We start from the raw sequence: 219,109 nt of genomic DNA, 5'->3' as shown, positions 1-219,109 counted from the left end.
GCTGACCGGGATGATCATGGGCAGCTGAGGCCGCCCGTCCCGACGCCGCGCTGCGGCATCACGCTTGCATGATCGCCGCGTTTGTGGTGCCACTTCGTCCCGGACGGCATGGGGAACAGTGATGCGTATCGGCCTTTATCCCGGCACATTCGACCCGATCACGCTGGGTCATGTCGACATCATCCAGCGTGCGCTGGTGCTGGTGGACAGGCTGGTGATCGGCGTCGCGATCAACCGCGACAAGGGGCCGCTGTTCCCGCTGGAGGAACGGGTGGCCATGGTTCAGGCCGAGTGCAGCGCGATCACGGCCAGGTTCGGCGGCGAGATCGTCGTCCACCCGTTCGAGAACCTGCTGATCGACTGCGCCCGCGACGTGGGGGCGCAGCTGATCGTGCGCGGCCTGCGCGCGGTGGCGGATTTCGAATACGAGTTCCAGATGGTCGGTATGAACCGCGCGCTGGACGCCAGCGTCGAGACGGTGTTCCTGATGGCCGACGCGCGCCGCCAGGCGATCGCGTCGAAGCTGGTCAAGGAAATCGCCCGCCTCGGCGGCGACGTCAGCAAGTTCGTGACGCCCGCCGTGAACGAATCCCTGCGCGCCCGGTTCAACCCGCAGCGCGCGTGACCACTCGCGGGCCTTTGCAATTTGTCCGTGACTGGCCCTCGTCAACTGCCCGGGTGACTGAAAGGACGCGAGATGACAGCTGACACGATCCGCGGCCTGCGCGAACCGACGCCGTTCCCCGACCCGACCCGGCCGCCGATGCCGGACCCGTCGCCCGACCCGTCGCCCGATCCCTCCCCGGGGCCGCGGCCGGAACCCGCCGCGCGACCGGCGGTCTAGCGCAAAATCAGAAAGGGCGCCGCAGCGGCGCCCTTTTCGTCAGCCGGAAGGTTCGGCTCAGACGTTCTCGTCGGCCTCGTCGTCCAGGTAGACGGGGGCGGCGAGCTTCGGGGTCTGGCCGGCGCCCAGCGGGTCTTCCTGGCGCTGGACCGAGCCTTCGAAATGCGCCCCGGATTCGATCGCGATTGTCTTGTGGACGATGTCGCCCTCGACCCGGGCGGTGGCCGACAGGCGGACCTTGAGGCCCCGGACGCGCCCGACCACGCGGCCGTTCACAATGATTTCCTCGGCCACGATCTCGCCGCGGATGGTGGCGCTTTCGCCGACGGTCAGCTGGTGGGCGCGGATGTCGCCTTCGACCGTGCCCTCGATCTGGACGTCGCCCTGGGTGTGGATGTCGCCCTTGACCGTCAGGTCGGACGACAGCACCGAAGGTCCGGTACGGCGGGTCGGGGCTGCAGGCAGGTCGTATCCGGTGTCCATCGTGCGGCTGCTTTCCGTTTCGTAGGTGTTCGTCGGTTGGCTACGGGGGCCGGGCTCGGTCACGCGGGTCTTAGAAAACATTCTCTGCAGCCTTGATGAAGCTCATGGGGTTCACGGCCTTTCCGTCCACACGCACCTCGTAGTGCAGATGCGGCCCGGTCGAGCGGCCGGTGTTGCCCATATCACCGATGAGGCTGTTGCGCGACACCTTTTGCCCGACCTTGACCCGAATCTTGGACAGGTGGCCGTAGCGGGTCTCGGTCCCCAGCTCGTGCTTGATCTTGATGAGATTGCCGTAGCCGCTCTGCCAGCCGGCGTAGATCACGACGCCGTCGCCGGTGGCGTAGATCGGGGTGCTGACGGGGCCGGCCATGTCGATGCCCTCGTGCTTGCGGCCCCAGCGCGGGCCGAAGCCCGAGGTATAGCGGAACGCGCTCTTGACCGGCATCGCCAGCGGCAGCTTGCTGACCGCGATGCGGTAGCGGTTCACCTTGTCCAGCGACACGACGATTTCCTGCGCCCGCGCTTCGGATTCGGAAATCTCGGCGTTGCCGCGGGTCGAATAGCCCATCGGCGTCAGCGGGCCGCCATGGCCGGAATAGCCCTCGCGCACGGTTTCCAGCAGCTTCTCGCCGTCGACGCCGACGTTCTGGAACATCTCGTCGAGCGGCTTCACCGACATCTCCACCGCGTCTTCCAGCTGCGCGAAGATCTCGTCGTTGCGGGCGACGAGCTGGTCGCGCTCGGTCGTGGCCGCGTCCGCCACGCGCTGCGCCTCGGCGGCCTTGACCTCCGCCTCGGTCTGGCGGACGGCGGCGGACTTCAGTTCGCCCGACAGGATGTCGAGCGCCGCGGTGACTTCCTGCGCACGGTCGGCGGCAGGCGCGGCCGCATCGGCCACGGCGGTCCCCTGCGCCTGGCCCTGCGCGAGCGCATCGTGAAGCGACGCCTGCACCACGCCCAGCCCCGCTTCCAGCTCGCGCCGGCGTTCTTCCGAGGCGAGGAGCTGAGTCTGCATCTGCGACACCTGGCCAAGCGCGGTGGCAAAGCGCTCCTGCGCGGCCTGCGCGTCAGCCGCGCGGGCGTCGCGTTCGGCGGCAAGAGCGTTCAGCCGGTCCTCGAACGCGGCGCGCGTTCCCGCCTGCCCGGTGGCGCCCACGCTGACGGCGTCGGTGACCAGGATCGAGCTGGCCAGGATCGCCCAGCTCAGCACGATCGCGGTGCCGCCCAGGGCGGTGGCCTGCGTCATCGGCGACAGGCGGACGAAGCGCGTGGTCTGATCGGACTTCAGGAACAGCCGCTGTTCGGGGAGAAAGCGACCGAGCGCGGCGTTCATGCGGTTCGACAGACTGTGCAGCACGTGTCCTACCTTTCAGAAGGGACGAAGCGGCCCGGGGGGCCGGTTCGGGATGCCCCGGAATGACGGAACCTGTGCCCGCAAGGCAACAAAGATTCAAATAACGGAAAAATTCTGCGCGGAATGTCGCTTCAACTGGCGGTTTACCGCCGACCGCATGGAACCAGATGCGGTGGTGCTGCGGCGCCCTGGCACCAAACAGCTTGACGCGCCGGTCCGCCCGCAGCGTCCGGCGCGCCGATCTGGAGATCAGACGTGAATCGCGCCGTCGCCGCAGGCCAGCGCCGCCTCGCGCACCGCCTCGCTGACGGTCGGGTGGGCGTGGCAGGTCAGCGCGACGTCCTGCGCGGCCGCCCCGAACTCCATCGCGACGCAGATCTCGTGGATCATCTCGCCGGCGCCCGGGCCGATGATGTGCGCGCCGAGGATCCGGTCGGTGTCGGCATCGGCGATCAGCTTCACGAAGCCTTCGGCCTGCAGCATCGCCTTGGCGCGGGCGTTTCCCATCAGGGGGAACTTGCCGGCCTTGACCTTGCGGCCAGACGCCTTCGCGGCCTCTTCGGTCATGCCGACGCTGGCGACTTCCGGCGTCGTGTAGATGACGCCGGGGATCACGTCGTAGTTCACGTGCCCGTGCTTTCCGGCGATGACCTCGGCCACGGCCATCCCCTCGTCCTCGGCCTTGTGTGCCAGCATCGGGCCCGGCACCGCGTCGCCGATGGCGTAGACGCCGGGGACGGACGTCGCGAAATGGCTGTCGATCCCGATCTGCCCGCGCTCGGTCAGCTTCACGCCGAGCGCGTCGAGCCCGAGGCCGTCGTGGTAGGGGCGCCGGCCCGTCGCGACCAGCACGACGTCGGCCTCCAGCTTCTGGTCGCCGCCCTTCTTCGCCGTGTAGCTGACGGTCGCGCGGCCGTCCGCGACCTCGACGCCCGAGACCGCGGCGCCGAGGATGAACTTGAAGCCCTGCTTGGTCAGGATCTTCTGGAACTGCTTCTGCACCTCGCCGTCCATGCCGGGGGTGATCGCATCCAGGTATTCCACGACCGTGACCCTGGTCCCGAGGCGGTTGTATACCGACCCGATTTCCAGTCCGATCACGCCCGCGCCGATCACGACCATGGTTTCGGGGATCTTCTTCAGCGCGATGGCGCCGGTCGAATCGACCACCACGCCGGCGTCATTGTCCACTGTCACGCCCTTCAGCGCGGTCGGGACCGAGCCCGAGGCGATGACGATGTTCTTCGTCTCGTGCGTCGTGTCGCCGACCCTGACCTTGCCCGGCGCGGTGATTTCCGCCCAGCCCTTGAGCCAGTCGATCTTGTTCTTCTTGAACAGGAACTCGATGCCCTTGGTGTTCGTCGCCACCGTCTCGGACTTGTAGGCGAGCATCCGGTCCCAGTCGATGTCGGCATGCGCGTTCATCAGGCCGAGCGTCGCGAAGTTCTCGTGCATCTCGTGGGCCATGTGGGACGCGTGCAGAAGCGCCTTGGACGGGATGCAGCCGACGTTGAGGCAGGTGCCGCCCAGCGTCTCGCGCCCCTCGACGCAGGCGACCTTCAGGCCGAGCTGCGCCGCGCGGATCGCGCAGACATAACCGCCGGGGCCGGCGCCGATGACGATCAGATCATACATGGGGGCGTCCTTTGTTCTGGGCGGGCAGGCGGGGGCTGCGCGCCCCCGGACCCCGCGGGATATTTGCAGACAGAAGATATCAGAAGAGCGAGGTCAGGATCATGGTCATGGTGGCCGCGAAGCCCAGGCCGAAGATCACCGAGCGCCACGGCGTCCAGCCGAAGGCGTAGGCGGGGATGTAGAGCACGCGCGCCGCGAGATAGATCCAGGCGCAGGTCGCGGTCAGGCGGCTGTTCGATCCGGTCGACTGCACCAGCACCACGGCGATGATGAAGAACGCCAGCGCCTCGAAGTGGTTGTCGACCGCGCGACGGAGGCGGGCGGTGAGGGGCGAGAAGTCGGGCTGCGCGTCGCGCGGGCCGGCGTTCCATTTCGACAGCCCGTCGCGGTTCATCGACCACGCCGCGATGGCGATCTGGACCGCCTGCAGGATCGCGGCGAGGCCGAGGACGGTGAGTTCGGGCGTGAGGGCCGGCTTCATGCGGTCTCGAGCATGTGGAACTCGGATCCGGTCACGCTGCCCTGCGACGCGAAGAGCTGCTGCGCGCCGTCGAGATAGGCCCGTGCCCGCGCCGGATCGGCGACCTGGTAGAGCACCCATGCGGTGCCCGCGCCCTCGCGCCAGACCTGCAGCACGGAAAGCGAGGCGTGGCCCCGATCCTCGGCATCGGCGTCGAAGGCGGCGCGGAACTTCGCATGGTCGGTGAAATCATAGCGGGCGAGAAGCTGGGTGGTCATCGCGTGCCTCCTCGGGTCATGGAAGGTGTTATCCGGGAAAGTCGTGAAAGAAAAGTTGGCGGTGATGAACAGCTGGTTCTTTTTCGGGGCTTCTCTACGGACGGCAACATCGCAGACACGAAGATTTCCGAACTTGGAAATACCCGGATGGCAGGCTCGGGGGACAGCGGGATCGCGTCCGGTCCCACGCCAAACGATGCCGCGGTCTGGCGCGACCGGGACGCCCCGCGCCACCTGCCGGCTTGCCCGTGAACTATCCGCGCTTGCCCGCGCGGACATCAGCCGGGCGGGCGTCGGCCGGGGCTGGCCCCGGCGAACGCCCGCCCGCCATGTTCACAGATCCATCAGCAGCCGCCGCGGGTCTTCCAGAGCTTCCTTGACGCGCACCAGGAACGTCACCGCGCCCTTGCCGTCCACGATCCGGTGGTCGTAGCTCAGCGCCAGGTACATCATCGGGCGGATCACGATCTCGCCCTTCACCACCACCGGCCGGTCCTGGATCTTGTGCATCCCCAGGATGCCCGACTGCGGCGGGTTCAGGATGGGCGAGGACATCAGCGAGCCGTAGACCCCGCCATTCGAGATGGTGAAGGTCCCGCCCTGCATGTCGGCCATGGTCAGCTTGCCGTCGCGCGCCCGCGCGCCGAGCTCGCCGATTTCCTTCTCGATCTGCGCGAACGACTTCTGGTCGGCGTCGCGCACGATCGGGACCACCAGGCCGGTGGGCGTGCCCACCGCGACGCCCATGTGGACGAAGTTCTTGTAGACGACGTCCTGGCCGTCGATCTCGGCGTTGACCTCGGGCACTTCCTTCAGCGCGTGGCTGCAGGCCTTCACGAAGAACGACATGAAGCCGAGCTTCACCTTGTGCTTCTTCTCGAAGGAGTCCTTGTAGGCGTTCCGAAGTTCCATGATCGCCGACATGTCCACCTCGTTGTAGGTGGTCAGCATCGCGGCGGTGTTCTGGGCGTCCTTCAGGCGGCGGGCGATGGTGGCGCGCAGGCGCGTCATCCTGACCCGTTCCTCGCGGCGCGCGTCCTCGGCGTTCGAGGGCGCGCGGGGCGCCTGCGCCGGGGCGGGTGCGGAAGCCTGCTTCGCGGCGGGTTGCGCGTTCGAGGCCTGCGCGTTCGAGGGTTGCGCGTTCGAGGGCTGCGGGGCGCGGGCGACGTCTTCCTTCATCACCCGGCCGTCCTTGCCCGATCCCTGCACCTGGTCGCGCGACACGCCCTTTTCGGCCATCGCCTTCTTCGCGGACGGCGCATCCTCGACATCGGTGCGCCCGCCCGTGCGGGGCAGCATCTGTTCGGGCCCGGCGCCGGGCGATCCGACGGCGCCGGCGGACACCCCGTCCTCGGCCCCCGAGGCGGAGCCGACCGGGTTGCCGCCCTGGGCGCCCTGTTCGTACGAGGCGCCCGCGCCGGAAGCCGCGACCGCGCCGGCCGCATCGCCCGCACCTGCCGAAGACGTGCCAGCCGAAGCCCCGCCTTCGGTGATGACGGCAAGGCGGGCCTTCGCGTCGACGGTCGCGCCTTCCTCGGCCAGGATCTCGGCCAGGACGCCGGATGCGGGGGCGGGCACCTCGACCGAGACCTTGTCGGTTTCCAGCTCGCACAGCATCTCGTCCTGCGTGACGCTGTCGCCGGCCTTCTTGAACCAGGTGGCGACGGTCGCCTCGGTCACGCTTTCGCCGAGCGAGGGGACCATGACGTCGACCGACCGGCCCGAGCCCGAGCCGGCCTGCGCGGGCTGGGGTTCCTCGGCCGGGGCAGGGGTGGACGCGGCGGCAGCGGTCGCGCCGGCCGAGGCGGCGCCCGCCTCTCCGATCTGCGCCAGGAGCCCGTTCGGGCCGACGGTCGTGCCTTCGGCCGCGACGATCTCGGCCAGCACGCCGGCTGCGGGCGAGGGGACCTCGACCGTGACCTTGTCGGTTTCCAGCTCGCACAGCATCTCGTCCACCGCGACGCTGTCGCCGGGCTTCTTGAACCACGTGGCGACGGTGGCTTCGGTGACGCTTTCACCCAGAGCGGGGACGCGGACTTCGGTGGTCATGCTTGCTTCTCCAGTCCCAGCGCGGCGTTCACCAGCGCTTCTTGTTCAGCCTTGTGGCGCGATGCGAGGCCCGTCGCGGGCGACGCGGCGGCCTGGCGGCCCGCATAGCTCGCGCGCCTGGCGCGCGCGCCGATCCGGTCCAGCACCCATTCCAGGTTCGGCTCGACGAACGACCAGCCGCCCTGGTTCTTGGGCTCTTCCTGGCACCAGACCACGTCGGCGTTCTTGAACCGCTCGAGCTCCTTCGACATCGACTGGCTGGGGAACGGGTAGAATTGTTCCAGCCGCAGCAGGTAGACGTCGCTCAGCCCCGCTTCGTTCCGTGCGGCGAGCAGGTCGTAGTAGACCTTGCCCGAGCAGATCACGACGCGGCGGATCCTGTCGTCGGCGACAAGCTGGAAGTCGGTCTTGCCGCGCTCGGCGTCGTCCGCCAGCACCCGGTGGAAGGTCGAGCCGGTGGTGAACTCGTCGGCCGAGCTGACCGCCATGGGGTGGCGCAGCAGCGACTTCGGCGTCATCAGCACCAGGGGCTTCCTGAACTTCCGGTGCAGCTGGCGGCGCAGGATGTGGAAGTAGTTGGCGGGCGTCGTCAGGTTGGCGACAATCCAGTTCTCCTCGGCGCACATCTGCAGCCAGCGTTCCAGCCGGGCGCTGGAGTGTTCCGGCCCCTGGCCTTCGTAGCCGTGCGGCATGAGCATCACGAGGCCCGACATCCGCAGCCACTTCTTCTCGCCCGACGAGATGAACTGGTCGAACATGATCTGCGCGCCGTTGGCGAAGTCGCCGAACTGCGCCTCCCACAGGGTCAGCGTCTTCGGCTCGGCCAGCGAGTAGCCGTACTCGAACCCGAGCACCGCGTATTCCGACAGCATCGAGTCGATGACCTCGTAGCGGGCCTGACCCTCGCGGATGTTGTTCAGCGGGTAGTAGCGTTCCTCGGTCGTCTGGTCGACGAAGGCCGAGTGGCGCTGGCTGAACGTGCCGCGGGTGCTGTCCTGCCCCGACAGGCGGACGGGGTTGCCTTCGGTCAGGAGCGACCCGAACGCGAGCGCCTCGCCCGTCGCCCAGTCAAAGCCCTGTCCGCTCTCGAACATGGCGCGCTTGGCGTCCAGAAGGCGCGTCACCGTCTTGTGCATGTCGAACCCGTCCGGCACGCGGGTCAGCGCGGCGCCGATCTCGGCCATCGTCTGGGGCGCGATGCCGGTGTCGCCGGGCACGTATTCGGTGCTTTCCGGCCCGAGGCCCGACCACTTCCCGTCCAGCCAGTCGGCCTTGTTCGGCTTGAAGTTCTTGCCCGCCTCGAACTCCTGGTTCAGGTGCGCCTGGAACGAGGCCTTCATGTCCTCGATCTCGCCCTCGGGGATCAGCCCGTCCTTCACCAGCCGGTCGGTGTAGATCTGCAGCGTGGTCTTGTGGCCCTTGATCTGCTTGTACATCGCCGGGTTCGTGAACATCGGCTCGTCGCCTTCGTTGTGACCGAAGCGGCGGTAGCAGATGATGTCGAGCACCACGTCCTTGTGGAACTTCTGCCGGAACTCGGTTGCCACCTTGGCGGCGTGGACGACCGCCTCCGGGTCGTCGCCGTTCACGTGGAAGATCGGCGCCTCGACCATCAGGGCGATGTCGGTGGGGTAGGGCGAGGTGCGGCTGAAGCTCGGCGCCGTCGTGAAGCCGATCTGGTTGTTCACGACGATGTGGATGCAGCCGCCGGTGCGGTGGCCGCGGATCCCCGAAAGCTGAAGGCACTCTGCCACGACGCCCTGGCCCGCGAAGGCCGCGTCGCCGTGCAGCAGGACCGGGATCACGGACGAGCGGTCGGCGGTGTCGTTCAGCTGGTCCTGCTTGGCGCGGGCCTTGCCGAGGACGACCGGGTCCACCGCTTCCAGGTGGCTCGGGTTCGCGGTCAGCGACAGGTGGACGGTGTTGTCGTCGAACTCGCGGTCGGACGAGGCGCCGAGGTGGTACTTGACGTCGCCCGACCCGTCCACGTCCTCGGGCTTGTAGCTGCCGCCCTGGAATTCGTGGAAGATGGCGCGGAACGGCTTGCCCATCACGTTGGCCAGCACCGACAGGCGGCCGCGGTGCGGCATCCCGATCGTGACTTCCTTCGCACCCAGCGCGCCGCCGCGCTTGATGATCTGTTCCATCGCCGGGATCAGCGCCTCGCCGCCGTCGAGGCCGAAGCGCTTGGTGCCCATGTACTTGACGTGCAGGAACTTCTCGAAGCCCTCGGCCTCGACCAGCTTGTTCAGGATCGCCTTGCGGCCTTCCTGGGTGAAGGCAATCTCCTTGCCGTAGCCCTCGATCCGCTCCTTCAGCCAAGACGCCTGCTCGGGGTCCGAGATGTGCATGTACTGCAGCGCGAAGGTGCCGCAGTAGGTGCGCTTCATCAGCTCGACGATCTGGCGGATCGAGGCGACCTGCAGCCCCAGCACGTTGTCGATGAAGATCGGCCGGTCCAGGTCCGAGGCGCTGAAGCCGTAGGTCGCGGGGTCCAGCTCGCCCAGGGGGGGCACTTCGCGCATCCCCAGCGGGTCGAGGTCGGCGAACAGGTGGCCGCGGATCCGGTAGGCGCGGATCAGCATGAGCGCGCGGATGCTGTCGAGGACGGCGCGGCGCAGCTGCTCCTCGGTCGCGGTGACGCCCTTTTCCTCGGCCTTTTCGGTGATCTTCCGGATGGCTTCCTTGGCGACGGCATCGGACGCCATCGGCCATTCGCCGGTCAGCGCGGCGGTGTTTTCGTCCGACGGCATCGGCGGCCAGTCGGCCCGCGCCCAGCTCGCCCCCGACGCCTCGCGCGCGACGGCCGCCTGCTCGTCGCCCAGGCCCCGGAAGAACTCGTCCCAGGCGGCATCGACCGCCGCCGAATCGTTCGCCCACTGGCCGTAGAGCTGCTCGACATAGGCCGCGTTCGCGCCTTGCAGGAAGGAGCTGTCGCGGAAGGCGTCGTTGGGGGATTGGTCGTTCATTGCACGAGGGCCCTGACCCGATGTGAATTGTGAAACGGTGCCGGACGGTGGCCCGGCACCCTGTCGTTCGTCCGCCCCCTAAGTATGGGGGGCGGGTCGTCGTTCAACGGCCTTACCGGCCCATCGCCTTCAGCACGGCCTCGCCCAGGCCCGCGGGGCTGTCGGCGACCACGATCCCGGCTTCCTTCATCGCCGCGATCTTGCTGTCCGCGTCGCCCTTGCCGCCCGACACGATCGCGCCGGCATGGCCCATGCGGCGGCCGGGGGGCGCGGTGCGGCCCGCGATGAAGCCCGCGGTCGGCTTCCAGCGGCCGGCCTTCTTTTCATCCGCGAGGAACTGCGCCGCCATCTCCTCGGCCGCGCCGCCGATCTCGCCGATCATGATGATCGACTCGGTCTCCGGGTCGGCGAGGAACATCTCGAGCACGTCGATATGCTCCATCCCCTTGATCGGGTCGCCGCCGATGCCGACGGCCGACGACTGGCCGAGGCCCACGTCCGAGGTCTGCTTCACGGCCTCGTAGGTCAGCGTGCCGGAACGCGAGACCACGCCCACGCGGCCGCGCTTGAAGATCGAGCCGGGCATGATGCCGATCTTGCATTCGTCGGGGGTCATGATGCCGGGGCAGTTCGGCCCGATCAGGCGCGAGGACGAGCCTTCCAGCGCGCGCTTGACCTTCATCATGTCCAGCACGGGGATGCCCTCGGTGATGCAGACGATCAGCGGCACCTGCGCGTCGATCGCTTCCAGGATCGAGTCCGCCGCGAAGGGCGGGGGGACGTAGATCACCGACGCGTTCGCGCCGGTCTTCTCCACGGCCTCGTGGACCGAGTTGAAGACGGGCAGGTCCAGATGCGTCGTGCCGCCCTTTCCGGGGGTCACGCCGCCGACCATCTGCGTGCCATAGGCGATCGCCTGCTCGGTGTGGAAGGTCCCCTGGCTGCCGGTGATGCCCTGGGTGATGACCTTGGTGTTCTTGTCGACGAGAATGGCCATTTCAGCCTCTCCCCTTTCTATCGAAAAAATCGTTCATGTATCGTCCTGGCCGCGAGAGGAATCCATGAGCAAACGAAAACAAATCGACATGCTCGACACGACGCTGATCTGTCTCGAAGCCAAACCCAACCAAGTGAAAGGCTCCGCTTGGCTGCCACGCACGATTCTCTGGATCATGAAGATGATTGATCCAAAGATCATTCGCGTGAATGATCCCGTTCAACGCCCATATAACTGGCAGTTGAGTATATGGATACCGATGGCCTTCGGTTTTGAACCTTGGATTGGTCGTGGCAAGTTCCTCTCGCGTCTTAGCGTCAGGAATTTCGATATGTAGAATGCGCCTCGCAGAGGGGGCGAATTCAGTTAGTTTGCGAATTACGATAGAGATCGCCGTAGACAGAGTGCCATCAAACGCCGGGTATAACGTCGAACCATAGGACATCAATTCAAGTGCCAATTCATGGCTGCGCTTGAGATCCGACCGGTACAGATACTCTGACGGCGAGTCACCCATCAGCCCTTGACCGCCTTCACGATCTTCTCGGCCCCGTCCCGCAGATCATCCGCCGCGATCACGTTCAGGCCGCTTTCGGCGATGATCTTCTTGCCCAGCTCCACGTTCGTGCCTTCCAGCCGCACGACCAGCGGAACCTTCAGCCCGACTTCCTTCACCGCGGCGATGATGCCTTCCGCGATGATGTCGCAGCGCATGATGCCGCCGAAGATGTTGACCAGGATGCCCTTCACGTTCGGATCGCTCGTGATGATCTTGAACGCCTCGGTCACCTTTTCCTTCGTCGCGCCGCCGCCGACGTCGAGGAAGTTGGCCGGTTCCGCGCCATACAGCTTGATGATGTCCATCGTGGCCATCGCGAGGCCCGCGCCGTTCACCATGCAGCCGATCTCGCCGTCCAGCGCGATGTAGTTCAGGTCGTATTTCGACGCCTCGAGTTCCTTGGGGTCTTCCTCGGTCTCGTCGCGCAGGGCCATCACGTCCTTCTGGCGGTACAGCGCGTTGTTGTCGAAGCTGACCTTCGCGTCCAGGACCTTAAGCTGGCCCTGTTCGGTCACGATCAGCGGGTTGATCTCGAGCATCTCCATGTCGCGCTCGACGAAGGCCTTGAAGAGCAGCTTCACCAGCGCCACGCATTGCTTGACCTGGTCGCCTTCCAGCCCCAGCGCGAAGGCCACGCGGCGGCCGTGGAAGTCCGACAGGCCCGAGGCGGGGTCGACCGAGAAGCTGACGATCTTCTCGGGCGTCGAGGCCGCGACTTCCTCGATGTCCATGCCGCCCTCGGTGGACGCCACGAAGCTGATGCGCGAGGACGAGCGGTCCACCAGCAGCGCGAGATACAGTTCGCGCGCGATGTCCGAGCCGTCTTCCAGGTAGATGCGGTTCACCTGCTTGCCGGCCGGGCCGGTCTGGTGCGTCACCAGCGTCGCGCCCAGCATCTGGCGGACGTTTTCCACGACCTCGTCCACCGACTTGGCCAGCCGGACGCCGCCCTTCTCGCCGGCTTGCGCTTCCTTGAACCGGCCCTTGCCGCGGCCGCCCGCGTGGATCTGCGACTTGACGACCCAAAGCGGACCCGGCAGCTCGCGCGCCTTCGCTTCGGCTTCGTCGGCGTTCAGGACCGCGCGGCCTTCGGACACCGGCGCGCCGTATTGCTTCAGCAGCGCCTTGGCCTGGTATTCGTGGATGTTCATGGGAACCTCGCAAGGAAACTGGCGTTCCTGTGCCAGAACGCGCGTGCAAAGCAAAGCCGCGCGTTCGGCTTTTGGGGCAGGGCTGCGCTTTTTCCCGGTTCCGTGATCACAGGCCCGGCGCGTGTGATCACGGTGTTAATGTGCCTTTGCATGCCGTGCTTCGGGCAAACGATCCTTCCGTTTGTCCGCACCAAAGGAAAGGGCCGCCCCGGAAGGGGCGGCCCTGAGCCTTGGGGACCTCGCCGCCGGTCAGGCCAGGGTGCTGTCGATGCCCTTGCAGGCCTCGACCAGGCCCTTCACCGCGTCAATGGACTTCTGCATCATCGCCTGCTCGTCGCCGTTCAGTTCGATCTCGATCACCTTCTCGATGCCGCCCGCGCCGATCACGGTCGGGACGCCCACATACATCCCGTCAAGGCCATAGGCTCCCTGGACATAGGCGGCGCAGGGCAACACGCGCTTCTGGTCCTTGAGATAGGCTTCCGCCATCTCGATGGCCGAGGTCGCCGGGGCGTAGAAGGCCGAGCCGGTCTTGAGCAGGCCCACGATCTCGGCGCCGCCGTCGCGGGTGCGCTGGACGATGGCGTCCAGCCTGTCCTGCGTGGTCCAGCCCATCTTGACCAGGTCGGGCAGGGGGATGCCGCCGACGGTCGAATAGCGGACCAGCGGCACCATCGTGTCGCCGTGGCCGCCCAGAACGAACGCGGTCACGTCGCGCATCGAGACGCCGAACTCGAGCGACAGGAAGTGGCGGAAGCGCGCGCTGTCCAGCACGCCGGCCATCCCCACGACCTTCTCGTGCGGCAGGCCGGAAAACTCGCGCAGCGCCCAGACCATCGCGTCCAGCGGGTTGGTGATGCAGATGACGAACGCATCGGGGGCGTGCGCCTTGATGCCCTCGCCCACGGATTTCATAACCTTGAGGTTGATGCCCAGCAGGTCGTCGCGGCTCATGCCCGGCTTGCGCGGAACGCCCGCGGTGACGATGCAGACGTCGGCGCCGGCGATGTCGGCGTAGTCGCTGGTGCCCTTGAAGCTGCCGTCGAAGCCTTCCGACGGGCCGGACTGGGCGATGTCGAGCGCCTTGCCCTGGGGGGTGCCTTCGGCGATGTCGAACAGGACGACGTCGCCCAGTTCCTTGATGGCGGCGAGGTGCGCCAGCGTGCCGCCGATCTGACCGGCGCCGATCAGGGCAATCTTGGGACGAGCCATTGAATCCTCCGTCAGGTTTGGCTTGCGAGGCGGGTTAGTCCTTTGACCCGGCGTTCGCAAGGCGGATGCGGATGGATGCAGGCGGATGGCGGCACGCCCCCGCGCCGGATGTAAAACGGCCCGCCGGGTGGGGCGGGCCGCGCGATCGTCAACAGTTACACCTTGGGGAGAGGGGCGCGCATCACTGCGCGTCTTTGTCCTCGTCCTCATCCTCGTCCTCGTCCTCGTCGGCTTCCTCCTCGTCGGACTCGCCCACCGCATCCTCGTTGATGCGGTCCTCGGCCAGGTCCGACAGGGTCTCGTCGGCCGCGACTTCCTGTTCCAGGATCTCGTTCAGCATCTCGGCCACGTCGTCCAGGCCCAGCAGCTCGGCGTAGGTGCGCAGGCTGCCGTAGCGGGTGATCTCGTAGTGTTCGACCGCCTGCGACGCGAAGATGATCGCGGCATCGCCCGCAGCCGTCCCGCCGAAGTCCTTCAGCAGCGAGTCGGCTTCCTTCAGGATCCCGTCGATCGCGTCGCACTTCTCGCCCGAGGGCTTCTTGTCCATCGCCTCGAACACGCGTTCCAGCGTCTCGATCTGGCCCTCGGTCTCGTCGCGGTGGCTGGAGATCGCGTCGCGAAGCTCCTCGTCCGAGGCGCCTTCGATCATCTTGGGCAGCGCCTTGTAGATCGCCTTTTCGGCGTAATAAATGTCCTTCAGACCGTGTTCGAGCAGGTCCGCGAGACCTTTTTCCTGCTGTGCCATGTGTAGGTTCCTATCGGTCGGTTGCGACGGACGCCGCTGCGGGCGTTGGTCGGGATGTTGCGCGGTCATCAACGGCCCGCCGCAGAATTCGTTGCAGGCTTAAACAAATATTTCACCACCCTGCGCGGCCGGCCAAAGCTCGGTGGTTGCGGACCTGCCGCCACCTTGCCGTGGGGGCGGATTTCGGCAAGCATCCCGGCGGACCCCGAAGGGACGAAGGATGAGCCTGTCACGACCGTTCCGATCGGTGCTGTATCTTCCCGCGGCCAACGCGCGCGCGCTGGAAAAGGCGCGCGGCCTGCCCGCCGACGCGATCATCTTCGACCTCGAGGATGCGGTCGCCCCGGCCGAAAAGGGGGCGGCGCGCGACGCTCTGCTGGCCGCGCTGGCGCAGGATTACGGCGCCCGCGCGCGGATCGTGCGGATCAACGGGCTGGACACGCCGTGGGGCCGCGACGACGCGGCTGCCTTTGCCAGCGGCGCGGACGCCGTGCTGATCCCCAAGGTGAACGCGCCCGCCAATCTGGACGCGGTGGCGGCGCTGGTGCCGGAAACGCCGCTGTGGGCGATGATGGAGACGGCGGCGGGGATGCTGAACGCCGCCGCCATCGCCGCGCATCCGCGGTTGCAGGGGATGGTGATGGGCACCAACGACCTCGCCCGGGAACTGGGCAGCCGCTTCCGCGCCGACCGGCTGCCGATGCAGGCGGGGCTGGGGCTGTGCCTGCTGGCCGCGCGGGCGCATGGGCGCGTGATCGTGGACGGCGTCTACAATGCCTTCCGGGATGACGAGGGGCTGCGCGCCGAATGCGGGCAGGGCCGCGACATGGGGTTCGATGGCAAGACCCTGATCCACCCGGCGCAGATCGGCATCGCCAACGCCGTCTTCGCACCCTCGGCCGACGAAATCGACCTGTCCCGGCGCCAGATCGAGGCGTTCGACGACGCCGTGGCGCAGGGCAGGGGCGTCGCGGTCGTGGACGGCCGCATCGTCGAGAACCTTCACGTCCGGACCGCGCGCGCCACGCTCGACCGCGCGGCCGCCATCGCCGCCATGGACGCCGTGGCGCGGGACTGACGCCGCCCACGCCGAGAACACGACCGAAGCCAGACAGCCACGGAAAGGAACCGCCATGCTTCTGCTGATCCTCGGGATAGCCCTGTGGTGGGCGTCCCACCTGTTCAGGCGCGTGGCGCCGCGCACCCGCGCCGGCATGGGGCAGGCCGGCAAGGGGGCGGTGACGGCGGGTCTCGTCCTGTCGATCGTGCTGATGGTGATCGGCTACAGGGCCGCCGATCCCGGCACGATCTGGTGGGGGCCGACGCCGATGCTCAAGGGCATCAACAACCTGCTGGTGCTGGTCGCGTTCTACCTGTTCGCGTCGTCGGGGTCGAAGAACCGGATCGGCACCCGCTTCCGGCACCCGCAGCTGACCGGCTTCTCGCTGTGGGCGTTCGCGCATCTGCTGGTGAACGGCGACCTGCCGTCCCTCGTGCTGTTCGGCGGCCTGCTGCTGTGGGCGCTGGTCGAGATCGCGGTGATCAACCGCACCGCGCCCTGGACCCCGCCGGCGCACCCGGTCCCGATCCGCAAGGAATGGACCTCGGCGCTGGCCACGGTCGTCGTCTTTGTCGTCGTGGGCCTGGTCCACGGCTGGATCGGCCCCGATCCCTTCGGCATGTGAAAGGAACCTCGCATGGCCACGATCTACCGACTGCTGACCGAGGACGATACCTCGGCCTTCTGCCACAAGGTCAGCCTCGCCCTGTCGCAGGGCTGGGTCCTGCACGGTGCGCCGACGATGGCGTTCGACGCGGGCCGCGGCGTGATGCGCTGCGCGCAGGCGGTGACGAAGGAGATCGCGGCCGACTACACCCCCGACATGAAGCTGGGACAGCAGTGACCATGGGGGCCGGGAGCCCCGCCGATTCTGCATCTGCTGCCTGGCGGCCTGTGCTGTAGGGTGATGATGCCTCAGCGGCGAAGTGTTCTGCGCGAGGAGCCGATCAGGAAGGCTCGTGATCACGACCGCGAACAGCCTAGTCGGAACCGTGATCACGCAAGCGGCAAAGGTGATCACGCAGGCACCGTTTCTGCCGCTTTTGCCGCAACCACTGGCGCAGGCGCGTGACAGTCGCCATAAGGCAGCGGTAAGAGCCGATCCGTCCGCACCGCGCGGCCCAATCCCAGCCAGCCCGTTCCGCTGCCCGCCGCAGCGCCGTCCGGGCGCCAACGACAGGAGCGCCCCATGGGTGACATCCCCCGCGGCAACCGACCGCTGTCCCCGCATCTCGGGGTCTACCGGCTTCCCATCTCGGCCGTGACATCGATCATGAACCGCATCACCGGGCACGCGATGCTCGCGGGCGTCATCCTGATCGTCTGGTGGCTGGTGGCCGCGGTCACGTCCGACCACGCCTTCGCCTGGGCCGACTTCGTGCTGCGGTCGTGGTTCGGCTTCCTGGTGCTGGTGCTGTCGCTCTGGGCGCTGTGGTTCCACTTTCTCGCCGGGATCCGCCACTTCTTCTACGACGCCGGCCACATGCTGGAAATCGACGAGGGGCAGAAGTCGAGCTGGGCGATCATCTGGGGATCGGTGATCCTGACGCTGATCAGCCTTCTGCTGTTCTTCCTGGCCTGAGATCGGAGGATACCCATGCGCTACATCACCCCTCTCAAGGCCGCGCGCGGCACCGGGGCCGCGGGCCCGTCCACCGGGACGCTGCACCACTGGGTCCTGACCGTGACCTCGGTCGCGCTTGCGATCCTGACGCCCGCGTTCCTGCTGGTCATGGGCAACGCCATCGGCCTGCCGCGCGCGGGCGTGCTGGCCTATTTCAGCCAGCCCTATCCCGCCATCGTCACCGCGCTGTTCCTGATCGTGGGCATGTACCACTTCGTGAAGGGCACCCGGAACATGATCGACGACTACCTGAGCCACACCGAGCGCAAGGTCGCGATCATCTTTTCCGAAATCTTCGGCTGGGCCGTCATCGCCGCCGCCGGCTACGCGCTGGCGCGGATGGCGCTGACCGCCGTCATCGTCTGAGGGGCCGTTCATGTCCGCTAACGCCGCATATCCGTACGAAACGCATGACTACGACGTGGTCGTGGTCGGGGCCGGGGGCGCCGGCCTTCGCGCCACCCTTGGCATGGCCGAGCAGGGGCTGAAGACCGCCTGCGTCACCAAGCTGTTCCCCACCCGCAGCCACACCGTCGCGGCGCAGGGCGGCATCGCCGCGTCGCTGGGCAACATGGGCCCCGACAGCTGGCAATGGCACCTGTACGATACCGTGAAGGGGTCGGACTGGCTGGGCGACACCGACGCGATGGAATACCTCGCGCGCGAGGCGCCGAAGGCCGTCTACGAGCTGGAACACTACGGCGTCCCGTTCTCGCGCACCGAGGAAGGCCGGATCTACCAGCGCCCGTTCGGCGGCCACACGACGCAGTTCGGGGAGGGCCCGCCCGTGCAGCGCACCTGCGCCGCGGCCGACCGCACCGGCCACGCGATCCTGCACACGCTCTACGGACAGAGCCTCAAGGAAAAGGCCGAGTTCTTCATCGAGTACTTCGCGGTGGACCTGATCGTCACCGACGGCGCCTGCACCGGCGTCGTCTGCTGGAAGCTCGACGACGGCACGATCCACGTCTTCAACGCCAAGATGGTGGTGCTGGCGACGGGCGGCTACGGCCGCGCCTATTTCAGCGCGACCAGCGCCCACAGCTGCACCGGCGACGGCGGCGGCATGGTGGCGCGCGCGGGCCTGCCGCTGCAGGACATGGAGTTCGTGCAGTTCCACCCGACGGGCATCTACGGCTCGGGCTGCCTCATCACCGAAGGGGCGCGGGGCGAGGGCGGCTACCTCACGAACTCCGAGGGCGAGCGGTTCATGGAACGCTATGCGCCCACCTACAAGGACCTCGCCTCGCGCGACGTGGTGTCCCGCTGCATGACGCTGGAGATCCGCGAGGGCCGCGGCGTGGGGAACGACAAGGACCACATCTTCCTGCACCTGTCGCACCTGCCGCCCGAGACGCTGCACGAGCGCCTGCCCGGCATCAGCGAAAGCGCGCGCATCTTCGCGGGCGTGGACCTGACGCGAGAGCCGATCCCGGTCCTGCCGACCGTCCACTACAACATGGGCGGCGTGCCCACGAACTACTGGGGCGAGGTGCTGGCGCCGACGCCCGACGATCCCGACCGCATCTTCCCCGGCCTCATGGCGGTGGGCGAGGCGGGCTGCGCATCGGTCCACGGCGCGAACCGTCTGGGATCGAACAGCCTTATCGACCTCGTGGTGTTCGGCCGCGCTGCCGCAATCCGCGCGGGCGAGGTGATCGACCGCGCCGCATCCATCCCCGGCACCAACCGGGCCGAGGTGGACCGCGCGCTGTCGCGCTTCGACGCGCTGCGCCACGCGAATGGCGGCACGCCGGCGGCGAAGCTGCGTAACGACATGCAGCGCACGATGCAGGCAGACGCCGCGGTGTTCCGCACCGACAAGACGCTGGCCGAAGGCGTCCAGAAGATGGGCCGCATCGCCGCGCAGATGGCTGACCTGAAGGTCACCGACCGCACGATGATCTGGAACAGCGACCTGATGGAGACGCTGGAACTGACGAACCTGATGCCCAACGCGCTGGCGACCATCGTCGCGGCCGAGGCCCGCAAGGAATCGCGCGGCGCCCACGCGCACGAGGACTACCCTGAGCGGGACGACGCCAACTGGCGCAAGCATTCGCTTGCGTGGGTCGAAGGAAATGAAGTCAAACTGGCCTACCGCCCCGTCCATCTCGAGCCGCTGACCACGCTCGAGGAAGGCGGGATCGATCCGAAGAAGATAGCTCCCAAAGCGAGGGTTTACTGATGCGCCGTTCCTTCCTTGCCGTCACCGCGGCCGCGCTTGCCCTGTCGGGCTGCGTCGCCGCCGTTCCCGTCGCGACCGTTCCGGTCCCGGCCGCCCCCGTCGTGGTCGCGCCGCCCGCGCCCAGCGTCCCCAGCGCCTCGCGCGCCGCGGCGACGCGTGTCGTGAACGTCGAGATGGCCAAGCGCCTGCCGGGCCGCAACGTCGCGCCCTACACCGCCTGCGTGCTGGACAACGCCACCGACGCCGAGATCGCGGACCTGTCCACGTTGACGGGGCAGGCGAGCGCCGCGGACGCGGTCGCCAGCATCGTCCGCCGCTCGGGCACGACCGCCTGCATCGGCCGGGTGGCCGTCGCCTGACATGGGCGCGCGCGCCATCCTCGCCCCGGCCGCCCTGTCCCTGACGGGTGCGATGCTTCTGGGGCTGGCGGCGTGCGCGCCGGCCGTCCCGGTGCCGGTCGAGCAGGCGGAACGCGACTGCCTGTACGACGCGCTGTCGGCGCGGTCGCCGCGCACCCGGGTCGCCATCGGCATCGGCTCGGGCGGTCACGCCGGGGTGGGGGTGGCGACCGAGTTCTCGCCCGATTACCTGTCGGGCCGCACGCCCTCGCAGGCGTTCGATGCCTGCGTCCGGCGCCGGTCCGGGCAGGCCCCGACCACGCCGCTGGCCCATCAGCGCGGCTGGATCGGCTGACGTTTTCCACGGCCGGCGGGAAAGCCGCCGGCCTCGACCCACGCGATGTGGGCCCGCGCGCGCGTCCGGGCCATTCAGACCGAAGGACAAGATCATGGTCCAGTTCAACCTGCCCAAGAACAGCCGCATCACGGTCGGCAAGACCTGGCCCAAGCCCGAGGGCGCGACCCGGCTGAAGCGGTTCAACATCTACCGCTACGACCCGGAAAGCGGCCTCAACCCGCGGCTCGACACCTACTGGATCGACCTCGACCGCTGCGGGCCGATGGTCCTGGACGCGCTGAACAAGATCAAGAACGAGATCGACCCGACGCTCGCCTTCCGCCGGTCGTGCCGCGAGGGGATCTGCGGGTCCTGCGCCATGGTCATCGGCGGCGGCAACCACCTCGCCTGCATCTACGGCATCGACGAGGTAAAGGGCGACATCAACATCTACCCGCTGCCGCACATGCCGGTGATCAAGGACCTGGTGCCGGACCTGACGCACTTCTACGCCCAGCACGCCAGCGTGAACCCGTACCTGATGACGGACACGCCGACGCCCACCAAGGAATGGCGGCAGTCGATCGAGGACCGCAAGAAGCTGGACGGTCTTTACGAATGCATCCTCTGCGCCTCGTGCTCGACCGCCTGCCCGTCCTACTGGTGGAACGGCGACCGGTATCTCGGCCCGGCGGCGCTGCTGCACGCCTATCGCTGGATCATCGATTCCCGCGACGAGGCGACGGGCGAGCGGCTGGACGCGCTGGAGGATCCGTTCAAGCTGTATCGCTGCCACACGATCATGAACTGCACCAACACCTGCCCGAAGGGGTTGAACCCCGCCAAGGCGATCGGCGCGATCAAGCACATGATGGTCGACCGCGCGGTCTGAGGATTGCGGCGACCGCTGCCAAGGGGGCCGTCCTTCGGGACGGCCTTTTTTTGCATTCGGACCGGACGTACGTGGCGTCACGAGGCTGGAAAGCCCGGCCCTTCGCCACGATGTAGGGCGCGGGGAGCGGACACAGCACGAGAAGAGCCAGATGACCCACGCCCCGATCACCACCATCCCCCGGAAAAAGCCCGTCCCGGATCAGGCACGCGACCGCGCCCTCGAGGCGCTCGCGCAGATGTACGGCTATTTCGAGCCGGAGGCGGCCGTCCCCGCCGAAACCTCCGCCGACTACGACCGCCAGGCCGCCTGACCTCGGCCGCCGCCTCCCTCAGTCCCCATCGGGCTGCAGCTGCGCCTGCAGGAACCGTTCGAAATCGTCGAGGTCGATCGGGTCCACCTGCCCGAAGCTCCGCATCCAGACGGATGCCGCGCGCATGCCGTCCGGGTCGAGCTTGCACCAGTTGATGCGGCCGCGCCGCTCCTGCACGATCAGGCCGGCCGCCGCCAGCGTGGCGAGGTGCTTCGAGATCGCGGCGAGGCTGATCCCGAACGGCTCGGCCACGTCGGTCACCGCCATGTCGTCCTCCAGCAGCATCGCGAGGATCGCGCGCCGGGTCGGATCGGCCAGCGCCGCGAAGACGGCGTCGAGCGCGGCCGCCTGAGCGGGGGAGGGAAGGGGATCGGGCAGGACTTCGGCCTTCATGTTCAACGCGGCGGTTGAATGATGACGCCGGAGAGCGGCGTCCGCAAGCGGTGCCGGAGTCGGTTGTTCGGCACGCATCGAACGAAATCAATGGTTTGCACTTGGTGGCGGCAGCGGTTGACTCGCCGGGCCTGCGCCCCTATCAGCACCGCAATCGAAACGGGGATGCCGCGCGTGGCCGACAATCGCCAGCACGACGCAGACCGGGCCAGCGACACGGAACGCCTGCGGGCGCTCGAGGATCGGCTGGCCCGCGCGCGTGGCGAGCCGCGGACCGCCGCCCCGGAAGGCGACAAGTACCGCCAAGCCAACCAGGCATGGCGCATGGTGATCGAACTGGTGGCCGGACTGGGCATCGGCTTCGGCATCGGGTTTGGACTGGACCACCTGTTCGGCACGTCGCCGATCCTGCTGGTCGTGTTCATCCTGCTGGGCTTCGTCGCCGGCGTGAAGACGATGCTGCGGACGGCCGCCGAGATGGCCGGCCCCGCAGACGGAACGCCGGGCAGCCCGGCACGGAACAGGCCGGACGATCCGGCAGGCAACAAGCCGGACGATCCGGCGAGAAACAGGCCGGACCATCCGGCGGGGACGAAGGGGACGCAGCGTGGCGACTGAAGCGCATGGCGAAGCAACGGGCCTGGTTTTCCACCCGATGGACCAGTTCATCGTCCGGCCGCTGTTCCGCGACATCGTTCCGGGCACCTGCAACCCGGCCACCGGGCTGACCGACGGCTGCGTGCGCTGGTACGAGCCGACGAACGTCACGCTGTGGCTGATGCTTTCCGTCCTCGCCATCATCGCGCTGTTCATGCTAGGCACCCGCGGCCGGGCGCTGATCCCGTCGCGGGTCCAGTCGATGGCCGAGCTGAGCTACGGGATGGTCCACAAGATCGTCGAGGACGTGGTAGGGCGCGAGGGGCTGAAGTACTTCCCCTATGTCTTCACGCTGTTCTGCTTCGTGATGTTCGCGAACCTGCTGGGCCTGATCCCGATGTCGTTCTCGACCACCTCGCACATCGCGATCACCGCCGTCCTGGCGCTGCTGGTCTTCTTCGGCGTCACGATCCTCGGCTTCGTCAAGAACGGGTCCCACTTCCTCGACCTGTTCTGGGTCCGGTCGGCGCCGCTGGCGATGCGCCCGGTGCTGGCGGTGATCGAGGTGATCTCGTACTTCGTGCGCCCGGTCAGCCACTCGATCCGACTTGCCGGCAACGTCATGGCCGGGCACGCCGTGCTCAAGGTCTTCGCAGCCTTCGCCGCCATCGTGTGGGTCGCGCCGCTGTCGATCGTGGGGATCATCGCGGTCTACGGGCTCGAGGTGCTGGTCGCTGTCATCCAGGCCTACGTGTTCACCATGCTGACCTGCGTCTATCTCAAGGACGCGCTGCATCCCGCCCACTGACGGCCCGCGCGGCCACCGCCGCGCCGACGGTCAGTCCATCCATTCCCTTTCCATACCCTCAAGGAGCTTTACGCATGGAAAACGAAGTCGTCGCCGCCGTGGCATCCGCAGACTGGGGCAAGTACATCGGCGCGGGCCTCGCCTGCATCGGCATGGCCGGTGCCGCGATGGCGGTCGGCAACGTTGCCGGCAACTACCTGTCGGGCGCGCTGCGCAACCCGTCGGCTGCCGCTTCGCAGACCGCCACGCTGTTCATCGGCATGGCCTTTGCCGAAGCCCTCGGCATCTTCTCGTTCCTCGTCGCCCTGCTGCTGCTGTTCGCAGCCTGATCCCGACGCCAACTCCTTGCTTTTGGGTGGGGGCGTCGAAAGACCCCTCACCCGATTGTCAACCGCAGGCCAGGGACAGGACATGATCAGCCTATTGCAGCAGACCGCCCCAGCCGCGGTCGGAACGACCCCCCCGGGTCCGGTCAACACGTTCACCGTGCCCCTGACCGAAGCCCCCGCCAGTGCGCCCCCGTCGGCGCCCGTGACCATCACCTATGACACCGCCCCGGCGGCGGACGTGGCGGCTGCGCCCGGCACGGCAACGGTCGCGCAGGTCGAGCCTGCCGTGATCGAACCCGCCGCGATCGAGCCGATTCCCGCGCCCGTCGCCGACGCGGCCGCGGTGCCGGTCGTCCCCGCCGATCCTCAGGCGCACGCGACCGACGCCATCGTCGTTCCCGGCGCGACCGACGCGGGCACGGCCCCGCCGGTGGCCGAAGCCGGCATGGGCCACGCGCCCGCCCTGTCCGACACGCCCGTCGTCGGCCACGTGACCGACGGCGTCCAGAGCGCCGTCGTCCATGCCGCGCCCGGCACTGACGCCCACCAGGCCGTTGCCGCGGGCGGGCACGACGCCGCCGCCGCGGTCGGCATGCCGCAGCTCGACTTCTCGACCTTCGGCAACCAGATCTTCTGGCTGCTCGTCGCGCTGGCGATCATCTACTTCGCGCTGTCGCGGGTCGCGCTGCCGCGCATCAACCGCATCCTCGCCGACCGGCAGGGGTTGATGACCAACGACCTGATGGCCGCCGAGGACTTCAAGCAGAAGGCCAAGGACGCCGAGGCCGCCTATGACAAGGCGCTGGCCGACGCGCGGGGCGAGGCGAACAAGATCGTCGCCGCGAACCGGGCCGAGATGCAGGCCGAACTGGACGCCGCCATCGCCAAGGCCGACGCCGAGATCTCGGCGCGCAGCGTGGAATCGGAACGCCGGATCGGCGAGATCCGCGCCTCGGCCGAACAGGATGCCCGCACCGTCGCGCAGGACGTCGCCGCGGAACTGGTCCGCACCTTCGGCGGCCAGCCCGACGCGGGCGCGCTGAATGCCGCCGTTGACCAACGCATGAAGGGAGCCGTGCAATGACCGGTCGTTCCATCGCTCGCCTGGCGGCAGCGGCCGTCCTTCTCGCGACGCCCGCGGCCGCCGCGACGGGGCCGTTCTTCTCGCTTCGCAACACCGACTTCGTGGTGTTGCTGGGCTTCCTGGGGTTCGCCGCGATCCTGATGTATTTCGGCGTCCCCGGCCGCGTCGGCAAGCTGCTCGACCAGCGTGCCGAAGGCATCCGCGCCGACCTGGCCGAAGCGCGCCGCCTGCGCGACGAGGCGCAGGAGATCTATGCGAACTACGAGCGTCGCCAGCGCGAGGTCATGGGCCAGGCCGACGAGATCGTCGCCAACGCCCGTCGCGAGGCGACCGCCCACGCGCGCAAGGCGCAGGCCGATCTGGAAGATTCGATCCAGCGCCGCCTGAAGGCTGCCGAGGACCAGATCGCGTCGGCGGAATCGGATGCCGTGCGCGCCGTGCGCGACCGCGCGGTGCAGGTGGCGATCGCCGCCGCGTCCGAGGTGCTCGCCTCGCAGTCGGGCGCCGCCGATCGCAGCGCCGGGATCGACCGCGCCATCGACAACCTGTCCCACCAGCTGAACTGACGCCGTTCGCCCCACGGGCGACACCGCGGCAGCGCTAGAACGAAAGAACCCCGAGCCGACGGCCCGGGGTTCCGGCATTTGGCGGGGCAGGGGCCGGCGCGCCGGCCCCGTCCATCCGTCAGGCGTTCGGACGGATGATGATCTCCACCCGGCGGTTCTGCGCCCGGCCTGCGGCGGTATCGTTCGACGCCACCGGCTGGGTCTCGCCCTGGCCGCCCGCCGCGATCCGCTGAGCCGGGACACCGCCGGCGATCAGGATGTTCGCGACCGCCTGCGCGCGGCGCTGCGACAGTTGCAGGTTGTAGGCGGCCTCGCCGGTGCTGTCGGTGTGGCCGATGACCTGCACGGTCGAGTTCGGGTACTGGCGCAGGTTGCGGGCGACGGCCTGCAGGTCGACCTGGGCCGGGCCCGACACGGCGGCGCTGTCGGTGGCGAACAGCACGCCTTCGGGCAGGACGACGTTCAGGGTCGAGCCGGTGTTGACCACGGTGACGCCCGGCGTGGCGAGTTGGCTCTGCAGCGCGCGCTGCTGGGCGTCGAGCGTCGCGCCGACCGCCGCGCCGGCCAGGCCGCCGACGATGGCGCCGCGCGCCGCGTCGCGGCCCTGGTTGTTGCTGTCGTCGTCGCGGACGGCGCCCAGCACCGCGCCCGCAGCGGCACCGGCGATCGCGCCCTGCTGGGTGCGGCTCAGCCCGCCCGTGGTGCCGGTCGTTCCCATCGTGTCGGTGCATGCACTCAGCGCGATCATGCCGGCGCTCGCCGCCAGCAGCGTGATGCGAGACATCATGACTTCCATTCCTTTCAAATCAGCCGCGGCGAGGCCGCTTCAATCATGCTGCTCAACTGAAAGGCGCCGCTTTGGTTGCGTCACGAAAGCCGGATCGGCGGAAAACCCCTGCCTCGCGGTTGCGTCAGTTTTGTTTGGCGCGCGCTTGCGATGGCGTGCCCTAAAAGGCATCACCGGTCGCATGGCCAGCACGACCCCACCCGCAAGCCCGCCCGTGCCCGGCGAAAGCCCGCAGGCGCCCCGCCGCCCCCGCGCCGCCCGGCCGGTCCCCCGGCTCGCCCCGCCGCTGCCCTATCCCCTGCAGGTCCGCGCCTTCGAGCGGCTGCGCGCGGCCAACCCCGAGCCGCAGACCGAGCTTCTCTATCGCGACGCCTTCACGCTGCTAATCGCCGTGGCGCTTTCGGCGCAGGCGACCGATGCCGGCGTGAACCGGGCGACGCCGGCGCTGTTCGACGCCGCGCCTGACCCGGCCGCGATGGTGCGGCTGGGGGTCGAGGGCGTCACGGAACACATCAGGACGATCGGCCTTTTCCGGCAGAAGGCTCGCAACGTCGTGGCGCTGTCCCAGCGCCTGATCGACGACTTCGGGGGCGAGGTGCCGTCCTCGCGCGCGGCGCTGATGTCGCTGCCGGGGGTGGGGCGCAAGACCGCGAACGTGGTCCTCAACTGCATCTGGGGGATCCCGGCGCAGGCCGTCGACACCCACATCTTCCGCGTCGGCAACCGCACCTGCCTGGCCCCCGGCCGCGACGAGGCGGAGGTCGAGCGCGCGATCGAGGACAACGTCCCCGCGCCCTTCCAGGGCAACGCGCATCACTGGCTGATCCTGCACGGCCGCTACATCTGCCAGGCGCGCCGCCCCCGCTGCCCGATCTGCCCGATCAACGACATCTGCCCCTACGAGCCAAAGACCGTCGACCCTTGACTTTGACCCTGACCCGCTTGCCGCGGCCTTCCGCAGGCGGCATTGGGTGGGCAGCAACGCAAGGGGACATCATGGCACATCAGGTCATCGGCATCGGCAACGCGGTCATGGACGTGATCGCCCCGGCGGACGACGAGAGCCTTGCCGCGCTCGGCGTCCAGAAGGGCATCATGCAGCTGATCGACCACGACCGGGCCGAGGCGCTGATGGCCGCCCGCAACGCAGGCCGCCACACGGGCCAGCACGCGGGCCAGCACACGGGCCGGGATACGTCCCGGCTGGTGCCGGGCGGGTCGGTCGCGAACACGCTGGCGGGGATCGGCCGGCTGGGGCTGACCACGGCCTTCATCGGCCGGGTGGCGGACGACGACCTCGGCCGCGCCTACGCCGAGGCGACGGCCGCCGACGGCACCGACTTCGTGAACCCGCCGGTTGGCGGGGCGGACCTGCCGACCTCGCGGTCGATCATCCACGTGACGGCGGATGGCGAGCGGTCGATGAACACCTATCTCGGGATCTCGGCCGAACTGGGCGAGGCGGACGTGGACCCGGCGCTTTTCGCGGACGGGACGTGGCTGTTCCTGGAAGGCTACCTCTACGACAAGCCCAAGGGAAAAGCCGCCTTCCTCAAGGCGGCCTCCGCCTGCCACGCGGCGGGCGGGCAGGCGGGGATCGCGCTCAGCGACCCGTTCTGCGTCGACCGGCACCGCGCCGACTTCCGCCGGCTGGTAGCGGGGCCGATGGACTACGTCACTGGCAACATCCACGAATGGCAGGCGCTCTACCAGGTCGAGGATCTGGAAACCGCCTTGGAGATGGCCGCCGCCGATTGCGGCACAGTGATATGCACCCGCTCGGGCGAGGACGCGATCCTGATCCGGCAGGGCGAGCGCGTGATCGCGCCGGTCCACCGGATCACGCCAGTCGATGCCACGGGCGCAGGGGACCAGTTCGCCGCCGGGCTGATCTACGGCCTCGCCACGGGGCGGCCGCTCGCCGTCGCGGGCCGGATGGGCTGCATCGCCGCGTCAGAGGTCATCAGCCATCTGGGCGCCCGCCCGGAACGCGACGTGATGGCGCTGTTCCGCGGCGAAGGGCTGGTCTGACCCGAAACCGACGGCGCGCGCCCCGGCCCCCGAGGCGGGCTTCTTCTTTGCTGAAATATCCCCGCCGGAGGCAGGCCGGGCCTCAGCCCGGCCTTCCTTTCTGCCCGGCCTTCCTCGTCAGGCCGCCTGCTTGGCCTGCGGTCCGAACCGGCCGTAGAAGCTTTCGCCCCTTTCGGCCATCTCGCGCAGCAGCGCGGGGGCTGCGAAGCGGTCGCCGTATTTCCCGGCAAGGCGCTCCGTCACCTCGACCGCGCGCGCGGCGCCGAGGATGTCGAGCCAGCCGAACGGGCCGCCCGACCACGGCGCGAAGCCCCAGCCCAGGATCGCGCCGACATCGCCTTCGCGGATGTCGGTCAGCACGCCCTGTTCCAGCGCCCGCACGGCTTCCAGCGCCTGCACGAACATCAGCCGCTGCTGCACCTCGGTCAGGTCGGGCTGGCCCTCTGCCCGCGGGAACTGCGCATCCAGCCCTTCCCACAGGTCCTGCCGCTTGCCGGCCTCGTCATAGGCGTAGAAGCCCGACTTCGACTTCCTGCCCATCCGGCCCTGGTCTGCCATCCAGAACAGCACGTCGTCCACCTCGGTGTCGACGTACTCGCCGCCCAGCGCCGCCTTCGTCGCCTTGGCGATCTTGACGCCGAGGTCGATCGACGTCTCGTCGATCAGCTGCAGCGGCCCGAGCGGCATCCCCATCATCTTGGCCGCGTTCTCGATCAGGGTGGGGTTCACGCCCTCGCCGACCATCCGCACGCCCTCGTTGATGTAGGGGATGATGCAGCGGTTGGCGTAGAAGAAGCGGGCGTCGTTGACGACGATCGGGGTCTTGCGGATCTGGCGCACGAAGTCGAGCGCCTTGGCCACCGCGACGTCGCCTGTCTGCGCGCCGCGGATGATTTCGACCAGCAGCATCTTGTCCACCGGGCTGAAGAAGTGGATGCCGATGAACTGGCCCGGGCGCGAGGACGCCTTCGCCAGCTCGCCGATGGGCAGGGTCGAGGTGTTGGTCGCGAAGATCGCGTCCGCCGGGATCACGGCCTCGGCCTTCTTCGTGACCTCCGCCTTGACGCCCACGTCCTCGAACACGGCTTCGACGATCAGGTCGCACCCTTCCAGCGCGGCGTAGTCGGTCGTCGCATTGATGCGGCCGAGAACCTGGGCCCTCTTCTCCTCCGTCACCTTCTTGCGCGAGATGCCCTTGTCGAGCAGCCCTTCCGAATACGCCTTGCCGCGGTCGGCGGCGTCCTGAACGGCGTCGATCAGCACGACGTCGATGCCTGCGTTCGCGCTGACATAGGCGATCCCCGCGCCCATCATGCCCGCGCCGAGGATCCCGACCTTGCGCACCGTCTGGTCGGGCACGTCGGGACGGTTCGCGCCCTTCTCGAGCGCGCCCTTGTTGATGAACAGGCTGCGGATCATGTTGCCCGAGGACGGGTTCATCAGGACGTTGGTGAACCAGCGCGCCTCGATCTTCAGCGCGGTGTCGAACGGCACCAGCGAGCCTTCGTAGACCGCGCTCAGAAGCGCGCGGGCGGCCGGATAGACGCCCAGCGTCTTGCCGTGGACCATGGCGGCGGCGCCGAGGAAGGTCGTGAAACCCGCCGGGTGGTAGGGGGTGCCGCCGGGCATCTTGTAGCCCTTCGCATCCCACGGCTTCACGAGGTCGGCGTCGGACGCGCCCAGCACCCACGCCTTCGCGGCGGCGACCGGATCGTCCACCACCTCGTCGATCAGCCCTGCCGACTTGGCGGCCGCGGGATCGCTCAGCTTGCCTTCCAGGAGGATCGGGGCCGCGGCGAGGACGCCGAGCTTGCGGACCAGGCGCGTCGTGCCGCCCGCGCCGGGGAAGATGCCGACGTTGATCTCGGGCAGGCCGATCTTGGCCCTTGGGTTCGGGGCGGCGAAGATGCGGTGCGTGGCCAGCGGCAGTTCAAGCCCGATCCCCAGCGCGGTGCCGGGCAGGGCGGCGGCGACGGGCTTGCCGCCCTTCAGCGTTTTGGGGTCCATCCCCGCGCGCTCGATCTTGCGCAGAAGCGCGTGCAGGCCCATGACGCCGTCGAAGACGCCCTGCGCGCCGCCGGCGTCCTTCATGCCGGCGATGGCGTTCAGGTCCATTCCGCCGGCGAAATCGTCCTTGCCGCTTGTGATGACGATGCCCTTCACGGTTTCGTCCGCCAGCGCGTCGTCGATCAGGCGGTCGAGTTCGCCCGCGCCGTCGAAGGACAGCACGTTCATCGACTTGCCGGGCACGTCCCAGGTGATGACGGCGACGCCGTCGTCGCCCTTCTGCATGGTGAAGTCGGTCATTCGGTCTCTCCCTTCGGCGCGAGGTTCCGGGGTCCGGCCCGGTCGCGTCCGTCATGATGGGTCAGGCGGGGCGTGCCGCCTGTCGGGTGCATCTGCAGGTCCGCTTTCGCGCGGACCCCGGCCGTGCAGGGGTCGGGATCGCCCGACCCCGCTCGCGGCGGCGCCGCCTGGATGGCGAGCTTCGGCATCACACCCTTTCGATGATGGTGCCCGCGCCCATGCCGGACGCGACGCAGAGCGTGGCGTAGCCCACTTCCTTGTCCTGCCGCTCCATTTCGTCCAGGAGCGTGCCGATCAGGATCGCGCCGGTCGCCCCCAGCGGGTGGCCCATCGCCATCGCGCCGCCGTTCACGTTGACGATGGCCGGGTCCACGTCGAACGCCTGCATGAAGCGCAGCACGACCGAGGCGAAGGCCTCGTTCACCTCGAACAGGTCGATGTCGCCGATGGCCATGCCGCTTTCGCGCAGGATCCGTTCGGTCACCGGCACCGGGCCGGTCAGCATGATCGTCGGATCGGTGCCGATCTTGGCCGTCGCGCGGATGCGGGCGCGGGGCTTCAGGCCCATCCGCTCGCCCCATTCGCGGGTGCCCAGCAGCACCGCCGCGGCCCCGTCCACGATCCCGGACGAATTGCCCGCGTGGTGGATGTGGTTGATGCGGGGCAGGTGCGGGTATTTCAGCATGGCAACCTTGTCGAAGCCCGGCATCACCTCGCCCATCTCCTTGAAGCTCGGCTTCAGCGCGGCGAGGCTCTCCATCGTCGTGTCGGGCCGCATGAATTCGTCGCGGTCGAGGATGACAAGGCCGTTCTGGTCCAGCGCCGGGACGATCGAGCGGGCGAACCGCCCTTCGTCCCACGCGCGCTTGGCGCGGCGCTGCGATTCCACGGCGAGCGCGTCGGCCTGTTCGCGGGTGAAGCCGTACTCGGTCGCGATGATGTCGGCTGAGATGCCCTGCGGCACGAAATAGGTCTTCATCGCCACCGATGGGTCGACCGCGATGGCGAAGCCGTCGCTGCCCATCGCGACGCGCCCCATCATCTCGACCCCGCCGGCAAGGTAGGCCTGCCCCGCACCGCCCTTCAGCTGGTTGGCGGCCATGTTCACGGCCTCGAGCCCGCTGGCGCAGAAGCGGTTGATCGAGACGCCTGGGATCCCCTGGTCCAGATCGGACGCGAGCACGGCGGACCGCGCCAGGCAGCCGCCCTGTTCCATCACCTGCGTGACGTTGCCCCAGATCAGGTCCTCGACCACGTGGCCGTCAAGGCCGTTGCGGGCCTTCATGGCATTCAGCAGCCGCGCCGACAGCGCCATCGAGGTGACTTCGTGCAGGCTGCCGTCGGGGCGGCCCTTGCCGCGCGGGGTGCGGGCTGCGTCAAAGATGTAGGCTTCGGTCATGCGTCCTCTCCTTCACGCCCGGTCGGCAGGGCTGCCGGGCATCAGATCATAGGGGTGTTTCCAGCCGGGCAGGGCCGCGATGCGGTCGAGCCAGGCATCGATATGCGGCCAGTCGGCGCGGTCGAACCCGAAGGGTTCGGGATAGTACAGATAGCCGCAGCAGGCGAAGTCGGCGATCGTGGGGGCGTCGTCGGCCACCCAGTCGCGGGCGGCGAGGCGATCGTCCAGCACCCTGTAGGCGGCTTTCAGCCGCGCCTGCTGGAAGCCGATCACCTCGGCGGGACGCTTTTCGGGCGGCACGAAGTTACCGAGGAAGCGGGTCGATCCCGCCACGCCCGACAGCTTGTGATTGTCCCAGAACAGCCAGCGCAGCACCTCGTCCGGGTCGCTGCCGCCGAACTGCCCGGTGCGCCCGGCGACGTGAAGCTGGATCACCGCCGACTGGCTCAGCACCCGGCTTCCGTCGCGCAGGACCGGCACCTCGCCCATCGGGCTGATCGCGCGGAACTCCGGCGTGCGCGTCCCGCCGTTGAAGAAATCGACGAAAACGGGTTCCCAGCCGAAGCCTGAAAGCTGCATCGTCAGCGCCGCCTTGTAGGCGTTGCCGGATTCGCCGAAGCACCAGAGTTGCGCGGTCATCGTGTCCTCCCATGTCGCAACCCGGGGCTGCGCGCCCCGGACCCGTGGGATATTTCCACAAAGAAGAACGGGGGCGGTAACGCTTCCTCAACCATTCCGCGCAAGGATGGGCGCGCGGGACAGGCTGGGAAGCCGATGGCCGCCAAAGGAGAAAGCCCCGGTTCCGCCACTGATGCCCACGGGCCGCGCGGAACCGGGGCCGCGCCGCTTCTTCTTTGCCCAAGTATCCCCGCCGGAGGCGCCGGAACGCTGTCGCAGGCGTGGCGCCGGGGCCCTGCGGCGGGGACGTGTCCCACCGGTCAGAACCGGTCCGCGGCCAGCGCCATCACCGGCTCGGACCCCGACCGGATCCGCGCGAGGTGCGTGGTCGTCATCGGCAGGTGCCGCGCCATGTAGTACCGGCCCGTGACCAGCTTGTCGCGCAGGAACGCCGCGTCGCCTTCGCCCGCGGACAGCGCGGTCTGCGCCGCGACCGCCATCCGCGACCACATCAGCCCCAGCGCGGTGTGCCCGAACAGGTGCATGAAGTCGTAGCTGCCGGCCAGCGCGTCGTCGGGGTTGGTCATGCCCCGTTCCATGAAGTACGTGGCCGCCGCCTGCAGGTCCTTCGACGCCGCCTTCAGCGGATCGAGGAACTGCGCCTTCAGCGTCTCGTCGCTTTCGTTGTCCTTGATGAACGACCGCACCATCTCGAAGAACGCCATGACGTGCCTGCCGCCGTCCTGGGCGAGCTTGCGGCCGACGAGATCCAGCGCCTGCACCCCGTTCGCGCCTTCGTAGATCATGGTGATGCGGGCGTCGCGGACGAACTGCGACATGCCCCATTCCTCGATGTAGCCGTGGCCGCCATAGACCTGCTGCGCCTGCACCGCGCCGTCGAAGCCCTTGTCGGTCAGGAAGCCCTTGATGACCGGCGTGAGCAACGAGACCAGCCCGTCCGCGTCCTTGTCGCCGTCACGCGCGCGGTCGATCATGTGCGCGGCCCACAGCGCGAGCGCCCGCGCCCCTTCGAGGAACGAGCGCTGGTCCATCAGCATCCGCCGCACGTCGGGGTGGACGATGATCGGGTCGGCGGGGCCGGCCTTGTTCCGGGCGCCGGTGACGGCGCGCCCCTGCAGGCGGTCGCGGGCGTAGTCGACCGCGTTCTGGTAGGCGGCTTCCGCCGCCGCGTAGCCCTGCAGGCCCACGCCCAGCCGCGCCTCGTTCATCATCGTGAACATCGCGCGCATGCCCTTGTGCAGGTCGCCCAGCAGCCAGCCCCTGGCTCCGTCGTAGTTCATCACGCAGGTCGAATTGCCGTGGATCCCCATCTTCTCTTCCAGCTTGCCGACCGAGACCGGCTGGCGGTCGCCGAGCGAGCCGTCCTCGTTCACGAGGAACTTCGGCACGATGAACAGGCTGATGCCCTTGGTCCCCTCGCCGCCGCCCGGGGCCTTGGCCAGCACCAGGTGGATGACGTTGTCCGCCATGTCGTGATCGCCGGCCGAGATGAAGATCTTCTGGCCGGTGATCAGGTAGCTGCCGTCGTCCTGCGGCTCGGCGCGGGTGCGCAGCATGCCGAGATCGGTGCCGCAATGCGGCTCGGTCAGGTTCATGGTGCCGGTCCATTCGCACGACACCATCTTCGGCAGGTAGGTCCGCTTCTGTTCGTCGGTGCCGTGGGCATGGATCGCCGAATAGGCGCCGTGGGTCAGGCCCTGGTACATGTTGAAGGCGAGGTTGGCCGACACGAACATCTCGCCCGTGGCAAGCCCGATGACGTGGGGCATGCCCTGGCCGCCGTAATCCGGGTCGCAGTCGAGCCCGGTCCAGCCGCCCTCGCGGACCTGGTCGAACGCGGCCTTGAAGCCTTCGGGCGTGCGGACCACGCCATTTTCCAGGCTGCAGCCTTGGGCGTCGCCGACCTTGTTCAACGGCTCCAGCACATCGGAGGCGAGCTGGCCGGCGGCGTCCAGGATGGCGGCGGTGAAGTCGCGGTCCAGCTCGTCATGGCCGGGAAGGCCGGACTGCGACAGCTTCAGCACGTCGTGCAGCAGGAACTGCATGTCCTGAACGGGGGCAGTGTAGCGGGTCAAGGCGTTCTCCTCCTCCATGGGCGGGGCCGGGTCGCCGGCGGATCGTCTGCCGGCGTCTCGCAACGCCCCCGCACGTTCCGATCCTGCACGCGACTATAGGTGTCCGTTCCGCCGCGCCCATCGCGGACGTCGCGTCACCCACGGGCACGGGCTGCCGTGCCGTCGCGTCAGGGTCGCGGGCGCGGCCCGCCGTCGGGTCCGGTCAGACGGGGGCAGAGCCCGGCGCCTGCGCGTCGATGTCGGTCAGGATCCGGGCCGCTTCCTCGCGCAGGTTGCGAAGGTCGGCCATCGCGGCCTCAAGCTCGTCGCGCTGCCTGGCCAGCAGGCCGAGCTGCCGGTCGGCCTGCTCGATCCAGACCGTGTACTGCTCGCGCGTGCCCTTCTGCTGGTAGATCAGCAGCCACTGTCGGATGTCTTCAAGCGAGAATCCGAAGCGCCGCCCGCGCATGATGAGCTTCATCCGCGCGATCTCGCGCGGGCCGTAGAAGCGGGACCGCCCCTCGCGCCTTGGGCTGAGAAGTTCGATGTACTCGTAATAGCGCAGGGTGCGCGGAGTGACGTCGAAGCGCGCGCACATCTCCTTGAAGCTGATGAAGGTTTCGTCAGGCATGCGCGCTCCACCCATTCGCCCGGCAGGATAGTGTGGCGCCGGTGAAAGCTCAACCGCGCGTGTTGCCGGGACGCCCGGGCCGGGATGGGTAGGCCGGGACGCCTGGGGGTGGCGCTTGTGTCGGCGGCGCGGGCGGCGCTAAGTCGGGGGCGGCACACAAGGGGAAGGGCGCGGCGGATGCGGCAGAACGACGAGCGGATGCGGATCGCGCAGGAATTCTTCAGGGGCTTGCCGCATCTCAACGCGCTCGGCGGCCGCCTGACGGGCTTCGGCGACGCCCGGGCCGAGATCGAGATGGACTGGCGGGCCGAGCTGGTGGGCGATCCGCGTACCGGCGTCCTCCACGGCGGCGTGGTGTCGGCGCTGATGGACACCTGCGGCGGCGCGGCCGTCATGGCGCATCCGGACAACCCAAGCGGCACGGCGACGATCTCGCTGCGCATCGACTACATGCGGGCGGCGACGCCGGGGCAGAAGCTCAGGGCGCGGGCCGAGTGCTTTCACATGACCCGCAAGGTGGCGTTCGTGCGGGCGCTGGCGCTCGACGACGAGGAGGACCGCCCCGTTGCGACCGCGACCGGGTCCTTCACGGTGGAGCGCTGAGATGGCCGACCGCAACGAACCGCTGGACCGCGTCAAGTCGCGCCGCGACGCGGGCATCGCCGCCATCGTCGCCGCCATCCCCTATATCTCCTGGCTGGGAATCCGCTTCGACCGGCGCGGGGACGAGCTGACCGCCGTGATGCCGTTTTCCGAAAAGCTGATCGGCAATCCGATGCTGCCCGCGATCCACGGCGGGGTGACGGCCGCATTCCTGGAAATCGCGGCCACGGTGGAACTGACCTGGGCCACGCTGTGGGACGACCTGGAATCGGGCCGGATGGTGCCCGACGCGGCGGTGCCGCTCGCGACCCCGCGGCTGGCCAAGACGATCGACTTCTCGGTGGATTACCTGCGGTCCGGCCTGCCGCGCGACAGCTATGCCCGCGCCCGCGTGGTGCGGCTGGGGCGGCGCTATTCCAGCGTGCAGGTCGAGGCGTGGCAGGACAACCGCGACCGGCCCTTCGCGCAGGCGAACGGTCATTTCCTGATGCCGCAGGGCGGCTGAGCGGTGTCCGGCGCGGCCGCCGAGGGCGTGGGGGGCGGGGCGATCACGCATCGCCGCGTCCTCGCCATCGCGCTGCCCATCGTCCTGTCGAACGCGACCATCCCGCTTCTGGGCATGGTGGACACCGGGGTCGTGGGCCAGCTCGGCCGCGCCGAGCCGATCGGCGCGGTGGGGATCGGGGCGGTGATCCTGACGACGCTCTACTGGGTCTTCGGTTTCCTGCGGATGGGGACGTCCGGCCTTGTCGCGCAGGCGCGGGGCGCGGGCGACGCGGCCGCGTCGGGTGCGCACCTGCTGCGGGCGCTCGCGATCGGGGTGGCCGCCGGCGTGGCGCTGATCATCCTGCAGGGGCCGCTGGTCGCCGCCGCCTTCCGCCTGTCGCCCGCCTCGGCCGAGGTCGAGGCGCTCGCCCGCCAGTACCTCGCCATCCGCATCTGGGGCGCGCCCGCGACGATCGCGATGTACGCGCTGACCGGCTGGCTGATCGCGGTCGAACGGACGCGCGGGATCCTTGCCGTGCAGATGCTGGTGAACGCGGTCAACATCCTTCTGGACCTGTGGTTCGTGCTCGGTCTCGGCCTGGGCGTTCCGGGGGTTGCGTGGGCGACGCTCGCGGCCGAGTGGTCGGGCGCGGCCCTGGCGCTTTGGTTCGCGCGGGCCGCGATCCGCGGCGGGCTGCGCGCGGGCGGGCTGTGGGCGCGCCACCATGTCGTGCGGCTGCTGCGCGTCAACGGCGACATCATGATCAGGTCGGTGCTGCTGCAGGCGGCGTTCACGAGCTTCATGTTCCTGGGCGCGGGGCAGGGCGACCTGCCGCTTGCCGCCAACCAGGTGCTGCTGCAGTTCGTGAGCATCACCGCCTTCGCGCTGGACGGGGTCGCCTTCGCGGCCGAGGCGCTGGTGGGGCAGGCGGTCGGCGCGAAACGGCCGGGCATGGTCCGCCGCGCCTCGGTCTTGTCGAGCCAGTGGGCGGCGGCGGGCGCGGTTCTGCTGTCGCTGGCCTTCGCCGTGGGCGGCGGGGCGCTGATCGACCTGCTCACGACCTCGCCCGAGGTGCGCGAGGTCGCGCGCATCTACCTGCCGTGGATGATCCTGATGCCCGTCGTCGGCGTCGCAGGCTGGATGCTGGACGGCATCTTCATCGGCGCGACGCTGACGCGGCAGATGCGGAACGCGATGGTGCTGTCGGTCGCGATCTTCTTCGCGGCGGTCATCGTCCTGACGCCGCCCTTCGCGAACCACGGGTTGTGGATGTCGCTGCTGCTGCTGAACCTGGCCCGCGCGGTCGCGATGTGGCGGCTGTATCCGCAGGCCGAGGCCGCGGCGCGTTGAGGCGCCGGAGCCTCCGGCGGGGATACTTGCGGACAGAAGATCGGCCGCGCCGTGGGACGCGGCCGTCGTGCCGAACGGGTCGTGCCGGACGGGTCGTGCCGGCTGGGCGAGGCTCAGGCCTCGTCGATGATCTGGCGGCGGGCTTGGGCGCGCATCTCCGCCATCTTGTCGCGGATCGTCGCGGCGTCGGCCTTGCCGGCCAGGTCGGTCGAGAGCTTGCGGAACACGTCCTCCTCGCCCGGCTCCTCGAAGTCCGAGGTCACGATCGTCAGCGCGTAGGTGCGCGCGTCGTCGCCGGTCTTGCCCAGGAGCCCGGCCGCCCATTCCCCGAGAAGCCGGTTGCGCCGCGCCTCGGCGCGGAAGCGCAGGTCGGCATCGTGGGCGAATTTCGTCTCGTACGCGTGCTCGCGGTCGTCGAAGGTGGTCATCTGCGGCCTCCATCAAGGGTCGCGCATGGTATGGCCAGCCGCGGCCGCGCCTGCAACCCCGCCGTTTCGGCAGCTTTCCTGCCGGGCATTGCCCCAGAAGGCCCTTCTGGCCTATGACCCGCATGAAAAGGGGGATCCCGCCATGGCACCACGCCGCAAGAAGATCTACGAAGGCAAGGCCAAGATCCTGTACGAAGGGACCGAGCCCGGCACCCTGATCCAGTACTTCAAGGACGACGCCACCGCGTTCAACGCCCAGAAGAAGGCGGTGATCGAAGGGAAGGGCGTGCTGAACAACCGCCTGAGCGAGTTCTTCATGCAGGGGCTCACCAACATCGGCGTCCCCAACCACTTCATCCGCCGCATCAACATGCGCGAGCAGCTGATCCGCCAGGTCGAGATCATCCCGCTGGAAGTGATCGTGCGGAACTTCGCCGCCGGCTCGATCGCCAAGCGCCTCGGGCTGGACGAGGGCACGCCGCTGCCGCGCCCGATCGTCGAATACAGCTACAAGAACGACGAGCTGGGCGACCCGATGGTCAGCGAGGAATACATCATCGCCTTCGGCTGGGCCAGCCAGCAGGACATGGACGACATCGTGAGCCTTGCGCTGCGCGTGAACGACTTCCTGTCGGGCGTGTTCTACGGCGTGGGCATCAAGCTGGTGGACTTCAAGATCGAGATCGGGCGGATCTGGGACGGCGACTTCATGCGCCTGATCGTCGCCGACGAGATCAGCCCCGACAGCTGCCGCCTGTGGGACGTCAAGACCGAGCAGAAGCTCGACAAGGACGTGTTCCGCCGCGATCTGGGCAGCCTGACGGACGCCTATACCGAGGTCGCGCGGCGCCTGGGCGTCATGCCCGCCGCGCCGACGCCGAAGCCCACGCTCATCAACTGAAGGGACCGCCGATGAAAGCCCGCGTCACCATCATGCCCAAGGCCGGCGTCCTCGACCCGCAGGGCGAGGCGATCCGCCACGCGCTGGGAAGCCTCGGCTTCCAGGGCGTGGACGGCGTGCGGCAGGGCAAGGTGATCGAGCTCGACCTTGCCGCGACCGACCGCGCCGCGGCCGAGGCGGAGGTCGCGCGGATGTGCGAGCGGCTGCTGGCCAACACCGTCATCGAAAGCTGGCGGGTCGAGCTGGCTTGACCGACCCGCGCGCCCATTTCCAGACGGGCGCGGCGGGGTACGCTGCCTTCCGGCCGACCTATCCGGCGGAGCTTGCCTCGGCGCTGGCGGCGCTGGCGCCCGACCGGGCGCTGGCCGTGGACGTGGGCTGCGGCAGCGGGCAGCTGACGCAGGCTCTGGCCGGGCATTTCGATGCCGTCGTCGGCGTCGATGCGAGCGCGGCGCAGCTGGCCGAGGCGGCGCCCGATCCGCGTATTGGCTACGTCGTTGGCAGCAGCGACGCGCTGCCGGTCCCGGATGGATCGGCGGCGCTGGTCGCGGCCGCGCAGGCGGCGCACTGGTTCGACCTGCCGCGCTTTTACGACGAGGTCCGGCGCGTTGCGCGGCCGGGCGGGGTCGTGGCGCTGGTGAGCTACGGCCCGATCGAGGTGTCCGGGCCGCTGGCGGATCGCTTCCGCCGCTTCTACCGGGACGAGCTGCACCGCTTCTGGCCGCCCGAGCGGGCGCATGTCGAAAGCGGCTACCGCGAGCTGCCGTTTCCGTTCCCCGGCCTGCCGATGCCGCAGTTGTCGATCGACGTGGCATGGTCGCCGGAGCGGCTGCTGGGCTACGTCCGCAGCTGGTCGGCGGCGAAGGCGGCGCTTGCCGCCGGGCAGGGCGGGGTGATCGAGGCGTTCGAGGCGGATGCAAGGGCGCTGCCGCCCGACAGCGTGATCGCGGCGCGGTTCCCGCTCGCGCTGCGCGTGGGCCGGGTCGGATGACCGGGGCGCCGCTGCGGCGCTGGGACGGGGCTGCGTGGGCCAAGGGCGACGCCCGCGCGATCCCCGAGGAAGCGGCGGTCGCGGTCGTCGTCGACGGCGCGAGCCAGGCGGTCCTGATGGCGACTCCGCACGATCTTCAGGACTTCGCGACCGGGTTCGCGCTGACCGAGGGGCTGATCGCCTCGCCCGCCGACATCACCGGGTTCGAGCAGGTGGCGGTCGCCCCAGTCGCGGACCTCGCCCTGCCTGCAATCGAGGCGCGGCTGTGGCTGCGGCCGGGGCTCGCCGCCGGGCTGGCCGAGCGGCGGCGGGCGATGGTGGGGCCGGTGGGCTGCGGGCTCTGCGGCGTCGACAGCATCGCGGCGGCGCTGCCGGCGGTCGTCCCGGTCGCCTCGGCCGCGCGGTTCACGCCGGGCGACGTGGCGGCGGCGATGGAGGCCCTGTCCGCGGGCCAGGTCCGCTGGCGCGCGACGCCCTCGATCCACGCGGCCTGCCTGTGGACGGCGGGCGGGGCGCTGGTGCGCGAGGACGTGGGGCGGCACAACGCGCTCGACAAGCTCGCGGGGGCGGCGGCGCTGGCCGCCCACGACCCCGCGGGCGGGATCGTCGCCATGACCTCGCGCATCTCGGTCGATCTCGTCCAGAAGGCCGCGCGGATGGGGGCGCCTGTGCTGGCGGGGGCGGGGGTGCCGACGCGGCTCGCCGTCGCCTGGGCCGAGGCGGCGGGGATCACGCTCCTGGGCCGGGCGCGGGACGGGGCGTTCGACCTTTACACCCATCCGGCCCGGATCGAACCCTGAAGGCACCCGCGCCGTTTGTCCCTGCCCCCTGACCGGCGGGCATGATAGGACCGCGCCATGAACCAGTTGCCCACCCGCCAGCAGATCCTCGACTGGATCGCCGAGAACCCCGACGCCGCCGCCAAGCGCGACATCGCCAAGGCCTTCAACATCAAGGGGGCCGCGCGGATCGAGCTGAAGCGCATGCTGAAGGAGCTGGAAAGCGAGGGCCTGCTCGGCCGCCGCCGCGGCAGCACCCGCGATGCCGAGAAGCTGCCGCCGGTTACGGTGCTGCAGATCATGGCGCCGGACCGGGATGGCGACGTGTTCGCGGCGCCGGTCGAATGGCAGGGCCGCGGTCCCGCGCCGCGGATCCTGTTCGCGCCCCGCGAGGGTGAGCCGGCGCCGGGCGCGGGCGAGCGCATCCTTGCCCGGCTGGTCGAGACCGGGGGCGAGGACCACCAGTACCAGGCCCGGCTGATCCGCCGGATCGGGACGGCGGCGCACAAGATCGTCGGCATCTTCCGCAAGGAAGCCGAGGGCGGGCGCATCCTGCCCATCGACAAGGGGCAGGACCGGACCTGGCGCGTGCGCGGGGACGCGACGCAGGGCGCGCAGGACGGCGAACTGGTCGAGGCCGAGCAGGCGAGCCCCCGCGACCGCATGGGCTCGCCCTGGGCGCGGATCACCGACCGCCTGGGCGACCCGTCCGCGCCGCGCGCGGTCAGCCTGATCGCGATCCACCAGCACGGCATCCCCGACGACTTCCCCGACGAGGTCATCGCCGAGGCGGACGCGGCACGGCCCGCGACCATGGCGGGGCGCGAGGACCTGCGCCCGCTGCCGCTGGTCACGATCGACCCGGCGGACGCGCGCGACCACGACGACGCGGTCGCGGCGATGCCCGACGACGATCCCCGGAACGAAGGCGGGATGGTGATCTGGGTCGCCATCGCCGATGTCGCGCACTACGTCCGCCCCGGCAGCCCGCTTGACCGCGAGGCGCGGCACCGGGGAAACTCGACCTACTTCCCCGACCGCGTGGTGCCGATGCTGCCCGACGTGCTGTCGGGCGACCTGTGCAGCCTTCACGAGGGGGTGGACCGCCCGGTGATCGCCGTGCGGATGCGGCTGGATGCCAGCGGCGAGAAGATCGCCCACGACTTCCATCGCGGCATGATGCGCAGCGCGGCCTCGCTGTCCTACGAGCAGGCGCAGGCAGCGGCCGACGGCAACCCGGACGCGGCTGCCATGCCCCTGATGGACGACGTGATCCGTCCGCTTTTCGCCGCCTACGAGCTTCTGAAGAAGGCGCGCGCCCGCCGCCAGCCGCTGGACCTCGACCTGCCCGAGCGCAAGATCGTCCTGACCGAGGACGGGCGGGTGCAATCGGTCAACTTCCGCGACCGCTTCGACGCCCACCGGCTGATCGAGGAGTTCATGATCCTCGCCAACGTCGCCGCCGCAGAGGAGCTGACGCGCATGCGCCGTCCGCTGCTGTTCCGCGTCCACGAGGAGCCGAGCCCCGAAAAGCTGGACAGCCTGCGCGAGGTCGCCGAGGCGTCGGGCTTTTCGCTGGCAAGGGGCCAGGTGCTGCAGACGAGCCAGCTGAACCGCCTGCTGGCGCAGGCCGAGGGGACGGACTTCGACGAGCTGATCAACATCTCGACGCTGAGGTCGATGACGCAGGCCTACTATCACCCGGCGAACTTCGGCCATTTCGGGCTGGCGCTGAAAAGCTATGCGCATTTCACCTCGCCCATCCGCCGCTATTCGGACCTGATCGTGCACCGGGCGCTGATCTCGGGCCACGACTGGGCCGCGGGCAGGACGGGCGACGGGCTGTCGCCGGCGGACATCGAGATGCTGGAACAGACGGCCGAGCATATCAGCGAGACCGAGCGCCGCAGCATGGCGGCGGAACGCGACACGACCGACCGCTATCTCGCGGCGTTCCTGTCGGAACGGATCGGGGCGGAGTTCACGGGCCGGATCAGCGGCATTCAGCGCTTCGGCGCCTTCGTGAAGCTGGACGAGACCGGGGCCGACGGGCTCGTGCCGATCCGCGAGATCGGGAACGAATATTTTCACTTCGACCGCGACGCGCAGACGCTGGTCGGGTCGGAAACGGGCATGCGGCTGGGCGTGGGCCAGCGCGTCACCGTGCGGCTGGCCGAGGCGATCCCGCTGACCGGCGGGCTGACGCTGGAACTGGTGGAAATCGACGGCAAGGGCGTCGTTGCGGCTGCGAAAGGCGCGCGCGGCAGAACCCCGCGCCGCAAGCCCGCACGTGCCGCGAAGGAAGGCGAGGCCCGCGCCCGCAAGCTTCGCCGGCTTCGTCGATGAGGACGTCGGGGTAGCAAGGCGCCCCGCAGACGCGGCCGATCAGGACTGCGGGCTGCGGCGTCGGCGTTGCGGATCGACGTCCGGTGCCCCGGCGCGGCGAACGACCCGGCGAACGCCATCCCGACCTTCGCAGCGCGAACCCCTACACGCGGCGGGCTGCCCAACGAACACGCGCGAGGAAACGGGGAAATGTCGGTGCAGTCGGGGCCGCGGCCCTGCGCGCGGGCAAGGCCGCGCCGGACGGGTCCGCGGCGCCGGGCGGCCGCGGACCCTTCTGCGATGCGGTCAGTAGTTCCCCGGCGGGTCGCTGGCGGGGAACGATTCGTCGATCTCCTCGTCGAGCTTGGTCCAGCGCCGGGGCGGATCGCGCATCAGCTCCGGCCCGGCAGGGCGGACGTAATCGTGGTTCCCGGGCGCCTTGCCCTCTTCGTCATTCCCGGCGGCGCGGCGTGCGCCGGTGCGGTCGCACAGGACGGACCACGCGAGCCACGCCGTTCCGGCGAGCGCGACGAAGGGCAGAAGCGACGAGCCGCGGTCGTGCCTGCGGCGGTGGTGCGATGGCATCTTGGCATCATCCTTTGAAAAGCCCGGCGACGCGGGCGGTTGCTCGTCACTCCAACGCCGGCCGGCACAGCCGGGTTGCCCGTGGCGCCGTGCAAGATAGGATGCGGCGATGCAGCAGTCCCTTCAGATCAGCAGCCCGGCCGCCGCGGCAGCGCGCCCCGAGCTTTCCACCGATCAGGCCGATGCCTGGGACGCGCTGGCCGAGGCGCTGGCGCAGGCGGGCGTGGATCTGGTGGCCGAGGAGCTTGCGCCGCCGCAGCCGGGGCGCGCCCGCGTCATGGCGGTGCTGGGCAAGGCGGGATCGGGCAAGACGCTGCTCTTGGCGGAAATGACGCGGGCGCTGGTCGCGGCGGGCGTCCACGTGGTCAGCGGCGACTACGAGAGCAAGCGCCGCAAGGACGCGCGCACGGTCGCGATCCTCGCCCCCACGAACAAGGCCGCGTTCGTGCTGCGGACCCGCGGCGTTCCGGCGACGACGATCCACCGCATCCTCTACACGCCGGTCTACGACCCGGAATACGAAAGGCTGGCCGAATGGCTCGCCGGAAACGGCGAGCGCCCGGTGATCGAGGGCCTGACCGACGCCGCACTGGACCGCGCGCTTTCGTTCTACCAGAGCCACGGGTCGATCCCCGGCGCGCTCGCGGCGGCGGGGCTGCGCGGGTCGGACTTCATCCAGGGCTGGAAGCGGCGCGAGGACGCGCTTGACGTCGGCCTGATCGACGAGGCGTCGATGCTGGACCAGCGCCAGTTCGACGACCTGCGCGAGATCTTTCCGCTGCTGGTCCTGTTCGGCGACCCGGCGCAGCTCGCCCCCGTGGGGCAGTCCGGCGACATGGTGTTCGACCGGCTCGCCGCGCCGCAAAAGCTGATGCTGAGCCGCATTCACCGCCAGGCCGAGGGCAACCCGATCCTCGACCTCGCCCACGCGCTGGCCGATCCGGGCGTGGATTTCCCGTCCTTCGAGCGGCTGGTCCGGGACGCCGCCGCGCGCGATCCGCGGGTGGTCTGGGCCGAGCGGGTCGAAAGCGACCTGATGGCGCGTAGCCCGGTGCTCGTCTGGCGCAACGCGACGCGGGTGCGTCTCATCAGTGCGTTCCGGGCCGCGCACGGGGCGCCGGGCGACGCGCTGCTGCCGGGCGAGCCGCTGGTCTGCGACGGGATCGAGCTGCCGCTGAAGCACCGCAAGAAGCGCATCGACCTCGAGGCGCGGGGCCTCATCAAGGGGGCGCAGGTGGTCTACCTAGGGCCGGGCAAGAAGCCGGGCTTCGCGCGGCTGCACGTGATCGGCGCGATGGAGCCGCGGATCTCGGCCGCGTCGATCATCAAGATCGAGACGCCCGAGGTGGACGAGCCGTTCATTCCGTCGGCCGCGCACATGGGGGCGACGTTCCTTCACGGCGCGGCGGTCACGATCCACAAGGCGCAGGGGTCGCAATGGCCCGACGTGCAGGTCTTCGCCCCCGACATCAGCGCGGCGGCCTGGATGAACCGCTCCGAGGCGGGGCTGCCGCTGTGGAAACGCCTGGCCTACGTCGCGATCACGCGGGCGCAGGACCGGCTTCTGTGGGTGACGAAGGCGCGGCTCGCGCGGCCGCAGGCGGGGCTGGGAACCGATGACCTTGCGGTCGAGGCGGCGCCGCTGACGCTTGAAGCGCAGGCGGACGAGCCGGCCGCCTGATCACATGAAGCCCAGTTCCAGCCGGGCCTCGTCGGACATCATGTCCATGCCCCATTGCGGCTGGAAGGTCATCTCAACGTCCACCTGCCGCACGCCCGGCAGCGGCTCGACCGCATCGGCGACCCAGCCCGGCATCTCGCCCGCGACGGGGCAGCCGGGGGCGGTCAGGGTCATGACGATGCGGACCGCATTCTCCGCGTCGATCTGGATCGTGTAGATCAGCCCGAGATCGTAGATGTTCACCGGGATCTCGGGGTCGTAGACGGTCCGGCACGCCTCGACCACGCTGTCGTAAAGCGGATGGTCGATCGTCGAGGGCGCGATCAGGGGCTCGCCCTCGGCCGGGCCGAGGGCGGCGGCGGTCTGCGCGGTGGGGGTGGGGTGGTCCATGATGCCGGCCTGCCTGTCGAAGTTGACAGAAGATATAGGGCTTCCCCCGCCTCAGGAAAAGCCTGCCTGCGGACGATCCCCCGCGACGATCCTGCCCGCCGCCGATCCTGGCCGACGACGATCCTGGCCGCCGCCGATCCTTGGCTGCCGAAGATGCCCGTCCGCCGCCGATGCCCGCCTGCCGCAGATGCCCGCCCGCACCTGATGCCTGCGGGATCCCGCGGACGTCAGCCCTTCTTGCGGCGGGCCGGGGCGGGGCGAACGCGGTTCTCGATCTCCTCGTAGACGAGGCCGGCGATGTTGCGCCCGGTGGCGCCCTCGATCCCCTCGAAGCCCGGCGAGGAGTTCACCTCGAGGATCTTCGGCCCGTTCGCCGACCGCAGCATGTCGACGCCCGCGAGCCCCAGCCGGAACGCCCGCGCCGCCCGGGTCGCGATGTCGCGTTCGGCCGGTTTCAGCTTGATCGCCTCGGCCGAGCCGCCCAGATGCAGGTTCGACCGGAACTCGCCCGCGCGGGCGGTGCGGCGCATGGCGGCCACGACCTTGCCGCCGATGACCAGCGCGCGCACGTCCTCGCCGGCCGCTTCCTTCACGAACTCCTGCACCAGGAACTCGGCCTTGAGGCCACGGAACGCGGTGATGACGGACGCGGCCGCCTTGCCCGTCTCGGCCAGCACCACGCCCTTGCCCTGGGTCGATTCCAGCAGCTTCAGGACCAGGGGCGCGCCGCCGCCGAGCTCGATCAGGTCCTCGGTGTCGCGCGGTGACGAGGCGACTGCGGTGGTGGGCATCGGCAGGCGGTGGCGGGCGAGAAGCTGGTGCGCGTGCAGCTTGTCGCGGCTTGCCATGATGCCGTCGGCGGGGTTCAGGACGAAGGTCCCCATCGCCTCGAACTGGCGCAGGATCGCGGTGCCGTAGCTGGTGACGCTGACGCCGATGCGCGGGATCACCGCGTCGAACCGCGCCAGCCGCTTGCCGTCGTAGAACACCGCGGGCTCGGCCGTGGTGATCGCCATGTAGAGCCGCGTCGTGTCCAGCACCTCGACCACGTGGCCGCGCGCCTCGCCTTCCTCGACGATGCGGCGGGTGGAATAGGCCCCTTCCTCGCGCGACAGGACCGCGATCCTGAGGCTGCGGCGGGGCGCGTCGGTGCGGACGATGGCGCTGGAGTAGATCTCGTAGCCGAGCGCCGGCTGCAGGAAGCTGTCGAGCGGCGACACGATCATGTCGGGCGTGAGCGCCTGGCGCCCGATGAGCATCCGGTAGGCCATCTGCCCGCGGTCCGTCAGCGTCATCTCGACCGGCCAGCGGCGGTCGCCGATGGCGATGTCCGACCGGATCACCAAGCGGTATTCCATGTCGCCGTTGGACGAGATCACCTCGCGCCGGTCCACGATCCGGGCCGAACAGGGGATCACCACGTCGTCGCGCCCGGGGACGGGATGGATCGCGAAGCGGACGCGGGGGGCGTTCGCCGGGCCGAACGGCTCGATGTCGAAGGCGTGGAGAGCCGAGGTGCGGGCGCCGGTGTCGACTTTCGCCTTGAGCGCGGGCAGGCCCAGGTCGGGCAGGGCGACCCATTCTTCCCAGCCGAGGCGAAAGGTCATCTTCGGTCTTCCGTTCAGCGTCAGGGCCGGGTTGGGGCCGGATCGGGGTGTCGGGGCGACCGCGTCCGGGCAGGATCAGGACAGGGTTCCTGCGCCGTCTGCCACGGGCGCGTGTCGGACCCGTGACAGCGTGCGGCCGACGCCGCGCGCCCCCTTCAGAAGCGGAAGCTGAAGCGGTGGACGACGCCCAGCCGGACCGAGGGCTGCGCCGTGTCCTCGACGATGGGCGAATCCGCCGCGTCGCCGGTGAGCCGGGTGTAGCGCGCCTCGCCCAGCACCGCGAGGCTGTCGGTCAGCGCGTAGCGCCCTTCCAGCGACAGGGAGTGCGCGTAGACGCCGCCGTCGGGCGAGAAGGGGGCATGGCCGCTGGTCGTGGATTCGTCGGCGGAGATCCCGAAATAGGTGTCCACGAACTTCTCGTTCGCGAAGTCGGCTTCGGCGCCTGCCCACAGGGTCAGGCGGTCCGAGGGCTTGATGCGGTATTTCGCGCCGAACTCGCCCACCACGCCGTCGTGGCCGCCGAAGCCGCGCCGCGCCGCGACATAGCCGAAGGCGTCGCCCACGGAATACTTCAGCCGCGCCCCGACCTCGCCCGATGCGTCGATGTCGTCGAGACCGGCGAGCGCGTCGCTGTCCCCCGCCTCGCGGTCGCCGCGATAGTTGAAGGTCGGCACGATCGACAGCCCGTCGGCGGACCCGTCCTGCGTCAGCGCCTGCCCGGGGCGGACCACGTCGACGTTCCTGAGGATGACCCAGGGCGATGCCTGCGTCTCGGCAGAGCCGGGATAGTCGGGCCCGTGGACGGCGCCCAGGCCCACGTCCGCCGCGATCCCCCACCCGTCCTGCGCCTGTGCGGGAACGGCGGCCAAGGCGGCCAGCGCGGCAGCCGATGCGAGGACGACGGATTTCATCTGGAACGCGACCTTTCAGGGACAATTCGGCGGACACATGGACCCGGTCTCGTCCGATGACAACCCGGTCCACGCGTCATTGTTGCACCGAGTCGTTGAAAATTGCTGAAGCTGCGCGGTCAGCCCTTTTCGGCCGCCTCCAGCCGCTCCAGCGCCTCCATCCACAGCGCTTCGGCGCGGGGCAGGGCAGCGGTCGCCTCGGCGTGCTTGCGGCCCAAAAGCTTCGCCTCGTGCGGGTCGTTGTACAGCGCGGGATCGGCCATCTTCTTCGCGATCCGGTCCAGCATGTCGGTGATCTTTTCCACCCGCTCCTCGCTGCGCCGCACCTCGGCCCGCAGGTCCAGGATCGCGTCGCGGCCGGGCCGTTTCGCGGCGGCCCTGGGCGCGGGGGCGGGCTCGGCCGCCGCCGGCGCGGCGTCGCCCGCGAGCAGCGACCGGCGGTAGGTTTCCAGATCCTCGGCATAGGGCTTCACCGCCCCGTCCGCGACCAGCCACAGCCGGTCCGCGACCAGTTCCAGCAGGTGCATGTCGTGGCTGACCAGCACCACCGCGCCGGTATAGTCGTTCAGCGCCTCGGTCAGCGCCTCGCGCGATTCGATGTCGAGATGGTTGGTCGGCTCGTCGAGGATCAGCAGATGCGGCGCGTCGATGGTCGCGAGCAGCAGCGACAACCGCGCCTTCTGCCCGCCCGACAGCGCCCCCACCTTCGTTTCCGCCTGCGCCTCCATCAGGCCGAAGCCCGCCAGCCGCGCGCGCAGCCGGGCCGGGTTCTCGTCGGGCCTGAGGCGGCGGACATGGGCCAGCGGGGTTTCGTCCAGATGCAGCTCGTCCACCTGGTGCTGGGCGAAGTAGCCGACCCGCAGCTTCGACGAGCGCGTCACCCGCCCTTCCATCGCGGGGAGGCGGTCCGCGAGCAGCTTCGACAGCGTGGACTTGCCTTGCCCGTTGCGACCCAGAAGCGCGATCCGGTCGTCCTGGTCGATCCTCAGGTCCAGCCGCCGCAGCACCGCGCGGTCGCCATAGCCCACCGCGACGCCCTCGAGCGACAGGATCGGGGGCGACAGCTGGTCGGGCTGGGGGAAGGTGAAGCGGTGGAACTTCGCCTCCTCCGGCGCGGTGATCGGCTCCATCCTGGCAAGCGCCTTGATCCGCGACTGCGCCTGCGCGGCCTTGCTGGCCTTGGCCTTGAAGCGGTCCACGAAGCTTTGCAGGTGGGCGCGCCGCGCCTCCTGCTTCTTGGCCTCGGCCGCCTGCAGCGCGCGGCGTTCCGCGCGGGCGCGCGCGAAGGCGTCGTAGCCGCCGGAATAAAGCGTCAGCTTGCGGTCATCGAGATGCATGATCGACCCCACGGCCCGGTTCAGCAGGCCGCGGTCGTGGCTGATGATGATGACGGTGTGAGGGTAGCGGGCAAGATAGCCTTCCAGCCACAGCGCCCCTTCGAGGTCGAGGTAGTTGGTCGGTTCGTCCAGCAGCAGCAGGTCCGGCTGCGCGAACAGCACGCCCGCCAGCGCCATCCGCATCCGCCAGCCTCCCGAGAAGTCGCCCGTGGGCCGCGCCTGGTCCTCGGGCGGGAAGCCCAGGCCTTGCAGGATCGCTGACGCGCGCCCCTCGGCCGACCAGGCGTCGATGTCGGCAAGGCGGGTCTGGATCTCGGCGATCCGGTGCGGGTCGGCGGCGGTCTCGGCTTCCGCCAGAAGGGCATGGCGTTCCGTGTCGGCCGCGAGGACGGTTTCCAGGACGCTGCGGCTGGTCGCGGCCGATTCCTGTGCGACGCCGCCAATGCGGGCGCGCGAGGGAAGGGTGATCGAACCCCCGTCCAGCGACAGTTCGCCCCGGATCAGCCTGAACAGCGTGGTCTTGCCGGCGCCGTTGGGGCCGACGAGGCCGACCTTGTGGCCGCCCGGGATCACGGCCGAGGCGTGCGAGAACAGGGGCCGTCCGGCGATGGAGTATGAAATGTCGTCGATGCGGAGCATGGCGGGGGCTTGCCTCAAGCCGGCTGGCGGGTCAATCGCGGACGGGCCGGACCGGGGCGACACCGGGTCGTGGACGATAAGACTTGATCGGCAAGGCCCCGCGCCCTACATTGTGGCGGCAACGTTTTTCTATCTGCTCTGTCTCCGTCATCGGCTTCAGTATGCTGTTACGACTGACTGCGCCGGGTCATCGCACTTCCGCGGATGACGTTTGAAGGAGAAATCACGATGGCCAACGGCACCGTGAAATGGTTCAACTCGACCAAAGGCTTCGGCTTCATCCAGCCGGAAAACGGCAACCGCGACGTGTTCCTGCACATCTCGGCGCTGGAACGCGCCGGCCTGCAGGCCCCGGCCGACGGTCAGAAGGTCAGCTACGACCTGGAAACCGGCCGCGACGGCCGCGAATCGGCGTCGAACGTCAAGTTCCTCTGATCTTTCGGTCGATCTGATGACGAAGGGCGGCCCGGCGGGGCCGCCCTTTTTCGTTGACCGGCACGACGCAAGGACAAAGGACGGCCTCGCAGGGCCGCCCTTCACCCCGTCAGCGGGCGCGGATCACAGGCCCATGCAGTTCGCGTAGTAGGTGACGGTCGCGGGCCAGTCCGAGAAGATGCCCTTCACGCCGACTTCCTGCGCCAGCGTGTCCACGATCTCGTAGACGGCGGCGTCGGTCGTCGCGACATCGGCGACCGAGCCGTAGTACCAGCCGCCCCTGTTTTCCGGCGTGATCGGGCCGGAGCGTTCCAGCGACCACGAGATCATGTCCATGCCGGCGGCCTTGATCGCCTCGGCATAGGCGGACGGGACCATGTCGCCGCCGGTGCCCGGCGTCACCAGCGCGAACAGCGGCGGGGCGATGGTCCTGATGCCCTTGTCGGCCAGCGGCTGCGGGGCGTACTCGCCCCACGTATCGGGCTTCTGGACGTCGAAGCCTTGGACGCGGTCGGGGTCGACCAGATAGACGGCGGTCGCCGCGAACTCCGGCTCGGCCTTCAGCCAGTGGTCCATGTGCTCCATCTCGAACGTCTGCAGGTGCACGTCCGAGGCGGGGATGCCGGCGGCCTTGTATTCGTCCACGATCGCCTGGGCATAGTCCTCGGTCGTGTAGCCGTCGAACGGCATGTCCACGATCGCTTCCTTCAGCTCGGGCGTGAACTTCGCGCCCAGCGCCCTGAACAGCTCGATCGACTGGGCGTGCGTCATCAGGTGCGCGCCGTTGGTGTAGAGGTCGGTCCGGAAGGGGGCGTTGCCCTTCTGGTAGTCCTCGGCCGTGGTGGCGGTCGGGTCGGACGAATCCATCTTGGGCGACAGCGTCTGGAACTCGGCCAGCGTCAGGTCCGAGGTGCGGCACTCGGCCGTGGCCTCGGCGCCGTTCGCGGCCGGGGTGAAGGGCGTCGTGCACTTCGCGGCAAGCGGGGTGGACAGGATGTTGGTGGTGGTGTGCAGGTCGTTCTGCGCGTGGCGGCAGACGAGCTGCCTGTCGGCGGTGAAGGTCACGTCGCATTCCAGCACGCCCGCGCCCATCGCGGCGGCGGCGAGGTTCGATTCGACCGTATGTTCCGGGAACATCAGCGGCGCGCCGCGATGGCCGATGGAGAACGCGGTGACCTTCGGGGTCTGGTCCTTGCAGGACATCAGCTTGTCCTTGAGCGCGCCGGCCGGCAGCTGGTCGATCAGGTAGAACGGGCGGGGGCCGTAGGTCGGCGCGGGACGGGTCGCGCCGGCGAAGTCGTAGGCGGCCGCGTCCGCGACGGTGGTCGCGGGCGCGGGAGTTGCGGGCGTGGCGGTCGCGGGCGCCGTGGTCGTGGGCGCCGTGGTCGCGGGCGCGGGGGCCTGCGCGGCGGCGAGCGCGGGCATGAGGGCGATCAGCGCGGCGCCGCGCAGAAGGGCAAGGGACATGGAAGCTCCGGTCACGAGGTTGCGGGTCGGGTTGCAGGTTGCTGGCGCAAGCTATGGCGGACGTGCGACGGCATGATCACGGTTCCGTGTCGGCCTTGCAACGGTCGCGACGGGCTGCCCCCGCGCCGCGCGCGGCCTTTCGCCGGGGTTTCCTTCGGCCCGGGCCCATGCTACCGGCCCGCCCAATCGCAACACCAGCACCTGACATCAACGAGGACATCATCATGGCCGTCGAACGCACGCTGTCGATCATCAAGCCCGACGCGACCCGCCGCAACCTGACCGGCAAGATCAACCAGAAGTTCGAGGATGCGGGCCTGCGCATCGTCGCGCAGAAGCGCATCTGGCTGACCCCGGAGCAGGCCGGCAAGTTCTACGAGGTCCACAAGGACCGTCCCTTCTTCGGCGAGCTGCGCGACTTCATGGCATCCGGCCCGGTCGTCGTGCAGGTGCTGGAAGGCGAGAACGCGATCGCCAAGAACCGCGAAGTGATGGGCGCGACCAACCCGGCCAACGCCGACGCGGGCACCATCCGCAAGGAGTTCGCCGAGTCGGTCGGCGAGAACTCGGTCCACGGCTCGGACGCGGCCGAGACGGCGAAGGAAGAAATCTCGTTCTTCTTCTCGGGCCTCGAGCTGGTCGGCTGATCCGGTCCACCTCGTGCAATAAGGAAAGCGCACCGCCGTCGGGCGGTGCGCTTTTTCATTTCGGTGGTGCGCGTCACATCATGCGCGCGACCATCCAGACCGCCATGCCGATCATGACGAGATTTTCGGTCAGCGAGACGAACCCCAGCGGCACGTTCGACTGCCCGCCGACGCAGGCGCATTTCAGTTCCCGCCGGTCGACGTAGACCGCCTTGAACACCGACACCGCGCCGATCGTGCCGATCACCAGCGCCACCGGCGCCATCAGCCAGACCGCCGCGTTCGCGACCATCAGCAGGCCGACCAAGGCCTCGGCCCACGGATAGACGCGGGCATAGCGGGGCACGCGCCGGGCCAGCAGGTCGTAGCCGAGGAAGCCGTTCACGAAGCCCTCGACGTCGCGCAGCTTCTGAAGCGCGAGCAGCGCGGTCGCGAAGCCGAGGAACAGCTGCAGCGTATAGGCGGTCGCCAGCGCGGCTGCCCCGCCGACGCCCCAGGCCACGGCAAAGGCGAGCGCGGCGGCCATCCCGAAGATCGCGATGACGGGCGTGTAGGTCAGCGCCTTCGGGTCGTGGACCTTCAGGCCCAGGTGCCGGCGCAGGTCGTCGTGCCCGCCGATGCGTTCGCCGCCGATCCACACCTGCGGCGTCGTGGGGACGCCGTGGCGGGCCTTGAAGGCATCGGTTTCCTCGCGCGTGCGCAGCGGGTGGTCCTCGACCTCGAACCCGTTGCGGCGCAGCAGGTCCAGCGCCTTCAGCCCGGACGGGCAGATGTGCTGGGGCGTCATCATGCGGTAGATCACGGCGCGGCGCGGCTGCTCCGCGGCCGCCCCTCGCATCATCCCGGTGGTTGCCGTCATCGCATCGTTCCTTTCATCAGCGGCGGGCGCGGTCGAACAGGGCGACCAGCTCGTCCACCTTTGCCTGCGTTTCGGTCGCGTCCCCCGCGGTGATCGCGTCGCGGACGCAATGGGCGGCGTGGTCGCGCAGGATCTCAGCCTCGGCCCGCGCGAGCGCGGACTTCACCGCCTGCATCTGCGTCAGGATGTCGATGCAGTAGCGGTCCTCGGCCACCATGCGCGAGATGCCCTGCACCTGCCCGGCGATCCGGTTCAGCCGCTTCACCTTCGCCTCGCGCCGGTCGGGGGAGTGGTCGTGGTTCATTCCAAATACCTCTGGGGGGTATATGGCAGACCGATCCGGTCGCTTCAAGGGGGCGCCCGCGTCGGTTGCCTGCCGCCACGCCAGCGGGTATCGGATGAGCCAAGCAAGGGGGAACAGCATCATGCGCGCATTCGTCTTTCCCGGGCAGGGCGCCCAGACCATCGGCATGGGCCGCGAACTGGCCGAGGCCTATCCGGCCGCGAAGGCCGTGTTCGACGAGGTGGACGAGGCGCTGGGCGAGAACCTCTCCGGCCTGATCTGGTCCGGCGACATCGAGACGCTGACGCTCACCCGCAACGCCCAGCCCGCGCTGATGGCGACCTCGATCGCGGCGCTGCGGGCGCTGGAGGCGGAGGGTTTCTCCATCACCGACGCGGATTTCGTCGCCGGGCACAGCCTTGGCGAATATTCGGCGCTGTGCGCGTCGGGCGCGATCAGCCTGTCGGACACGGCGCGGCTTCTGAGCATCCGCGGGACCGCGATGCAGGACGCGGTGCCGGTCGGCGTGGGCGCCATGGCCGCGATCCTGGGCCTGGACTTCGCCGCCGTGGACGAGATCGCGCGCGAGGCGGCCGGCGACGAGGTGTGCCAGGCGGCCAACGACAACGACCCGGCGCAGGTCGTGATCTCGGGCCACAAGGCGGCGGTGGAACGCGCGGCGGCGCTGGCGAAGGAACGCGGCGCCAAGCGCGCGCTAATGCTGCCGGTGTCGGCGCCGTTCCATTGCGCGCTGATGCAGCCGGCGGCGACCGTGATGTCCGACGCGCTGGCGGGGGTGGAGATTTCCGAGCCCGCGGTGCCGCTGATCGCCAACGTCCGCGCCGAGCCGGTGACGATGCCGGGCGCGATCCGGCAGTTCCTGGTCGAGCAGGTGACGGGCCCCGTGCGCTGGCGCGAATCGGTGGCGTTCATGGCCGACCAGGGGGTGACCGAGTTCTGGGAGATCGGCGCGGGCAAGGCGCTGTCGGGCATGATCCGTCGCATCGCCCCGGACGCCGCGACCCGCAGCGTCGGCACGCCCGCGGACATCGCGGCGCTGAAGGGCTGAGGCCACGCCCGCCCGGGCGCTGCCCCGGCCGGGATATTTCCAGACAGAAGATGAGGCACTGATGTTCGACCTTACCGGAAAGACCGCGCTGATCACCGGCGCCTCGGGCGGGATCGGGGGCGCGGTCGCCTCTGCGCTGCACGGGGCGGGGGCCGCCGTCGCCCTGTCGGGAACGCGCGAGGCGCCGCTGCGCGAACTCGCCGACCGGCTGGGCGAGCGGGCGCATGTCGTCACCGCGGACCTGGGCGACGCCGCCGCGGTCGAGGCGCTGCCCAGGCAGGCGGCCGAGGCGATGGGGTCGGTGGACATCCTCGTCAACAACGCGGGCATCACACGCGACAACCTGTTCATGCGGATGTCGGACGAGGAATGGGCGCAGGTGATCGACGTCAACCTGACCTCGTCCTTCCGGCTGGCGCGGGGCGTGCTCCGCGGGATGATGAAGGCGCGCTGGGGCCGGATCGTGACGATCACCAGCGTCGTCGGCACGACCGGCAACCCCGGCCAGGGGAACTACGCCGCCGCCAAGGCGGGGCTGGTGGGGATGTCGAAGAGCCTCGCCTACGAGGTCGCCTCGCGCGGGATCACGGTGAACTGCGTGGCGCCGGGCTTCATCGAGACCGCCATGACGGACAAGCTGAACGACGAGCAGAAGGGCCGGATCCTGACCCAGATACCCGCCGGGAAGATGGGCGCGCCCGACGACATCGCGGCGGCGGTCCTGTATCTTGCAAGCCCGCAGGCGGGCTACGTCACCGGCGCCACGCTGCACGTCAACGGCGGGATGGCGATGATCTGACGCAACCTCCGGCACGCCTTGCGGGCCGTGGCGAGACGGCGCAAGGCGGGCGGGAAAGCAGTTGCAGAAAGCGCGGCCGTTGCTATACCCCGGATCAAGGCCGCAGGGGAACCGCCCGCGGCTGTCGTCGGTGACTGCCGGCAACACTGGGCGGATGCCCGCAACTGAGGATGAAACATGAGCGACATCTCTGATCGCGTGAAGAAGATCGTTGTCGAGCACCTGGGCGTCGACGAGGAAAAGGTGACCGAGAACGCGTCGTTCATCGACGACCTGGGCGCCGACTCGCTGGACACCGTCGAGCTGGTCATGGCGTTCGAGGAAGAATTCGGGATCGAGATCCCGGACGACGCCGCCGAGACGATCCAGACCTTCGGCGATGCGGTGAAGTTCATCTCGGGCGCGACCGCCTGATTGGCGAACCGACGAAGCGAATGGCCGCACGGCGTCCCGAAAGGGGCGCCGTTGTCGTTTCCGGCCCCTCCACGCCGATCTTGCGCCCCGTGCAGGGGCGCCTTGCGCGCCGGAACCTCCTGCCATGCCGGCCGGTTGTGCCCGCGACCCACAGCAACAGGAGAGAACCCATGTCCGTGAACCTTCAGGGCCTCAAGGACAACGCGCGCAAGACCGCCATCACCGAACTGCAGGCGTGCATGGCCGACGGCACCTCGCTGTCGCTCGCGCTGAAGCAGGCGCACTGGAACGTGAAGGGGCCGAACTTCATCGCCGTCCACGAGCTGCTGGACGAGGTGAAGGACCGGCTGGACCCGCAGATCGACAACATGGCCGAGAGGATCCAGCAACTCGACGGCGTGGCCGTCGGCACGGTCGAGGAAGTGGCGCGGGCGACCCGCCTGAAGCCCTATCCCACCGACCTGACCAGCGTGGCGGACCACCTGCGCGAGATCACCGACCGCTTCCGCAGCTATGGCGAGCGGGTGCGCGCCGCCATCGACACCACCGACGACGCGGGCGACGCCTCGACGGCCGACGTGCTGACCGAGGCCTCGCGCCAGGCCGACAAGGACCTGTGGTTCCTGCAGAGCCACCTGGACTGAGAACGGCGGGTCGGGACGGCGCCCGCTTTGCAACGGCCGGGCCGGGGGGCTATCTTCCCGGCCATGCCGTCCCCCGACCCATCCCCCGATTCCGAGCCGCGCTTCATCCACCTGCGCTGCCATTCCGAGCATTCGCTTCTGGAAGGCGCGATCCCGGTCAAGAAGCTCGCGGGCCTCGCCGCCGCGAACGGAATGCCTGCCGTCGCGCTGACCGACACCAACGCGCTGTTCGCGGCGCTGGAGTTTTCGGTCAAGGCGATGGACGAGGGCGTTCAGCCCATCGTCGGCTGCCAGGTCACGCTGGACGCGGGGCCCGCCTGCGGCCCGGTCGTCCTGCTGGCGCAGGACCAGGGCGGATGGATGAACCTGATGGCGCTCTCGACGTGCCTGTACGTCACGCCGGTCAAGGACGCGCCGCACCTTACGATGGAGGAGCTGGCCCGCCACTCGGCCGGGCTGATCTGCCTCAGCGGCGGGGCGACCGGCCCGCTGGGGCAGCTTGCGGCGGCGGGAAAGCTCGACGACGCGCGCGCCCATGCCGCCGCGCTGCACGGGATCTTCGGCGACCGGCTCTATGTCGAGCTGCAGCGCCACACCCAGGACAACGGCCAGCCGATGCCGGCCGAGGCCGCGTCCGAGGGGCCGATGATCGACATCGCCTACGACATGGGCCTGCCGCTCGTGGCCACCAACGACGTGTATTTCCCCAAGCCCGAGATGTTCGGCGCCCACGACGCGCTGATCTGCATCCGCGAGCGGGCGATGGTGGACCAGCCCGGCCCCCGCCGCCGCCTGACCTCGCAGCACCACTTCAAGTCCGCCCGCGACATGGCGATGCTGTTCGCGGACCTGCCCGAGGCGGTGGAAAACACCGTCGAGATCGCCCGCCGCTGCGCCTTCGCGGTCGCCAGGCACAAGCCGATCCTGCCGCGCTTCGCCGACGACGAGGTGGAAGAACTGCGCCGGCAGGCGCGCGCCGGGCTCGAGGCGCGGCTCGCCGTCATCCCCCACGCCGTCAGCGTCGAGGACTACGTTGCGCGGCTGGAGTTCGAGCTGGGCATCATCGAGCAGATGGGCTTCCCCGGCTACTTCCTGATCGTCGCCGACTTCATCAAGTGGGCCAAGCAGAACGGGATCCCGGTCGGCCCCGGCCGCGGCTCGGGCGCGGGCAGCCTCGTCGCCTACGCGCTGACGATCACCGACCTCGATCCCCTGCGCTACAGCCTCCTGTTCGAGCGGTTCCTGAACCCCGAGCGCGTCTCGATGCCCGACTTCGACATCGACTTCTGCATGGACCGGCGCGAGGAGGTGATCGACTACGTCTGCCAGAAATACGGCCGCGAGAAGGTGGGCCAGATCATCACCTTCGGCGCGCTCCTGTCCAAGGCCGCGGTCCACGACGTGGGCCGGGTGCTGGGCATGGGCTTTTCCCAGCGCGACAAGCTGTCGAAGATGATCCCGCTGGAAGGGGTCAAGCCCGTCAGCATCACCAAGGCGCTTGCCGACGAGCCGCGCCTGCGCGAGGCCCGCGACGCCGAGGAGAACGTAGCCCGGATGCTCGACTACGCCGCCAAGGTCGAGGGGCTGTACCGCAACGCCTCGACCCACGCGGCGGGCGTCGTGATCGGCGACCGGCCGCTGGACCAGCTGGTGCCGCTGTATCGCGACCCCGGCAGCGACATGCCGGCGACGCAGTTCAACATGAAGTGGGTGGAACAGGCGGGGCTGGTGAAGTTCGACTTCCTCGGCCTCAAGACGCTGACCGTGATCCAGAACGCGGTGGACCTGATCCGCGCGGGCGGGCGGCACCTGCACATCGCGGCCGACGGGCGGCAGCTTTACGACCCGCCGGAAGCGGCCATCGACGAGATCAACGCGATCCCCCTGGACGACGAGGCGAGCTACCGCCTGTTCGCCGCCGCGCGGACGGTCGCGGTGTTCCAGGTCGAAAGCTCGGGGATGATGGACGCGCTGCGGCAGATGCGGCCCACCTGCATCGAGGACATCGTCGCGCTGGTCGCCCTGTACCGGCCGGGCCCGATGGAGAACATCCCGACCTATTGCCGGGTGAAGAACGGGCTGCAGCCGCTGGAATCGATCCATCCCAGCATCGACCACATCCTGGCGGAAACGCAGGGCATCATCGTCTACCAGGAACAGGTGATGCAGATCGCGCAGGTCATGGCCGGCTACAGCCTTGGCGGCGCCGACCTCCTGCGCCGCGCGATGGGCAAGAAGATCGCCGAGGAAATGGCGAAGGAGCGGCCGAAGTTCGTCGAGGGTTCGAAGGCGCAGGGCGTGGACGAGAAGAAGGCGGGCGAGGTCTTCGACCTGCTGGAGAAGTTCGCCAACTACGGCTTCAACAAGTCGCACGCCGCCGCCTACGCGGTCGTCAGCTACCAGACCGCGTGGCTCAAGGCGAACCACCCGGTCGAGTTCATGGCCGCCGTCATGAACTGCGACATCCACCTGACCGACAAGCTGGCCATCTATCGCCGCGAGGTGGACAAGATGGGGATCGAGGTGATCCCGCCCTCGGTCAACCGCTCGCAGCCGATGTTCAGCGTGGATCAGGGGCGGATCGTCTATGCGCTCGGCGCGCTGAAGAACGTGGGGGTTGAAGCGATGAGGACGCTGGTCGCGGCGCGCGGCGACCGCCCGTTCCGCGACCTCACCGACTTCGCCCGCCGGGTGCCGCTGCGCCAGGTGGGCAAGCGCGCGCTCGAGATGCTGGCCCGCGCGGGCGCCTTTGACGAGCTGGATGCGAACCGCGCGCGGGTGCTGAAGTCGCTTGACGCGCTGGTGGCGTGGTCCACGGCGGTGCAGGACGCGGCGCGGTCCAGCCAGTCCTCGCTTTTCGGCGGCGGCGAGGACCTGCCGCCCCCGCGCCCCGCGCTCGCGTCGGTCTGGATGCCGGCCGAGAAGCTGGCCGAGGAACGCGCCGCGATCGGCTTCTACCTGTCCGGGCATCCGCTCGACGACTACCTGCCCGCGCTGAAGCGCAAGGGCGCGATGACGCTGGCCGAGGTGCAGGCCGCCTCGCTGGGCGGCCCGCTGGTCGCGCAGATCGCGGGCACGGTCGCCGCGCGGGCCGAGAAGAAGTCCGCCAAGGGCACCCGCTACGCCTTTGTCACGCTGTCCGATCCGAGCGGGCTTTACGAGGTCACGGTGTTCTCGGACCTTCTCGACGCCGCCCGCCAGCACCTGGAGCCGGGCGAGAACGTGCTGCTGACGGTCAACGTCGAGCCTTCGGGCGAGCAGGTGAAGATGCTCGCGCGGGCGGCCCAGCGGCTTGAGGACGCGGTGGCGGACGCAGGCTCGGGCAAGCTCGCGGTGGAAATCGCCGACCCGGCCACGGCCGTCGCGGTGCTGGACCGGCTGCGGGTCGTCAGCGGCGAGATCAGCGCCTCGTCCCGGGGGCGCGGGCCGCTGCTGATGCGGGTGCGCGAGGGGACGGCAGTCTACGACATCGAGGTCGGGCAGAACGTGCCCGTCACCCCGAAGATGCGGCAGGCGCTGCGCGCGGTCGAGGGCGTGATCGACGTCACCGAGGAATAGGGGCGGACTCCGATCTGGGCGGTTGCCCGCGCAGGCGCCGCTTGGCACTGTGTCGTGACAACCGCGGAAGGAAAGATCGTCGATGACCCGCCTGCTGCCCCTGCTTGTCCTGATGCTCGCCGCCTGCGGCCCGGCCCCGGCCCCGACCCGCACGGCATCCACCGGCGGAACGGCGAACGGCGCCCTCGTCGATCCCGCGGCGCTTTATTGCAGCGGTCTCGGCGGCTCGGTCGTCCAGCGCGTCGCGGGCGGCCGCCGCGCCGATCTGTGTCGCCTTCCCGACGGGCGCACGGTCAGCACCGCGGATCTCGTCAACAGCCACAACGACCTCTGAGGCGAGCGTCTTCCTTGCCGGAACAGCCCGGGCTGTGCCGGGCTTCGACCCCATTCACGGGCAGCGCGCCCTGCGCCGCGCCCGCAACCCGCCCGAGGGCCGCGCCAGCCGATGACCGTCACCCCGCAGATCCACCAGCCCCCGTCGCAGGGGGCGGTCCGCGCGCTTCTCGCCGCGACCGCGCCGCGCGCCGCGTCGTTCATCGTCACGATCTACGGCGACGTGGTCGAGCCGCGCGGGGGCACGCTGGCGATGGCCACCCTGATCGACAGCTGCGCGCGGCACGGGATCAGCGAAAGCCTTGTCCGCACCGCCGTCTCGCGCCTCGTGGGGGCGGGGCGGCTGGTGGGCGAGCGGATCGGGCGGCGCAGCTTCTACCGCCTGTCCGCCCCCGCGCAGGAGGAGTTCCGCCAGGCGTCGCGCATCATCTTCGCGCCGCCGCCCCCGCCGCAGGGCTGGCTGGTCGCGCTGGCGCCGCCCGGCGCGGCGTTGCCGGACGGCTGGGTTTTGCTGAGCCCGCAGGTGATGATCGCGCCCCGGCGCGACGGCCTGCCGACGCCCGGGGGCGCGGTGCTGGCCGCGCACGGGATCGCCGGGCTGGAGGCGCTGCCGGCCTTTGCCGCGCAGCACTGGCCGCTGGCCGAGGTCGCGCGCAGCTACCGCGCCTTCGTCGATCGTTTCGCCCGGCTCGCGGCGGCGGGTCTGGCCGGGATGCTGACCGACGAGGACGCGCTGGCGCTGCGGCTGCGGCTGATCGACGAATACCGCCACGCCGCGCTGGCCGATCCGCGCCTGCCCGCGGACGCGCTCGGGCCCGACTGGCCGGGCGGGCGCGCCTGCGCGGTCTTCCGCCGCATCTACCTGGACCTGTCGCCCGCCGCCGACCGCTTCGTCGGCCGCAACTTCGCCGATGCGGCCGGCCTGCTGCCGCAGGCGACGCCCGAAACCGAACGCCGCGCGGCCGCGATGCGGGCGGCGATCTGAAGCGTCACAGGGAATCCGCAGTTCGTGCTTTTCTCGTGACGTGTCCTGCCCTATAGTGACCCCCGTCGGGTTCAGGGGAGGACGCGGGCCATGTACGCGCAGATGGTGAAGTCCGAAGGCACGGCGGCCGCCGAGATGTCGCCCGAGGAGCGCGCCTTCCAGGACCGCATCGACCGCGGCGAGAAGATCGAGCCGCGCGACTGGATGCCCGACGACTACCGCAAGACGCTGATCCGCCAGATGGGCCAGCACGCCCACAGCGAGATCGTGGGCCAGCTGCCCGAAGGCAACTGGATCACCCGCGCGCCCACGCTGGAACGCAAGGCGATCCTGCTGGCCAAGGTGCAGGACGAGGCGGGGCACGGGCTCTACCTCTACAGCGCGGCCGAGACGCTGGGCGTGAGCCGCGACGAGCTGTTCGAGAAGCTGCATTCCGGCGCGATGAAATACAGCTCGATCTTCAACTACCCCACGCTCACTTGGGCCGACATGGGCGCGGTCGGCTGGCTGGTGGACGGTGCCGCGATCATGAACCAGGTGCCGCTGCAGCGCACCTCGTACGGGCCCTACGCCCGCGCGATGGTCCGCATCTGCAAGGAGGAAAGCTTCCACCAGCGCCAGGGCTACGCGATCATGATGAAGATGGCGCAAGGCACGCCCGAGCAGAAGGAGATGGCGCAGGACGCGCTGAACCGCTTCTGGGGATCGGCGCTGATGATGTTCGGCCCGTCCGACAAGGACTCGGTCCACTCCGCCCGGTCGATGGCGTGGCGGATCAAGATGAACACCAACGACGAGCTGCGCCAGAAGTTCGTGGACGAGACGGTGCCGCAGGCGGACTACCTGGGCCTGACCGTCCCCGACGAAACCTGCGTCTGGAATGCCGAGCGCGGGCATTACGACTTCGCCGATCCCGACTGGGAGGAGTTCTTCGAGGTGCTGAAGGGCAACGGCCCGTGCAACGCCGAGCGGCTGCAGGCGCGGCGGGACGCGTGGGAGAACGGGGCGTGGTTCCGCGACGGGCTGAACGCCTATGCCGGGAAGGCCGCCGCCCGCCGCGCGGCCGCCGCGCTCGCGGCCGAATGAAGGGGGCGGCGATGACCAGGAAGGAATGGCCGCTCTGGGAGGTGTTCATCCGCGGCCAGCACGGGCTCAATCACCGCCACGTCGGCAGCCTGCACGCGCCCGACGCGGGAATGGCGATCAACAACGCCCGCGACGTCTATACGCGGCGCAATGAAGGCGTCTCGATCTGGGTGGTGCGGTCGTTGGACATCGCGGCATCGAGCCCGTCCGACAAGGGGCCGCTGTTCGACCCGGCGGAAAGCAAGGTCTACCGGCACCCGACCTTCTACGACATTCCCGACGACGTGGGCCACATGTGATGCCGTCGCTGCCCGACATGGGGACGCCCGACGTCATGGCGCTGGCCCGGGCCGCCGCCGACGCGCAGCCGCACCCGCACGATCCGCATGTCGCCGACCTGGCGCTGCGGCCCGCGTTCTTCGACTGGCTCTGCCGCATGGGCGACAACGCCCTGATCCTGGGCCACCGCCTGTCGGAATGGTGCGGCCACGGCCCCGCGCTGGAAGAAGACATCGCCCTTGCCAACACGGCGCTGGACCTGATCGGCCACGCGCAGCTGTGGCTGGGCCTCGCGGCCGAGGTCGAGGGGCAGGGGCGGTCAGCGGACGATCTCGCCTTTCTTCGCGACACGCTGAAGTTCCGCAACGTGAAGCTGGTCGAGCTGCCGAACGGCGACATGGCCGTGACGCTGGTGCGGCAGTTCCTGTTCGACGCCTGGGCCTTCGGGATGCTGAAGGGCCTTGCGACCTCCACCAGCCCGCGGGTGGCCGGGATCGCGGCCAAGGCGCTGAAGGAAGTCAGCTACCACCTGGAACGGTCCTCGGACCTCGTGGTGCGCCTGGGCGACGGGACCGGGGAAAGCCACGCCCGGATGCAGGATGCGCTGGACCGGCTGTGGCCCTATGCGGGCGAGCTGTTCGCCGCCGACGCCGTGGACGAGGCTGTGGCTGCGGCGGGGATCGCGCCCGCGCTGGCCGACCTGAAGCCCGACTGGCAGCGCATCGTGGACGAGGTGCTGGCCGAGGCGACGCTGACGCGCCCCGAGGTCCGCTTCGACGTGCACCTGGGCGGCAAGCAGGGCCGGCACACCGAGCATCTGGGCTATATCCTCGCGCCCATGCAGTTCCTGCAGCGCGCCTATCCCGGCGCAAGCTGGTGACGATGCAGGCGGTGCCGCCATCGACGGCGCAGGTCTGGGACTGGCTGGCCGAGGTGCCGGACCCCGAGATCCCGGTCGTGTCCGTCACCGACCTCGGCATCATTCGCGACGTGCGCTGGCAGGACGGGACGCTGGTCGTCGCGGTGACGCCGACCTATTCCGGCTGCCCCGCCACCGCCGTCATCGACCTTGCCATCGAGGAAACGCTGCGCGCCCGCGGGATCGAGCATCTGCGGCTGGAACGCCGCCTGTCGCCGCCGTGGACGACCGACTGGGTGACGCAGGCGGGGCGCGAGAAGCTGCGCGCCTACGGCATCGCCCCGCCGATCGACGGCACCGCGTCCGACGGCGGCACCGCCGCCCGCGCGGCGCGGCTGTCGGGACGGTCGAACCTCGCCGTCGCCTGCCCCCGCTGCGGATCGGGCGCGACCGAGCGGGTCAGCCAGTTCGGATCGACCCCCTGCAAGGCCAGCTACCGCTGCACCGACTGCCTCGAGCCGTTCGACTATTTCAAGTGCCACTGAGAGGCGCCGAGAACCGCCATGCCCCGCTTCCACCCCCTCGAAGTGACCGACATCCGCCGCGAAACGCGCGACGCCGTTGTCCTGACCCTGCGCCCGCGGCCCGAGGACGCGGCGGCGTTCGCGTTCACGCAGGGCCAGTACCTCACCTTCCGCCGCGACTTCGACGGCGACGAGCTGCGCCGGTCCTATTCGATCTGCGCGGGGCTGGACGAAGGCTGCCTGCGCGTCGGCATCAAGCGGGTCGAGGGCGGCGCGTTCTCGACCTGGGCGAACGAGACGCTGCGCCCCGGCGACACGCTCGACGCCATGCCGCCGCAGGGCCGCTTCCACACGCCGCTTGAGCCGGGAAGGGCGCGGAGCTACCTCGGCTTCGCCGGCGGGTCCGGGATCACGCCGCTGCTGTCGATCATCAAGACGGTTCTTTCGCGCGAGCCCAAGTCCAGCTTCACGCTGGTCTATGCGAACCGCCAGACCGGCTCGATCATGTTCCGCGAAGAGCTGGAGGACCTGAAGAACCTTCACCTCGGCCGCCTGTCCATCGTCCACATCCTCGAAAGCGAGGGGCAGGAGATCGAGCTGTTCACCGGCCGGATCGACGCGGAAAAGATGGACTTGCTGTTCCGCTTGTGGATCGACGCCGAAAGCGTGGACACAGCCTTCATCTGCGGGCCCGAGCCGATGATGCTGACCATCGCCGACGGCCTGCGCCGGCACGGGCTTGCAGACGAGCAGATCAGGTTCGAGCTGTTCGCATCGAGCCAGCCCGGCCGCGCGAAAGCCCAGGCCGCGTCCCGCGCGGCCGAGGCCGCGGCCCATGCCTGCGAGGTCTCCGTCACGCTCGACGGTGCCACGCGGACGTTCCGGATGCCCAAGGACGGCACCTCCGTCCTCGACGCGGCCATCGCCCACCGCATGGACGCGCCCTATTCCTGCAAGGCCGGGGTCTGTTCGACCTGCCGCGCCCGGGTGCTGGAAGGCGAGGTCGAGATGGAGGTGAACCACGCGCTGGAGGACTACGAGGTCCGCGCGGGCTACGTCCTGTCGTGCCAGTGCATCCCGCTCTCGGACCGGCTGGTGCTCAGCTATGACGAATGAGATGCCGATCGGCGACTACCTCGCGCAAGGGACGAGATCCTTCATCCGGCGTCCCCCGGCGCGGCGGGCAGGAAGGTGCGGTCGATGGTGCGGGAATGGCCGCGGAACTCGGCGATGGTCGCGCCGTCGTCGTCGCGCGTCACGCGCACGTCGTAGATGCCCGACCGGCCCTTGCGCGTTACCTCGCGCGCGGTGGCGGTCAGGCGGTCGCCCAGCCGGCCGGGCGCGACGTAGGTGACCGAGCAGTGCTGCGCCACTGTCATCTGGTTGTAGGTGTTGCAGGCGAAGGCAAAGGCGCTGTCGGCCAGCGCGAACAGGAAGCCGCCATGCGCGTTCCCTTGCCCGTTGGTCATCGCGCGGGTCAGCGTCATGGCGACCGTCGCCTCGCCGGGCGCCACGTGAACGAGCTCCATCCCCAGCCCCTGCGATGCGTGGTCGTTCCGCCACATCGCGCGGGCGCAGGCCTGGGCCAGGTCAGCCGGGGTCATGGCGGCGGGATCGTCCATCTCAGGCGCCGCGGAAGTTCGGCGGGCGCTTGTCGAGGAAGGCGGCGACCCCCTCGGCATAGTCGGCGCTTTCGCCCGCCTGCCGCTGCAGGTCGCGCTCGCGGTCGAGATGGGCGTCGAAGTCGTTGTCCTGCGCTTCCTGGATCAGCCGCTTGGTCATCCCCAGCCCCAGCGTGGCCCCGCCCGCGAGCTTGCGGGCGAGCGCCGTTGCCTCGTCCATCAGCGCGTCGTCGTCCACGGCCTTCCAGATCAGCCCCCAGTCGGCGGCGGTCTGGGCGGCCAGGGGCTCGGCCGTCATGGTGAGCGCCTTGGCGCGCGGCTCGCCCAGGATGCGGGTCAGCGTCCAGCTGCCCCCCGCGTCGGGGACCAGCCCGATCTTCGAGAACGCCTGAATGAAGCGCGCGGACTTCGCCGCCAGCACGATGTCGCAGGCGAAGGCGACGTTCGCGCCCGCGCCCGCCGCCACCCCGTTCACGGCGCAGATCACGGGCTTCTCGAGCGACCGGATCAGCCGCAACAGGGGGTTGTAGGACGTGTCGAGCGTGCGGCCCAGGTCCACCCTGGCGCCCTTGCGCGGGTCGCGGTCGCCGAGGTCCTGCCCGGCGCAGAAGGCCCGGCCCGCGCCGGTCAGCAGCACCGTGCGGATCGCGCGGTCGTCGCGCGCCCGTTCCATCTGCGCCCGCAGGATCCGGTGCATGTCGTCGGTGAAGGCGTTGAGCTTGTCCGGGCGGTTGAGCGTCAGCGTCAGGACGCCGTCGTCCAAGGCCGCCAGCACGGTTTCCGATGTCGTCATTGATCCCCCCTGGTGCCTGTCGCGGGTTCCCGCCCGGCGGGTCGATGATGCATGCGCGGGCGGGGGGGTCAATGATCGCGCAAGGGGGCGGGTCGGCGCGCTAGTCCTTGATCGTTCTCAGGACCAGGTGCGTCTGCGCGCTGGCGACGGCGGGGATGGTGAACAGGAAGTCCTCGAGAAAGCGGTTGTAGGCGTCGAGGTCAAGGCAGACGACGTGGAGGTGGTAGTCCGAGCCGCCGGTGGTGGCGTAGCAGGCCCGCACCTCGTCCTTGGTGCGGATCATCCGCACGAAGTCCTTGACCAGCCCGCGGTCGTGGCGGGTCATCTGGACGTGGACGATGGCCTTGAACCCCAGCCCCATCGCCGCGTCGTCCACGTCGACGGTGTAGCGGCGGATCGCGCCGCGTTCCTCCAGCGCCCGGACCCGGCGCCAGCAGGACGACGCCGACAGGCCCATCCGCGCGGCAAGGTCGGTGTTCGGGATGCGGGCATCCTCGCGCAGCGCCGCGATGAGCCGTTGGTCGATCCCGTCCTCGACTGGCATGACGTTCCACAAAGCTGCCGATCAGCGGCAGGATTATCCCGGATCTGCCGCCCGCGCCATCCGATTGGGCAAACATTTCAGATGGACGGGATCAGACTGGCGACAGCCGCACCGGTGATGGAAGGGGACCAGCCATGACCCGCCACGACGCAAGTTTCGCGACCTACCAGCTGTCGGACCGCTACGACCGCGAGGACGGGCGCGTCTTCCTGACCGGCACGCAGGCGCTGGTCCGGGTGATGCTGGACTAGGCGCGGCGCGACCGGAAGGCGGGGCTGAACACCGCGGGGTTCGTGTCGGGCTATCGCGGATCGCCGCTGGGCGGGCTGGACCAGGAACTGTGGCGCATCGGCGAGCGCCTGAAGGCCGACCGGATCGAGTTCCTGCCCGCCGTGAACGAGGATCTGGGCGCCACCGCCGTCTTGGGCGCGCAGCAGGCGGCGCTGGACCCCGACTGCTCGGTCGAGGGCGTGTTTTCCATGTGGTACGGCAAGGGCCCGGGCGTGGACCGGTCCGGCGACGCTCTCAAGCACGGGAATGCCTACGGCTCGTCGCCGAAGGGGGGAATCCTGGTGGTCGCGGGCGATGACCACGGCTGCGTGTCGTCGTCGATGCCGCACCAGTCGGACGTGGCGTTCATGGCGTGGTTCATGCCGACGCTGAACCCGGCATCCATCCGCGAATACCTCGAATTCGGCGAATACGGCTTCGCGTTGTCGCGCTTTTCGGGTGCGTGGGTGGGGTTCAAGGCGATTTCGGAAACCGTCGAGGCCGGGCAGTCGGTCGAGCTTCCTTCCGACCGCATCTTCGTCGCGCCCGACTTCACCGGCCCCGATGGCGGGATGCACGTCCGCCGCACCGATCCGCCCAGCCCCCTGATCGAGACGCGGATCGAGGACAAGCTGCGCGCGGTCGAGGCGTTCGTCGAGGCGAACCCGATCGACCGCCGCATCTACGACCTGCCGGACGCGCATTTCGGCATCGTCACCACCGGCAAGGCGCATCTCGACACGATGGAGGCGCTGCGGCTGCTCGGCCTCGACGACGACGCCTGCCGCCGGCTCGGGATCGACATCTACAAGGTCGGCATGGTCTGGCCGCTGGCGCGCCGCGACGCGCTCGCCTTCGTCACCGGCAAGGAAGAGGTGCTGGTGATCGAGGAAAAGCGCGGCATCATCGAAAGCCAGTTCAAGGAATACTTCTACGACTGGCCGGGCGCGAAGCCCAGGAAGATGGTCGGCAAGCACCGCGCCGCGGGCGACCCGCTGCTGCCCTGGACGGGCGAGCTTGCGCCGCTGATGCTGGTGTCGGTGCTGGCCGAACGGCTGGGGCGGTTCTTCCCGGACGAGGGGCTGGAAGACCGCGCCCGCGCGCTGACGGACACGCCCGCGCCGCTGCTTCAGGTGCCCGGCGCGTCGCGGACACCCTATTTCTGCTCGGGCTGCCCGCACAACACCTCGACCAGGGTGCCGGACGGATCGGTGGCGGCCAGCGGCATCGGCTGCCACGTCATGTCGGGCTGGATGGGCCGAAGCGAGATCGGGTTCGCGCAGATGGGGGCCGAGGGCGTGCCGGTGGCGGTCGGCCAGCGCTGGAACGGCGGCAAGCACGTCTTCCAGAACCTCGGCGACGGGACGTGGTACCACTCCGGCTCGCTCGCGATCCGGCAGGCGGTCGCGGCGGGCGCGAACATCACCTACAAGATCCTCTACAACGACGCGGTGGCGATGACCGGCGGGCAGTCGGTGGACGGGCCGGTCAGCGTCGCGGGCATCGCCCACAGCTGCCGGGCGGAAGGAATCGACCGGATCGCGCTGGTGTCGGACGCGCCCGGGAAGTTCGACCTGCGCGACTTGCCCCCCGGCACGACGCTGCACCCGCGCGCCGATCTGGACGCGGTCCAGCGCGAACTGCGCGACATCCCGGGCGTCACGATCCTGATCTACGAACAGACCTGCGCCACCGAAAAGCGCCGCCGCCGCAAGCGCGGCAGGATGGAGGATCCGGCGCGCTTCGCGATGATCAACAACCTCGTCTGCGAAGGCTGCGGCGACTGCTCGGTCGAATCGAACTGCCTCAGCGTCGAGCCGGTGGAAACCCCGCTGGGCCGCAAGCGGCGGATCAACCTGTCCAGCTGCAACAAGGACTTCACCTGCCTGAACGGCTTCTGTCCCAGCTTCGTCACGATCGAGGGCGGCAGCCGCAGGAAGCCCGCCCCCGCCGGCCTCGACATCGACGCGCTGCGCCGCGCCCTGCCGCATCCGGCGGTGCCGGACCTCGCCCGGCCGTTCGACCTGCTGGTGGCGGGCGTCGGCGGCACCGGGGTCGTGACGGTGAGCCATCTCATCACCATGGCCGCGCATCTGGAAGGAAAGGGGTCGAGCGTCCTCGACTTCACCGGATTCGCGCAGAAGTTCGGGACCGTGCTGGGCTATGTCCGCATCGGCCGCACGCCCGATGCGATCAACCAGGTCCGGATCGAGCGCGGCCACGCCGACGCGGTGATCGGCTGCGACGCGGTGGTGTGTTCCTCGCCCAAGGCGTCGATCCATTATCGCGACGGCACCCGCATCGTCCTGAACCGGGCCGAGATGCCGACCGGGGACCTGGTCCTGCACCGCGACGCGGACCTGAGGATTGCGGGCCGCGAGGCGCTGATCCGCCGCACGGTGGGCGACGGGAACGTGCTGGGCTTCGACGCGAACGTCGCATCGGAACGGCTGATGGGGGATGCGGTCTTCGCCAACATCATCCTGATGGGCGCGGCGTGGCAGATGGGGCTGATCCCGGTAAGCGAAGTCGCGCTGAAGCAGGCGATCCTGCTGAACGGCGTCGCGGTCCAGAAGAACGGCATGGCCTTCGACATCGGCCGGGTGCTGGCGGCCGATCCGGCGGCACTCGACGCGCATCTGCGTGACGATGCGCCCCCCGCGCCGCTGACGCTGGACGAGTTGATCGCCCACCGCGCGACGTTCCTGACCGGCTACCAGGACGCGGCCTATGCCCGCCGCTTCACGGACCGGATCGCACGTTTTCGCGCCGCGCTGCCCGCGGGGTCGGACGACACCGTCGCCGCGGCCGCGAAGTCGCTGTTCCGGCTGATGGCCTTCAAGGACGAATACGAGGTCGGCCGCCTGTTCGCCGACCCCGCCTTCGAGGCCGAGATCGCGAGCCGGTTCGAGGGCGACTACACCGTCCGCTACCACCTCGCCCCGCCGATGCTGCCCGCAGGCACCGACGCGCGCGGGCGGCCGCTGAAGCGGTCGTTCGGGCCGTGGATGGGGCGCGGGATGAAGGCGCTGGCACGCATGAAGAGGCTGCGCGGGACATTCCTCGACCCCTTTGCGCGGACCGCCGACCGCAAGCTCGACCGCGACCTGCTGGCGTGGTTCGAGGGCGTCCTGGACCGGGTCGAGCGCGACGCGGCCGCGCTTGGCCCGGACGTGGCGATGAAGGCCGTCTCGCTGCCGCAGGACATCCGCGGCTACGGCCCGGTGCGGCACAAGGCCGCCGACCGCGCGCGGGCCGAGATGGCGGCGCTGCTGGGCTGACGACGAAAAGGGCCGGCGCCTGATCGCGCCGGCCCGTCCGTTGCCGCAACCGGCCCCTGTCAGTTCCGGGCGCGGTCCACCATCTTGCCCTTGGAAATCCAGGGCATCATGGCCCGCAGCCGCTCGCCGACCTGCTCGATCTGGTGCTCGTCGTTCAGGCGGCGCGTGGCCTTGAACGACGGCTGCCCGACCGCGTTTTCCTGCATGAAGTCGCGGACGAACTTGCCCGACTGGATATCCTTCAGCACCGCCTTCATCCGCGCCTTGGTCTCGTCGTAGGGCAGGATGCGCGGGCCGCTGACATACTCGCCGTATTCGGCCGTGTTGCTGATCGAATAGTTCATGTTCGCGATGCCGCCTTCGTAGATCAGGTCCACGATCAGCTTCACCTCGTGCAGGCACTCGAAATAGGCCATCTCGGGCTCGTAGCCGGCCTCGACCAGCGTCTCGAACCCCATGCGGATCAGCTCGACCAGTCCGCCGCACAGCACCGCCTGCTCGCCGAACAGGTCCGTCTCGCATTCCTCGCGGAAGTTCGTCTCGATGATCCCCGACCGGCCGCCGCCAATGGCCGAGCAGTAGGACAGCCCGAGGTCCATCGCCCGGCCCGACGCGTCCTGGTGCACGGCGACGAGGCACGGCACGCCGCCGCCCTTGACGTATTCGCCGCGAACGGTGTGGCCCGGGCCCTTGGGCGCCATCATGATGACATCGACGCCCTTCTTGGGCTCGATCAGCCCGAAATGGACGTTGAGCCCGTGCGCGAAGGCGATCGCCGCGCCGTCGCGCAGGTTGTCATGGACGTATTTGCGGTAGGTCTCGGCCTGCAGCTCGTCGGGCATGGTGAACATGATGAGGTCGGCCCACTTCGCCGCTTCCGCGATGTCCATCACCTGCAGGCCTTCGCCCTCGGCCTTGGCGCGGCTGGGCGACCCCTCGCGCAGCGCGACGACAAGGTTCTTCGCACCGCTGTCGCGCAGGTTCAGCGCGTGGGCGTGCCCCTGGCTGCCATAGCCGAGGATCGCGATCTTCTTGTCCTTGATGAGGTTCACGTCGCAGTCGCGATCGTAATAGACGCGCATTGGTGTTCTCCTTCTTGCTGCGGCATTGATACGCCCGCGCACCGTGGTGGACTTTGCAAAGTGGCGATGCGAAAGGCATCGGGTGCAAAGATCATTCGTGGTCAGAAGGGCAAGCGCACAAAACATGCTCGACGAAGCCGACCGCCGCATCCTCCGCCAGATGCTCGCCGACCCCGGGGCTGACGCGGGCACCCTTGCCTTCCGAGCCGGGGTGACCGCCGCCACGCTGTCGCGGCGCCTCGACCGGCTCCGCGAACGCGGCATCCTGAGGGGGATCGAGGCACGCGTGAACTGGCGCGCGCTCGGCTACGAAGTCGAGGTTTCGCTGCGCTTCACCCTCGACAAGACCGAACCCCGCGCCTTCGACGTCTTCACCGCCGCCGCCCGCGATGTGCCCGAGGTGACGGAGATCCAGACCTTCCTCGGCTCGGTCGATATCCGCCTGTCGGTGATCGCGCGCGACATGGCGCACTGGCAGCAGATCTACCGCGACCGCATCCTGCCCTTGCCGCACGTCACCGACATCGAGCCGCTGATGCTGGTCGCGACGCTGAAAGACAGCGCGGAGCTGCCGCTGTGACGGAAATCTTCGCCCCCGACGCGACCGACATCGCGATCCTGAAGCTTCTCGCCCGCGACGCCACGCCGAGCGCGGCCGAGGTCGGGCGCGCGGTCGGGCTGACCCAGCCGGCGGCGTGGCGGCGGATCCGGCGGCTGACCGACGCGGGCGTGATCGCCGGCCGGCGCGTGGTGGTGGACCGCGCCGCGCTGGGCTTCGGCGTGACGGTGTTCCTCGGCATCCGCCTTGCTGCCCGCGGCCGCCCGGCCTTGGAGGATTTCGAGCGCGCCGCCGCCGCCGTGCCCGAGGTGCAGACGGTCCAGCACGTGCTCGGCCGCTTCGACTATCGCCTGCGGATCGTGGCCCGCGACATCCCCGACTTCGAACGCGTCCTGCGCCGCCGGATCATGACCCTGCCGGGCGTGGGACAGGTGGAAGCGAACGTCGTCCTGTCCGAGGAACGCCGCCCCGGACCCCTGGGCTGAGCGCCCGAAGGCCGCGGGGCGCCTGCCCCCGAATTCCCGGAGGACACCTGCGCCCGTCCGCGGCCTGCGGCGATCCGGGCGGGCGGAATGATTCCAAGGTAAACCCCGCCCAGCGGCGCGGGCGTTCAGCGCGTGCCGAGGCCCGCCCGCATCAGCGTGCGCCGGATCGGGGCGAACGCGTAGAGCCCGCCCAGCGCCGCCGCGCGGATGTCGCGCAAGGGGCGCACGCCGACCATGCTCGCGCGGTTCAGCGCGTCGATGCCCATCACGCGCAGCACCGCCTCGGGGCGGCGGGTGCGGTTGAAGCGGTCCAGCGCCGCCGCGTTGCCGGGATCGCCCTGCATCAGCTCCACCAGGGCCGCGATGTCGGCAAGGCTCATGTTCAGCCCCTGCGCGCCGATCGGCGGGACGACATGCGCCGCCTCGGCCACCAGCGCGGTGCGGGGGCCGCTGAAGCGGTCGGCGATCTGGCTGATGATCGGCCATTCGGTCAGCGCGGTCGCCTGCGTCAGCCGCCCCAGCACCCCGGCGGAGCGGGCGTTGAGTTCGGCCCCGAACGCCTCGCGCGGCAGGGCGCGGAGGCGGGCGATCTCGGGCCCGCGTTCCATCCACACCACGCCCGAGGCGTGCCGCCCCTCGCGGTCGGGCAGCGGGACCAGCGTGAACGGGCCGCCCGAACGGTGGACCTCGGTCGAGACGTTGTCGTGCGGGCGTTCGTGCGTCACGGCGAAGGCCAGCGCCTTCTGGCCGTAGCGGATCGTGCGCGCGCCGATCCCCAGCATCTCGCGGACCGGGGAATTGCGGCCGTCCGCCGCCACCACCAGCTGCGCCGCGACCGTCTGCGCGCCGCCATTGCCGGACGCGAGCCGGACCAGCGCCGCGTCCTCGCGCGGGGTCAGGCCGACGGTCGCGGTGCCGGGGCGGAACTCGACGCCGGGCAGCTCGGCAAGCCGCGCCGCGATCTCGCGCCGCAGCAGCCAGTTGGGCAGGTTCCACCCGAACGGCCGGTCCGAGATGTCGGCGGCGTCGAAGGCGCGGGTCAGCCGCGCGGTGGGCTCAACCCCGCCCGCATCCACGATCTTCATCACCTGCAGGGGCGTCGCGAACGGCGCGAGGCGGTCCCACAGGCCGATCCGGGCCAGAAGGTCGGCCGAGGGTTGCAGGAACGCCGTCGTCCTGAGATCGGCGCCTTCCGCGCCCTCGTCGGTGACGGGGGCGGCGGGGTCCACGCAGATCACGCGCGCGCCCGTGGCGCCGAAGGCCGCGGCCGCGATCAACCCGGCGATGCCGCCGCCGGAGACGAGGATGTCGGTGTCGCGGTCGGCCATGGTCGTCATCCTCGCGAGGCGACGGATCGCCGCGGCGTCAGCCTGCCACGGCGGCCAGCGCCTCGGCAAGGCGGGCCACGAAGGCGGGCAGGTCGTCGGTGCGCCAGCCCACATGGGGACCGTGCAGGTGGTCCGGCGCCAGTTCGTCCGGCCCGTGCCGCCCGGCGCCTACGAGAATCGTCCGCATCCCCAGCCGGTGCGGCACTTCCAGGTTGCGCGGATCGTCCTCGAACATCGCGGCCCGCGCCGGGTCGATCCCGTGGGCGTCCAGCACCGCCGCGAAGGAGCGCGGGTCGGGCTTGGGGTGAAAGCCGCATTCCTCGATCCCGTAGACCGCATCGAAGCAGGCAAGCCCCCGCTGCGCCAGCACGCGCGAGGCATAGGCGGCGTCCGCGTTGGTGTGGACGATCCTGCGCCCCGGCAGGGCGAGGATCGCAACCGACAGCGCCTCGTCCTCGGTCAGGGCCGAGAAGTCGATGTCGTGGACGTGGCGCAGATAGGCGACCGGGTCGATGTCGTGTTCCGCCATCAGCCCCGCGAGGGTGGTGCCGTGGTCGCGCCAGTACTGCGCGCGAAGCGCGTCGGCGGCTTCGCGGTCCAGCCCCAGTTCGCGCGCGACCCAGCTCGTCATGCGAAGCTGGATCTGGTCGAACAGCCGCACGTCGGGGGAATACAGCGTATTGTCGAGATCGAAGATCCACGTATCCACATGCGCGAAGTCGGCGCGCAGGGCGGCGGGATCCATGGCGGAAGGGGCGGCGGCGGTGTCCATGCGCCGTGCTGATACCACGCCGCGCCGGTCCTGTCAGGGGGATGGCGGTTCAAGGATCACCACTTCGGGTGCCGAGGGAAGCGTTGGGACGGGCTGTCCGTGAAGCCCGGGACGCGGCGGCGGCGGATGGCGGCCGCGCTGGTTCCCATCTTCACCGCCCTCGGGAACTATGCGGTCTGCTCCGGCACGCGGCAGTCCGCGGCTGTCCGGCGTGGTCCATCGGCAGAATGCGGCTTGCCGCCCCGGGGCGGCGCCCCCACCATGACCATAGCGGCCTGGCCAGCCCGGCCAGAGCTTGGGGGGGCGGGACCGCGCCACATTGCCCGGACCCCGGCCCGTATTCGCCGACGCCGACGGGTTGCAAAGCGCCGTCCGGGCGGCCAACTCTGCCGCATGAAGGACGCCTATTCCCTGATCCTGTCGGCAATCGACAACGGCACCTACCGCCCCGGCGACCGGCTGGTCGAATCTGAACTGGCAGAGCGGTTCGGCGTCAGCCGCACCCCCGTGCGCGAGGCGCTGCAGCGGCTCGAGACGCAGTCGATGCTGACGCGCGACGGGCGCAGCCTGATCGTCTCGGCGCTGGACCACAACCAGCTGACCGAGCTTTACGCCGTCCGCACCGAGCTCGAGGCGCTGGCCGCCCGCCTTGCCGCCCGCCACGCGAGCCGCGAGGAAGTGCGCGTTCTCGGCGCGATGGTCGAGGAGGATCGCGCGATCCTCGACGATCCGCAGGCGCTGGCGCGCGCGAACCGGCGCTTCCATCACCAGATCCACCTGGCGTCGCACAACCGCTACCTGGTCCAGCAGCTCGACATCGTGCACCGGACCATGGCGCTGATGGCGCATTCCTCGCTCGCCGTGCCGGGCCGGGGCGACGATTCGCTGGCCGAACACCGCGAGATCGTGCAGGCGATCGGGGCGGGCGACCCGGATGCGGCCGACGCCACCCTGCGCGCGCATATCTCGCGCGCCTACGAGACCCGGCTGAGGCAGGGCGCCAAGGACTGGGCCGAGACGGTGGAGCAGGGACGGGAATGACGGGAATGCCGGCCATGCGCCTGATCGGCGAGCCGTCCGACCTGGAGGAGGGGCTCGCCTTCCTTGCCGCGGTGGACCCGGTCTGGGCGCGGGTGCTGCCCGGACTCGGGCCCCTGCCGCTGCGCCGGCGCGAGGACGGGTTTTCCGCGATCCTGAACGCGGTCGTCTCGCAGCAGCTGTCCACCCACGCGGCGGACGCGATCGGGGCCAGGCTGGACGCCGCGGGGCTGACCGACCCGGCCGCGATCGCGGCGGCTTCCGACGAGGCGCTGCGGGCCTGCGGGCTGTCGGCGCAGAAGATCCGCTACCTGCGCGGCATCGCGGCGGCCGCGCCCGACTGGGCCGCGCTGCGGACCCTGCCCGACGACGACGTGACGCAGACGCTGGTCGCGCTGCCCGGCATCGGGCGCTGGACGGCGGAGATCTATCTCAAGTTCGCGCTCGGCCGCGCCGATGCCTTCGCGGCGGGCGACCTTGCGCTGCAGGAGGCGGCGCGGATGATGTTCGACCTGCCCGCACGCCCCACGCCCGCCGCGCTGATCGCGATGGCGGAGCCGTGGCGGCCGTGGCGGTCGGTCGCGGCCCGCGCGCTCTGGGCCTATTACGGCACCGCGAAGGGGCGCGAAGGCGTCAGGTGAGGCGGGCGTCAGGCCCGCGACGGACAGCAAGGGACAGGACACATGGCACGGAAACTGCAATCGGACCGGCGCGGGCCGGAAAAGGCCACCTCTGTCGTGGTGCTGCTGCACGGCTACGGCGCGGACGGGGCGGACCTGCTGGGGCTGGCCGATCCGCTGTCGCCGCACCTGCCCGGCACCGCCTTCTACGCCCCCGACGCGCCCGAGCCCTGCGCCAACAACCCGATGGGGCGGCAGTGGTTTCCGGTGCCGTGGCTCGACGGCTCGACGCAGGACCAGGCGCGCGAGTCGATGGTCCGGTCGGTCGACGACCTGAACGCGTTCCTGGACGAGGTGCTTGCGCGCGAGGGGCTGGGCGCGGACCGCATGGTGCTGGTGGGCTTCTCGCAGGGCACGATGATGGCGCTGCACGTGGCGCCGCGGCGCGCGGCGCAGGTGGCGGGCGTGGTGGGCTTTTCTGGCCGGCTGCTGGTGCCGCAACTGCTGCACGAGGCGACGGTCAAGCCGCCCATCCTGCTGGTCCATGGCGACCAGGACCAGATGGTGCCGTTCGCGGACATGGGGCTGGCGGGCGACGCGCTGCTGGGGGCGGGGTTCACGGTCTACAGCCACGTGATGAAGAACACGGGCCACGGCATCTCGCCCGACGGGCTCGGCGCGGCGCTGTCCTTCGTGCGCGAGGTGCTGGGATAGGCCCGCGGGCCCGACCCGCGCGTCAGTCCCAGATCGCCGGGTCGGCCAGTTCGATCGAGTTCCCGGCGGGGTCGCGGAAATAGACCGAGCGGCGGCCGTTCGGCCAGCGGAAGTCGGCCTCGATCGCCACCCCGGCCGCTTCCAGATGCGCGCGCCAGTCGTCCAGCCGCGCGGGATCGACGGCCATGCAGTAATGCCCCTGGCCCTCGGCCCCGTGCGGCGGAACGGGCAGGCGCGCGTCCGCCGCGGGCGGAACGCGGGTCGCCGAGGGGTTGAACACCAGCAGGACCTGCGAGGGCGGGCCTTCGGCCACGCGCAGGAACACGTGCCGGCCCGGAACCTTCTGGAAGACCGCCAGGCCCATGATCCCGGTCCAGAATGCCTCGGCCGCGTCCAGGTCCGATGCGTACAAGGCCGATTCGAGCGTGCCGAGAAGCGGGGGAGTCGTCTTGCCCATGCCTCACGCTCGCACGTCGCGCGCCTGTTGGCGAGACGGCGTCGCCTGTTTCACGGGCCATCTTCGTGCATTCACACGAACGTAACGGTCCGGAATTACGGTTTCCATCAACATGCAGGCGCTTGCCAGCGGTCGGCCGCGACTTATAGTTGCCGGGAATGCGACGACCCGGCGGCAGGCGACAGACGAAGGGACGGATCACGCGACATGCTCGACGAGCGGCAGCTGAACACGGATTTCCGCACCCAGTTCGTGCGTGACCCGTCATCGCTCAGGCGCAATCCGGCGCTGGTGCTGAACGCCGATTTCCGCCCGCTGTCCTACTATCCCCTGTCGCTCTGGCCCTGGCAGGAGGCGGTGAAGGCCGTGTTCCTCGACCGGGTCACGATCCTCGCGGAATACGACGACGTGGTCCGAAGCCAGCGATCGGCGATACGGATACCGTCGGTCGTGGTGCTCAAGGAATTCGTCAGACCCCAGAAGCGCGTGGCATTCACGCGCTTCAATCTTTTCCTGCGGGACGAATTCTGCTGCCAGTACTGCGGCGCCAGGGGCGACCTGACGTTCGACCACGTGGTGCCGCGGTCGCGCGGCGGGGTGACGAGCTGGGAAAACGTCGTCGCTGCCTGCTCGCCCTGCAACCTGAAGAAGGCGAACAAGAGCCTGCGGAACTCGGGCCTCAAGCTGCGCCGCGCGCCGGAGCGGCCCACGGCCGAGGCAATGCACGCGGTCGGCCGGCGCTTCCCGCCGAACCACCTGCACCACAGCTGGATGGATTTCCTGTACTGGGACGCAGAGCTGGAAAGCTGACGCGCGCCTTCAGGCCGGATCCGGCGCCCCGACTCAGGCGCCCCGACTCAGGCACCCCGACTCAGGCACCCCGCCTCAGGCGCCGGGATGATGCCGCGGATGGTCGTCGCCTGGACGGGTGAAGTGCAGCACCGCCGCGGCGACCAGCACGACCAGCGCGACCGCCCCGAACGACACGCCCAGCGAGATCGCCAGCCACAGCGTCACCGCGGCCGCGGCCACGACGGCGGCCAGCATCATCAGGAAATGTGGCAGGGGCATCGATTCGCTCCTCGTCTCCGCCTTTCAATATGGGGACCGGGCCGCGGGGAGGGAAGTCCCCCCGTTCGATCATCGTTCTTGCATTTTGTTCGTATTTTGTTCTAACCTGCGTCCATGCTTCCTGCCCGCGACCCCGATGAGATCCTGAAGGCGCGCGGTGCCGCGAACCGCCCCGCGGCCCGGTTCGAGCCCTACACGACCGAGATCGAGGATGACGGCTGGGAGGGAGAGCGGGACGAACGCGTGCTGCGGACCGAGGTCACGACGGAACAGCCGCGCCGCATCATCACCCGCAACCAGTCCCCCGACGTGCCGTTCGACCGGTCGGTGAACCCCTATCGCGGCTGCGAGCACGGCTGCATCTACTGCTTCGCGCGCCCGACCCACGCCTATCTCGGCCTGTCGCCGGGACTGGACTTCGAAACCCGGATCACCGCCAAGCCGGACGCCGCGCGCCTGCTCGCGGCGGAAATCGCGCGCCCCGGCTACGCGGTGGGCCCGATCGCCTTCGGCACCAACACCGACCCCTATCAGCCGGCCGAGGCGAAGATGGGGATCATGCGCGCCTGCCTGCAGGTGCTGCACGACTGGAACCACCCGGTCAGCATCGTGACCCGCGGCCGCACGATCCTGCGCGACCTCGACCTGATCGGGGCGATGGCGGCGCGGCAGCAGGTCTTCGTCGGCGTGTCGGTCACGACGCTGGACGCGGACCTGTCGCGGCGGATGGAGCCGCGCGCGCCCGCGCCCGCGACCCGTCTCGCGATGATCCGGGCGCTGGCCGCGGCTGGCGTGCCGGTCCGCGTGCTGTGCGCGCCGATGATCCCGGTGCTGACCGCGCACGAGGTCGAGGCCATCCTTGCCGCCGCCCGCGAGGCGGGCGCGCACACCGCCAGCATGATCCCGGTCCGCCTGCCGCTTGAGGTGGCGCCCCTGTTCCGCGACTGGCTGCAGCGCCATCACCCCGGCAAGGCCGGCCACGTGATGACGCGCATCCAGGCCATGCGCGGCGGCCGCGACAACGATCCCCGCTTCGGCACCCGCATGAAGGGCGAGGGGGTGGAGGCGGAGCTTCTGCACCAGCGCTTCAGGCTGGCCCGCAAGCGGCTGGGCTACGCGACCGAAAGCCCGCCGCTCGACGCGAGCCGCTTTGCCCCGCCGCCGCGTGCGGGCGACCAGCTTTCGCTGTTCTGACGCCGCTGTTCTGACGCTTTTGTCCCCGCCCACTGGCGCCGCGCGCGACCCCTTGGCACCGCGCGCGCGCCTGCTACGGTCGCCGCCATGAAGATCGCCAGTTTCAACATCAACGGCATCAAGGCGCGGCTGCACCAGCTGACCGCCTGGCTGCCCGACGCGCAGCCCGACGTGGTGGTGCTGCAGGAAATCAAGTCGGTGGACGAGGGCTTCCCGTCCGAGGTGATCGAGGATCTCGGCTGGACCGTCTGGACCCACGGCCAGAAAAGCTGGAACGGCGTCGCGATCCTGTCGCGCCTGCCGGTCGAGGACGTCAGCCGCGGCCTGCCTGGAGACGAGGCCGACGAGCAGTCCCGCTTCATCGAGGGAACGGTGACCGGGGCGAAGGCGGCGGTCCGCATCTCGGGGCTCTACCTGCCCAACGGCAACCCCGCGCCGGGGCCGAAATACGACTACAAGCTCGCCTGGATGGAGCGGCTGCGGGTCCATGCGGCGGCGATCCTCGCGACCGAGCAGCCGGCGGTGATGCTGGGCGACTTCAACGTCATCCCCGAGCACCGGGATGCCGCCCATCCCGAACGCTGGGTGGACGACGCGCTGTTCATGCCCGACACGCGCGCCGCGTTCCGGCGGATCGTCAACCAGGGCTGGACCGACGCCATCCGCATCCGCGCGCCGAACGCCGCCCGGGGGCCGTTCACCTTCTGGGACTACCAGCGCCAGGGGTGGGAACGCGACAACGGCATCCGCATCGACCACGCGCTGCTGTCGCCGCAGGCCGCCGACCTTCTGCGCGACGCCGGGATCGACCGCGACCAGCGCGGGACGGAAAAGCCGAGCGACCATGTCCCGGTCTGGGTCGAACTCGACGCCTGACGGCGGTGGCAGTCGCGCGGCGGATGTTTCGCGCTTGCAGCATCGCCGGAGCCACGCTTAGGGTTCCCGCCATCATGGACAAACCCGCAGCCGCCGCGCCGGTACTCGCGCCCCTCGACGACATCGTCGAGATCACCCCGTCCGCCCCCGTCCGCATCGACGGGCACGGCTGGCGCGCGAAGTGCCTTCAGCGCCTGATCCGGATGGAGCTTCCGGTCCCGCGCAGCCATGCCGTGTCGGTGGACGCGGTGCGCGCGATCGCGGCGGGGCGGATGCTGGATCCCGGCGCGCTGGCGCGGCTGATCGGCGAGGGGGCGGGGCTGGTGGGCGTGCGCCCCTCGGCCGTCGATCCCGACTGGGGCGGGCCGGGGACGGTGCTGAACGTGGGCATCAACGACAGATGCCACAAGCGCCTGTCCGAGACCCGGGGAAAGGAGGCCGCCGACGGGATCTATCGCGGGTTCGTCCAGTCCTACGCGGTCCACGTCGCGCGGCTCGATCCCGACATGTTCTCGGACCCCGACGCGAGCCTTGCCGACGCGCTCGCCGCCTATCGCCACGAGACCGACGAGCAGTTCCCGCAGGACCCGACCCGGCAGCTGGCCGAGGTGCTGCGGTCGATGGCGCGGGCGTGGGACGGGCCGACCGCGCGGCTGCTGCGGCAGGCCAAGGGCGCGCCGTCGGACGCGCCCTTGGGGCTGATCGTGCAGGACATGGCGCTGGCGCTGGGGCCGGGCGTCACCGGTTCGGGGACGATCCGCTACGTCGACAGCTCGACCGGGCTTCCCCGCATCACGGGGCGCTTTCGCGGCCAGTCGCAGGGCCGGTCGGAAAGCCGCGGGCGCGGGAAGGACGCCGAGACGCTGTACCTGACCCGCGACCCGCGCGGCCCCTCGCTCGAGGAAGCGGCGCCCGAGGTCTTTTCGGACCTGATCCGGTTCGGGGCGGCGGCGCGCCTGCGGCTGCGCGAGGAAATGCAGATCGAGTTCGTGGTGACCGACAGCCGGCTGTCGCTGATCGACGCGACGAAGGTGGAACGGTCGTCGCGCGCGGCCGTCCGGGTTGCGGTCGCGCTCGCCCGCGACGGCGTGATCTCCCACGACGAGGCGGTGATGCGGATCCAGCCGCGCACCCTGTCGGACCTGCTGCACCGGCAGGTCGATCCGGGCGCGCGCCGCGACGTGGTCGTGCGCGGCATGGCCGCCAGCCCCGGCGCGGCCACCGGGCGCATCGTCTTCACCCCCGCGGCCGCCCAGGCCAGCGCCGCGCGGGGGGAACCCTGCATCCTCGTCCGGCGCGAGACCGCGCCCGAGGACGTGCGCGGCATGCACGCGGCCGTCGCCGTCCTGACCGAACGCGGCGGCATGACCAGCCATGCCGCGGTGATCGCGCGCGGCCTGGGCCTGCCCTGCATCGTCGGCGCGAACGGGCTGGCGATCGACGCCCGCGCCGGCACCATCCGCGCCGGCACGCGGCTGTTGCAGGAAGGCGACGAGATCACCGTCGACGGCACTTCGGGCGACGTCCTCATGGGCGCGGCCGAGATGCTGGAACCCGCGCTCGACGACAGCTTCACCCAGCTGCTCGACTGGGCCGACGAGGCCTGCTCCATCGGCATCCGCGCCAACGCCGACACGCCCGAGGACGCGCGCACGGCGCGGATGTTCAAGGCGCAGGGCATCGGCCTGTGCCGGACCGAGCACATGTTCTTCGACGAGGCGCGCCTGCCCGCCATGCGCGAGATGATCTTCGCCGATCGGGCCGAGGACCGCCGCCTCGCGCTGGACCGGCTGCTGCCGATGCAGCGCGCGGACTTCACCACGCTGTTCCAGATCATGGACGGCCTGCCCGTCACGATCCGCCTGTTCGATCCGCCGCTGCACGAGTTCCTGCCCCACGACCGCGAGGGGATGCGCGAGCTTGCGGAATCGCTCGACCTGCCGCTGTCCGACGTGGTCCGCCGGATCGAGGCGCTGGACGAGTTCAACCCGATGCTGGGGATGCGCGGCGTGCGCCTGGGCATCGTCATGCCCGAGATCTACGACATGCAGGCCCGCGCCATCTTCGAGGCGACGGTCGCCGCCGGCCGCCAGGGCGTGGGTGTCACACCCGAGATCATGATCCCGCTCGTCAGCGCCATGCGCGAGGTCGAACTGGTGCGCCACCGCGTGGACGCGGTCGCCGCCGCCGTCCGCGCCGAGACGCGGGCGAGCTTCGACTTCCGCCTGGGCGTCATGGTGGAAACCCCGCGGGCGGCGCTTCGGGCGGGCGACATCGCGGAACACTGCGCCTTCCTGTCGTTCGGGACCAACGATCTGACGCAGATGACCTTCGGACTGTCGCGCGACGACGCCGGGCGCTTCATGGGCAGCTACGTGGGGCAGGGCGTCTATGACGAGGATCCCTTCAGCATCCTCGACGAGCAGGGCGTGGGCGAGCTGATCCTGACCGGGGTGCAGCGCGCGCGGGACGCCCGGCCCGGCATCACGCTGTCGGTCTGCGGCGAGCATGGCGGCAACGCGGATTCGATCGACTTCTGCCTGCGCGCGGGTGTCGACTACGTGTCCTGTTCGCCGTTCCGCGTCCCGCTCGCCCGGCTGGCCGCGGCGCGGACTTCGATTCTCCGCCGCTCTGCAAACGATTGACGATTAGCCGCGCTACGGTTCCGAGGCGACGACGTTTCTGGCCGGATCTTGCCACCCACGGCCTACTCGCCCGGCGGGTTCCTGCCCAAAAATGGCGTTTTAATGACGTTCGGGCGTCTTCACGGGTTCGACAGTAGCGCCGCCCCGCATGGTTTCGCATCCAGCCTGCATCTGCCCGGCGGCCCCGGGTGTCAGTTTGCAGGAACTCCATGCCTCATCTCGCTTCGTGGCTGGCGCGCCTTTGTGTGTGTGCAGTTGTGACCGCCCCCTTGTTCTCCGCCCCCGCGCTTGCCGAACGCCGCGACGACAGCACCTACCAGCAGCGTGTCGTCCAGTATCAGCAGCGCAATGCCGAGCGGATGAAGCAGACCCGCGCAGTCACCGGCGGCCCCGAGCAGATCATCAAGGCGCGGACGGCGGCGACGGCGGACAAGGCCTCGCTGGAATGCCTGACCGAAGCGGTCTACTTCGAATCGCGCGGCGAGCCGCTGTCGGGCCAGAAGGCGGTGGCCGAGGTCATCATGAACCGCGTGGACGACCCCCGCTTCCCGAAATCGGTCTGCGGCGTCGTGAACCAGAGCGGTCAGTTCAGCTATCGCGGCAATGTCGGCAAGATGCGCAAGGGCGCGGCCTTCAACACCGCCCGGCGCGTGGCCGAGGAAGCGCTGGCTGGCGCCCCCCGCGCGCTGACCAACGGCGCCACCTATTTCCACACCACCAAGGTTCGCCCGTCGTGGTCGAAGCGCTTCACCCGCACGACCAGGATCGGCGCGCACGTGTTCTACCGCCAGGGCGGCCGCCGCGTGGCGTCGAACTGAGGATGAACGGCACGGGTCGCTGAAGCGGCCCTTGCCTCGACTGCCCCTCACCTGCGCCCCGCCTCGCGGCGGGGCCTTTTTCATGGCTTCCCTTGCGGACGCGCGGATTGTTTTCCATGAGGGGCGAATGGACCAGCCCGCCCGAACCAGGCCCGACATCACCAAGCTTTACGGTACCGAGCCCGACCGCCCCGAGCCCGACCGCCCCGAGCCCGACCGCATCCACTTGCGCGATCACGTCGTGGAGGCGGAGATCGGCGCCTTCCAGACCGAGCGCGGGCAGACCCAGCGCCTGCGCTTCAACGTGACGGCAGACCTCGCCGCGCCCGTCAGCGCCGCCGGCGACGAGGTGGATCTGATCCTCAGCTACGACGTGCTGACGGGCGCGGTGGCGGCGGGCCTTTCCGACCGCCGCTACGACCTGCTGGAAACGCTGGCCGAACGCATCGCGGCCGAGGTGCTGGCCCATCCGGCGGCCGCGCGGGTCGAGGTGTCGGTGGAAAAGCTCGACCGGGTGCCGGGCGCGCTCGGCGTGACCATCGCCCGCCGCGCCGGGCAGGTTGCGGCGGACCCGGCACGCACGGGGCCGGCGCGGACGGGGCCGGTGGTCCTGCTGCGGCTCGACGGTGCCGCGCCGCCGGCCGACTGCGCCGGGCCGCTGGTCATCGTGCCCGACGCGCCCCGCCTGCCGCTTCCCGAAGGCGGCGACGCGCGGCGGGTGGCGCTTCTGGCCTTAGACCAGGCCGCGTGGGCGATGGCGGGGCCGCTTGGCCTGACCGTCGCCGACAGCCGGACCGAGCTCGACTGGGCCACGGCCGAACGCCGCGCCGTCGTCTGGGCGCCCACCCGGCTGGTCGCGGACGATCCGGATGTCCCGGCCGATCCGCTGGCGCTCGCGCTGTGGCTCGCCGGGCGGCTCGGGGCCGAACGGCTCGACATCGCGGACGCGCCGGGGGAACACGCCGCGATCCCGGCAGATTTCCGCATCCCGGTGCGGCGGCTGCCCGGGTGATGCTTGCCACTTCGCCGGTGCGGGGCGAAAGTGCGGACGACATGCCGTCCCTGCCATGACCCAGACCTACTACCGCCCCATCCCCGACCCGCATGGCGGCCGCTGGCCGATCGCGGGCGGCTGGGCGCGGTTTTCACGGCTGGAGCTTCTGGCGCGGGGCGCCGCCCCAAGGATCGTGGACGGCGCACCCGATGACGTGATCGCGGCGCTGACCGCGCCGCGGCCGCCGCTTGCGGGCCTGTCGATGGACCGGCCGCGGCTGATGGGAATCGTGAACGTCACCCCCGACAGCTTCTCGGACGGCGGTCGGCACGACACGGCGCCGGCGGCCGTCGCGCATGGCCTCGCACTGGCCAGGGCGGGCGCCGACATGCTGGACATCGGCGGTGAATCGACCCGGCCCGGCGCGGCCGAGGTGCCGGTGGCCGAGGAAATCGCCCGCGTGGCCCCGGTGATCGAAGGGTTGCGGGGCGCCGTCATCAGCGTGGACACCCGCAAGGCGGACGTCGCGCGGGCGGGCGTCGCGGCGGGGGCGGGGCTGGTCAACGACGTCTCGGGCCTCGACTTCGATCCCGCCATGGCGGCCGAGGTCGCGCGGTCGGGGGCGGCGATCTGCCTGATGCACGCCAAGGGCCTGCCCGAGAACATGCAGGACGACCCGCGCTACGACGACGTGCTGCTGGACGTCTACGACTCGCTGGCCGACCGCATCGCGCGCGCGACCGCCGCCGGGATCGGAAGGGACCGCATCGTGGTCGATCCGGGCATCGGGTTCGGCAAGACGCAGGCGCACAATCTCGCGATCCTGCGCCGGATCTCGATCTATCACGGGCTCGGCGTCCCGGTGCTGCTGGGGCTGTCGCGCAAGCGCTTCATCGGCACCATCGGCGGGGCAGAGGCGCCGGACGCGCGCGATCCCGGCACGCTTGCCCTGACGCTTGCCGCGGTCGCGCAGGGCATACAGGTTCACCGCGTCCATGATGTTGCGGGCGCGCGGCAGGGGCTTGCCCTGTGGCAGGCGGTGTTTGACGAGGAAACGGGGACACAGGAATGACGAGACGGCTTTTCGGCACCGACGGCGTGCGCGGGCGCGCCAACACCCACCCCATGACGGCCGAGATGGCGCTGCGCCTGGGCGCCGCAGCGGGCCGCTTCTTCCGCCGCGGCGGGACCGACGGGCACCGGGTGGTGATCGGCAAGGACACGCGGCTGTCGGGCTACATGCTGGAAAACGCGCTGACGGCGGGGCTGACCAGCACCGGCATGAACGTGCTGCTGCTGGGCCCCGTGCCGACGCCCGCGGTCGGGTTCCTGACCCGGTCGATGCGGGCGGACCTCGGCATCATGATCTCGGCCAGCCACAACCCCGCCGACGACAACGGGATCAAGTTCTTCGGCCCCGACGGCTTCAAGCTGTCCGACGAGGCCGAGGCCGAGATCGAGGCGATGGCCTTCGCCGACCCCGACCTCGCGGCGCCGCGCGAGATCGGGCGTGCGCGCCGGATCGAGGACGGGCGCGGGCGCTATGTCGAATACGCCAAGACCACCTTCCCGCAGGGCCAGCGGCTTGACGGGCTCAAGGTCGTGATCGACTGCGCGAACGGCGCGGCCTATCGCGCGGCGCCCGCCGTGCTGTGGGAACTGGGGGCCGAGGTGATCCCGCTCGGCGTGGACCCGAACGGCACCAACATCAACGACCGCGTGGGGTCGACCTACCCGGAAACCTGTGCCGCGGCGGTGCTGGAACACGGCGCGGACCTTGGCATCAGCCTCGACGGCGACGCGGATCGGGTGATGATCGTGGACGAGACCGGCGCGGTCGCGGACGGGGACCAGATCATGGCGCTGCTGGCCGGGCGCTGGGCGTCCGAGGGGCGGCTGCGCGGCGGGGCGCTGGTCGCGACGGTGATGTCGAACCTCGGGCTGGAGCGCTACCTGGGCGAGCGCGGCCTGCGGCTCGAGCGGACGGCGGTGGGCGACCGCTACGTGGTCGAGCGGATGCGCGGGCAGGGCTTCAACCTTGGCGGCGAGCAGTCGGGCCACATCGTGATGACCGACTACGCTACCACGGGCGACGGTCTGATCGCAGGACTTCAGTTCCTCGCCGCGATGGCCGACACCCAGCGCCCGGCGAGCGAGTTGGTGCGCCAGTTCACACCGGTTCCGCAGCTTCTCAGGAATGTGCGCTACGGCGCGGGGGCCGATCCGCTGTCCACCGAGGCGGTGCGGGCCGAGATCGCGGCGGCGGAGACGCGTCTCGCGGGCAGCGGCCGGGTTCTGATCCGCAAGTCGGGGACCGAGCCGCTGATCCGCGTCATGGCCGAGGCCGAGGACGAGGCGACGCTGCGCGAGGTCGTGGACGGGATCGTGGCGGCGGTGGAACGCGCGGCCTAGGCGCGCAGGTCCGTCGGGTCGTGGTCGAACACCCACGCGACCCGGCGGAACAGCAGCGAGGGCGCGAGGGCTGACCCGGCCCGCAGCGCCGCCTGCGCGGCGACGCGCATCGGGCCGCCGAGGTGATAGTTTCGGGCGTTGGCGTTCGACGCCGCGACCACGCGCGTCGCGCGGGGTTGCCGCAGCGACTGGTAGCGGGCCAGCGCCGCGCCCTGGTCCGCGTCGGCATCAAGGCAGGCGGCCAGCACCCACGCATCCTCGATCGCGAGCGCGGCCCCTTGCGCGAGGAACGGCAGGGTCGGGTGCGCCGCGTCGCCGAGGATCGCGCGGGTGCCGTCATGCCAGCGCTGCGCCACCTCGTGCCGGAACAGGCCCCACAGGCCGCAATCCGCCACCCGGTCCAGCCAGCCGGTCACCGGGCCGCCAAAGCCCGCGAACGCCGCGCGCAGGTCGTCCGGGTTGCCGGGCAGGGACCACCCCTCCTCGGTCCAGCCGCTGCGTTCCTCGACCGCGACGATGTTGCGAAGCCCGTCCGCCAGCGGGTAGCTGACGAGGTGCCGGCCCCGGCCCATGAACAGCTGCGCGACGAAAGCGGCGCCGGGTTCCAGCGGGATCAGCGCGCGCCAGGCGACCTGGCCGGTGAAGAAGGGCGTCTCGGCCCCGTTCAGCGCGGCGCGGACGCGCGAGTGCAGGCCGTCCGCGCCGATCAGCAGCGGGGCGGGGGGCAGGTCCGTCACCTCGGTGCCGAGCTCTATGCTCACGCCGCGCGCGCGGGCGGCGCGCTCCAGCGCCTCGATCATGCGGGCGCGGTGGATGACGCGGAAGGGGGCGCCGGGGCGGTGGCGGGCATAGTCGATCCGGGCGACGAGCGCGCCGGTCGCGCCCCCGCGCAACTCGACGCCGCCGGACGGGGCGGAGGCGTCGGTGATCGCGTCCCTCAGCCCCAGCGCCTCGAGGACGCGGAAGGCGTTGGGGCTGACCTGGATCCCCGCGCCGACCTCGCGCAGCGCGCCGGCGCGTTCCAGCACGGTCACGCGCGCACCGCGCCTTGCCAGCGCCAGCGCGGCGGTCAGGCCGCCGATGCCCGCGCCGACGATGGTCGCGGGCCGTCCTGCAAGATGGTTGCTCAGGCGGTTCGCCCCGCAGCTTGATCGGAGCGGTGCCCGATCCCGTGCCCGGCGCAGAGCAAGCTGCGGGCTTCGTCGCCTCTGTCGCCGGGTAGGCCCGCGGCGGCCAGCACCCCGGCCGCGAAGCGGGCGGGCGAGGTGCCCGGGGCGGTGACGATGTCACATTCGCGCAGCGCCAAGGGCCGGTCCACCGGCAGGTCCGCGAGGCCGGGCGGGACGTGGTTCAACCAGTCGCGGCCGAAGCCAGAGTGCCGCTTGCCGCCGGGAAGGTGGGCGTCTTCGGCGTCATTGTCGCGGGCAGGGTTCCGGCCGGTGTCAGGCATTTCGATCCTCCCCCCTCCCGCCCGCGATTCGCCGCCCTTGCCCGCGGCGGTCAGTCGTCGCGGTGGACCCGCTCGCGGCGTTCGTGACGTTCCTGCGCTTCCAGCGTCAGCGTGGCGATCGGGCGCGCGTCCAGCCGCCTGAGGCTGATCGGCTCGCCCGTCATCTCGCAATAGCCGTAGTCGCCCGTCTCGATCCGGCGCAGCGCCGCGTCGATCTTGCTGACCAGCTTGCGCTGGCGGTCGCGGGTGCGAAGCTCGATCGAGCGATCCGTTTCCTCGGACGCGCGGTCGGCAATGTCGGGGACGTTGCGGGCGCTGTCCTGCAGCACCTCCAGCGTCTCGGCGGACTGGTCCAGCAGCTCCTGTTTCCAGGCAACGAGCTTGCGGCGGAAATATTCGAGCTGCCGGTCGTTCATGAAGGGCTCGTCCTCGGCCGGACGGTAGTCTTCGGGCAGGAAAGTCTGGCGCTTCATGGCTCCTCCGGCCTGGCGGGACGCGGCCCGGCTCCAGTTGGCGCCGCAATAAAGGAGATGCGTTTGGAAGGAAAGCACTCTGTCGGACCGGGGCCGACAAACTTGCGGGCCGACCCGCCCGCCCCTAGGTTGCGGGCGTCATGCACCAGGGCCGTGCCGCGCGAACCCGCCGCACGACGACGGGCCGCGCGAAGGAGACGCCGATGCAATTCCGGTCCACCGACACCTACGTGGCGCCGCCCGACCTCGCGCTGGCGGTGAACGCCGCCGTCACGCTGGAACGCCCGCTGCTGGTCAAGGGCGAGCCCGGCACCGGCAAGACCGAGCTGGCCCGGCAGGTCGCGGCGAGCCTCGGGCTGCCGATGATCGAATGGAACGTGAAGTCCACCACGAAGGCGCAGCAGGGGCTTTACGAATACGACGCCGTCAGCCGCCTGCGCGACAGCCAGCTGGGCGACGCGCGCGTCCACGACGTGGCCAACTACATCCGCCGCGGCAAGCTGTGGCAGGCGTTCGATGCGCCGGGCAAGGTCGTGCTGCTGATCGACGAGATCGACAAGGCCGACATCGAGTTTCCGAACGACCTGCTGCAGGAACTCGACCGGATGGAGTTCCACGTCTACGAGACCGGCGAGACGGTCACGGCGAAGCACCGGCCCGTGGTCATCATCACCTCGAACAACGAGAAGGAGCTGCCCGACGCCTTCCTGCGCCGCTGCTTCTTCCACTACATCCGCTTCCCCGACGCCGAGACGCTGAAGAAGATCGTCGATGTCCATTACCCGGGCCTCAAGCCCCGCCTTCTGGACGAGGCGCTGCACCAGTTCTTCGAGCTGCGCGAGGCGCCGGGGCTGAAGAAGAAGCCTTCGACCAGCGAGCTGCTGGACTGGCTGAAGCTCATCCTGGCCGAGGACCTGTCGCCCGAGGACCTGAAGAAGCCCGCGGGCGAGGCGCTGCCGAAGCTGCACGGGGCGCTGCTGAAGAACGAACAGGATGTCGCGCTGTTCGAGCGGCTGGCCTTCATGGCGCGGCGTCAGGCGCGCTGAGGCCCCCCGTTCCCGATCCACGACTCAAGGAGTGACCCCATGAAGCTCTACTACAAGCCCGGCGCCTGCTCGCTTGCTTCGCACATCGTGCTGGAACAGATCGGCAAGCCCTTCGATCTGGACAAGGTCGACACCGCCGCCAAGAAGACCGAATCGGGCGACGACTTCCTGGCGATCAACCCCAAGGGCGTGGTGCCGACGCTCGAATATGCCGACGGCGAATACCTGACCGAAGGCCCCGCGATCCTGCAGTTCCTGGCCGACAGCGCCGGGGACACGACGCTGGCGCCCAAGGCCGGCACGATCGAGCGCGCGCGCGTGCAGGAAATCCTGAACTTCACCGGCAGCGCGCTGCACGCGGCCTTCAAGCCGATGTTCGGGCCGGGCCTTTCGGATGCGGACAAGGACAAGGCGCGGGAAAACATCGGCCGCAACATGAACTGGCTGGAAGGTCTGCTGTCGGACGGGCGACCGTTCCTGACCGGCGAGAACTTCACCGTCGCGGACGCCTACGCCTTCGTCGTCGCGAACTGGTCGCCGCGCGTGGGCGTGGACCTGTCGCGCTGGCCCAACGTCGCGGCCTTCGTCGCGCGGGTGGCCGAACGGCCCGCGGTGGTCGCGGCGATGAAATCGGAAGGGCTGATATGAGCGCAACGCCTCGGCCGGATTGGCCGGCCGTGATCACGCGGCCGGTCCGGCCCGGCGACAAGGCGGGCTGGCAGACGCTCTACGAAGGCTACCAGCTGTTCTATGACCGCCCCGGCCTGCCGCAGGATTTCTACGACACCGCCTTCGCGCGCCTGCTGTCGGGCGACGCGAAGGACTTCCGCGGGCTGGTCGCCGAGGATGGCGGCCGGATCGTCGGGCTGACGCACTACGTCTTTCACCCCCATCTCTGGCGGCCCGAGGGCGTGTGCTACCTGCAGGACCTGTTCACCGCGCCGGACGCGCGGGGCAGGGGCGTGGCGAGGGCGCTGATCGAGGCGGTGTATGCCGCGGCCGACGCGGCGGGAACGCCCGCCGTCTACTGGCTCACGGCCGAGGACAACTACGCGGGGCGGATGCTCTACGACCGGGTGGCGGTGAAGACGCCGTTCATCCGCTACCGCCGCCGCAGCTGAGGCGGCGGCGCGCAGGAACGGGGAAGGTCGGGGGAAGCGCTAGGATCAGCGCAGGCCGGTGGCCTTCAGCAGGCCCTTGCGCTTGGCCTCGTAATAGTAGCCGCGGGAATACCACTTGACGCTGTCGTCGTAGTCGCCGCCCGCCACCATGTAGGCGCCGCGCAGGTACTTGACGCCGTATTTCAGGTTCGTCTCGGCATCCAGAAGCCCCTGCGCCGGCCCGTTGTAGCCCATCCCGCGCGCGGTCGCGGGGGCGATCTGCATGAGGCCGTAATACTGCCCGTTGCGCGCCGACGGGCGGTGGCGGCTTTCGCGGATCACAACGCGGTGGACCAGGTCCTCGGGGACGCCATAGGCCGCGGAATACTTGTGGATCAGCCGGCGCAGTTCCGGCGTCTCGTTCGGGTGCAGGGCGGCCTGCGAAGCGCCGGGCGAGCGCAGGTTCATCCGGTTGTCGGACTGGCCGCCGCCGCACGCGGCGAGCATCACCAGAAGGGCCAGCGCGGCCAGGCGCGGAAGGGCGGACATCATCACTGCCTCGTCGGTTCGTTATCGTTATGGTTGTGCGCAGGATAGATCATCCTGCGGCGCTTCGGCAGGGAAACGCGGACGATCGCCGGTCAGTCGGCGGACCTTTGCCGATCCGGCCGCGCGCGCGGCGAACGGGGGATGATCGCCGCCACCGCCAGAAGCGACGCGGTCGCGGACACCAGCATGATGACCAGAAGCGGCATCGCGCCCGCGCCCGGCGTCAGCCACGCGCCCGCGACGGCGGCCATCGCCGCGCCCCCGCCCACGGCCATCGCGCCGCCCAAGCCGCTGGCGGTCCCGGCAAGGCGCGGGATCACGCCCATCATCCCGGCATTGGCGTTCGGCAGCACCATCCCGTTGCCCAGCCCCACCACGGCCACGGTGCCGAAGAAGACGATCGGCTGGTGCAGCCCGGCGGCGTCCGCCAGGACGACCAGCACCAGCGCCAGCACCGTCAGGACCGCGCCGGTGACGATCATGCGGTTGATCCCGAACCGCACCGACCAGCGACCGGAGACGTAGTTGCCGGCCATGTAGCCGACCGAGGGCGCCGCGAACCAGTAGCCGACCTCGGCCGGGGTCATGTGGAACACCTGCTCGCCCACGAACGGCGCGCCGCCGACATAGGCGAAGAACGTCCCCGACCCGAAGGTCGCCGCCAGCGCATAGCCCCAGAACGGGACCGAGCGCGCCAGCACCGGATAGTTCGCGACCTGCGTGCGCAGGCTGGTGCCGCCGCCGGCCGCCGTCTCGCCCATGTCGGTCCAGACCAGCGCGAACATCGCGAGGCCGGCCGCGCCCAGCAGATAGAACACCGCGCGCCAGCCCCACGCCTCGTCGATCAGCCCGCCCAGCATCGGGGCGAGCATCGGCACGACCGACATGCCCATCGTGACGTAGCCGATCCGGCTGGCCGCCGCGTCGCCCGCGACCATGTCGCGCACCACCGCGCGCGACAGCACCAGCCCCGTCGTGATCGCCGCCTGCACCATCCGGAAGGCGAGGAACCAGCCGAAGCTTGGGGCGAGGATCGTGCCCAGGGTGGCCAGCAGGAACACCGCCAGCGCCGCCAGCATGACCGGCCTGCGGCCCCAGCGGTCGCTCAGCGGCCCGACCAGAAGCTGCACCATCGCCGAGGTCGCGAGATAGGCCGAGACGGACAGCTGCATGGTACCGTATTCGACCCCGAAATCGCGGGCCATGCCCGGCAGGGACGGCAGGAACACGTTCATGCTGAGCGCGCCCATCCCCGACAGAAGGATCAGCGTGGCGATGTGCGGCGGGGTCCGTGTCCCCGCCCTAGCCCCAGTCGTGAAAGACAAACCATGCCCCCAGGCAGATGAGCGCGAAGCCTACCGCGTGCTGCCATCCCAGGCGCTCGCCGAGATAGAGCCACGAGAATCCGGCGAAGATCGTCAGGCTGACGACCTCCTGGATGGTTTTCAGCTGCGCGGCGCTGAAATGTCCATGCCCGATCCGGTTTGCGGGAACCTGAAGGATGTATTCGAACAGCGCGATCATCCAGCTGATCGCGATGACGGTGACGAGGGGCGCCGTCTTGAACTTGAGATGGCCGTACCAGGCGAAGGTCATGAACAGGTTCGACAGCACCAGGAGCCCGATCGTGACGACGGGGACCGGCAGCGACGTGACGGGCAGCGACGGAAGCGCCAAGATCAGCCCCAGCCCTGGCTGTGGTGCGTCTCGAGATTGCCGAAGCGGGTGAACTTGCCCTCGAAGCTCAGCTCCACCGTGCCGATCGGGCCGTGGCGCTGCTTGCCCAGGATCACCTCGGCCTTGCCGTGGCAGGCTTCCATGACCTGCTGCCATGCCGCCATCTTGTCCAGCTCGTGGTCGGCCGGCTTCTCGCGTTCCTTGTAGTATTCCTCGCGGAACACGAACATCACGATGTCGGCGTCCTGCTCGATCGAGCCGGATTCGCGCAGGTCCGACAGCTGCGGCCGCTTGTCCTCGCGGCTTTCGACCTGGCGCGACAGCTGCGACAGGGCGATGACCGGGATGTTCAGTTCCTTGGCGACGGCCTTGAGGCCCTGCGTGATCTCGCTCACCTCGTTCACGCGGCTGTCCTTGGCGGACGCCGCGCGCAGAAGCTGAAGGTAGTCCACGATCAGCAGGTCGAGGCCGCGGGTCCGCTTGAGCTTGCGGGCGCGGGCGGCCAGCTGGTTGATCGGCAGCGCGGGCGTGTCGTCGATGTACAGCGGGCAGTTCTGCAGGTCGTGCGCGGCGGTGACGAAGCGGCGGAATTCCTCCTCTGTCATGTCGCCGCGGCGGATCAGCTCGCTCGGCACCTCGGAGGCTTCCGACAGGATCCGCGCGGCCAGCTGCTCGGCCGACATCTCCAGCGAGAAGAACCCCACGACGCCGCCATCGACCGTGCCGTGGGTGCCGTCGGGCAGCTCGCCCATGCGGTGCGCCTTGGCGATGTTGAAGGCGATGTTGGTCGCGAGCGACGTCTTTCCCATCGACGGGCGCCCGGCCAGGATGATGAGGTCCGAGTTGTTCAGGCCCCCCATCTTGCTGTCGAGGTCCTTCAGCCCGGTCGAGATCCCCGACAGCTTGCCGCCGCGCTGGAACGCCGCGTTCGCGGTGTTGAGGGCGCCGGTCACCGCCTGCAGGAACGACTGGAAGCCGCGCTCGGCAACCCCCTGCTCGGCCAGCTTGTAGAGCGTCTGCTCGGCGGCCTTGATCTGGTCCTCGGCGTTCTCGTCCACCGCCATGGTCGCGGCGCGGGCCGAGATGTCGTTGCCCAGCCCGATCAGCTCGCGCCGCAGCGCGAATTCGCGGATCATCTGCGCATAGTCGCGCGCGGCATATGACGACACCGCGGCGCCCGCGAGGCGCGCGAGATAGGGCGGACCGCCCAGTTCCTTGAGCCCCGCGTCCTGTTCCATGAACGCCTTGATCGTCACCGGGCTCGCCAGCGCGTTGCGGGTGATGCGCTCGGCGCAGAGTTCGTAGATGCGGCGGTGGACCGGGTCGAAGAAATGCTCGGCCTTGATGATCCGGGTGATCGAATCGAACACGTCGTTGTTGGTCAGCAGCGCGCCCAGAAGCTGCTGCTCCGCCTCGATCGAGAAGGGGATGGAGGGTGTGTCGTCATCGTCCCCTTGCCCAGCCTGCGAGGCGGCACGGGGGGCGAGCGCGCGAAGCTCGTTCATTGGCGTCGTCCGATTCTGGTCTGGCGGCGACTATCTCATGCGGGCGGGGGCGGGGTCCATCTGGATAAGCTGTGGATAAGCCCGGATGCGCCAGCCGCCGCCGATGCCGTGGTCAAGGGCTCACGGGCGCAGCCACGGGCTGCCGGTCCCGGGAAGGCGGTCCGGGGAAGGCAGTCACGGATGCGCCGCCTGCCATGCACGCGGATCGGTGAGGAACATCTCGACCTCGGTTAGCGTGGCGTCGTCGAAGCTGCCCTGCGCCCGCGCCTCGGCCAAGACGTCCCACCAGGTGCAGAGGTGATGCAGCCGGACCCCGTGATCGGCAAGGCGCTGCGTCGTGTCGGGGAAGATGCCGTAGTAGAAGATCACCGCGGTGTCGGCGCAGGTCGCGCCGGTGTCGCGGATCGCGTCGACGAAGCTCAGCTTGCTGCCGCCGTCGGTGGTCAGGTCCTCGACCAGCAGCACCCGCTGCCCTTCCGTCATCGCGCCCTCGATCCGGGCGTTGCGGCCGTAGCCCTTGGGCTTCTTGCGGACATAAGTCATCGGCAGGCCCATCCGTTCGGCCATGAAGGCGGCGAAGGGGATGCCCGCGGTCTCGCCGCCCGCGACGTTGTCGAACGCCTCGAACCCCGCATTCCGCATCACGGTCGCGGCGAGGAAATCCATCAGCGTGCCGCGGATGCGCGGATACGAGATGAGCTTCCGGCAGTCGATGTAGGTCGGGCCCTTCAGGCCCGAGGCGTAGGTGTAGGGCTCTGCGGCGTTGAAGTGGACGGCCTCGATTTCCAGCAGCATGCGCGCGGTCAGGCGGGCGATTTCCTCGGCCGGGGGGAAGGGAAGCGTCATGCGTCGTCCTCGACATGCCAGTGGATGGGAAAGCCGGGGTCGAAGACGGTGACGGTTTCATCGCCGGCGGTGACGTGGGTGGGGCCGTGCGCGGGGGCGTCGCGGCGGACCAGCGTGATCCGGTCCTCGGCCGGCGGCAGGCCGTAGAAGGCGGCGCCGTTCAGGCTGACGAAGCCTTCCAGCCGGTCCAGCGCGCCTTCGTTCTGGAACACCTGCGCGACGATAGGAAGCCAGTTCGGCGCGGTGAAGCAGCCCGCGCAGCCGCAGGCGCTTTCCTTGGCGCGGTCCGGGTGCGGCGCGCTGTCGGTGCCCGAGAAGAAGCGCGCGTCGCCGCTGGTCGCGGCCTTGCGCAGCGCAAGGCGGTGGCTTTCGCGCTTCGCGACCGGCAGGCAGTAGTAGTGCGGCCGGATTCCGCCCGCGAGGATCGCGTTGCGGTTGATGACGAGGTGGTGGGTCGTGATCGTCGCGCCGATGTTGTCGTTCGCGCGGACATAGTCGACGCCGTCGCTGGTGGTCACGTGCTCCATGATCACCCGCAGCCCGGGCGTCGCCCGCCGCACCGGGTCGAGCACGCGGTCGATGAACACGGCCTCGCGGTCGAAGATGTCGATCTCGGGGTCGGTGACCTCGCCGTGGACGCACAAGGGGATGCCCGCCTCGGCCATTGCGTCGAGCACCGGGCGCACCCGGTCGAAGTCGCGCACGCCGCTGGCGGAGTTCGTGGTGGCGCCGGCGGGGTACAGCTTCACCGCGGCGATGATGCCGGCGCGGTGCGCGGCGACCACGTCGGCCGGATCGGTCGCCTCGGTCAGGTAGAGCGTCATCAGCGGCGTCAGCGTGGCGTTCGCGGGCAGGGCGGCGCGGATGCGGTCGCGGTAGGCGGCGGCGTCGGCGCCCGTCACGACCGGCGGCACGAGGTTCGGCATGATGATCGCGCGGCCCAGCCGGGCCGAGGCGGGGGCGACGGCTTCCAGCATCGCGCCGTCGCGCAGGTGCAGGTGCCAGTCGTCGGGGCGGCGGAGAATCAGGGTCTCGGGCGATTTTCCGGTCATGGGGTGGGTCTATAACCAAGGCTCCCGCGTTCACCAAGATGCGATAGGCCGCGGCGTCCGTCGTTGCGGCACTTCGCTTGAAAAAGGTTGGCATTGCTGCGCCGCAGCATCACACTCGGGCATCACGCCTCTGGCGAAAGGAAGAATGATGCTGAACCCTGTCTACGATGCGACCGTCGGCCTGCGCCTGTGGACCGACATGGTCCGGATCGGTCTTGAATCGCAGTTCGTCGTCGGCATGCGCCTTGCGGGGATGATGGGGCTGATGCCCCACGCCGCGGCCGAGAACGCGCGCATGGTGACGGAAAAGAGTGACGCCGCCTGCGAGGCGATCGGCGCGGCGCTGGCGCAGGTGTCGCGCGGGGCGCGGCCCGACCAGATCATGGCGGCGGCGCTGAAGCCCTATGGCCAGCGCACCCGCGCGAACGCGCTGCGGCTTTACAAGGCCTGCTGAGCCCGGGCGCGGCCGTCGCGCCCCCGAGTGGCGACGAAAAAGGCCCGGGCAATGCCGGGCCTTTCAGGCTGCTGGTCGTGACGGCCGGTCAGATCAGCTTGCCCATCGCGACTGCGGTGTCCGACATCCGGTTCGAGAAGCCCCATTCGTTGTCGTACCACGACAGGATGCGGACCATGCGGCCTTCCATGACCTTGGTCTGGTCCATGTGGAACACCGACGAATGCGGGTCGTGGTTGAAGTCCGACGAGACCAGCTTCTCGTCGGTGTAGCCGAGCACGCCCTTGAGGCGGCCGTCGGCGGCTTCGCGGATGGCGGCGTTGATTTCCTCGACCGAGGTGTCGCGCGCGGCTTCGAACACCAGATCCACGACCGAGACGTTCGGCGTCGGCACCCGGATCGACACCCCGTCCAGCTTGCCCTTGAGGTCGGGCAGCACCAGGCCCACGGCCTTGGCCGCGCCGGTCGAGGTCGGGATCATCGACAGCGCCGCGGCGCGGGCGCGGTACAGGTCCTTGTGCATCGTGTCCAGCGTCGGCTGGTCGCCGGTGTAGCTGTGGATCGTGGTCATGAAGCCGCGGCTGATGCCGACCGTCTCGTTCAGGACGTGGGCCACGGGCGCGAGGCAGTTCGTGGTGCAGGACGCGTTCGAGACGACGTGGTCTTCCGATTCCAGCGTCTGGTGGTTCACGCCGAAAACGATGGTCTTGAGCGCGCGGTCCGTGCTCCACTCGCCCGACACCGGGGCCGAGACGAGAACCCGCTTCGATCCGTTTTGCAGGTGGACCGCGGCCTTCGCGCCGTCGGTGAAGATGCCGGTGCATTCCAGCGCGACGTCCACGTCCTGCCACGGCAGCTGCGCGGGATCGCGCTCGGCCGTGACGCGGATCGGGCCGCGGCCGGCGTCGATGCTGTCCCCGGTCGTCTTGACGGTGCCGGGGAAGCGGCCGTGGACCGAATCGTAGCGCAGCAGGTGGGCGTTGGTTTCGACCGGGCCGAGGTCGTTGATCGCAACCACCTCGATGTCGGTGCGGCCCGATTCGATGATCGCCCGCAGCACGTTCCGTCCGATCCGCCCGAAGCCGTTGATCGCAACCTTGACAGCCATCGTCATTCTCCCGCTTTGAAAAGTCGCCCGTTCCATGCCGGAAAGCGCCAGCGACTGCAATTCTGTGAGCGCTACCGGCCCGTAATCCGTTTTCTGGTGGCACTTAGGCGGCGCTTCAGGCGGCGCCCGGGCCCCGCGCTTCGCACCGGATCAGCGCCAGAAGCTGACCCATTCCACCAGTTGCGCGAACGACCTTGCGGCATTCAGCGGCAGGTCCAGGTGCAGGACCGTGGCGTCGACGACGAACACGCCGGCGATCAGCAGGACCAGCGCCACGGTGATGGTGTTCGTCATCTGTCGCGGTTCCCCATGTCACCCGCCGCGCGCCCGCGCGAAGATGCGGGTGCGGATGCCCGATAGCCAAGCGGTCGGGCCGGGGCAAGGGCGGCAGGGCGGGGGCACGAGCGCTGGACGCCGCGCATGTCGTTCGCCGCAGCCACGTCCTCGCGCGGCCCGGCAGCGGTCAGCCTGGGGCACCGGCCGGCACGGCCGCGGCCTCGCCCTCCTCGTCGGCGTCGGGCGCGATCAGGAACAACTCGCCCTCCGCCTCCATCCGCCGGATTCCGGCGATCACCTCGTTCATCGCGTCCTCGGCGTCCCTTGTGGCGACCTTGCCGAGAGCCCCGATCTCCTCGCGCATCGTTTCGGCCAGGCGCGACGACAGCCCCGCCAGCAGGAAGTCCACCGTCGCCACGTTCTCGCCGTGCGATCCCGCCATGGCCTTCGTGACGGCCGTGGGGTCGGCCGCACGCATGATCCGCGGCACGTCGCGCGGGTCGATCCGGCGGGGAATGTTGGCCCAGGTGAAGATCGCGCGGCGCACCTCGACCGCGAAGGCCGCGTCGTCCTGGTCGAGCCCCGCCAGCACCGTCTCGCGGGTGGCCGAGGGCGAGGAGTTCAGGATCGCGCCCACGCGTTCGACCGGCGCCTGGTCGATCGCGGGCTGCGGCAGCGAATCCATCGTCCGCATCATCGCAAGCCCGATCCGGCGCAGGGCAGGGGCCCCGATCGCGCCGGTCATCGACATCGCATAGGCGATCCGGCGGCTGAGTTCGGGGTCGAGAAGGCCGAACACCTCGGCCGCGCGCGCAACCGGCAGGCGCTGGAACATCACCGCCGCGATCTCCACCGCTTCCGCCCGGGCAAGGTCGGCCAGCTGCGGGGGCGCGAGCGAGGCGATCCGGTCCCAGGGGTCCGACGCGCCCGACAGCGCCGCCATCCTTCGCAGCCGGCTGGTCGTGTCGTGCGACAGATGCGCGCCGAGGATGTCCAGCGCGCCGTCGATGGTGCCGGGAAAGGCGAGGCCAACCGCCTCCAGCCGGTCGCAGAACTCGGACACGACTGCGTCACGGGTGTCGCGGTCGATCAGGTCCATCGTCGCCATGTCGTGGGCGAGCCGCGCCTGCGCTTCGACCGGCAAAGACGAAAGCTTCAGCTCCGCCCCTTCCGCCAGCATCAGGCGCACGATCACGGCGGCCTTCTGGCGCGAGGACAGCTGCGTCCCCAGCCCCACCGCGACCCCGGCCGGCATCGCTGCCGCCGCCCCCGCTGCCATCAACATCCTGCGCCCGCCCAATCTTCCTCGTCGGGTCCGACCATGGCAGGGACGGATTAAGAACGGGTTAGCGCGCCCCCTCGGGGGTCGCATCGGGGCCGAAAACACGCGCGAAGATCGTGTCCACGTGCCTGGTGTGATAGCCGAGGTCGAACTTGTCCTCGATCTCGGCGGGGGTCAGCGCGGCCGTCACCTCGGGGTCGGCCAGCAGCTCGGTCCTGAAATCCGCGCCCTGTTCCCAGACCTTCATCGCGTTGCGCTGGACCAGCCGATAGGCGTCCTCGCGGCTGACCCCCGCCTGCGTCAGGGCCAGCAGCACCCGCTGCGACATCACGAGGCCGCGGAATTTATTCATGTTCTTCAGCATGTTGTCGGGATAGATCACCAGCTTGTCGATCACGCCCGCGAGCCGGTTCAGGGCGAAGTCCAGCGTCACGGTCGCATCCGGGGCGATCCCGCGTTCCACCGACGAATGGCTGATGTCGCGCTCGTGCCACAGCGCCACGTTCTCCATCGCCGGGACCACCGCCATGCGGACGAGGCGCGCAAGACCGGTGAGGTTCTCGGTCAGCACGGGGTTGCGCTTGTGGGGCATCGCGGACGAGCCCTTCTGGCCGGGGCTGAAGAACTCCTCGGCCTCCAGCACCTCGGTGCGCTGCATGTGGCGGATCTCGATCGCGACGTTCTCGATCGAGCTGGCGATCACGCCCAGCGTCGCGAAGAACATCGCGTGGCGGTCGCGGGGGATGACCTGGGTGGAGATCGGCTCGGGGCGAAGGCCCATCTGCGCGCAGACATGCGCCTCGACCGCGGGGTCGATGTTGGCGAAGGTGCCGACCGCGCCCGAGATCGCGCCGGTCGCCACCTCCTCGCGGGCGCGTTCCAGCCGCTCGCGGCCGCGGGCGAATTCGGCGTAGAAGCGGGCGAAGGTCAGGCCCATCGTCGTCGGCTCGGCATGGATGCCGTGGCTGCGGCCGATGCGGACGGTGTCCTTGTGTTCAAGCGCGCGGCGCTTCAATGCCGCCAGCACCCGGTCCATGTCCGCCAGCAGGATGTCCGCGGCCCGGACCAGCTGGACGTTCAGGGTGGTGTCCAGCACGTCCGACGAGGTCATGCCCAGATGGACGAAGCGCGCATCCTCGGCCCCGACATGCTCGGCCAGATGGGTCAGGAAGGCGATCACGTCGTGCTTCGTCACCGCCTCGATCTCGTCGATGCGGGCGACGTCGAACTGCACGTCCTTCGCGCGCCAGACGGCCTGGGCGTTTTCGCGCGGGATCACCCCCAGATCGGCCTGCGCGTCGCAGGCGTGGGCCTCGATCTCGTACCAGATGCGGAACCTGGTCTCGGGCGACCAGATGGCGGTCATCTCGGGGCGGGCATATCGGGGGATCATGGGCAACCTCGGGCGGCGTGACGGATGCCATCGCTTAGACCCCGAAGGCACCGGCGCGCAACCGCAGCTGCGCGCCGGCCGGGCAGGTGAGGGCAGGTCAGGCGGGCAGCGTGTCCTTGTACAGCTTGCCGTTCTTCATGATCATGGCCAGGTTGCGGCCGTGGTCGGTCAGCACGGCCAGATCCTGCGTCGGATCGCCATCGACCAGCAGCATGTCGGCCCAGGCGCCGGGTTTGAGCACGCCCAGGGCGGCGTCCTTGTAGGGGTTCCGTTCCCCGCTCATCTGCATCAGGTCGGCATTGCCCGAGGTCCCGATCATCAGCGTGCCGGCGTTGCCGAACACCTGTCCGAACCGCACGAACAGGTCGCTTTGCAGGTCGGTGGTATCGGGGGAGAACAGCAGGTCGGTGCCGAAGGCCACCCGCGTGCCGGCGTCCCGCGCCGCAGCGGCGACCTTGTCCCAGTGCGAGGTCGGCTCGGCCTTGGCCATCTGTTCGGGGGTCAGGGGGTTGTCGCCCGCCTCGAACGGCTGGATGCTGAGCCAGACGCCCTTCTCGGCCATCCGGGCCAGCGTTTCCGGGCTGGCGATGTGGCCGTGTTCGATCGACATCACGCCGTTGTCCACCGCGCGGCGGATGCCTTCGTCGGTATAGACGTGGGCGCAGATGTAGGTGCCCCAGTCGCGCGCCACGTTGACCGCGGCCGTGATCTCGTCCGGGGTGTATTGCAGCGTGTCGATCGGGTCGGAATCCGAGATCACGCCGCCGCCCATGGCGATCTTGCACTGGCTGGCGCCGCGCTTGAACTGCAGCCGGACGGCGGCCTCGACCTCGGGGACGCCGTTCGCGATGGCGAAGGCGCCGATGTCCTCATAGCGCGAGGTCCTGCCGCCAAGGCTCACCGGGCGCTCGTAGGCCGCGCCGAAATCGCCGTGCCCGGCGGTCTGCGACACCAGCGCGCCGCTGGGGAACACGCGCGGGCCCGGGATGCCGTCGGCGTCGATCGCCTGCTTGAGCCCGAAGGTCGGGCCGCCGGTGTCGCGGATGGTGGTGAAGCCGCGCATCAGCGTGCGCTCGGCCTCGGCCACGGCATAGGCGTACATCAGGCCCGTGTCGGCGGCGACCATGTTCTCCATCGTGTTCGGGGCGAAGACCATGTGCCAGTGCGCGTCGATCAGCCCCGGCATCAGGACCCGGTTGCCGCCGTCGATGACGCGCGCGCCGTCGGGCGGGATGATCGCGCCATCGCTGACCTCGGCGATCTTGTCGCCGCGCACCAGCAGGCTGGCGGGGCGCAGGGCGCCCGAGATGCCGTCGAACAGGCGGACGTTCTGGAACAGGATCGCAGGCTGCGGCTGTTCCTGCCCCTGTCCCTGCTCCTGCCCCTGTGCTCGCGCCACGGCAGGCAACAACAGCGCGGCCGACGCTGTCGTCAGAAGGGTTCTGCGTGAAATCGTCATGATCGAGCTCCCGTGCCGATGACGCAGCCGAACGCGCCCGGCGTGCGTTGGCTGCGTCATCGGCACGGCGCCCGGCGGAATGGAAAGGGGCGCTCCGGCAGGGCGCCCCTTCGTCCGGCCGGGCTGCGCCTCAGCAGCTGTAATACATCGCGTATTCGATGGGGTGCGGGGTATGCTCGTAGGCATACACCTCGTCCCACTTCAGCCGGATGTAGCTCTGCAGCTGGTCGCGGGTGAAGACGTCGCCTTGGAGGAGGAAGTCCATGTCCTTCTCCAGCTCCTCCAGCGCCTCGCGAAGGCTGCCGCAGACGGTCGGGATCTCGGCCAGCTCCTCGGGCGGGAGGTCGTAGAGGTCCTTGTCCGACGCGGGGCCGGGGTCGATCTTGCCCCGGATGCCGTCGAGCCCCGCCATCAGCAGCGCCGCGAAGCACAGATAGGGGTTGGCCGAGGGATCGGGGAAGCGGGCCTCGACGCGCTTGGCCTTGGGCGATTCGGTCCACGGGATCCGGACGCAGCCCGAGCGGTTGCGCGCCGAATAGGCCCGCAGCACCGGCGCCTCGAACCCCGGGATCAGCCGCTTGTAGCTGTTGGTCGAGGGGTTGGTGATCGCGTTCAGCGCCTTCGCATGCTTGAGGATGCCGCCAATGAACCACAGCGCCTCCTGGCTGAGATCGGCGTACTTGTCGCCCGCGAACAAAGGCTTGCCGTCCTTCCAGATCGACATGTTGACGTGCATGCCCGACCCGTTGTCGCCCTTCATCGGCTTGGGCATGAAGGTCGCCGACTTGCCGTAGGCGTGGGCCACGTTGTGGATCACGTACTTGTATTTCTGGATGTTGTCCGCCTGCTCGACCAGGCCGCCGAAGATCAGCCCCAGCTCGTGCTGGCCGGACGCGACCTCGTGGTGGTGCTTGTCGGTCCGCATCCCCATGCGCTTCATGGTGGTCAGCATCTCGCCGCGCAGGTCCTGGCCCGCGTCGATCGGGTTGACCGGGAAGTAGCCGCCCTTGTGGGCCGCGCGGTGGCCGGTGTTGCCCATGTCGTATTCGGTGTCGGTGTTCCAGGCGGCGTCGACGCTGTCGATCTGGAAGCTGACCTTCTGCGGCGAGACGGAATACCGCACGTCGTCGAAGACGAAGAACTCGGCTTCCGGGCCGCAGTAGAACGCGTCGCCGATGCCGGTCGATTTCAGATACGCCTCGGCCTTGGTCGCGGTGCCGCGAGGGTCGCGGTCATAGGGCTCGCCGGTGTCGGGTTCGACCACGTTGCAGTGCAGGCACAGCGTCTTTTCGGCGTAGAACGGGTCGATATAGGCCGAAGCCGGATCGGGCATCAGCTTCATGTCGGACTGGTCGATCGACTTCCACCCGGCGATGCTTGATCCGTCGAACATGAAGCCTTCCTCGAAGAAGTCCTCGTCGATCAGGTCGATGTCCAGCGTCACGTGCTGCAGCTTGCCCTTCGGATCCGTGAAGCGGACGTCGACATAGGCGACATCCTCCGACTTCAGCAGATCCAGAACCTCGTTGACCGTCATGGTCTCTCCTTCCTTCGTGCCGGACTTCTACCGGCCGATCCTTGATGATTCGTGAAGCGGCATGCTTCGTGAAGCGGCGCGGGATCAGACCGCGTCGTCGCCCGATTCGCCGGTGCGGATGCGGATCGCCTGCTCGACCGGCAGGACGAAGATCTTGCCGTCGCCGATCTTGTCGGTGCGGGCGGCGGCGATGATCGCCTCGACCGCGGCGTCGACCTGGTCGTCGGGCAACACCATCTCGATCTTCACCTTGGGCAGGAAGTCCACCACGTACTCGGCGCCGCGATACAGTTCGGTGTGGCCCTTCTGGCGGCCGAAGCCCTTGACCTCGATCACCGAGAGACCCTGCACACCGACGTCCTGCAGCGCCTCCTTCACGTCGTCCAGCTTGAACGGCTTGATGATCGCTTCGATCTTCTTCATCGCCTGCGCCTCCTGTCCGGCTTGCCTTGGAACGGGGGTGGCGGGTTTGATGGGCGGGGTAAATGCAGCGGCGCCGGAAAAATCCGTCTGTCCCTGCGCGATGGACGAGGATGCTCTGTGATCAGGCAGGGTGCCGAAAAAACAGGCAGTGCCGTGATGGGCTGGACCGAGGTGCTGACCACAGCCGAGATGCGCGCGCTTGAGGCCGCGGCGATTTCCAGCGGCGCCGTCACGGGGCTGGAACTGATGGAGCGGGCGGGCGCGGCGGTTGCCGGCGCAGTCCGGCTGCGCTGGCCGAAGGCCGGGCGCGTCACGGTCCTGTGCGGGCCGGGCAACAACGGCGGCGACGGCTATGTGGTGGCGCGGCATCTCGCCCGGGCGGGCTGGCGGGTGCGGGTGCTGGGGATGGACAACACCCCCGGCCCGGACGCGGCCGAGATGAAGCGGCGGTGGCAGGGCATCGGGTGTATCGCGCCGCTGACGCGTGAAGAACTGCGCGACGGCGAAGAGAGCGATGTCTGTCTGGATGCGATCTTCGGCATCGGGCTGACGCGAGCGCCCGAAGGGAAGATTGCCGACGTCATGGCTCATATCGGCGGCTCAGGCGGCGAAGGGGCGGTTTTCCGCGAACGGCTCGTGGCGGTGGACTGTCCCAGCGGGCTTTGCCTCGACAGCGGCGCCTTTCCGGGCGCCCCGCGTGCACCGGGCGCCCCGCGTGCACCGGGCGCGTTCGAGCCTCGTGCCCGGCTGACCGTCGCCTTCGACAGCCCCAAGCCGGGTCACCTGCTTGAACGCGGGCCGGAATGCTGCGGTGAACTGGTGATCGCCGATATCGGGCTGCGCCCGTGGCGCGAGCGGAACCTGGACGGACCCGGCATTCGCCCCGAACGGCTGCTTGCCGTTTCGCCGGTCTTCGACATTCCCGACATCCGGCGCGGACTGTCCGGGAGCCTGTCGGCCAGCCTGGACAAGGCCCGTGCGTCCGGCGGCCACAAGTTCACCCACGGCCACGCCCTCGTCCTGGCCGGAGCCTTCGGCCACTGCGGCGCCGCGCGACTGACGGCCCGGGCGGCGCTGCGGGTGGGGGCGGGGCTTGTCACGCTCGCGCCGCCGCACTCGGCGCTGATCGAGCACGCCGGCCCGCCGGACGCCCTGATGCGGCGCGGGGTGGATGATGCCGAGGCTTTGGCCGCTCTGCTGGAGGACAGGCGCATCACTGCCGTCGCACTGGGCCCGGGCTGCGGCGTGGATCGGGCGACGGCGCTGCTCGACCCGCTGCTGGCCGCACGGCGCGCCTGCGTGCTTGATGCCGACGCGCTGACTGCCTTGGCAGCACAGGGCTTCGACGGGCTCCATGACAGATGCGTCCTGACCCCGCATCAGGGCGAGTTCGGGCGAATGTTCCCCGACCTGGCGGAAAAGCTCGCCGGACCGCGGGCACCAATGACAGGGTGCTACGCCGATTTCGGCCGCTGGGCTGCCGAAGGCACATTGCAGGAAAACCTGACTGCACAGCAGAAGGCATCCGAAGATTACAGACGCGCCTTGGCCGATCAGCGTGGCCCGCTCTGTTCCCGGGTCGATGCGGTGCGCGAGGCTGCCGCCCGCAGCGGCGCGGTCGTGCTGCTCAAGGGACCCGATACCGTGATCGCCGCCCCCGACGGGCAGGCGCGCATCCATTCCGCGTTCGACGTCCCCTGGCTCGCCACCGCGGGCGCGGGCGACGTGCTGGCCGGGATCATCGCCGGGCTCATGGCTCGCGGCTTCCCGCCGCTCGAAGCGGCCGCCACCGGAGCGTGCCTTCACGCCGCCGCCGCCCGCCGCTTCGGCCCCGGCCTGATCGCCGATGACCTGCCCGACGAGCTGCCCGGCGTCTTCCGCGATCTGGGACTGTAGATTCCCCCTCGCGCGCCCCGCCCGGCTTTGATAAGACGCCCCGGATTTGCCGGCGGGCCTCGGGCCTGCCCGGCTTCGGCATTGCGGGTGTGGCGAAACTGGCAGACGCACCAGATTTAGGTTCTGGCGCCGCAAGGCGTGGGGGTTCAAGTCCCTCCACCCGCACCAGGATGGACAAAGGATGTAAGATGCAGGTCAAGGAAACCCTGAACGAAGGTCTGAAGCGCGGGTACCAGTTCACGCTGCCCGCCGCCGATCTGGCGGCCGAGGTCGACCGCCAGCTGGCCGAGGCGCAGCCGAACGTCGAGATGAAGGGCTTCCGCAAGGGCAAGGTGCCGATGGCGCTGCTGAAGAAGCAGTACGGCCCGCGCGTCCTTGGCGATGCGATGCAGAAGTCGATCGACGACGCGATCCGCACCCATCTGGAAGAGTCGAAGGCGCGTCCTGCGATGCAGCCGAAGGTCGAGATGGAAGGCGGCGAGAGCTGGAAGGAAGGCGACGATGTCGTCGTCAACATCAGCTACGAGAACCTGCCCGAGATCCCGGCGGCCGACCTGACCGGCCTGACGCTGGAGCGCCTGACCGTCCGTGCCGAGGATGCGGCCGTCGACGAGGCTCTGGCGAACCTCGCGAAGAACGCGCAGTCCTTCGACGACAAGCCCGAGGGCGAGGCTGCGGCCAGCGGCGACCAGGTCACGATCGACTTCAAGGGCTTCGTTGACGGCGAGGCGTTCGAGGGCGGCGAGGCGCAGGGCTACCCGCTCGTCCTGGGCAGCGGCAGCTTCATCCCCGGTTTCGAGGACCAGCTGACCGGCGCCAGGGCCGGCGATCAGGTCAAGGTCAACGTGACCTTCCCCGAGGATTACGGCGCCCCCCACCTCAAGGGCAAGGAAGCCGTGTTCGAGACGACGGTGCATTCGGTCAAGTCGCCCAAGGCGGCCGAGATCGACGACGAGCTGGCCAAGCGCTTCGGCGCCGACAGCCTCGACGCGCTCAAGAGCCAGATCCGCGAGCGGCTGGAGGCCGAGTACAAGGGCGCGAGCCGCGCGATCATGAAGCGCGCGCTGCTGGACCAGCTGGACGAGCGCGTGAAGTTCGACCTGCCGCAGTCGCTGGTGGACGCCGAGGCGGCGCAGATCGCGCACCAGCTCTACCACGAAGAGCACCCGGACGATCACGGCCACAGCCACGGCCATATCGAGCCGACGGACGAGCATCGCAGCCTGGCCGAGCGCCGCGTGCGTCTGGGCCTGCTGCTGGCCGAGATCGGCCAGAAGAACGACGTCACCATCAGCGACCAGGAAATGACGCAGGCCGTGCTGCAGCAGGCGCGCCAGTTCCCGGGCCAGGAAAAGGCGTTCTTCGAGTTCATCCAGCAGAACCCGCAGGCGCAGCAGCAGCTTCGCGCCCCGATCTTCGAGGACAAGGTCGTCGACTACATCTTCGACCAGGCCCAGGTGACCGACCGCGACATCACCAAGGAAGAGCTGGAAGCCGCCGTCGAGAAGCTGGACGAGATCTGATCGGTCCTTCCCTCCGATCCGGTTCCCGCCAATGACGAAGGCCGCCCCGAGGGGCGGCCTTTTTCGTGGCTCGACGTCGCGCGCGACCGCCGCGCGGGCCTAGTGGTCCATCGGGTCGCCGGTCTTCTTTTCGCCGGCATCCTCGGCCTCGCGCCGCTTCTGCCGGTTGCGTTCGTCCTGCGGGATCACGCCATTCTCGATCTTCATCTGCCGCTCTGCTTCCGAGTTCAGCTCGGCCCCGATCATCACCACAATTGCCGCGATCCAAAGCCAGACCATCAGCACGATGGCCGCGCTGAGCGAGCCGTAGGTTTCATTGTAGTTCGCGAAGTTTGCCGCGTACCACGAGAACAGCAGCGACGCGACGACCAGCCCGATCGCGGCGAACAGAGCGCCCGGCGAAATCCACTGCCATTCCGGATCGTTCTTGCTGGGCCCCACCCGGTACAGCACCGCAAGCGCCAGCAGCAGCACCGCGAACATCAGCGGCCAGCGCAGAAGGCTGACCAGCTGCCCCGCGAATCCTTCGGGAAAGAAGATGCGCGCCAGCACCGGCAGGACCGTGATGGTCACGACCATGAGGATGATCAACGCGATTGCGCCCAGCGTCAGCGCGAGCGACTCGAGGTTGAGCCGGATGAAACCGCGCTTCTCGGTCTCGTACCAGGCGACGTTCAGGGCTTCGATCAGTGCCTTCATCCCGCCGTTTGCCGTCCACAGCGCCAGCAGGATGCTGATGATGCCCGCCAGCGACAGGGCCGAGTTGGGCGCCGAGACGATCGCCTGGATCTGACCCGCGATCAGTTCGACCGCGCTGTCTGGCAGGAAGCGGTTCAGCATGGCGATGTTGTCGACCATCGTGCTTTCATCGGCGATCATGCCATAGATCGAGACCAGCGCCGTGATCGCCGGGAAAAGCGCGAGCAGGCCGAAGTAGGACACGCCGCCCGCGACCGAGGTGACGCGGTCGGCCCCGATCTCGTGCACGGTCCGCTTGGCGACCGTGAACCAGCTCGACCGGCTGAACTGCCATGGCGACTTCGGCGCACCCGCCCGCTGGGGCGGCTTGCCGGGCGTGTCCGGCGCGTTCGCCCCCCCCTTTCCCGCCTGCGGCTGCGGCGAAGGGGGCAGTCCCCGCCGCTCCCTCCAGTCCGGGGGAAGGTCGCCGAACAGGGCGTCGTAGACACCGGGGGCGGGGCGGGGATCGGGCATTCGGGATCGTCCTTCAGGGCGGAACCCCCGCGCGGTGCGCGGGGGTAATGTCGTGGCGCCGCTGGCGGTGAAAAGCAGGCGGCGGATTGCAGGCGGCGGATTACAGCCGGTGGGTGCGGCCGTGATCGCCGTGATCGTCGCGGGCGTTGTCGACGGACGTGCGGCCGGTCTGCGCGTCGTCGCGCAGGTCCACGACATCGCGGCGCGTCGGCCGGTGATAGGCGTCCTCGTTCGTGCTTGCACGCGCAGGGCGCTTGCCCGCGGCGCCCGGCAGCTGGGCGCTATCGATGAAGCCGCGGATCTCGTCGGCGGTGTTGCGGAACTCCTCCAGCACGTGGCTCGCCTGACCGGCGACCTGGCGGAACCCCGCCATCGCCGCCGACAGCGTCGCGACCAGGCTCTCGGCCCCGCCGCTCACCCGCGATGCCGTGTGCTCGATCTCCTCGAGCAGCCCCATCTTGCGCGGCCGCGGACGGCGCGGGCGGCTGCCATACGCCTCGCCGCGCCCGCGGTCGCGATCCTCGCGCGCGCCGGCCCGGATGGCACGGGCATGGGCGTCCATCTCGGCCTCGCGGGCGCGCTGGCGGGACCGCATGCGGTCGCGTTCCTGTTCGGTCATGTCGGCGAAGCGTGGGGCAAGCGTCCGGTCGTCGCGGCTTCCATAGCCGCCGCGCCCGCGCGAGTTGTTGTAGGCGCGGTTCCGCGCCCGGTCGGCGGCGCGCTGCACCTCGCGGTCGTCGTCGTCATCGTCGCCGGCCACGAGGTCGGCCACCTTGCGGACGGCCAGGATCCCGCCCGCGGTAATGGCCGCCGCGGCGATCCCCGCGCCGCCCCAGACGAGGATCCGGGTCGTCAGCGACGTTTCCGGCTCAGCGCTCATCCCGTCGCGCGACACGGTCCCGTGCGGCAACGTCCGCTGAGAGCCATACGGCGAAGGGCGGTAGGTTTCCTGGCTGCGGTCGATCCGCGCGCCAAGGCGGTGTTCGCCCCGGCGGGCGGTTCCCGCTTCAAGATCGGCGTCGGGATTGTCGTCGGGCCAGTCGGACATGGGATGCGTTCCTTGCGCGGGGGCGGCAGCTTGTCGGCCGCGAGTTGATCCGGGACGGAACACGGCAGGGCGGGGGAATGTTCCCGCGAACGACGCGCGCGGGAAGGTGGCGCGGGCGTGCCGCGCCGCTACGGTCAGCTGTTCCCGTCGCTGCCGGGGCGGACGCTGCCGCCGACGGTGTCGCGCGGCGCGGTGCCGCCATCCCGGCCGTTGTCCTGGGAAGAGGAGACCGCGAGGTCGCGTTCGTCGTCGGTTTCAGGCGTGTCGGAACCCAGCACGCCGAGATCCTCTTCGATGTTCAGCGTCGTCTCGCGGGTCTGGTCGTCCTTCATGTCGGGTTTGACGAGCGACGACAGGATGCGGGGATCGGTTGCCATGGGCTTGTCCTTTCGACTGTGTGGTCCCGAAGGCAACCCGGGCCGGCATCCTTCGTTCCCCGTCGCCGCACGCAGAGGGCTGTGACCGCCGCCCGCCTGAAGATCACGCGCGCACAACGAAAAGGGCCGCGCCAGTGCGGCGCGGCCCTTTCAAGGCGGTTGCGGCAGGTCCGATCAGGCGTTGTCGCGCGCGGGCGCCGGGCCCTCGTCGTCGTCGCGGCCGGCCGAACCCAGGTCGTCGAACAGCTCGGCGATCTCGAACTCGGCGGCGGCGTCCTCTTCCGCGGCGAGGTCCTGGATCGACTTGCCCGAAGCCTGAAGCTCGGCTTCCTCGGGCGAGCGGGCCACGTTCATCGTGATCTGCGCGTCCACTTCGGGGTGCAGGTGCACGTTGACCGTGTGCAGGCCCAGTTCCTTGATCGGGCCGGTCAGGACGATCTGGCGGCGCTCGACGGCGTAGCCTTCGGCGGCCGCGGCTTCCGCCACGTCGCGCGGCGTGACCGAGCCATACAGCGCGCCGGCGTCCGATGCCGAGCGGATGATGACGAAGCTCTGGCCGTCCAGACGCTCCGCGACCTTCTGCGCCTCGGCGCGGGTCTCGTCGTTGCGGGTTGCCAGGTCGGCCTTGCGGGCCTCGAAGGCGGCGATGTTGGCGTCGTTCGCGCGCATCGCCTTGCCCTGGGGCAGAAGGTAGTTGCGGGCGAAGCCCTCTTTCACCTTCACGACTTCGCCCATCTGGCCAAGCTTGGCCACACGTTCCAGCAGGATGACTTGCATCGGTCTCTCCTTACTTCACGGCGTAGGGCAGCAGGGCGAGGAAGCGGGCGCGCTTGATCGCCTGCGCCAGCTTGCGCTGGTTCTTCGCGGAAACTGCGGTGATGCGGGACGGGACGATCTTGCCGCGCTCGCTGATGTAGCGCTGCAGCAGGCGGGTGTCCTTGTAGTCGATCGCGGGCGCGTTGTCGCCCCCGAACGGATCGACTTTCCGGCGGCGGAAAAACGGTTTGGTCGCCATTGGTCTGTCTCTCCCTGTGCTCAGACGCGGTCTTCGCGGCGTTCGCCGCCCCGGTCGCCACCACGATCGTCGCGGTCGAAGCGCGGACGATCGCCACGGTCGCCACCACGATCACCACGGTCGCCGCCGCGGTCACCGCGGTCGCCGCGATCGCCACCACGGTCGCCACGGGGGCCACGGTCACGCCCGTCGCGGTCGTCGCGGCGCTGCATCTGGACCGAGGGGCCTTCCTGGTGCTCATCGACCTTGATGGTCAGCACGCGCATGACGTCGTCGTGCAGGCGGGCCAGACGCTCCATCTCCTGCACGGCGGCCGAGGGCGCGTCCGTGCGCAGCAGCGCGTAGTGGCCCTTGCGGTTCTTGTTGATCTTGTAGGCGAGCGTCCGCACGCCCCAGTATTCGCTGTCCTTCACGGTGCCGCCGTTGTCGGTCAGCACGGTGGAGAAGTGTTCGACCAGCCCTTCGGCCTGCGTGTTCGACAGGTCCTGGCGGGCGATCAGCACATGCTCGTAAAGCGGCATGCCATCCCTTTCGTCTCGGGCGCGCTTCATAGGCGGGAAATCCCTTCCGCGCCCCGCCACGAGAGGCTGCGCCGGATTCGCATCGTTGCGGAAGGATGCGGCCTTATACAGGGGCGCGCCCGGCGCGCAAGGCGAATCGGGGCAGGGGCGCGGGTCGCCGGCGCTTGCCCGGCGCGGGCAGCCCCGCTAGCGTCCGGTCATCAGACGGATCCAGCAAGGGATTGCTCCATGACCCGCCTCGTTCCCGCCGTCCTTCTTCTCGCGCTGGTCTCGCCCGCGCTGGCCCAGGACGCGGCCCCACCCACGGGCACGCCCCCCGCCGCGGCGGCCGCGCCCCCGGACGGGGCCGCCGCGACCCATGCAGCGCCGGCGGCCGCAGCCGCCCCGGCCATCGACCCCGAGGCGCCTGGGGGCGACTACGTGCTGGACCAGGAACACAGCGCGATCGTCTTCAGCTACGACCACCTCGGCTCGTCCACCAGCCGCGGCATCATCCGGGGCGTGTCGGGCACGATCACGCTGGACCCGGCGGCGCCCGCCAGCAGCAGGGTCGAGGTCGCGTTCCCGCTGTCCGCGATCCAGACCGTGTCGCGCCAGCTCGACGAAGAGATGTTCGGCCCCGACCTGTTCGACGGCGCCGCGCCCGCGACCGCCGTCACCTTCACCTCGACCGCCGTCGAGCCGACCGGCCCCCACACCGCCCGCGTGACCGGCGACCTGCACCTGAACGACGTGACCGCGCCTTTCACGCTGGACGTGACGCTGCGCCGGCTGGGCAAGCACCCGATGACCGGCCAGCCCGCGGCCGGGTTCGACATCACCGGCACGCTGAAGCGGTCGGACTTCGGCCTTGGCGCGTTCGTCCCCGCGATCGGCGACGAGGTGAGGCTGGAAATCTCTGCCGAAGCCGCGAAGGGCTGAACGACCCCGGTCTTTCGTTGCGGCGCCCGCGCCGCGGCGGCTTGCCGCGCCCCGGCCCGGCGGCTAATCCCGCACCATGCTGCCCGCCGAGCGCCTTGCCCAGATCACCCAGCGGTTCGAGTTCCTCGAGGCGCGGCTGAATGCCGGCCCGCCGCCCGACGAGATCGCGCGGATCAGCCGCGAATATGCCGAGCTGAAGCCGGTCGTCGCGCAGATCGACGAATGGAACGCCGCGCGGGACGCGCTGGCCGAGGCGCAGGCGATGCTCGCCGATCCCGAGATGCGCGAGCTGGCCGAGGACGAGCTGTCGCGCCTTCGCGCCGCCATGCCCGGGCAGGAACAGGCGCTGCGGCTGGCGCTGCTGCCCCGCGATGCCGCCGACGCCCGCCCCGCCATCATCGAGATCCGCCCCGGCACCGGCGGCGACGAGGCGGCGCTGTTCGCGGGCGACCTGCTTCGCATGTACCAGCGCCACGCCGAGGCGCAGGGGTGGAGTTTCCAGGTCCTCGAACTGGCGCTCTCGGAACTCGGCGGGGTGCGCGAGGCGACCGTCCGCGTCGAGGGCGAGGGCGTGTTCGCACGCCTCAAGTACGAATCCGGCGTGCACCGGGTCCAGCGCGTGCCGGAAACGGAATCCGGCGGCCGCATCCACACCTCGGCCGCCACCGTCGCGGTCCTGCCCGAGGCGGAGGAGGTCGACATCGACATTCCCGCCGCCGACATCCGCATCGACACGATGCGCGCGTCGGGGGCGGGCGGGCAGCACGTCAACACCACCGATTCGGCGGTGCGGATCACCCACCTGCCGACCGGGATCATCGTCACCTCGTCGGAAAAGTCGCAGCACCAGAACCGCGCCAACGCGATGTCGGTGCTGCGGGCGCGGCTCTACGAGATGGAACGCGCGCGCGCGGAGGCCGAGCGGTCGGCGGATCGCCGCAGCCAGGTCGGCAGCGGCGACCGCAGCGAACGCATCCGCACCTACAACTTCCCGCAGGGCCGGGTGACGGACCACCGCATCAACCTGACGCTGTATTCGCTGGACCGGGTGATGCAGGGGGACCTGGGCGAGATCATCGACGCGCTCGTCGCCCACGACCAGGCCGCGAAGCTGGCCGAGGCCGAGGGGTGACGCCCGCCGCGCTGCTGGCACAGGCGACGGCCCGGCTGGCAGAGGCGGGCATCGCCGATCCGCAGGGCGACGCGCGGCGGCTGCTGGCGCATGCGCTCGGGATCGCCCCGGACCGGGTGCGCTGGTCGGACCATGCCCCGACGGACCGGCAGCTCCAGGTGCTCGACGCCGCGCTTGCAGCGCGGGCGTCGCGCCAGCCGGTGTCGCAGATCATCGGTTGCCGCGACTTCTGGAAGCACCGCTTCCGCGTGACGCGCGATACGCTGGACCCGCGCCCCGAAACCGAGACGCTGGTCGCGGCGGCGCTGGACCTGCCGTGGCGCTCGGTCCTCGACCTCGGCACCGGGACCGGGGCGATCCTGCTGTCGCTGCTGGCGGACCGGCCCGGCGCTCAAGGAACGGCCACCGACCTGTCGGAGGCGGCGCTTGCCGTCGCGCGCGGCAACGCGGCCGCGCTGGGGATCGATGCGGCCTTCGTCCGCTCGGACTGGTTCGCGCAGGTCGACGGCCGCTTCGACCTGATCGTGTCGAACCCGCCCTATATCGCGCTGGACGAGATGGACGGCCTATCGCCCGAGGTGCGCGACTGGGAGCCGCGGTCGGCCCTGACCGACGAGGGCGACGGCCTTGCCGCTTACCGCGCCATCACGACCGGCGCGCCCTCGCACCTGTCGCCCGGGGGCTGGCTGCTGGTCGAGATCGGGCCCGCGCAGGGATCGGCGGTGGGCGACATGATGACGGCCGCGGGCTTCGGCGGCGTGCGGGTGCTGCTCGACCTCGACGGGCGTGATCGCGTCGTCATGGGGCAGGCGGGCTGATCCGCGCCGGACGCCCGCTTTCTGCAAAGCTCACGGATTTTTCGCTTGTAAGCCTGCCCGCTGCATGCTTATTCGGCATTGTGACGGATTGATGTTATCCGCACGGGTCAATCTGACATCGTTCGCTCGACCGGCGCGCTGCATGCGCCAGCGTCGAACATGCCAGCCTTGAATGCGCCTGCCCTCTGGAACTTCGCTCCCGTGCGGCACGCCGTGGCTCTGACTCGAACCCATCGACGTGCGCCGAAAGCCCGCTCGGACGCCAACCGAAAAAAGCTGATGAGATCATCGAAATCCCGTTCGCGTAACAAGTCCCGCGGCCAGCGCACGCTTGGCAATGTCGTCAACCGCGTCTTCGACAGCTCCGGCCCCGAAGGCAAGGTCCGCGGCACCCCCCAGCAGATCATCGAGAAATACTTGGCCCTCGCCCGCGACGCCCAGCTTTCGGGCGACCGGGTGGCGGAACAGAGCTTCTTCCAGCACGCCGAGCACTACACCCGCATGCTGGCCGAGGCGGCGCGCGAACAGAACGAGCGCCAGCAGCAATCCGGCCAGCCGGGCCAGCAGTACGGCGACGACCGCGAGGATCGCCAGAACGGCGGCCAGCAGGGCTACGACCGTCAGCAGAACGGGCAGCAGCACGGGCAGCAGAACGGCCAGCAGAACGGTGGCGAGCGCCGGGACAACCGCGACAACCGCGCCGAAGGCATCCGCAACGATCGTGATGACCGCCGCGACGATCGCCGCGACGGGCGTCGCGATGATCGGCGCGACGGGCGCCGGGACGACAACCGCCGTGACGGCTCTCGCGATGCCTCTCGTGATGCCCCTCGGGACGGCCGCCGCGACGATCGCGCGGGCGACCGGCCGGCCGATGTCCAGCCCGACATTCGTGCCGAGACCGGGGCCGCCGCGCAATCCGAGGGCCGCGCCGATCCGTTCGAGGATCGCGACGACGCCATCGAGGAGGTCGTGGACCGTCCCGCCGACACGGACACCGCTTCGCTCGACGCGCGCAGCCTGATCGCACCGGCAACGGCCGGGGACGACGGCGACGATGCCGACGACGCGCTGCGCCTGCGGGACGAGGACAGCGCCCCTGCCTTCCTGCGCTCGGCCGTTGCTGCGAGCGCCGACGACGCCGACGTGACGGAGAGTCCTGCGGCAATTCCTGCCGCAGCCCTCCCGGCGATCCCCGAGGCGATTGCGACCGACGAGGACCATGGTCCGGTGACCACGCCCGAGACGCAGGCGACCGAGCAGCCGCGCCCGGCGCGCGCGCCCCGTGCGCGGACCCCGCGCGCTGCCGCCGGCGCCGCTGCCGATGCGACCGCCGCCCCGCGTACGCGGCGCAAGAAGGCCGCGCCCGAAGCGGAAGCCGCCGCCGAGGACTGAACGGCCGGGGATGAGATGGACCAGCGGCAGCGCCTTCCGGGCGCCGCCGCTTTTCATTGCAGCAATGGCGGCGTCAGGTCCGCCGCGCCTCCGCCAGGTTGCGGGCGAGGGTGCAGAACGCTTCCAGCCCGATCTCCTCGGCGCGGGCGGTCGGCGGGATCCCGGACGCGGTCAGCAGCGCCTCGATTTCGGGGTGCACGCCACGAAGCGCCGCGCGCAGCATCTTGCGGCGCTGGTTGAAGGCGGCGGCGGTCAGTTCGGACAGCACCGCCGGATCGGCAGGAAAGCGGGGGCCGGGAAGGGCGGTCAGCTGCACCACGGCGGATTCGACCTTGGGCGCCGGCACGAAGGCCTGCGGCGGCAGCGTCAGCACGATCTGCGCGTCGCAGCGCCACTGCGCGAGCAGCGCGAGCCGCCCGTAGGCCTTGCTTCCCGGCTTCGCGACGATCCGCTGCGCGACCTCCTTCTGGAACATCAGCGTCAGCGACTGCCAGAAGGGCGGCCATTGCGGCGGCGTCAGCCAGCGGATCAGCAGTTCCGTCCCGACATTGTAGGGCAAGTTCGCCGCGATCCGCACCGGCGGGGTCAGGTGCGCCAGCGGATCGACGTCCAGCGCGTCGCCGTGGATGATCGTCAGCCGCCCCGGACAGGCGTCCGCGATTTCCTGCAAGGCCGGGATCGCGCGCGCGTCCTTTTCGATCGCGAGGACGTGGCGCGCCCCTTCGGCCAGCAGCCCGCGCGTGAGGCCGCCCGGACCCGGCCCGATCTCGAGCACGTCGCACTGTGTCAGGTCGCCCGCGGCGCGGGCGATCCGCGCGGTCAGGTTCAGGTCCAGGAGGAAGTTCTGGCCCAGCTGCTTCTTCGCGCGCAGGTCGTGGCGGGCGATGACCTCGCGCAGGGGCGGAAGCGCGTCGATCCGCGTCATAGGGTCGCGACGTCGCCGGAGGCGCGGGCCGAGGCCATGTTCCACGCCATCCTCAGCGCCGCCAGCATGCTGGACGGATCGGCGATGCCGCGCCCGGCGATGTCGAAGGCGGTGCCGTGGTCGGGCGAGGTCCGCACGAACGGCAGCCCCAGCGTGACGTTCACCCCGCCGGCGAAGTCCAGCGTCTTGATCGGGATCAGCGCCTGGTCGTGATAGGCGCAGACGGCCGCGTCCCACTGCGCCCGCGCGGGCGCGTGGAACATGGTGTCGGCGGGCAGGGGCCCCAGCAGGTCCAGCCCGCGCTGCCGCAGCGCGCCCAGAAGCGGCGCCATCCAGTCGACCTCGGCCCGGCCCATGCGGCCGCCTTCGCCCGCGTGCGGGTTCAGCCCCGCGACGGCGATCCGGGGCGCGCGGATGCCAAAGTCGCGGACCAGCGCGTCGTGGGTGGTGAGGATCGCGCGGGTCAGCAGGTCGGGGGTGAAGGCGGCGGGCACCGCATCCAGCGCGATGTGGATGGTCGCCGGCACCACCCGGCAGGGCGGGTTCACCGTCGTGGACGCCAGCATCATCGCCACGTCCACGCCCCCGGCGAGATGGGCGAGGTATTCGGTATGCCCCGGAAAGGCGAAGCCCGCGCCGTCGATCAGCGCCTGCTTGCTGATGGGAAGGGTGCAGATCCCGCCCGCAGCGCCCGAGCGTGCAAGGGCGACGGCGCGCGCGATCACCTCGATCACGGCGGCGGCGTTCGCGGGGTCGGGCGTGCCGGGCGTGGCGGCGGCCGGGAACGGATGGGCCAGCACCGGCAGGACGCCGACACCGACCGGATCGGACGGGCGCTCGACCGCCTGCCACGGGGTGCCCGGCGGCAGGTGCGCGGGATCACCCATCCAGACGACGGGCACGCCCGCGGCCAGCGCCTGCGGCGCGAGTTCCGGCCCGATCCCGGCGGGTTCGCCGCAGGTCAGGATGATGGGCTGCGGCATCAGGCGCAGGTCCGCGCGCGCGCCCGCGTCACGGCTGGCGCACCAGCGCGTCGGCGCGCAGTTCGGCCAGATAGGCGTCCGCGGCGGCGCTGATCCGCGCGTTGAAGATGTCCTCCCGTACGTCCGCGCGCGCGGCGAGCGGCGGCACGCCCGGCTCGGCGGTTTCGGCCGGCGCGGCGTCCGCGGATGCAGCGTCGCCCGCGGGTGCAGCCGGGACTGCCGCCGCCTGCGATTCGCGCGTGGCGGTCGGGGCGACGCCCGGGGGCGTGATCCAGGCGGGCTCTGCCTCGACCAGCGCGGTGGGGGTGCGGTCGCACAGCATCACCAGCCGGGCGCCGGCGCCGTAGTCGATGACCGACCCTTCGTTGTCGTCGAGGCTCGCCAGCCGCTGGGCGATGTCGGCGGGCACCGCGCCCAGCGGGACGGTCTGGCGGCTGACCGGGTCGGGGGAGTAGCGGCGCGCCTCGGCACGCACCTCCTCGCAGGACCGGGCCACGGAAAGGATGCGCGCCCCTTCGGCGGCCGACGGCAGCGTCATCGTCAGGTAATCGACCGTCTGGTCGTTCGCGCCGGCGCGCTGGGTGCCGCGGGTGTCGCGCACGAAGAACAGGACGACCGCGCCCGGCACCGTCAGCGGGGCGGAGCTTCGCCCCGGCTCGATACGCAGCACGATCTGGCGCAGCGACGGCGCAAGGTTGTCGAGCGGCGTCCACGGCAGCCGCCCGCCCTGCGGCGCGGTGGGGGTGGCCGACAGGCGCCGGGCGGCGGCGGCGAAGTCGGCTTCGGACCTGACGCTGCCGGCGACCTCGGTGGCCTGCGCGAGCGCCCGCGATTCCGCGCCGGGCGGGGCGGGGATTACCAGTTCCGACAGCAGCACGTCCGTCACGATCGGGGCCTGCAGCTGGCGGGTCAGGGCCTGTTCCACCTCGCGGTCGGTCACGTTGATCTGGGGCACGATGCGCGCGCGCACGACCTCGCGCCAGGCGATGCCCGCGCGCACGAAGTCGCGGTACGACTGCGGCTCGACCCCGGCGCGGCCCAGTTCCGCGATGAATTCGTCGGTGCCGAGGTTCGCGCGGCCGGCGAACTCGGCCAGGCCCTGCTGCAGCGCCTCGTCGGTGATCTCGATCCCGATCTGGCGCGCGGCCTGCGTCTTCAGGCGGTCGTTGACCAGTTCGCGCAGCACGCTTTCGCGGTCCGCGTTGGCGCCGCCCAGCACCTGCACGAAGCGCATCCGCTGGTCCAGCTCGAACGCGGTCACGGCCGCGTCGTTGACGTAGATGACCGGCGCAAAGGGGCTTTGCGCCGCCACCGGCAGCGCCGCGCCGCCCAGCATCATGGCCAAGGCCGTTACCCGAATGATCCGCCGCATTGGTCGTTCCCCTGAAGATCGAGCGCGAGACTAGCGCACGCAGGCGCGCCGCGCCACCTGTCCCGGCAGGTCGGCCTGCCGCCCGAAGCCGCCGAGCTGCACCGAAAGCCCGAACGAGGTGTCCGGCGACACGCTGTCCGAGGACGTGAAGCGCCGGTCGAGCGACAGGTCCACGGTGATGCATTCGTTGCGGTACTGCAGCCCCAGCTCGGTCTTCTGCGCGCGGTCTGCGACGAAGTCGTAGCGGGTGTCGGTCGTGGCCCACCAGCCCGCGGCCAGCTGGAACCCGGTCCGCGCCGACAGTTCGGACACGTCGCGGACCCGGCCGGGTTCGTTCTCGGCGTCGATCCACAGGTAGCCCGCGCTGACCTGCACGTTCGGCCGCAGGACGCCCACGCGCAATTCGTCGCTGGACAGGTCGAACCCGTCGTCGAACAGCGCCCGGTTGGAAATGGCGAGCCCGCGCGGGTCGGCGAAATGCGCGGCCAGAAGCCAGTCCGACTGCCGCCCCGACACGGGGCCGGTCAGTCCGCCGTCCTTGTCGCTGGACCGCAGCACCCGCCCCGCGGTCAGGCCCAGCGACCAGCCGGTCGGGTCGATCCGCGTCCAGGTCAGGCCGAGGTTCGCGCGCAGCCCCCCCTCGCGCCGGTCCCAGCCGGGCGAGCGGTTGAACGAAAACAGGTTGCCCTCGTCGAACTCGGCCAGCGTGCTGTCCTCGTTCGGGACCTCGTCGCCCTCGTCGGCGTCCCCGTCGCCGTCGCGGTCGCCGCCCCCGGTGCGGCCGTCGTCGTCGCCGTCGTCGCGCCGGGGCGACCAGACCAGCTGCGCCACCGGCTCGAGCATGTGGGTGGCGCCGGTCCCCCGCGACGCGAGCGGCCAGCGCAGCTCGACGCCCACGGCCGGGTGGGCGCGGGCGACGGTGTCGTCGTAGCGGCTGTCCTGCCCGATCTCGTAGAGGTCGCCGTCCAGCCGCGCCTGCGCCGCGCCGACGAGACCGCCGCCCAGCAGCTGCTGGCGGCGCCAGTCCGCGGCGACCGACGCCCGCACGGCGTCGCGGCCCAACTGGTCGTCGTCCGACGACCGCCGGTGCGCGTGGATCGACCATTCCAGCCATCCCCGCCCGCCGATGGGCGCGGGCGGCGTGAAGGCGCGCTGCCACATCGTGTCTGCCACGAGGCCGGGTGAGGTCGAGTCGTTCTCGTCGTCGCGCAGCGTCTGGTAGTTGCCGATCCGCGCGTTCAGCATCCGGTCGCGGCGATAGCGTTCCAGCATCAGCCCGCTCCACAGGCGGTCGGCCTCGGTGATGTCGTAGTTGAGCAGGTACGCCCGGTCCGAGGCGGTTTGCACCTGCGCCGCCAGCGTATAGTCGCGGGGCAGGTCGAAGCGCGCCGCGCCGAAGACGTAGCCGCGCGTCTCGCCCGGGCGGATGTCGTCGCGCGAGATCGCGCCGTTCCATTCGGTCGCGCCATTGCTGAACGCCTGGCGGTAGCGCAGCTCGACGGTCGAGGTCCGGTTCAGCGCGAGATAGGGCGTGACCGTCACGTCGGCATGATCGCCCAGCGTCACGAAGTAGGGCAGCTTGACCCCGAACCCCAGCGCGGTGGTGGCGCGGAAGCGCGGCCGCAGGAAGCCCGTCATCCGCTCGACAGTGGGATCGGGGGTGGTCAGCGCCGGCAGGACGCCGATCGGCACGCCGAAGGCGCGGAACTCGGGCCGGTCGAAGTAGAGCCGGCGCGTCACGTTGTCGTGGGTGATCGACCGGGCGCGGATTTCCCACAGCGGCGTCGGGTCGCTGGCGCAGACCTGGCAGGAGGAGGCCACGACATGGCTCAGCGTCGTCATGCGGCCCTGGCCGGTGCGCCGTACCTCGGACGCGGCGAGCTGCAGCTCGCGCGCAAGGACCAGCCGCGCGCCGCGCAGGATGCCGTCCTGAAGGTCCTCGTCCAGCTGCGCCTGGTCGGCGATCAGGATCGTGTCGTCGGGCGTCCCGGCGAGGTCGGGGCGGGACAGGTGGATCGGCCCCTCGATCGCCAGCTGCCCGGTGCCGCCGTTATAGACCACCCGCGACGCCACCAGCCGCGCGCCGTCATACCACACCACGACCCCGCCCGAAGCGGTGAGGACCCGGTCGCCCGACACGTCGACCCGGTCCGCGAGCAGCGTCGCCGCCCCGTCGTCGCCCGGATCGCCCGGACCCGCGGCCGCGCCCGGCCCGATGGTCACCGTGGGCGTCGTGTCGATCGTGGGCAGGCTGGCGGCGGCAGTGCCGTCGGCAAGCTGCGCGTCGGTCACGTCCTCCTCGGTCGGGGCGAGCGCCGGGCCGTCGGCGAGCGGGTCCCGCGCGAGGTCGCCGCCCGGGATCGGCTGGGCCTGCGCCGCGCCGCCCGCCCAGGGGGCCGGGGCGAGGGTCGCGGCCATGCCGGCCAGCGTCAGGTCGGCCGCCGCCAGCACGGCGAGGGTCAGGGCTGCGCGTCTCATCCTTCCTCCAGCTTCAGAAGCAGGGCGAGCGCCAGCATGACCGCGACCGCCACCGGCGCGAAGGCCGCCATGACCGGCGGGACCTGCCCCGTCTCTCCCAGCACCTGCGCGAGGTTGCGCAGGAAGAACAGCGCGAGCCCCGCGCCGAAGCCGCCCAGCACCATCGCCGCGATCCGCCGCCCGCGGGTCGGGCGCATGGCGAAGGCCGCGGCGATCAGGACCATCGCGCCCATGAGGAACGGCCGCGCCAGTTCCATCTGCAGCCAGACCCGGTGCCGCATGGCCGAGAAGCCGGCGCTTTCCAGACCCCTGATGAAGCCGGGAAGCTGCCAGACGGGGATCGCGTCCGGCGCGCCGAAGCCGTCGCGGATCCGGGCGGCGGTCAGTTCCGTGGGCAGGCGCAGCATCGGCAGGTCGCGGGCGGCGACCTCGGGGTTGTCGGCGGCGAGCGGCCATTCCTTAACCCCGCGCAGCAGCCACGCGCCGGGTTCCAGCTGGGCCGACTGCGCCTCGAACCGCATGGTGGGGCCGGCGCCGGGGGTGAAGACGATGAAGGTCGGATCGTAGAGCGTCGTCGCGTCGGGGCTGGCGCGGGTGGCGCGGATGACGATCTGCCCGCCTTCGGACCCGGCGTCCGTTTGCGCGGCGGCTGCTCCGGCCTGCAGCGTGCCCGGCACCTGGCCGGCAGGCAGCCCCTGCCGCAGCCAGACCGCGCCTTCGCCCAGGCTGACGGTCTGCTGGCCCTGACGGTCGATCCGCGCGACCGCGGCGTCGTAGCGCTTGGACGTGCCCGCGACGATCGGGTTCAGGATCGCCACGCAGGCCGCGCCGACCAGCGTCGCGGCGATCACGGGGGCGGACAGCGCCCGCAGGCCCGACCGGCCCGACGCGCGCACCGCCGCCATCTCGGACGACCGCGACATGGACAGGAACAGCGACAGCCCCGCCAGCAGCGCGATCAGCGGCAGGATGCCGTAGAAGCTGCCCGCCACGTTCAGCGCCGCGACCCCGGCGGTGCCGCGAAGGCCGATGCCCGCGCCGCCGAACCGGCGGATCTGCTCGACCAGGTCGATCAGGAACAGGATCGCGAGGAACGCCCCGCCGACGATCAGGAACTGCCGGACCCAGCGGCGCGCGAGGTAGAGATGCAGGATCATGCCGCACCCCCCGTGGCGCCCGGGACCACGCCGCCCGCGCGGCCGACTCGCCGGGGCCGCGCGACCCAGCCCAGCACCGCCACCACCACCGCGCCCCCCGCGATCGGCGGGAGGTAGAGAAGCGGCCAGCGGTCGGGCGACGCGGCGGTGACGCTCGCCGCCGCCGTGGCCAGCATCTGGACGAGGATCAGCGCCACTACCGCGCCCGCGACCTGCTTCCAGACGCCGAAGCGCGAATACCCGCCCAGCAGCAGGATCGCGAAGCCCAGAAGCGCCCCCACCGGCGCCATCGCGGGCTGGACGATGCGCTCGTGCCCCTCGGCCCGGGCGCGGGCGGCGGACTCTCCGGTGGCCGCCAGCAGGTCGGCGTCGGGGGACAGCAGGCGGGCGGTCGAATAGCTGCGAAGATCCCGCTCGTCCTCGTCCGCGGGCAGCAGGTTGCCCAGGTCGTAGGTCAGGTCCTCGAACCGGGTGACCGACAGCTGCCGCCGGTCGCCCTCGCGGGCGAGGGTCTGGACCATGCCTTGCAGCATGACGATGCGCGGCCCGGTGTCGGCCCGCACGACCAGCGCCTGCGCGGCGGTGTAGTCGGTGACGCGGGCCGGATCGCGCGCGTCCTGAAGGAACACGTCGAGCAGCCGGCCGTCGTCGGCGATGTCGCGGATGAAGACGGTGACGCTCGCGCCGGGGTACTGGAACTGGCCGGCGCGCAGGAAACGGGCGGTGATGTCCTCGGCGACCTCGGCCTGCCGGTCGGCCAGCCGCGACCGCGCCATCGGCACCAGCCCGTGCACGAGGATCGCGACCATCACCCCCGCCACCAGCCCGAACATCAGCACCGGCCGCGCGAGCCGCCAGGGCGACATGCCGGCGGCCTGCATCGCCGCAAGCTCGGATTCCGACGCCAGCCGGTTGGTCCCGAACGCCGCCGCCGCGAAGGCCGCGACCGGCAGCACGACCGAGATCACCAGCGGCAGGGTCAGGGCCGTGAACTCCAGCACCACCAGCGCGGTCTGCCCGTCCTGGATCAGTTGCTCGAACAGCTGCACGGCGCGGTTGATCCAGTAGACGGACACGAGCACCAGCCCGAAGAAGCCGAAGAGCCCCAGGAACTGCGACAGGATGTATTTGTCGATGCGCGTCATCGGCGCCCTTGCTCCGCCCCCCGGGGTCGTCCGGGTTGGCCCCGGTTGTTCCCGCTGCCCCTGATTAGCCGCAGACGGGCTGCGGCGAAAGCCCGGCGCGGGGCGCGCAATCTTTGTCTTGCAGGCATCCGGCGACCGCACACGGGCCGCATGGGGCGCGAAGCCGCCGCTCTGGCCATCGCGCGGCGGCGGGTCTAGGCTCCGCCCCGCTTGCCAACAGGAAGGCCCACCCATGTCTCACCCCGTCGAAATCCGCTTCATCGCCGCCGCCGACGCGCCGGACCTGAGATCCGCGCGCGGGCGCGTGGCGCTTCTGGTGGGAGAGCAGGGCCGACCGCCCGCCGGGCTGCCGGGCGCGGCGCGGCAGGCGCTGACGCGGGCCCTGGCGTCCGAGGCGTGGCGCAAGGTGAAGCCGGGCGAGGCGATGGAGCTTTCCTTTCCGGCGGGGATGGAGGCGGAGGCGATCCAGCTCGTGCATCTGCCTCGGCGCGCCGATGCGCTGGTCGCCCGCAAGGCGGGCGCCGCGATCGGCGCGCGGATGGGCAAGGGCGAGGTCACGGTGATCGCCGGCAACCACCCCCGCGCGGCCGACATCGCGATGGGGCTGGCGCTTCGCGGCTACGACTTCTCGGTCCACAAGACGCAGAAGAAGGACGAGGCGGCGGACGCCACGCCCGGCGGCGGCGCCGACGCGCCGCGGAACCCGCCGCAGGCCGTCAGCCGCACCGGCGCGGCCGACGACGCGCTGCTGGCCGACGCGAACGGCACCCCGGCCGACGGCCGGGCCGACGCAGAGGCCGACGCCGGCACCCCCGCGCCTCAGCCCGGGCGCGCGACCGTCACCATGATCGTCGCCGACGCCGAAGCGACCGCGCGCGCCGCCACCGACGGCGCCGCCGTGGCCGAGGGCGTCTTCTTCACCCGCGACCTCGTGAACGAACCCGCCAACATCCTCACCACCACCGACTTCGCCGACCGCCTGCTCGCGATGCGCGACCTGGGGCTGGAGGTCGAGGTGCTGGACGAGGAGGAGCTTGGCCGGCTGGGGATGCGCGCGCTGCTCGCCGTGGGGCAGGGCAGCGAGGCGCCGAGCAAGGTCGTCGTCATGCGCTGGCAGGGCGGCGGGGACGAGCCGCCGCTGGCGCTGGTCGGCAAGGGCGTGGTGTTCGACACCGGCGGCATCTCGATCAAGCCCGCGCAGGGGATGGAGGAGATGACGATGGACATGGGCGGCGCGGGCGTCGTGGCGGGCGTCATGCGGACGCTCGCGCTGCGGGGCGCGCGCGCCAATGTCGTGGGGCTGGTCGGGCTGGTCGAGAACATGCCCGACGGCCGCGCGCAGCGGCCCGGCGACATCGTCCGGTCGATGAAGGGCGACACGATCGAGGTCATCAACACCGACGCCGAGGGGCGCTTGGTGCTGGCCGATGTCCTCTGGTACGCGCAGGACCGCTTCGACCCGGCCGCCGTCATCGACCTCGCCACGCTGACCGGCGCCGTCATCGTCGCGCTGGGACACGAGCACGCCGGGGTCTTTTCCAACGACGACAGGCTGGCCGGGCAGGTGCTTGCCGCAGCGAAGGCCGAAGGCGAGGGCGCGTGGCGGCTGCCCCTTGCGCCGGCCTATGACGAGCTGATCGATTCGCGCCTTGCGGACGTGAAGAACTCGGCCGGGCGGCCCGCAGGGTCGATCACCGCGGCGCAGTTCCTGCAGCGCTTCATCCGCAAGGGAACGCCCTGGGCGCATATCGACATCGCGGGCGTGGCGCTGCCCCCGGGCTCCACGACGCTGGCGCCGAAGGGGGCGACCGGCTGGGGCGTGATGACCCTGGACCGGATGATCCGCGACGGGTTCGAGGCGAAAGGGGGCACGAAAGCCGATGCGAAAGCCGATGCGAAACCGGGCGCGACACCGGGCGCGTCCGGGGGCTGAGCCGTGGCCGCCGCGCTGTTCTATCACCTGACCCGCACGCCGGCCGACCGCATGGTGCCGACGCTGATCGGGAAGTGCCAGGCGCAAGGCTGGCGGATCGAACTGCGCGGCACCGACGCCGCCCGCATGGCCGCGCTTGACGAACAGCTGTGGCAGGGCGACGGGTTCATGGCCCACGGCCTTGCCGGCGGCCCGCACGACGCGCGCCAGCCGGTGCTGCTGACCGTGGCGGACGGGGAAGCGCCCGCCACGGCAAACGATCCCGCCTGCGTCATCACGCTAGACGGCGCGGCGGTTCAGGCGGCCGAGTGCGGCGCGCTGGAACGGGTCTGCATCCTGTTCGACGGCAACGACGAGCGCGCGGTGGAACAGGCCCGCGGCCAGTGGCGCGCGCTGGCCGCTGCGGGGGTGGCTGCGGAATACTGGTCCGAGGGCAGCGGGAAATGGGAGAAGAAGGCCTGAGACCCGCCCGGCGGCGATGCCTTTCAGCTCTCGCCTGCCCGCTGGCGCGCGGGTTCGGGGCCGGCGCCTGGCCGGCTGGACGGCGACCGCCGTTGCCGTGGTCGGAATCATGGTGACGGGCAGCGGCGCGGCACGCCGTCGCCGACCTGTTCCCGCTTCTGGTTCTGCCTGTCGTGATTGCCTTGACGCGGCCAACCCGCCGACGTCAGCGTTCCAGCACCAGCGTGTCGCCCTCGATGCCCACGCGGGCGAAGCGGCGCAGGTAGCTCATGCCGAGCAGCGACTGGTCCAGCTCGCCGCCGATCACCACGGCGGGCACGTCGGTGTCGGTGATGTCGCCGACGGTGAGCGTGCCGATCATCACCCGCGCCGTGGGCACCGTCCCGTTCGCCGTGACGGCCTGGCCCGCGAACGCCAGCCCGTCCACGTCGATCCCGATCCGGCGCGCGTCATCCCGCCGCAGCGCCAGCGAGGACGCGCCGGTATCCACGACGAAGCGCACCGGCTCTCCGTTCAGCTCCGCCCTGAGATGGAAGTGGCCGTCGGGCGACACCGGCACCTCGATCCGGCCGGGACCGACGAGTTGCTGCCGGGGCGCCACCGTGTCGCGCAGGTCCTCCCACAGCCCGGCGGCGGCGATCACGGCCACGAAGATCAGCACCCACGCCAGAGCCTGCCGGCCGGTCTGGCCCGGGCGCTGGCGGAAGTCGGTGACGACGAAGCCGCCGAGCGCGACCAGCAGCACGACCAGGTAGGCCAGCCGCATGTAGTCGAAATCCATCATCGCGCGCGGCACCGGACAGGCGCGCGGCGGGACTTGCGAGGGGCGGCCGCAGGTCGCGGCCGGAAGCGCGGAAGGGGACGGTCCATCCCCCGCTTATGCCCGGATCGCGGGCTGCGGCCAAGCGCACCTGTCCGTGATCGGTCTTTGCAAACCGGGGTGGGGGGACTAGACAAGGGATCGATCCGGGGCCGGCATGCCCTGATGGAGGAGACGACATGCTCAACAACATCGGCCTTCCCGGCCTTCTGCTCATCGCCGTCGTGGTGCTGGTCCTGTTCGGACGGGGCAAGGTGTCGTCGCTGATGGGCGAGGTCGGCAAGGGCATCACCGCCTTCAAGCGCGGCGTGAACGACGGCGAAGAGGAAATCCGCCGCGGTGCGGGCGAGCCGAGGCTGACCACCGACCGCTCGCTCGACCGGACCGCCGACGACGTGCAGGCCGCGGCCGACCGCGCCCGCGCCCGCGCCGACGAGCACCTGCGCGACGTGACCCCGCGGGCCGAACCGCGCCGCGACACCCCGCCGCGCAGCTGAGCCGCGACAGCCCATGTTCGACGTCGGCTGGAGCGAGCTGCTGCTGATCGGCATCGTCGCGCTGATCGTGATCGGCCCCGAGGATCTGCCGCGCATGTTCCGCACCCTCGGCCGCATCACGGCCAAGGCGCGGGGCATGGCGCGCGAGTTTTCGATGGCGATGGACGACGCCGCCCGATCCAGCGGGATCGAGGACGCGACGAAAAGCCTGCGCGACGTGAAGGCGATGACCTCGACGAAGGCGCTGGGCCTCGACGCGCTGGACCGTGCGGCCGACAAGTTCGAGAAGTGGGACCCCAAGCTCCCCCGCGCGGGTGCCCGCGCCCAGCCCGACCCGTCCAGTCCCGGCCCGTCCAGTCCCGGCCCGTCGGGACCGGCGGCCGTTCCCGCGCCGATCGCTGCGAACGCCGCCGCGGGACCTGCCGCCGATCCCTCCGTCAGCGCCGACCCGGCGATGTCCGCCCATACCGTGACCACCCTGCGCCCGGTGCCCGGCAGCAGCCCCGCCACGCCGCCCGCCGCCGAGGCGCCGGGGCGCCGGCGGCTGCACGCCGTCCGCCGCTCCGATCCGAAAGACAGCTGAGTGTCCGCTTCCCCCACGCGCCAGGACGAGATCGAGGACAGCTCGGCCCCGCTGATCGAACATCTGCGCGAACTCAGGACGCGGCTGATCTGGTCGGTGCTGGCCTTCGTCGTGGCGATGGTCGTCTGCTATTCCTTCGCCAACCCGATCCGCGACTTCATGACCCACCCGATCTGCGACGCGCTGGCGCGGCGCGGGCAGGATTGCGGCCTCGTGATGCTGCGCCCCCAGGAAGGGTTCTTCGTCGCGCTGCAGATCTCGTTCATGGGCGGGTTCGCGCTGGCGTTCCCGGTGATCGGGTTCCAGCTGTGGCGCTTCGTCGCGCCGGGCCTCTACCGGTCGGAAAAGAACGCGCTGCTGCCGTTCCTGCTGGCCTCGCCGCTGATGTTCCTTCTGGGCGGGGCGTTCGCCTATTACGCCGTGCTGCCGCAGATGTTCGACTTCTTCCTGGGCTTCCAGACCGCGCCGATGGTGACGCCGGTCGTGGAAAGCGCGGCCGACGCCGCCCAGGCGGTGGCCCGGGCCACGCCCGCCGGTCCCGCGGCGGGGATCGTGTTCCAGGGCTCGCTCGGCGACTACCTGTCGCTGACGATCCGGCTGATCCTCGCCTTCGGGATCTGCTTCCAGCTGCCGGTGCTGCTGACGCTGCTCGGCAAGGCCGGGATCGTGACCTCGGAGGGGCTGGCGAGCGTCCGCAAGTTCGCGCTGGTCGCGATGCTGGTCGTGGCCGCGGTCGTGACGCCCGGCCCCGACATGACCAGCCAGATCATCATGTTCGCGGCGGTCTACCCGCTGTATGAAATCTCCATCCTGCTGATCCGCCGCATGGAAAGGCGGCGCGAGGCGAAGCTGCGGGCCGAGGGGCTGTGGGTCGATGACTGACCTGTCCGACCCCGCCCGCGCGCTGGCACCCGACGCACCGCTGAACCGCATCGCCGCGGCGCTCGAACGCCTGGCGCCGCCGCCGCAGCCTGCGCCCGATTTTTCCGAAGCCCATGCATTCGTCTGGCATCCCGACCCCGACCGCCTGCAGCCGGTGCACGACGTTGCCCGCGTGCCCCTGTCGGCGCTCGTCGGCATCGACCGCGCCCGCGACACGCTGCTGGCCAACACGCTGCAGTTCGCGCGCGGCCACGCCGCCAACAACGCGCTTCTGTGGGGCGCGCGCGGGATGGGGAAATCGTCGCTGGTGAAGGCCGTCCACGCCGAGGCGCTGGCGCAGGGGCTGCCTTTGGTGCTGGTCGAGATCGCGCGCGAGGATCTTGATTCGGTGGGGCGCCTGCTCGGCATGCTGGGCCGGGCCGACCGCCGGTTCGTGCTGTTCGCGGACGATCTGTCGTTCAGCCACGACGACACGCAGTACAAGTCGCTGAAGGCGGTGCTGGACGGCGGCATCGCGGGACGTCCGTCGAACGTGATCCTCTACGCGACCTCGAACCGCCGCCACCTGATGCCGCGCGACATGATCGACAACGAACGCGCCACCGCGATCGTCCCGGGCGAGGCGGTCGAGGAGAAGGTCTCGCTGTCGGACCGCTTCGGCCTGTGGCTTGGGTTCCACGCCTGCGGCCAGGACGAGTACCTGCAGATGGTCGAGGGGTACTGCGCGGCCCACGACCTGAGGATCGACCCGGCCGTGCTGCGCGCCGAGGCGATCGAGTGGCAGGCGACCCGCGGCGCGCGGTCGGGCCGGGTGGCGTGGCAGTTCTTCACCGATCTCGCCGGGCGGCACGGGCTTTCGGTCTGATCGGGATGCGCTAACCGTTTTGCAATCCTTGTCTGCGAATGTTCCGGGAACGGGACGATTCGGGCAGATCATGCAGACCACATCCGACACGCGACCAGATGACCGGGCACCGGTGCCGCCGCGTCCAGCGGGCAACGTGCTGCGGGGAAGGCTGGTCAGGATCCGCCGCGACGGGCCCCCGCCCGCGCCCGCGCCGCGCAACCCCGAACGGGTGATCGCCGCGGCGGTATCGCGGGCGGCGGACCGGGTGCACCAGTTGCCGCTGTACTTCGACCGGGTCGAGACCACGCAGACCACGCTGGCCGAAATCGCCGAATGCCTGCCGGAACAGGCGCTCCTGTCGCTTGTCGAAGGGCCGGGCGACGCGATCGGCGTGGTCGCGATCTCGCCCACGCTGCTGGGATCGCTGATCGAGATGCAGGCGATCGGCCGGGTGTCCTCGCGCCAGATGCACGCCCGCCGGCCCACCGCGACCGACGCGGCCGTGTGCGCCGACTTCGTCGATGCCTGCCTGTCGGAACTCGCCGCCGAGCTTGCGACGATGCCGGGGTACGACGGGGTCGGAAGCTACCGCTACGCGAGCTTCCTGGGCGACCCGCGCCCGCTGGACCTGCTGCTGGAGGACGTCGCCTATCGCCGCGTCCACCTTGCCCTGCGGGCGGGCGATTCGGGACAGCGCGACGGAACGCTGACATTTCTTCTGCCGCTGGCCTGCCCGCACCGTGCGTTGCCCGACATGACCGGCGACGCGGCAGGGACGTCGGGGGCGGCGGCTCACGCGGACGGCGGGGTGACCTCGGCCGCGCGGCCTGCGTCCGACCTGAGCGAAGCGGTCGCGGCCGCGGGCGTCCGGCTACGCGCCGTGCTCGCGCGGCGCAAGCTGTCGCTGGGCGAACTCAAGGCGCTCGCCCCCGGCCAGATGCTGACGCTTCCCCGCAGCTGCCTCGAGAACGCCACGCTGGAAACGGCATCGGGGCAGGTCCTCGCCACCGGCAAGGCGGGCGAATCCGCCGGCTGCCATGCCGTGCGCCTGCACGGCGGCGCCGGCGCGCGCGGGGCTGGCGCCCCGGCGGACCGGGCTGCGGACTGGGTTGCGGACCGGTCGGCGAACAGGACGGGCGAAGGCGCCGTGCCCTTCGATCCCGCCACCGGTGATCCCGCCGGCGCGGGCTCGATCGATCCTGCATCGGTCCGGCCCGGCGAGGGGGACATGGCTGGCGAAGATGCGCCGCAAGGATCGCGGGCTGGTGAGGTCTTTCGGAACGGCATGACGGGGTAGGGGGCTGTTCCCGCGGGCCAGCCCGGCACGGTCCGTTGGGCCTCATCAACGGCACCGCGCTGCGTGACCGGTTGGGTTGCCGAGGGGGGTGCGCAAGGGGAGGGCCGGAGAAGCCTCGCGGAACGGCATGGGAGGGCTAAGGGGGCCTTCCCGGCAGGTTGGCCTGGCACGTTCCGCTGGCGTCATGCACGGCACCGTGCAGCTTGACAGGGTAGCAGTTGCCGAAAGGGTTCCGCAGCGGCGCGGATGCTGGACCTGTCCCGAGGCTGCGATCACGCAGACGCGGCGCCCGCGAGCAGCCGCTGCAAGATCCGTCCGCCATCATCGGCCGGACTAGCCCGGGTGCGGCGCCCGAACCCTTCTTGCATGAGGCCGCGGGATCGCCGGCGGGACGCCTGTGGAGGTCGCTGATCCCCGCCGCGCACGGGCGCGGCATTCTCGCAAGGCATCCTCGCAGCGCTTCCGCCGTTCCCGCCTGCATGGACTATCGCCGCCAGGCAGGAACGGCTGCCGGATGGCACCGCTTCGATCCGGCGAGATGTGCGCGGCCGCGACTCGGGCCGGTGGTGCCCCGCCCTGAACACGCCCGACACGCCCGTTCGCGCCAAGTGTCAGGTCAGCGCGACGCGACCGCCCGGAACCCGGACGATACGGCCCGCCAGTTCCAGGTTGAGGATCGCCGCGCTGACGACGGCGGCGGTCAGGCCCAGGTCGCGGATCAGCATGTTCTCGTCGGTGGGGCTCGGGCCCAGCAGGTTGAGGATCCGCCGCTCGACCGCCACGGGGCCGCCGGCGTCCGCCGAGGGGCCGGGGCGCCGGGTGCGGGCGCGGTCCAGCGCCGCCTGGCGCAGCCGCGCCTGGTCGCGGGTGTCGCCGGGACAGGGCGCGGGGTGGGTCGCGGCGGGCTGCGCGAGCGCGCGCGGCGCGGACGTCGGTGCAGCGGCAGGAACGATCGGCCGCGCCGCGCGGGCCGGCTTTGCCGTCGCCGCTGCGGGATTCGTCGCCGCCGCTGCGGGGTTTGTCGCCGTCGCCGCCGCGGGCGCTGCCGCGTCCCGCTCGGGCGCGTTCGCCAGCGCGGCCAGCACGTCGTCCGCGTTCCGCACCAGCGTCGCGCCGTCGCGGATCAGCGCGTTGCAGCCCGACGCGCGCGCGTCCATCGGGTGGCCGGGCACCGCCATCACCTCGCGCCCCTGGTCCAGCGCCTGGCGCGCGGTGATCAGGCTGCCGGACCTGTGCGCGGCCTCGACCACGACCACCGCGCTCGCCAGGCCAGAAATGATGCGGTTGCGGAGCGGAAAATGCCGCGCGATCGGCTCCATCCCCGGCGGCTGCTCGGATACGAGCGCGCCGGCCTCGCAGATCCGGTCGGCGAGCTTCGCGTTCTCGGCCGGGTAGATCACGTCGATGCCGCCCGCCATGACGGCGATTGTGCCGCCGGCGCAGGCGGCCTCGTGCGCGGCGGTGTCGATGCCCCGCGCGAGCCCTGCGGTGACGGTCCGTCCCGCCTCAACCAGCGCCCGCGACATGCCCGCGGCCATCCGCAGTCCCAGAGACGAGGCGTTCCGCGCGCCCACCAGCGCCACCTGCGGGCGCGACAGGCAGGCCGGGTCGCCGCGCACCCAGATCACGGGCGGCGCGTCGTCGATGTCGCGCAGCAGCGCCGGGTAGTCGGGGTGGTCGCAGCGGATCAGCCGCGCGCCCGCGCGGTGGCCCGCGCGAAGCTCGGCCTCTGCCTGCGCCACGGTGCACGGGCTGTAGTCCCGCAGGCCGGTTGCCGCGGCGATCTGCGGCAGGGCGTCCAGCGCCGCATCCGCGCTGCCATGTTCGGCCAGCAGGCGGCGGAAGGTCGCGGGTCCGACCCGGCGCGACCGGATCAGCCGAAGGAACGCCACGTCATCGCCCGCGTGCGCCGGGCGCGCCTGCGGCATCTCGAACGACAACAATCCGGTCAGCATCGCGGCGCCCCTTCGCATGACTTGCAGGGGTGTTGTGCGCCGCCAGTCGTTAACAGGCCGTTAGCGGAGCCGCGAAACCGCGCCCGCTCAGGCCGCCGAGCCGCCCACCGTCAGGCCGCCGATCCTCAGCGTGGGCAGGCCCACGCCCACCGGGACCCATTGCCCCTGCTTGCCGCAGTTGCCGATGCCGGGGTCCAGCTTCAGGTCGTTCCCGACCCCGCGCACATGCTGGAGCGAGGTCGCCCCGTCGCCGATCAGCGTGGCGCCCCGAATCGGATCGCCCACGACGCCGTTCTTCACGCGGTACGCCTCGGTGCAGGAAAACACGAACTTGCCCGAGGTGATGTCGACCTGACCGCCGCCGAAGCCCACGGCATGGATGCCGTCGTCCAGCCCCGACAGGATCGCGGCCGGATCGTCGTTCCCCGCCAGCATGAAGGTGTTGGTCATCCGCGGCATCGGTGCGTGGGCGAAGCTTTCGCGCCGCCCGTTGCCGGTCGGGTCCACGCCCATCAGCCGCGCGTTCTGCCGGTCCTGAAGGTAGCCCAGCAGGACGCCGTCGTCGATCAGGACGTTGCGGGCGGGCGGCGTGCCCTCGTCGTCGACCGTGATCGAGCCGCGGCGGTCGGGGATCGTGCCGTCGTCGATCACGGTGACGCCGGGCGCGGCCACGCGGGTGCCGACGAGCCCGGCGAAGGCCGACGCCTTCTTGCGGTTGAAGTCGCCTTCCAGCCCGTGGCCCACCGCCTCGTGCAGGAGGATCCCGGGCCAGCCGGGGCCGAGCACCACGTCCATGACGCCCGCCGGCGCGGGGACCGCGCGCAGGTTCACCAGCGCGATCCGCAGCGCCTCGGCGACGAGGCCCTGCCAGTGCGCCGGGTCCATCAGCGCCGAAAGCCCGTGGCGGCCGCCGCCCCCGGCGCTGCCGCTTTCGCGCCGCGCGTTCGATTCCACGATGACCGACACGTTCAGCCGCGCCATCGGGCGGATGTCGGTGACGATCCCGCCCTCGGGGCGCAGGATGGCGATCTCCTGCAGCGACGAGGCCAGCGAGGCGGTCACCTGGACGACCCGCGGGTCGAGGTCGCGGGCGTATGCGTCAATATCTCGCAGGGTGGCCACGCGGGCCGCGAAGTCGATCCCCTGCACGGGGTCGAGCCCTTGGTACAGCGCCGGTCCCGGTCCCCCCGGCGCGGGTGCCATGATGCCGCCGCCCGCGCCCACGGCAAGCCGCGCGGTGTCGGCGGCGTCGCGGAGCGCGGCTTCCGAGATGTCGGTCGAATGGGCGTAGCCGGTGACCTCTCCGCGCACCGCACGCAGGCCGAAACCCTGCGCCGCGCCGTATCCCGCGTTGCGGAGGCGGCGGTCGTCGAAGACCAGCGACTCGGACCGGGTGCGTTCCAGGAACAGCTCGCCGTCGTCGGCGCCGTCGGTCGCGTCGCGCAGGATCCGCAGCGCGCGGCCGGGGTCGATCAACTGCTGAAAGGGCAGGAAACTGTCTGTCATGATCGGGAAGCGGTATGGGGTTTCGCCGGTCTTGTCGATAGGTTTGGCTTGTCGCGCCGGGCCAAGTATGCTTTTCGAGGCGCTGAATCGCGCAGGCCCGCTTTCGGCGGCGCGACCCGGCACGACAGGACACGAGGACGACGATGGCAGGATGGGCAACGCGCCGCAGGGCGGCTTTCGGCGCAGCGATCTGGGCGGCGGCAGCGCTGCCCGCCGCCGCGCAGGACATGCTAGGCGACCTGCCGGTCATCGGCCAGCCCGTGAACGGCGGCACCGGCTTCCAGCCCGCCGTGACCTCGATCGCGGTGGAACAGCAGGCGCTGGACCACATGCTGCTGATCATCATCGCAATCATCACGGCGTTCGTGGTGGGCCTGCTCGCGTGGAGTATCGTGCGCTTCAACCGCCGGATGAACCCGGTTCCGGCCCGCTTCACCCACAACACCCCGGTCGAGATCCTGTGGACGCTGGTCCCGGTGCTGATCCTGATCGTCATCGGCGCCTATTCGCTGCCGGCGCTGTTCCGGTCGCAGGTCATGCCGAACGATCCCGACGTCGTCATCAAGGCGGTCGGGCACCAGTGGTACTGGTCCTATGAATACCCCAACGACGCCGTCGCCTTCGACGCGCTGATGCTGGAACGCGACGACCTGGCCGCGGCGGGCTATGCCGACAACCACTACCTGCTCGCGACCGACAACGCGGTCGTGGTCCCGGTGGGCGCGACGGTGCTGCTGCAGGTCACCTCGGCCGACGTGATCCATTCCTGGGCGATGCCCGCCTTCGCGATCAAGCAGGACGGCGTTCCGGGCCGCATCGCGCAGGCGTGGTTCCAGGTCGACCGGGAGGGGGTCTATTTCGGCCAGTGCTCGGAACTGTGCGGGATCAACCATGCCTACATGCCGATCACCATCAAGGCCGTGACCCAGGACAAGTACGACGCCTGGCTTGCCGAGGCGAAGACCACCTTCGCCGCCGACGCGGGCGACGTGATCCCGGCGGCGCCGGGCGCGCCGGTCAAGCTGGCACTGGCGAACTGAGCCGGAAGGAACGGGCGTGAGCGACATCCCTGCATACGAGGCCGGCGGCGACGCGGAGTTCCGCGACTACGTCGCGCTGCTCAAGCCGCGGGTGATGTCGCTGGTGGTGTTCACGGCCTTCGTCGGGCTGTGGATCGCGCCGGTCGCGGTGAACCCGTTCGTGGCCTTTTGCGCGGTGCTGTTCATCGCGCTGGGCGGCGGCGCGTCGGGCGCGCTGAACATGTGGTACGACGCCGACATCGACGCGGTGATGCGCCGCACGCAGGGCCGCCCGATTCCGGCAGGCCGGATCGCGGGGCCCGAGGCGCTGGGCGTGGGCCTGTTCCTGTCGGGCCTGTCGGTCATGATGCTGGGGCTCGCGGCGAACTGGTTCGCGGCCGCGTTCCTCGCCTTCACCATCTTCTTCTACGCCGTCGTCTACACGATGTGGCTCAAGCGCTGGACGCCGCAGAACATCGTCATCGGCGGCGCGGCGGGCGCGTTCCCGCCCATGATCGGCTGGGCCTGCGCGACCGGCGGCATCGGCATCGAGTCGCTGCTTATGTTCGCGCTCATCTTCTTCTGGACGCCGCCGCACTTCTGGGCGCTCGCGCTGTTCATGAAGGACGACTATTCCGACGCCGGCGTGCCGATGCTGACCGTGACCCACGGCCGCACCGTGACGCGCCGCCACATCTTCGCCTACACGCTGGTGCTGGCGCCGTTCGCGCTGGCGCTGGGGCTGACCTCGGTGGGCGGGCCGGTCTATCTCGCGGTCTCCGCGGTGCTGAACGTCCTGTTCATCGCGGGCGGCTGGCGGATCCTGCGCCGGACCGAACCGCAGGCGCAGGCCGACGGCTACGCGGTGGAACGGTCGTTCTTCAAGCTGTCGCTCTATTACACCTTCCTGCATTTCGCGGCGCTGCTGGCCCAGCACGCGGTGGGGGGCTTGTGATGGCGCTGGCCCGTGAACACGATCTTCACCGTCGCAGGCGGGGGCGGAATGTCGCGCTGGGCGTCGTGCTCGTGCTGTTCGTGGCGCTGGTCTTCGGCCTCTCGATCGTCAAGATCGAGCAGGGCGACATGATGGAGGCGTTCGACCACCAGCCCCGCGCCTCGGCCCTGCCGCCGGCGGGCGACGCGCCGGCCGATCCGGGGCCCGCCCCGGCCGCCCCGCTGGATCCGCCCGGCCCCGCACCCGAGGTGGCGCGATGAACAGCAACACCCGCGTCGTTGTCCGGCTGCTGGCCGTCGTCCTGACGATGGGCGCGCTCGCCTGGGCGGCGGTGCCGTTCTATTCGTGGTTCTGCAGGGTGACGGGCTTCGGCGGCACCACCAACATCGCCGCGGCCGCGCCCGGCGACGTGCTGGACGAGACCGTCACGATCCGCTTCGATTCCAACGTGGCCCCCGGCATGGGGTGGGAGTTCCGGCCCGTGCAGCGGGAAATGACGCTGCGGATCGGCGAAACAGGCCTCGCCTTCTACGAGGCGGTGAACATCACCGGCGAGACGATCACCGGCACGGCGTCCTACAACGTCTCGCCCGACGCCGCCGGCTACTACTTCGACAAGATCGACTGCTTCTGCTTCACCGAGCAGACGTTGAAGCCGGGCGAGCGGGTCGAGATGCCGGTGACGTTCTTCGTGGACCCCGAGATGGTCACCGACCGCGACGCCAAGGGCATCCGCGACATCACCTTGTCCTATACCTTCTTCCGCAAGGATGAGCCCGCGCAGCGGTCGGCCAGCGCCGCCGCCGCCGTCGGCGCCGCCGCCGCGACCATCGACGCGCCGGCCGATCTCGCCGTGAACTGATACCGACCAAAGCAGGGAGCCCGCGCCATGGCGCACGCCAAGAACCACGACTACCACATTCTCCCGCCCTCGCTGTGGCCGTTCCTCGCCGCGGTCGGCGCGTTCGTCATGCTGACCGGCGCGGTGTTCTGGATGAAGGGCACCTCGCTCGTTCCCGGCCTGCCGCAATGGGCGCAGTTCGCCCTGGGGCTGCTGATCGTCCTGTACTGCATGTACGGCTGGTGGGCCGACGTGGTCCACGAAGGCAACACGGGCGACCACACGCCGGTCGTCCGCATCGGCCTGCAGTACGGCATGATCCTGTTCATCATGTCCGAGGTGATGCTGTTCGTCGCCGCCTTCTGGGCCTACTTCAAGCACGCGATGTACCCGATGGGCGAGCTGAGCCCGCTGAAGGACGGCGTCTGGCCGCCCGAGGGGATCGAGACGTTCGACCCCTGGCACCTGCCGCTCATCAACACGCTGATCCTGCTGCTGTCGGGCGTCGCCGTGACCTGGGCGCACCACGCCTTCGTTCACGAGGGCGACCGCCGCACCACGATCAACGGGCTGGTCATCGCCGTGGTGCTGGGCATCGCCTTCACCTGCCTGCAGGCCTACGAATACAGCCACGCCGCGTTCGGCCTGGCCGACACCGCCTATGGCGGGGTCTTCTTCCTGGCGACGGGGCTGCACGGCTTCCACGTCATCATCGGCACGATCTTCCTGGCCGTCTGCGCGATCCGCTTCTCGCGCGGGCAGATGACGCAGGACAACCATGTCGGGTTCGAGGCTGCGGCCTGGTACTGGCACTTCGTCGACGTGGTGTGGCTGTTCCTGTTCGCCGCGATCTACATCTGGGGCCGCTGACCCGGCCATCACGGATCGGGCGCGCGGGGGAAACCCCGCGCGCCTTTTGCTTCCAAGTTCGGGAAAGCGCAGGGTGCCATGCTGACCGGGGGATGCCAGTTCGGGTCCATGCGCTGCGCCGTGGCCGCCACGCCCGACCGCATCCACGTCTCCCTTAACGCGCCCGCTGACCCGACCGGCGCCATCCACACCTGGACGTCCGGCAAGCCTGACAGCGTGGTGATCCCGACCGGCAGCCCGCAACATGCCGAGGACGACGCCTGATGCGGCGGATCGTGCTGCCCCTGATCCTCGGGATCGCAGGCTTCGCCGTGCTGGCGAGCCTCGGCCTCTGGCAGCTGCGCCGCTTGGAGTGGAAGGAGGCGATGCTGGACGAGATCGCCCGCGGCATCGCCGCCGCGCCGGTCGAGCTGCCCGCCGCCATCGACCCTTCGATGAAGTACCTGCCCGTCACCATGACCGGCACCACGACGGGCGACGAGATCCTGGTCCTGTCCGGCACGCGCGAGGCGGGGGGCGGCTACAACGTCGTGTCCGGCTTCGTCACCGACGACGGCCGCCGGATCATGGTCGACCGCGGGTTCATCCCGCAGGACGACCGCCGCGCGCCCCGCCCGGCGGTGCGGCTGCGCGTGAACGGCAACCTGCACTGGCCGGACGAGAAGGGGCCGTCGACGCCCGGGCCGAACCTTGCCGAAGGCATCTGGTTCGCCCGCGACGTGCCCGCCATGGCCGCACAGCTGGGCACCCTGCCGGTGCTGGTCGTCGCGAACGCCATCGGCGGCGACGCGCAGGGCGTGGCGCCGATCCCCCTTTCGCCGCAGGGCATCCCGAACAGCCACCTGTCCTATGCCGTCCAGTGGTTCCTGCTGGCGGCGGTCTGGGCAGGGATGACAGGGGGCCTGATCTGGCGTATCACGCGCCGCCCGGTCTAAGGTCGGCCCACCACCGTCCGCGCCGCGGCCAAACGTCCGAACAGGAACACCGATGCACTACATCTCGACCCGCGGCGCCGCCCCCGTCCTTCCCTTCGCCGAGGCGATGATGACCGGGCTCGCGCGCGACGGCGGATTGTACGTGCCCGAGACGATCCCGCAGCTGGGCCACGACGCCATCGCCGCGCTCGAGGGCCTGCCCTACGAGGAGGTCGCCTTCCGCGTCATGCAGCCCTTCGTCGCGGAAAGCTTTTCCGCCGACGAGCTGCGCGCCGCCATCGACCGGGCCTATGCGGGCTTCCGCCACGCCGCCCGCGCGCCGCTGGTCCAGCTTTCCCCCGGCCATTTCCTGCTGGAGCTGTTCCACGGCCCCACGCTCGCCTTCAAGGACTTCGCGATGCAGCTGATCGGGCAGCTGTTCCAGATCGCGCTGTCGCGCGAGGATCGCCGCATCACCATCGTCGGCGCGACCTCCGGCGACACCGGCTCGGCCGCGATCGAGGCGTTCCGCGGCCTGCCGAACGTCGACGTCTTCATCCTGTATCCGCACGGCCGCGTCAGCGAGGTGCAGCGCCGCCAGATGACCACGCCGGGTGAATCGAACGTCCACGCCCTTGCCATCGACGGCACCTTCGACGACGCGCAGGCGCGGCTGAAGGACCTGTTCAACGACCACGCCTTCCGCGACCGCGTCGGCCTTGCGGGCGTGAACAGCATCAACTGGGCGCGGGTGCTGGCGCAGGTGGTCTATTACTTCACCGCCGCCGTCAGCCTGGGGTCGCCCGCGCGGCCGGTCAGCTTCACCGTTCCGACCGGCAACTTCGGCGACATCTTCGCGGGCACCATCGCCCGCCAGATGGGCCTGCCGATCGACCGGCTGGTGGTCGCCACGAACCAGAACGACATCCTCGACCGCGCGCTGACGGCGGGCGAATACCGAGTCGGGCGCGTGCAGCCGTCGATCTCGCCGTCGATGGACATCCAGGTCAGCTCGAACTTCGAGCGCGCGCTGTTCTACGCCCACGCCGGCGAGGGCGCGGCGGTGGCGCAGCTGATGGACGAGCTGAAGTCGTCGGGCGGCTTCAACATCGCGCAGGGCGCGCTGGAACACCTGCGCGAACTCTACGACAGCGGCCGCGTGTCCGAGGCGGAGACGCTTGCCACCATCGCCCGCGTCCGGGCGGAAACGGGCGAGGTCGTCTGCCCGCACAGCGCCGTGGGGATCGCGGTGGCCGAACGCCACCTGAAGCCCGGCACGCCGATGATCACGCTGGCGACCGCGCACCCGGCCAAGTTCCCCGATGCGGTGGAACAGGCGATCGGCCTTCGCCCCGGCCTGCCGCCGCACATGGCGCAGCTGTTCGACCTGCCCGAGCGGGTGACGCGGGTTGAAAACGACAACGAGGCGCTTAAGTCGCTGATCCTTGAGCGGAGAGTTGATTGAGCGACATTCGGATCACCACCCTTCCCAACGGCCTGCGCGTCGTCACGCGGGCGATGCCGGGGCTTCATTCGGCCAGCATCGGCGTCTGGGTCGGGGCAGGCGGGCGCGACGAGCGCCCCGAACAGAACGGCATCGCGCATTTCCTTGAGCACATGGCCTTCAAGGGCACCGCGCGGCGCAGCGCGCTGCAGATCGCCGAGGCGATCGAGGACGTGGGCGGCTACATCAACGCCTATACCTCGCGCGACGTGACGGCCTACTACGCCCGCGTCTTGTCGGCCGACGTGCCGCTGGCGCTGGACGTGATCGGCGACATCCTCCTGAACTCGACCTTCGACCCGCGCGAGATCGAGGTCGAGCGCGGCGTGATCCTGCAGGAGATCGGGCAATCGCTCGACACGCCCGACGACGTGATCTTCGACTGGCTCCAGGAAGCGGCCTATCCCGACCAGCCGATGGGCCGCACGATCCTGGGCCCGGCCGAGCGCGTGGCGCGTTTCGCGCGCGACGACCTCTCGGGCTTCGTCGCGGAACATTACGGCCCCGGCCAGATGATCGTGTCGGCGGCGGGCGCGGTCGACCACGACCGCGTCGTGGCGCAGGCGGGCGAGATCTTCGGGCATCTGTCCCCGGTGATCGGCACGGCGCGCGAGGCCGCGCGCTGGCAGGGGTCGGAATCCCGCCGGGTGAAGCGGCTGGAGCAGGCGCATTTCGCGCTGGGGTTCGAAGGGCCGGGCTACCGCGCGGACGACTTCTACCCCGCGCAGATCTGGACCGCGGCGCTCGGCGGGGGCATGTCGTCGCGGCTGTTCCAGAAGATCCGCGAGGAACGCGGGCTCTGCTACACGATCTTCGCGCAGTCGGGCTTCCACGACGACACCGGGATGACCACGATCTATGCCGGCACTTCGGGCGAGCAGGTCGCGGACCTCGCGCATCTCACCATCGACGAGCTGCGCCGGTCGGCCGAGGACCTGACCGAGGCCGAGGTCGCGCGCGCCCGCGCGCAGCTGAAGGCGGGGCTGCTGATGGGGCTCGAAAGCCCGTCCTCGCAGGCCGAACGCATGGCCCGGTCCCTGGCGATCTGGGGCCGCGTGCCCGACCCGGCCGAGGTCGCGGCGCGGATCGACGCCGTGACGGCGGCCGACGTGCGCGACCACGCCGCCCGCGCCATCGCCGCGGCGCGGCCCGCGCTGGCGCTTTACGGGCCGGTCCGGAAGGCGCCGGCGCTGGACGCGCTGGCAGAACGGCTCGCCGCCTGATGTTCCTTTTGCGCCGCGCACCTCGTCTGGTTACCGAACGGATGGTGCTGCGGCTGCCGGCGCACGGCGATTTCGGCGCGTGGACCGCGCTTCGGCACGAAAGCCGCGCCTTCCTCACCCCGTGGGAGCCGGTGTGGCACCACGACCACCTGACGCGGAAGTCGTTCACCAACCGCGTCTATTGGGCGCAGCGCGCGAGCCGCGGGCAGACCTCGCTGCCCCTGTTCATGGTGCGTCACGACGGGGTGCTGGTGGGGGCGATCACGCTCGACAACATCCGCCGCGGGCCGGCGCAGACGGGGACGCTCGGCTACTGGATCGGCGCCCCCTTCGCCCGGCAGGGCTACATGGGCGAGGCGATCCGCGCCGTCGTGGCCCATGCGTTCGACGGCATGGAGCTGAGCCGGATCGAGGCCGCCTGCCTGCCCGAGAACGTCGCCTCGCGCGGGGTGCTGGAAAAATCCGGCTTCAAGTACGAGGGCGTCGCGCAGAGCTATCTCCAGATCCACGGCCGCTGGCGCAACCACGTGCTGTATTCGATCCTGCGCGGCGACCGGCGCGGCCGCACCGGGGCGGGCTGACGCGCCATGCCGGACCTCCGACCGCCCCTCAACGACGCCGACGACCGCCTGGCCGCGATGCTGCCGCCGGGCGTCCTGCGGCCGCTCGAGGACCGCTTCCTCGACGAGCCGCGCGGCCGCTATCGCGGGCGGGGCGCGGTCCTGGCGGCCCCCCGCGACGTGGGCGAGGTGGCGGCGGTGGTGCGTGCCTGCGCGGCGGCGCGGGTGGGGATCGTTCCGCGCGGCGGCGGCACGGGCCTCGTCGCCGGGTCGGTCATGCCGGACGGGTCGATGCCGCTGGTGCTGTCGCTCGACCGCATGACGGCCGTTCGCGGGATCTGGCCCGACGAGGACGTGCTGGTGGCCGAGGCGGGGGCCACGCTGCAGCAGGTGCGCGACGCGGCCGAAGCCGAGGGGCGGCTGTTCCCGCTTGCGCTTGCGGCGCAGGGGACCGCGCAGATGGGCGGGATTCTCGCCACCAACGCCGGCGGGGTCGCGGTGCTGCGCTGGGGCAATGCGCGCGCGCTCTGCCTGGGGGTCGAGGCGGTGCTGCCCGACGGCACCATCATCCGCGACCTCAAGCGGCTGCGGAAGGACAACACCGGCTACGACATCCGCGACCTGCTGATCGGGGCGGAAGGGACGCTCGGCATCATCACGGCCGCCTCGCTGCGGCTCGCGCCGCGCGCGGCCGAGGTCGCGACCGCGATGCTGGCCGTGCCGGATCCCGCCGCCGCGCTCGCGCTGCTCGGGGTGGCGAACGCGCGGCTGGCCGGGAACGTCACCGCGTTCGAACTGATTTCGGGGCAGGGGCTCGCCTTCATGAGCGCCGAGTTGCCGGGCATCCGCCAGCCTCTGCCCGCCGCGCCGTGGTCGGTGCTGGTCGAGCTGTCGCTGCCCGTGGGCCTGCCCGCCGACACGGCGCTGGAGGGGCTGCTGGAGGACGCGATGGAACGCGGCCTCGTCACCGACGGCGTGGTCGCCCAGTCGGGGGCGCAGGCGGCCGAGATGTGGTCCCTGCGCGAGCACCTGCCCGAGGCGAACCGGCGGATCGGCGCCATCGTCAGCCACGACATCAGCCTGCCCCTGTCGGAAATCGCCCGCTTCATCGACGACGCGGGCGCCGTGCTGGCGCGGATGGGCGACATGCGGGTCAACTGCTTCGGCCATCTGGGCGACGGCAACCTGCACTACAACGTCTTTCCGGCGGCCGGCCGCACCCGCGACGACTACGACGCCCTGCGCGGTCCCGTCCAGGAGACGGTGCACGAGATGGTCGTGGCGCGCGGCGGGTCGTTCTCGGCCGAACACGGCGTGGGCCGGATGAAGGTCGCGGACCTCGCCCGCTGGGGCGATCCGGGCAAGCTTGCCGCGATGCGGGCGGTCAAGGCGGCGTTGGACCCGCTGGGGATCATGAACCCGGGCGCGGTGCTGGGCTGAGGCCTTGCAGCCGGGCACCGCGCTGACTACCTTCCCCGGCGGAAGGACGACCTTTCCCCATCATGGGTGCAGCGAACGGGACGGCCCGCCATGACGGACATTCCCATGCGCACCACGTCCGACCGCATCCGCCACGCCATCCTGTTCGAGGTCTTCGGCCTGATCCTCATGATCGGCGGGGGCGTCCTGCTGACGGGCTTCGACGTTCACGCGCTTGGCGTGATCGGGGTCGTGTCGTCGATCGTGGCGACGCTGTGGAACTATGCCTACAACTGGATGTTCGACCGCGCGATGCTGCGGCTGCGCGGCAGCACGCTGAAGACGCACCCGATCCGCGCGCTCCACGCCGTCCTGTTCGAGGCCGGGCTTCTGGTCCTGCTTTTGCCCTTCGTCGCGTGGATGCTGGGCGTGTCGCTGTGGCAGGCGTTCCTGTTCGACCTCGCCATCGCGATCTTCTACGTGGTCTACGGCTACGCCTTCAACTGGGCCTACGACCGCGTCTTTCCCCCGCCCGAGGCGCGGGTGCGGGCCGCAAGCACGGGGCGCGCCGTCTGACGGTCACGCGCCCTCGAATTCGCACAGCACGTGGACATCGACCCCCGCCGCCTCCAGCAGGCGGCGGCCGCCCAGTTCGGGCAGGTCCACGACGAAGGCGGTGCCCACGACCTCGGCGCCCAGGCGCTTGCACAGGCTGATGCTCGCCTCGGCGGTGCCGCCGGTCGCGAGCAGGTCGTCCACGATCAGCACCCGTTCGCCGGGCGACAGCGCGTCGTCGTGGATCTCCATCACCGCCTCGCCGTATTCCAGCACGTAGGCCTGGCTCATGACCGCGCCGGGCAGCTTGCCCTTCTTGCGGATCGGCACGAACCCGGTCGATAGCTGGTGCGCCACCGCGCCGCCCAGGATGAAGCCGCGCGCCTCGAGCCCGACGACCTTGTCGATCCGCATCCCCGCATAGGGTGCGAGCAGCTGGTCCACCGCCATGCGGAACCCGCGCGCGTCGGCGAAAAGCGTGGTCACGTCGCGGAAGACGATCCCTTCGTGCGGGAAGTCGACGATGCTGCGGATGTAGTCCTTGACGGTCTTCTGGACCGGGCGGGGGGCGACGCTCATGGGCATTCCTTCCGGGTGATGTGGCGGATCGGATGGCGGTTCAGCGCGGCCGGATCATCTCGAACGTGTCGGTCACGCGGACGTAGTCGCCCTGGTAGCCCATCCGGCCGATCCAGCCGCTGGCCCGCAGGTCGAACAGGCCGTCCGCGTTGATGCAGTCGTCGCGGATGTGGATGCCGGTGACGACGCCCAGCACCAGCCAGTTCGCCTCGCCCGCCTGCCGCATCACGCGTGTCGCGCGGCATTCCAGCGACGCGGGCGCGCCGGCCACGCGCGGGCAGTCGATGGTGTCGCACTCGGCCGCGGCGATTCCCGCCGTCTCGAACTCGCTGACGCCCGCCGGGTGGACCGCGGTCGAGGCGTTCATCGCGTCCTTCATCGCGTAGTCGGCGATGTTGACGCAGAAGACCCGCGATTCCGCGATCTGCGCCACGCTGTCCTTGGTGCCGTTCCGGTCCGCCTTGGCGCCCGTCGACGCGAACATCACCTGCGGCGGGACATAGGCGGTGGCGTTGAAGAACGAATAGGGCGCGAGATTGTCGCCCTGCGCCCCGCGCGTCGAGATCCAGCCGATCGGGCGGGGCGCCACGATGGCGTTCCACGGGTTGTGGGGCAGGCCGTGGCCGTTTTCCGGTCGGTAGAACATGGTTGCCTCGCCCTGACTGATGCACGTGGTTTTCGCCCGCCGGTCATACTGGCCGCCACCGTCCCCGGCAACAACCTGCCCCTTTGACCGGCCGCGGACTTTTCCCGTTCAATCCGTGCCGCGCGGGTGCTAACCAGCGCCCCGCGACCCGCCGGAAAGAGGTCCGATGTACGAGCTTTGCCCGGAAACCGACGAGGACACGCCCGAGATCGAGGCGTTGATGGACCTGTGCTTCGCGCCGGGACGGACCGCGCTCAGTTCCTATCGCCTGCGCGAGGGCGTGCCCAGGGTCGCGCCCCTGTGCCTGTGCCTGCGGGACGATGGCGACGCGGTGGTGGCCGCGATCCGCTACTGGCCGGTGCGGGTGGACGGGCGGCCGGTGCTTCTGCTGGGTCCGGTGGCCGTGCACCCGACCGCCCAGGGCGAGGGGCTGGGGGCGTTCCTGATGCGCGAAAGCCTGTCCCGCGCGGCCGACATGGGGTGGGCGCGGGTGATGCTGGTGGGCGATGCGCCCTATTACGGCCGCTTCGGCTTCACGCGGCTGGACGGCGTGGTGATGCCGCCGCCGACGAACCCCGACCGGGTGCTTGGGCTGGAACTCGTCCCCGACGCATGGGTTGATGTGCGCGGCGATGTCCGGCGGGAGGAATCGCCCGGCGTCCGTGCCGCGCTGGCCGAAATCGAAGCCACCGTCGATCTGCGGCAGGCCTGCATCGAGGTCGAGCCCCGCACCGGCACTGACGAAGGAGCCTGCCCATGACCGCACCAGACGTTCCCAGCCGGCAGGCGGTGCTGCCGCCGATCAATGATCCGACCGTCCACGTCGAGATCGACCGGCTCGCCCGCCGCTATGTCGATGCCGGCGGGCTGGGGATGGACATCCTGTCCGCGATCGGCGGCAGCGCCGAGATGGTGCTGGACCGCCTGCCGGATTTCGCGCGGAAGCGTCTGGACGGCCTGACCCTGTCGGCCCTGACCCGCGCTGTGGGCGCGGCGGGGCGGTCGCGCCGTGTCGTGCGCGACCGGGGCGACTGGTTTAACCGGCTTGCATCCACGGTGTCGGGCGCGGCGGGCGGCCTTGGCGGGCTGCCGGGCGCCATGATCGAGATGCCGGTGACGATCACGATGCTTCTGCGCGGGATCCTGGAAATCGCCGCCGAGCACGGCTTTGATCCCGACGACGAGGAGACGCGGATGGACGCGCTGCGGATCTTTGCCGCGGCTGGCCCGATGGCGTCGGACGACGGCACGGACCTGGGCCTGCTCGCGGCCAAGCTGTCGATCACCGGGCAGACCGTGCAGGGGCTGATCGCGCGCGTGGCGCCGCGCCTGTCGGCGGTGCTGGGGCAGAAGCTCGCCGCGCAGGCGACGCCGGTGTTCGGCGCGCTCGCCGGGGCGTCCATCAACTATACCTTCGCCCGCTACTACCAGGAACTCGCCCGGGTCCAGTTCGGGCTGCTGCGGCTGTCGCGCGAATCCGGCCTTCCGCGCGAGGCGCTGGTCGAGGCGCTGAAGCTGCGGATCGAGGAGCTGCGCGACAAGCGCCCGGCGCGGCCCGCCCGGAAGTCCTGAGCGGCGGCCTCAGCGCCGAATGCCGGACCACCAGCGCCGGACGTGCGAGGTGGTCCAGCCCTGCCGCGCCTCGCCCGGATCTGCGGGGGCTGCGGGGCCCCGGTCCACGCTGACCAGCCGGCGGTCGTGGCGTCCGTCCCGGAAGCGGTTCCACGCCCGCCAGCCGACCGCGAGCAGCACCCCCATCAGCCCCAGGATCACGAGCGCGGGCCAGTTCGGCGGATCGATGTCGGGACCGGCGACCGGCTGGATGCCGACCGCGTTCGGATAGACCGACCACCACGGGATCCGCCAGCCATAGGCGGTGACGCTGACCCATTTGGGGTTCGCGACCGTGGACACCTGGTCGGCCGCCACCGCGTGAAGGTTCGCGCTGTCGTACTTGAAGTAGGGCGGCCAGATCAGGCCGGTATCCTCGTTGCGATAGACGAAGGGCTTGCCGTTCGGCCGCACGGTCGAGATGAAGCGTACGTCGCGCCGCCCGTCAGCGGTTTCCGCGGCCCCTGTTTCTGGCGCTGCGTAGAAGATCGCGTTCGCGCCCACGTTCGTCAGCCGGTTCGACACCTCGACGATCCGCACCGTGTTGCGCGACGGCAGCACGTAATCGAGCGCCAAGAACACCAGCACCCCGAACAGCACCCCGGCGACGATCTGGGCGATACGCATGGCGGCTTCTCCTGTGGGGCGTTGGTGACGGCGAACGCCCCAGCCTCGCACGGCGTTCCGGCGCCCGCCAGAGCGTGCGCGGCTGCGATCACCAGTGGGGCGGGCGCTGGTCGGCAAGCGGGATCGCGCCCTCGGCCGCCTCGCGGTCGGCCTCGCGTTCCATCAGCAGGCCGACATGGCGGCCGAGGCGGCGCAGTTCGGCGTCCTGCCGCGCGACCACGTCCGACAGGTCCTCGACCACGCGCTGCAGGTGCGCCACCCGCTCCTCGACCGTCTGCAACTTGTCCATGCCGCCCCCTTCCGCTAATCCGGCCCGGCATCAGCAGGATACCGCCATGGCCAAGGACCAGAAACCGCGCCGCCCGCGCGCCGAGACGCCGAAGGGCTTCCGGGACTATTTCGGCGCCGAGGTGTCCGAACGCAAGGCGATGCTGGACCGGATCGCCGAGGTCTATCACCGCCACGGCTTCGACGCGCTGGAAACCAGCGGGATCGAGACGGTCGAGGCGCTGGGCAAGTTCCTGCCCGACGTGGACCGCCCGAACGCGGGTGTCTTTGCCTGGCAGGAGGAAGCGGTGCCCGGCGGCGGTTCCGGCGACTGGCTGGCGCTGCGCTATGACCTGACCGCGCCGCTCGCGCGGGTCGCTGCGCAGTACCGGAATGACCTTCCCAGCCCCTACCGGCGCTATGCGATGGGGCCGGTCTGGCGGAACGAGAAGCCGGGGCCGGGGCGGTTCCGGCAGTTCTACCAGTGCGATGCGGACACGGTCGGCGCCGCGTCAGTCGTTGCCGACGCCGAGATCATCGCGATGCTCGCCGATGCGCTGGAAGCCGCCGGGATCGCGCGCGGCGACTACCTGGTGCGGGTGAACAACCGCAAGGTCCTGAACGGCGTTCTCGACGCGATGGGCGTGACCGACGCGGGGCAGGCGGCCGACGTGCTGCGGACGATCGACAAGTTCGACAAGGTCGGCGAGGCCGGCGTGCGCGAGCTGCTGACGACAGGCCGCACCGACGCCTCGGGCGCCGAGATCGAGGGCGTGGGGCTGGAACCTGCGCAGGCCGAGCCGGTGATCGCGTTCCTGACCTCGCGCGGGGCCACGAACGACGAGACGCTTTCGAACCTGCGTTCGGCGGTCGGCGCGTCCGCCGTTGGTGCCGAGGGCGTGGACGAGCTGGCCGAGATTGCGGCGGTGCTGGACGCGACCGGCATGGGCGCCGACCGGGTGGTGATCGACCCGTCGATCGTGCGGGGCCTCGGCTACTACACCGGCCCGGTGTTCGAGGCCGAGCTGACGTTCGAGATCCTCGACGACAAGGGCCGCAAGCGGCAGTTCGGATCGGTCGCGGGGGGCGGGCGCTACGACGACCTGGTCGAGCGGTTCACGGGCCAGAAGGTACCGGCGACGGGCGTTTCCATCGGCGTGGACCGGCTGCTCGCCGCGCTGCGCGAGAAGGGGATCGCGGGCGCGGACAGCGCCGGGCCGGTCGTCGTGACCGTGATGGACCGCGACCGGATGGCCGACTACCAGGCGATGGCCGCCGATCTGCGGGCGGCAGGCATCCGGGCCGAGGTCTATCTCGGCAACCCCAGGAACTTCGGCAACCAGCTGAAATACGCGGACAAGCGCCGCTCGCCCGTCGCGGTGATCCAGGGCGCGGACGAGGCGGCGCGGGGCGTCGTGCAGGTCAAGGACCTCATCCTCGGCGCGAAGATCGCGGCGGAAGCTTCTGTCGAGGAATGGAAATCGCAGCCTGCGCAGGTCGAGGTCGCGCGCGACGCGCTGGTCGGCACGGTCCGCGAGATGCTGTCGCGCGGGCGCCCCGCCGCATGATCCCCCGCACCGCCAAGGCGGCGGTGGGCCGCCGCATCCTCGACGCCTTCGTGGCCGCGGGCGCGGTCGAGGTCGCGCCGGACGTGCTGCTGCCCTCGGCCACGCTCCTGGACCTTTACGGCGAGGACATCCGCGCCCGCGCCTATCTCACCACCGACCCGGTGCGGGGCGAGGTCGTGCTGCGCCCCGACTTCACCGTTCCGGTCGTGCAGATGCACATGGCGGGCGGCGCGGACCCGGCGCGCTACTGCTATCTGGGCGAGGTGTTCCGCAAGCAGGACCACGGCGATACCCGGCCCGCGCACCCGCGCGACAACGAATACCTGCAGGCGGGGTTCGAGCTGTTCTCGCGCGACCCGCAGGCGGATGCGGAGCTGTTCGCGCTGTTCCACGGCATCCTCGCGCCCTATCGCCTGTCGGCCACCATCGGCGACATGGACCTGATCCTCGACGCCGTGGCGGGGCTGCCGCTGTCGGACGCCCGCCGCGCCATGCTGGCGCATCACATCTGGCGGCCCGCGCGGTTCGCCCGCCTGCTCGACCGCTTCTCGGCCCCGATCGCGCCGCGCCAGTTCGCGGTCAACGACGCGCCCTGGACCGGCCTGCGCGACCGGGCCGAGATGGAGGCGCGGATCGACCGGCTGGAAAGCCACCGCGACGAGCCCGTGCTGCCCGCGATCTGGCGCGAACGGCTGCAGCGCCTGTTCGCCGTCGCCGGCCCCGCGCCCGAGGCGCTGGACGAATTGCGCGTGCTGGCCGACCACATGCCCGCCATCGCCGAGGCGACGGAGCGTCTGGCGGCGCGGCTGCGCGACCTTGGCGCGCTGGGGGTCGATCCCGGAACGATCCACTTCGACGCGAGCCACGGCCGGCAGACGATGGAATACTACGACGGCTTCACCTTCAGCTTCACCGCGCCGGGCCGCGCCGACTGGCCGCCGGTGTCGTCGGGCGGGCGCTACGACGCGCTGACGGCGGTGCTGGGGCAGGGGGCGGCGATCCCCGCCGTGGGCGGCATCATCCGCCCCGGCCTTCTGGCGGAGCTGGATCGATGCTGAAGCTGGGGGTGCCGTCCAAGGGACGGCTGATGGAACAGACCTTCGACTGGTTCGCCGCGCGCGGCGTGCGCCTGTCGCGGAACGGGTCGGACCGCGAATACGCGGGCGCGGTCGAGGGCGCCGAGGGCGTGTCGCTGGTCATGCTGTCGGCAGGCGAGATCCCGCGGGAGCTTGCCGCCGGGCGTATCCAGCTGGGCGTGACGGGCACGGACCTGGTGCGCGAAAAGCTGGCGGGCTGGCGGTCGGATGTCGTGGAACTCGCGCCGATGGGCTTCGGCCATGCCGACCTCGTGCTGGCGGTTCCGGCCTGCTGGCGCGACTGCGAGGACCTGGACGATCTTGCATCCATCGCGCGCGACTTCCGCCTGGCGCACGGCTTCCGCCTGCGGATCGCGACGAAGTACCACCGTCTCGTCCGCGCGTTCCTGTCGGCGCACGAGGTCGCGGACTATCAGCTGGTGGACAGCCAGGGCGCGACCGAGGGCACGGTCCTGAACCACACTGCCGAGGCGATCGCCGACATCACCAGTTCGGGCGAGACGCTGCGCGCCAACCACCTGAAGATCCTGTCGGACGGGCTGATCCACGCCAGCCAGGCGACGCTGCTGGCCGGTCGCGCGGTGGCGGACGCGCACGATCTGCGCGCCTTCGCCGACCGGCTCGGCATCCGGGGCGACCTCCACGCGGTCTGAGCCGCGGGCCGGGGGACCGGGATCGAAACCAATCCTCGCGCGTTGGGCGGCTGAAGCTGCAACAAGGGAGACCGTGATGGTCAACGCAAGCGAGATCAGGGAACACATGGAAGTCGTCGGCGCGGACGGGGTCCATGTCGGCAAGGTCGACGGCGTCCAGGGCGACCGCATCAAGCTGGCCCGCAAGGACGAGGAGCACGGCCAGAATGACGCGCACCATCACTTCGTGCAGCTTTCCGCGGTCGCGTCGTGCGACGGCGGCAAGGTGTGGCTGTCGGCGGATGCCGCGAACGCCGAACAGCTGATGGAAGAAGAGGACGGCTCGTCCGTCCGCCCGGGCGAGAAGAACCAGCAGCGCTGATCCCGCGCCACCGGCAGCAAGGCCGCCTTTCCCCCGGAAGGGCGGCCTTGCTACAGGCCGACCAGCGCGCGCGCGAACTCGCCCGCGTCGAACGCGTCGAGGTCGTCGATCTGCTCGCCCACGCCGATCGCGTGGATCGGCAGCCCGAACCTGTCGGCCAGCGCGACCAGCACCCCGCCCCGCGCGGTGCCGTCGAGCTTGGTCATCACCAGACCCGACACGTCGGCGAGCTTGCGGAAGGTCTCGACCTGGCTCAGCGCGTTCTGGCCGGTGGTCGCGTCGAGCACCAGCAGCGTGTTGTGCGGCGCAGTCGGGTCCTTCTTGCGGATCACGCGGACGATCTTGGCCAGCTCCTCCATCAGGTCGGCCCGGTTCTGAAGGCGGCCGGCGGTGTCGATCATCAGCAGGTCCGCGCCCTCTGCCTCGGCCCGCGTCATCGCGTCATAGGCAAGGCTCGCCGGGTCCGAGCCTTGCGGCGCGACCATCACCGGAACGCCGGCGCGCTGGCCCCAGACCTGAAGCTGTTCCACGGCGGCGGCGCGGAAGGTGTCGCCCGCGGCGATCACGACCTTCTTGCCCGCCGCCCGGAACTGGCTCGCGAGCTTGCCGATGGTCGTGGTCTTGCCCGAGCCGTTGACGCCCACGACCAGCACGACCTGCGGCTTTTTCGGATAAAGCGGCAGGGGACGGGCGACCGGCGTCATGATCCGCGTGACCTCGTCGGCGAGCGCCTGCTTCAGCTCGGTCGCGCTGACGCGGCGGCCCATGCGCCCCTCGGCGATGTTGGCGGTGACGCGCAGGGCGGTGTCGGTGCCCATGTCGGCGGCGATCAGCATGTCCTCGAGATCTTCCAGCATCGCGTCGTCCAGTTCCCGCCGCGGCTCGGCCGGCGCGGCGTCGCGGCCAAGCAGGCGGCCGACGAAGCCGGGGCGGTTCTCGACCGGGCGCGGCGCGGGTGGGGCAGGCTGGACCTGCGGCTGGCCTTGCTGCGGCGGCGGCTCGGGCTGCCGGGGTGCGGGTTCGGCCCGCTCGGCCACGATGTCGTCCAGCCCGCCGCCGATCTTGGACGAGGACTTGGTCAGGCGATCGCGCAGCTTGGTAAAGAACGACATGGCGATCCCTCTGTGCGGTTTCAGCCTACCTAATGAGCAAGGAGCAAAAGGAAAACCCCGTCGGGGCGACTGCGCCGCCAACGAAAACGGGCGGCCACGCGGGCCGCCCGTCGCCGTCGTGTGCCCGAGGCGATCAGGCCTTGCCGAGATAGATGTCGACCAGCTTGCCCAGCATCGCCAGCGCGTCCTCGCGCGAGCGCTGGAAGCTGTTGCGGCCGATGATCGAGCCGTTGCCGCCGCCGTCGCGGATCGCGATCGCGTCCTCGTAGACCGCGTCCGACCCTTTGGCCGCGCCGCCCGAGAACACCACGATCCGGCGCCCGCCGAAGGCCGCCTGCATGCAGTGCTCCACCCGCTTGGCCTGGGTCGAGATGTCGATCCCCTGCTCCTGGTAGACCTTCTTCGCGTCCTTGTTCTCGAGCGCGTCGGTCGACAGCTTGATCTTGATGATGTGGGCGCCCAGCAGCGCCGCGATCTGGGCGGCGTAAGCGGCGATGTCGATCGCGGTCTCGCCTTCCTTGCTGATCGCCTCGCCGCGCGGGTAGGACCAGATCACGGTCGGAATGCCGACCGAGGCGGCTTCGGCGCGCATTTCCGAGATTTCCTCGAACATGTCGAGCGCCAGGTCCGAACCCGGGTAGATGGTGAAGCCGATGGCGGCGCAGCCGAGGCGCAGCGCGTCCTGCACCGTCGCGGTCACGGCCTGGTTCTTGCCGGCGGTATCCGACATCAGGCTGTTGGCGCTGTTGCACTTGAGGATCGTCGGGATCTGGCCGGCATAGGTGTCGGCGCCCGCCTCGATCATGCCAAGGGGCGCTGCATAGGCGTTCAGGCCCGCGTCGATGGCCAGCTGGTAGTGGTAGTGGGGGTCGTAGCCCAGCGGGTTCTTGGCGAAGGACCGCGCGGGGCCGTGCTCGAAGCCCTGGTCCACGGGCAGGATGACCATCTTGCCGGTGCCGGCGAGCCTGCCCTGCATCAGCATGCGGGCGAGGTTGGCTTTGACGCCGGGGTTCTCGCCTTCGTAGTTGGCCAGGATCTTCTTGACGGTATCGGTCATCTGCATGGGATGCGGGCTCCGCGACTGGAATCGGTGTGGCGTTCCCTTAGCAGACCGTGGCTTGGGGGAAAGGCCGGTTGCGCTAACGGATCGGACCTGCCGCGCCGCCTGCGCGTTGCAAGGGCAGAACCCGCATCACCGAAGAAGGGACCGCCATGACCCGGACGACGATCCTCGCTGCTGCCGCCGCGCTTCTTGCCGCAATGCCGCTGGGCGCCCAGACCGCGTCGCCGCAGCCCGCGGTGCCCGACACGGCGGTTCCACCCGCGCCGGCCCCGGTCACGACCGCCGAGCCCGCCCCGACCGACATGCCCGGCACCGCACCCGCCGAGGGCGACACGATCGAGCGTGTGGCCTATGCCTGCGAGGGCGGCAAGATGCTGGAGGTGGTCTACGTCAACACGGCGTCGGGTTCGTCCTTCGCGGTCGTGTCGCAGAAGGACGAGCTGATCCCGATGCAGGTGGCCGTGTCCGGGTCGGGCGCGCGCTACGTGCCGGTCAACGTGAACCAGACCTACGAGCTGTTGACCAAGGGCGACGCGGCCACGCTGTACGAAGACAGCGACACCGTCCTTGCCGGCGACTGCACCGCGAAGCGCTGACCTGCCCGCGCCCGCCGTCAGTCCAGCGGTTCCGCCGTGTAGCCCGCGGCAGAGATCGCGGCGATCGCAGGCTGGGTGCCCAGGTTCTCGACCGTGACCAGCCTGGATTGCGGGTCGGCGGCCGCTTTTCCGCCCGCCTGCGCCACGGCGCGTTCGATCGCCCGGGCGCAGTCCGCGCAGGCCATGTCGCTCACCTGAAAGCGCATCCGCCGCCCCTTTCAAATTGACCGGCACGGCTTTCCCGCGCATATCCGCCTCATCATGACAGAGCTCAATCTCATCCGCAATTTTTCGATCGTGGCCCATATCGACCACGGGAAATCCACGCTGGCCGACCGGCTGATCCAGTCGACGGGCACGGTCGCCGACCGTGACATGAAGGAGCAGCTGCTCGACAGCATGGATATCGAGCGTGAGCGCGGCATCACCATCAAGGCGAACACCGTCCGCATCACCTATCCGGCGAAGGACGGGCAGACCTACGTCCTGAACCTGATCGACACGCCCGGCCACGTCGACTTCGCCTACGAGGTCAGCCGGTCGATGCGCGCGGTCGAGGGTTCGCTTCTGGTGGTGGACGCGACGCAGGGGGTCGAGGCGCAGACGCTCGCCAACGTCTACCAGGCGATCGACGCGGGCCACGAGATCGTGCCGGTCCTGAACAAGATCGACCTTCCCGCGGCCGAACCCGAGCGGGTGAAGGAGCAGATCGAGGACGTGATCGGCATCGACGCCGCCGACGCCGTCCTGATCTCGGCCAAGACGGGCCTGGGCATCCCCGACGTGCTGGAGGCGATCGTGACCCGCCTGCCCGCCCCGCAGGGCACCCGCGACGCGGCGCTGAAGGCGATGCTGGTGGACAGCTGGTACGACCCCTATCTGGGCGTCGTCGTCATGATCCGGGTCATGGACGGGGTGATCCGCCGCGGCGACCGCGTCAAGATGATGCAGACCGGCGCCGTCTACGGCATCGACAAGCTCGCCGTCCTGACCCCGGCGATGAAGGACATCGCGGAACTGGGGCCGGGCGAGATCGGGGTCTTCACCGCCTCGATCAAGCAGGTGCGCGACACCCGCGTCGGCGACACCATCACCCACGAGCGCCGCGGCACCGACGCGCCGCTGCCGGGCTTCAAGCCCGCGCAGCCGGTGGTGTTCTGCGGCCTGTTCCCGGTGGATGCCGCCGATTTCGACGCGCTCCGCGACGCGATCGAGAAGCTGGCGCTGAACGACGCCTCGTTCAGCTACGAGATGGAGACATCGGCCGCGCTCGGCTTCGGCTTCCGCTGCGGCTTCCTGGGGCTTCTCCACCTCGAGGTGATCCGCGACCGGCTGGAACGCGAATACGACCTCGATCTCATCACCACCGCGCCGAGCGTCGTGTTCCGCCTGTTCATGCGCGACGGCGAGGTGCGGGAACTGCACAACCCCGCCGACATGCCCGACCTCACGCTGGTCGATCACATCGAGGAGCCGCGGATCAAGGCCACGATCATGGTCCCGGACGAATACCTGGGCGACGTGCTGAAGCTGTGCCAGGACCGCCGCGGGATCCAGATGGACCTGACCTACGCCGGCAGCCGGGCGATGGCGGTCTACGACCTGCCGCTGGCCGAGGTCGTGTTCGACTTCTACGACCGGCTGAAGTCGGTGACCAAGGGCTACGCCTCGTTCGACTACCAGATCTCGGAATACCGCGAGGACAACCTGGTGAAGATGTCGATCCTGGTGAACGACGAGCCGGTGGACGCGCTGTCGATCATGGTCCACCGCGACCGCGCCGAGGCGCGCGGCCGGGTGATGGTGGAAAAGCTGAAGGAGCTGATCCCCCGCCACATGTTCAAGATCCCGATCCAGGCGGCCATCGGCGGGCGGGTCATTGCGCGGGAAACGCTGGCGGCGCTGAGGAAGGACGTGACCGCGAAGTGCTACGGGGGGGATGCCACGCGGAAGAAGAAGCTGCTGGAGAAGCAGAAGGCCGGCAAGAAGAAGATGCGCCAGTTCGGGAAGGTGGAGATTCCGCAGTCGGCGTTTATTTCGGCGTTGAAGATGGATGGGTGAGGGTGAGTAGGGTAAACTTAAGGCTCGCAGTTCTCGGCGAGTCTTCTTCTTTCATGGACGTAACAAGCGCAGTCTCGGCAAAGAGTAAGTTCATCAATTTTGAAGATGAAATTGAATATTTTCAGATCCGAAATCCGCCCGATCTTTATGACTGGCAATATTCCGTAAAAGCGCTGTCTTGCTTATGCCCTAAGCGGCGGGGCGAAGATGTCCTGCTAGTCTTGGTTAGCGTGCCAATTGAAAACAATTATATCTTGAAAAGAATTGGCGATTCTCGCTTGGTACTTACCACATTTGAGATCGGCGATACGCTATCAGGAGCCAACGTTTCGATTTCCAATCTGATTCTGAGAATGTCGTATGCAGCAAGTCTTATGAGGATATGCAACATAGACATTCTTTCTGCCGGGGCTGATTGGACGGAGTATTCTCATGTAGAAACTAGAGGGTGCATCTTTGATATGACCCCACATAAATATGATATTCACAAGTCGTGCGTTGCTCCGATAATTTGCTCTGAGTGCGAAGAACGGCTGGTTAGGCGTGGAGTTTCAAACAATGTAATCAGGATGGTGCGAAAGAACTGAAAAGAAACTTAAAGCGCGGAGCCTATTGGCGTCTTGTTGATTTCCTCGAGAGGCGCCCCTTTGCGTCATTTGCAATAGCCACTGCATGGGCTGTGCTAGTGGGGGCTCTTGGATCATTATTGGCAAATTTAATCTGGGAACGCCTTTAGAGCTTTAATAAGTTTACTTAGTTTCAAAGGACCGTTCCGTCCAGTACAGCGCTTGGCTTAAGGCAGTTGCGGTGCATCCCCCGCAAAAACTGCTCCGCTGCGGATCCTCGAGCGGAAGTTAGTCGAGACGCAGCCGGTACCCCTCACCCCAAAAACCCCACCACAGCCTCCACCACCTCCGCCGGCTTCTCCGCATGCAGCCAGTGGCTCGTGCCCGCGACCCGCTCCAGCTGCGCCTTCGGGAACGCCGCGCGGATCTCAGCCTCGTGTTCCGGCGAAACGTAGTCGCTCTCGCCCCCGGCGAGGAACAGCGCCGGGCCGTCCCATGACAGGCCCTCGTGCCCCGGCCAGCCGGTCAGGTCCGCCATCCGCTCGCGCAGCGCGGCAAGGTTCATGCGCCAGCGGGGCGGGTCGGATTTGAGGTCCAGCGACTGCAGCAGGAAGGCGCGGACCGAATGGTCGTCCAGGTGCTGCGCCAGGGCCATGTCGGCCTGCGAGCGGGTCTTGGCCGAGGTCAGGTCCGTCGCCTCCATCGCGTCGATGGTGTCCGCCTGCGAATGGCCGTAGGCCACCGGGGCGATGTCCAGCACCACCAGCCGCGCCACGAGTTCCGGCCGCGTCAGCGCCAGCCACATCGCGGCCTTGCCGCCCATCGAATGGCCGACCACGTCCATCTGGCCGCCGCCCCCGCTCTCCCCCCGCCCGACGTGATCCTCGATCACCCGCGCGAGGTCGCCCGCCATTGCCGGATAGGTGTGGTCGGGGTCGTGGAAGGACTCGCCGTGGTTGCGCATGTCCACCGCCACCACCGTGCGGTCCCGGGACAGGGCGCGGGCGAGGACGCCCAGGTTGCGGGCCTGACCGAACAGCCCGTGCACCAGCAGCACGGGCGTCTTGTCAGAAGGTTCAGCGGGGCCGGAGACGGTCGTGTTGAGCTTCATGGCCGCAGCCTAAAGCGGCTGGCACGGCTCTGCCAGCGATCTTATGGTGGCCGGCAAACGGGGGGCGCCATGACGATCGAGGATGTGCAGGGCTGGGCCGACGAGGTCGCGCGGCTGATGGCATCGCGGTTCGGGGGCGCGCGGCGGGGCACGGCGCCGGGGCTCGCGACGATGATCAAGCGGCGGGGCAGGGCGCTGCCCAAGCGCCACCGGCGCGCGGCGGCGCTGCTGGCGGCCTCGGCCGGGCTCGCCGGCAATCCCCGCATGGCGCACCGGATCGACACGGCGGCGGTGCGCGAGGCGCACCGGCAGCTTGTGGAATACCTGCGCCCGCTGGGAAGCGGGCAGCGGCTCGCGGACGGGCTTCTGCACGTCGCCGCCGCGGTGGCGCTGGGCCTGCTGGTCGTGGGCGCGCTGGTGGTCTGGCTGATGGTCCGGCGCGGCGCGCTGTAGGGCGCCGCGCCGGGCAGGCTTCAGAGGTTGGGGTAGATCGGGAAGCGGGCGCAGAGCGCCTTGACCTCGGTCGCGACCTTCGCCTCGACCTCGGCGTTGCCTTCGGGGCCGTTCGCGGCCAGGCCGTCCAGCACCTCGACGATCCAGCGGCCGATCTGGCGGAACTCCTCCTGCCCGAAGCCGCGCGTGGTCCCGGCGGGGGAGCCGAGGCGCACGCCCGACGTGACGGTCGGCTTTTCGGGGTCGAACGGGATCCCGTTCTTGTTGCAGGTGATGTGGGCGCGGCCAAGCGCGTCCTCGGTGGCGTTGCCCTTGACGCCCTTGGGGCGCAGGTCCACCAGCATCAGGTGCGTGTCGGTGCCCCCGGTGACGATGTCGAGCCCGCCTTTCATCAGCTCGTCCGCCAGCGCCTGCGCGTTCGAGACGACGTTCGCGGCGTAGTCCCTGAACTCCGGCCGCAGCGCCTCGGCGAAGGCCACGGCCTTGGCCGCGATGACGTGCATCAGCGGCCCGCCCTGGATGCCGGGGAAGATCGCCGAGTTGACCTTTTTCGCGATGTCGGCGTCGTTCGTCAGGATCATGCCGCCACGGGGGCCGCGCAGCGTCTTGTGGGTGGTCGTCGTCGCCACGTGGGCGTGCGGGAAGGGCGACGGGTAAAGCCCGGCCGCGACCAGCCCCGCGAAGTGGGCCATGTCGACGATCAGGTACGCGCCGACCTCGTCCGCGACCTGGCGCAGCCGCGCGAAGTCGATGATCCGCGGGATCGCCGAGCCGCCGGCGATGATCGCCTTGGGCCGGTGCTCGCGGGCGAGCCGCTCGACCTCGTCGTAGTCGAGCAGGCTGTCCTGCTTGCGCACCCCGTACTGCACCGCGTTGAACCACTTGCCCGACTGGTTGGGCCTCGCGCCGTGGGTCAGGTGGCCGCCCGCGTCGAGGCTCATCCCGAGAATGGTGTCGCCGGGCTTGAGCAGGGCCTGGAACACGCCCTGGTTCGCCTGGCTGCCGCTGTTGGGCTGGACGTTCGCGAACTCGCACCCGAACAGCTGCCTGGCGCGGTCGATCGCCAGCGTCTCGGCGATGTCCACGTACTCGCAGCCGCCGTAATAGCGCCGGCCCGGATAGCCTTCGGCATACTTGTTCGTCATGACCGAGCCCTGCGCTTCCAGCACGGCCTGCGAGACGATGTTTTCCGAGGCGATCAGCTCGATCTCGTCGCGCTGGCGGCCGAGTTCCTTGCGGATCGCGGCGAAGATCTCGGGATCGCGGGATTCGAGCGGTTCGGTGAAGAAGGCGCTGTCGGTCATGGTGTCTCTCCAAGGTGTGGCGACGGTCTAGCGGCTTTGCGGCGCGGTTGAAAGAATGGAGCGGGGGGCGCGACTGAATGAAGCTTGCCAAGCGCCGGGCCGGATGCATGGTTGCCGCAATGACCCGGTTGCATTTCACCGCGAACGACACCGAGCTTGCGCTGTCGGCGCTGGGGCGGCTGATGGAACGCCACGGACAGGCGCCGCTGGGCGCGGCCGACGTGATCGTGGCGCTGGGGGGCGACGGGTTCCTGCTGTCCACCCTGCGGCAGAACTCGGGCCTGCCGGTCTACGGGATGAACCGGGGCACGGTCGGGTTCCTGATGAACGACTACGACGAGGACGACCTGCCGCAGCGCATCGGGGCGGCCGAGGAAACCGTCATCAACCCCTTGTCGATGGTGGCGATGTCGTCGGACGGGCACGAGCATCGCGCGCTCGCGATCAACGAGGTAAGCCTGCTGCGCGCGGGCGCGCAGGCTGCCAAGCTGCGGGTCAGCGTGAACGGCCGGGTGCGGATGGACGAGCTGATCTGCGACGGCGCGATCCTGGCGACGCCGGTCGGGTCCACCGCCTACAACTATTCCGCCGGCGGGCCGATCCTGCCGATCGGGTCGGACGTGCTGGCGATGACCGCCATCGCGCCCTTCCGCCCGCGGCGCTGGCGCGGGGCGATCCTGCCGAAATCCGCGGTGGTGCGGTTCGACGTGCTGGAGCCGCTGAAGCGCCCGGTGATGGCCGACGCCGACGCGCGCGGCGTTGAACGGGTGCGCTGGGTCGAGATCCGGTCCGAGCCCGCGATCACGCACCGCGTCCTGTTCGACACCGGGCACGGCATGGAAGAGCGGCTGATGCGCGAGCAGTTCGTCTGACCCGGGATGGGGGGCTCCGCCCCCCCTGGGGCTCCGCCCCCGCCCCCCTGGGGCTCCCCCGGGATATTTGGGGACAGAAGATCGAGGCTTGGTTGCGAGGCTGGTGCGTGCGCGGTAAACGCCGCCCATGCTAGACAATCGCCCCCAGCTGCCGCCCGAGATCGCCCGTCGCCGGACCTTCGCGATCATCTCGCACCCCGACGCCGGCAAGACCACGCTGACCGAGAAGTTCCTGCTGTTCGGCGGCGCGATCCAGATGGCCGGGCAGGTCCGCGCCAAGGGCGAGGCGCGGCGCACGCGGTCCGACTTCATGAAGATGGAGCAGGAGCGCGGGATTTCCGTCTCGGCCTCGGCCATGTCGTTCGACTTTGGCCAGTACCGCTTCAATCTGGTGGACACGCCCGGCCACTCGGACTTTTCCGAGGATACCTATCGCACGCTGACCGCCGTGGATGCCGCGATCATGGTGATCGACGGCGCGAAGGGCGTCGAAAGCCAGACCCGCAAGCTGTTCGAGGTCTGCCGCCTGCGCGACCTGCCGATCCTGACCTTCTGCAACAAGATGGACCGCGAAAGCCGCGACACGTTCGAGATCATCGACGAGATCCAGGAGAACCTGGCGATCGACGTGGCGCCGGCAAGCTGGCCTATCGGGATGGGCCGCGATTTCCTCGGCACCTACGACCTGCTGCACGACCGGCTGGAGCTGATGGACCGCGCCGACCGCAACCGGGTGGCTGAGTCGGTCAAGATCTCGGGCCTCGACGATCCGAAGCTGGCCGAGCACGTGCCGCCCGGGCAGCTGGCGAAGCTGCGCGAGGAGGTCGAGATGGCGCGCGAGCTGCTGCCCGCCTTCGACCGCAAGTCGTTCCTTGAAGGGCATATGACCCCAATCTGGTTCGGCTCGGCCATCAACAGCTTCGGCGTGAAGGAGCTGATGACCGGCATCGGCGAATACGGCCCCCAGCCGCAGCCGCAGACCGCGGCCGAACGGCAGATTTCCCCCGACGAGGCGGACGTCACCGGCTTCGTCTTCAAGGTGCAGGCCAACATGGACCCCAAGCACCGCGACCGGGTGGCGTTCGTCCGTCTGGCGTCGGGGCATTTCGAGCGCGGGATGAAGATGACCCACGTGCGGTCGAAGAAGCCGATGGCGGTGTCGAACCCGGTGCTGTTCCTCGCGTCAGACCGCGAGCTGGCAGAGGAAGCATGGGCCGGCGACATCATCGGCATCCCGAACCACGGCCAGCTTCGCATCGGCGACGCGCTGACCGAGGGCGAGATGCTGCGCTTCACCGGCATCCCCTCGTTCGCGCCTGAGCTTCTGCAGACGGTCCGCGCGGGCGATCCGATGAAGGCCAAGCATCTCGAGAAGGCGCTGATGCAGTTCGCCGAGGAAGGCGCGGCCAAGGTCTTCAAGCCGATGATCGGGTCGGGCTTCATCGTCGGCGTCGTCGGCGCGCTGCAGTTCGAGGTGCTGGCGAGCCGGATCGAGCAGGAATACGGCCTGCCGGTGCGGTTCGAGCCGTCGCAGTTCACCTCTGCCCGCTGGATCTCGGGCCCGAAGGAGGCGGTCGAGAAGTTCGCCGCCACGAACAAGCAGCACATGGCGACGGACAACGACGGCGATCTGGTCTATCTGACGCGGCTGCAGTGGGACATCGACCGCGTGCAGCGCGACCAGCCCGAGCTGAAGCTGACGGCGACGAAGGAGATGATGGTTTAAGCCCGCAGACGCGTAGGCGACAGGCGGAATGAAAGGCAGGCACAAAGCGTGCCTGCCGCAATTTCACCCCACCGTCAGGTCCATCGTCACGTCCGCGTTCAGCACCTTGCTGACCGGGCAGCCCGTCTTCGCCGCCTCGGCCGCCTGCCGGATCGCGGCCTCGTCGCCCTGGCCCGACACCTTCGTCGTCAGGTGGACCCTGGTGATCGCGAAGCCCTCGCCCTGCTTCTCGATCGTCACGGCCGAGCTCGTCTCGATCCGCGCGTCCTTCACCCCTGCCTTTTCCAGCTGGCCCGACAGCGCCATGCTGAAGCAGGCGGCGTGGGCGGCGCCGATCAGTTCCTCGGGGTTGGTGCCCTTTTCCTCGCCAAAGCGGGTGCTGAAGCCGTAGGGGGAATCCAGCACGCCGCTTTCGGTCGAGACCGTGCCCTTGCCGTCTTTGATGCCGCCTTGCCATTCGGCCGAACCGGTCCTGATGCTCATCTGTCGCTTCCTTCTGGTGATGTCCTGCCTGAACGCGCGGCCCGGCGCTTGGTTCAGCACGGCGGGCGGCGCGAAGCCGCCGACGGGGTTCCGCGCTGCCGGGATGCAGCTCAGGAAACCGCATTGGCGCTGCCGGGGCGCAGGACTATAGTCCCGCAGCTTTTCGGAAGGGTCCCGCATGCTGGGCAGAATCTACCTCTACATCCTGTTCAACATCGGCCGGGTGATCGTGTCGGCGCAGTCGCTCGTGGCATGGGCGAAGACGCGGTCGAAGCCCACCGTGGTGCATCACGAGGCCCCGTACGACGACCGTCCCATCATGCTGCTGGCGCTGTACGAAAAGGGCCTGCTGCGGCCGGACGTGACGCGGCTGCTGGAGCAGGCGCGGGCCGCGGGGTTCTACGTTGTCGCGGTGAACACGCTGAAGCTCCGCAACCCCGGGTCGGTCGCGGGCATGGTCGACTGCTACATCGAGCGCCCGAACTACGGCCGCGACTTCGGCAGCTACAAGACCGGGTTCCTGCACATCTACAACCGCCGCTGGGACCGGACCTGCCCGCGCCTTCTGATGATCAACGACAGCGTCTACTTCACGACCGAGCGGATGCGCCCGTTCCTGGATGACATGATGTCGCCATCGCCCGAAGTCCTGGGCGCGACCGAGAACCACGAGATCGAATACCACCTCGGCTCGTTCTGCATCGCGATGGACGGCTCCGTCCTGCGGTCGCAGCTGATGCGCGACTACTGGAAGGACTACACGTTGTCGGACGTGCGCCCGCGCGTGATCCGGGAAGGAGAGATGCGGCTGTCGCGGACTCTGAAGCGGGTGGTGACAACACCGCGGGAATTCGCGGCGCTCTACAGCGCAACCCGGTTCGCGGAACAGGTGGAACGCGATGAAGGGCTGCTGGATTTCGCGATGCGCAATGCCCGCTCGGCGAACAGGACACACTGGAAGCGGGTAACGCCAAAGGCGGCGCTGAACTATCTTTCGTCGCGCTTCTTGGTTCCGTTCAATCCTGCCGCCAGCTTCGAGATGGGCCCTCCCAAGCCGTTCCAGAGCGGTGTGGAGATGGCCGAGGCCAGCCTTGCGGAAAGCGAGTTCGTCGCGAGTTACGACGATTTCGTCCGCTTCCTGCACAGTCGGGTCAGCCGGCCAGAGACGATCGACAACAAGGCCGTCCGGTCCATGACGGCAGCATACGCGGCCGAGGTGTTCATGGAAGGCAGCCAGATCCACCAGAACGCAGCGATCATGCTGGCGATGGGGCTGCCGATCATCAAGCTCGACGGGCTCTACCGCGGCATGTTCAACTTGGCCGACGTGCGGACGCTGACCGACCAGCTTCCCTCGCACGAGGCCGAGGAGCTGCGCGCCCTGCTGATGGACCGTCCGTTCGGCGGCGACACGCTGATCGGCTGGAAGCGGGCGGCGTTCCTGCGCGGCTATATCTGATCGGCGCGACCCGTTTGCCAGTAACCCGTTCGCTTCGTTTGCCCGCGAGAAGATCCGCCTGATGGCCCGCCTCGTCATCCACATCGGCACGCACAAGACCGGGACCACGTTCCTGCAGCACAAGCTGGCCGAGGCGCGGCCGTGGCTTCGCGAACGCGGCTTCGTCTATCCCGATTTCGGATCGACCGCGCACCACCTGCTGGTCGCGCACTGGGTCGGGCTGAAGCACGAGCTGGCGTCGCGCCCCGACCCGGTTGCGGTCTGGAAGGCGCTTGCCGCCGACCACGTCGGCAGCGACCGGACGATCGTCGTCAGCAGCGAGGAGTTCTCGCGCGCCACGGTAAACCGGCCGGACTTCCGGGCGATCCGCGCCTGGTTCGACGGGTTCGAATCGGTGCGGCTGATCTGCTACATCCGCGACCAGCTGTCCTACCTTCAGTCGATCTATACCGAGGTGTCCAAGGTCCGGAATCCCGGCGGGCCCGGGGCGATGGTCGACGAGGCGATCGGCACCGGCATGTTCACCGGGGTGGCGGTGGGCTACAATCTGCTGGCCGACATCCTTGCCGCGCAGATGCCGCTCGGGGACGTGACCTTCTGCAACTACCAGGACGCGTGCGGCGCGGATGGCGGCCTGCTGGGCCATTTCCTGCGCCAGCTCGGACTGGAGGGTGAGCCGCCCGCGACCCCCGTCCAGCGCCAGAACGAAAGCCGCGCCGCGGTGGAGGTGTGGATCGCCAACACGATCTCTGCCCCCGCCGTCGCGCCAGCAGCCCTGATCGAGCAGGTGGCGCAGGTGCTGGCGCAGCAGTTCCCCGCCCTCCGCGGCGGAACCATCTTCACACCGGACGAGATCGCGCGGCTGCAGAAGCGGTTCGAGCCCGCGAACCGTTATTTCGAGACGCGCGTCCAGCCCTCGAGCCCCGGGTTCCGCATTCCCCATCTGCAGGGCTTCGCCGGCCGCCCGCCCCGCGACGCGATCGGGCCGGAGGTCTGGGACGCCGTGAAGGCGGCGCTCTAGGGCGGCGCTCTAGGGTTCAGCGCGTCAGCCGCTCCCATTCCGAAATCGCGAAGCGGTCCGTCATGCCCGCGACGTAGTCCAGCACCAGCCGGGCACGGGTGACGTCGTCGCGCGCGGCGGCTGCCTCGGCCTGCCAGTCTGCCGGCAGCAGCCTCGGATCGTTCATCAGCAAGGGGAACAGCTGCTGCAGGATCGCGGTGACGCGGGCCCGTTCCTCCATCACCGACGGGGCGCGGTACATGCGGGTGAACAGGAACGCCTTGATCGACTTGAGGCTCTGGTAAAGCGGCTTCGAGAACCGGATCACCGGCCCGTCCATGCGGCGGATGTCGTCGGCATGGGCGGGTTGCAGCGCGGCAAGGCGGTTCTGCGCGACGGCGATCACGTCCTCGACCATCTCGCCGAAGACGCGGCGCAGCGCCTCGTGCCTGCGGCGCATCGGGGCGAGGTCGGGGTGGAGCCGGTCGACCTCGGCGAAGGCCGGGCCGATCAGCGGCAGCTCGGCCAGGTCGTCCTCGGTGAACAGCCCGGCGCGAAGGCCGTCGTGCAGGTCGTGGTGGTTGTAGGCCACGTCGTCGGCGACGGCGGCGACCTGCGCCTCGGCGCTGGCATGGGTGTGCAGGGCGAGGTCCCAGTCGTGGTTCACCTCGACCAGCGCATAGGGCAGGGGGCCTTCCGCCGCGCCTCCCGCCGGGCCTCCCGCCGGGCCTGCGCCGACGACCGGGCCGTTGTGCTTGGCGATCCCTTCCAGCGTTTCCCATGTCAGATTGAGGCCGTCGAACCCGGCGTAGTGCCGTTCCAGCCGCGTCACGATCCGCAGCGCCTGCGCGTTGTGGTCGAACCCGCCCCACGGCGCCATCAGCGCGGCCAGCGCATCCTCGCCGGTATGGCCGAAGGGCGGGTGGCCCAGGTCGTGGGCCAGCGCCACGGCTTCCGCCAGGTCCGTGTTCAGCGCCAGCGCGCCCGCGATCGTGCGGGCGACCTGCGCCACCTCGACGGTGTGGGTCAGCCTGGTGCGGTAGTAGTCGCCGCGGTAGTCCTCGCCATCCTGTTCGACGAAGACCTGCGTCTTGTGCTTGAGCCGGCGGAACGCGCTCGAATGGATGATCCGGTCGCGGTCGCGCTGCCACGGGCTGCGGAACGTGGACAGTTCCTCGTGGTGCAGCCGCCCGCGGCTGTCGGCCGGCTGGCAGGCGTAGGGGGCGGTCATGCGGACTCCTTCGGGGCCATCGCGTCGGTCCTGCCGGACAAGCGCGGTCGCGCGGTTTCCTTGCGAGGCGACGGGACCGAGCCTATATTCCCGGTTGCACCATCGAAACGGGAACGACCCATGAACCTGCCTCCCACGGTCACCCCCCGCGCCTTCGCGCGGCTGGCCGAGATCAACGCCGGTTCCGGGGGCCAGGCGCTCCGCGTCGCGGTCGAGGGCGGGGGCTGCTCGGGCTTCCAGTACAACATCCGGCTGGACGATGCGGCCGCCGACGACCTCGTGATCGAGGGCGAGGGCCCCAATCACGGCCAGCGCGTGCTGGTCGATCCGGTGTCGCTGCCCTTCCTCAGCGGCGCGGTCATCGACTGGTCGGACGAGCTGATCGGCGCGCGATTCGTGATCGAAAACCCCAATGCGAGCTCGTCCTGCGGCTGCGGCACCTCGTTCTCGATCTGACCCGATGATCCTCGAAATTCTTTTCGTCCTGGTCCTGACCGTCATCAACGGCCTGCTGGCCATGTCCGAGCTCGCCGTCGTGTCGTCCCGTCCCGCGCGGCTGCAGAGCATGGCCGAAAAGGGCAACCGCGGCGCGCAGGTGGCAAGCGATCTGCTGTCCGAGCCGGGCAAGTTCCTGTCCGCCGTGCAGGTGGGCATCACGCTGGTGGGCGTTCTCACGGGTGCCGTGTCGGGCGCCACGCTCGGCGCGCGCGCGGGCAGCGCCCTGTTGCAGGCCGGCGTTCCCGCGTCGCTGGCGCAGCCCCTGGGCGTGTTCCTGGTCGTCGCCGCCATCACCGCGCTGTCGGTGATCGTGGGCGAGCTGGTGCCCAAGCAGATCGCCATGTCGAACCCGGAATCGATCGCCTCGCGCGTGGCGCCGGGGATGCGGATGCTGGCGCGGATCGCGGCGCCGCTGGTCTGGTTCCTCGACGTGACGGGTCGCGGGCTGCTGCGGCTTCTGGGCATCCGCAGCTCCTCGGACCGGGCCATCACGGACGAGGAAGTCCGCATGACCATCGCCGAGGCGACGCAGGCCGGCGTCCTGATGGAAGGCGAGCGCGGCATGATCGCGGGCGTGATGCGCGTGGCCGACCGCACCGCGCGTGCCATGATGACCCCGCGCCGCGATGTCGACATGATCGACGTAAGCGACCCGCCCGAGACGGTGGTCGCAAAGGCGCGCTCGGCCAGGTTCTCGCGCATGCCGGTGTCGGACGGCAGTTCGGACGAGATCCTGGGCGTCGTCGCCCTGCGCGACCTGATCGGGGTCGAGACGCCCGACGTGCGCGCGCTGATCCGCGAGGCGCCGACCGTCCTCGACGCCGCCGACGCGCTGTCGGTGATCGAGGTGCTGCGCGCGACGCCGTCGCGCATGCTGCTGGTCTACGACGAATACGGGCATTTCCAGGGCATCATCACCGCGATGGACCTGCTGGAGGCGATCACCGGCGACTTCGTCGACCCGCACGGGGACGAACCCGACATCGTCCGCCGGGCTGACGGGTCATGGCTGGTCGCGGGCAGCGAAAGCGCCGACGAGTTTGCCAACGAGACCGGCTTCCCGGTGCCCGAGGGCGACTTCAGCACCGTTGCCGGCATGGTGCTGACGCTCATCAACCGCATCCCGCGCACGGGCGACGTGTTCAGCCATGACGGCTGGGTGGTCGAGATCGCCGACATGGACGCGATGCGGATCGACCGCCTGATCGTGACCGCGCCCGCCGCCGCCGCGGCGGTCTGAGCGGGCGCGCTCTGAACGGGCGCAGTCCGAGCGGGCCGAGCCTGAGCGGGCGCCCCTTGGGGCGCGCCCCCCTTCAGCGCTTCGGGATCATCCCCATGATGCGCCGCGTTTCCTCGACGATGGGGGCCGAGATCACGTCCGCGCGGGCCGCGCCGTCGCGCAGGATGCGGTCCAGTTCGGCCGGGTCGCGCATCAGGTCGTTCATGCGGCCGGTGATCGGCGCAAGGTGCGCAACCGCCGCGTCCGCGAGCGCCGGCTTGAAGGCGCCGAAGCCCTGGCCCTCGAACCGGGCGCAGATCGCGTCGGGGCTTTCATCCGTCAGCGCCGCGAAGATGTTGACGAGGTTCCGCGCCTCGGGCCGGTCCTTCAGCCCCTCCATCGAGCCGGGAAGCGGCTCGGCGTCGGTGCGGGCCTTGCGGATCTTCTGGGCGATGGTGTCGGCGTCGTCGGACAGGTTGATCCGGCTCGCGTCCGAAGGGTCGGACTTCGACATCTTCTTCGTCCCGTCGCGCAGCGACATCACGCGGGTCGCCGCGCCCTCGATCACCGGCTCGGTCAGCGGAAAGAAATCCACGCCGTAGTCGTGGTTGAACTTGGCCGCGATGTCGCGGGTCAGTTCCAGGTGCTGCTTCTGGTCCTCGCCGACGGGCACGGCAGTGGCGCGATAGGCGAGGATGTCCGCCGCCATCAGCGCCGGATAGGCATAAAGACCAAGGCTGACCCGCTCGCGATCCCTGCCGCCCTTGTCCTTGAATTGGGTCATCCGGTCCATCCAGCCGACCCGCGCCACGCACGACAGCAGCCAGGCCAGCTCGGCATGGGCGGGAACCGCGCTCTGGTTGAAGAGGATCGAGCGGGCGGGATCGATGCCCGCCGCCATGAAGGCCGCCGCCGCCTCGCGGGTCTGCTGGCGCAGGCGTTCGGGATCTTGCCAGACGGTCAGCGCGTGCAGATCGACAAGGCAATAGATCGTCTCGGCCCCCCCGCCCTGATAACCGGCAAAGCGCTTCAGCGCGCCGAGATAGTTGCCCAGCGTTAGCCCGCCCGACGGCTGGATGCCGGAAAAGACGCGGGGGGTGAAGGCGGTGGCGGATGCGGGGCCGGAGGCGGGGGCGAGGGACATGGGCGCTGCCTGCTTGGAAAACTGCTTCCGGCGGATTACCCCTCACCCCGGACGGGCGCAACCGCGCCCCGCCTCATTGCCGCGAACCTCGCCCGACGAAGGACGACGACCCATGCGCCCAGGCTACGATGAAAACCCGCTGAACCCCGTGCCGCCGGTGGTCTGGATGCTGGCCCTGCCGATCATCCTGTCCGAGGCGGCGTTCGGCCTGGCGCAGGCGGGCTTCATCGGCGGCGGCCGGTATGCGGGCGGCGTCCTGCGCCAGCTCTGGGTCGAACGCACCGCCGTCGCGCCCGAGATGTTCCTGCGGATGTGGCAGTGGGGCGAGCCGGGGGTGCAGCTCTACCGGCTGCTCAGCTACCCGTTCGTCCACTACTCGGCCACCCACGCGGTGTTCGTGACGGTCTTCCTGCTCGCGCTCGGCAACATGGTCGCGCAGCAGATCCGCCCGGCTGCGGTGCTGGCCATCTTCGCGGGCGCGAGCGTGGCCGGGGCGGTGGTCTTCACCCTTGGCGCGGCGCTGCTGCCCGCGGTCGAGTTCGGGCTGCTGGTCGGCGGCTATCCCGGCGTCTACGGGCTTCTCGGCGCGTTCACCTTCCTTCTGTGGACGCGGCTTGGGCAAGAGAACGCGAACCGCCTGCGGGCGTTCTCGCTGGTGGGCCTGCTGCTCGCGTTCCAGCTGGTGTTCGGGCTTCTGTTCGGGAACGCCGGCTATGCCTGGGTGGCCGAGATCGCGGGCTTCGTCACCGGCTTCGCGCTGTCGTTCCTGCTGGTGCCGGGCGGCCTGCGCGACGTGCGCGAGCGCATCCGGCACCGCTAGGCCTCACCTCCGCCGCCTGAGCTGCCCGCGCAGGTCGGCCACCCGCACCGCGCCGAAGACGAGCGCCGCGGCCGCGTAGATCGCCATGCCGCCGAACACGAGGACTGCCAGCGCCGCGTAGCGGTGGCCCGGCGACTGCAGGGCGGGGCCCAGCAGGTGCATCATCGCAAGGACGCCCGCGCCCATCACCGCCGATGCCGCCACGATCCGCGGCAGGGTGCGCCGCATCCGGTCGTCGAAGCGGGCCGCCGCCCCGAAGGCGCGGCTGCCCCACCACAGCTGCGCGGCCATGGTCCAGCCCGCGACCGTCGTCCCGAGAGCCGCCGCGGCATAGCCGATCACCGGCGACAGCCCGATCGCCACGATCGCGTTGATCGCCATCGACCACAGCGCATAGCGGAACGGGGTGCGCGTATCCTCGCGCGCGAAGAACAGCGGCTGCTGCACCTTCTGCAGCGTGAAGGCGGGCAGGCCCACGGCATAGATGGCGAGCACGAGCGCGGTCGGGCCGATGTCGGCTTCGTCGAACGCGCCGCGCCCGAACAGGACCGAGATCAGCGGATGCGCCGCCACCGCCAGCGCCACCGCGCAGGGCACGGTCAGCAGCAGCGCGAATTCGGTCGCGCGGTTGTAGGCGTCGCGGCCCCCGGCCTCGTCCCCGGCCTTGAGCCGGCGGGAGATGTCGGGCAGCAGCACCACGCCGATGGCGATGGCGACGACGCCCAGCGGCAGCTGGTACAGCCGGTCGGCGTAGTTCAGCCAGCCGATCGCGCCCTCGTAGAACGACGCGACCTGCCGCCCGACCAGCAGGTTCACCTGCACGACCCCGCCCGCCAGCACCGCAGGCGCCGCGATCGCGAGAAGCCGCCGCAGGTCCGGCGTCATCCGCGGCAGCCGCAGCCGCAGCGGAAACCCCATCCGCCTGGCCGCGACCCAGACCGTCGCCAGCTGCACCAGCCCCGACACCGGCGTCGACCACGCCATCGCCAGCCCCATGTCCCAGCCGAACCGGTCCGCCATCAGCATCGCCGCGATCAGGACCACGTTCATCAGCACCGGCGCCGCCGCGGCCGCGACGAAGCGCCCGCCCGCGTTCAACAGGCCCGACAGCAGCGCCGTCAGCGACATGAACAGGATGTAGGGAAAGCAGATCCGCCCGTAGATCACCGCGAGCGGGTAGCGTTCGTCCCCCACGAAGCCCGATGCCATGGCAAGGACGAGCCACGGCATCGCGATGGTCGCGATCACCGACACGACCAGCACCACGCCGAACAGGCCCGCGAACGCATCCTCGGCGAAGCGGCGGGGGTCGTCGCCCGATTCCAGCTTCTTGGCGAAGATCGGCACGAAGGCGGTGTTGAACGCCCCTTCCGCGAAGAAGCGGCGGAACATGTTGGGCAGCGAGAAGGCGACCAGATACGCCTCGGCGATGGGGCCGGTGCCGAGGAAGGCCGCGATCAGGATGTCGCGCGCGAACCCCACCACGCGGCTGGCGAGCGTCCAGCTGCCCACCGTCAGGAAGCCCGAGATCAGGCGGATCGGTTTCATCGTGGCGCGGTCCCTCGCATGGCCGGCCGCATCACGCCCGCCGAACGGGACGGGGGATAGAAGTGCGCGGGCGCGGGGGCAAGGCTGCCGTGGCGGCGGTTGGCGCTTCTCAGCCCACGTCCCTCGCGCGCTCGGCCCCCTGCGCGATCGCGGCGCGCAGCTTGCGCTCCAGCGCGTCGCGGCGGGATTGCTGGTGCAGCTTCAGGCCGAAGCTGTCCTTGACGTAGAAGCTGTCCACGACCTGCGCCCCGAAGGTGGCGATCACGGCGCTGGCGATGCGGATGTGGTTCGCGGCGAGCGTCCGCGTCAGGTCGTAGAGCAGGCCCGGGCGGTCGCGGGTATCGACCTCGATGATGGTGTAGATGTCCGACCCCTCGTTGTCGAATGTGACGTGGGTCGGGAAGCGGAAGGCGCGCTCGCGCTTCTTCATCCGGTCGCGGTCGGCGAACGCCTCGCGCGGGACGACCTCTCCGGCCAGCGTGCGGTCGATCATCTTGCTCAGGCGGGGCAGGCGGTCGGCGGCGTAGGGGTGGCCCTGCTCGTCCTGAAGCCAGAACACCGCGGTCGCGTAGCCGTCCCGGGTCGTGTAGGTGCGCGCGTCCACGATGTTGGCGCCGACCAGCGCCAGCGCGCCGGCGAGGCGCGAGAAGATGCCGGGATGGTCGGCCAGCACGAAGGCCGCGCGGGTCGCATCGCGCGCGGTGTCGGGGTGCAGGTCGATGCCGATGTCGTTCGGGCCGGCCTCGGCCAGCAGCCCTGCGAATACCGCCTGGGTGTCGGCGGGCAGGCCCTGCCAGTAGGTGTCGTAGTGGCGCCCCATCTCGGCCTTGATCGCCCGCGGCTCCCACCCCTTCGCGATGAGGAGGTGGCGCAGGCTGCGGCGCGATTCATCGACCTGCTGGTCCCGGTTCACCTCCTCGAGCCCGCTTTCCAGCGCCGCGGCGGTGGCGGCGTAGAGATTTCGCAGCAGGTCTGCCTTCCAGTTGTTCCAGGTGCCCGGACCGACGCCGCGGATGTCGCACACCGTCAGGATCAGCAGCAGGTCCAGTCGCTTGCGGGTCTTGACCGCCTTGGCGAAGTCGCGAAGCGTGCGCCGGTCGCCGATGTCGCGTTTCTGCGCGATGTCGGACATCAGGAGGTGGCTGCGGACCAGCCACTCCACCGTCTCGATCTCGCCCGCCGGCAGCCCGAGCCGCGCGCAGACCCGCCGCGCCATCTGCGCGCCGATGATGGAGTGGTCCTCGGGCAGGCCCTTGCCGATGTCGTGAAGCAGCACCGCCAGGTAGATGACGCGGCGATTGACCTTGCCCCTCATGATCTCGGTCACGATGGGCAGGGTGGCGTCCTCCTCGCCCTTCTCGATCGCGGACAGGGCGGCCACGCACTGGATCAGGTGCTCGTCCACCGTGTAGTGGTGATAGACGTTGAACTGCATCATCGCCACGATCCGCTCGAACTCGGGGATGAAGGCGCCGAGCACGTTCAGCTCGTTCATGCGGCGAAGCGCGCGTTCCGGGTCGCCGTGGCGCAGCAGCACGTCGACGAAGATCTGCACCGCCTCGCGGTTGGACCGCATCCGCTCGTCGATCAGGTCGAGGTTCGAGGTGACGGCCCGCATCGCGTCGGGGTGGATCAGGATGCCGGTCCGGACCGCCTCCTCGAACAGGCGCAGGATGTTCAGCGGATCGCGGCGGAACAGGTCGGGGTCGGCGATGGTCAGGCGGCCGTTCAGCACCCTGAACCCCTCGCGCAGCTTCCGCCGGCGGCGCAGGAACCGCGACAGCGGCGCGCGGTACAGGTGGCGGGTTTCCAAGGCGGTCAGGAACACCCGCGTCAGGTCGCCCACCCGCGTCGCGTGGCGGAAATAGTCCTGCATGAAGATCTCCACGGCCCGCCTGCCGTGGCTGTCCGCGTAGCCCATCCGCCGCGCCACCTCGACCTGCATGTCGAAGCTGAGCACGTCGACCGCGCGCCCCGCGATCAGGTGCAGGTGGCAGCGCACGGCCCACAGGAAATCCTCGGCGTTCCAGAACGTCGCGTGCTCGTCCCGGGTGAAGAAGCCCAGGTCCACCAGCTCGACCGCCCGGTCCACGCGGTTGATGTACTTCGCGATCCAGTAGAGCGTCTGGAGATCGCGCAAGCCGCCCTTCCCCTCCTTCACGTTCGGTTCCAGCACGTAGCGCTGGCCGCCCTGCTTCCGGTGCCGGGCGTCGCGTTCGGCAAGCTTCGCCTCGATGAACGCGGGGACCGTGCGCTCGAACAGCTCGGGCCCGAGCCGGGCGCGCAGTTCCTCGGCCGTCAGCGCGTCGCCGCAGACGAGGCGGTGTTCCAGCAGGCTGGTGCGGATGGTCATGTCGGCCTCGCCCAGCCGCAGGCATTCGTCGATCGACCGCGTCGCCTGGCCGACCTTCAGCTTGAGGTCCCAGAGCATGTAGAGGATCGATTCGATCGCGCCCTCGGCCCAGCCCGACGGCTTCCACGGGGTCAGGAACAGCAGGTCCACGTCGGAATGGGGCGCCATCTCGGCCCGGCCGTAGCCGCCGACCGCGACCACGGCCAGCCGTTCGTTGGTGGTCTGGCTGTGCTGGGGGTGCAGGCAGGTGACGGCGACGTGGTGGACCGCGCTCACGACCGCGTCGGTCACCGCGGCGATGGCGCGTACCGTCTCGCGCGCGGCGCGGGGGTGGGCGGCGAAGCCCGCCAGCACGTCGGCCATCGCCTCGGCCCGCGCGGGCGCAAGATGCGCCACGGCGGCGGTGCGGATGTCGCGCGGATCGGTGAGGCCGCGCAGCGCCGCGTCCAGCGTCGGGATGAAGCGCTCGGGGTCGAAAAGCGGATGCGCCCCGGGCAATGCCGGGGCGCTCTGGGCGGGTTGGGATGCCGCGCGGTCGGGCAAGGCCGGATCGCGCCTCAGAACCCGGCGCCGCCGAAGCTGCGCGGCGCGGGATCGACGATCACCAGCTGGTTGCCGCGGATCGTGGCGACCGACAGCCCGCGCTGGTTGGTGCCGTCGGGACGCAGCCGGAACACGCCGCTGACCCCCTGGAAGCCGTTGCCCGAGGTCAGCCCGGCCGTGGTCAGCGCGTTGGCCCGGCCCGCCTGTGCCAGCGACGCGATCGCCGACACGGCATCGTAGCCGAGCGCGCCGAGCTCGTGCGGCGCCTCGCCGTAGGCGCTCCGGTAGCGCTGCGAGAACTGGGCGATGCGGGGCAGGTCGGGCACCGCGAACCAGCCGCCCTGCACGCCCGGCAGCTGCAGCCGCGACGCCGGCACGTCCCACCGCGTCAGCCCCATCAGCTGGACCGAGTTCGAGGTGACCCCGTTCCGGGCCAGCGCGTCGGTCAGGTAGGGCAGGACCGACGGCGAGTTCGCGGTCATGAAGATGGCGTCCGCCTGCCGCGCCTGCGCGATCGCGGCCACCTGCGGCACGATCCCGTCGATGCCCTGTTCCGACACCGGGTGGACCGCCTTGCCGGCGAGCGTGGCGCGGTTGCGGGCGATCGCCGCCTCGATCGCGGCGGCGCCGATCTGGCCCGAGACGTCGTCCTCGGCCACGACCAGCACCCGGCGCTTGCCCTGGCGGACGCCGTAGCCGATCAGCCGGTCGGCGGTATTGTAGAAGGTGTTGCCCAGCACGAAGACGTTGCCGCCCGCGATGTCGGCGTTATTCGAGAACGACAGCACGTTGACCTGCCCCCGGACCGCCTGGCCGGCCGCGTTGGCGGAATCCGCATGCAGCGGGCCGACGATGATCTTGGCACCCGCGGCCACCGCCTCGTTCGCGCGCGCGGCCGCCAGCGCGGGGTCCGACCCGGTCTCGTAGACGCGCAGGTCGATCCGGGCGCCCTGCGCGTCGGCCGCCGCCATCTTTGCCGAGTTCACGATCGACCGGGCGATCCGGTCCAGCTCGGCGCTTTCGCCGCCGCCCGGCACCAGCAGCGCGACGGGCACCGGCTGGCTCGGGTCGATCATGGGGCCGGTCTGAGGTCCGCTTGCGACGCCGGTGCCGGTCGTGTCGCAGGCGGCGAGAAACGCGAGCGAGACGAAGGCCGCGACCCGCATGAGCGGGCGGGACAGGCGCGACAGGCCGGGGCGAAGGGCGAGATCGGTCATGTTCTGGTCCTGACAATAGGGTGGGCAACGCTGCCCGCGCAGGGTAGCCACAACGGGGCTTTGCTGGCAACCTGCCCTGCCGGGCGGAATACGCAGGGACGGCGAGGTGGTTGGGCGGGGTGGGCCGGCGGAAGGGCGGGACGATGCAGGACGACGAAGACCGGCCCGGAACGGTGCCGGACCACGGTCAGGCGGTGTCGGGGCAGCCGCTGGCGCCCGGCCTCTACCTGGTCGCGACGCCGATCGGGAACGCGCGCGACATCACGCTCCGCGCGCTGGACATCCTGGGCGCGGCGGACCTGCTCGCGGCCGAGGACACGCGCACGCTGCGCCACCTGATGTCGATCCACGGCATCCCGCTGGGGGGACGCCGCATCCTCGCCCACCACGACCACAATGCGGAAGGCAGCGCCCGGACGATCCTGCAGGCGGTCCGCGACGGCCGCTCGGTTGCCTACGCGTCCGACGCGGGAACCCCGCTGATCGCGGACCCGGGCTTCGCGCTGTCGCGACGGGCGGCGGACGACGGGCTGCCGATCCACGCGGCCCCCGGCGCGTCGGCGCTGCTCGCGGCGCTCACGGTCGCGGGCCTGCCGACCGACCGGTTCATGTTCGCGGGTTTCGTGCCGTCCGCCAGGGGAGCCCGGCGAAGCTGGCTGGCCGACATCGCCGCCGTGCGCGCGACCGTCGTCATGTTCGACAGCCCGAGGCGCGTTAAGCAAACATTGGGAGAGTTGTGCGAGATTGAGGCGAATCGGGTTACGGTGATCTGCAGGGAACTGACGAAGAAATTCGAAGAGGTGCTGCGGGGCACCGCCGCCGAACTGGCTGCGCGGATCCCCGACGAGGGGTTGCGGGGCGAGGTGGTGATCCTGCTCGCGCCGCCCGCGCAGGTGGTCGTGGACGACGACGTCCTGCGTGGTGCACTGGCCGCGCGGCTGGACCGGATGTCGGTGCGCGACGCGGCCGCCGAAGTGGCGGCGGAACATGGCGTCGCGCGAAAGCTGGCCTACGCGCTGGCGGTGGAAATGGGTCGCGATGACCGGGGGTAACGGATGGAACAGCTCGACTTCGACAGCCTTCATGCCCCGCGTGGTCGGGCGCATCGCACGGCGAAGGTCGCGCGCGGGCTGTCCGCGCAGGCCTCCGGCGCCGCCGCCGAACGGCTGGTCGAAGGACATTACGCGGCACTCGGCTGCGAGATCCTGGCCCGTCGCTGGCGCGGCCTCTCGGGCGAGATCGACCTGATCCTGCGCGAGGGAACCGGGGTCGTCTTCGTCGAGGTCAAGAAATCCGCGACCATCGACATGGCGGCCGAGCGGCTCGGGCGCCGGCAGATGGACCGCATCTGCAACGCGGCGCTTGAGTTCTGCGAGGGGCTGCCCACCGGGTCGCTGACCGAAATGCGCTTCGACGCCGCGCTGGTGGACGACAGCGGCTGCGTGGAGATCGTCGAGAACGCCTTCGGGCAGCACTGACCGGCCGTCCGCCTTGCTTGCATCGGCTGCGCGCGCGGGCAACAACCGTGCCGACACTGATGGAGTGCCCCTGATGAGCCTGCACGTCGCCCTGCAGATGGACCCGATCGAACATGTCTCGATCACCGCCGACTCGACATTCCGCATCGGGATCGAGGCGCAGGCGCGCGGCCACAGGCTGTTTCAGTACACGGTCGACCGGCTCTACTTCGACGAAGGGCGGGTCCGGGCGGTCGGGCGCTCGGTCGAATTGCGGGGGGAACACGGCAGGCACGTGAGCTTTGGCGATTGGGTCCACGTGAACCTGACCGATTTCGACGTGGTATGGCTGCGCCAGGATCCGCCCTTCGACATGGCCTATGTCACCTCCACCCATCTTCTCGACCGGATCCACGGTCAGGTGCTGGTCGTCAACGACCCCTTCTGGGTCCGCAACCATCCCGAAAAGCTGCTGGTCCTCGACTTCCCCGACCTCACGCCGCCGACGATGATCGCGCGCGATCCGGGCGCGATCCGGGCCTTCCGGGAACGTCACGGCGACATCATCCTGAAGCCGCTCTACGGCAACGGCGGGGCGGGCGTCTTCCACCTTCGGCCTGACGACCCGAATCTGTCGTCGCTGCTGGAGACGTTTGCCGGCATCAACCGCGAGCCGATGATCGCGCAGAAGTACCTGCCCGCCGTCGTCAAGGGGGACAAGCGGATCATCCTGGTGGACGGCGAGCCGGTCGGCGCCATCAACCGCGTGCCCGCGGCTGGCGAGGCGCGGTCGAACATGCACGTGGGCGGCCGCCCCGAGAAGGTCGGGCTGACCGACCGCGAGCGCGAGATCTGCGCCCGGATCGGCCCCGTCCTGCGCGACAAGGGCCAGATCTTCGTCGGCATCGACGTCATCGACGGCTGGCTGACCGAGATCAACGTGACCTCGCCCACCGGCATCCAGGAGCTGGAGCGCTTCGACGGCGTCAATGCCGCCGCGCTGATCTGGGAGGCGATCGAGCGGCGCCGATCTCCGCGGGGCTGATTTCCGTCGCCACGGTCCAGCGGTCGCGCGCGACTGGGCGGCGATGCTTCACTTGCGACAAACGCCGGCCCTCGCGGGCCGGCGTTCGTCGTTTCAGCCGCGATGGCGGATCAGTTGCCGCCGAGCGTCTTCGCCACTTCCGCCGCGAAGTCTTCCTGCTTCTTCTCGATGCCTTCGCCGACCTCGACGCGGGCGTACCCCACCACCTCGACGCCCGCCTGCCTGGCCGCCTCGGCGACCGTCAGGTCGGGGTTGATGACGAACTTCTGGCCCAGAAGCGTCACCTCCTCGAAGAACTTCGCCATCCGGCCCACGATCATCTTCTCGATCACCGCGTCCGACTTGCCCGATTCGCGCGCCTGCTCGGTCAGGACCGACTTCTCGCGCTCGATCAGCGCCGGGTCGAGGTCGTCCTGCGACAGCGAGGCCGGGTTCGTCGCCGCGATGTGCATCGCGATCTGGCGGCCGATTTCCGTGTTGTCGCCCTTCAGCGCGACCAGCACGCCGATCTTGCCCATGCCCTCGGCGGCCGCGTTGTGGACGTAGCTCACGACCTGGTCGCCGCTGACCGACACCAGGCGGCGCAGCGACATGTTCTCGCCGATGCGCGCGATCGCGTCGGTCAGGACTTCCGAGACCGGCTTGCCGCCGACCTGCGCGTCGTTCAGCGCCTCGACCGTATCGACCGCAAGCCCGGCTTCCGCGATGCTGCGGACCATGTTCTGGAAGTCGACGTTCTTGGCGACGAAGTCGGTTTCCGAGTTCACCTCGACCGCGATGCCCTTGCCGTCCTTGACGGCGACGGCCACCAGGCCCTCGGCCGCGACGCGGCCCGACTTCTTGGCGGCCTTCGCCAGGCCTTTGGTCCGCAGCCAGTCGACCGCCGCCTCCATGTCGCCGTTCGTTTCGGTCAGCGCCTTCTTGGCGTCCATCATGCCTGCGCCAGTGGACTCGCGCAGTTCCTTCACCATCGCGGCGGTAACGGCCATCGGTGACTCTCCTGAATATCGGTGTGGGACGGGCGGGACCTGGCCCCGCCCGATGACGTTCGGATGACGCGGGCGCATCATCCGTGGCAGGTCAGGCCGAGACGCTCTCGGCCGATTCGCCGGTCGCGGCGTCGGGCAGATCGTCCAGATCCTCGGCCGGGGCGTCGGTCAGCGCGCCGAGGTCCACGCCCGCGGCCCCCATCTGCGCCGACATGCCGTCGAGCGCCGCGCGGGCGACCAGGTCGCAGTACAGCGCGATCGCGCGGGCCGCGTCGTCGTTGCCGGGGATGACGTAGTCCACGCCCTTGGGCGAGGCGTTGGTGTCGACGATCGCCACGACCGGGATGCCCAGCTTGTTGGCTTCCAGGACCGCGAGGTCCTCCTTCGTCACGTCGATGACGAACAGCAGGTCCGGCAGGCCGCCCATGTCGCGGATGCCGCCCAGGCTCGCCTGCAGCTTGGCCTGCTCGCGCTCCATGCCCAGACGCTCTTTCTTGGTCAGGCCCTCGGCGCCCTGTTCCATCGCCTCGTCGATCTGCTTGAGGCGCTGGATCGACTGCGAGACGGTCTTCCAGTTGGTCAGCGTGCCGCCGAGCCACCGGTGGTTCATGTAGAACTGTGCGGATTTCTCGGCCGCTTCGGCCACGGCGCGCTGCGCCTGCCGCTTGGTGCCGACGAACAGGACGCGCCCGCCCTTGGCGACGGTGTCGCGCACGACCTGCAGCGCCGCGTCCAGCATGGGCACGGTCTGGGTCAGGTCCAAGATGTGGATGCCGTTGCGGTCGCCGTAGATGTATTCGGCCATCCGCGGGTTCCAGCGCTGGGTCTGGTGACCGTAGTGAACGCCAGCCTCGAGCAGCTGACGCATGGAAAAATCGGGAAGCGCCATGTCCATGTCCTTTCCGGTTTGCGCCTCGGCAGGGGATTCAGGACGCATTGCGGCGTCCCAACCGGTGGACCCGGAACGGATTTCTCCCGTCCGCAAGCCCGCCCCTGCCTGTGAAGTACGCGCCCCATACCGCAACTCATCGCACCGCGCAAGCGACGGGCGGCCGGCATTTTACCGGCAATGCGATGGCAGGCGGGGCACGCTCAACCGAAACTTAACCCGTTGCGGTCACAACTGCAGGACGAATCTGGAAGCGGGGGACGATCATGCAACATCGGGCGCATCTGGCGCGGCAGTCGCAGGCCGGGCGATGACCGCGACGCTGGTGCTTGCGGAACGGCTGGACCTGCCGGCGGTGCGGCCGCTCGCGCGCGACCTTTTGGCCCGCGCGGGCTGCGACCTGACGCTTGATGCGGGCCGGGTCGGGCATCTCGGAGGGCTCGCGCTGCAGCTTCTGATCGCGGCGGCGCGGCGGTGGCGGGCGGACGGGGTGCGGCTCGCGATCGAGCCGCGCTCGCCGTCGTTCGACGACGCGCTGCGGGTGTTCGGCGTCGACCCGGCCCTTCTGGCGCCCGGGGGCGGGGGGGCGGCCGCATGGACCTGAAGATCCTCGCCGTCGACGACAGCCGCACGATCCGCGACACGCTCCGCATCACGCTGGTCGGGGCGGGAATGATGGTCACCACGGCCGACGACGGGCTGCACGCGCTGCAGCTTCTGGACCAGATGGACCGGCCCGACGCCATCATCTCGGACATCAACATGCCGCGGCTCGACGGCTTCGGCTTCATCCGCGCGGTCCGCGCGATCGACCACCTGCGGGCGGTCCCGATTCTCGTCCTGACGACGGAAAGCGCGCCCGAGCTGCGCGAGCGGGCGCGCGCTGCCGGGGCGACCGGCTGGATCGTGAAGCCGTTCGACCCGGGCAAGCTGATCCGGTCGCTTCGCCTTGTCGCGGGTTGAGGAGGGCCCGACATGACAGATGACCCGATGATCGCCATCCGCGCCTCGTTCTTCGAGGAATGCGAGGAGCTGGTGGAATCCCTGCACGACGCCCTGCAGCTGATGGAGCAGGGCAGCGGCGACGCCGAGACGGTGAACGTGGTCTTCCGCGCGGTCCATTCGATCAAGGGCGGCGCGGGGGCGTTCGGGCTGAACGACCTAGTCGACTTCGCCCACAGGTTCGAGACCGTGCTCGACGACCTGCGCAGCGGCCGCCTGGTCCCGGATGCCGAGGCGATTCGCCTGTTCTTCCAGGGCGCAGACCTGCTCCACGACCATGTTCGCGCCGCGCGGTCCGGCGCGTGCCCGCCGGACGGCGCCGACGCGGTGCTGCGTGCGCTCGAGGGGCTGCCGCTCGCGCGTGCGCCAAGGGGGCCCGCGCCCGTGGACTTCACGCCGATGCTGATCGACCTCGGCTTCGCGGGCCTGGCCGAGGAGCCGAAGGGCCTTGACGGACCCGCGCCGTGGATCATCGACTTCACGCCGCGCAGCGGGCTCTACACGTCGGGGAACGAGCCCCTGCTGATCCTGCGCAATCTCGCGGCGCTGGGAGAAGCGCGGGTCACCTGTTCGGTCCCGGGTGAGCTGCCGCTATCGGTCGACGCGGCGGAGCTGCCGCTTCTGTCCTGGCGGATCGAACTGGCCGGCGAGGTGCCCGAAATGGACCTCCGCGAGGCGTTCGACTTCGTCGCCGACGTGTCGGACCTGTCGATCCGGCGCAGCCCCCTGGCCGCCGAGCCGCAGCCGTCGGCGCCTTTGGCCGGGACCGGGGCGGGGTCGCCCGCGGACGAGACCGGACATCCGGCGGCCTCGGCCGCCGCCGTGCAGGCGGCAAGCAATCCGCCCGCGGCGGGCACGCGCGCCGATCCGGCCGATCATGTGCCCGCGACGGTGCGCGTCGACCTCGAACGGGTGGACCGGCTCGTAAATCTGGTGGGCGAGCTGGTGATCAGCCACGCGATGCTGGCGCAGAGCGTGTCCGAGGCGGGGATCGCCGAGCACGGCATGGTCATGGGGGGGCTCGAGGCCTTCCAGATGCTCACCCGCGACATCCAGGACAGCGTGATGATGATCCGCGCGCAGCCCGTGAAGCCGCTGTTCCAGCGCATGGCGCGGACCCTGCGGGAAACCTCGCTCGCGGTCGGCAAGACCGTGCGGCTGCTGACCGAGGGCGAGACGACCGAGATCGACAAGACGGTGATCGAGCGGCTGTCCGATCCCCTGACGCACATGGTCCGCAACGCGGTCGACCACGGAATCGAGGCGCCTGCGGCGCGGGCCGCTGCCGGAAAGCCCGCGCAGGGCACCGTTTCACTGTCGGCGTCGCACCGGGCCGGGCGCGTCGTCATCGAGATCGCGGATGACGGCGCAGGCATCGACCGCGACCGGGTGCTGCGGACGGCGGTGGACCGGGGGCTCGTGCCGCCGGATGCGCAGCTGGGCGAGGCGGAGATCGACAACCTTTTGTTCCTGCCCGGGTTTTCGACCGCGTCCAGCGTCTCGTCCTATTCCGGCCGCGGGGTCGGGCTCGACGTCGTGAAAAGCGCCATCACGGGCCTGGGCGGGCGGATCTCGATCTTCGCCGAGCCGGGGCGGGGGACGCGCTTCTCGATCTCGCTGCCGCTGACGCTCGCGGTCCTCGACGGAATGGTGGTCCGGGTCGCCGGCCAGACGCTGGTCGTGCCCCTCTCGGCGATCATGGAAACGGTGATGCTGGCGCCCGGGACCATCCGCCGCATCGGCCGCTCGACCGAGCTTCTGCACATCCGCGGCCAGCTGGTGCCGCTGTTCGACCTGGGCGTGCAGCTGGGCTTCCGCGAAGGCCCGGGATCGGACCGCGACCGGATCGTGATTCTGATCGCGCTGGACGATGGCGGCCGCGCGGCGCTGGTGGTCGACGCGATCCTCGACCAGCGGCAGGTCGTGATCAAGGGGCTGAGCCGCCAGTATGGCCGCACCCCCGGCGTCGCCGCCGCCACGATCCTGGGAGACGGGCAGGTGGCCCTGATCCTCGACCCGTCCGACCTCGTCCGGCGCGCGCCCGGCGGCGACCGCGCGCCCCTTCAACTTCCGCTCGCAGGATGACCCGGCCATGACCGACAACGCATCGCAGACCGCGCACGCAACCGAACTCCTGGCATTCCGCCTGGGCGACCAGGAATACTGCGTCGACATCATGTCCGTGCGCGAGATCAGGGGCTGGACCCGCGCCACGCCGCTTCCCTTCGCGCCCGGGCACGTGAAGGGCGTCATCAACCTGCGCGGCACGATCCTGCCCGTCATCGACCTTGCCGTGCGGCTGGGGATGGCGCCGGTCGCGGGTGACGACCGCAACGTCATCATCGTGGTGGCGGTGAACGGGCACACCGTCGGGCTGCTGGTCGACGCCGTGTCCGACATCCTGTCGATCCCGGTCGAAAATTTCCAGCCGCCGCCGGACCTGGGCGATACCGGACCCGCCATGTGCATCAGCGCGCTGACGCTCGTCGACGAACGGCTGATCCGGGTGCTGGACCTGGGCGCCGTGCTTCCCGGACAGGCGGTGGACGCCGCATGACAAGCGACCTCGGGACCGCCGCCCACTCTCCTTTGGCCGACCGCCCGGCCGACCTCGAAGCCGGTCGGCAGAGAGCCGGGCGACAGCCCTCGCGGCTTTCCCCCGAGCGTGCCGACCGGCTCTCGCGCGACAGCTGCAATCCTGCCGGGGCCATTCCTGGCGACGGTCCGCGCGGCATCCTGCGGTCGGACTTCGCTGCGAACGTCTTGGTGAGCGAGGACATTCCCGAGCCTGCCAGTCCCGGCACCCGCACCTCGCCGTGTGCCCCCGGCACCGCCGAACCGCCGCGGCCGGCCAGCTCCGGCCCGACCCGTGCCACCCGGACGTTCGACCGCTCGGACGTCCTTTGCGCGCGCATCGCCCGCATCATCTACCGCGAGGCCGGGATCGTGCTCGGGGCCGGCAACAGCAACATGATCCTCGCGCGGCTGGAAAAGCGGATTGCGCGGGCGGGGTGCGGCGACCTCGCAGGCTACGTCCGGCTGCTCGAAAGCCCCGCGGGCGCCGGGCTGATCCCCGATCTCGTCACGGCGCTGACGACCAACGTCACGCAGTTCTTCCGCGAGCCGCATCACTTCGACTTCCTGCGCGGCGTCGTGGCCCCGCGCTGGTGCCGCGACACCGACGCCCCGCTCGCCATCTGGTCGGCGGGCTGTTCCAGCGGGCAGGAGCCCTATTCGATCGCGATGGCGCTGTCGCCCCCGGCGCTGTCCTGGGCCGACGCCCCGCCGCTCACCATCCTCGCGACCGACATCGACCGCGACGTGCTGGCGCGGGCGGAGCGCGGCGAGTATTCGCAGACCGAGGCCGCCTCGATCCCCCCGGATCTGCGCGACGCGTGGTTCAGGCCTGCGAGGGCCGGCATCCGCGCGCGGCCCGGCCTGCGCGGCAAGGTCGAGTTCCGGCCCCAGAACCTGCACGGCCGCTGGGCGCTGCCGGGGCAGTTCGACGTCATCTTCTGCCGCAACGTGATCATCTATTTCGACGCCGCTGCCCAGCATTTGCTGTGGGAGAAGTTCCTGTACCACCTCCGCCCCGGCGGCTGGCTGATCGTGGGGCATTCCGAGCAGGCGCCGAAAGCCCTGCGGGGCCGGGTGCGCCAGGTCGGCCCGACCGTCTACCAGTGTGCGGATCCGGCCAGGACGGAAGGATGAACGAATGAGCATCAAGGATCACCTTCAGGTCATGGTCGTGGACGACACGGCGACGAGCCGCGGGCTGATGCTGCAGGCGCTGGACAGCATGGGCATCCGCAACGTCCAGCACGCGACCGACGGGCAGGAGGCCCTGGTCAAGGTCGCGGCCAGGCCCGTGCACCTGGTCCTGTCGGACTACTTCATGCCCGGCATGGACGGGCTGCAGCTTCTGCAGACGCTCAGGCGCGACGCGCGCACGAAGGGGGTCGGGTTCGTCCTCGTGACAGGCCGGGCCGAGCAGGAGCTGATCGATCGCGGCAAGTCGCTGGGCATGAACAACTTCATCCGCAAGCCCTTCACCACGCCCGAGCTGAAGTCCTGCCTCGAAGCGGTCGTGGGGCGGTTCTGAGATGGCGGACCTTGCGCCGGCGACGCCTGGTGCCCCGGCGCCCCTTCTGGCTTTGCTGGGGGCCGAGCTTGCAGCGATGGCGGACGACATGCTGCGGTTGCAGGCGGCGCTGTCGGCCGGGCTGGTTGGCGCGGACGTGAGGGGGCCTGACGCGGAGTGGGCTGACGCGGAGGGCGCGGACGCGGAAGGGCGGGGCGGGGAAGGGCCGGACGCGACGGGGTCGCGCCTCGTGCGGCCGTATGTCGTGGGGCCGGACTTCGCTGGGCGGGAGCCAGGGGCTCCGCACGCGGCAGGGCTGGGCGGGCGACCGCGCAGCGGGCGCAAGCCGTCGCGGCCCGCGCCGCCTGCGGCCCTGATCGTCGCGCTGCAGGATCTCGACCGCTTGTCGCAGACCGCGGCCGAACTGGGCGCGCTGTGCCGGGCGCTGGGCCACGATCCTTCGCCGCCCGGGGGCACCGAGCGGGCGCTGGACGCGATGAGCATGCGGTCGCTCGCGGCCCGGCTTTCGGGGCAGGGGACCGCGCCCGACGACCGCGCCGCCCCCGGCACAGTGCAGCTCTTCGACTGACCCGCGCGGTTCCGGTCAACGCGCTGCCCAGCCCACGCCAGGCCGACAATGCCGCCCCGTCCACGCCTCGCCCAGGCCGCCCCGACCCGCCGCCCACCGCCACGCCGTGCCGAGTACCCCGCCCCGACCGCCCCGCGCTTGCGCCTTTACCGCGGCAGGCCGCGTGTCTATGTGCAGGACTGCCTCTCGCCCAGCCGGAAAGCCCTTCCCGATGCCCAGTCTGAACGACATCCGCTCGACCTTCCTCGACTTCTACGAACGGAACGGGCACGCCCGCGTCGACAGCTCGCCCCTGGTGCCGCGCAACGACCCGACGCTGATGTTCACGAACTCCGGCATGGTGCAGTTCAAGAACCTGTTCACCGGGGTCGAGAAGCGCGACTACGTCCGCGCCACCACGGCGCAGAAATGCGTGCGGGCGGGCGGCAAGCACAACGACCTCGACAACGTGGGCTACACCGCGCGGCACCACACCTTCTTCGAGATGCTGGGCAACTTCAGCTTCGGCGACTACTTCAAGGAACAGGCGATCCCCTATGCGTGGGAACTGCTGACGAAGGACTTCGGCATACCGAAGGACCGGCTTCTGGTCACCGTCTACCACACCGACGACGAGGCGGCGGCGATCTGGAAGAAGGTCGCGGGCCTGACCGACGACCGCATCATCCGCATCGCGACCAACGACAACTTCTGGCAGATGGGCCCGACCGGCCCGTGCGGCCCCTGCACGGAAATCTTCTACGACCACGGCGACGGCATCTGGGGCGGCCCGCCCGGCAGCGCCGACGAGGACGGCGACCGCTTCATCGAGATCTGGAACCTCGTCTTCATGCAGTTCGAGCAGTTCGAGGACGGCTCGATGAAGCCGCTGCCGAACCCGTCGATCGACACCGGCATGGGGCTGGAACGGATCGGCGCGCTGCTGCAGGGCAAGCACGACAACTACGACACCGACCTGATGCGTTCGCTGATCGAGGCGTCGGCCCACGCCACCGGCAGCGATCCCGACGGCCCCGGCAAGATCCACCACCGCGTCATCGCGGACCACCTGCGCTCGACCAGTTTCCTGATCGCGGACGGGGTGATGCCGTCGAACGAGGGGCGCGGCTATGTCCTGCGCCGGATCATGCGCCGCGCCATGCGCCACGCGCACATGCTGGGCGCGCAGGATCCTGTGATGCACAGGCTGGTGCCCGCGCTGGTGCGCCAGATGGGCGCGGCCTATCCCGAACTCACCCGCGCGCAGGTGATGATCGAGGAGACGCTGCGGGGCGAGGAGGCGCGCTTCCGCCAGACGCTCGACCGCGGGCTGCGGCTGCTGGGCGACGAGGTCGCGCGCCTGCCCGACGGCGCGGACCTGCCTGGCGAGACGGCGTTCCGGCTTTACGACACCTACGGCTTCCCGCTGGACCTGACGCAGGACGCCCTGCGCGAGCAGGGGCGCGGGGTCGAGGTCGCGGGCTTCGACAGCGCCATGGCCGAACAGAAGGCCAAGGCCCGCGCCGCGTGGTCCGGTTCGGGCGAGACGCGGGACGCGGCGATCTGGTTCGATCTCGCCGACCGGCACGGCGCGACCGAGTTCCTGGGCTATGACGCCGACGAGGCCGAGGGCGCGATCCTGGCGCTGGTCATCGACGGGGCAGAGGTGGACGGCGCCACCGAGGGCCAGCAGGTCGGGATCGTGGTGAACCAGTCGCCCTTCTACGCCGAAAGCGGCGGGCAGGTGGGCGACCGCGGCCTCATCAAGACCGAGACGGGCGCGGCGCGCGTGACCGACACCCGCAAGTCGGGCAACCTGTTCATCCACATGGCCGAGGTCACGGCAGGCCGGATCGGGCGCGGGCAGGGGGCCGTCCTGTCGGTTGACGCCGCGCGGCGCGGGGCGATCCGGGCCAACCACTCGGCCACGCATCTTCTGAACGAGGCGCTGCGGGCCGCGCTGGGCGCGCATGTCGCGCAGAAGGGGTCGCTGAATGCCGACGACCGGCTGCGGTTCGACTTCAGCCACGGCAAGGCGCTGTCGGCCGATGAACTGGCGCAGGTCGAGGCCGAGGTGAACGAGGTCATCCGCCAGAACACGCCGGTCGAGACGCGGGTGATGAGCCCCGACGACGCCCGCGCGATGGGCGCGCAGGCGCTCTTCGGTGAAAAGTACGGCGACGAGGTCCGCGTCGTGTCGATGGGCCGCAGGGCCGGGTCCGACAAGGGCGCCAGCCGCGACGTCTATTCGATCGAGCTTTGCGGCGGCACCCATGTCGGCCGCACCGGCGATATCGGCGCGTTCGTCCTTCTGGGCGACAGCGCGTCGAGCGCGGGCGTCCGCCGGATCGAGGCGCTGACGGGGCAGGCCGCGCTCGACCACCTGCGCGGCGCCGAGCGGCAGCTGAGCGAGATCGGCGGCCTTCTGAAGGCGCAGGCGGGGGACGTTGTCGGCCGGGTGAAGGCGCTCGCCGACGAACGCAAGGCGCTGGCGAACGAGGTCGCGCAGCTGCGGCGCGAGCTTGCGATGGGCAATGCGGGCGGCGGCGATGCGGCCGAAAGGGACGTGGGCGGGCTGAAGTTCGTCGCGCGCCGCCTGTCGGGCGTGTCGGGCAAGGACCTGGGCACGCTCGCCGACCAGATGCGCGGGCAGCTGTCGGGCCCCGGCGCGGTGCTGGCGATGTCGGACGATGGCGGCAAGGCGACCGTGGCCGCGACCGTTTCGCAGGATCTCGTAAACCGGCTGAGCGCGGTCGAGATCGTGCAGGCGGCGGTGCAGGCGCTCGGCGGCAAGGGCGGCGGCGGCCGTCCGGACCGGGCGCAGGGCGGCGCGCCGTCGCTCGACGCGGCCGATGACGCCATCGCGGCGGTCGAGGCGATGATCGCCGCGAAGTCCTGACCCGATCCGTGGCGCCGTGCCGCCCCGTGCCCCGCTGCCCGGCGCCGTCTGCCCGCTCGTTGCGCAAGCGCGACGATGTGATCGCAGGCGTGCGGCCAGCTGGCACAATGCCGGTGAAATCGGCCGGTTTTCATGCTAGCCCCCGCTGAAAGAAGCAAAGCGGGGGGCAGGGGAAATGTGTCGCTGGGCGGCTTACATCGGTGAGCCGATCTATCTCGAGGATATCGTCAGCCTGCCCGCGCATTCGCTGGTCCGGCAAAGCCAGTCCGCGATCCGCTGCCACACGCCGGTGAACGCGGACGGCTTCGGGCTTGCCTGGTACGGCGACCGCGACGATCCGGGGCTTTACCGCGACGTGATGCCCGCCTGGTCTGACCCCAACCTGCGCAGCCTGACCGCCACGGTGAAGTCGCGGCTGTTCATGGCGCATGTCCGCGCCTCGACCGGAACGGCGACCAGCCGCAACAACTGCCACCCCTTCGCGGTGGGCCGCTGGTCCTTCATGCACAACGGCCAGTTCGGCGGCTACGACGGCTGGCGGCGCGCGGCCGAGGCGCTGATCCCCGACGATCTCTATGCCCACCGCAAGGGCGCGACCGACAGCGAGGCGCTGTTCCTGGCCGCGCTTGGCGAAGGGCTGGCGGCCGATCCCGCGGGTGCGATGGAACGCGCCGCGTTCCGGTTCCAGGCGTTGGCCGAGGCGCGCGGCACGCTGCCGCACGTCCGGCTGACGGCCGCGTTCTCGGACGGGCGGCGGCTTTACGCCGTGCGCTATGCCAGCGACGACAACGCGCCGTCGCTCTATTACCGCTGGTCGTCCTCGCGGTGCGGGTTCGCGGTCGTGTCGGAGCCGCTGGAGGCCGACGAGCCGGGCTGGCTGGAAGTGCCGCCGGGGTCGTTCTGCGCCTTCGACGGGCAGGACGTGTCGATCCGCCCGTTCCGGCCGATGGCGGAGCGCGTGGCGGCCTGACTTGCCGGCCCCGTCCCCGCGTGGCACAGCGGCGGTCGAAAGGACTGCCGCGATGACCCACGCCCCCGAGCCGACCGAGACCCCGACCGCAGGCCCCGCCGGCCTGCCGGTCGTCCGCCTGCGCCCCAAGGCGAACGCGCGCGCGATCCGGCACGGCTTTCCATGGGTCTTTGCCGACGAGCTGGTGGTCGACCGGCGCACCCGCGCGATCCCCCCGGGCGCGATGGCGGTGCTGGAGGATGCCGAGCGCCAGCCGCTTGGCGTCGTCACGGTCAACCCGGCCTCGAAGATCGTCGCCCGGATGATGGACCCGCGCGCCGACGCCGCGATCGACCGCGACTGGCTCGCCGCGCGGCTGTCCCGCGCGCTGGCGCTGCGGGAACGCTTGTTCGACGCGCCGTTCTACCGTCTGGTCCACGCCGAATCCGACGGGCTGCCCGGCACCATCATCGACCGCTTCGGCGATGCCGCCGTGATCCAGCCGAACGCCGCCTGGGCCGACCGGATGATCGACGATCTCGCGCAGGCGCTGGTCGACGTCACCGGCGTCTCGACCGTGGTGATGAACGGAAGCGGTCGGGCGCGGGGACTGGAAGGTCTCGAGGACCGGACCGAGGTGCTGCGCGGCGGCCTGAGCGGCCCGGTCGAGGTGCCGATGAACGGCGCGATCTACCTCGCCGACCTCACCGGCGGGCAGAAGACGGGGCTGTTCTACGACCAGCGCCCGAACCATGCCTTCGCGGCGCGGCTGGGGCGCGGCGGGCGGATCCTCGACGTCTTCTCCCATGTCGGCGGGTTCGGCCTTGCCGCGCTCGCCGCGGGGGCGGAGCACGCGACGCTCGTCGACGGATCGGCGGCGGCGCTGGAGCTTGCGACGGGCGGCGCGCGCGCGATGGTCGCGGCGGACCGCGTCGCCACGCGGCAGGGCGACGCCTTCCAGCAGATGGAGGCGCTGGGCGCCGAGGGCGCGCGCTTCGACCTCGTCGTCTGCGACCCGCCCGCCTTCGCCCCCGCGAAGCCCGCGCTGGATGCGGGCCTGCGCGCCTACGAACGCGTGGCCCGCCTCGCCGCGCCGCTGGTCGCGCCGGGCGGCTATCTCGTCCTCTGCTCGTGCAGCCACGCCGCCGACCTGACCGCGTTCCGGAACGCGAGCGCGCGCGGCATCGGCCGCGGCGGACGGCGGATGCAGCTGGTCCACACGGGCTTCGCCGGCCCGGACCACCCGATCCTGCCGCAGCTTGCCGAAAGCGGCTATCTCAAGTCGCTGTTCTTCCGGCTGGGTGGATGAAGGCGGTTCTCGACGCCTGCGTCCTCTACCCGACCGTCCTGCGGGAAATCCTGATCCTCGCGGCCGAGGCCGGGCTTTACGAGCCGGTCTGGTCGGACCGGATCCTCGCCGAATGGCGCCACGCCGCCGCCCGGCTGGGGCAGGGCGAGGTCGCCGGGGCCGAGATCGCGCTGCTTCGTGCCGCCCGCCCCGGCGCCGCCGCGCCCGATGACGGCATCGCCGCCGCGGGGATCGACTGGCCCGACCCCGCCGACCGGCACGTGGCCGAGGCCGCGCTGGCGTCGGGCGCGGGGCTGATCGTCACCGCCAACCTGCGCGACTTCCCGCCCCGCGCGACCGCGGCGCTGGGCCTTCGGGCGGTCCACCCCGACGCGTTCCTGACCGGCCTGTGCAACGGCGCGCCCGACGTCGTCGGGGCGGCGGTCCGCACCGTCCACGCGCGGGCGCAGGTCGCGGGCGGCCCGGTCGATCTGCGCGACCTGATGCGCCGGGCGCGGCTTCCGCGGCTCGCCAAGGCGGTCGCGCGGGCCGGGTGAACGCCCGTCCGGGCTTGCCGCGCCCGCCGCCAGTGTCTAACCCGAACACGAAAGGGTGGGCGTCCATGGCCTCGCGTGTCATCCCGGTCGAGGATTTCGACCTCATCATCTTCGGTGCGACGGGCGACCTGTCGCGGCGCAAGATCATGCCGGGCCTGTTCCGGCGCTTCGTCGCGGGGCAGATGCCGCCTGGCGCGCGCGTGATCGGCAGCGCGCGGTCGGAAATGACAACCGACGGGTTCCGCGCCGACATCCGCGCCGCCATCGCCGAACATGACGGCCCCCGCGCGGATCACCCGCAGCTCGACGAGTTCCTGTCGCGTCTCGACTATGTCACGCTGGACGCGACGGACGAAGGCACGGCCGAGCCTGCCTGGCAGGCGATCCGCGACAAGATGCGCGACGGGGTGATCCGGGCCGCGTATTTCTCGGTCGCGCCCTTCCTGTTCGAGCCCCTGGCGCGCGGCCTCGCCCGGCACGGGCTTGCGGGCGAGGGGATCCGCATCGTCGTGGAAAAGCCGTTCGGCCACGACCTGGCCAGCGCGCGCGACCTGAACGAGATGCTGGCCCGGCATTTCGACGAGGCGCAGATCTACCGGATCGACCACTATCTCGGGAAGGAGACGGTCCAGAACCTGATGGCGGTGCGCTTTGCCAACATCCTGTTCGAGCCCCTGTGGAACGCGCAGTATGTCGACCACGTCCAGATCACCGTCGCGGAAACCGTGGGCGTGGCCGGGCGCGGCAGCTACTACGACGGGGCCGGGGCCATGCGCGACATGGTCCAGAACCACATGATGCAGCTTCTCTGCATGATCGCGATGGAGCCGCCGTGGCACTTCGACCCCGACGCGGTGCGGGACGAGAAGCTGAAGGTCCTGCGCGCGCTGATGCCGGTCGAGGCGGGCGACATCGTCCACGGCCAGTACCGGCCCGCGGCCGGCATGGCGGGGTACGGCGAGGATGCCGGCAACGCCCACAGCCGCACGGAAAGCTTCGTCGCGCTCAAGGTGCGGCTCGCGAACTGGCGCTGGCAGGGAACGCCCTTCTACCTGCGGACCGGCAAGCGCCTGCGCGCCCGCGCCAGCGAGATCGCGGTCGTGTTCCGCACGCCGCCCCATTCGATCTTCGACGCCGCGGACCCGCCCCGCGCGAACGAGCTGATGATCCGGCTTCAGCCGGACGAGGGCATGGACCTCAAGATGATGATCAAGGAACCCGGTCCCGGCGGCATGCGTCTGGTGCAGGTCCCGCTGGACATGTCCTTCGCCGAGGCGCTGGGGGCAGAGGGGGCCGAGCTTCCCGACGCCTACGAGCGGCTCATCATGGACGTGATCCGGGGCAACCAGACCCTGTTCATGCGCGGCGATGAGGTCGAGGCGGCCTGGGCCTGGGCTGACCCGATCATCGAACGCTGGGCGTCGTCCGATGCCCCGCCCCGGCCCTATGACGCGGGTTCCGCCGGACCGGCCGAGGCGGCGGAGCTGATGAAGCGCGACGGCCGCCGCTGGCGCGAGATGCGCGGATGAGGACCACATGAAGCTGATCGAATACCCCGACCGCGAGGCGCTTGTCCTCCAGCTTGCCCAGGACATCGCCGGCCGCCTGCGCCAGGCGCTGCGATCCGACGGGCGCGCGACGCTGTGCCTGCCCGGCGGCACCACGCCCGCGCCGCTGTTCTCGCAACTGTCCGAGCTGCAGCTGGAATGGGACCGCGTGACCGTGTTCCCCGGCGACGAGCGCTGCGTGCCGCCTGCCGACGCCCGGTCGAACGCCCGGCTGGTGCGCCACCAGCTGATGCAGGGACCGGCCGCCGCGGCGCGGTTCATCGACCTGTTCACCGGCACCGGCACGCCCGAGGAGGAAGCCGCGGCCGCGAGCGACCGGCTGGAAGGCGCCCTGCCGATCACCGTCCTTCTGCTGGGGATGGGCGAGGACATGCACATCGCGAGCCTTTTCCCCGACGATGACGCCACCGCCGCCGCGCTGGAACCCGGCGCGCCCGCGGTCGTGGCAGTCCGGTCGGACGCGGTGTCCGAACCGCGGCTGACGCTTTCCGGGCCGGTGCTGAAGCGCGCGATGGACCCGCACCTGATGATCTTCGGCGCGGCCAAGCGCGCGGCGCTGGAACGCGCGGCCAAGCTTGCGCCGGCGCAGGCTCCCGTGCGGGCGGTCTGGGGCGATCTGTGCGTCCATTGGGCGGAATGACGGGGAACACGCGATGACGATCTGGAACGACCTCGACGCCCATCGCCGGGCCCATGCCGACCGCCCCATCACCGCGCTTTTCGCGGCCGAGCCGGACCGCGCCGCGCGCCGGTCGACGCAAGCCTGCGGCATGGTGCTCGACTGGTCCAAGACCGCGCTCGACGACCGCGCGCTGGACCTGCTGCTGGATCTTGCCAGGGTCGTTCCGGAACGGCGCGAGGCGATGTTCTCGGGTCAGCGCATCAACGAAACCGAAGGGCGGGCCGTCCTTCACACCGCGCTGCGCCGGCCGGCGGGCAAGGATCGCGGCCCGGTCGCGGTCGACGGGCGCGACGTGCTGCCGGGGGTCGCCGAAACGCTCGAGCGGATGCGCCGCTTCGCCACCCGCATCCGCGAGGGCAAGATCGCGGGGCAGGGCGGCAGCTACACCGACGTCGTCAACATCGGCATCGGCGGGTCGGATCTCGGCCCGGCGATGGCGGTGCGGGCGCTCTCGCCCTATCACGACGGGCCGCGGGTTCATTTCATCTCGAACGTGGACGGCGCGGACGCGCACGACACGCTGGAGGGGCTGGATCCCGGCCGGACGCTGGTGATCGTGGGGTCCAAGACCTTCACCACGATCGAGACGATGACCAACGCGGCGACCGTCCGCGACTGGATGGGCCGCGCCGTCACGCACCCTGCGGACCAGTTCGCGGCGCTGTCCTCGGCGCTTGGCAAGACGGCGCAGTTCGGGATCGACGCCGACCGCGTGTTCGGGTTCGAGGACTGGGTCGGCGGGCGCTATTCGATGTGGGGACCGATCGGGCTGTCGCTGATGATCGCGATCGGGCCGGACCGGTTCGACGAGTTCCTGTCCGGTGCCGCGGCCATGGACGACCATTTCCGGGATGCCGACCTCGGGCAGAACATGCCGGTGATGCTGGCGCTCGTCGGGCTCTGGCATCACCAGGTCTGCGGCTATCCGACCCGGGCCGTCCTGCCCTACGACCAGCGGCTGCTGCGGCTGCCTGCCTATCTGCAGCAGCTGGAAATGGAATCGAACGGCAAGCGCGTCTCGATGGACGGGGCGGACCTGCCGCGCGTGTCCGGCCCCGTCGTCTGGGGCGAGCCCGGGACGAACGGGCAGCACGCCTTCTACCAGCTGATCCACCAGGGGACCGAGATCGTCCCGTGCGAGTTCATGGTCGCCGCCGAGGGCCACGAGCCCGATCTGGACAACCACCACAAGCTGCTGCTCGCGAACTGCCTTGCGCAGTCGCAGGCGCTGATGCGCGGCCGCTCGCTGGACGAGGCGCGGGCGCTGATGGAGGCGGCGGGGCTGACCGGCGACGAGCTTGACCGGCAGGCCCGCCACCGCGTCTTTCCGGGCAACCGCCCCTCGACCACGCTGATCTATCCGAAACTGACGCCGTTCCGCCTGGGCGCGATCGTCGCGCTGTACGAGCATCGGGTGTTCGTCGAGGGCGTCGCCCTGGGGATCAACAGCTTCGACCAGTGGGGGGTGGAACTGGGCAAGGAGCTCGCGCTTTCCATCGCGCCGTTGCTGGACGGCGACGAGGCTGCGGCGGTGGGGCAGGACGGGTCCACCCTGCGGCTGGCGGAGCTGGTCGCCCGGATGCGCGCGGACGGCTGAGCCTCAGGCGCCGGCGTGGAAATGCGCCAGTGCCGCGTCCATGAAGCGGGCGCGGCGGTCGGGCGTCTCGAACATCGCCTCGTGCCGGCCGCCCTCGATCATCATCAGCTTCGCGCCCGGCCAGCGGTCGACCCGGTCGCGGATCGCGTCGGGGGCGACGATCTTCTCGCGCTCGCCCAGCGCCACCAGCACCGGGATGTCGGGCAGGCCCGACGCGGGCACCGCCGCCAGCCGTTGCGTCTCGGCGAACGCCGTGCCGACCCAGCCGTAGCTGGCGCCGCCCAGCGTCAGGTCGGGCCAGGCCGCCGCCTCGGCCACCATGCGGCCCCAGCGGGCGCCGTCCTCGGTCAGCAGGTTGTCGTTGAAGGGGCAGTCCAGCACGAAGCTGCCGCGCCCGCCGGTCCCGATGGCGGGCAGGCCCGACCGGCCGAGCCGCCCGGCCACCCGCGACAGCCCGGTGGCGAGCAGCCGCTTGGCGGGCCGCGCCATGATGCCCCACATGGGGGCCGAGAACACCGCGCTTGCCACCGGCAGTTCGTTGACCAGCGCGCCCAGCCCGATCGCGCCGCCCATCGAATGGGCGAGGAGATGCCACGGCTGCGGCAGGTCGAGGTCCTGCGCCGCGATCACCAGCTCGACCACGTCGCGCTGGAAGTCCGCGAAGTCGATGGCGTGACCGGGGCGGCGATCGGCCTGCAGCCGGTCCGACATCCCCTGCCCGCGCCAGTCGGCGGCGAGGACGTGGAAGCCGCCTGCCGCAAGCTCGCGCCCGACCTCGACGTATTTTTCCAGGTATTCGGTGCGGCCGGGGAACAGCAGGATGGTCCCCGCCGGCCCTGCGTCCGGTCCGGTCGCGGCCGGCCAGTGGGCCAGCCGCAGCCTGATGCCGTCGTCGGCCCGCACCCAGAAAGCGCGGGCCGGCGGCGAGGGGTCACCGGGAAGCGTGCGGAAAGGCGCGGGCTCCACGAACGGTATCCCTGCGGGGCCTGTCAGGACAGCGCGCCGCCCAGCTTCATCGCCATCGGCAGGGCGCCGTCGAGCTTCAGCTTGCCCGACATGTAGGCCATGGTCGGGTTGGTGGACCCGTCCAGGATCGACTCGAACGTCTCGCGCGAGGCGGTCAGGGTCACGTCGGCATCGCCGTCGCCGGCGCGGGCGCCGTTCTGGTCGATGAAGATGGTGCCCTCGTCGGTGATGACGAACTTGGCGGTGCCGTCGAAGCCGCCGCCGAGGCGGGCGTTCAACTGCTGCACGGCGGTGTCGATGACGCTCATTCCATTCTCCCGTTTCCTGCTTTCGCTGGCGGATATCGCCGCGACGCGTTACACGCCCTTATGCGCGGCTTTTACCTGATGATCCATATTGTCGTGGCGGCATATGCGCTGATGATCGTCCCGGCCCTGCCGATCGCGGGCCCGGCGCGGGCGCAGGACGCGGCGCCCCCTTCCGCCACCGACACCGCGCCGGCCCCGACCGGCCGGGCAATGCCCGCAGGCGAGATGGACGACCTGTTCGCCGAGCTTGCCCAGACCGAGGGCGAGGGGTGGGCCGCCGCCGAAAGCGACATCCTGCGCGAATGGTCGCGGTCGGGGTCCGCCGTGGCCGACCTGCTGCTGAAGCGCGGCTACGCGGCGCTGGACGCGGGCGACACCCGCGGCGCCATCGGCCACCTGACCGCGCTCACCGAACACGCGCCCGGCTTCGCCCCCGGCTGGGCGGCGCGGGCCGAGGCGTTCTATCTGGGCGGCGATCTCGGCCCTGCCGCCGACGACCTTCGCCGCGTCCTGCTGATCGAGCCGCGCTACTGGCCCGCGCTCACGCAGCTGGCCACCATGCTCGAGGAGCTGGGCCGCGACCGCGCCGCGCTCAAGGCGTATCGCGCGAGCCTCGCCGTCAACCCGCACCAGGTCGAGGCCGAGGAGGGCGTCGCACGTCTGCGGCAGGCCGCCGAGGGGACGCCGGTCTGATGGCCGGCACGATGAGCGCGTCGGTCGAGCGCGCGCGCGTCACCGCCGTGCTGGGGCCCACGAACACGGGCAAGACGCATTACGCGATCGAACGGATGCTGGCCCACCGCACCGGCGTGATCGGCCTGCCGCTGCGGCTCCTTGCGCGCGAGGTCTACGACCGCATCGTCAAGGCGCGCGGCCCGTCCGTCGTGGCGCTGGTCACGGGCGAGGAACGGATCGTCCCCGAACGCACCGCCTACTGGGTCGCCACGACCGAGGCGATGCCCGACGTGCTGGCCGACTTCGTCGCCATCGACGAGATCCAGCTTTGCGCCGACCCGGAACGCGGCCACGTCTTCACCGACCGGCTGCTGAACATGCGCGGCCTGCACGAGACGCTGCTGCTCGGGTCCGACACCATGCGCCCGGCCATCGCCGCGCTGGTCCCGAACGCGCAGTTCATGCGGCGCGAGCGGTTCTCCACGCTCAGCTGGGCCGGGTCGAAGAAGCTCAGCCGGATGCCCGCGCGCTCGGCCATCGTCGGCTTCAGCGTCGATGACGTCTATGCGACGGCCGAGCTGCTGCGGCGGCAGAAGGGCGGCTGCGCGGTGGTGATGGGCGCGCTGTCGCCCCGGACCCGGAACGCGCAGGTCGCGATGTACCAGGCGGGCGAGGTCGATTACCTCGTCGCGACCGACGCGATCGGGATGGGGCTGAACCTCGACATCCGCCACGTCGCCTTCGAGGCCACGCACAAGTTCGACGGCCGGCGGATGCGGCCCCTGTTCCCGCACGAGCTGGGCCAGATCGCCGGCCGCGCCGGCCGCCACACGGAACCCGGCACCTTCGGCGTCACCGGCGAGGCGCAGCCCTTGGAGGAAGGGCTGATCGAGGCGATCGAGAACCACCGCTTCCAGCCCATCAGCCGCCTGATGTGGCGCAACCCGTCGCTGGAATTCGGGACCGTGGACCGGCTCGTCCAGTCGCTGGAACAGCCCTCGGGCAGCGAATGGCTGATGCGCGGGCGCGAGGCGGACGACCTGCGCGCGCTCAAGGTGCTGCGCGACCTGCCCGAGATCCGCGACCGGGTGACGCATCCCAGGGACGTGCGGCTGCTGTGGGACGTCTGCCGCGTGCCCGATTTCCGCAGCATCTCGCCGGTCGAGCACACGACGCTTCTGTCCCGGATCTTCGGCTTCGTGCAGGACGGCGGCATCCCCGCCGACTGGATGGCGCGCGCGGTCGAGCGGATCGACAAGCCCGCGGGCGACATCGACGCCCTGTCCAAGCGGCTGGCGTATATCCGCACATGGACCTATGTCGCGCAGCGCGGCGGCTGGGTCCGGGACGAAGCCCATTGGCGGGGCGAGACTCGCGCGGTAGAAGATCGCCTGTCGGACGCGCTGCATGCAGCGCTGACGCAAAGATTCGTGGACCGCCGCACCTCGGTGCTATTGCGGCGGCTCAAGCAGAAGGAGAGCCTGGTGGCCGAGGTGAACGACAAGGGCGAAGTGACGGTCGAAGGCGAGTTCGCCGGCCGGCTGGAAGGCTTCCGGTTCCGCACCGACCCCTCTGCCACGGGCGACGAGGCAAGGATGCTGACCCGCGCCGCCTACGAGGCGCTGCGGCCCGAGTTCCACCTGCGGTCGGACCGCTTCTACAACGCGCCCGACACCGAGCTCGACTTCACCGAGCAGGGCGGCCTGATGTGGGGCGGCTCGGCCGTCGGCAAGCTGGTGAAGGGCACCGATCCGCTGAAGCCGGGGATCGAGGTCTTCGTCGACGAGGAGGCCGGCCCCGAGATCGCGGAAAAGGTGCGCCGCAGGCTCCAGCACTTCATCGACCGAAAGATCGCCTCGGGCTTCGAGCCGCTGATCGCCATGCGTGACGACGAGACGCTGAGCGGTCTCGCCCGCGGCGTGGCGTTCCGCCTGGTCGAGGCGATGGGGGTCCTGCCGCGCGAGGGCGTGGCGCAGGAGATCAAGGAACTGGACCAGGACGCGCGGGGCAGCCTGCGCAAGCACGGGGTCCGGTTCGGGCAGTACACGATCTTCCAGCCGGCGCTGCTGAAGCCCGCGCCGACGCGGTTGCGGCTGCTGCTGACCGCGCTGTGGGACGGCGCGGACGAATTCCCCGGCAGCCCGCCCCCCGGCCTGGTCACGATCCCGAACCTGCCCGACGTGCCGCGCCGCGCCTACACGCTGTCGGGCTATCACCCGGCGGGCGAGCGCGCGATCCGCATCGACATGCTGGAACGGCTCGCCGACCTGCTGCGCGGGCAGGACAGCCGGGCCGGGTTCGAGGCGACGCCGGACATGCTGTCGATCACCGGGATGACGCTGGCGCAGTTCGCCGACCTCATGCGCGGCCTCGGCTACAAGGCCGAGCCGGGCGAGCGGCCTAAGGCCAGCGCTACGCCGGTCGTGGCCGAGCCTGCGCCGGACGCCTCGCCCGCCTCGGATGCGCCGATGACCGAGGAGGAAAGCGTCCTCGCGGCCGAGACCCGCGCCCGCTGGGAAGCGGAGCAGGCCGAGCGCCGCGCTGCGGAAGCCGCCGCCGAAGCCACTGCCGAAGCGGAAGCGCAGGCAGCGGCCGCTGCCGGCGGCGAGGATGGTCCTGTCGCCGCCGCCCAGGTGGTCGAGGCGGCCTCGGCCGCCGAGCCGCCGGTCGTCGAGAACGAGACCTTCTTCACCTTCACCTGGGCGCCGCGTCCCCGCGGCGGCCAGCGCCGGCACGGCGGCGCCGAGGGCGAGACCCGCGGCCCGCGCGGCAACCGCAACGTCCGCGGTGGTGCGCAGGGCGCCCGGCAATCCGCCGGGGGCCAGCCTGCCGACGGCGCCCTTGCCGAGGGCTCGGGCCGCGACGGCCAGCACCACGGCGGCCAGCACCACGAGGGCGAGGACCGGGGCGGCCAGCACCGGGGCGGCAGGGCCCGTCACGGCAAGCCGGGCGGCGAAGGCGGCGAACGGCGCTTCAACGAAGGCGGCAGGGGCGATCGGCCCAAGGGCGAGCGCGGGGACCGGGGCGACCGCAGCCAGGGCGATGGCCACGGCAAGGGGCATGGCCAAGGTCAGGGCCAAGGCCAGGGCAAGGGCCACGGCCAGGGGTTCCGCGGCAAGGGCAGCCCCAAGGGCGGCAAGTCCGAGCCTGCGCGCAGCTACGAGGCGCGCCCGCCCCGCCAGGACAAGCCGATCGACCCCGACAATCCCTTTGCCGTGCTGGCGGCGCTCAAGAACGGCACGTGATGACCTCGCGTGCCGGGGACGGCTGAGTGGCGCGGGGTCGTGACATCCCCGGGCCCGCCGCCCCGCCCGGCGAGGCGATCCGGCTGGACCGCTGGCTCTGCCACGCGCGGGTCTTCAAGACCCGCACCCTCGCCGCCGACCGCATCGCCGCAGGCGGCGTGCGCCTGAACGGCCAGCCCTGCCGCAAGCCGGGCCAGGTGGTGCGCCCCGGCGACGTCATCACGGCCGCCACCTTCGGCAAGGTCCGCGTCCTCCGCGTCATCTCCGCGGGCGAACGCCGCGGCCCGGCGACCGAGGCGCGGCTGCTCTACGAGGATCTGACCGACCCGCCCGACGGCTGTTCTGCAGAGGCGGGCGAACCGGAGGATGGCGGCGATCCGGGCGCCGCGGCCGACGCGTAGAGGCGGGCGGCGGGCGCGATGCAACGCGGGATCCCGGTCGGCGCGGGTTGAACCGGCCCGCGCTTGGGTCTAGGTCAGGTCCACGAAGCTGGGGGCGCCGCCGATGACCTACGTCGTCACTGACAACTGCATCATGTGCAAGTATACTGACTGCGTCGAAGTCTGTCCGGTGGACTGCTTCTACGAGGGCGAGAATACGCTGGTCATCCATCCCGACGAATGCATCGACTGCGGCGTCTGCGAGCCGGAATGCCCTGCCGACGCCATCCGCCCGGATACCGAGCCGAACATGGAAGACTGGGTAGAGTTCAACCGCAAGTATTCCGAACAGTGGCCGGTCATCACCCGCAAGAAGGATCCGATGCCCAACGCCGCCGAGATGGACGGACAGACCGGCAAGCTGGAGAAGTACTTCTCGGAAGCGCCGGGCGAGGGCGACTGAGACGCGCAGCCGCCCGTCGCGCTGAAAGGCCGCGATGCCGCCCGTGATCACAGCCCCCGACGCCGCCGTCGCGGGGCTGCTGTCGTTCTGGTCGCCCTGCATCCTGCCGGTCCTGCCGTTCTACCTTGCCGTGCTGGTCGGGGCGGCGGCTGAGGTGCGCCGGGCGGGGGAGCTTGCGCGTCTGGGGGCCGCCTTCGCCGCCGGGCTGACGCTCGTGTTCGTGCTGACTGGGGCGGGGGCGACGGTCGTGGGCGGCCTGTTCGCACAGGCGCGGAACTGGCTGACATGGACCGCCGTCGCGGTGCTGGCGCTGGCCGGGTGGCGCTTCTTGGCCGGGCGGGTCCGGGTTCCGGCGCGCGGGCCGGGGGGCATTCGTGCAGGGGTCATCGGGGCGGGGCTGCTCGGGATGGCGTTCGCGTTCGGGTGGGCCGCCTGCGCGGGGCCGTCGCTCGCGGCGATCCTGTATCTCGCGAACCGGCCCGGGTCGACGTGGCAGGGGCTCGGGCTGCTGGCGCTCTACGGCATCGGGATGACGCTGCCGTTCGCCCTTCTCGCCGCCCTCGCTGCGCCCTTGGCGGCGCCGCTGCGGCGGGCGGGGCCGGATGCGCGCGCCCTTGCCCGGATCGTGGCCGGCGTCATGCTGATCGCGCTCGCGGCGTTCATCGCCACCGACCGCGTCGGCATGATCGCGCAGGCGCTGCTGGACTGGCGCGACTGGGGCGCGGTCAGCGTCTGAGGGTCAGTCCTGCAGCACCTCGCCGTCCGCCTTGCGCAGGTCGTTGTGGATCGCGACCGCCGCGCGGGCTGCCGTGCCCATTGCGCAGCTGATCTGGTCCAGCCCCTCGACCGCGTCGCCCGCGGCATAGACGCCGGGCACCGAACAGCGCTGGTGTGCGTCCGTGACGAAGCACTGGTTGCCCGACAGCTCGGTCCCCAGCGCCTCTCCCAGGTCGTTCCGGGTCCGCGATCCCAGCGCGGCGTACAGCGTGTCGACCCGCAGCGTGCGCCCGTCGTCCAGCGTCAGCCCGACGTCGTCCGCGTCGAAGTCGAAGCTGCTGACCGGCACCTCCTCGATCGCGATGCCTGCGCTGCGCGCCTGCTCGCGCGCGTCGTCGTCCAGGTCGGGCGCGGCCAGCGCCAGCACCACCACGTCGTCGCTGTAGGTCCGAAGGAACATTGCCTCGGCCAGCCCGTGGCGGTCTAGGCCGAGGACGCCGATGCGGCGGCCCGTCTGCTCGAACGCGTCGCAGATCGGGCAGTAGCGCAGCTGGCCGGCAGCGACCGCGGCGTCGTGGGCCCGAGGTTCCACCGGAGGCCGCAGGTTGACGACCCCGGTCGCCAGCAGGACCGTGCGGGCGCGGACCGCACCGGCGGTCGTCTCGGCGGTGAAGACGTCGCCGTCGCGGATGACCTTCGTCACCTCGCCCGAGCGGAGCTCCGCGCCGTAGCGCCGCGCCTGCACCCGCATGTCGGCCAGAAGGTCGCAGCCGTGCACCCCGCCCGGATAGCCCGGGTGGTTGTGCGAGGTCGGGATCAGCGACAGCCGCCCCTCGTCGGCGTCGACGACGATCGCGCTGCGGTGGAAACGGCCGAGGTAGATCGCCGCGGTAAGCCCCGCCGGGCCGCCGCCGACGATCAGGCAGTCGGCGGCGTCGTCGCCCGTGCGGACATCCGCGCCGCTCTGCCCGGCCCCGGCCTTCTCGGGTCCGTCCACATCATTCCCGTTCACGTCATTCCCGCCCATGCCAGCCCCGTCTCCCTTGGCCCCGGTCACGTCAGCCGCCCCACGTTCGTTCGAGCACGTCGACCCAGTTCCGCCATGCGATCCTCTGGACGAGGTCCTCGCCGTAGCCGTGCGCGCGCATCGCCTCGATCAGCCGCGCGCTGCCGGTCACGTCGCCGATGTCCGACGGCATCAGCGCCCCGTCGAAATCCGACCCCAGCGCCACGCCGCGTTCGCCCAGCAGGCCCAGCAGGTGGTCCAGATGGCGCAGCATCAGCTCGATCCCCGGCACCGCCTCGCGCCGGCCGTCGGGGCGCAGGAAGCCGATGGCGAAGTTCAGCCCGACGAGGCCGCCGCTGTCGGCGATCAGGCGCAGCTGCCGGTCGGTCAGGTTGCGCGAGCTTGCGGCAATGGCATGGACGCCCGAATGGCTCGCCACCAGCGGCGCGTCGGACAGGCGGGCGACGTCGTTGCAGCCCTGTTCGTTCAGGTGCGACAGGTCGATCATGATCCGCAGCGCGTTGCAGTCGCGGACCAGCGCCTGTCCCGCGGGCGTCAGCCCCTCGCCGGTGTCGGGGCTGGAGGGGAAGGCGAACGGAACCCCGTGCCCGTGCCGCGTCGGGCGCGACCAGACCGGCCCCAGCGAGCGCAGGCCCAGGGCGTGCCACAGGAAGAGGGCGTCGGGATCGCGGATCGCCTCGGCCCCTTCCATGTGCAGGACCGCGGCGATCTTGCCCGCATCCATCGCCCCGCGCAGGTCGGCGGCGCTGCGGCAGATCGCAAGCTCGCCCGTGCGTTCCATCGCGTGAAGCGCGGCCGCCTGCGCGAAGGCGGACGGCAGGGCGGTATCGTGCGGGATCTCGGCCGGGAGGTCGAGCCGGAACGGCGGGGTCCAGTCGGGCGCGGGGTGCTGCGCGTCGGTGTCGTAGCCCGGATCGGGGATCCAGATCGCGAAGAAGCCGCCCGCGAACCCGCCCGCGCGCATCCGCGGCAGGTCGAGATGCCCGGTCCCGTCGCCGTTCAGGAACAGGTCGGCGGCCCCCGCGCCGGCCGCGACCACCCGTTGAAGCATGTCGTTGTGACCGTCGAAGATCCGCATCTCGGCTCCGTCTTTTCCCAGCGCCTCGCGACCATGCCCCCGGCGCATGGCGGACACAACCTCGCACAATAGAGGGTGCTTTCGCTGCGCTGCGGCGATAGCGTGAGGGTGTCAGGCAAGGGAAAGCGATGACGGGACGCATCATCACCGTCGCCCAGCAGAAGGGCGGTTCGGGCAAGACGACGCTCGCGGCGAACCTCGCCTGCGCGTGGCGGCGCGAGGGGGCCCGGGTGGCGCTGATCGACACCGATCCGCAGGGAAGCCTTGGCCGCTGGTTCATGGAACGGCTTGGCACCCTGCCCGCCGACGAGGGGCTGGAGTTCTCGACCTCGTCCGCATGGGGTGCGGCCTACAAGGCCGACAAGCTGAAGCGCCGCTTCGATCTCATCATCATCGACACGCCGCCCAAGATCGACAGCGACCTGCGCCCGGCGCTGCGGGCGGCCGACCTGGTGCTGGTGCCGGTCGCGTCCAGCCAGGTGGACCTGTGGGCGACGGAAGGGGTGCTGGACCTTGCCGCGCGCGAGAAGCGGCCGGCGCTGGTGGTGCTGAACCGGACGCGGCCGGGGACCCGGCTGGGGGCCGAGATCGCGGCGGGCGCGGGGCAGCTGGGCGCAGAGGTCGCGGCGGCCACGCTGGGGAACCGCGTGGCCTTCGCCGAGACGCTGGGCCGGGGCAGGGGCGTCGCGGACGGACCCGCGAGCGCCGCCAGCGCCGAGGTGACGGCGCTGGCGGGCGAGGTCATGGCTCGGCTGGGCTGAGCCTGCCCGTCCAGATCAGCCGCAGGTCACGTCGCCCAGCGTGCCGTCGGTCCCGACATGCAGGTTCACCCGGCCCGCGACGTAGTCCATCGTCACCATCATGTCGGGCGTGATGACGCGGACATTCGCGCCGTCCGGGATCGGGACTTCGGAGTGCGGGCGGCCGACATGGGCGCGGTAGGTCTCCAGACCGCAGTCCGCGGCGGCGTCCGCGGTGCCGGTGGGCGTGGTGCCCGTCGCAGTATCCGGCGCGGGTGTCGTGCTCGTGTCAGGGGCAGGCGCGGGGAGCGTCGCCTGCGGTGGCGCAGCCGGTGCGTCGGTGGCGGTGGCCTGCGTGAGCGGGCCGGATGCGCTTTCCCCCGGGGTCCCGGTCATCGCGGCGGGCGTCGGCCTGTCTGGCATCTCTCCGAACGGCGCGGTCATCTCGGCGGTTTTCGCCTGCTTGTCGTAGACGCAGACCATCCGGTCGGCGGACCCGTCCCTGAGTGTCACGGTCACCAGCGCGGCGCCATAGCTTTCGCTGCCGAATGGGTTCACGGCATAGCTCGCCGTCGCGCCTTCGGGCACGTCGGCCAGCGGCTCGCAGGCGGTCCGCACGTCGGCGCGGAAGGCGGCCCAGGCATCCTCGGACGAGGCGAGCGCGGGTGCGGCGAAACCGGCCGTCGCGGCCACGGCGGACAGAGCGCACAGGGCGGAGGGGGCGAAGATCGAACGCAGCATTGCATGTCCTTTCCTGAGGACATGCGGAACGCGGACGCGCCACGGTCGTTCAGGCACGATCGGGTGACAAGCGGGTGAACACCGCCGCCTTGCGCCCCCGCTTCGCGCGCGCCTCGGCTTGCCCTTCCCGCCCGCGCTCAGCGCCCCCGCTTCGACCGCTTGTTCCCGCCGCGCTGGCCCGCGCGGCCCGCGGTGGACCGCCCCGACGACCGCACGGCGGCATCCGCCGCCTCCTCGACCGCCGTCTGCCGGGCGAGCGGGTCGTCGGAGACGGCAAGTTCCACCGCCTCCAGCCGCTTCACCTCGTCGCGCAGGCGCGCGGCTTCCTCGAACTCCAGGTTCTCGGCGGCCTTCCGCATCTGCGTGCGAAGCGCGTCCAGGTGGGCCGCGAGGTTCGCGCCCACCAGCGGCCTGTCGATCTTCGTCGTGATCCGGGACTGGTCGGTGTCGCCCTGCCACAGCCCGGCCAGCACATCGTCCACGTTCTTGCGGACGGTCTGCGGGGTGATGCCGTGTTCGACGTTGTAGGCGTGCTGCTTGGCGCGGCGGCGCTCGGTTTCCGCGATCGCGCGTTCCATGCTGCCGGTGATGCTGTCGGCATACAGGATGACGCGCCCGTCCACGTTCCGCGCCGCCCGCCCGATCGTCTGGATCAGCGAGGTTTCCGAGCGCAGGAACCCTTCCTTGTCGGCGTCGAGGATCGCCACCAGCCCGCATTCGGGGATGTCGAGCCCCTCGCGCAGAAGGTTGATGCCGACCAGCACGTCATAGGCGCCCAGGCGCAGGTCCCGCAGGATCTCGATCCGCTCGATCGTGTCGATGTCGCTGTGCATGTAGCGGACGCGGATGCCCTGTTCGTACAGGTATTCGGTCAGGTCCTCGGCCATGCGCTTGGTCAGCGTGGTGACGAGCGTGCGGTAGCCCGCCTTCGCGACCTGCCGCACCTCGTCCAGAAGGTCGTCGACCTGCGTTTCAACCGGGCGGATCTCGATCACCGGGTCCAGCAGTCCGGTCGGGCGGATCACCTGCTCGGTGAAGACGCCGCCCGTCTGGTCCATCTCCCACGTTGCGGGGGTTGCGGACACGAAGACCGACTGTGGCCGCATCGCGTCCCATTCCTCGAACTTCAGCGGGCGGTTGTCCATGCACGAGGGCAGGCGGAAGCCGTGCTCGGCCAGCGTGAACTTGCGCCGGAAGTCGCCCCGGTACATGCCGCCGATCTGCGGCACGCTGACGTGGCTTTCGTCGGCAAAGACGATGGCGTTGTCGGGAATGAACTCGAACAGCGTCGGCGGCGGCTCGCCGGGCGCGCGGCCGGTCAGGTAGCGCGAATAGTTCTCGATCCCGTTGCAGACCCCGGTCGCCTCGAGCATCTCGAGGTCGAAGTTGGTGCGCTGCTCCAGCCGCTGCGCTTCCAGCAGCTTGCCCTCGTCCTGCAACTGGGCAAGCCGGGCCGTCAGCTCGGATCGGATGCCCTTGATCGCCTGCTGCATCGTCGGCCGGGGCGTGACGTAGTGGCTGTTGGCGTAGATGCGGATCTGCTTGTACTCGGCCTCCTTCGCGCCGGTCAGCGGGTCGAACTCGGTGATCGACTCGAGCTCGTTGCCGAAGAAGCTGAAGCGCCATGCCCGGTCATCCAGGTGGGCGGGCCAGACTTCGACCACGTCGCCGCGCACCCGGAACGCGCCGCGCTGGAACGCGGTGTCGAGCCGCTTGTACTGCTGCGCGACCAGCTCGCCGATGAACTGGCGCTGGTCGTAGGATTGCCCCACGACCATGTCCTGCGTCATGGCCGAATAGGTCTCGACCGAGCCGATGCCGTAGATGCAGCTGACCGAAGCCACGATGATGACGTCGTCGCGTTCCAGCAGCGCCCGGGTGGCCGAGTGGCGCATCCGGTCGATCGCCTCGTTGATCTGCGATTCCTTCTCGATGTAGGTGTCGGACCGCGCGACGTAGGCTTCGGGCTGGTAGTAGTCGTAGTAGCTGACGAAGTATTCGACCGCGTTGTCGGGGAAGAAGCCCTTGAACTCGCCGTAAAGCTGCGCGGCGAGCGTCTTGTTCGGGGCGAGGATGATGGCGGGGCGCTGCGTCGCCTCGATCACCTTGGCCATCGTGAAGGTCTTGCCGGTCCCGGTCGCGCCCAGCAGCACCTGGTCGCGTTCGTTGTTCAGGACGCCTTGGGTCAACTCCGCGATCGCGGTGGGCTGGTCGCCCGCCGGCTCGAACTCGGACTGCATGACGAAGCGGCGGCCGCCTTCAAGCTTCTCGCGCTTCTGGGGGGTGAGCAGCAGCGGGATCGGGGCGTTCGTGTTGTTGTGGGCCATCGGCGTTCCTCGACTGCGGTGCAGGAATCTTGGGAGCGGCCCACGCGTTTTCAAGGCGGCGGCCATGGAGAAGGGCCGCCCTTGCGGACGGCCCTCGCCTTCAGTCCCGTATGCCGGGCGCTCGCCGGGCGATCAGGCCTGGGTTTCCTCGAACACGCCGCAGGCGAGGCGGTCGCCGGCATCGCCCGAGGGCTGCGAGGTATAGTCGTCCTCGCCGGTGTGGACCACGAAGGCAGAGCCGTCGGCGTCCATCACCTCGTCCATCGTCAGGTCGGCCTTGAAGAACTCGACCTTCACGGTCCCGTCGGGGGCGACGGTCACGTTGGGCAGGTCGCCGGGGTGCATGCCCTCGGGCGAGTGCGCGCCGTGGGCACGGCCGCCGGCCAGGTGCCCGCCCGCCGATTCGAAGGTCGGGCCCTCACAGGTGCCGGTCTCGTGGATGTGAACGGCGCGGACGCCCTCGCTCAGGTTGCCCAGGTCCAGCATGACGTGCATCGCGCCGGACTCGGTCGTCATCAGCGACACGGTGCCGACGTCGGTGCCATCGGCGGTCGCCATCGACGCGGTCGCGGTGCGCATCTCGGCCGACCCGGTGGTGCCAGTCGCATCCGACGACGGCGTGGCGGCCGGTGCGGGCGTCACCGCCGGCGCGTCCGCGGCGGGCGCCGGGGTGGTGGCCGCAGGGGCCGGGGTGGCCGAGCTGTCGGTCGCCGCGGCGTCCGCAGCCGGGGCGTCCGCAGCCGGGGCGGTGCCGGGCGTCGTGGTGACGATGACGCCGGTCACGGGGGCGGTGGACGGCGCGGTGTCGTTCACGGCGTCGTCAGTGGCGTCGCCGACCGAGGTGCCAGCCTCGCCGGTGCCCGTCGTGCCGGATGCCGAGTCGTCGACCGTGTCCACCGGCGCGCCGGCGGTCCCGGTCGCGGTCGGGGTCGACCCGGTCGAGTCGCCGCTTTCGCCCGAACCGCTCTGGCCGGTCGCGGCCTCGTCGGTGGGCGCGATCGTGGCCGGCGCGGTGCCGGTCGAGGTCGGCGTCTCGCCGACCGAGGCGCCGCTTTCGCCCGCGCCGCTCATGCCGGTGGCGGCGGCGTCGGTGGGCGAGCCGTCGGACTGGGCAAGGGCGCCAAGCGGCAGCGCCACGGACATCAGCAGGGCCATAACTGTCGTGCGGGTCATCGTGCTCTCCTCGAGTTGGGTCGTCGGCGTACGTGTGATGCGGGGGAACGCCGGACAAGCGCATGATGTTCCGGCACGTCATACTTTGTTTGCCGGGCACGGGCGGCGGAACCCGGCCGCCTGCCGCAGCTTGAATCCGGCGCCGCGTTGCGGCAAGAACGACCCCATCCAACCGCCGGGATCAAGCCATGCGCGTCCGCATCTACCAGCCTGCCCGCAGCGCCATGCAGTCGGGAACCGCCCGCACGAAGTCCTGGGTGCTCGACTTCCCGCCCGCCGACCAGCGCGGGATCGACCCTCTGATGGGCTGGACCAGCAGCGACGACACGCAAAGCCAGGTGCGCCTGCACTTCGACAGCCGCGAGGAAGCCGAAAGCTACGCCCGCGACAAGGGCCTGGACTACATCGTGCAGGAGCCGAAGAAGCGCGCCGCCAACATCCGCCCCCGCGGCTACGGCGAGAACTTCGCAACCGACCGCCGGGTGCCGTGGACGCACTGAGGACGGGCTGCCTGTCCCGCTGCTGAACTGCGCTTGGCCGATTGGACAAATGCGCGCGATTGCGGCCGTGCAGGCCGATGGGGCGGTTCGTTGTTATCCCGTCACATTGGCTTTGCGACCTTCGGCCTGCACCAGCAGGCGAGCGTGGTCCGGCAGCGTATGACGGCCCATCGACCGTGACCGTCCGCCATCTGATCACGTGACAACCGACTGCTTTGCCAGCTCACCAGATCCCCGGGCGGCGAGCAACTGGCGTTTCATCTAACCTTACTTTGGGACCGCCGCCCCTTCGGCGGCGCGCCCGCACGAGCCGACGCGTGATCGATATGCCACGTCCGGAAAAATGCCCCCGCTGCCCCACTGCCAGTTGATGTGATGCAGCAAAGGCTGTGCCAGTTTCAAACGTCGGCGATCGGTTCCCATCCGCGCACGCACCAGCGGTATAAACCGTCCCACCTGTGGCAAACGTGCAACGCGCCGAAGTTAATTCAACCTTAGGTTGATCGAGAGCAGGGCCGCAATCTAGCGTCCTGATCATTGCTCAACCCACAAGGAATCATCCGACCATGGCCTTGAACACGCGCGCTGCCGCCTTGCCGGTCAGTCCCGACACCCTGGGTACCGCCGGCAACGACAAGCTCTGGGGCATCGCGAACACCGTCCATGCCCTGCGCGGCGGCAAGGGCGATGACATCTACTACCTGAAGTCGCCGACGAACTCGGTCGTGGAAAAATCGGGCGAGGGCAACGATACTATCGTGACCTGGGCGAGCTACGACCTTCGCAACGCGCCGAACGTCGAGAACCTGACCGTCACCGGCGACCGGCTGACGGCCACCGGCAGCAGCGCCGCGAACCGCATCTGCGGGCAGGCGGGCTCGCAGGTGATCGACGGGCGAGAGGGGAACGACACGCTTTCGGGCGGGGCGGGGGCGGACAGCTTCGTCCTGCGCTACGGGCACGGGTCCGACACGATCCTGGACTTCAGGCCGGGCGAGGGCGACGTGCTGCGCGTCGAAAGCTTCGGCTTCACCTCGGCGGCGCAGGTGCTGGCGCAAGCCGTGCAGGACGGGACCGACGTGGTGGTGTGGCTGCACGGATCGGAACGGGTGACGCTGAAGAACGTGAACCTGAGCGAGCTCAAGGCCGCCAACATCGCGCTGGGCGGCGCCGCGCCGATCGTCAACGGCACTTCGGGCAAGGACTGGATCTCTCCTGCCAGCGGCGCGGTCCAGCAACTCGCGGGCGGGGCGGGGGACGACACCTACTACGTCAACGGCCCCGCGGCGCGCATCGTCGAGAACGCGGGCGGCGGCATCGACACGGTCATGGCCTGGGCCAACTGGACGCTGGAGGAGAACGTCGAGAACCTGACCGTCTCGAACGACGCGGGCAGGCAGATGCTGTATGGCCGCGGCAACGCCGGCGCGAACCACCTGACGGGCGGCGGCTCGGGCGGGCAGACCCTGAACGGCGAAGGCGGCAACGACCGGCTGACCGGCGGCGCGGGCCGCGACATCTTCGTCGTGGACCGGGGCGACGGCAACGACATCATCACCGACTTCGCCACGGGGGCGAACGGCGACGTGCTGCGCCTGACCGGCTTCGGCTTCACCAGCTTCGCAGCCGTCACGGCGGCGGCGCGTCAGTCCGGCGCGGACGTGGTGATCGACCTCGGCGGCGGCCAGGCGCTGACGCTGCAGAACACCCGGCTATCGGCGCTGACCGACGCCAACGTGGCCGACTTCGCGCCCGGCACCGCCGGCATGACGCCGATCTTCCGCGAGGAGTTCGCCAGCCTCGACCTGCGTTCCGCCGCGAACCCGGACGGGATCTGGCGGCCCGAGTTCTACTGGGGTGACAGGACCCTGCCCGCGAACAACGAGCGGCAGTTCTACGTCGATCCGGCCTACGCGGGTCTCGGCCTCGATCCGTTCGGGGTGTCGGACGGCGTCCTGTCGATCGGCGTCAGCCGGACGCCCGCCTGGGCCCTGCCGCATGTCGGAAACCAGCCCTATCTGTCCGGGGTCATCACGTCGGAACAGAGCTTCTCGGTCCAGTACGGGTATTTCGAGATGCGGGCCGAGATGCCGGAGGGCAGCGGCTTCTGGCCGGCATGGTGGCTGCTGCCGATCGACGGGACATGGCCGCCCGAACTCGACATCTTCGAGATCCTGACGAGCGAGCCGACCGTCACGCACACCACGGCCCACAGCATCGCGGGCGGCAACCGCACGGCGGTCACGCAGGCGACGCTGGTGGGCGACCTGTCGGAGGGGATGCACGACTACGGCTTCGACTGGGGCCCCGAGGAGATGGTGTGGTACGTGGACGGGATCGAGGTGTTCCGCGCCGCCACCCCCGCAGACGCGCACAGGCCGATGTACATGCTGATGAACGTGGCCGTCGGCGGCTGGTCGGGCGGCATCGACCGCGACAGCTTCCGGGACGCGGAACACACCGACATGCGGATCGACCATGTCCGCGTGTACGAACGCCCCGTCGACCATCCCGTCGTGGCGCTGCCCCCGTCATGGGAGGCCGATCACTTCGTGTTCTCGCAGATCGACGGTAGCGGTGCGTCGATGAAGTGGGCGTGGGCCAACACGATGGCCGCGGGCGAGATCAAGGCGCAGCTCGGCACAGACGCCCGCTGGCTGACCGGCAATGCGCTGGACAACTTCCTCGGCGGCACGAACCGGCAGTACAACGAACTCGATGGTCAGGGCGGCAATGACGTGCTGTACGGCGGCGGCGGGGTCGACACCTTCGTCATCCGCAGGGGCATGGGCAACGACACGATCCTGGACCTGTCGGGGGACGACAAGGTGCGGCTCGACGGCTTCCACTTCTCGCACGTCGCGGATGTCCGCGCCTGGGCGCGGCAGGTGGGCGACGACGTGGTCATCAGGCTGAACCAGCACCAGGCGCTGCGGCTGGCTGACTACGACCTGGACGACCTCAGCGCGCAGAACTTCGTCTTCACCAACGTGACGGAGGACCTGTTCGCGGCCTGACGGAACGCGGCTTCGGGGCGGGGGTAAGGGAGCGCGGGGCAAAGCACGACGGCCCGTCGGGTGCGCCCCAGTCCGCCGGTCGAAGACGTCGCGCGATTCCAAAACCCCCTCGTCTAGGTGCGCGTCCTGACCAAACCCTCGCCGGCGGGCGCAGCCCGGCATCGGGCAGGTCGCGGAGGTGGGCGCGGGTCGGGTCGCCTTGATCCGCGCGCCGCGAAACCCGACCGCGCGCGCACGACGCGCGCGCGGTGCGGGTTCGGGTCAGCCGTTCTCGTCGGCCTGCGGCTGGTCTGACGGATGCCCCGACTTCTTGTGGTGCGCGCTTTCCTGGTTGAGGCCGGTCACCGCCGGATTGCCGTCCTCGCTGCCGATGTCGGTGGGGCGGGTGACGTCGGTTTCCGTGATCCGGTCGCGCACGTCACTTGACGCGTTCAGGTAGGGGCGCGGATCGAAGTCCTTGTCCGCGTTCGAGGTGTCGACGCGCTTTTCGATGATCTGCCGCTGCTGCTGGTGGGTCTTGTCGCCGCTCATCGGTGCCTCCTTGTCTGGATCGGCGGCCGGCCCGGGGCGGACCGGCCGGCTGTTCACGTCAGCCGGACGTGCGCGGGCCGTCCGTCCGGTCGGTCGGGCGCTCGTCGGCCAGCTTGTCCTCGTCGGGGACGTCCGCCGGGTTCTCGGCCCGGTCGGGCGACTGGTTGTCGCTGTGTTCCTGAAGCTGTTCGTTCTGCACGTGCCGGGAATCGAGCCCGCGGTCGGCCGAGTGGCGCGAGGTGTCGCGATTGGACAGGATCTCGGTCCGCGGCAGGGTGTCGAGGTCCGCCGGGCTCATCCCGCCCGTGCTGTCGCCCTTGCCCTGGTCCTGCTGACCCAGTCCGAACTTCTTGCCTGCGTTTGCCATCATCGTTCCCCTTGCCTTCGATCCCAAACCGCGGATCATCGCCACGTCAACGTCCGGCGCCGCGCGATGTTCCCCCGGGCGGGCGGGTTGACCGGCGGTGCAGCATCGCCGATCGCGACAAAGGAAGGCGACGGCAGGCATCCGGCATGACGAATAACGGCCCCGTCTCGATCGCCCCGGAATCGCCGCTGGCCGAGGATCTGCGGCTGCTGTTCGACCGCCACGTGCAGGCGATGCACGCCGATACGCCGCCGGGCTCGATCCACATGCTGCCGCGCGCGCAGCTGGTCGGCCCGGACATCGAGTTCCTCGTGATGCGCCAGGGCGGCCGCCCGGTCGGGATGGGGGCGCTGAAACGGCTGGGCGACGGGCACGCCGAAATCAAGTCGATGCACGTGCTGGCCGAACATCGGGGGCAGGGGCTTGCCGCGCGGCTGCTCGCGGCGCTGCTGGACCGGGCGCAGGCGCTGGGCATGGGCCGGGTGTCGCTCGAGACCGGGTCGCAGGACAGCTTGGCCCCGGCGCGGGCGCTGTATGCGCGGGCCGGGTTCCGCGAATGCGGCCCGTTCGCGGGCTATGGCCCCGACCCGCACAGCACCTTCATGACGCGCGCGGTCGGGCCTGCTGCGGGTTGCGCCGCGCCCGCGTTTGTCGCAAGCACGTCGCGTGCGGCCCCGTAGCTCAACTGGATAGAGCAGGGACCTTCTAAGTCCAAGGTTGGGGGTTCGAGCCCTCCCGGGGTCGCCAGTCTTCCGCCCGCCGCAAACGGAAAGGGCCGGCGCGATGCCGGCCCCTCGTCGTCTCTGGTCAGGCTGCGATCACTCGCGGTTGCCCATGAACTGCAGCAGGAACAGGAACAGGTTGAGGAAGTCGAGATACAGGGTCAGCGCGCCCATGATCGCCGACTTTCCCAGGAAGTCGCGGTCCGAGTTCGCGAGTTCCAGGTACGTGTTCTTGATCCGCTGCGTGTCGTAGGCGGTCAGGCCCGCGAAGATCAGGACGCCCAGCGTCGAGATCGCGAACTGCACGCCGCCCGAGCGCAGGAAGATGTTGATGATCGAGGCGACGATCAGCCCGATCAGGCCCATCATCAGGAACCGGCCCATGCCCGAAAGGTCGCGCTTGGTCGTGTAGCCGTAGATCGACAGGCCCGCGAAGCCCGCGGCCGTCGCCACGAAGGTCTGCACGATCGAGATGCCGGTATAGGCCAGGAAGATCCAGCTCAGCGACGCGCCCATGGCGGCGGCGAAAGCGTAGAACAGCAGGGTCGCGCCGGCGGTGGACAGCCGGTTGATCGCCGCGCCGAACGCGAAGACCATCACCAGCGGCAGGAACATGATCACCCACTTCAGCGGCGAATAGTAGATCGCCTGACCCAGCGCGGTGGCGGTCCCGTCAGGGCCGATGGCCAGGGTGCTCAGCCCCCAGGCGGTCCCCGCCGTGACGAGCATCCCGATGCCCATCAGCGAGTAGACCTTGTTCATGTAGGTGCGCAGGCCCTCGTCGAAGGCGGCGCTGCGAGGCGCAGTGCCGGCGCGGGGGATTGCGTTGTATTCGGCCATCGGAAACTCCCTTCAGCGTAGTGCTCTGCGGGCTTTGTCGCAGTTGTCCCGGGATATCGTGTCGCTGCGTGCCCGTTTCAACCTTCGTAGAGGCCGATGATGCCGATTTTTCCGGGGATCGGCACTTGAACGGGGATCGGCGCGACCTGCCGGGTCAGCTTGCGGTTGCGCACCGGGGCGAATCCGGCGCGCTCTCCCTCCTGCCGCGCGCTCCTCCTGCGCGCGCGGACAGCCGCGGTAGCGGGGCGCCGAGGGTGGCAAACTTCCGCGCCCGGCCCTGCCCCGACCTGTATATTTGGACAGCACGGTAACAGGGGGACTACAAATCAACTTCCGGGTGATGGATAAGAACTCCTGTTAAACGGTTCTCTGTCACACAGGTTTTCTCCTTCATGGCACATTCAGTCGACCTTCACGTCGGGCGCAAGCTCCGGCAACGCCGCTGGCTCATGGGCATGACCCAACAGCAGCTTGCGGACAGGGTTGGGATCAAGTTCCAGCAGATCCAGAAGTACGAGACGGGGGCGAACCGCGTCGCGGCGTCGCGCCTGTGGGAAATGGCCGAGGCGCTGGACGTCTCTCCGGCCTATTTCTTCGACGGCCTGCTGGAGAACGGCGACTCCGAGCCGGCGGGCGACGTGCTGAACGACAAGGAAGCGCTTCAACTCATGCGGTCGTACTATGCGATGCCGCAGGCGCAGCGCCGCCAGATCTTCGAACTGGCGCGGGTTCTGTCGCACGCCGCCTGACCGGTTCGGTCGGGCGCCTCGCCGGCGCCGTCTCCGAGCCCCTGCAATCATGCCCGGCGCGTCGTCATGGCGCGCCGGGCAGGTCGTGTCCGTGACGTCGCGTCTGGCCGGATCGCATCGCCGCAGGTATGATTGCGGGACATTTGCAGGGGCCTCGCATGACCGATTTCGACCGACCTGCGGACGCCGCGCCCCTTTTCCATGCGGCCGCCCCGGATCACGCCCTCGCCCATGCGGGGGGCCACGATCTCGTCAGGATCGCGCATGCCATGGCCGATGCGGCAGGCGCGGCGATCCTGCCGTTCTTCCGCACGGCCGACCTCGCCTCCGAGAACAAGCTTGCCGGCGGCTACGACCCCGTGACCAGCGCCGACCGCGCCAGCGAGACGGCGATGCGCGAGATCCTTGGCCGCGACCGTCCCGACGACGGCATCCTGGGCGAGGAATACGGCGCGACGCCCGGCACGAGCGGCCTGACCTGGGTCCTCGACCCGATCGACGGCACCCGCGCGTTCCTGTGCGGCGCGCCCAGCTGGGGCGTCCTGATCGCCGTCACCGACCGCGAGGGCTGCCCGCTTTACGGCATGATCGACCAGCCGTGGACGCGCGAGCGGTTCGAGGGGGGGATGGGCCGCGCCTTGGTGCGGTCGCCGCACGGGACGATGCCGCTGCGGGTCCGCTCGGGCCGGACGCTGGCCGAGGCGACGCTGATGACGACCTTCCCCGAGGTCGGCACCCCCGCCGACGGCGCGGCCTTCCGCCGCGTCGCCGGGCAGGTGCGGCTGACGCGCTACGGGCTCGACTGCTACGCCTACGCCCTTCTCGCCATGGGGCAGGTCGACCTCGTGATCGAGGCGGGGCTGCAGCGCTATGACATCGCGGCGCCGATGGCGGTGGTCGAGGCGGCGGGCGGCATCGTCACCGACTGGACCGGCGGGCCTGCGTGGAACGGCGGCCGCGTGATCGCCGCCGCGACGGCGGAGCTGCACGACCAGGCGATGCGGCTGCTGGCCGACGCCTGACCCCGCGGCAGGCCGCGCCCGGACGA

The 219,109-nt window shown here is 70.2% G+C and carries 223 protein-coding genes, 2 tRNA genes and 2 pseudogenes (1 of these 227 cut by a window edge); 133 read left to right on the top strand and 94 right to left on the bottom strand.

The annotated features are described in order from the left end of the window. From ELI80_RS08615 to ELI80_RS16040, 3 genes are all read left to right on the top strand, one after another. Positions 1–28: the end of a CBS domain-containing protein gene (locus ELI80_RS08615; protein ID WP_136650681.1), read on the top strand. The gene continues 410 nt to the left of window position 1, outside the view; only the last 28 of its 438 coding nucleotides appear in the window; its start codon lies beyond the left edge, outside the window; it ends in the stop codon at positions 26–28. A gap of 93 nt (positions 29–121) precedes the next feature. Further along, positions 122–625 carry a pantetheine-phosphate adenylyltransferase gene (gene coaD / locus ELI80_RS08610; RefSeq protein WP_136650680.1) on the top strand — a complete coding sequence of 168 codons (504 nt, stop codon included), beginning with the start codon at positions 122–124 and terminating at the stop codon, positions 623–625. A 72-nt stretch (positions 626–697) separates the two neighbouring features. Continuing rightward, positions 698–844, top strand: coding sequence for a hypothetical protein (locus ELI80_RS16040; RefSeq protein ID WP_161596443.1), 147 nt, complete (start codon positions 698–700; stop codon positions 842–844). 57 nt (positions 845–901) lie between these two features. Here ELI80_RS16040 and ELI80_RS08605 read toward each other — a convergent pair whose 3' ends face one another. The 8 genes from ELI80_RS08605 to sucD all read right to left on the bottom strand — a co-directional run bounded on the left by ELI80_RS08605 (position 902) and on the right by sucD (position 11,072). Then, positions 902–1,408 (bottom strand): bactofilin family protein, encoded by a 507-nt coding sequence (locus ELI80_RS08605; RefSeq protein ID WP_136650679.1) that lies wholly within the window; start codon positions 1,406–1,408, stop codon positions 902–904. Beyond that, positions 1,398–2,687 (bottom strand): DUF5930 domain-containing protein, encoded by a 1,290-nt coding sequence (locus ELI80_RS08600; RefSeq protein ID WP_236641390.1) that lies wholly within the window; start codon positions 2,685–2,687, stop codon positions 1,398–1,400. Before ELI80_RS08600 ends, ELI80_RS08605 begins: the two co-directional genes overlap by 11 nt. 246 nt (positions 2,688–2,933) lie before the next feature. Next, on the bottom strand, positions 2,934–4,319 hold the full coding sequence (gene lpdA, locus ELI80_RS08595; protein ID WP_136650678.1) for a dihydrolipoyl dehydrogenase: 1,386 nt from the start codon (positions 4,317–4,319) through the stop codon (positions 2,934–2,936). Between the two features lie 79 nt (positions 4,320–4,398). Next, positions 4,399–4,800 carry an MAPEG family protein gene (locus tag ELI80_RS08590; protein WP_136650677.1) on the bottom strand — a complete coding sequence of 134 codons (402 nt, stop codon included), beginning with the start codon at positions 4,798–4,800 and terminating at the stop codon, positions 4,399–4,401. Next, entirely contained in the window at positions 4,797–5,057 is a 261-nt protein-coding gene (locus tag ELI80_RS08585) for a hypothetical protein (RefSeq protein ID WP_136650676.1), read from the bottom strand. The genes ELI80_RS08590 and ELI80_RS08585 overlap by 4 nt, the downstream gene beginning before the upstream one ends. Positions 5,058–5,390: 333 nt before the next feature. After that, a complete protein-coding gene (gene odhB / locus ELI80_RS08580; RefSeq protein ID WP_136650675.1) occupies positions 5,391–7,106 on the bottom strand; it encodes a 2-oxoglutarate dehydrogenase complex dihydrolipoyllysine-residue succinyltransferase in 1,716 nt (571 codons plus the stop codon). Continuing rightward, complete coding sequence (locus ELI80_RS08575) at positions 7,103–10,075, bottom strand: 2-oxoglutarate dehydrogenase E1 component (RefSeq protein WP_136650674.1); 2,973 nt, start codon at positions 10,073–10,075, stop codon at positions 7,103–7,105. The genes odhB and ELI80_RS08575 overlap by 4 nt, the downstream gene beginning before the upstream one ends. A gap of 112 nt (positions 10,076–10,187) precedes the next feature. Next, positions 10,188–11,072 carry a succinate--CoA ligase subunit alpha gene (gene sucD / locus ELI80_RS08570; protein ID WP_136650673.1) on the bottom strand — a complete coding sequence of 295 codons (885 nt, stop codon included), beginning with the start codon at positions 11,070–11,072 and terminating at the stop codon, positions 10,188–10,190. Between the two features lie 64 nt (positions 11,073–11,136). Between sucD and ELI80_RS08565 the strand changes: the two genes are divergently transcribed. Then, positions 11,137–11,409 (top strand): hypothetical protein, encoded by a 273-nt coding sequence (locus ELI80_RS08565; RefSeq protein ID WP_136650672.1) that lies wholly within the window; start codon positions 11,137–11,139, stop codon positions 11,407–11,409. Between the two features lie 179 nt (positions 11,410–11,588). Here ELI80_RS08565 and sucC read toward each other — a convergent pair whose 3' ends face one another. The 3 genes from sucC to ELI80_RS08550 form a co-directional block, all read right to left on the bottom strand. Beyond that, positions 11,589–12,782 carry an ADP-forming succinate--CoA ligase subunit beta gene (gene sucC, locus ELI80_RS08560; RefSeq protein WP_136650671.1) on the bottom strand — a complete coding sequence of 398 codons (1,194 nt, stop codon included), beginning with the start codon at positions 12,780–12,782 and terminating at the stop codon, positions 11,589–11,591. 249 nt (positions 12,783–13,031) lie between these two features. Next, complete coding sequence (mdh, locus tag ELI80_RS08555) at positions 13,032–13,994, bottom strand: malate dehydrogenase (RefSeq protein ID WP_136650670.1); 963 nt, start codon at positions 13,992–13,994, stop codon at positions 13,032–13,034. A gap of 181 nt (positions 13,995–14,175) precedes the next feature. After that, positions 14,176–14,739, bottom strand: a complete 564-nt coding sequence (locus tag ELI80_RS08550; protein WP_136650669.1) for a YciE/YciF ferroxidase family protein — start codon at positions 14,737–14,739, stop codon at positions 14,176–14,178. A gap of 220 nt (positions 14,740–14,959) precedes the next feature. Here ELI80_RS08550 and ELI80_RS08545 point away from each other — a divergent pair, with 220 nt between their 5' ends. The 10 genes from ELI80_RS08545 to ELI80_RS16035 all read left to right on the top strand — a co-directional run bounded on the left by ELI80_RS08545 (position 14,960) and on the right by ELI80_RS16035 (position 21,491). After that, positions 14,960–15,817, top strand: coding sequence for an HpcH/HpaI aldolase/citrate lyase family protein (locus tag ELI80_RS08545; RefSeq protein WP_201740584.1), 858 nt, complete (start codon positions 14,960–14,962; stop codon positions 15,815–15,817). Positions 15,818–15,872: 55 nt separating this feature from the next. After that, the gene (locus ELI80_RS08540; RefSeq protein ID WP_136650668.1) at positions 15,873–16,424 is read left to right on the top strand and encodes an NnrU family protein; all 552 of its coding nucleotides are present in this window, start codon (positions 15,873–15,875) and stop codon (positions 16,422–16,424) included. Between the two features lie 12 nt (positions 16,425–16,436). Continuing rightward, positions 16,437–16,643 (top strand): DUF1737 domain-containing protein, encoded by a 207-nt coding sequence (locus ELI80_RS08535; protein WP_136650667.1) that lies wholly within the window; start codon positions 16,437–16,439, stop codon positions 16,641–16,643. Between the two features lie 345 nt (positions 16,644–16,988). Beyond that, a complete protein-coding gene (sdhC, locus tag ELI80_RS08530; RefSeq protein WP_136650666.1) occupies positions 16,989–17,381 on the top strand; it encodes a succinate dehydrogenase, cytochrome b556 subunit in 393 nt (130 codons plus the stop codon). A 15-nt stretch (positions 17,382–17,396) separates the two neighbouring features. After that, positions 17,397–17,789, top strand: coding sequence for a succinate dehydrogenase, hydrophobic membrane anchor protein (locus tag ELI80_RS08525; RefSeq protein WP_136650665.1), 393 nt, complete (start codon positions 17,397–17,399; stop codon positions 17,787–17,789). Positions 17,790–17,799: 10 nt separating this feature from the next. Further along, positions 17,800–19,611, top strand: coding sequence for a succinate dehydrogenase flavoprotein subunit (sdhA, locus tag ELI80_RS08520; RefSeq protein ID WP_136650664.1), 1,812 nt, complete (start codon positions 17,800–17,802; stop codon positions 19,609–19,611). Next, positions 19,611–19,970 (top strand): hypothetical protein, encoded by a 360-nt coding sequence (locus ELI80_RS08515; RefSeq protein WP_136650663.1) that lies wholly within the window; start codon positions 19,611–19,613, stop codon positions 19,968–19,970. The genes sdhA and ELI80_RS08515 overlap by 1 nt, the downstream gene beginning before the upstream one ends. A 1-nt stretch (position 19,971) precedes the next feature. Then, on the top strand, positions 19,972–20,304 hold the full coding sequence (locus ELI80_RS08510; RefSeq protein WP_236641389.1) for a hypothetical protein: 333 nt from the start codon (positions 19,972–19,974) through the stop codon (positions 20,302–20,304). Positions 20,305–20,398: 94 nt separating this feature from the next. Continuing rightward, positions 20,399–21,178: a succinate dehydrogenase iron-sulfur subunit gene (locus ELI80_RS08505; protein WP_136650662.1), complete on the top strand. Its 780-nt coding sequence runs from the start codon at positions 20,399–20,401 to the stop codon at positions 21,176–21,178. A 151-nt stretch (positions 21,179–21,329) separates the two neighbouring features. Then, entirely contained in the window at positions 21,330–21,491 is a 162-nt protein-coding gene (locus tag ELI80_RS16035) for a hypothetical protein (RefSeq protein WP_161596442.1), read from the top strand. 18 nt (positions 21,492–21,509) lie between these two features. On the opposite strand, the gene ELI80_RS08500 is transcribed toward ELI80_RS16035, so the two are convergent. Next, the gene (locus tag ELI80_RS08500) at positions 21,510–21,884 is read right to left on the bottom strand and encodes an ArsR/SmtB family transcription factor (protein ID WP_136650661.1); all 375 of its coding nucleotides are present in this window, start codon (positions 21,882–21,884) and stop codon (positions 21,510–21,512) included. Positions 21,885–22,049: 165 nt separating this feature from the next. Here ELI80_RS08500 and ELI80_RS08495 point away from each other — a divergent pair, with 165 nt between their 5' ends. From ELI80_RS08495 to ELI80_RS08475, 5 genes are all read left to right on the top strand, one after another. Then, a complete protein-coding gene (locus tag ELI80_RS08495; protein ID WP_201740591.1) occupies positions 22,050–22,502 on the top strand; it encodes an AtpZ/AtpI family protein in 453 nt (150 codons plus the stop codon). Next, a complete protein-coding gene (locus tag ELI80_RS08490) occupies positions 22,492–23,289 on the top strand; it encodes a F0F1 ATP synthase subunit A (protein WP_236641388.1) in 798 nt (265 codons plus the stop codon). The genes ELI80_RS08495 and ELI80_RS08490 overlap by 11 nt, the downstream gene beginning before the upstream one ends. Positions 23,290–23,363: 74 nt before the next feature. Beyond that, complete coding sequence (locus ELI80_RS08485; RefSeq protein ID WP_136650659.1) at positions 23,364–23,618, top strand: F0F1 ATP synthase subunit C; 255 nt, start codon at positions 23,364–23,366, stop codon at positions 23,616–23,618. Between the two features lie 445 nt (positions 23,619–24,063). After that, positions 24,064–24,702, top strand: a complete 639-nt coding sequence (locus tag ELI80_RS08480; RefSeq protein WP_136650780.1) for a F0F1 ATP synthase subunit B' — start codon at positions 24,064–24,066, stop codon at positions 24,700–24,702. Beyond that, positions 24,699–25,268 carry a F0F1 ATP synthase subunit B gene (locus tag ELI80_RS08475; RefSeq protein ID WP_136650658.1) on the top strand — a complete coding sequence of 190 codons (570 nt, stop codon included), beginning with the start codon at positions 24,699–24,701 and terminating at the stop codon, positions 25,266–25,268. The genes ELI80_RS08480 and ELI80_RS08475 overlap by 4 nt, the downstream gene beginning before the upstream one ends. A 118-nt stretch (positions 25,269–25,386) precedes the next feature. Here the strand turns inward: ELI80_RS08475 and ELI80_RS08470 are convergent, their stop codons facing one another. Beyond that, entirely contained in the window at positions 25,387–26,055 is a 669-nt protein-coding gene (locus ELI80_RS08470; protein WP_136650657.1) for a YiaD family glycine zipper/OmpA-like lipoprotein, read from the bottom strand. A 181-nt stretch (positions 26,056–26,236) separates the two neighbouring features. On the opposite strand from ELI80_RS08470, the gene nth reads away from it, so the two are divergent. Both nth and ELI80_RS08460 read left to right on the top strand, forming a co-directional pair. Then, positions 26,237–26,980 carry an endonuclease III gene (nth, locus tag ELI80_RS08465; RefSeq protein WP_136650656.1) on the top strand — a complete coding sequence of 248 codons (744 nt, stop codon included), beginning with the start codon at positions 26,237–26,239 and terminating at the stop codon, positions 26,978–26,980. Between the two features lie 71 nt (positions 26,981–27,051). Continuing rightward, positions 27,052–28,086, top strand: a complete 1,035-nt coding sequence (locus tag ELI80_RS08460) for an adenosine kinase (RefSeq protein WP_136650655.1) — start codon at positions 27,052–27,054, stop codon at positions 28,084–28,086. 117 nt (positions 28,087–28,203) lie between these two features. Here the strand turns inward: ELI80_RS08460 and ELI80_RS08455 are convergent, their stop codons facing one another. From ELI80_RS08455 to ELI80_RS08430, 6 genes are all read right to left on the bottom strand, one after another. Further along, the gene (locus ELI80_RS08455; protein WP_136650654.1) at positions 28,204–30,393 is read right to left on the bottom strand and encodes a 3-hydroxyacyl-CoA dehydrogenase NAD-binding domain-containing protein; all 2,190 of its coding nucleotides are present in this window, start codon (positions 30,391–30,393) and stop codon (positions 28,204–28,206) included. Beyond that, the gene (locus ELI80_RS08450) at positions 30,390–30,581 is read right to left on the bottom strand and encodes a hypothetical protein (protein ID WP_136650653.1); all 192 of its coding nucleotides are present in this window, start codon (positions 30,579–30,581) and stop codon (positions 30,390–30,392) included. The genes ELI80_RS08455 and ELI80_RS08450 overlap by 4 nt, the downstream gene beginning before the upstream one ends. Further along, positions 30,581–31,792, bottom strand: coding sequence for an acetyl-CoA C-acetyltransferase (locus ELI80_RS08445; protein WP_136650652.1), 1,212 nt, complete (start codon positions 31,790–31,792; stop codon positions 30,581–30,583). Before ELI80_RS08445 ends, ELI80_RS08450 begins: the two co-directional genes overlap by 1 nt. A gap of 12 nt (positions 31,793–31,804) precedes the next feature. Then, positions 31,805–32,431 (bottom strand): glutathione S-transferase family protein, encoded by a 627-nt coding sequence (locus ELI80_RS08440; protein ID WP_136650651.1) that lies wholly within the window; start codon positions 32,429–32,431, stop codon positions 31,805–31,807. A 299-nt stretch (positions 32,432–32,730) separates the two neighbouring features. Next, a complete protein-coding gene (locus ELI80_RS08435; protein WP_136650650.1) occupies positions 32,731–34,506 on the bottom strand; it encodes an acyl-CoA dehydrogenase C-terminal domain-containing protein in 1,776 nt (591 codons plus the stop codon). 202 nt (positions 34,507–34,708) lie between these two features. Further along, positions 34,709–35,116: a MerR family transcriptional regulator gene (locus ELI80_RS08430; protein WP_136650649.1), complete on the bottom strand. Its 408-nt coding sequence runs from the start codon at positions 35,114–35,116 to the stop codon at positions 34,709–34,711. Positions 35,117–35,293: 177 nt separating this feature from the next. Between ELI80_RS08430 and ELI80_RS08425 the strand changes: the two genes are divergently transcribed. The 3 genes from ELI80_RS08425 to ELI80_RS08415 are packed head-to-tail and all read left to right on the top strand — an operon-like array spanning position 35,294 to position 37,556. Continuing rightward, positions 35,294–35,719 (top strand): PaaI family thioesterase, encoded by a 426-nt coding sequence (locus tag ELI80_RS08425; RefSeq protein ID WP_136650648.1) that lies wholly within the window; start codon positions 35,294–35,296, stop codon positions 35,717–35,719. 1 nt (position 35,720) lies between these two features. Next, positions 35,721–36,224, top strand: a complete 504-nt coding sequence (locus ELI80_RS08420) for a PaaI family thioesterase (RefSeq protein ID WP_136650647.1) — start codon at positions 35,721–35,723, stop codon at positions 36,222–36,224. 3 nt (positions 36,225–36,227) lie between these two features. Further along, the gene (locus ELI80_RS08415) at positions 36,228–37,556 is read left to right on the top strand and encodes an MATE family efflux transporter (protein WP_236641387.1); all 1,329 of its coding nucleotides are present in this window, start codon (positions 36,228–36,230) and stop codon (positions 37,554–37,556) included. A 113-nt stretch (positions 37,557–37,669) separates the two neighbouring features. Here ELI80_RS08415 and ELI80_RS08410 read toward each other — a convergent pair whose 3' ends face one another. Continuing rightward, positions 37,670–37,984 carry a DUF1476 domain-containing protein gene (locus ELI80_RS08410; protein WP_136650646.1) on the bottom strand — a complete coding sequence of 105 codons (315 nt, stop codon included), beginning with the start codon at positions 37,982–37,984 and terminating at the stop codon, positions 37,670–37,672. Between the two features lie 142 nt (positions 37,985–38,126). On the opposite strand from ELI80_RS08410, the gene purC reads away from it, so the two are divergent. Genes purC through rnr form a run of 5 tightly spaced genes read left to right on the top strand, consistent with a single transcriptional unit; the run spans position 38,127 to position 43,001 of the window. After that, the gene (gene purC / locus ELI80_RS08405) at positions 38,127–38,885 is read left to right on the top strand and encodes a phosphoribosylaminoimidazolesuccinocarboxamide synthase (RefSeq protein WP_136650645.1); all 759 of its coding nucleotides are present in this window, start codon (positions 38,127–38,129) and stop codon (positions 38,883–38,885) included. 11 nt (positions 38,886–38,896) lie between these two features. After that, positions 38,897–39,136: a phosphoribosylformylglycinamidine synthase subunit PurS gene (gene purS / locus ELI80_RS08400; RefSeq protein WP_136650644.1), complete on the top strand. Its 240-nt coding sequence runs from the start codon at positions 38,897–38,899 to the stop codon at positions 39,134–39,136. Further along, complete coding sequence (locus ELI80_RS08395) at positions 39,133–39,876, top strand: class I SAM-dependent methyltransferase (RefSeq protein WP_136650643.1); 744 nt, start codon at positions 39,133–39,135, stop codon at positions 39,874–39,876. The genes purS and ELI80_RS08395 overlap by 4 nt, the downstream gene beginning before the upstream one ends. Further along, positions 39,873–40,676, top strand: coding sequence for a formate dehydrogenase accessory sulfurtransferase FdhD (fdhD, locus tag ELI80_RS08390; protein ID WP_136650642.1), 804 nt, complete (start codon positions 39,873–39,875; stop codon positions 40,674–40,676). Before ELI80_RS08395 ends, fdhD begins: the two co-directional genes overlap by 4 nt. A gap of 57 nt (positions 40,677–40,733) precedes the next feature. Then, on the top strand, positions 40,734–43,001 hold the full coding sequence (gene rnr, locus ELI80_RS08385; RefSeq protein WP_136650641.1) for a ribonuclease R: 2,268 nt from the start codon (positions 40,734–40,736) through the stop codon (positions 42,999–43,001). Between the two features lie 285 nt (positions 43,002–43,286). On the opposite strand, the gene ELI80_RS08380 is transcribed toward rnr, so the two are convergent. Further along, positions 43,287–43,565 (bottom strand): hypothetical protein, encoded by a 279-nt coding sequence (locus ELI80_RS08380; protein ID WP_136650640.1) that lies wholly within the window; start codon positions 43,563–43,565, stop codon positions 43,287–43,289. Between the two features lie 109 nt (positions 43,566–43,674). On the opposite strand from ELI80_RS08380, the gene ELI80_RS08375 reads away from it, so the two are divergent. Further along, entirely contained in the window at positions 43,675–45,246 is a 1,572-nt protein-coding gene (locus tag ELI80_RS08375; protein WP_136650639.1) for an ATP-dependent DNA helicase, read from the top strand. Here the strand turns inward: ELI80_RS08375 and ELI80_RS08370 are convergent, their stop codons facing one another. The 4 genes from ELI80_RS08370 to ELI80_RS08355 all read right to left on the bottom strand — a co-directional run bounded on the left by ELI80_RS08370 (position 45,247) and on the right by ELI80_RS08355 (position 50,130). After that, positions 45,247–45,636 (bottom strand): SUF system Fe-S cluster assembly protein, encoded by a 390-nt coding sequence (locus ELI80_RS08370; protein WP_136650638.1) that lies wholly within the window; start codon positions 45,634–45,636, stop codon positions 45,247–45,249. 227 nt (positions 45,637–45,863) lie between these two features. Next, positions 45,864–47,243 (bottom strand): 30S ribosomal protein S6--L-glutamate ligase, encoded by a 1,380-nt coding sequence (gene rimK / locus ELI80_RS08365; RefSeq protein ID WP_136650637.1) that lies wholly within the window; start codon positions 47,241–47,243, stop codon positions 45,864–45,866. Between the two features lie 155 nt (positions 47,244–47,398). Continuing rightward, a complete protein-coding gene (locus tag ELI80_RS08360) occupies positions 47,399–48,154 on the bottom strand; it encodes a MipA/OmpV family protein (protein ID WP_136650636.1) in 756 nt (251 codons plus the stop codon). A 119-nt stretch (positions 48,155–48,273) separates the two neighbouring features. Continuing rightward, positions 48,274–50,130, bottom strand: coding sequence for an ABC-F family ATP-binding cassette domain-containing protein (locus tag ELI80_RS08355; protein WP_136650635.1), 1,857 nt, complete (start codon positions 50,128–50,130; stop codon positions 48,274–48,276). Between the two features lie 228 nt (positions 50,131–50,358). Between ELI80_RS08355 and ELI80_RS08350 the strand changes: the two genes are divergently transcribed. Then, a complete protein-coding gene (locus tag ELI80_RS08350; protein WP_136650634.1) occupies positions 50,359–50,565 on the top strand; it encodes a cold-shock protein in 207 nt (68 codons plus the stop codon). 123 nt (positions 50,566–50,688) lie between these two features. Here ELI80_RS08350 and ELI80_RS08345 read toward each other — a convergent pair whose 3' ends face one another. Continuing rightward, positions 50,689–52,032 (bottom strand): glycerophosphodiester phosphodiesterase family protein, encoded by a 1,344-nt coding sequence (locus ELI80_RS08345; RefSeq protein ID WP_236641386.1) that lies wholly within the window; start codon positions 52,030–52,032, stop codon positions 50,689–50,691. A gap of 224 nt (positions 52,033–52,256) precedes the next feature. Here ELI80_RS08345 and ndk point away from each other — a divergent pair, with 224 nt between their 5' ends. After that, positions 52,257–52,679, top strand: a complete 423-nt coding sequence (ndk, locus tag ELI80_RS08340; RefSeq protein ID WP_136650633.1) for a nucleoside-diphosphate kinase — start codon at positions 52,257–52,259, stop codon at positions 52,677–52,679. A gap of 73 nt (positions 52,680–52,752) precedes the next feature. Here the strand turns inward: ndk and ELI80_RS08335 are convergent, their stop codons facing one another. Together ELI80_RS08335 and ELI80_RS08330 are read right to left on the bottom strand one after the other, a co-directional pair. Beyond that, positions 52,753–53,538 (bottom strand): MauE/DoxX family redox-associated membrane protein, encoded by a 786-nt coding sequence (locus ELI80_RS08335; RefSeq protein ID WP_236641385.1) that lies wholly within the window; start codon positions 53,536–53,538, stop codon positions 52,753–52,755. Between the two features lie 16 nt (positions 53,539–53,554). Next, positions 53,555–53,842, bottom strand: a complete 288-nt coding sequence (locus ELI80_RS08330; RefSeq protein WP_136650632.1) for a metal-sensitive transcriptional regulator — start codon at positions 53,840–53,842, stop codon at positions 53,555–53,557. A gap of 121 nt (positions 53,843–53,963) precedes the next feature. On the opposite strand from ELI80_RS08330, the gene fabD reads away from it, so the two are divergent. The 12 genes from fabD to paaE all read left to right on the top strand — a co-directional run bounded on the left by fabD (position 53,964) and on the right by paaE (position 65,487). After that, entirely contained in the window at positions 53,964–54,890 is a 927-nt protein-coding gene (fabD, locus tag ELI80_RS08325; RefSeq protein ID WP_136650631.1) for an ACP S-malonyltransferase, read from the top strand. A 61-nt stretch (positions 54,891–54,951) separates the two neighbouring features. Next, positions 54,952–55,689 carry a 3-oxoacyl-ACP reductase FabG gene (gene fabG, locus ELI80_RS08320; RefSeq protein ID WP_136650630.1) on the top strand — a complete coding sequence of 246 codons (738 nt, stop codon included), beginning with the start codon at positions 54,952–54,954 and terminating at the stop codon, positions 55,687–55,689. A 177-nt stretch (positions 55,690–55,866) separates the two neighbouring features. Continuing rightward, positions 55,867–56,103 carry an acyl carrier protein gene (locus ELI80_RS08315; RefSeq protein ID WP_136650629.1) on the top strand — a complete coding sequence of 79 codons (237 nt, stop codon included), beginning with the start codon at positions 55,867–55,869 and terminating at the stop codon, positions 56,101–56,103. 170 nt (positions 56,104–56,273) lie between these two features. Continuing rightward, a complete protein-coding gene (dps, locus tag ELI80_RS08310; RefSeq protein ID WP_136650628.1) occupies positions 56,274–56,747 on the top strand; it encodes a DNA starvation/stationary phase protection protein Dps in 474 nt (157 codons plus the stop codon). Positions 56,748–56,810: 63 nt separating this feature from the next. Then, positions 56,811–60,305, top strand: a complete 3,495-nt coding sequence (gene dnaE / locus ELI80_RS08305; protein WP_136650627.1) for a DNA polymerase III subunit alpha — start codon at positions 56,811–56,813, stop codon at positions 60,303–60,305. 82 nt (positions 60,306–60,387) lie between these two features. Further along, on the top strand, positions 60,388–60,639 hold the full coding sequence (locus tag ELI80_RS08300; RefSeq protein ID WP_136650626.1) for a DUF333 domain-containing protein: 252 nt from the start codon (positions 60,388–60,390) through the stop codon (positions 60,637–60,639). A gap of 111 nt (positions 60,640–60,750) precedes the next feature. Beyond that, positions 60,751–61,623 carry a PaaX family transcriptional regulator gene (locus ELI80_RS08295; RefSeq protein WP_136650625.1) on the top strand — a complete coding sequence of 291 codons (873 nt, stop codon included), beginning with the start codon at positions 60,751–60,753 and terminating at the stop codon, positions 61,621–61,623. Between the two features lie 90 nt (positions 61,624–61,713). Next, positions 61,714–62,709: a 1,2-phenylacetyl-CoA epoxidase subunit PaaA gene (paaA, locus tag ELI80_RS08290; RefSeq protein ID WP_136650624.1), complete on the top strand. Its 996-nt coding sequence runs from the start codon at positions 61,714–61,716 to the stop codon at positions 62,707–62,709. An 11-nt stretch (positions 62,710–62,720) separates the two neighbouring features. Further along, on the top strand, positions 62,721–63,008 hold the full coding sequence (gene paaB / locus ELI80_RS08285; protein ID WP_136650623.1) for a 1,2-phenylacetyl-CoA epoxidase subunit PaaB: 288 nt from the start codon (positions 62,721–62,723) through the stop codon (positions 63,006–63,008). Then, positions 63,008–63,868: a 1,2-phenylacetyl-CoA epoxidase subunit PaaC gene (gene paaC, locus ELI80_RS08280; RefSeq protein ID WP_136650622.1), complete on the top strand. Its 861-nt coding sequence runs from the start codon at positions 63,008–63,010 to the stop codon at positions 63,866–63,868. Before paaB ends, paaC begins: the two co-directional genes overlap by 1 nt. Before the next feature lie 2 nt (positions 63,869–63,870). Beyond that, a complete protein-coding gene (paaD, locus tag ELI80_RS08275) occupies positions 63,871–64,392 on the top strand; it encodes a 1,2-phenylacetyl-CoA epoxidase subunit PaaD (RefSeq protein ID WP_136650776.1) in 522 nt (173 codons plus the stop codon). Between the two features lie 18 nt (positions 64,393–64,410). Next, on the top strand, positions 64,411–65,487 hold the full coding sequence (paaE, locus tag ELI80_RS08270) for a 1,2-phenylacetyl-CoA epoxidase subunit PaaE (RefSeq protein WP_136650621.1): 1,077 nt from the start codon (positions 64,411–64,413) through the stop codon (positions 65,485–65,487). Positions 65,488–65,528: 41 nt separating this feature from the next. Here paaE and paaI read toward each other — a convergent pair whose 3' ends face one another. The 3 genes from paaI to ELI80_RS08255 form a co-directional block, all read right to left on the bottom strand. Beyond that, complete coding sequence (gene paaI, locus ELI80_RS08265; RefSeq protein WP_136650775.1) at positions 65,529–65,975, bottom strand: hydroxyphenylacetyl-CoA thioesterase PaaI; 447 nt, start codon at positions 65,973–65,975, stop codon at positions 65,529–65,531. 19 nt (positions 65,976–65,994) lie between these two features. Then, complete coding sequence (gene paaG / locus ELI80_RS08260; RefSeq protein ID WP_136650620.1) at positions 65,995–66,786, bottom strand: 2-(1,2-epoxy-1,2-dihydrophenyl)acetyl-CoA isomerase PaaG; 792 nt, start codon at positions 66,784–66,786, stop codon at positions 65,995–65,997. 100 nt (positions 66,787–66,886) lie between these two features. Beyond that, positions 66,887–67,330 carry an Lrp/AsnC family transcriptional regulator gene (locus ELI80_RS08255; RefSeq protein ID WP_136650619.1) on the bottom strand — a complete coding sequence of 148 codons (444 nt, stop codon included), beginning with the start codon at positions 67,328–67,330 and terminating at the stop codon, positions 66,887–66,889. A 134-nt stretch (positions 67,331–67,464) separates the two neighbouring features. Between ELI80_RS08255 and ELI80_RS08250 the strand changes: the two are divergent. Continuing rightward, positions 67,465–70,881, top strand: a pseudogene (locus tag ELI80_RS08250) (indolepyruvate ferredoxin oxidoreductase family protein). A gap of 59 nt (positions 70,882–70,940) precedes the next feature. Here ELI80_RS08250 and ilvC read toward each other — a convergent pair. Next, positions 70,941–71,963, bottom strand: coding sequence for a ketol-acid reductoisomerase (gene ilvC, locus ELI80_RS08245; RefSeq protein ID WP_136650618.1), 1,023 nt, complete (start codon positions 71,961–71,963; stop codon positions 70,941–70,943). A 124-nt stretch (positions 71,964–72,087) separates the two neighbouring features. Between ilvC and ELI80_RS08240 the strand changes: the two genes are divergently transcribed. Together ELI80_RS08240 and ELI80_RS08235 are read left to right on the top strand one after the other, a co-directional pair. Further along, entirely contained in the window at positions 72,088–72,543 is a 456-nt protein-coding gene (locus ELI80_RS08240; RefSeq protein ID WP_136650617.1) for an Lrp/AsnC family transcriptional regulator, read from the top strand. Beyond that, entirely contained in the window at positions 72,540–73,007 is a 468-nt protein-coding gene (locus ELI80_RS08235; RefSeq protein WP_201740583.1) for an Lrp/AsnC family transcriptional regulator, read from the top strand. Before ELI80_RS08240 ends, ELI80_RS08235 begins: the two co-directional genes overlap by 4 nt. 125 nt (positions 73,008–73,132) lie before the next feature. Here ELI80_RS08235 and ELI80_RS08230 read toward each other — a convergent pair whose 3' ends face one another. Together ELI80_RS08230 and ELI80_RS08225 are read right to left on the bottom strand one after the other, a co-directional pair. After that, positions 73,133–74,335, bottom strand: coding sequence for a UbiH/UbiF family hydroxylase (locus tag ELI80_RS08230; RefSeq protein WP_136650616.1), 1,203 nt, complete (start codon positions 74,333–74,335; stop codon positions 73,133–73,135). Positions 74,336–74,372: 37 nt separating this feature from the next. Next, positions 74,373–75,080, bottom strand: a complete 708-nt coding sequence (locus ELI80_RS08225) for a pyrimidine 5'-nucleotidase (protein ID WP_136650773.1) — start codon at positions 75,078–75,080, stop codon at positions 74,373–74,375. Positions 75,081–75,500: 420 nt separating this feature from the next. Here ELI80_RS08225 and ELI80_RS08220 point away from each other — a divergent pair, with 420 nt between their 5' ends. Genes ELI80_RS08220 through ELI80_RS08210 form a run of 3 tightly spaced genes read left to right on the top strand, consistent with a single transcriptional unit; the run spans position 75,501 to position 77,479 of the window. Continuing rightward, positions 75,501–76,148: a GntR family transcriptional regulator gene (locus ELI80_RS08220; RefSeq protein WP_136650615.1), complete on the top strand. Its 648-nt coding sequence runs from the start codon at positions 75,501–75,503 to the stop codon at positions 76,146–76,148. 5 nt (positions 76,149–76,153) lie between these two features. Further along, complete coding sequence (locus tag ELI80_RS08215; protein WP_236641403.1) at positions 76,154–76,786, top strand: DNA-3-methyladenine glycosylase family protein; 633 nt, start codon at positions 76,154–76,156, stop codon at positions 76,784–76,786. Between the two features lie 42 nt (positions 76,787–76,828). Next, positions 76,829–77,479: an alpha/beta hydrolase gene (locus ELI80_RS08210; RefSeq protein WP_136650614.1), complete on the top strand. Its 651-nt coding sequence runs from the start codon at positions 76,829–76,831 to the stop codon at positions 77,477–77,479. A gap of 22 nt (positions 77,480–77,501) precedes the next feature. Here the strand turns inward: ELI80_RS08210 and ELI80_RS08205 are convergent, their stop codons facing one another. Then, complete coding sequence (locus ELI80_RS08205; protein WP_136650613.1) at positions 77,502–77,936, bottom strand: VOC family protein; 435 nt, start codon at positions 77,934–77,936, stop codon at positions 77,502–77,504. A 225-nt stretch (positions 77,937–78,161) separates the two neighbouring features. On the opposite strand from ELI80_RS08205, the gene ELI80_RS08200 reads away from it, so the two are divergent. Next, positions 78,162–78,746, top strand: coding sequence for an HNH endonuclease (locus ELI80_RS08200; protein WP_136650771.1), 585 nt, complete (start codon positions 78,162–78,164; stop codon positions 78,744–78,746). A gap of 75 nt (positions 78,747–78,821) precedes the next feature. On the opposite strand, the gene ELI80_RS08195 is transcribed toward ELI80_RS08200, so the two are convergent. Continuing rightward, positions 78,822–79,007 (bottom strand): hypothetical protein, encoded by a 186-nt coding sequence (locus ELI80_RS08195; RefSeq protein ID WP_136650612.1) that lies wholly within the window; start codon positions 79,005–79,007, stop codon positions 78,822–78,824. A 114-nt stretch (positions 79,008–79,121) separates the two neighbouring features. Here ELI80_RS08195 and ELI80_RS08190 point away from each other — a divergent pair, with 114 nt between their 5' ends. From ELI80_RS08190 to glmM, 7 genes are all read left to right on the top strand, one after another. After that, positions 79,122–80,201, top strand: a complete 1,080-nt coding sequence (locus tag ELI80_RS08190; RefSeq protein ID WP_136650611.1) for a PA0069 family radical SAM protein — start codon at positions 79,122–79,124, stop codon at positions 80,199–80,201. Positions 80,202–80,288: 87 nt separating this feature from the next. Then, the gene (xth, locus tag ELI80_RS08185; RefSeq protein WP_136650610.1) at positions 80,289–81,077 is read left to right on the top strand and encodes an exodeoxyribonuclease III; all 789 of its coding nucleotides are present in this window, start codon (positions 80,289–80,291) and stop codon (positions 81,075–81,077) included. 74 nt (positions 81,078–81,151) lie between these two features. Beyond that, entirely contained in the window at positions 81,152–83,722 is a 2,571-nt protein-coding gene (locus ELI80_RS08180) for a putative PEP-binding protein (RefSeq protein WP_136650609.1), read from the top strand. A 269-nt stretch (positions 83,723–83,991) separates the two neighbouring features. After that, on the top strand, positions 83,992–84,540 hold the full coding sequence (locus ELI80_RS08175; RefSeq protein WP_236641384.1) for a cell wall hydrolase: 549 nt from the start codon (positions 83,992–83,994) through the stop codon (positions 84,538–84,540). 127 nt (positions 84,541–84,667) lie between these two features. Then, positions 84,668–85,552: a dihydroneopterin aldolase gene (locus tag ELI80_RS08170; protein WP_136650607.1), complete on the top strand. Its 885-nt coding sequence runs from the start codon at positions 84,668–84,670 to the stop codon at positions 85,550–85,552. A gap of 55 nt (positions 85,553–85,607) precedes the next feature. Continuing rightward, positions 85,608–86,606, top strand: a complete 999-nt coding sequence (gene folP, locus ELI80_RS08165) for a dihydropteroate synthase (protein ID WP_136650606.1) — start codon at positions 85,608–85,610, stop codon at positions 86,604–86,606. Continuing rightward, positions 86,603–87,946: a phosphoglucosamine mutase gene (gene glmM / locus ELI80_RS08160; RefSeq protein ID WP_136650605.1), complete on the top strand. Its 1,344-nt coding sequence runs from the start codon at positions 86,603–86,605 to the stop codon at positions 87,944–87,946. The genes folP and glmM overlap by 4 nt, the downstream gene beginning before the upstream one ends. On the opposite strand, the gene ELI80_RS08155 is transcribed toward glmM, so the two are convergent. The 3 genes from ELI80_RS08155 to dksA are packed head-to-tail and all read right to left on the bottom strand — an operon-like array spanning position 87,943 to position 89,869. After that, positions 87,943–89,076 carry an FAD-dependent monooxygenase gene (locus ELI80_RS08155; RefSeq protein ID WP_136650604.1) on the bottom strand — a complete coding sequence of 378 codons (1,134 nt, stop codon included), beginning with the start codon at positions 89,074–89,076 and terminating at the stop codon, positions 87,943–87,945. The two genes, glmM and ELI80_RS08155, sit on opposite strands and share 4 nt — an antisense overlap. Next, a complete protein-coding gene (locus ELI80_RS08150) occupies positions 89,073–89,396 on the bottom strand; it encodes a hypothetical protein (RefSeq protein WP_136650603.1) in 324 nt (107 codons plus the stop codon). The genes ELI80_RS08155 and ELI80_RS08150 overlap by 4 nt, the downstream gene beginning before the upstream one ends. A gap of 50 nt (positions 89,397–89,446) precedes the next feature. After that, a complete protein-coding gene (dksA, locus tag ELI80_RS08145) occupies positions 89,447–89,869 on the bottom strand; it encodes an RNA polymerase-binding protein DksA (protein ID WP_136650602.1) in 423 nt (140 codons plus the stop codon). Between the two features lie 203 nt (positions 89,870–90,072). Here dksA and ELI80_RS08140 point away from each other — a divergent pair, with 203 nt between their 5' ends. Genes ELI80_RS08140 through ELI80_RS08130 form a run of 3 tightly spaced genes read left to right on the top strand, consistent with a single transcriptional unit; the run spans position 90,073 to position 92,036 of the window. Then, on the top strand, positions 90,073–90,915 hold the full coding sequence (locus tag ELI80_RS08140) for an AAA family ATPase (RefSeq protein WP_136650601.1): 843 nt from the start codon (positions 90,073–90,075) through the stop codon (positions 90,913–90,915). 39 nt (positions 90,916–90,954) lie between these two features. Continuing rightward, the gene (gstA, locus tag ELI80_RS08135; RefSeq protein WP_136650600.1) at positions 90,955–91,563 is read left to right on the top strand and encodes a glutathione transferase GstA; all 609 of its coding nucleotides are present in this window, start codon (positions 90,955–90,957) and stop codon (positions 91,561–91,563) included. Beyond that, positions 91,560–92,036 carry a GNAT family N-acetyltransferase gene (locus tag ELI80_RS08130; protein WP_201740581.1) on the top strand — a complete coding sequence of 159 codons (477 nt, stop codon included), beginning with the start codon at positions 91,560–91,562 and terminating at the stop codon, positions 92,034–92,036. The genes gstA and ELI80_RS08130 overlap by 4 nt, the downstream gene beginning before the upstream one ends. A 45-nt stretch (positions 92,037–92,081) precedes the next feature. Here ELI80_RS08130 and ELI80_RS08125 read toward each other — a convergent pair whose 3' ends face one another. From ELI80_RS08125 to pyrC, 6 genes are all read right to left on the bottom strand, one after another. Next, positions 92,082–92,564 (bottom strand): lytic transglycosylase domain-containing protein, encoded by a 483-nt coding sequence (locus ELI80_RS08125; RefSeq protein ID WP_136650769.1) that lies wholly within the window; start codon positions 92,562–92,564, stop codon positions 92,082–92,084. 92 nt (positions 92,565–92,656) lie between these two features. Continuing rightward, complete coding sequence (locus tag ELI80_RS08120) at positions 92,657–93,889, bottom strand: multidrug effflux MFS transporter (protein WP_236641383.1); 1,233 nt, start codon at positions 93,887–93,889, stop codon at positions 92,657–92,659. Continuing rightward, the gene (locus ELI80_RS08115; RefSeq protein WP_136650767.1) at positions 93,867–94,160 is read right to left on the bottom strand and encodes a DMT family protein; all 294 of its coding nucleotides are present in this window, start codon (positions 94,158–94,160) and stop codon (positions 93,867–93,869) included. The genes ELI80_RS08120 and ELI80_RS08115 overlap by 23 nt, the downstream gene beginning before the upstream one ends. An 83-nt stretch (positions 94,161–94,243) precedes the next feature. Next, positions 94,244–95,746, bottom strand: a complete 1,503-nt coding sequence (locus tag ELI80_RS08110; protein WP_136650599.1) for a replicative DNA helicase — start codon at positions 95,744–95,746, stop codon at positions 94,244–94,246. A 174-nt stretch (positions 95,747–95,920) separates the two neighbouring features. Then, on the bottom strand, positions 95,921–96,592 hold the full coding sequence (locus ELI80_RS08105; RefSeq protein ID WP_136650598.1) for an orotate phosphoribosyltransferase: 672 nt from the start codon (positions 96,590–96,592) through the stop codon (positions 95,921–95,923). Then, positions 96,589–97,644: a dihydroorotase gene (gene pyrC, locus ELI80_RS08100; protein ID WP_136650597.1), complete on the bottom strand. Its 1,056-nt coding sequence runs from the start codon at positions 97,642–97,644 to the stop codon at positions 96,589–96,591. The genes ELI80_RS08105 and pyrC overlap by 4 nt, the downstream gene beginning before the upstream one ends. Positions 97,645–97,792: 148 nt before the next feature. Here pyrC and ELI80_RS08095 point away from each other — a divergent pair, with 148 nt between their 5' ends. Then, positions 97,793–98,098, top strand: a complete 306-nt coding sequence (locus tag ELI80_RS08095) for an antibiotic ABC transporter (protein WP_236641382.1) — start codon at positions 97,793–97,795, stop codon at positions 98,096–98,098. 88 nt (positions 98,099–98,186) lie between these two features. Here ELI80_RS08095 and gap read toward each other — a convergent pair whose 3' ends face one another. The 7 genes from gap to ELI80_RS08065 all read right to left on the bottom strand — a co-directional run bounded on the left by gap (position 98,187) and on the right by ELI80_RS08065 (position 105,576). Further along, the gene (gap, locus tag ELI80_RS08090; protein ID WP_136650595.1) at positions 98,187–99,206 is read right to left on the bottom strand and encodes a type I glyceraldehyde-3-phosphate dehydrogenase; all 1,020 of its coding nucleotides are present in this window, start codon (positions 99,204–99,206) and stop codon (positions 98,187–98,189) included. Between the two features lie 150 nt (positions 99,207–99,356). Beyond that, positions 99,357–99,500 (bottom strand): hypothetical protein, encoded by a 144-nt coding sequence (locus tag ELI80_RS16030; protein ID WP_161596441.1) that lies wholly within the window; start codon positions 99,498–99,500, stop codon positions 99,357–99,359. Positions 99,501–99,669: 169 nt separating this feature from the next. Beyond that, on the bottom strand, positions 99,670–100,761 hold the full coding sequence (locus ELI80_RS08085) for a flagellar motor switch protein FliG (protein WP_236641381.1): 1,092 nt from the start codon (positions 100,759–100,761) through the stop codon (positions 99,670–99,672). A gap of 67 nt (positions 100,762–100,828) precedes the next feature. After that, the gene (gene purB / locus ELI80_RS08080; RefSeq protein ID WP_136650594.1) at positions 100,829–102,157 is read right to left on the bottom strand and encodes an adenylosuccinate lyase; all 1,329 of its coding nucleotides are present in this window, start codon (positions 102,155–102,157) and stop codon (positions 100,829–100,831) included. A 97-nt stretch (positions 102,158–102,254) separates the two neighbouring features. After that, positions 102,255–103,616, bottom strand: coding sequence for a metal-dependent hydrolase family protein (locus ELI80_RS08075; protein WP_136650593.1), 1,362 nt, complete (start codon positions 103,614–103,616; stop codon positions 102,255–102,257). 130 nt (positions 103,617–103,746) lie between these two features. Next, positions 103,747–105,153, bottom strand: coding sequence for a type I glutamate--ammonia ligase (gene glnA, locus ELI80_RS08070; RefSeq protein ID WP_136650592.1), 1,407 nt, complete (start codon positions 105,151–105,153; stop codon positions 103,747–103,749). 84 nt (positions 105,154–105,237) lie between these two features. After that, on the bottom strand, positions 105,238–105,576 hold the full coding sequence (locus tag ELI80_RS08065; RefSeq protein WP_136650591.1) for a P-II family nitrogen regulator: 339 nt from the start codon (positions 105,574–105,576) through the stop codon (positions 105,238–105,240). 156 nt (positions 105,577–105,732) lie between these two features. Here ELI80_RS08065 and ELI80_RS08060 point away from each other — a divergent pair, with 156 nt between their 5' ends. The 3 genes from ELI80_RS08060 to tig all read left to right on the top strand — a co-directional run bounded on the left by ELI80_RS08060 (position 105,733) and on the right by tig (position 108,995). Further along, positions 105,733–107,472: an NAD(P)H-hydrate epimerase gene (locus ELI80_RS08060; protein ID WP_136650765.1), complete on the top strand. Its 1,740-nt coding sequence runs from the start codon at positions 105,733–105,735 to the stop codon at positions 107,470–107,472. Between the two features lie 83 nt (positions 107,473–107,555). Continuing rightward, a tRNA-Leu gene (locus ELI80_RS08055) sits at positions 107,556–107,640 on the top strand. 20 nt (positions 107,641–107,660) lie between these two features. Further along, positions 107,661–108,995 (top strand): trigger factor, encoded by a 1,335-nt coding sequence (gene tig, locus ELI80_RS08050; RefSeq protein ID WP_136650590.1) that lies wholly within the window; start codon positions 107,661–107,663, stop codon positions 108,993–108,995. A 99-nt stretch (positions 108,996–109,094) separates the two neighbouring features. On the opposite strand, the gene ELI80_RS08045 is transcribed toward tig, so the two are convergent. From ELI80_RS08045 to rpsF, 6 genes are all read right to left on the bottom strand, one after another. Next, a complete protein-coding gene (locus ELI80_RS08045; RefSeq protein ID WP_161596440.1) occupies positions 109,095–110,207 on the bottom strand; it encodes a YihY/virulence factor BrkB family protein in 1,113 nt (370 codons plus the stop codon). Between the two features lie 100 nt (positions 110,208–110,307). Then, on the bottom strand, positions 110,308–111,255 hold the full coding sequence (locus tag ELI80_RS08040) for a hypothetical protein (protein WP_136650588.1): 948 nt from the start codon (positions 111,253–111,255) through the stop codon (positions 110,308–110,310). Positions 111,256–111,389: 134 nt separating this feature from the next. Next, a complete protein-coding gene (locus ELI80_RS08035; RefSeq protein ID WP_136650587.1) occupies positions 111,390–111,632 on the bottom strand; it encodes a hypothetical protein in 243 nt (80 codons plus the stop codon). Positions 111,633–111,806: 174 nt separating this feature from the next. Then, complete coding sequence (rplI, locus tag ELI80_RS08030; RefSeq protein WP_136650586.1) at positions 111,807–112,409, bottom strand: 50S ribosomal protein L9; 603 nt, start codon at positions 112,407–112,409, stop codon at positions 111,807–111,809. 10 nt (positions 112,410–112,419) lie between these two features. After that, entirely contained in the window at positions 112,420–112,647 is a 228-nt protein-coding gene (gene rpsR / locus ELI80_RS08025) for a 30S ribosomal protein S18 (protein ID WP_073060981.1), read from the bottom strand. Between the two features lie 20 nt (positions 112,648–112,667). Further along, entirely contained in the window at positions 112,668–113,168 is a 501-nt protein-coding gene (gene rpsF, locus ELI80_RS08020; protein ID WP_136650585.1) for a 30S ribosomal protein S6, read from the bottom strand. 228 nt (positions 113,169–113,396) lie between these two features. Here rpsF and ELI80_RS08015 point away from each other — a divergent pair, with 228 nt between their 5' ends. The 4 genes and pseudogenes from ELI80_RS08015 to ELI80_RS16625 all read left to right on the top strand — a co-directional run. Further along, positions 113,397–114,089, top strand: a complete 693-nt coding sequence (locus ELI80_RS08015; RefSeq protein WP_161596439.1) for a YceI family protein — start codon at positions 113,397–113,399, stop codon at positions 114,087–114,089. A gap of 76 nt (positions 114,090–114,165) precedes the next feature. After that, positions 114,166–115,221 (top strand): peptide chain release factor 1, encoded by a 1,056-nt coding sequence (gene prfA, locus ELI80_RS16405; RefSeq protein ID WP_136650583.1) that lies wholly within the window; start codon positions 114,166–114,168, stop codon positions 115,219–115,221. Continuing rightward, entirely contained in the window at positions 115,218–116,039 is an 822-nt protein-coding gene (gene prmC / locus ELI80_RS16400; protein ID WP_136650582.1) for a peptide chain release factor N(5)-glutamine methyltransferase, read from the top strand. Before prfA ends, prmC begins: the two co-directional genes overlap by 4 nt. A gap of 279 nt (positions 116,040–116,318) precedes the next feature. Beyond that, positions 116,319–116,564, top strand: a pseudogene (locus ELI80_RS16625) (DUF4167 domain-containing protein); the annotation flags it as partial. 943 nt (positions 116,565–117,507) lie between these two features. Here the strand turns inward: ELI80_RS16625 and rsmA are convergent. Genes rsmA through lptF form a run of 6 tightly spaced genes read right to left on the bottom strand, consistent with a single transcriptional unit; the run spans position 117,508 to position 125,494 of the window. Next, positions 117,508–118,359: a 16S rRNA (adenine(1518)-N(6)/adenine(1519)-N(6))-dimethyltransferase RsmA gene (gene rsmA / locus ELI80_RS07995; protein ID WP_136650580.1), complete on the bottom strand. Its 852-nt coding sequence runs from the start codon at positions 118,357–118,359 to the stop codon at positions 117,508–117,510. Then, complete coding sequence (pdxA, locus tag ELI80_RS07990; RefSeq protein ID WP_136650579.1) at positions 118,356–119,342, bottom strand: 4-hydroxythreonine-4-phosphate dehydrogenase PdxA; 987 nt, start codon at positions 119,340–119,342, stop codon at positions 118,356–118,358. Before pdxA ends, rsmA begins: the two co-directional genes overlap by 4 nt. A gap of 28 nt (positions 119,343–119,370) precedes the next feature. Then, entirely contained in the window at positions 119,371–120,714 is a 1,344-nt protein-coding gene (locus tag ELI80_RS07985; RefSeq protein ID WP_136650578.1) for a peptidylprolyl isomerase, read from the bottom strand. 30 nt (positions 120,715–120,744) lie between these two features. Then, complete coding sequence (locus ELI80_RS07980) at positions 120,745–123,192, bottom strand: LPS-assembly protein LptD (protein ID WP_136650577.1); 2,448 nt, start codon at positions 123,190–123,192, stop codon at positions 120,745–120,747. Continuing rightward, on the bottom strand, positions 123,189–124,349 hold the full coding sequence (gene lptG / locus ELI80_RS07975) for an LPS export ABC transporter permease LptG (protein ID WP_136650576.1): 1,161 nt from the start codon (positions 124,347–124,349) through the stop codon (positions 123,189–123,191). The genes ELI80_RS07980 and lptG overlap by 4 nt, the downstream gene beginning before the upstream one ends. Next, entirely contained in the window at positions 124,346–125,494 is a 1,149-nt protein-coding gene (gene lptF / locus ELI80_RS07970; RefSeq protein WP_136650575.1) for an LPS export ABC transporter permease LptF, read from the bottom strand. Before lptF ends, lptG begins: the two co-directional genes overlap by 4 nt. Positions 125,495–125,726: 232 nt before the next feature. On the opposite strand from lptF, the gene ELI80_RS07965 reads away from it, so the two are divergent. Next, positions 125,727–127,427 carry a leucyl aminopeptidase gene (locus tag ELI80_RS07965; protein WP_136650574.1) on the top strand — a complete coding sequence of 567 codons (1,701 nt, stop codon included), beginning with the start codon at positions 125,727–125,729 and terminating at the stop codon, positions 127,425–127,427. A 3-nt stretch (positions 127,428–127,430) separates the two neighbouring features. Further along, positions 127,431–127,889, top strand: a complete 459-nt coding sequence (locus tag ELI80_RS07960) for a DNA polymerase III subunit chi (protein WP_136650573.1) — start codon at positions 127,431–127,433, stop codon at positions 127,887–127,889. Between the two features lie 205 nt (positions 127,890–128,094). Here the strand turns inward: ELI80_RS07960 and ELI80_RS07955 are convergent, their stop codons facing one another. Then, positions 128,095–128,673 carry a retropepsin-like aspartic protease family protein gene (locus ELI80_RS07955; RefSeq protein ID WP_328592242.1) on the bottom strand — a complete coding sequence of 193 codons (579 nt, stop codon included), beginning with the start codon at positions 128,671–128,673 and terminating at the stop codon, positions 128,095–128,097. A 215-nt stretch (positions 128,674–128,888) separates the two neighbouring features. On the opposite strand from ELI80_RS07955, the gene ELI80_RS07950 reads away from it, so the two are divergent. The 5 genes from ELI80_RS07950 (at position 128,889) to ELI80_RS07930 (ending at position 132,815) form a co-directional block, all read left to right on the top strand. Continuing rightward, positions 128,889–129,206, top strand: a complete 318-nt coding sequence (locus ELI80_RS07950; RefSeq protein ID WP_136650572.1) for a twin-arginine translocase TatA/TatE family subunit — start codon at positions 128,889–128,891, stop codon at positions 129,204–129,206. A gap of 13 nt (positions 129,207–129,219) precedes the next feature. Beyond that, a complete protein-coding gene (tatB, locus tag ELI80_RS07945; protein WP_136650571.1) occupies positions 129,220–129,789 on the top strand; it encodes a Sec-independent protein translocase protein TatB in 570 nt (189 codons plus the stop codon). After that, entirely contained in the window at positions 129,790–130,671 is an 882-nt protein-coding gene (gene tatC / locus ELI80_RS07940; RefSeq protein WP_136650570.1) for a twin-arginine translocase subunit TatC, read from the top strand. It abuts the gene before it with no gap. Next, positions 130,664–131,536 (top strand): ATP-binding protein, encoded by an 873-nt coding sequence (locus tag ELI80_RS07935; protein WP_136650569.1) that lies wholly within the window; start codon positions 130,664–130,666, stop codon positions 131,534–131,536. The genes tatC and ELI80_RS07935 overlap by 8 nt, the downstream gene beginning before the upstream one ends. A 112-nt stretch (positions 131,537–131,648) precedes the next feature. Next, positions 131,649–132,815 (top strand): FliM/FliN family flagellar motor switch protein, encoded by a 1,167-nt coding sequence (locus ELI80_RS07930; protein ID WP_161596438.1) that lies wholly within the window; start codon positions 131,649–131,651, stop codon positions 132,813–132,815. Between the two features lie 611 nt (positions 132,816–133,426). Here the strand turns inward: ELI80_RS07930 and dprA are convergent. Then, positions 133,427–134,770, bottom strand: coding sequence for a DNA-processing protein DprA (dprA, locus tag ELI80_RS07925; protein WP_136650567.1), 1,344 nt, complete (start codon positions 134,768–134,770; stop codon positions 133,427–133,429). Positions 134,771–134,857: 87 nt separating this feature from the next. Continuing rightward, positions 134,858–136,276, bottom strand: a complete 1,419-nt coding sequence (tldD, locus tag ELI80_RS07920; RefSeq protein ID WP_136650566.1) for a metalloprotease TldD — start codon at positions 136,274–136,276, stop codon at positions 134,858–134,860. 143 nt (positions 136,277–136,419) lie between these two features. Here tldD and coxB point away from each other — a divergent pair, with 143 nt between their 5' ends. The 12 genes from coxB to ELI80_RS07860 all read left to right on the top strand — a co-directional run bounded on the left by coxB (position 136,420) and on the right by ELI80_RS07860 (position 146,157). Continuing rightward, a complete protein-coding gene (coxB, locus tag ELI80_RS07915) occupies positions 136,420–137,316 on the top strand; it encodes a cytochrome c oxidase subunit II (RefSeq protein ID WP_136650565.1) in 897 nt (298 codons plus the stop codon). A gap of 16 nt (positions 137,317–137,332) precedes the next feature. Next, the gene (cyoE, locus tag ELI80_RS07910; RefSeq protein WP_136650564.1) at positions 137,333–138,250 is read left to right on the top strand and encodes a heme o synthase; all 918 of its coding nucleotides are present in this window, start codon (positions 137,333–137,335) and stop codon (positions 138,248–138,250) included. Next, entirely contained in the window at positions 138,250–138,510 is a 261-nt protein-coding gene (locus ELI80_RS07905; RefSeq protein WP_136650563.1) for a cytochrome c oxidase system small membrane protein, read from the top strand. The genes cyoE and ELI80_RS07905 overlap by 1 nt, the downstream gene beginning before the upstream one ends. Further along, the gene (locus ELI80_RS07900) at positions 138,507–139,112 is read left to right on the top strand and encodes a cytochrome c oxidase assembly protein (RefSeq protein ID WP_136650562.1); all 606 of its coding nucleotides are present in this window, start codon (positions 138,507–138,509) and stop codon (positions 139,110–139,112) included. The genes ELI80_RS07905 and ELI80_RS07900 overlap by 4 nt, the downstream gene beginning before the upstream one ends. Before the next feature lie 27 nt (positions 139,113–139,139). After that, positions 139,140–139,961, top strand: a complete 822-nt coding sequence (locus ELI80_RS07895; protein WP_136650561.1) for a cytochrome c oxidase subunit 3 — start codon at positions 139,140–139,142, stop codon at positions 139,959–139,961. 78 nt (positions 139,962–140,039) lie between these two features. Next, on the top strand, positions 140,040–140,225 hold the full coding sequence (locus ELI80_RS07890) for a hypothetical protein (protein ID WP_136650560.1): 186 nt from the start codon (positions 140,040–140,042) through the stop codon (positions 140,223–140,225). Further along, positions 140,225–140,896 (top strand): SURF1 family protein, encoded by a 672-nt coding sequence (locus tag ELI80_RS07885; protein ID WP_136650559.1) that lies wholly within the window; start codon positions 140,225–140,227, stop codon positions 140,894–140,896. The genes ELI80_RS07890 and ELI80_RS07885 overlap by 1 nt, the downstream gene beginning before the upstream one ends. Positions 140,897–140,948: 52 nt before the next feature. Next, positions 140,949–142,340 (top strand): threonine synthase, encoded by a 1,392-nt coding sequence (gene thrC, locus ELI80_RS07880; RefSeq protein ID WP_136650558.1) that lies wholly within the window; start codon positions 140,949–140,951, stop codon positions 142,338–142,340. After that, a complete protein-coding gene (locus tag ELI80_RS07875) occupies positions 142,337–143,602 on the top strand; it encodes a M16 family metallopeptidase (RefSeq protein WP_136650557.1) in 1,266 nt (421 codons plus the stop codon). Before thrC ends, ELI80_RS07875 begins: the two co-directional genes overlap by 4 nt. Beyond that, on the top strand, positions 143,602–144,183 hold the full coding sequence (locus tag ELI80_RS07870) for a GNAT family N-acetyltransferase (RefSeq protein ID WP_136650556.1): 582 nt from the start codon (positions 143,602–143,604) through the stop codon (positions 144,181–144,183). Before ELI80_RS07875 ends, ELI80_RS07870 begins: the two co-directional genes overlap by 1 nt. Positions 144,184–144,189: 6 nt before the next feature. Next, positions 144,190–145,602 carry an FAD-binding oxidoreductase gene (locus ELI80_RS07865; protein WP_136650555.1) on the top strand — a complete coding sequence of 471 codons (1,413 nt, stop codon included), beginning with the start codon at positions 144,190–144,192 and terminating at the stop codon, positions 145,600–145,602. 90 nt (positions 145,603–145,692) lie between these two features. Next, the gene (locus ELI80_RS07860) at positions 145,693–146,157 is read left to right on the top strand and encodes a PACE efflux transporter (protein ID WP_438943059.1); all 465 of its coding nucleotides are present in this window, start codon (positions 145,693–145,695) and stop codon (positions 146,155–146,157) included. Positions 146,158–146,160: 3 nt separating this feature from the next. Here the strand turns inward: ELI80_RS07860 and ELI80_RS07855 are convergent, their stop codons facing one another. Together ELI80_RS07855 and ELI80_RS07850 are read right to left on the bottom strand one after the other, a co-directional pair. Further along, positions 146,161–146,715, bottom strand: a complete 555-nt coding sequence (locus ELI80_RS07855) for an adenine phosphoribosyltransferase (protein WP_136650554.1) — start codon at positions 146,713–146,715, stop codon at positions 146,161–146,163. Between the two features lie 40 nt (positions 146,716–146,755). Beyond that, on the bottom strand, positions 146,756–147,361 hold the full coding sequence (locus ELI80_RS07850; protein ID WP_136650553.1) for a flavin reductase family protein: 606 nt from the start codon (positions 147,359–147,361) through the stop codon (positions 146,756–146,758). A 166-nt stretch (positions 147,362–147,527) separates the two neighbouring features. Here ELI80_RS07850 and ELI80_RS07845 point away from each other — a divergent pair, with 166 nt between their 5' ends. Together ELI80_RS07845 and ELI80_RS07840 are read left to right on the top strand one after the other, a co-directional pair. Next, positions 147,528–148,121, top strand: a complete 594-nt coding sequence (locus ELI80_RS07845) for a GNAT family N-acetyltransferase (protein ID WP_136650552.1) — start codon at positions 147,528–147,530, stop codon at positions 148,119–148,121. Further along, entirely contained in the window at positions 148,118–148,933 is an 816-nt protein-coding gene (locus ELI80_RS07840; protein WP_136650551.1) for an EcsC family protein, read from the top strand. Before ELI80_RS07845 ends, ELI80_RS07840 begins: the two co-directional genes overlap by 4 nt. A gap of 9 nt (positions 148,934–148,942) precedes the next feature. On the opposite strand, the gene ELI80_RS07835 is transcribed toward ELI80_RS07840, so the two are convergent. Together ELI80_RS07835 and ELI80_RS07830 are read right to left on the bottom strand one after the other, a co-directional pair. Further along, positions 148,943–149,599: a DUF1523 family protein gene (locus tag ELI80_RS07835; RefSeq protein WP_136650550.1), complete on the bottom strand. Its 657-nt coding sequence runs from the start codon at positions 149,597–149,599 to the stop codon at positions 148,943–148,945. 88 nt (positions 149,600–149,687) lie between these two features. Then, positions 149,688–149,888, bottom strand: a complete 201-nt coding sequence (locus tag ELI80_RS07830; protein WP_136650549.1) for a SlyX family protein — start codon at positions 149,886–149,888, stop codon at positions 149,688–149,690. A 46-nt stretch (positions 149,889–149,934) separates the two neighbouring features. On the opposite strand from ELI80_RS07830, the gene hisS reads away from it, so the two are divergent. From hisS to ELI80_RS07810, 4 genes are all read left to right on the top strand, one after another. Then, complete coding sequence (gene hisS, locus ELI80_RS07825) at positions 149,935–151,434, top strand: histidine--tRNA ligase (RefSeq protein ID WP_136650548.1); 1,500 nt, start codon at positions 149,935–149,937, stop codon at positions 151,432–151,434. Next, positions 151,431–152,492, top strand: coding sequence for an ATP phosphoribosyltransferase regulatory subunit (locus ELI80_RS07820; protein ID WP_136650547.1), 1,062 nt, complete (start codon positions 151,431–151,433; stop codon positions 152,490–152,492). The genes hisS and ELI80_RS07820 overlap by 4 nt, the downstream gene beginning before the upstream one ends. Beyond that, positions 152,486–153,184, top strand: a complete 699-nt coding sequence (gene hisG / locus ELI80_RS07815; protein WP_136650546.1) for an ATP phosphoribosyltransferase — start codon at positions 152,486–152,488, stop codon at positions 153,182–153,184. Before ELI80_RS07820 ends, hisG begins: the two co-directional genes overlap by 7 nt. A gap of 76 nt (positions 153,185–153,260) precedes the next feature. Continuing rightward, positions 153,261–153,545, top strand: a complete 285-nt coding sequence (locus ELI80_RS07810; RefSeq protein WP_136650545.1) for a DUF2171 domain-containing protein — start codon at positions 153,261–153,263, stop codon at positions 153,543–153,545. Between the two features lie 50 nt (positions 153,546–153,595). Here ELI80_RS07810 and ftsY read toward each other — a convergent pair whose 3' ends face one another. Both ftsY and ELI80_RS07800 read right to left on the bottom strand, forming a co-directional pair. Further along, positions 153,596–154,657 (bottom strand): signal recognition particle-docking protein FtsY, encoded by a 1,062-nt coding sequence (gene ftsY / locus ELI80_RS07805; protein WP_136650544.1) that lies wholly within the window; start codon positions 154,655–154,657, stop codon positions 153,596–153,598. Positions 154,658–154,790: 133 nt separating this feature from the next. Further along, complete coding sequence (locus tag ELI80_RS07800) at positions 154,791–155,720, bottom strand: class I fructose-bisphosphate aldolase (protein ID WP_136650543.1); 930 nt, start codon at positions 155,718–155,720, stop codon at positions 154,791–154,793. A 149-nt stretch (positions 155,721–155,869) separates the two neighbouring features. Here ELI80_RS07800 and ELI80_RS07795 point away from each other — a divergent pair, with 149 nt between their 5' ends. Then, positions 155,870–156,316: an MliC family protein gene (locus tag ELI80_RS07795; RefSeq protein ID WP_136650542.1), complete on the top strand. Its 447-nt coding sequence runs from the start codon at positions 155,870–155,872 to the stop codon at positions 156,314–156,316. Between the two features lie 17 nt (positions 156,317–156,333). On the opposite strand, the gene ELI80_RS07790 is transcribed toward ELI80_RS07795, so the two are convergent. Further along, entirely contained in the window at positions 156,334–156,522 is a 189-nt protein-coding gene (locus tag ELI80_RS07790) for a heavy-metal-associated domain-containing protein (protein ID WP_136650541.1), read from the bottom strand. A gap of 55 nt (positions 156,523–156,577) precedes the next feature. Between ELI80_RS07790 and lepA the strand changes: the two genes are divergently transcribed. Continuing rightward, a complete protein-coding gene (gene lepA, locus ELI80_RS07785; protein WP_136650540.1) occupies positions 156,578–158,377 on the top strand; it encodes a translation elongation factor 4 in 1,800 nt (599 codons plus the stop codon). 879 nt (positions 158,378–159,256) lie between these two features. Here lepA and ELI80_RS07780 read toward each other — a convergent pair. Next, positions 159,257–160,054: an alpha/beta fold hydrolase gene (locus tag ELI80_RS07780; protein WP_136650539.1), complete on the bottom strand. Its 798-nt coding sequence runs from the start codon at positions 160,052–160,054 to the stop codon at positions 159,257–159,259. A 69-nt stretch (positions 160,055–160,123) separates the two neighbouring features. Between ELI80_RS07780 and ELI80_RS07775 the strand changes: the two genes are divergently transcribed. Beyond that, on the top strand, positions 160,124–160,507 hold the full coding sequence (locus ELI80_RS07775) for a hypothetical protein (RefSeq protein WP_136650538.1): 384 nt from the start codon (positions 160,124–160,126) through the stop codon (positions 160,505–160,507). Between the two features lie 20 nt (positions 160,508–160,527). Here ELI80_RS07775 and glyA read toward each other — a convergent pair whose 3' ends face one another. Further along, positions 160,528–161,811: a serine hydroxymethyltransferase gene (glyA, locus tag ELI80_RS07770; protein WP_136650537.1), complete on the bottom strand. Its 1,284-nt coding sequence runs from the start codon at positions 161,809–161,811 to the stop codon at positions 160,528–160,530. A gap of 119 nt (positions 161,812–161,930) precedes the next feature. On the opposite strand from glyA, the gene ELI80_RS07765 reads away from it, so the two are divergent. After that, positions 161,931–162,683 carry an NAD kinase gene (locus ELI80_RS07765; RefSeq protein WP_136650536.1) on the top strand — a complete coding sequence of 251 codons (753 nt, stop codon included), beginning with the start codon at positions 161,931–161,933 and terminating at the stop codon, positions 162,681–162,683. 127 nt (positions 162,684–162,810) lie between these two features. After that, entirely contained in the window at positions 162,811–164,409 is a 1,599-nt protein-coding gene (locus tag ELI80_RS07760) for a peptide chain release factor 3 (RefSeq protein ID WP_136650535.1), read from the top strand. Positions 164,410–164,472: 63 nt separating this feature from the next. Here ELI80_RS07760 and ELI80_RS07755 read toward each other — a convergent pair whose 3' ends face one another. Continuing rightward, positions 164,473–164,892: an OsmC family protein gene (locus tag ELI80_RS07755; protein ID WP_136650534.1), complete on the bottom strand. Its 420-nt coding sequence runs from the start codon at positions 164,890–164,892 to the stop codon at positions 164,473–164,475. Positions 164,893–165,070: 178 nt separating this feature from the next. On the opposite strand from ELI80_RS07755, the gene ELI80_RS07750 reads away from it, so the two are divergent. Both ELI80_RS07750 and ELI80_RS07745 read left to right on the top strand, forming a co-directional pair. Continuing rightward, positions 165,071–166,351 carry a rhamnan synthesis F family protein gene (locus tag ELI80_RS07750; protein WP_136650533.1) on the top strand — a complete coding sequence of 427 codons (1,281 nt, stop codon included), beginning with the start codon at positions 165,071–165,073 and terminating at the stop codon, positions 166,349–166,351. A gap of 61 nt (positions 166,352–166,412) precedes the next feature. Further along, positions 166,413–167,372: a hypothetical protein gene (locus ELI80_RS07745; RefSeq protein WP_136650532.1), complete on the top strand. Its 960-nt coding sequence runs from the start codon at positions 166,413–166,415 to the stop codon at positions 167,370–167,372. A 16-nt stretch (positions 167,373–167,388) separates the two neighbouring features. Here ELI80_RS07745 and ELI80_RS07740 read toward each other — a convergent pair whose 3' ends face one another. After that, positions 167,389–168,582, bottom strand: coding sequence for a deoxyguanosinetriphosphate triphosphohydrolase (locus ELI80_RS07740; protein WP_136650531.1), 1,194 nt, complete (start codon positions 168,580–168,582; stop codon positions 167,389–167,391). Between the two features lie 120 nt (positions 168,583–168,702). Between ELI80_RS07740 and ELI80_RS07735 the strand changes: the two genes are divergently transcribed. Together ELI80_RS07735 and ELI80_RS07730 are read left to right on the top strand one after the other, a co-directional pair. Continuing rightward, complete coding sequence (locus ELI80_RS07735; protein ID WP_136650530.1) at positions 168,703–169,038, top strand: HesB/IscA family protein; 336 nt, start codon at positions 168,703–168,705, stop codon at positions 169,036–169,038. Between the two features lie 4 nt (positions 169,039–169,042). Next, positions 169,043–170,320, top strand: coding sequence for a hemolysin family protein (locus tag ELI80_RS07730; RefSeq protein ID WP_136650529.1), 1,278 nt, complete (start codon positions 169,043–169,045; stop codon positions 170,318–170,320). Between the two features lie 73 nt (positions 170,321–170,393). Here ELI80_RS07730 and trpS read toward each other — a convergent pair whose 3' ends face one another. Then, a complete protein-coding gene (gene trpS / locus ELI80_RS07725; protein WP_136650528.1) occupies positions 170,394–171,443 on the bottom strand; it encodes a tryptophan--tRNA ligase in 1,050 nt (349 codons plus the stop codon). A 112-nt stretch (positions 171,444–171,555) separates the two neighbouring features. Here trpS and ELI80_RS07720 point away from each other — a divergent pair, with 112 nt between their 5' ends. Next, positions 171,556–172,263 (top strand): rhomboid family intramembrane serine protease, encoded by a 708-nt coding sequence (locus tag ELI80_RS07720; protein ID WP_136650527.1) that lies wholly within the window; start codon positions 171,556–171,558, stop codon positions 172,261–172,263. Between the two features lie 3 nt (positions 172,264–172,266). Here ELI80_RS07720 and murJ read toward each other — a convergent pair whose 3' ends face one another. From murJ to ELI80_RS07705, 3 genes are all read right to left on the bottom strand, one after another. Next, on the bottom strand, positions 172,267–173,811 hold the full coding sequence (gene murJ / locus ELI80_RS07715) for a murein biosynthesis integral membrane protein MurJ (RefSeq protein ID WP_136650526.1): 1,545 nt from the start codon (positions 173,809–173,811) through the stop codon (positions 172,267–172,269). 109 nt (positions 173,812–173,920) lie between these two features. Next, positions 173,921–176,662 (bottom strand): [protein-PII] uridylyltransferase, encoded by a 2,742-nt coding sequence (locus ELI80_RS07710; RefSeq protein ID WP_236641380.1) that lies wholly within the window; start codon positions 176,660–176,662, stop codon positions 173,921–173,923. A gap of 59 nt (positions 176,663–176,721) precedes the next feature. Continuing rightward, positions 176,722–177,924, bottom strand: a complete 1,203-nt coding sequence (locus ELI80_RS07705; protein WP_136650524.1) for a penicillin-binding protein activator — start codon at positions 177,922–177,924, stop codon at positions 176,722–176,724. A gap of 143 nt (positions 177,925–178,067) precedes the next feature. Between ELI80_RS07705 and rsmI the strand changes: the two genes are divergently transcribed. From rsmI to gshB, 3 genes are all read left to right on the top strand, one after another. Beyond that, on the top strand, positions 178,068–178,976 hold the full coding sequence (gene rsmI / locus ELI80_RS07700; RefSeq protein ID WP_136650523.1) for a 16S rRNA (cytidine(1402)-2'-O)-methyltransferase: 909 nt from the start codon (positions 178,068–178,070) through the stop codon (positions 178,974–178,976). A gap of 3 nt (positions 178,977–178,979) precedes the next feature. Then, positions 178,980–179,402: a YraN family protein gene (locus tag ELI80_RS07695; RefSeq protein ID WP_136650522.1), complete on the top strand. Its 423-nt coding sequence runs from the start codon at positions 178,980–178,982 to the stop codon at positions 179,400–179,402. A gap of 73 nt (positions 179,403–179,475) precedes the next feature. Beyond that, a complete protein-coding gene (gshB, locus tag ELI80_RS07690; RefSeq protein ID WP_136650521.1) occupies positions 179,476–180,426 on the top strand; it encodes a glutathione synthase in 951 nt (316 codons plus the stop codon). A gap of 110 nt (positions 180,427–180,536) precedes the next feature. Here the strand turns inward: gshB and tsf are convergent, their stop codons facing one another. Then, positions 180,537–181,415 carry a translation elongation factor Ts gene (gene tsf / locus ELI80_RS07685; RefSeq protein WP_136650520.1) on the bottom strand — a complete coding sequence of 293 codons (879 nt, stop codon included), beginning with the start codon at positions 181,413–181,415 and terminating at the stop codon, positions 180,537–180,539. Positions 181,416–181,506: 91 nt separating this feature from the next. Next, positions 181,507–182,310 (bottom strand): 30S ribosomal protein S2, encoded by an 804-nt coding sequence (gene rpsB / locus ELI80_RS07680; protein ID WP_236641379.1) that lies wholly within the window; start codon positions 182,308–182,310, stop codon positions 181,507–181,509. Between the two features lie 304 nt (positions 182,311–182,614). Here rpsB and ELI80_RS07675 point away from each other — a divergent pair, with 304 nt between their 5' ends. The 14 genes from ELI80_RS07675 (at position 182,615) to pgi (ending at position 197,495) form a co-directional block, all read left to right on the top strand. Then, on the top strand, positions 182,615–182,908 hold the full coding sequence (locus ELI80_RS07675; protein ID WP_136650518.1) for an STAS domain-containing protein: 294 nt from the start codon (positions 182,615–182,617) through the stop codon (positions 182,906–182,908). Next, positions 182,899–183,267: a response regulator gene (locus ELI80_RS07670; protein WP_136650517.1), complete on the top strand. Its 369-nt coding sequence runs from the start codon at positions 182,899–182,901 to the stop codon at positions 183,265–183,267. The genes ELI80_RS07675 and ELI80_RS07670 overlap by 10 nt, the downstream gene beginning before the upstream one ends. A gap of 12 nt (positions 183,268–183,279) precedes the next feature. Continuing rightward, the gene (locus ELI80_RS07665) at positions 183,280–185,391 is read left to right on the top strand and encodes a chemotaxis protein CheA (RefSeq protein ID WP_136650516.1); all 2,112 of its coding nucleotides are present in this window, start codon (positions 183,280–183,282) and stop codon (positions 185,389–185,391) included. 7 nt (positions 185,392–185,398) lie between these two features. Beyond that, entirely contained in the window at positions 185,399–185,863 is a 465-nt protein-coding gene (locus tag ELI80_RS07660; protein WP_136650515.1) for a chemotaxis protein CheW, read from the top strand. After that, a complete protein-coding gene (locus tag ELI80_RS07655; RefSeq protein ID WP_136650514.1) occupies positions 185,860–187,017 on the top strand; it encodes a CheR family methyltransferase in 1,158 nt (385 codons plus the stop codon). The genes ELI80_RS07660 and ELI80_RS07655 overlap by 4 nt, the downstream gene beginning before the upstream one ends. Before the next feature lie 4 nt (positions 187,018–187,021). Further along, a complete protein-coding gene (locus ELI80_RS07650) occupies positions 187,022–187,408 on the top strand; it encodes a response regulator (RefSeq protein WP_136650513.1) in 387 nt (128 codons plus the stop codon). Between the two features lies 1 nt (position 187,409). Then, positions 187,410–187,976, top strand: coding sequence for a hypothetical protein (locus tag ELI80_RS07645; RefSeq protein WP_136650512.1), 567 nt, complete (start codon positions 187,410–187,412; stop codon positions 187,974–187,976). A gap of 211 nt (positions 187,977–188,187) precedes the next feature. Further along, positions 188,188–190,854 (top strand): alanine--tRNA ligase, encoded by a 2,667-nt coding sequence (gene alaS, locus ELI80_RS07640; protein ID WP_136650511.1) that lies wholly within the window; start codon positions 188,188–188,190, stop codon positions 190,852–190,854. Between the two features lie 175 nt (positions 190,855–191,029). Continuing rightward, positions 191,030–191,824 (top strand): class II glutamine amidotransferase, encoded by a 795-nt coding sequence (locus tag ELI80_RS07635; protein WP_136650510.1) that lies wholly within the window; start codon positions 191,030–191,032, stop codon positions 191,822–191,824. 52 nt (positions 191,825–191,876) lie between these two features. Further along, on the top strand, positions 191,877–193,112 hold the full coding sequence (locus tag ELI80_RS07630; RefSeq protein ID WP_136650509.1) for an RSP_2647 family RNA methyltransferase: 1,236 nt from the start codon (positions 191,877–191,879) through the stop codon (positions 193,110–193,112). After that, positions 193,109–193,648 (top strand): RSP_2648 family PIN domain-containing protein, encoded by a 540-nt coding sequence (locus ELI80_RS07625; protein WP_136650508.1) that lies wholly within the window; start codon positions 193,109–193,111, stop codon positions 193,646–193,648. Before ELI80_RS07630 ends, ELI80_RS07625 begins: the two co-directional genes overlap by 4 nt. A 65-nt stretch (positions 193,649–193,713) precedes the next feature. Then, positions 193,714–195,177: a glucose-6-phosphate dehydrogenase gene (gene zwf / locus ELI80_RS07620; RefSeq protein ID WP_136650507.1), complete on the top strand. Its 1,464-nt coding sequence runs from the start codon at positions 193,714–193,716 to the stop codon at positions 195,175–195,177. Positions 195,178–195,184: 7 nt separating this feature from the next. Continuing rightward, positions 195,185–195,856: a 6-phosphogluconolactonase gene (gene pgl / locus ELI80_RS07615; protein ID WP_136650506.1), complete on the top strand. Its 672-nt coding sequence runs from the start codon at positions 195,185–195,187 to the stop codon at positions 195,854–195,856. Positions 195,857–195,869: 13 nt separating this feature from the next. Beyond that, positions 195,870–197,495 carry a glucose-6-phosphate isomerase gene (pgi, locus tag ELI80_RS07610; protein ID WP_136650505.1) on the top strand — a complete coding sequence of 542 codons (1,626 nt, stop codon included), beginning with the start codon at positions 195,870–195,872 and terminating at the stop codon, positions 197,493–197,495. A 3-nt stretch (positions 197,496–197,498) separates the two neighbouring features. On the opposite strand, the gene ELI80_RS07605 is transcribed toward pgi, so the two are convergent. Together ELI80_RS07605 and ELI80_RS07600 are read right to left on the bottom strand one after the other, a co-directional pair. Then, complete coding sequence (locus ELI80_RS07605; RefSeq protein ID WP_136650504.1) at positions 197,499–198,461, bottom strand: alpha/beta fold hydrolase; 963 nt, start codon at positions 198,459–198,461, stop codon at positions 197,499–197,501. Positions 198,462–198,484: 23 nt separating this feature from the next. Next, positions 198,485–198,769 carry an SCP2 sterol-binding domain-containing protein gene (locus ELI80_RS07600; RefSeq protein ID WP_136650503.1) on the bottom strand — a complete coding sequence of 95 codons (285 nt, stop codon included), beginning with the start codon at positions 198,767–198,769 and terminating at the stop codon, positions 198,485–198,487. Positions 198,770–198,847: 78 nt separating this feature from the next. Between ELI80_RS07600 and ELI80_RS07595 the strand changes: the two genes are divergently transcribed. From ELI80_RS07595 to ELI80_RS07575, 5 genes are all read left to right on the top strand, one after another. Continuing rightward, complete coding sequence (locus tag ELI80_RS07595; protein ID WP_136650502.1) at positions 198,848–199,462, top strand: tetratricopeptide repeat protein; 615 nt, start codon at positions 198,848–198,850, stop codon at positions 199,460–199,462. Further along, positions 199,462–202,689 (top strand): helicase-related protein, encoded by a 3,228-nt coding sequence (locus ELI80_RS07590; protein WP_438943058.1) that lies wholly within the window; start codon positions 199,462–199,464, stop codon positions 202,687–202,689. The genes ELI80_RS07595 and ELI80_RS07590 overlap by 1 nt, the downstream gene beginning before the upstream one ends. Before the next feature lie 26 nt (positions 202,690–202,715). Beyond that, positions 202,716–203,090 (top strand): RNA-binding S4 domain-containing protein, encoded by a 375-nt coding sequence (locus ELI80_RS07585; protein ID WP_236641378.1) that lies wholly within the window; start codon positions 202,716–202,718, stop codon positions 203,088–203,090. 103 nt (positions 203,091–203,193) lie between these two features. Continuing rightward, positions 203,194–203,532 (top strand): ferredoxin FdxA, encoded by a 339-nt coding sequence (gene fdxA, locus ELI80_RS07580; protein ID WP_136650501.1) that lies wholly within the window; start codon positions 203,194–203,196, stop codon positions 203,530–203,532. A gap of 34 nt (positions 203,533–203,566) precedes the next feature. Next, on the top strand, positions 203,567–204,268 hold the full coding sequence (locus tag ELI80_RS07575; RefSeq protein WP_136650500.1) for a cytochrome c biogenesis CcdA family protein: 702 nt from the start codon (positions 203,567–203,569) through the stop codon (positions 204,266–204,268). Between the two features lie 3 nt (positions 204,269–204,271). Here the strand turns inward: ELI80_RS07575 and ELI80_RS07570 are convergent, their stop codons facing one another. Together ELI80_RS07570 and ELI80_RS07565 are read right to left on the bottom strand one after the other, a co-directional pair. Then, positions 204,272–205,276 (bottom strand): NAD(P)/FAD-dependent oxidoreductase, encoded by a 1,005-nt coding sequence (locus ELI80_RS07570; RefSeq protein WP_136650499.1) that lies wholly within the window; start codon positions 205,274–205,276, stop codon positions 204,272–204,274. A 31-nt stretch (positions 205,277–205,307) separates the two neighbouring features. Beyond that, the gene (locus tag ELI80_RS07565) at positions 205,308–206,354 is read right to left on the bottom strand and encodes a dipeptidase (RefSeq protein WP_136650498.1); all 1,047 of its coding nucleotides are present in this window, start codon (positions 206,352–206,354) and stop codon (positions 205,308–205,310) included. Positions 206,355–206,482: 128 nt separating this feature from the next. Here ELI80_RS07565 and parA point away from each other — a divergent pair, with 128 nt between their 5' ends. Beyond that, a complete protein-coding gene (parA, locus tag ELI80_RS07560; protein WP_136650497.1) occupies positions 206,483–207,115 on the top strand; it encodes a ParA family partition ATPase in 633 nt (210 codons plus the stop codon). 15 nt (positions 207,116–207,130) lie between these two features. On the opposite strand, the gene ELI80_RS07555 is transcribed toward parA, so the two are convergent. The 3 genes from ELI80_RS07555 to ELI80_RS07545 all read right to left on the bottom strand — a co-directional run bounded on the left by ELI80_RS07555 (position 207,131) and on the right by ELI80_RS07545 (position 211,335). Beyond that, on the bottom strand, positions 207,131–207,835 hold the full coding sequence (locus ELI80_RS07555; RefSeq protein WP_136650496.1) for an I78 family peptidase inhibitor: 705 nt from the start codon (positions 207,833–207,835) through the stop codon (positions 207,131–207,133). Between the two features lie 137 nt (positions 207,836–207,972). Continuing rightward, complete coding sequence (gene uvrB / locus ELI80_RS07550; RefSeq protein ID WP_136650495.1) at positions 207,973–210,162, bottom strand: excinuclease ABC subunit UvrB; 2,190 nt, start codon at positions 210,160–210,162, stop codon at positions 207,973–207,975. A gap of 132 nt (positions 210,163–210,294) precedes the next feature. Further along, positions 210,295–211,335 carry a superoxide dismutase family protein gene (locus ELI80_RS07545; protein WP_136650494.1) on the bottom strand — a complete coding sequence of 347 codons (1,041 nt, stop codon included), beginning with the start codon at positions 211,333–211,335 and terminating at the stop codon, positions 210,295–210,297. Positions 211,336–211,523: 188 nt separating this feature from the next. On the opposite strand from ELI80_RS07545, the gene ELI80_RS07540 reads away from it, so the two are divergent. Next, positions 211,524–211,835: an ETC complex I subunit gene (locus tag ELI80_RS07540; RefSeq protein WP_136650493.1), complete on the top strand. Its 312-nt coding sequence runs from the start codon at positions 211,524–211,526 to the stop codon at positions 211,833–211,835. A 566-nt stretch (positions 211,836–212,401) separates the two neighbouring features. Beyond that, positions 212,402–214,852 (top strand): family 16 glycosylhydrolase, encoded by a 2,451-nt coding sequence (locus ELI80_RS07535; protein ID WP_136650492.1) that lies wholly within the window; start codon positions 212,402–212,404, stop codon positions 214,850–214,852. Positions 214,853–215,113: 261 nt separating this feature from the next. On the opposite strand, the gene ELI80_RS07530 is transcribed toward ELI80_RS07535, so the two are convergent. Next, entirely contained in the window at positions 215,114–215,383 is a 270-nt protein-coding gene (locus tag ELI80_RS07530) for a hypothetical protein (RefSeq protein WP_136650491.1), read from the bottom strand. Positions 215,384–215,441: 58 nt separating this feature from the next. Further along, positions 215,442–215,750 carry a hypothetical protein gene (locus tag ELI80_RS07525; RefSeq protein WP_201740580.1) on the bottom strand — a complete coding sequence of 103 codons (309 nt, stop codon included), beginning with the start codon at positions 215,748–215,750 and terminating at the stop codon, positions 215,442–215,444. 146 nt (positions 215,751–215,896) lie between these two features. Between ELI80_RS07525 and ELI80_RS07520 the strand changes: the two genes are divergently transcribed. Further along, positions 215,897–216,430: a GNAT family N-acetyltransferase gene (locus ELI80_RS07520; RefSeq protein WP_136650490.1), complete on the top strand. Its 534-nt coding sequence runs from the start codon at positions 215,897–215,899 to the stop codon at positions 216,428–216,430. Continuing rightward, positions 216,421–216,497, top strand: a tRNA-Arg gene (locus ELI80_RS07515). Before ELI80_RS07520 ends, ELI80_RS07515 begins: the two co-directional genes overlap by 10 nt. A 71-nt stretch (positions 216,498–216,568) precedes the next feature. Here the strand turns inward: ELI80_RS07515 and ELI80_RS07510 are convergent. After that, positions 216,569–217,312 (bottom strand): Bax inhibitor-1/YccA family protein, encoded by a 744-nt coding sequence (locus ELI80_RS07510; protein ID WP_136650489.1) that lies wholly within the window; start codon positions 217,310–217,312, stop codon positions 216,569–216,571. Positions 217,313–217,704: 392 nt separating this feature from the next. On the opposite strand from ELI80_RS07510, the gene ELI80_RS07505 reads away from it, so the two are divergent. Next, a complete protein-coding gene (locus tag ELI80_RS07505; RefSeq protein WP_136650488.1) occupies positions 217,705–218,061 on the top strand; it encodes a helix-turn-helix domain-containing protein in 357 nt (118 codons plus the stop codon). Positions 218,062–218,219: 158 nt separating this feature from the next. Continuing rightward, the gene (locus ELI80_RS07500) at positions 218,220–219,083 is read left to right on the top strand and encodes an inositol monophosphatase family protein (RefSeq protein ID WP_136650487.1); all 864 of its coding nucleotides are present in this window, start codon (positions 218,220–218,222) and stop codon (positions 219,081–219,083) included. Positions 219,084–219,109 lie beyond the last annotated feature (26 nt).

This window comes from Paracoccus aeridis (genome assembly GCF_004923205.2).
Lineage (GTDB): Bacteria > Pseudomonadota > Alphaproteobacteria > Rhodobacterales > Rhodobacteraceae > Paracoccus > Paracoccus aeridis.
This window is presented reverse-complemented; position numbering and strand designations above follow the sequence as displayed.

What these genes read in the sequence shown, in the direction of transcription:
- ELI80_RS08370 (WP_136650638.1), bottom strand. Translation starts at nt 45,636, where the DNA reads ATGGACCACCCCACCCCCACCGCGCAGACCGCCGCCGCCCTCGGCCCG.
- ELI80_RS08470 (WP_136650657.1), bottom strand. Translation starts at nt 26,055, where the DNA reads ATGATGTCTCGCATCACGCTGCTGGCGGCGAGCGCCGGCATGATCGCG.
- ELI80_RS08255 (WP_136650619.1), bottom strand. Translation starts at nt 67,330, where the DNA reads ATGCCAGTCGAGGACGGGATCGACCAACGGCTCATCGCGGCGCTGCGC.
- prfA (WP_136650583.1), top strand. Translation starts at nt 114,166, where the DNA reads ATGCTGCCCGCCGAGCGCCTTGCCCAGATCACCCAGCGGTTCGAGTTC.
- ELI80_RS16035 (WP_161596442.1), top strand. Translation starts at nt 21,330, where the DNA reads ATGACCCACGCCCCGATCACCACCATCCCCCGGAAAAAGCCCGTCCCG.
- ELI80_RS08540 (WP_136650668.1), top strand. Translation starts at nt 15,873, where the DNA reads ATGCTTCTGCTGATCCTCGGGATAGCCCTGTGGTGGGCGTCCCACCTG.
- ELI80_RS08295 (WP_136650625.1), top strand. Translation starts at nt 60,751, where the DNA reads ATGACCGTCACCCCGCAGATCCACCAGCCCCCGTCGCAGGGGGCGGTC.
- ELI80_RS07570 (WP_136650499.1), bottom strand. Translation starts at nt 205,276, where the DNA reads ATGGGCGGGAATGACGTGAACGGGAATGATGTGGACGGACCCGAGAAG.
- alaS (WP_136650511.1), top strand. Translation starts at nt 188,188, where the DNA reads ATGCCCAGTCTGAACGACATCCGCTCGACCTTCCTCGACTTCTACGAA.
- paaA (WP_136650624.1), top strand. Translation starts at nt 61,714, where the DNA reads ATGTACGCGCAGATGGTGAAGTCCGAAGGCACGGCGGCCGCCGAGATG.
- lpdA (WP_136650678.1), bottom strand. Translation starts at nt 4,319, where the DNA reads ATGTATGATCTGATCGTCATCGGCGCCGGCCCCGGCGGTTATGTCTGC.
- ELI80_RS07670 (WP_136650517.1), top strand. Translation starts at nt 182,899, where the DNA reads ATGGACCTGAAGATCCTCGCCGTCGACGACAGCCGCACGATCCGCGAC.
- fabD (WP_136650631.1), top strand. Translation starts at nt 53,964, where the DNA reads ATGCGCGCATTCGTCTTTCCCGGGCAGGGCGCCCAGACCATCGGCATG.
- purB (WP_136650594.1), bottom strand. Translation starts at nt 102,157, where the DNA reads ATGATCCCCCGATATGCCCGCCCCGAGATGACCGCCATCTGGTCGCCC.
- ELI80_RS07760 (WP_136650535.1), top strand. Translation starts at nt 162,811, where the DNA reads ATGCTAGACAATCGCCCCCAGCTGCCGCCCGAGATCGCCCGTCGCCGG.
- rsmA (WP_136650580.1), bottom strand. Translation starts at nt 118,359, where the DNA reads ATGACGCGGATCGACGCGCTTCCGCCCCTGCGCGAGGTCATCGCCCGC.
- ELI80_RS08575 (WP_136650674.1), bottom strand. Translation starts at nt 10,075, where the DNA reads ATGAACGACCAATCCCCCAACGACGCCTTCCGCGACAGCTCCTTCCTG.
- ELI80_RS07795 (WP_136650542.1), top strand. Translation starts at nt 155,870, where the DNA reads ATGACCCGGACGACGATCCTCGCTGCTGCCGCCGCGCTTCTTGCCGCA.
- ELI80_RS07895 (WP_136650561.1), top strand. Translation starts at nt 139,140, where the DNA reads ATGGCGCACGCCAAGAACCACGACTACCACATTCTCCCGCCCTCGCTG.
- ELI80_RS07935 (WP_136650569.1), top strand. Translation starts at nt 130,664, where the DNA reads ATGACTGACCTGTCCGACCCCGCCCGCGCGCTGGCACCCGACGCACCG.
- nth (WP_136650656.1), top strand. Translation starts at nt 26,237, where the DNA reads ATGGCCAGCACGACCCCACCCGCAAGCCCGCCCGTGCCCGGCGAAAGC.
- ELI80_RS08110 (WP_136650599.1), bottom strand. Translation starts at nt 95,746, where the DNA reads ATGAACGAGCTTCGCGCGCTCGCCCCCCGTGCCGCCTCGCAGGCTGGG.
- ELI80_RS07535 (WP_136650492.1), top strand. Translation starts at nt 212,402, where the DNA reads ATGGCCTTGAACACGCGCGCTGCCGCCTTGCCGGTCAGTCCCGACACC.
- ELI80_RS08430 (WP_136650649.1), bottom strand. Translation starts at nt 35,116, where the DNA reads ATGCCTGACGAAACCTTCATCAGCTTCAAGGAGATGTGCGCGCGCTTC.
- ELI80_RS08485 (WP_136650659.1), top strand. Translation starts at nt 23,364, where the DNA reads ATGGAAAACGAAGTCGTCGCCGCCGTGGCATCCGCAGACTGGGGCAAG.
- ELI80_RS08180 (WP_136650609.1), top strand. Translation starts at nt 81,152, where the DNA reads ATGGACAAACCCGCAGCCGCCGCGCCGGTACTCGCGCCCCTCGACGAC.
- ELI80_RS08450 (WP_136650653.1), bottom strand. Translation starts at nt 30,581, where the DNA reads ATGCCGAAGCTCGCCATCCAGGCGGCGCCGCCGCGAGCGGGGTCGGGC.
- ELI80_RS08215 (WP_236641403.1), top strand. Translation starts at nt 76,154, where the DNA reads ATGCCGGCCATGCGCCTGATCGGCGAGCCGTCCGACCTGGAGGAGGGG.
- zwf (WP_136650507.1), top strand. Translation starts at nt 193,714, where the DNA reads ATGGCCTCGCGTGTCATCCCGGTCGAGGATTTCGACCTCATCATCTTC.
- ELI80_RS07870 (WP_136650556.1), top strand. Translation starts at nt 143,602, where the DNA reads ATGTTCCTTTTGCGCCGCGCACCTCGTCTGGTTACCGAACGGATGGTG.
- coxB (WP_136650565.1), top strand. Translation starts at nt 136,420, where the DNA reads ATGGCAGGATGGGCAACGCGCCGCAGGGCGGCTTTCGGCGCAGCGATC.
- glnA (WP_136650592.1), bottom strand. Translation starts at nt 105,153, where the DNA reads ATGACGGTCAACGAGGTTCTGGATCTGCTGAAGTCGGAGGATGTCGCC.
- ELI80_RS08355 (WP_136650635.1), bottom strand. Translation starts at nt 50,130, where the DNA reads ATGCTCCGCATCGACGACATTTCATACTCCATCGCCGGACGGCCCCTG.
- tldD (WP_136650566.1), bottom strand. Translation starts at nt 136,276, where the DNA reads ATGACAGACAGTTTCCTGCCCTTTCAGCAGTTGATCGACCCCGGCCGC.
- ELI80_RS08525 (WP_136650665.1), top strand. Translation starts at nt 17,397, where the DNA reads ATGCGCTACATCACCCCTCTCAAGGCCGCGCGCGGCACCGGGGCCGCG.
- ELI80_RS07890 (WP_136650560.1), top strand. Translation starts at nt 140,040, where the DNA reads ATGCTGACCGGGGGATGCCAGTTCGGGTCCATGCGCTGCGCCGTGGCC.
- ELI80_RS08225 (WP_136650773.1), bottom strand. Translation starts at nt 75,080, where the DNA reads ATGGATCCCGCCGCCCTGCGCGCCGACTTCGCGCATGTGGATACGTGG.
- parA (WP_136650497.1), top strand. Translation starts at nt 206,483, where the DNA reads ATGACGGGACGCATCATCACCGTCGCCCAGCAGAAGGGCGGTTCGGGC.
- ELI80_RS07650 (WP_136650513.1), top strand. Translation starts at nt 187,022, where the DNA reads ATGAGCATCAAGGATCACCTTCAGGTCATGGTCGTGGACGACACGGCG.
- ELI80_RS07835 (WP_136650550.1), bottom strand. Translation starts at nt 149,599, where the DNA reads ATGCGTATCGCCCAGATCGTCGCCGGGGTGCTGTTCGGGGTGCTGGTG.
- ELI80_RS07565 (WP_136650498.1), bottom strand. Translation starts at nt 206,354, where the DNA reads ATGCGGATCTTCGACGGTCACAACGACATGCTTCAACGGGTGGTCGCG.
- ELI80_RS08590 (WP_136650677.1), bottom strand. Translation starts at nt 4,800, where the DNA reads ATGAAGCCGGCCCTCACGCCCGAACTCACCGTCCTCGGCCTCGCCGCG.
- paaG (WP_136650620.1), bottom strand. Translation starts at nt 66,786, where the DNA reads ATGACGACATCGGAAACCGTGCTGGCGGCCTTGGACGACGGCGTCCTG.
- ELI80_RS08440 (WP_136650651.1), bottom strand. Translation starts at nt 32,431, where the DNA reads ATGACCGCGCAACTCTGGTGCTTCGGCGAATCCGGCAACGCCTACAAG.
- rpsF (WP_136650585.1), bottom strand. Translation starts at nt 113,168, where the DNA reads ATGCCGCTTTACGAGCATGTGCTGATCGCCCGCCAGGACCTGTCGAAC.
- ELI80_RS07505 (WP_136650488.1), top strand. Translation starts at nt 217,705, where the DNA reads ATGGCACATTCAGTCGACCTTCACGTCGGGCGCAAGCTCCGGCAACGC.
- fdhD (WP_136650642.1), top strand. Translation starts at nt 39,873, where the DNA reads ATGACCGGGGCGCCGCTGCGGCGCTGGGACGGGGCTGCGTGGGCCAAG.
- dnaE (WP_136650627.1), top strand. Translation starts at nt 56,811, where the DNA reads ATGCCGTCCCCCGACCCATCCCCCGATTCCGAGCCGCGCTTCATCCAC.
- ftsY (WP_136650544.1), bottom strand. Translation starts at nt 154,657, where the DNA reads ATGTCGTTCTTTACCAAGCTGCGCGATCGCCTGACCAAGTCCTCGTCC.
- ELI80_RS08510 (WP_236641389.1), top strand. Translation starts at nt 19,972, where the DNA reads ATGGGCGCGCGCGCCATCCTCGCCCCGGCCGCCCTGTCCCTGACGGGT.
- ELI80_RS08300 (WP_136650626.1), top strand. Translation starts at nt 60,388, where the DNA reads ATGACCCGCCTGCTGCCCCTGCTTGTCCTGATGCTCGCCGCCTGCGGC.
- ELI80_RS08140 (WP_136650601.1), top strand. Translation starts at nt 90,073, where the DNA reads ATGCAATTCCGGTCCACCGACACCTACGTGGCGCCGCCCGACCTCGCG.
- ELI80_RS08095 (WP_236641382.1), top strand. Translation starts at nt 97,793, where the DNA reads ATGCTGAACCCTGTCTACGATGCGACCGTCGGCCTGCGCCTGTGGACC.
- ELI80_RS08065 (WP_136650591.1), bottom strand. Translation starts at nt 105,576, where the DNA reads ATGAAGAAGATCGAAGCGATCATCAAGCCGTTCAAGCTGGACGACGTG.
- gshB (WP_136650521.1), top strand. Translation starts at nt 179,476, where the DNA reads ATGAGCCTGCACGTCGCCCTGCAGATGGACCCGATCGAACATGTCTCG.
- glyA (WP_136650537.1), bottom strand. Translation starts at nt 161,811, where the DNA reads ATGACCGACAGCGCCTTCTTCACCGAACCGCTCGAATCCCGCGATCCC.
- ELI80_RS08205 (WP_136650613.1), bottom strand. Translation starts at nt 77,936, where the DNA reads ATGGGCAAGACGACTCCCCCGCTTCTCGGCACGCTCGAATCGGCCTTG.
- lepA (WP_136650540.1), top strand. Translation starts at nt 156,578, where the DNA reads ATGACAGAGCTCAATCTCATCCGCAATTTTTCGATCGTGGCCCATATC.
- ELI80_RS07720 (WP_136650527.1), top strand. Translation starts at nt 171,556, where the DNA reads ATGCGCCCAGGCTACGATGAAAACCCGCTGAACCCCGTGCCGCCGGTG.
- ELI80_RS07595 (WP_136650502.1), top strand. Translation starts at nt 198,848, where the DNA reads ATGATCCATATTGTCGTGGCGGCATATGCGCTGATGATCGTCCCGGCC.
- ELI80_RS16040 (WP_161596443.1), top strand. Translation starts at nt 698, where the DNA reads ATGACAGCTGACACGATCCGCGGCCTGCGCGAACCGACGCCGTTCCCC.
- folP (WP_136650606.1), top strand. Translation starts at nt 85,608, where the DNA reads ATGACCCAGACCTACTACCGCCCCATCCCCGACCCGCATGGCGGCCGC.
- ELI80_RS07555 (WP_136650496.1), bottom strand. Translation starts at nt 207,835, where the DNA reads ATGCTGCGTTCGATCTTCGCCCCCTCCGCCCTGTGCGCTCTGTCCGCC.
- ELI80_RS07950 (WP_136650572.1), top strand. Translation starts at nt 128,889, where the DNA reads ATGCTCAACAACATCGGCCTTCCCGGCCTTCTGCTCATCGCCGTCGTG.
- ELI80_RS16030 (WP_161596441.1), bottom strand. Translation starts at nt 99,500, where the DNA reads ATGACGAACACCATCACCGTGGCGCTGGTCCTGCTGATCGCCGGCGTG.
- sdhA (WP_136650664.1), top strand. Translation starts at nt 17,800, where the DNA reads ATGTCCGCTAACGCCGCATATCCGTACGAAACGCATGACTACGACGTG.
- ELI80_RS07655 (WP_136650514.1), top strand. Translation starts at nt 185,860, where the DNA reads ATGACAAGCGACCTCGGGACCGCCGCCCACTCTCCTTTGGCCGACCGC.
- ELI80_RS07820 (WP_136650547.1), top strand. Translation starts at nt 151,431, where the DNA reads ATGATCCCCCGCACCGCCAAGGCGGCGGTGGGCCGCCGCATCCTCGAC.
- ndk (WP_136650633.1), top strand. Translation starts at nt 52,257, where the DNA reads ATGGCCGTCGAACGCACGCTGTCGATCATCAAGCCCGACGCGACCCGC.
- ELI80_RS08170 (WP_136650607.1), top strand. Translation starts at nt 84,668, where the DNA reads ATGGACCAGCCCGCCCGAACCAGGCCCGACATCACCAAGCTTTACGGT.
- pgi (WP_136650505.1), top strand. Translation starts at nt 195,870, where the DNA reads ATGACGATCTGGAACGACCTCGACGCCCATCGCCGGGCCCATGCCGAC.
- ELI80_RS07905 (WP_136650563.1), top strand. Translation starts at nt 138,250, where the DNA reads ATGGCGCTGGCCCGTGAACACGATCTTCACCGTCGCAGGCGGGGGCGG.
- ELI80_RS07525 (WP_201740580.1), bottom strand. Translation starts at nt 215,750, where the DNA reads ATGGCAAACGCAGGCAAGAAGTTCGGACTGGGTCAGCAGGACCAGGGC.
- ELI80_RS08115 (WP_136650767.1), bottom strand. Translation starts at nt 94,160, where the DNA reads ATGACCTTCGCCTGGTACGGCCATCTCAAGTTCAAGACGGCGCCCCTC.
- ELI80_RS08015 (WP_161596439.1), top strand. Translation starts at nt 113,397, where the DNA reads ATGACCCGCCTCGTTCCCGCCGTCCTTCTTCTCGCGCTGGTCTCGCCC.
- ELI80_RS07860 (WP_438943059.1), top strand. Translation starts at nt 145,693, where the DNA reads ATGACGGACATTCCCATGCGCACCACGTCCGACCGCATCCGCCACGCC.
- ELI80_RS07635 (WP_136650510.1), top strand. Translation starts at nt 191,030, where the DNA reads ATGTGTCGCTGGGCGGCTTACATCGGTGAGCCGATCTATCTCGAGGAT.
- pdxA (WP_136650579.1), bottom strand. Translation starts at nt 119,342, where the DNA reads ATGCCGCAGCCCATCATCCTGACCTGCGGCGAACCCGCCGGGATCGGG.
- ELI80_RS07545 (WP_136650494.1), bottom strand. Translation starts at nt 211,335, where the DNA reads ATGACCCGCACGACAGTTATGGCCCTGCTGATGTCCGTGGCGCTGCCG.
- paaI (WP_136650775.1), bottom strand. Translation starts at nt 65,975, where the DNA reads ATGACCCCGGCTGACCTGGCCCAGGCCTGCGCCCGCGCGATGTGGCGG.
- ELI80_RS08500 (WP_136650661.1), bottom strand. Translation starts at nt 21,884, where the DNA reads ATGAAGGCCGAAGTCCTGCCCGATCCCCTTCCCTCCCCCGCTCAGGCG.
- sucC (WP_136650671.1), bottom strand. Translation starts at nt 12,782, where the DNA reads ATGAACATCCACGAATACCAGGCCAAGGCGCTGCTGAAGCAATACGGC.
- ELI80_RS07955 (WP_328592242.1), bottom strand. Translation starts at nt 128,673, where the DNA reads ATGATGGATTTCGACTACATGCGGCTGGCCTACCTGGTCGTGCTGCTG.
- tig (WP_136650590.1), top strand. Translation starts at nt 107,661, where the DNA reads ATGCAGGTCAAGGAAACCCTGAACGAAGGTCTGAAGCGCGGGTACCAG.
- rplI (WP_136650586.1), bottom strand. Translation starts at nt 112,409, where the DNA reads ATGCAAGTCATCCTGCTGGAACGTGTGGCCAAGCTTGGCCAGATGGGC.
- hisS (WP_136650548.1), top strand. Translation starts at nt 149,935, where the DNA reads ATGGCCAAGGACCAGAAACCGCGCCGCCCGCGCGCCGAGACGCCGAAG.
- pgl (WP_136650506.1), top strand. Translation starts at nt 195,185, where the DNA reads ATGAAGCTGATCGAATACCCCGACCGCGAGGCGCTTGTCCTCCAGCTT.
- ELI80_RS07985 (WP_136650578.1), bottom strand. Translation starts at nt 120,714, where the DNA reads ATGCGGCGGATCATTCGGGTAACGGCCTTGGCCATGATGCTGGGCGGC.
- paaD (WP_136650776.1), top strand. Translation starts at nt 63,871, where the DNA reads ATGCAGGCGGTGCCGCCATCGACGGCGCAGGTCTGGGACTGGCTGGCC.
- ELI80_RS08480 (WP_136650780.1), top strand. Translation starts at nt 24,064, where the DNA reads ATGGGCCACGCGCCCGCCCTGTCCGACACGCCCGTCGTCGGCCACGTG.
- mdh (WP_136650670.1), bottom strand. Translation starts at nt 13,994, where the DNA reads ATGGCTCGTCCCAAGATTGCCCTGATCGGCGCCGGTCAGATCGGCGGC.
- ELI80_RS07750 (WP_136650533.1), top strand. Translation starts at nt 165,071, where the DNA reads ATGCTGGGCAGAATCTACCTCTACATCCTGTTCAACATCGGCCGGGTG.
- purC (WP_136650645.1), top strand. Translation starts at nt 38,127, where the DNA reads ATGGCACCACGCCGCAAGAAGATCTACGAAGGCAAGGCCAAGATCCTG.
- ELI80_RS08210 (WP_136650614.1), top strand. Translation starts at nt 76,829, where the DNA reads ATGGCACGGAAACTGCAATCGGACCGGCGCGGGCCGGAAAAGGCCACC.
- ELI80_RS08040 (WP_136650588.1), bottom strand. Translation starts at nt 111,255, where the DNA reads ATGTCCGACTGGCCCGACGACAATCCCGACGCCGATCTTGAAGCGGGA.
- ELI80_RS07645 (WP_136650512.1), top strand. Translation starts at nt 187,410, where the DNA reads ATGGCGGACCTTGCGCCGGCGACGCCTGGTGCCCCGGCGCCCCTTCTG.
- ELI80_RS08565 (WP_136650672.1), top strand. Translation starts at nt 11,137, where the DNA reads ATGAGCAAACGAAAACAAATCGACATGCTCGACACGACGCTGATCTGT.
- rpsR (WP_073060981.1), bottom strand. Translation starts at nt 112,647, where the DNA reads ATGGCGACCAAACCGTTTTTCCGCCGCCGGAAAGTCGATCCGTTCGGG.
- ELI80_RS08195 (WP_136650612.1), bottom strand. Translation starts at nt 79,007, where the DNA reads ATGCCCCTGCCACATTTCCTGATGATGCTGGCCGCCGTCGTGGCCGCG.
- ELI80_RS07705 (WP_136650524.1), bottom strand. Translation starts at nt 177,924, where the DNA reads ATGACCGATCTCGCCCTTCGCCCCGGCCTGTCGCGCCTGTCCCGCCCG.
- pyrC (WP_136650597.1), bottom strand. Translation starts at nt 97,644, where the DNA reads ATGACCGGAAAATCGCCCGAGACCCTGATTCTCCGCCGCCCCGACGAC.
- ELI80_RS07800 (WP_136650543.1), bottom strand. Translation starts at nt 155,720, where the DNA reads ATGCAGATGACCGATACCGTCAAGAAGATCCTGGCCAACTACGAAGGC.
- ELI80_RS07840 (WP_136650551.1), top strand. Translation starts at nt 148,118, where the DNA reads ATGACCGCACCAGACGTTCCCAGCCGGCAGGCGGTGCTGCCGCCGATC.
- ELI80_RS08045 (WP_161596440.1), bottom strand. Translation starts at nt 110,207, where the DNA reads ATGCCCGATCCCCGCCCCGCCCCCGGTGTCTACGACGCCCTGTTCGGC.
- rsmI (WP_136650523.1), top strand. Translation starts at nt 178,068, where the DNA reads ATGCAGGACGACGAAGACCGGCCCGGAACGGTGCCGGACCACGGTCAG.
- hisG (WP_136650546.1), top strand. Translation starts at nt 152,486, where the DNA reads ATGCTGAAGCTGGGGGTGCCGTCCAAGGGACGGCTGATGGAACAGACC.
- ELI80_RS08360 (WP_136650636.1), bottom strand. Translation starts at nt 48,154, where the DNA reads ATGAAATCCGTCGTCCTCGCATCGGCTGCCGCGCTGGCCGCCTTGGCC.
- ELI80_RS07575 (WP_136650500.1), top strand. Translation starts at nt 203,567, where the DNA reads ATGCCGCCCGTGATCACAGCCCCCGACGCCGCCGTCGCGGGGCTGCTG.
- paaB (WP_136650623.1), top strand. Translation starts at nt 62,721, where the DNA reads ATGACCAGGAAGGAATGGCCGCTCTGGGAGGTGTTCATCCGCGGCCAG.
- ELI80_RS07775 (WP_136650538.1), top strand. Translation starts at nt 160,124, where the DNA reads ATGACGATCGAGGATGTGCAGGGCTGGGCCGACGAGGTCGCGCGGCTG.
- paaE (WP_136650621.1), top strand. Translation starts at nt 64,411, where the DNA reads ATGCCCCGCTTCCACCCCCTCGAAGTGACCGACATCCGCCGCGAAACG.
- ELI80_RS08105 (WP_136650598.1), bottom strand. Translation starts at nt 96,592, where the DNA reads ATGACGCTTCCCTTCCCCCCGGCCGAGGAAATCGCCCGCCTGACCGCG.
- dprA (WP_136650567.1), bottom strand. Translation starts at nt 134,770, where the DNA reads ATGCTGACCGGATTGTTGTCGTTCGAGATGCCGCAGGCGCGCCCGGCG.
- odhB (WP_136650675.1), bottom strand. Translation starts at nt 7,106, where the DNA reads ATGACCACCGAAGTCCGCGTCCCCGCTCTGGGTGAAAGCGTCACCGAA.
- ELI80_RS08475 (WP_136650658.1), top strand. Translation starts at nt 24,699, where the DNA reads ATGACCGGTCGTTCCATCGCTCGCCTGGCGGCAGCGGCCGTCCTTCTC.
- ELI80_RS07630 (WP_136650509.1), top strand. Translation starts at nt 191,877, where the DNA reads ATGACCCACGCCCCCGAGCCGACCGAGACCCCGACCGCAGGCCCCGCC.
- gap (WP_136650595.1), bottom strand. Translation starts at nt 99,206, where the DNA reads ATGGCTGTCAAGGTTGCGATCAACGGCTTCGGGCGGATCGGACGGAAC.
- ELI80_RS08380 (WP_136650640.1), bottom strand. Translation starts at nt 43,565, where the DNA reads ATGCCATCGCACCACCGCCGCAGGCACGACCGCGGCTCGTCGCTTCTG.
- ELI80_RS08350 (WP_136650634.1), top strand. Translation starts at nt 50,359, where the DNA reads ATGGCCAACGGCACCGTGAAATGGTTCAACTCGACCAAAGGCTTCGGC.
- ELI80_RS08190 (WP_136650611.1), top strand. Translation starts at nt 79,122, where the DNA reads ATGCTTCCTGCCCGCGACCCCGATGAGATCCTGAAGGCGCGCGGTGCC.
- ELI80_RS07790 (WP_136650541.1), bottom strand. Translation starts at nt 156,522, where the DNA reads ATGCGCTTTCAGGTGAGCGACATGGCCTGCGCGGACTGCGCCCGGGCG.
- trpS (WP_136650528.1), bottom strand. Translation starts at nt 171,443, where the DNA reads ATGTCCCTCGCCCCCGCCTCCGGCCCCGCATCCGCCACCGCCTTCACC.
- ELI80_RS08460 (WP_136650655.1), top strand. Translation starts at nt 27,052, where the DNA reads ATGGCACATCAGGTCATCGGCATCGGCAACGCGGTCATGGACGTGATC.
- ELI80_RS07520 (WP_136650490.1), top strand. Translation starts at nt 215,897, where the DNA reads ATGACGAATAACGGCCCCGTCTCGATCGCCCCGGAATCGCCGCTGGCC.
- ELI80_RS08605 (WP_136650679.1), bottom strand. Translation starts at nt 1,408, where the DNA reads ATGTTTTCTAAGACCCGCGTGACCGAGCCCGGCCCCCGTAGCCAACCG.
- ELI80_RS08420 (WP_136650647.1), top strand. Translation starts at nt 35,721, where the DNA reads ATGGCCGACCGCAACGAACCGCTGGACCGCGTCAAGTCGCGCCGCGAC.
- ELI80_RS07665 (WP_136650516.1), top strand. Translation starts at nt 183,280, where the DNA reads ATGACAGATGACCCGATGATCGCCATCCGCGCCTCGTTCTTCGAGGAA.
- ELI80_RS08125 (WP_136650769.1), bottom strand. Translation starts at nt 92,564, where the DNA reads ATGTCCGCCCTTCCGCGCCTGGCCGCGCTGGCCCTTCTGGTGATGCTC.
- ELI80_RS08505 (WP_136650662.1), top strand. Translation starts at nt 20,399, where the DNA reads ATGGTCCAGTTCAACCTGCCCAAGAACAGCCGCATCACGGTCGGCAAG.
- ELI80_RS07865 (WP_136650555.1), top strand. Translation starts at nt 144,190, where the DNA reads ATGCCGGACCTCCGACCGCCCCTCAACGACGCCGACGACCGCCTGGCC.
- ELI80_RS07965 (WP_136650574.1), top strand. Translation starts at nt 125,727, where the DNA reads ATGTCTCACCCCGTCGAAATCCGCTTCATCGCCGCCGCCGACGCGCCG.
- ELI80_RS08545 (WP_201740584.1), top strand. Translation starts at nt 14,960, where the DNA reads ATGAGCCTGTCACGACCGTTCCGATCGGTGCTGTATCTTCCCGCGGCC.
- ELI80_RS08130 (WP_201740581.1), top strand. Translation starts at nt 91,560, where the DNA reads ATGAGCGCAACGCCTCGGCCGGATTGGCCGGCCGTGATCACGCGGCCG.
- ELI80_RS07730 (WP_136650529.1), top strand. Translation starts at nt 169,043, where the DNA reads ATGATCCTCGAAATTCTTTTCGTCCTGGTCCTGACCGTCATCAACGGC.
- gstA (WP_136650600.1), top strand. Translation starts at nt 90,955, where the DNA reads ATGAAGCTCTACTACAAGCCCGGCGCCTGCTCGCTTGCTTCGCACATC.
- fabG (WP_136650630.1), top strand. Translation starts at nt 54,952, where the DNA reads ATGTTCGACCTTACCGGAAAGACCGCGCTGATCACCGGCGCCTCGGGC.
- ilvC (WP_136650618.1), bottom strand. Translation starts at nt 71,963, where the DNA reads ATGCGCGTCTATTACGATCGCGACTGCGACGTGAACCTCATCAAGGAC.
- lptG (WP_136650576.1), bottom strand. Translation starts at nt 124,349, where the DNA reads ATGATCCTGCATCTCTACCTCGCGCGCCGCTGGGTCCGGCAGTTCCTG.
- ELI80_RS07755 (WP_136650534.1), bottom strand. Translation starts at nt 164,892, where the DNA reads ATGAGCATCAGGACCGGTTCGGCCGAATGGCAAGGCGGCATCAAAGAC.
- ELI80_RS08085 (WP_236641381.1), bottom strand. Translation starts at nt 100,761, where the DNA reads ATGGCAGCGGGGGCGGCGGCAGCGATGCCGGCCGGGGTCGCGGTGGGG.
- purS (WP_136650644.1), top strand. Translation starts at nt 38,897, where the DNA reads ATGAAAGCCCGCGTCACCATCATGCCCAAGGCCGGCGTCCTCGACCCG.
- ELI80_RS08315 (WP_136650629.1), top strand. Translation starts at nt 55,867, where the DNA reads ATGAGCGACATCTCTGATCGCGTGAAGAAGATCGTTGTCGAGCACCTG.
- ELI80_RS07735 (WP_136650530.1), top strand. Translation starts at nt 168,703, where the DNA reads ATGAACCTGCCTCCCACGGTCACCCCCCGCGCCTTCGCGCGGCTGGCC.
- ELI80_RS07695 (WP_136650522.1), top strand. Translation starts at nt 178,980, where the DNA reads ATGGAACAGCTCGACTTCGACAGCCTTCATGCCCCGCGTGGTCGGGCG.
- ELI80_RS07765 (WP_136650536.1), top strand. Translation starts at nt 161,931, where the DNA reads ATGACCCGGTTGCATTTCACCGCGAACGACACCGAGCTTGCGCTGTCG.
- ELI80_RS07745 (WP_136650532.1), top strand. Translation starts at nt 166,413, where the DNA reads ATGGCCCGCCTCGTCATCCACATCGGCACGCACAAGACCGGGACCACG.
- ELI80_RS08035 (WP_136650587.1), bottom strand. Translation starts at nt 111,632, where the DNA reads ATGGCAACCGATCCCCGCATCCTGTCGTCGCTCGTCAAACCCGACATG.
- ELI80_RS08220 (WP_136650615.1), top strand. Translation starts at nt 75,501, where the DNA reads ATGAAGGACGCCTATTCCCTGATCCTGTCGGCAATCGACAACGGCACC.
- tatB (WP_136650571.1), top strand. Translation starts at nt 129,220, where the DNA reads ATGTTCGACGTCGGCTGGAGCGAGCTGCTGCTGATCGGCATCGTCGCG.
- ELI80_RS07830 (WP_136650549.1), bottom strand. Translation starts at nt 149,888, where the DNA reads ATGGACAAGTTGCAGACGGTCGAGGAGCGGGTGGCGCACCTGCAGCGC.
- ELI80_RS07600 (WP_136650503.1), bottom strand. Translation starts at nt 198,769, where the DNA reads ATGAGCGTCATCGACACCGCCGTGCAGCAGTTGAACGCCCGCCTCGGC.
- coaD (WP_136650680.1), top strand. Translation starts at nt 122, where the DNA reads ATGCGTATCGGCCTTTATCCCGGCACATTCGACCCGATCACGCTGGGT.
- ELI80_RS08455 (WP_136650654.1), bottom strand. Translation starts at nt 30,393, where the DNA reads ATGACCGACTTCACCATGCAGAAGGGCGACGACGGCGTCGCCGTCATC.
- rnr (WP_136650641.1), top strand. Translation starts at nt 40,734, where the DNA reads ATGAACCAGTTGCCCACCCGCCAGCAGATCCTCGACTGGATCGCCGAG.
- rimK (WP_136650637.1), bottom strand. Translation starts at nt 47,243, where the DNA reads ATGACCTTTCGCCTCGGCTGGGAAGAATGGGTCGCCCTGCCCGACCTG.
- fdxA (WP_136650501.1), top strand. Translation starts at nt 203,194, where the DNA reads ATGACCTACGTCGTCACTGACAACTGCATCATGTGCAAGTATACTGAC.
- lptF (WP_136650575.1), bottom strand. Translation starts at nt 125,494, where the DNA reads ATGACGCGCATCGACAAATACATCCTGTCGCAGTTCCTGGGGCTCTTC.
- ELI80_RS07675 (WP_136650518.1), top strand. Translation starts at nt 182,615, where the DNA reads ATGACCGCGACGCTGGTGCTTGCGGAACGGCTGGACCTGCCGGCGGTG.
- thrC (WP_136650558.1), top strand. Translation starts at nt 140,949, where the DNA reads ATGCACTACATCTCGACCCGCGGCGCCGCCCCCGTCCTTCCCTTCGCC.
- ELI80_RS07980 (WP_136650577.1), bottom strand. Translation starts at nt 123,192, where the DNA reads ATGAGACGCGCAGCCCTGACCCTCGCCGTGCTGGCGGCGGCCGACCTG.
- ELI80_RS08445 (WP_136650652.1), bottom strand. Translation starts at nt 31,792, where the DNA reads ATGACCGAAGCCTACATCTTTGACGCAGCCCGCACCCCGCGCGGCAAG.
- ELI80_RS07590 (WP_438943058.1), top strand. Translation starts at nt 199,462, where the DNA reads ATGGCCGGCACGATGAGCGCGTCGGTCGAGCGCGCGCGCGTCACCGCC.
- ELI80_RS08335 (WP_236641385.1), bottom strand. Translation starts at nt 53,538, where the DNA reads ATGACGGCAACCACCGGGATGATGCGAGGGGCGGCCGCGGAGCAGCCG.
- ELI80_RS08550 (WP_136650669.1), bottom strand. Translation starts at nt 14,739, where the DNA reads ATGGCACAGCAGGAAAAAGGTCTCGCGGACCTGCTCGAACACGGTCTG.
- xth (WP_136650610.1), top strand. Translation starts at nt 80,289, where the DNA reads ATGAAGATCGCCAGTTTCAACATCAACGGCATCAAGGCGCGGCTGCAC.
- ELI80_RS07625 (WP_136650508.1), top strand. Translation starts at nt 193,109, where the DNA reads ATGAAGGCGGTTCTCGACGCCTGCGTCCTCTACCCGACCGTCCTGCGG.
- ELI80_RS08425 (WP_136650648.1), top strand. Translation starts at nt 35,294, where the DNA reads ATGCGGCAGAACGACGAGCGGATGCGGATCGCGCAGGAATTCTTCAGG.
- ELI80_RS07740 (WP_136650531.1), bottom strand. Translation starts at nt 168,582, where the DNA reads ATGACCGCCCCCTACGCCTGCCAGCCGGCCGACAGCCGCGGGCGGCTG.
- ELI80_RS08515 (WP_136650663.1), top strand. Translation starts at nt 19,611, where the DNA reads ATGCGCCGTTCCTTCCTTGCCGTCACCGCGGCCGCGCTTGCCCTGTCG.
- ELI80_RS07850 (WP_136650553.1), bottom strand. Translation starts at nt 147,361, where the DNA reads ATGTTCTACCGACCGGAAAACGGCCACGGCCTGCCCCACAACCCGTGG.
- dksA (WP_136650602.1), bottom strand. Translation starts at nt 89,869, where the DNA reads ATGAAGCGCCAGACTTTCCTGCCCGAAGACTACCGTCCGGCCGAGGAC.
- ELI80_RS08585 (WP_136650676.1), bottom strand. Translation starts at nt 5,057, where the DNA reads ATGACCACCCAGCTTCTCGCCCGCTATGATTTCACCGACCATGCGAAG.
- ELI80_RS07530 (WP_136650491.1), bottom strand. Translation starts at nt 215,383, where the DNA reads ATGAGCGGCGACAAGACCCACCAGCAGCAGCGGCAGATCATCGAAAAG.
- ELI80_RS08230 (WP_136650616.1), bottom strand. Translation starts at nt 74,335, where the DNA reads ATGGCCGACCGCGACACCGACATCCTCGTCTCCGGCGGCGGCATCGCC.
- murJ (WP_136650526.1), bottom strand. Translation starts at nt 173,811, where the DNA reads ATGAAACCGATCCGCCTGATCTCGGGCTTCCTGACGGTGGGCAGCTGG.
- paaC (WP_136650622.1), top strand. Translation starts at nt 63,008, where the DNA reads ATGCCGTCGCTGCCCGACATGGGGACGCCCGACGTCATGGCGCTGGCC.
- ELI80_RS08535 (WP_136650667.1), top strand. Translation starts at nt 16,437, where the DNA reads ATGGCCACGATCTACCGACTGCTGACCGAGGACGATACCTCGGCCTTC.
- ELI80_RS08075 (WP_136650593.1), bottom strand. Translation starts at nt 103,616, where the DNA reads ATGACGATTTCACGCAGAACCCTTCTGACGACAGCGTCGGCCGCGCTG.
- rpsB (WP_236641379.1), bottom strand. Translation starts at nt 182,310, where the DNA reads ATGGACATGGCGCTTCCCGATTTTTCCATGCGTCAGCTGCTCGAGGCT.
- ELI80_RS07885 (WP_136650559.1), top strand. Translation starts at nt 140,225, where the DNA reads ATGCGGCGGATCGTGCTGCCCCTGATCCTCGGGATCGCAGGCTTCGCC.
- ELI80_RS07900 (WP_136650562.1), top strand. Translation starts at nt 138,507, where the DNA reads ATGAACAGCAACACCCGCGTCGTTGTCCGGCTGCTGGCCGTCGTCCTG.
- ELI80_RS07780 (WP_136650539.1), bottom strand. Translation starts at nt 160,054, where the DNA reads ATGAAGCTCAACACGACCGTCTCCGGCCCCGCTGAACCTTCTGACAAG.
- ELI80_RS08150 (WP_136650603.1), bottom strand. Translation starts at nt 89,396, where the DNA reads ATGCCTGACACCGGCCGGAACCCTGCCCGCGACAATGACGCCGAAGAC.
- ELI80_RS07660 (WP_136650515.1), top strand. Translation starts at nt 185,399, where the DNA reads ATGACCGACAACGCATCGCAGACCGCGCACGCAACCGAACTCCTGGCA.
- ELI80_RS08330 (WP_136650632.1), bottom strand. Translation starts at nt 53,842, where the DNA reads ATGAACCACGACCACTCCCCCGACCGGCGCGAGGCGAAGGTGAAGCGG.
- ELI80_RS08495 (WP_201740591.1), top strand. Translation starts at nt 22,050, where the DNA reads ATGCCGCGCGTGGCCGACAATCGCCAGCACGACGCAGACCGGGCCAGC.
- ELI80_RS07855 (WP_136650554.1), bottom strand. Translation starts at nt 146,715, where the DNA reads ATGAGCGTCGCCCCCCGCCCGGTCCAGAAGACCGTCAAGGACTACATC.
- sdhC (WP_136650666.1), top strand. Translation starts at nt 16,989, where the DNA reads ATGGGTGACATCCCCCGCGGCAACCGACCGCTGTCCCCGCATCTCGGG.
- ELI80_RS08345 (WP_236641386.1), bottom strand. Translation starts at nt 52,032, where the DNA reads ATGTCCCTTGCCCTTCTGCGCGGCGCCGCGCTGATCGCCCTCATGCCC.
- uvrB (WP_136650495.1), bottom strand. Translation starts at nt 210,162, where the DNA reads ATGGCCCACAACAACACGAACGCCCCGATCCCGCTGCTGCTCACCCCC.
- tsf (WP_136650520.1), bottom strand. Translation starts at nt 181,415, where the DNA reads ATGGCCGTTACCGCCGCGATGGTGAAGGAACTGCGCGAGTCCACTGGC.
- sucD (WP_136650673.1), bottom strand. Translation starts at nt 11,072, where the DNA reads ATGGCCATTCTCGTCGACAAGAACACCAAGGTCATCACCCAGGGCATC.
- ELI80_RS07810 (WP_136650545.1), top strand. Translation starts at nt 153,261, where the DNA reads ATGGTCAACGCAAGCGAGATCAGGGAACACATGGAAGTCGTCGGCGCG.
- ELI80_RS08410 (WP_136650646.1), bottom strand. Translation starts at nt 37,984, where the DNA reads ATGACCACCTTCGACGACCGCGAGCACGCGTACGAGACGAAATTCGCC.
- dps (WP_136650628.1), top strand. Translation starts at nt 56,274, where the DNA reads ATGTCCGTGAACCTTCAGGGCCTCAAGGACAACGCGCGCAAGACCGCC.
- ELI80_RS07500 (WP_136650487.1), top strand. Translation starts at nt 218,220, where the DNA reads ATGACCGATTTCGACCGACCTGCGGACGCCGCGCCCCTTTTCCATGCG.
- glmM (WP_136650605.1), top strand. Translation starts at nt 86,603, where the DNA reads ATGACGAGACGGCTTTTCGGCACCGACGGCGTGCGCGGGCGCGCCAAC.
- ELI80_RS08375 (WP_136650639.1), top strand. Translation starts at nt 43,675, where the DNA reads ATGCAGCAGTCCCTTCAGATCAGCAGCCCGGCCGCCGCGGCAGCGCGC.
- ELI80_RS08240 (WP_136650617.1), top strand. Translation starts at nt 72,088, where the DNA reads ATGCTCGACGAAGCCGACCGCCGCATCCTCCGCCAGATGCTCGCCGAC.
- ELI80_RS07540 (WP_136650493.1), top strand. Translation starts at nt 211,524, where the DNA reads ATGCGCGTCCGCATCTACCAGCCTGCCCGCAGCGCCATGCAGTCGGGA.
- ELI80_RS08060 (WP_136650765.1), top strand. Translation starts at nt 105,733, where the DNA reads ATGGGCTGGACCGAGGTGCTGACCACAGCCGAGATGCGCGCGCTTGAG.
- ELI80_RS07845 (WP_136650552.1), top strand. Translation starts at nt 147,528, where the DNA reads ATGTACGAGCTTTGCCCGGAAACCGACGAGGACACGCCCGAGATCGAG.
- ELI80_RS07510 (WP_136650489.1), bottom strand. Translation starts at nt 217,312, where the DNA reads ATGGCCGAATACAACGCAATCCCCCGCGCCGGCACTGCGCCTCGCAGC.